Origin of the sequence: Zunongwangia profunda SM-A87 (assembly GCF_000023465.1) — a bacterium.
Taxonomy (GTDB): domain Bacteria; phylum Bacteroidota; class Bacteroidia; order Flavobacteriales; family Flavobacteriaceae; genus Zunongwangia; species Zunongwangia profunda.
In genome coordinates, this window is the sequence record NC_014041.1 from 3,489,460 (window position 1) to 3,720,145 (window position 230,686).

Below are 230,686 nucleotides of genomic sequence, written 5' to 3' on the forward strand. Positions count from 1 at the left end.
GACAATTAGTGGAAATTTAGATATTACAATGAAGAAAGCCGAAATTGATGCCAAAACCCTAACCGGAACTATCTATTCTGATCTTGATATTAACGTAATAAAAACTCATAAAAACTCTTCTATATCCAGTAGAATTCAAGGTATCGTTAGTAATGGTAGTGAAAGAGCAAAACTCGAAACTATTTCAGGTAATATTTATATGCGTAAAGAATAGTAATTTTATATCTCATGGCTTTCCATTAAAAGTTAGAAAGCCATGAGATAATTTTCCAGGAACTACCTTATGGTTTGCTCTAAGGTAATTTACCAAATTTCTGGTAGTGACATTGTCACCTATATCTAATCCAATATCGGCAAATCTTAATCGATACTATAGTAAGATGTTAAGAATACACAACAAAACTAATAGCTTTTAAAATGTCGCATATTTTTTTGAATTTTAAACCGATCTTCCCATTAAAGGGTCGGTAGTACTGGTTTTCCCATTTTCGATATGGCCGGCAAAACGTTGTTCAAACTCAGGGTATTCCGCTATCAAAATGCTGTAATCATACCAGCCAAATGAATCATGGACATCTATCTCCTTTTGATGGGTTCCTTTTTCTAAAACTACATTCACCGGTTTTCTATTATACGACTTATCGATGATAGCAACACTAATCTTTTGTTTTGTATCAATTTGAAAAACTGCACGCATCCTTTCTTTATTACCTGCTGTTTTCAATTTAATAGTAGTGGCTGCAAGCTGATTTTTATGCCCTCGAAATTCCCTGTAAAAACCATTAGGAGCATAAGCCTTGATAAAGAACTTATCGGAATGGAAAGGAAAATCATATTTTATATGTTCACCTTCACTTACGGTAAAATCATAACAGGACCTTTTAGCATCCTGAAGTAAAGAAGTCATATCATATACCTGAAATGGTGCTGCTCCTTTTTTAGATTTCGATAGCGTATTTTGGTAGGACATAGTAAGTTCCAACTTATCTTTTGAAGCCATATACCCGCAATCTAATGACAAATTATAAGGTAAAGCACAAGCAGGTTTGGTACCCGGCTCCTGCGCCGGCAATAATTTATTAAGTTGATCTTTATTTCTTAAATCCCTCAAATCGGTATCACTTAACATTTTATAATCCGAAGGCAATTTCTTTTCTTTCGCATCATAAATTTGTTGGATATAGGCGTCCCTTTTTACCGCCATTTCTTTTGGTACTGAGCTATCAGCATCCCTGAATACCGAAGTAAGGTTACCACAAATAGCCCGTCTCCAATCTCCAATATTCTCTTCAATAACTTTTTTACCTGTTTTCTTTTCTATAAAATGCTCCAGGAACTGTAACGAGGAGGTATGATCAAAAACTTCACTGTTTACATACCCTCCCCTACTCCATGGTGAGGCAACTATCATAGGTACCCGAAAACCTAAACCTAAATTATGTTTTCCGTCTACAAACTCTTCTTCTGTAGGGATATTGTTAGTCGCACCACTTCCCGGTTTAGGCGCTACAAAGGGAGGTACATGATCAAAATAACCGTCATTTTCATCATAGGTAACGATAAAAATTGTTTTTTTCCATTGCTCCGGATTTTTCGTTAAAATATCCAATACTTCAGATACGTACCAGGCGCCATACCATGGCGAACCGGGATGATCTGAAAAAGCACATGGGGCCACCAACCAGGATACCATAGGTAATTCCCCATTATCTACATCGTTTCGAAATTGATGAAGCACGTCTCCCTTTGGCACTTTAAGTTCCTTTTCTTCAAACTTCAAGTGTTCGAGTTTTCGATATTCCAGATAATTTTTATTGGTGATAAAGGCTTTATTATGTATTGCCTTTTGGTGATCGCTTAGCTTATTAAAATTAGCTTCGCTATACACCTCAAGATCTTTCCTAAGATTGGCGATTTTAGCCGTTAATTCTTTTTGTTCATTTTCTGAATGCTTTTCTGAATTTTCAATTTTTAACAGTTTTTCTAATTCTGACTGCATCCATGCCCTGTGCTGGGGGTGAAAACGAACATTATATTGTTTTATAAATTCCAAATCATTATCAGTAAAGTTAGCAAGCCAAAACTCTTCTTCTCCAGACAGACCTGTGGGAATACTAAGTTCGTTTTGATATACTCCCCAGGATATCCCGGCTTCTTCAAGGCGTTCTGGATATGTTTTCCAGCTCACATTTTTAAAATCGATCATTCCATTATCTACATGGGCTTTTGAAGAAGGATTATGTGCATCTTCACGAACAGTTCCCGCCCAGAAGTAATTTCTATTGGGACTGGTACCCGTTAACGTAGAACAAAAGCTTTGGTCACAAACCGTAAAAGCATCTGCAAAAGAGTAATAAAAGGGAAGATCTTCCCGGTCGTAATATCCCATCGTTAACGGCATTTTGGCATAGTCGGGATTCCCTGATTTTTTGGCTTCAAGCCATTTATCCATCTTACCATTATTTCTTGCAGCCACCATATCTTCCCAACCATGAGGAAGTGATCCCATCCAGGTGGATTTGGTATTTTTTATATCCAGACGAAATGGCGTTGCAGTTTTACCAGCATTATTACGCTGATACCACACTGGCAACCCAGTAGGAGTGTCTATCGCCCTGGGGTCATTAAATCCACGTACACCACGCAAACGCCCAAAACAGTGATCAAAAGACCTGTTTTCCTGCATAAGAAACACGATGTTTTCTGCATTTAAGTAAGTGGTTCCGGGATCAGCACTTATCGCTAAAGCCCGAGCTATCGATTGTGGCATCGAATTAAAAAGTGCTGTGGATCCAGCTAATAAAGAAGCTTTTTTCAGAAATGACCTTCTTGACTCCATAACTTATATTTTTTGAAATCTAATTATCAAAAATGATAATTAATTTTTTGAATAACGTTTTTTTAAAGCTTATAATTATAAATAGCAGCATCGTAAAAACAGATGCTGCTATTTCTATAAATTAATCAAGCCACCAGGGAAGTTGTCTTATCCCATCGTTTCCGCCAAATTGAGCGTTTATTGCGGCCTCCAGGTTTTTCGTATTATTATTATATTCTTCTACCGGATAAACAAACCTGTACGGTGGTGTTTGCCCTGTAGGATAATCAAATTCAGGATAACCGGTTCTTAGATAATCGTAATACTGTGACCACCCTGCCTGTAAAAAGGTGGCAATATACTTTTGCGTGATAATGGTTTCCAGTTGTTCTTCCTCAGTACCCTCAAGACCTAAAGCAGCCTGGTCCAGGTATTCTTCCACTTCTTCTACGCTTAAATATTCTGAGTATGCACTCGCATTGGATCTATAAAACTCAAAATTTGCACGAATAGCATTTTCAAAATGTGTAGCTGGCTGATCATTTATCCAGCCTCTCAACGAAGCTTCGGCAAGTATGAACTCGACCTCCCAATAACTTAAAATGTTATGCGGTTCGGTCGTAGGATCGGTATAATATCTTGCATTAACTTTTGATATGTTCCCACTGGCAACCAGGGTTTCATTGATTACCGAGTAGTTTTCCGAAGGGCTTCCTCCGTTATAGGAATCAAAATTATTGATCTCTAATCCCTGCGATGCAGCACTTGAAGTTTGTTCGGCTACGATAAATAAACGCGGGTCTTTTAATTGCTTCAATAAATCAATATAGGTAGCTGACATATACATACTTGATCCGTAACTACTCGAATTAAATTCGGTATAACGACTATCCTGCTGATCCTGAAAAACTAATTGTGCATTATCTTCTAAGGAGCTAATCATCATCCCGCGCGCATAAACTTCTTGAAATTTGCTTACGATATTTATTGATCCGGCAGTAGTTTTATTGGAAAGGCTTATTAATAGTTTCAATTCGTAAGCATTAATAAGTTTCAGCCACTTTCTGGCATCGCCGTTAAAAATGATATCACCTTCAATAGCCACATATTCCTCTATCATAGATGCCGCTTCATCCAGTTCAGTAATGATTCCTTCAAAAACGGTCTCCTGAGAATCATATGATGGCTGAAAATCATCTTCAGATTCGCCCTTTAAAGCTTCAGAATAGGGAATATCCCCAAACCGAAGGCTTAATTGATAAAAATAGTAAGCTCTAAAAAATTTACCAATAGCAATATAATTAGGACTACTAATGCGTTCAGCTTCTTCAATCATTTTAGTAACCTGTCTTAGATCATTAAACTCTCCAAAGCTACCATTACCCCATTTAAAATATTGATAATCGTTCTCTTCTCCCGTTTGTATAAGCATTCTTGAAGCATAAATCGGACTGGTACCGGTAACCTGAAAAGCTTCAGCCGAAATTTCTGTAAGTAATAACTGGGGATGAGTTTGGCTTACGTTGTTAGGATTTTCATTAAGCTCATCTAAATCCTGGCAGCTTTTTGTAATAAAACCTAAAAGAATGATTAAGGTATATATGACTAATTTTTTCATGAAATTAATTTTTAAGTTGAGGCTTAGAATTTAAAGTTTACTCCTAAACCAAGATATCTGGAAGAAGGATCCTGAATATTATTATTGTCACCCGTTTTATAGTCGGGATCTGTATAATAATCTCCTTTTTTTAGTACAAACAGGTTATAGCCATTAAAGCTCACATTGGCATCTTTAATGGTTTTACTATTTAAAAGATCAGTAAAATTATAGCTTAGGCTAATGCTTCTCAATTTTAAATAAGAACGATCAAAAACATTCGCAAAGGTTTCACTTTCATCCTCGGTCACTCGGGCACGATATGGATAATTTTGCGACCAGGTTTGCCAGCTAATAGGAGTGGTATGCTCTTCAAAAACACGATTATCTGAAACAATATTACCACTTACGTCCCTTACCAACTCACCACTCACAAGATTTACGCCCTTAGGCACATAGATAGCTTCTCCTGCGGCATATTCTTCATCACGATATTGAACAGATTTAGGATGTTTTCCTCCCCACCACATTTTTTCAACAACCTGAGACCGCAAGACACCTCCCCAAACACCATCCATGGCTATATTTAAGTTCCAGTTTTTATATTTAAAATCATTTACAAAACCAAAAGTCCAGTCAGGATCAAAATGCCCTAAATAAGATAAATATGTGTCTCTGGTAGGTAAGCCTGTGGAAGCATTCAAAATAACTTCTCCTTCTGGAGATTTCATCCATTCCTGATCGTAGTAACTATCGATACGATCATTTAGAGAAAGGTTTCCAAACTTATCTTCCCCACTTGTAATTTCTGTTAGTTTGGTTACTTTTTTCGACCAGTTTAATAGCGCCGACCATTTAAGATTTTCATTAACAATGGGTTTGAATCTTAAGGAAAGCTCCAGTCCGTTAGTTGTATATTCATTTCCGTTAATTTTTCTGGAAGAGAATCCGGAAGCAAGGGAAATAGGCTGGTTAATAATTTGATCGGTATCTACCGTATTGTAATAAGTAGCATCAAAAGCAAGACGATTATCTAAGAACGAAGTATTCAATCCTACCTCGAAAGAGGTTGAAGTTTCCGGAGAGATATTTGGATTAACAATACCTGAAGGATATACAAGACGTTGAACATTTGCAAAGTTCCCTGAACTATTATAATAAGCTGAAAGTTGATAAGGATCCAGATCACTGGAAACCCTGGCCCAGGAACTAAACAATTTTACATATTCGATATCCTCTGGCATTTCAAAAATATTACTTATTAAAGCACTTCCCGATAATGAAGGATAAAAATAGGATCGGTTTTCTTTAGGTAAAGTTGAAGACCAGTCATTTCTGGCAGACATCGTAATGAAATAGGTGTTTAAGAACTCTAAATCCAGAGTACCATACACACTATTAATCGCTTTTTTCCATAAATTATTTTCAGCTCTTACTGGTCCGGTAGAATTTCCCATATTATAAACTCCCGGTACCGTTAATCCATCGGTTGCCGCAAATTCTTGTTGGTACCTTCTATAAAATGTTGATGCACCTGCATTCACTACGATTTTAAAATCTTCTGAAATGGAATTATCATAAGTGGCCAGTACATCGTAATCGATATTTAACCTTCTTGTATTCCAGGTTTGATAAGATCCCTCTCTTGGCGCGCTATAGTTAAAATAAGATTTTGGACTTTCTAAATCTTCAAAATTTGATTTTAATACTCCAGATCCTCTTAATTGTAACCTGAAGTGTTCATCAAATTCATAAGCTAATTTTAATTGGGCATTCAATAAATCTGAATTATATTCTTTTTGATAATGATTGGCTCCAAACCACGGATTGTTATACCATGCATAGTTCCAGTTTGCCTGCCGGTATCCTTCCATTCCCGGTACCCATTGATGATTTTTAAGATCCTGCCCATTTACATCTTCTCCCATCCAAATCAAAAGGGTATACATATGTCCGCTAGGATTATACCCATAATTTGGATAATTAGGAGAATAAACTTTGTTGTAAGAAAGCTTACTGGTTAAACTCATCTTATCAGATAGCTGCGTTAAAGACTTATAACTTAGTCCTCCTTGTGATAAACTAGAGTTTGGTACGCGATCTCTATTATGCGAAAAATTTCCATTAATGCGATAATAGCCTTTTTCACTCTTTTGGCTTACGGTGAAATTAGTACTGGAAATTATACTTGTTCTTAGAAAATCGTCTAAATTGTCGTGTCTAACCCATGGTAAAGGCTGTCTTGAATACCTGGATCTGTTATCATATTGCGTACCGGTCACGCTACCATACCATGGAATAACTTCTCCGGTTTGGCTATCTACAATCGGACTGTTCCACTGCGGAATCAATAAATTTTCATCAAATTTTGGTCCCCATATCATATCACCATCGGCAATACCGCCGTCGGCACCATCCCAGAATTCATACTGCCCGTTAGAGCCATTTCCATATTCATGCTGGGTTTCCGGAAAAATAGCATAGCCTGCTGAAACCATGACATTTTGAGATATTTCTATGCTTAACCCATCTTGCGTAGCACTCTTGGTGGTAACCAGGATAGCACCGTTTCGTCCTCTAGATCCATATAGTGCAGAAGCAGCAGTTCCTTTAAGAACATTTATAGCTGCAATATTATTTTGAGGAACATCAAAAAAATCAGTTTCTACCGGGATTCCGTCAATAACAATTAAAGGCGTCTTTCCCCGTAACGAGAATGAAGGTGATTGAAACATCCCAGGAGGACTACTTACCTGAAGTCCCGCAACTTTACCAGAAAACAAATTGGCGACATTAGGCACCGGTAAATTCTCCAAATTATTGGTTTCTATCTCCTGTGTGGCATAACCAATTTTCTTTTCTGCTTTTGTAATTCCCAGTGCAGTTACTACAACCTGGTCTAAAGATTCGGTATTTACCTGAAGAGTTACTGTAAAATTATTCTTGTTTCCTACTGCAACTTCCTGGGTTTTAAAACCGATATAGGAAAATATAAGCGTATCATTTTGTACCGCGTTAATTAAAAAATTACCATCAATATCAGTAACAGCTCCAACCTGATTGCTGTTTTTAACACTTATGTTTACTCCTCCCAGAGGAAGACCATCAGGATCGGTAACCACTCCTGATATTTCCTGTTGACTATAACCTGTCCACGAGAGATTAATGAATACAAATAGTAATAGATAAAAATGCTTCATTGATATTATTTTTAAGTGAGTCGCAAACCTATTAAACGGTTTTAGCAAACTCGTTAACAATCTTTAAAGACATTATTATCTAAAAATGAATAGTAAATCAGTGAACAAAATCACAAATCACTGACTAATAAAACCTTATAAATATCGCTTGTTTTTATGTCCTTATACAGAATAACTATTTTATAATTAATTGTTAACGAATCTATAATCTGAAAGAAGGCGATTCGATAAAAGAATTGAAGATTATAACGCAGGTAGTTTATCTATTAAGAAGCTTACGAAGAATTAGTAAAGCAAGCCAAAGACTTGTCTAAAGACCAAGAGCGTTTAGCAAAAATGTAATGACTGAAGAAGTGCTTCAACTCTTGATCTTTAAAAAAAAGAAAAACTAATCAAAGACGAAGGGAAGAGCGTAAAGTTGGCAGCTTCACATTTATTGTAAATCCTTTTTGATTCCAATAAACAATTCTAATTCTAGAGTAGCAGAAAAAGAAAATAACTCAAAAAAATTGTACTAAATGGACTACAAATTAGGGGTAGTCCATTTATACTTATTATCTTTTTTAGAACCTTTTCCTTATAAAATCGCTACTATTTATTCGCGCAGAAGTATTTTATATCTATTTTCTAGCATGTTGATATACGCTTTTTGCATCTCTTCACTTAAAAATGAATTTCGAATTAGACCTATAGTCTTGTTTTTAGATTTTCGGAAGCGTTTAAAGACACTATTTACTTGTCTTTGAGTTAATCCTAAATCTAGGCCAAAATCAATTAGTAATTTTCTAGTAATTTTTTTCTTTTTCCCTGCAAGTGTTAAAGCTAACTCTTCCTCATCGTCTGGGTTTACGATGGATACATTCAATAAATCGTAAGCTGGAGAAAGCGTCCATCCATAATCTGCTTTTATCAAAGAAAAATTTTTTAAGTGCATATCATTATTTCCCGTTAAAAAGCTAAAAATACTTAATTCGTAATAGCGAAGCAGATCCAATAAGGTGTTTTCAGCATACTCGTTAATCGCTTTTCCGATGCGCTCCATAGAACCTCGATATTTATCGAATGCTTCTACAATCTGAAACATATCGATCATATGAATTTTTAATCCGTTATCTTTTCGATCTACTCGCTTAGTGATATAAGATAACTCCCCTGAAGAAAGCCGAATCAATGAATGTGGAACTACAGAAATATTGAATAATTCGGCCATTTTCATAGTGACGTGTTCATTCGCTGGCATTTCGGAATAATCTGCTGAAGGTGGTTTAAAAATAAAATTTCCGCCTAAAGCACCTACCACGGTAAGTCGCTGATCGCTACTATTTTCGAATAATGACATGGATAATTTGGGTTGCACACCAGGAACAGAGATACTACGCTCCACAACCTGCTCGGCCAGTTCTGCCATTTCCTGAATTGAATAGGGAATCTTAGGCGGCGCTTTTGTTCCGAAAAACTTTAAGCTACATTCTTCATGAAAGTCGCTTTCTCCAAAAAGCTCTTTGTAACAATATAAGCACTTACTCATCTTCGTCAAATATTGGTTCAACACTTACTGCGCCTATACAGTTTTTACAACAAGCCAATAATAATCCCATACGGTCATTTCTATTAATCTTCCAGTTTTTAGAAGCAATATCCAATAGCCAACCTTCAGGAATTAAACCTTCGAAAAAGGCAAAAAGCCGTTTTTCTTTATATTCTTTTTCACGAACAGGCATCGTAAACGTGACAAATTGATTAGGATAATTACGAACATAATCCTCTTCATATTGAAACACAAACTCGCCATCATTGGTTTCGGTCAATTTACCGCAATAAATGGTATCGTAAAAAATCTTAGCTTGCCTCATAAGTTTCTATGTCTTTTAAACCAACTGGTGCGAGCTTATGACCAAACATTTTTAGAACCTGGTTTACTTTATCCAAATTTAAATTTGTTTGATTTTGTTCAATTTTTCGAATAACGGTCAACGCTACCCCGGCACGATCAGCAAACTCTTCTTGCGTTAAGTTTACTTCTTTTCTCCGCGCTTTTACAAATGACGCCAATTCTTCCATTATATGTTTTAACGTATAATTTTAGTCAAATATAGTAAATTATATGCAATTCCATATAACATTCTTTAATAACTATTTATTATATGTTTTTACATATAGTTTCGAAATAAATCAAAAAACTTTCTATATAAGCAATTGAAACATCTCAACCTGCTAGAAGTATAAATCATAACTTTTCTAACCAATCATCAATATTATCAATTCGTTCCAAGTTTCCTCTTCGCGCTTCTTCAATAGCGGCTTTAGTAGCCTCATTAGGAATATTACCTATATCATCAGCTAATACTTTTTCTACGTAGCTATTTAAACTGCATTGTTTTGCCTTAGCTTCCTCTTTTAACATATCCAGGAGATCACTATCTAACTGCAATGTTAGTCTAACTTTTTTATCCATGATTTAATATAGAATTAAGCATTTAAAATAAATAATAAGACTTAAGGTGATAAGGTACCTATTTTTAGAAAAACTGCTTTTATATTACTTTTTAAACACTGTTTCAATTTTAATGCTAAAAATATGATGAATGCTAATTATGCATTTTTGTCACGGATTGATATAAAATTTTTATTATTTTTAACACTTAGTGACCTATTAAGCAATTCTATAACATCCTCTAGTATTTAAACTCGACTTGATATAAATTATCACTAAATGCCTATACAAAAGAAAACTTACGAACCCGATAAAGAAACAGATAGAGCTAAAAACATCAAAGGTGAAATTATATATATAGATGATGCCGAAAGTGGTCGAAAAGGTTATTCTTGCATAGGTTGTGATAAACCAATGCAGGCCAATATTCAAAGAAAAAATCCAACTCATCAATCCTATTTTAGTCACATCCCTGTAGATGTGAGTAAAGGTGAAAAGAAATGTACTTATAGCAACCGCGAACAACGAGAAATTATTGCTTCAGATATTTTACAGCGTATTAAGAGAATAAAAGTTCCAGACGTTGTAAAATACCCTCCTAAAGGAATTGATAAGAATCCAGTAAAGCTAAAACATTCGCAGTTTATAGATGCCTTTAAAGTAAGATCTGAACTAACATTTTATGAAGATGAAGAAGGAAACATACACTATGGAAAAAATCCAGAGATAAACGATCGTTACTTGTTATTAAGACCAGATGTAACTTTTTTTAATCATAACGGTGATCCAATACTATTTATTGAGCTTGTGGTAACCCATAAAATTAGTGATGAAAAGAAAATTAAGTTAAGAAGACTAGGGATAAATACTATAAGCATTATCGTACCTAGAGGGTCAGACCAGGAAATTGAAGAAAATTTTAGAAGTGTTAAGAATGTAAAATGGGAATACAATGAAGTCGAAGCCAGTACCACATATTTATCAGTTTCCAATAGAGCTACAGAAGGAATATTGGAATTTGATAAACAGCAAAGAGGAATTTTTGGAGAAACTACCTTATGCAGAAAAAGCAGAATTAACAACACTATACGGACAATTAAAAAGTGCCTGGGAGGAAAATCATACCATAGAACTGAACAAGACTTTAGACGAGAAATATTTAGAATTAAGGAAGCTACAGAAAGAGAAGAAAAAAAATTGGCTGAACTGGAAAGCGAATATCAGAAGGAAATACGAGCTGAATATGCAGGAGGGAATCTCGATATTGAAAACCAGGGAAGAGAAGTTGACTCAAAAGAGGAATCACTTCAACTTGAAATTGAACACTTGGAAGGAAGATATCATTCAAAAAGAGAACAGCTTGAAACCGCACGAAGAGAAGTTGAAGATTTTGAATTCTCTAAAAGAAAAATTGAGGAAAGAATCGGAGAAATCATTGAAGATAGAGAGCAAATTGAAGAAAGACTACTTGAAGAAATTAGAAGAGATTCCTCCCAACTTACCAAAAGAATTAGAGCTTTACTGGAAGCACGAAGATTTCTCGGGATTTACTCCACTGCTAAATGCGATAACGAAAGATACCAAAGGGCGTATGAACTTTTTAGAAAGGGAACTTGGGAAAAAGGATAAAACACTAGATTGGTTTATGGAAGAGTTTAAAAAAGAGATTGAAAAAAAGTAAAGATTAAATGCACAAACACAGAATCACTCCTGAAGCAACTAAGAATTTACTTCAGGAAGTTCAAAAAATCATCGAGAAACATAAAATTTTAGCAATAAAAAAAGGTGAAGATTTTAATTTATTTTCAATTATGCAGATGGAAAGTAATGAAACCTTTACCCATTCGGCAATTATATCTGCATTGCTTGATCCAAAAGGAAATCATTATAAAGGTGAATTATTTCTTGAATTATTTTTAGATGAAATTAAGTACGATTATACCGGAGAAAGACTGGAATTAACAGTAATTAAAACTGAATTCCATATTGGCAAAATTGACAATAAATGTGAGAAAGGAGGGTTTATCGATATTCTTATAGAGTTTTCATCAGGAAAAACTATTGCAATAGAGAATAAAATCTATGCTAATGATCAACCTGGCCAACTATATCGATACAAGCAATACAATAGAAAAAAAACAAGTATTTATTATCTAAATTTATTTGGAGTTAAACCTAGTGAACATAGTCACAAAACTCTCAAAGAAAACGAAGACTATAATATTCTTTCTTATCAAAATCATATTTTAAAATGGTTAAAAAAATGTATTGAGAATTCTACAAATGAACTCATCGTAAATAGTTCGATTAAACAATACTTTATTTTAATTCAAAAACTAACACATACTATGGACAAAACACGTGAGAAAGAATTAAAAAATGCCATTATTGATAATCTTGAAGCTGCAAAATACGTGAGTCATAACTACACTAATATAATTTATAATATAAGAGAACAATTTAGGCAACATCTTATTAATAGCTTGAAAACAGAATTAACTGTAGATTACGTAGTAAGGGAGGGGAAAACTCCTAATAATGAATTCTCTCATATTTTTATACAACCTAGAAATTTTAAAAATAAGAAAATTGAATTTGCTATAGAGTCCTTTAGTGGAAGAGGGAATCATGGAGGGAAATTATACATAGGAATAATTGATCGTCTTCAAACTAAACCGAACATTAAATTCATCAATACAACAGAAGATAAATATTTATCTGAATGGTGGCCTGTTACTAGGCTCATAAAAACGATGCAAGGAAACAATTTCCATTTAAATAGCGAAAGCTTACTTAAAAAGATTTCAGATCAAAATTCCCCAATGTGTGAAAAATTAGTCAATCATGTTACGGAACAAGCAGTAGATTTTATTCAGGAATACACATCAACATTACTAGAAGTTCAAAATAACGCCTTAAAAGAAGAAGCTTAATTTAAAAAGAGTAATTGTTTTGCAAGAAATAGATTCAAACAGCTTAATAAAACATTTTGAAGAATTGCAGGAAGTTTGTGATTTATGGAATCCTTTAAAGAATAAAATTTCATATAAAATTTTTACTAATAGAGATGGAACTCTAGAGGGTATAGGTCATTCAACAGCAATTAAAAAAATAGCAAATAAAATTTTTGATTACAATAAAAAAAAGCCTGTTACTATAAACGAAGACTTTGCTGGTCTTTACTTATTTTCAAAAGATAGTAAACCATTTTACTGTGGTATTTCCAGAAATGTAATAAAGCGCATTTTAGATCATCAGAAAGGTTCTACAAAATCGATGGCTACATTGGCACATAGAATTGCAAAAAATAAAAATTCAGACACATCAGAGCATAAATACCTTGAAGCCTTCAATGGAGAACGTGCGAAATTACTCGACTGTGAAATTTCTTTAATTAAATTTTACGATCCAGATTACGAAGCTTATAAAAATGATAAAATGACTCAACATAAGGAGGAAATAATGCTTTACCTTTTTGAAGTATTTGTTTCGGTACATTATAATACTGAGCATAATTCTTTCAGGACACATTAAATAAAATATTAAAATTAATAAGTAACAGTACTAAAATTAAATGTAAAGTGTATCTAGCAAAACTAACCATAGAAAACTTTAGAGGTATCAAAAAAATGATACTGGAATTTCAGAAGCGCATTAATATCTTAATTGGAGAAAATGGCAGTAATAAATCTGCGGTTATTGATGCCATACGCTTGCTCTACAATATGGGAGAACAATTAAGGGATCTATCTGTTGGTTTTTCAGATTTTCACGAAAGTGTGACAACTAATACTGACGGTAGTATTACAATAGATCGCTCTAGCAAGATTAAAATCTCTTTCGAATTTAGAGGATTGTCTGCATCTCAAAAAGGTGCATTGTATGAATATATGGTCATTGATCCTGAAGATGATGAAAATGAATATGCAGGGATTACATTAACCTTTGAAGATAAGGGAGGAAAATATCCAGTATCATCTTATTATACAGGAAATGTAGAAGGTCAACGTGCAGATTATAAAACATTTGAGATTTTTCAGCATTATTATTTAAGTGGATTACGTGACAGTACAAAGGATCTTTTAAGCAATAGAGGCAACGTTTTAGGACGTGTCATAAAAAGACGTGTTGAAAAAAACGAGTCAGAAGCGAAAATTGAACAAATTATGACAGATGCTAATGATAGGTTGCTAGAACAACCAGAAGTATCTGAAACTCGTTCTGGGGTAAATGATAATCTATCTAGCATTTACCAGCGTTTTAGAGACAATCAGATAGGGCTTCAAATTGAACAATCTAAAACAGAGTACATTGTAAATGCTATTAAGCCTTATTTACCTCACGATAGGGTATTGTTAAGTGGAGATGGTTTTTCTCTTTGGCAAAATAGCTTAGGACAAAACAACCTTATATACATTGCAACAGTTTTAGGAGATATAAAGCATCAAATAGAAGAAAATAAAATTCCTCATTTTGCGCTATTGATAGAAGAGCCAGAGGCGCACTTACATCCGCAGTTGCAGTTAAGTTTGTGTGGATTCTTGAGAGATTCTAGTACTTCAAAAAATAGCCAACTTTTTATTACCAGTCATTCGCCCACCTTAACTTCAAAAGTTCCTTTAAAAAACTTGATTCTGTTAGATAAAAAAGCTTTCAGACTTTCTAAGCAATTCAAAAACAGAGAAGATGAATCTATCATTGAAAACACGCGAGCAGGAACTAAGATCACAAATGCTAGATTTCAATTTAGGCAAGACCAGCTGGAGCGTTATATAGATGTTACTAAATCTCAATTATTGTTTGCAAAGGCGATACTTTTTGTAGAAGGAATTTCTGAAGAATTGCTTATAACTGCGTTTACGGAGCTTAAAAATTATCGTTTAGAAGATTACAGGATCGAACTTGTCAATGTAGGTGGGACAAGTTTCTATCCTTTTATGCATCTTTTCAACTCTTCAAAAAATGAAAAGGCCATTTTAAAGCCCATAACTATTCTCACTGATAATGATAAGTTTCCTAAATCAAAGCGAAAAGAATTTAAGTTTGAAAAACTTATATTGGATGATTACGATGTATTAGATACTCTCGATGCAGAAATTCAAGATGCAGCACCTAATTGTAGAGTCGCAAATTTGAACTCTGTTGCAAATGCTCAAGCTCATATAAAAATCTTTGATGCAGAAAAAACTTTTGAATACGAACTTGCACTTGCCAATGTCCCAAAAGATAAGAATGAATTAGAGAATAATTTTCTATTCAAATACATCCGAAAAAAAGATAAAAATAAAGCCGATAATATATTAGAATACACAGCGACTATAGATGCCGATGATTGGGATGATGCATCAAGACGAAAAACTGCAATCCTAATGTGGAAAACGATTACTTCTAAGGGTACGTTTGCCCAAAATTTTTCCATCTACTTACTAAAGCACATCAAGAGAGCTCGCAAAGAATTTGAGGTTCCAAAATATATACTTAAAGGCTTGAAACATTTAAAACAAGGTGTATGAATATAGATATTACTTCCGAACTTCAAGCCTATCTGGATGCTAGCGGCAAAGTAGTTTTAAATGCTTGCCCTGGCGGAGGAAAAACAACAGCTATCGCTCAAAAAATTATCAACCTTGAACCTCAATACTTAAAAAAATACGATGCATATTCTGGTATCGCTTGTTTATCCTTTACAAACGCAGCAAAAGATGAACTCAACGAAACATACTCTAGACTCTGCGGAAAAACCTTGAGCTACCCAAGCATAATTAGTACCATAGATAGCTTTATAAATATCTATATTACTTTACCATATTATTACTTATTACAACGTGATTTTGCTCGACCACGAATTCTTGAGAATAATAAGAAACTCAATAAATTCTGGAACATTACCTACACTCAAAATGGAAAAGTTAAACAAGGCATAAGCCGACCATTATTGGAATTCAAAAATAAAGCGGGCAAATATTTATATTTTGTTTATCCACCTGCTGACATTCGCATAGAGCCAGATGGTACTTTCTCTTTAAAAGGTATTGTACCTTCAGAAGATAAAGTTGACCCTGAAAAATTTATTAATTACTGCAAATACATTAAGAATTGGCAATTTAAAAGAGGACTAATTACAACTAACGATTCTTCATTCATTGCGTTAACCTTGCTTAAGAAATTTCCTAAAATTGCAATTTGGCTTTCAAAACGATTTCCTCATATCATAGTAGACGAAGCTCAAGATAATTCTTTATTACAGCATCAAGTATTTGATAAGCTTCAAGAGCACGGACTTAAAAATATTGAATTTATTGGTGATCCCTATCAAAGTCTTTACGAGTTTAGGGATGCTAATCCACAATTGTTCTTATCCAAATTTCAGAACGATTCGTACCAAGGTTTAGAGCTTACAGATAATCGAAGGTCTCCGCAGCATATAATAGACTGCTTTTCTCTACTGCGACCTGATACTGCTTCAAAAATAAATACTGCTTGCACAGAGGATTTAAAAGAGCCTATTTTAATATATAGATACAGCACAGAAGATCGTAGTAAAGTGGTTCAGCATTTTGATGATTATTGCTATGTAAATAATTCTGACTAACGTCAATTTTGGATGTTGATATTCAATGTTTTATCAAATCCTAAATCTTCAGGTTTCAGATCAAATTTATCGATTTGTTTTTTGATTCTTTTGGCGAGTCCCATTTTTCTTTTTTGGTCCAGGAACAGATATTGCCTTGGTGGGTCGTAGGGTACTTTTTTGGTGACCATGTTCCAGATTATGACGGCCAGTTTTCTTGCCGTTGCACTTACGGCTGAGTGTCTTCCCCTTCTGAAGGCGATCCTTTTAAAGAAGTCCGATAGGTGGGTGTCCTTAAGGTTCCCTATGGCATTGGCTGCCTGTCGTAGTGCTATTTTTAGCCTGTTGCTGCCCTTTGGTACCCTGTTGCTGAGTATTTTCCCCCCAGAAATCTTGTTGTTTGGGGCAAGCCTTAGCCAAGAGGTGAACTGTTTTGAGGTCCTGAACTTTTTAAAGCCTTCCGGCCCGATCTCGCTCATGATGCTCAGGATAGAGGCATGTGAGAGTCCCTCTATGGCAAAAAGGTCTACCCCGTCGAAGTACCTGTAGGCAAGTTGGTTCATATCCTTGATATCCGGTGCGTTCTTATTGATCCGCTTGTGCGGTTTCTCTGTGGTTTTTAATTTCTTGGTTTCGGGGTTTGCATTGATATAGTGCTTGATGGTCCTTTTGATCTCCTTGTCGCAGGCCTTTATCTTCCTTTGGCAAAACCTGTAGTTCTCCAGTTCCTGTTGTAGCCCGAAGAGATAGTCCTCCCTGTTGTTGCCGTGTAAAGCCCTTGCGATTTCTTCTTTGGGCTTACGGCAGTTGTAATGACGGTGTTCGGCTAGTTTGTATGGATCAAGGTTTCCCTTGCAGATGTCCTCTATGATCTTCATGCCGGTAAGCCCGCAGACATCCTTGACCACTACGTCCAGCCTAAAGTTGAGCAGTTTCAGGAACTTCTGCATCTTGTGGGTGGCCGAAGAGGCCAGTTCGATCCAGTTGCCCCTTTGCCTGCAATAGGTGCGGAGCTGTTCGGTGGCTAGATCCGGCAGGAAACTTCCCGTGAGCAGTCCCAGGGTGTGCAGTTTCCGTATCCACCTACAATCTTTGACATCCGTTTTCCTGCCCTTCGCGTTTTTTGGTGAACTTACCATTGGCCAGCACTACCTCGAACCCGAATCCGATAAGCTCGGTATAGAGGTTCTGCCAGTAATCGCCTGTGGATTCCATGGCCACGGTGGTAACATCGCATTCCAAGAGCCAATGACAAAGTGCAGTAAGGTCTTCGGCGTAAACGCCGAACTCCTTGACATCTTCCAGTTCCTGCCCAACAGCCACATAATGGGAGCGGCTGCCCACATCGATGCCTGCGGCATTGAAATTGACAACCTCCATTCCCAGTTTCATTTTCCTTTCCATCTTAAAAGTTTTTAAGGGTTTATAAAAAAATGACCCAAGGAAATGTAACTTTGAACTTGAGAAATATTCTGAACGGGGTCCTCAAACGGCCACCACTGAAATTATCAACAAGTCCCGAAACTTCACTTCGGGACTTTTACATTTCGACCAGAATTACGCCCGGGCTAGGATGCACCAGTTTAAAAATCGGACTTGTCATGGATCGACACTAAGTTCGGGAATTGAATTCGTTAGCTTAAGAAATTAATAGAGTTTCTTTATGTGGAGAATTACGACCAACGTAAAGTTGTAGTTAGGGGAAACACTGTTAGGAATAAAATGTTAGGACGAAATGCTGTTGAAGAACCCTGGAAAAGCAATATTCCATATGAACTAATAACCGCTCGCATAGAATATGAAGATAATAACCTAAGAGAAGCCGTAAGATTAATGAGATCTATCGTGATAGATCTTAAGAATCCAGAGGCAACTCCATCAAAAAAAGCAGAGCTTAGAGAAGATTTAAAAACGGACTATAATCACAATGCAAAATTGATTAAACTCATAAAAAATCTTCCGCAATTAACAAATACGGTTGAAGTGTGGTCTCAGAAATGTTGCGATTACATCGAAAAACATCTTGGAATTGATGCAACCATATCATTCAAAATTAAAAGAGCTTCAACTAAATTTAAAAAAACGACGAGAAATGAGCCAGTAAATCATCATTTCAAACGCGTTGATATTGCACAAACTAATGCGCTTACTACGGTACATCAGGTAAAAGGAAAAACGCTTGACGCAATACTCGTGTTCTTTGATGAAAAAAATCATAAAGAAAATATTAACTTTAGAGATATAGAACCTGAACAAAATGGATTTATATCAGAAAAGAAAAGAATTATTTATGTTGCTATGTCAAGGGCCAAACATCTATTAGCAATGGCTTTTCCTTTATCGATTAGTGATAAACAGATTACCGATAAATTTGGGGATAATGTAATTATAGTCAAATCCGCAGAGCTTACATAAAAAAATATGTTCTATAATTTTTAAACCGGTGCTTAAAAACCCTAAGTTCCTAGCATCAAGAAATTTCTCAAGCCCTTCCTAACCTTAGTCTTACTATTAAGAAAATATTAAAAATTAAAATCACATAAAAACACCCAATCCTTTACAGAATTGGGTGTAACTTTGGGTTGATTTACCGTAATCACCTGATAATCAGATGAAATTGCGGAGAAAGAGGGATTCGAACCCCCGGAGGTGTGACCCTCAACGGTTTTCAAGACCGCCGCATTCGACCACTCTGCCATTTCTCCTGAGTGTCTCATCAGCTATTTGCTGATTGCGGGTGCAAATATAGAAAGCTTTTTCATTTCTACACAATAAAATTTCAATAAATTTTTATCGATTTTTTAGGATACTGATAGTCAATAAAAAACAATGCTATTTTTTTCAAGTATTCGAATACATATCCCTTTTCGTTACATTTACAATTCAAAACTAACCAGATTATGAAATTGAAGCATTTATTTTATTTAGGATTTCTTTTTTTTAGCGGCCTAATATTTTCACAAAACGAACAATACAAAGAACTTATGAGTCAGGATTGGCCAAATCTAAAGCGATATCGGGAAGCTAACGAACAGGTAAAACAACAGGACAAAGCGGTTACTGCCGTTTTTATGGGAAATTCCATTACCCAGGGCTGGTACGATCAACACCCTGATTTTTTTATGGAAAATAATTATATAGGTCGGGGTATCAGCGGGCAAACCACTCCGCAAATGCTTATCAGGTTTACCCCAGAGGTGATCGATCTACAACCAAAAGTAGTAGTAATCCTTGCCGGTACGAACGATATTGCCGGCAATACCGGGTTTTCTTCGGTAAAAATGATTACCGATAACATTAAAGCCATGGCGCAACTGGCCACTGCCAATAACATAAAGGTCGTACTAAGTTCTATACTGCCCGTATACGATTATCCCTGGCGCCCGGGATTAGAACCGGTAGCTAAAATCGCTGAAGTCAATAACTGGCTAAAAACTTATGCCGAACAAAATGATCATGTGTATCTGGATTATTTTCCTGCGCTGGCCAATGAGCAACAGGGGATGAAAAAAGAATATGCCTCAGATGGTGTTCATCCTACCGATGCAGGGTATAAAGTTATGGAACCACTGGTAAAAGAGGCCATTGAAAAAGCCTTGAAGCAATAAACTTCTGCATTAAACTATAAACGCTGTACTAAAGGATTCCGAAAAAAAACAAGTAGAAGTACTTAATTTGAGATAAACTACTATCTTGTGCAACCGAATAGTTAAATTTCATAAATTACATGAAAAAATTATTAGTATTTGCCCTAACTGCCAGTTTAGTTGGCTGCGGCGCACATCAAAAAGATGTAGATAATGCCGATCCAATGAAATATGCTGAAACCATTACTCCTTCAGATCTAAAGGAACGAGTTTATATTTTTGCCAGTGACGAGTTCGAAGGTCGTGAAACAGGAGAACCGGGACAGAAAAAAGCTGCTGAATATTTAAAAGAACAATATAAAAAGTTTGATATCCCATCGGCCCTCGGTGGTGACGATTACTTTCAGGAAGTACCCAAAAGTTACTTTAGGGGAGATACCAAAGCATCTGAAAACGTGGTTGCTTTTATTAAAGGAAGCGAAAAACCAGAAGAGGTATTAGTTATTTCTTCTCATTACGATCACGTAGGTATGGATAAAGATGGTAACGTATTTAACGGTGCAGATGATGATGCTTCAGGAACTATGGGGGTTGTAGAAATCGCTCAGGCATTTTCAGAAGCCGTAAAAGATGGATACACTCCAAAACGTTCTATTCTTTTCCTTAACAATACCGGAGAAGAAAAAGGACTTGTAGGCTCTAAATTTTATACCGATAATCCAATTTTTCCTTTAGAAGAAACGGTAGCAAACCTTAATATCGATATGATTGGTCGTATTGATCCTGATCATGAAGGTAACGATAACTATATTTATCTTATAGGAAGTGATAAACTAAGTACAGAACTACACGAACTTAGTGAAGAAGTAAATTCTAAATACATGAATTTGGATTTAGATTACACCTATAATGATGAAAATGATCCTAACCGTTTTTATTACAGAAGTGACCATTACAATTTTGCTAAAAACAATGTTCCGGTGATTTTCTATTTTAATGGCGTTCATGCCGATTATCATAAAATCACAGATACTCCAGATAAAATCAATTACGATGCATTATCAAAAAGAGCCCGACTTGTTTTCTTAACTGCCTGGGAAATTGCTAACCGTGACGAACGTTTAGTCGTAGATAAAGCTGAATAATTTTTTCTTCTGAAAACACAAAAAATCCTCATGAACTTCATGAGGATTTTTTGGTTTTAAAGATGGTAATTCAAAATTGAAGAGTACTGTGGTTATTGATAACAGACTACTCGATAGAACAACTTTTAAACTTTAAACTTTCTTACTTACATTGTTGATTGAGATTTCTCGGCTTCATTTCATTGCGCTCGAAATGACAGCGGAATTGAAGCAGGACTATTAATTTTGAATTCTAAATGTTGAATTTTGAATGACTTTATAATGACTAAGACTGAAATAAGTTGCCCTTTTTCTTAAACTTTTAAACAATGGAAAAAGGTAAACAACGCCGGGTTTTTAGTGTTGAGCTAAAACTTGATTTAGTGAAAAAAATCGAACATGGTGACCTCCGAGTTTTGGATGTCACCAATGTGTACGGAGTGAGTCGTACCGCCGTTTACAAATGGCTCAGAAAATATTCCGATCTTTACCGCAGCGAAACCAGGGTTATAGTGGAACAAAAAAGTATGAGCAAAAAGAACAAAGAACTGCAAGATCAGATCAAGAAACTTGAGCAAGCCCTTGGTCAGAAACAGATGCGAATTGATTACCTGGAGAAGGTCGTTGAATTTGCTTCGGAACGTTGTGGGGAGGATATCGAAAAAAAGAACAAACGGCTGTCCTAGAATATTTCCGAATGAACAAGTCAAGTTTTAATGGTTCCATGACAGCATTATATAACATGATAGGGATAACCAAGCAGGCTCACTATAAGCGGGTTAAACAACAGGCTCACTTGTCAGGGATTGCTCAGGAAGTAATTGCATCTGCTCAAGAAATCCGTAAGAAACATAGGAATATGGGGTGTCGCAAGCTTTATGATCAGATCAAGCCCGAGAGGATAGGCAGGGATAGGTTTGAAGCAATCCTTCTCGCCAATGGATTTAGGGTAGCACGTATAAAAAGCCATCACCGTACGACCTATGCAGGTAAGCGGTGGTATCCAAACCTGATAAGTGGCACTACAATAAAGAAAGAAAACAGGCTCTTGGTGAGTGACATAACTTATATATCGGTTTATATAGGATGCCATTACTATCTTACCCTGGTGCTAGATGTTTATAGCCGAATGATTACAGGATGGAGCTTATCGGCCAACATGACCACAGAGGACACCGTTGTTCCAGCCTTTAAGATGGCTGTAGCAGGTCTAGACAATCAAGAACGCAAAAAACTTATTTTTCATTCAGACAGGGGCAGCCAGTATGGTTCAGACAAAATGGAACAACTCCATAAGCACTATTCAACCACCCCTAGCATGGGAGGGAAAGCCTGGGAGAATGCCCATGCAGAGTCTATAAATGGGATACTTAAGAATGAGTATATCAATTTCGAAAATATGAATATATCACTTAAACAAGCTCAAAAGTTGGTAGAAGAGGCCATTTATTTATATAATTTTGAGCGGCCACATGGTTCACTGAAAAATAGGAAACCACAAGAATTTTTAAACTTTGTTCAGCGCTTAGCTACTGAACAAAGACCAGTATTTAAAATAAATTATTAACTTGAAAAAAGGCAACCTTATTCAGGCAAGGTCATAATGTATACCATAAACTGGATAATGTATACTGAAAACATACTGCTCGATACAACATACTTTAAACCTTGAACTTTCTAACTTTTTACTCAAAAACAGACTTCTCGATACATCAAATTTTTCCATTGCTTTCCAAAATTTGATACTCGAAGTGACCATTATGGAGCTTTTTTGAATTTGGAATGACTTTTAACCGTACAACAACTTTTAAACCTTGAAGTATTTAGCGGCGGCTGAGTGATTGCAACGAAGGAGCAATCGTATCGAAGCCATACTGGTAAACTGGATAATAAAAATGGACTTCTCTATAGAACAACTTTTTGAACCTTGAACTTTCTAATTCTCTAACTTAAATTGTTGATTGAGATTTCTCGGCTTCATTTCATTGCGCTCGAAATGACAGCAGAATTGAAGCAGGACTATTAATTTTGAATTCTAAATGTTGAATTTTGAATGACTGTTCATGTACAACAGCTTTTGAACTTTCAAACTTTTTACTCAAAAACAGACTACTCGATAGAACAACTTTTTGAACCTTGAACTTTCTAACTTTAAACTTTTCTACTTTCCCACTCTAAACCGTAAACTAATTCTTATCTTCCAAAAGAGGTACAAAACGAAATTCTCCAAACTCGGTTTTATCGAATTCGGTTGGAGATTTTCGCACAAAGAGCGTCATAATCTGCACATCTTCCCCCACGGGAATCACTAACCTGCCTCCTACTTTTAACTGGCCCAACAAATCTTTTGGTACAAAAGGCGCACCGGCAGTAACAATAATCTTATCGAAAGGAGCGTACGCAGGTAAACCTTTATAGCCATCACCAAAACTAAGATGTTTAGGACGATAGCCGATTTTGTTTAAAAATGCTTTTGTTTTTTTATATAACTCCCTTTGGCGTTCGATGCTATATACCCTTGCGCCTAGCTCACATAAAACCGCGGTTTGATATCCGCTACCCGTCCCTATTTCAAGGACGTTTTCCCCTTCTTTAATTTCTAAAAGTTCACTCTGAAAAGCCACGGTATATGGCTGAGAGATAGTTTGATCGGCTGCAATAGGAAACGCTTTATCCTGGTAGGCATGATCTTCAAAACTACTGTCCATAAAAAGATGGCGCGGAATTTTACCTATCGCATGTAAAACCCTGCGATCCTGTATTCCTTTTTTGATAATGACCTCAACCAGTTGTTGTCTTTTTCCTTTATGTCGAAAAGTATCTTTATACAATTTCCAGCAGTTTTTTTTAAATATTTATGTAATCGAATAAGGCTTAAGAAGCTACGTATTTATTTCTGAAATTTCACTTTTAAATGCCAGTATTCTTAATCCAAAAAACAGGTTTTAAATCCCAATTACCGAACAAAAATAGGGAAACAAAACCCATTGCTCCAAGCAAAACCGGGCATGATATTAAGATAAAAATATAATCTGTTTACAATCAAAATAGTATTTTTGTGAAAAATCGAAGCTTATGCTTAAAGTTGGGGTACTGGGTGCCGGTCACCTGGGTAAAATCCATTTAAAATTACTCAATCAATCTTCAAAATATAACCTTGTTGGCTTTTACGATGCTGATAAGGAAAATTCAGAAAAAGTTGCGGCCGAATTTGGGTATACGGCTTACAATGATCTGGACCAACTCATTGCCGATGTAGAGGTGGTAGACGTGGTTACCCCTACGCTTGCACATTTTGATGTGGCCAAAAAGGTGATTTCGGCAAAAAAACACCTGTTTATCGAAAAACCGATCACCAATACTTTTGAAGAAGCCGAAGTGCTTATAAAAATGGCAGCAGAGAATGGTGTAAAAGGGCAGGTGGGCCATGTAGAACGTTTTAATCCGGCATTCAGATCGGTGGTAGATCGTATCGAAAACCCGATGTTTATTGAAGCGCATCGCCTGGCGGAATTTAATCCTCGCGGTACCGATGTGCCGGTAGTCCTGGATTTGATGATTCATGATATCGATGCTATTTTAAGTGTTGTAAAATCTGAAGTAAAAAGCATTAATGCCAGTGGGGTTTCGGTAATAAGTGATACCCCAGATATTGCGAATGCTCGTATCGAATTTGAAAATGGATGCGTTGCCAATCTCACCGCAAGCCGAATTTCGATGAAAAACATGCGTAAATCAAGATTTTTCCAGAGAGATGCGTATATATCTGTCGATTTCCTGGAGAAAAAATGCGAGGTGGTAAAAATGAAAGACGCGCCGGCACAACCTGATGAATTTGCCATGATCTTGCAAAATGCTGAAGGCATAAAAAAACAAATTTATTACGATAATCCATCGGTTTCCCCAAATAATGCCATCCTGGATGAGCTTGAAACTTTTGCCGATGCGATAACCAACGATACTACCCCGATCGTGACTTTAGAACAGGGCGCAAAAGCGCTTAAGATCGCCAAAGAGGTGATCGCTAATTTTTAAACCACACAAAACGGAATATAGTATGAAAACAATTGCTGTTATTGGAGCAGGAACAATGGGAAACGGAATTGCCCATACTTTTGCCCAATTTGGATTTCAAGTAAACTTAATTGATATTTCTAAAAAAAATCTTCAAAAAGGAGTGGATACGATTACCAAAAACCTGGATCGTATGCTAGCTAAAGAGAAGATTTCTGAGAAAGATAGGCAACACACTTTAGACAACATTTCAGGGTTTATCGATATCCCTTCGGGAGTTAAAGGTGTTGATCTTGTTGTTGAAGCCGCTACCGAAAATGAAAATTTAAAGCTAAAGATCTTTAGTCAGTTAAATGATATTTGCGACGAAAATGTGATTTTGGCTTCGAATACCTCTTCGATTTCGATCACAAAAATTGCTTCCGTAGTAAAAAATCAGGAGCGTGTAATTGGAATGCATTTTATGAATCCGGTGCCAATCATGAAATTGGTTGAAATTATTAGAGGATATAATACTTCTGATGATGTAACTGAAACCATCATGAAGCTTTCTGAAAAACTAAATAAAGTTCCGGTGGAAGTAAATGACTATCCCGGTTTTGTAGCAAACCGAATTCTAATGCCGATGATCAACGAAGCCATCGAAACACTTTACAATGGTGTTGCCGGTGTTTACGAAATCGATACGGTGATGAAACTGGGAATGGCACATCCTATGGGCCCTTTGCAGTTAGCCGATTTTATTGGTTTAGATGTATGCCTTTCGATTTTAGAGGTGATGTATAACGGATTCAAAAATCCCAAATACGCGCCGTGCCCATTACTGGTAAATATGGTGCAGGCCGGCAAAATGGGAGTAAAATCCGGAGAAGGATTTTATGACTATTCTGAAAATAAAAAAGCTGAAAAAGTTTCAGCGCAGTTTGTATAATATTGATTCTGATTTTTTTTTTCAGACGTCCTGGATATAAATACAATGTCATTTTGAGCGTCCCGATTGCTATTGGGAAAAATATAGCTGAAAAATCTAATGTTAACTGGAGCTAAGCTTTCTCTATTCCGCTTCGCTCTATTTGAAATGACAGCAAAAATTGACTAAAAACCCCAGAAGAATTGGTAAAAATAACTCCATTTAAAGCGGTACGCCCACAGCGAGCACGAGCGGGACTTGTAGCTTCCCGTCCCTATGGCGAATACAACGAGGCTGAAATGCGGGCGCGCCTGGATTATAATCCCTATTCATTTCTTCATATTCTTAATCCGGCCTATAAATTTCAGCATACGATTTCCGGAACCCAGAAGTTTCAACTGATCAAAAACCGGTATCTGGAATTTAAAGAGGAAGACACCTTTATTCAGGACGAAAAACCGTGTTTTTACGTCTATAAAATGGAAACCCGTGATTTATACTGCTGCGGAATAATTGCCGCTGCCAGTGCTGAAGATTATAAAAATGATATTATTCGTAAACACGAAGAAACCATTGCCAGCCGGGAAGAGCTATTTAAAGAATACGTAAAAACAGTTGGTTTTAATACCGAACCGGTGTTACTCACTTATGAAAATAAGCCTGAAATTCAGCAAATCTTAGAAAAAATAATGCTGCGGAATCCCGAATATGAATTTGCTACGCGGCAACGGGAAACGCATTATTTATGGAAAGTAGAAAATGAGGCTGAAATTGCGCAAATTCAACAGTTCTTTGCAAAGATGAATAGTATCTACATTGCCGATGGCCATCATCGCTGCGCCTCCTCTTTTTTATTATCTAAAGAATCGGCTGAAAATAATGAAAATCATACCGGAAAAGAGTCCTACAATCATTTTCTAAGCTATTTTATTCCTGAAGAGCATTTAAAAATCTATCAATTTCGCCGTTTAATCACCGATCTTAACGGATTTTCGAAGGAAGATTTTTTAATCAGGCTCGATGAACACTTTAGGATCGAAAATCGAAAGCTGGATGCTTATACGCCAGAACAGAAACACCAGTTTAAAATGTATTTGGACGGTGAATTTTATTCGCTGTTTTTACGAAAAACAAGTATGCATTTTACCAATACGCTTAGCCGATTGGATAGCCAGATTTTATATGAACGTATTTTAGCACCAATTTTAGGTATTAAAGATTTACGTAAAGACAAGCGCATTAGTTACATCCCTGGAAAAAAAGATATTCTGGAAATGAAAAAACTGGTAGATAGCGGCGAGTTTGCCGTAGGATTTGGAATGATGCCGGTAAGCATTTCAGAAATAAAACAAATTGCAGACGAAGGCCTAACCATGCCCCCAAAAAGCACCTATATTGAACCTAAATTAAGAAGCGGACTTACCATTTACGAGTTTTAAGCACTAAAACTTTATTTAATTCTATTAATTATTATCTTGCAGTGGTTAAAGGATACGCTACTTAAAAAGAAATAATGCAGAATGAATATTGCTGAAAACATCAAAAAATACAGGGATCAACTTCCTGATACCGTAGATCTTGTGGCGATAAGCAAAACCAAGCCAAATGAGGATCTTATGGAAGCTTACGAAGTAGGACAGCGCATTTTCGGAGAAAATAAGATCCAGGAAATGACTGATAAATGGGAAGCTTTACCTAAGGATATCGAATGGCATATGGTGGGGCATGTTCAGCGAAATAAGGTAAAATACATGGCACCTTATGTTGGCCTGATTCATGCAGTAGACAGCTTAAAGCTCTTAAAAGAAATAAATAAACAGGCTAAAAAACACGATCGGGTAATTAGATGCCTGCTACAAATAAAAATAGCTGAAGAAGATTCCAAGTTTGGGATTTCTGCCGGCGAGGCTGAAGAGATTTTACAATCAGAGACCTATAAGACTTTTGAAAATGTAGCAGTAGTGGGATTAATGGGGATGGCTACCCATACCGATAATGATGAAAAAGTTGCTGAAGAATTTGATTACCTGCATTCGGTTTTTAAAGATTTCAGGGTAAAATATCCGGCAATTAAAGAGCTATCTATGGGAATGAGCGGTGATTATAAAATTGCCGTAAAGCACGGAAGCACCATGGTAAGAATCGGAAGCTCGATTTTTGGAGCTCGTAATTACAATTAAACAGAGGACAATTTTTGTACGCAATTTTAGACATAGAAACTACTGGCGGAAAGTATAATGAGGAAGGAATTACCGAAATTGCTATCTATAAATTTGACGGAGAGAAAGTCGTAGATCAGTTTATAAGCCTTATTAACCCAGAACGTCCTATACAACCCTTTGTGGTTGGCCTTACCGGGATTAACAACGAAATGCTGCGCAACGCCCCCAAATTTTACGAGGTCGCCAAACGCATTGTAGAGATTACAACAGATTGTATTATCGTTGCCCATAATGCTAAATTTGATTACCGTATTTTAAGAACCGAATTTAAACGTCTTGGTTTTGAATTTCAACGAAAATCATTGTGTACGGTAGAACTTTCTAAAAAATTAATCCCTGATATGCCATCTTACAGTTTAGGTAAACTGGTAAGAGCTTTGGGAATTCCGTTAAGTGATCGCCATCGGGCCAATGGGGATGCACAAGCCACGGTTAAGCTTTTTAAAATGCTGTTGGCAAAAGATACCAAAAAAGACATTTTAAAGGATAACGTTAGGCAGGAACCCAAAAGACAATTAGATAGTAAATTAGTGTATATCCTGGATGATCTACCGGCAATTACCGGTATTTACTATTTACATGATGAGGATGGAGAGATTATTTATATTGGTAAAAGCAAGAATATTAAAAAACGAATCAATCAGCATTTTACCAACGATCACGCCAGGGCCCGGGAAATGCAAAAAGAAGTTGCTTCGGTTTCCTACGAATCTACCGGAAACGAACTTATCGCCCTGCTGCGGGAAAATCAGGAAATAAAAAATAATAAGCCCAAATATAACAGGGCGCTAAAAAAGCATATATTTACTCATGGTCTTTATCATTATACCGATAAAGACGGCTATATTAACCTTAAAATTAGTAAAGCACGAGCGACAAAAAACTGTATCACAACCTTTAGTAGTTTACGCTCGGCGAAAAGCAGCTTAGCCCGGTGGATCGAAGAATACGAGCTTTGCGCAAGAATTTCAGGTGAACATATCGGCTCAGGTAGTTGTTTTAATTATACGATAAAAAGTTGTCATGGCGCTTGTATAGGCCATGAAAGTACTGAGGATTATAATGCAAGAGTAATGCAGTTAATTGAAAAATATTCGTACATCAATCAAAATATGCTGGTGATAGATCGCGGTCGTGATGTAGATGAAAAAAGTGCATTGCTCATTGAAGCTGGTAAATTTAAAGGAGTGGGATATTATAATCTAAATCATCAAATCAATAAGTTAGACATTATAAGATCTATCATCACCCCCATGACGAATGATAGAGATGCCCAACATATCATTCAAAGCTACTTAAGAAAAAATAAGAAGCTTAAAATCATTCAATTTTCATCAAATGAATAAATTTTTACTACCGCTATTATTACTTATTTTAAGTAGCAGCATTTTCGCTCAGGAGAAAGATGAGTCATTCAATCAACAAAACTTTAATGTGTCAAATACCAGGGTGACTAAAGATGAACTTTACGCCAATACGTATTTACCAGACACCACGGCTAACGCTTTTTATATATATGAAAGTGGTTTTAGTGAGATCGAAGATGGCCGGGAGTACCACCTTTTCACGAATTACGAGGCTAAAATTAAGATTTTAAACAAAGAAGGGTATAACGAGGCAAATATTACCATCCCGCTTTATAAAGGAAGCAACGGTACAGAAAGAATTCATGACCTTAAAGCTACCACGTATTATTTGGAAGGATCTACCATTCGATACAAAACACTATCTGAAAGTAAAATCTTTAAAGAAGAAGACGAAAAGTATGACTATATAAAATTTACCTTTCCAGATTTACAACCCGGTGCCGTTTTGGTGTATTCCTATAGGCTGGAAACACCCTATCTTTTTAATTTTCATACCTGGTGGTTTCAGGAAGATATTCCTAAAGTGTATAGCCGTTACGAAACTGAGATCCCGGCTAATTATGAGTATAACATCGTAAAGATGGGAGAACTGGAATTAGATCAAAACGATGCAGATATTAAGAAAAACTGTTTTTATGGTGGCCAATCACAAAACGCTGGTGATTGTATTACCACTGTTTACGCTATGAAACAAGTCCCTGCATTTATAGAAGAAGACTACCTTACCTCTAAATATAATTACATTTCCAGAATAACATATGAGTTAAAACAAATTACCATGCTCAATGGTACGGTACGCAAATATACTAAGGAATGGAAAGACGTAGATCGAGAGTTTAGAACGGATAAAGGCATTGGAAGGCAATTAAAAAAAGACCGACTCGTAAAAGAATTATTACCCGCTGAAATTGCAGGTAAAGATAATAATCTAGAAAAGGCGAAGGATATCTATAATTTCGTTAGAGATCATTATAAATGGAATGGAGAATACGGAATTTTTGATAAAATGAATCTTAAGGATCTTTTAAAAGATCATACCGGTAATGTTTCGTCTGTGAATGTACTGCTCCATAACTTTTATATTAATGAAGGCTATCAGGTTTTTCCTATTATTAGTGCGACCCGTAATCGTGGATTTCCAAAGAAAATAGTTCCGGTACTTTCAGATTTTAATTATCTGTTTGTGTTATTAGAAGTTGATGGTAAAGAGTATATGTTAGATGCTACAGACGAATTTGTTGAGTTTGGGCAACTTCCCTTTAGGGCTTTAAATCAATATGGGAGAAAGCTGGATTTTGATAATGAAAGCAGCTGGATCGATATTATTCCAGATGGTTTATCGAAAATAACTTATCGCGATAGTCTTATAGTACACGAAGATGGCACGTCTACTTTAAAATCCCAGCAGATTTTTGGCGGATATCACGCCTCTAATGCGCGTAGAAAAATCGAGAAATCATCTGAAGATGAAGCCATTTTACAGGCTCTTAATAACATTCGTGATTCCTACGAGCTTATCCATCTGGATTACCAGAACGAAAAGAATATGGATAAAGAGCTTTTGGTCAATTATGAGATAAAAAATATTTCTCAAAAAATTAATGACAGGATCTACCTAAATCCTTTTACATTTTTGTTCTGGAAAGAGAACCCCTTTAAACTGGAAGAAAGAAAATATCCTATCGATTTTGGATACAAAGACGTATACAGTGCTAATATTCTGGTCAAAACTCCGGATAATTACGAAATAGTAGAAATTCCTGAACAACAGATTATTGGGTTACCAAATGCTTCCGGTAAAATTCAGTTTATCGCGCAACAGGCAGATGACCATCATCTATATATTCGACTACATGTTATTTTTTCTGAAGCGATGTATGCTTCCGGTTATTATCCTTACCTAAAAGAATTTATAGATCAGCTTGTCAAGATCCAAAAACAGTCTGTAATTGTTCTAAAAGAAAAAAAAGATACCTTAGCAGAAAATTAATAAGTCTTGAAAATAACAGATGACAGACCTGCATGGAAAAAGCGGCTTTACGAGATTATTTACGAAGCCGATACTCCTATGGGAAAACTATTTGATATTGTCCTTCTGGTTCTTATTGTTTTTAGTGTTGTACTGGTGATGTTAGAAAGTATCACCCATATTCATGCCGAATATTACTGGGAGTTTTTTATTGCAGAATGGTGTATTACTATCTTTTTTACAATAGAGTACATTGCCAGAATTCTGGTCATCAAAAGGCCTAAAAGTTATATTTTTAGTTTTTACGGGATCGTTGATTTACTTTCTACCCTACCTAGTTATCTTGGTTTTTTTATCGGTGGCAAAAATCTATTTTTTGCAATAAGGGCGCTACGGCTACTCCGGGTATTTAGAGTCCTAAAAATAACACGCTATGTTGGGGAATCTAATAAACTGGTTATTGCCCTAAAAAATAGTAAAGCAAAAATTCTTGTTTTCTTATTTGCTGTTTTTATTATCTGTATTATCACCGGTACCCTTATGCACCTTATTGAAGGAAAAGGTGGCGGTTTTGATAATATTCCTATAAGCATCTACTGGTGTATTGTAACGCTCACCACGGTAGGCTTTGGCGATATTGCCCCCATTACACCACTTGGCCGGTTATTAGCTTCGTTGCTTATGATTGTTGGATACGGAATCATCGCCGTACCTACGGGAATTGTAGGTGCAGAATACAGCAGGGCTACAGACAAAAGTATCGCAGATAACACCCAGGTTTGCCCTCATTGTAATGAAGGAAAACATTTATCTAAAGCCGAATTTTGCCATAACTGCGGAAATAAACTAAATGAATAACAACGTATTAATAAGTGTTGTAGGGCCTACTGCAATTGGTAAAACAGCACTGGGAGTCCATATTGCCAATTATTTTAATACCGAAATAATTTCTGCAGATTCACGGCAGTTTTTTAAGGAAATGAGCATTGGCACTGCTGTTCCTTCCCCTGAAGAACTAGCGGCGGCAAAACATCATTTTATTCAGCATATCTCTATAGAAGATCAATACTCGGTAGGCGATTTCGAAAAAGAAGCTACAGCAAAAATCAGTGAGCTCTTTAAAAAACATGAGATAGTGGTGATGGTAGGCGGTAGTGGAATGTATGTAAAAAGTATTCTTGAAGGTTTGGACGATTTTCCTGAAATCGATCCGCAAATAAGGGAACACCTAAATGAATCCCTGGCACAAAACGGTTTGCAAAGCTTACAGGAACAATTAAAAAAATTAGATCCTGAATATTACGAAAAAGCTGATATGGAAAACCCCCACCGGGTAATTAGGGCACTAGAAATTTGTATAGGAACAGGTAAAAAGTTTTCGTCTTTTCTAAATAAGAAAAAGCAACAGCGCAATTTCGATATCATAGAAATTGGTCTTACGGCAGATCGCCAGAAGATCTATGACCGCATCAATCTAAGAGTAGATCTAATGATGCAGGAAGGATTATTAGCTGAAGCTAAACAGCTTTATCCTAAAAGACAGCTAAACGCTATGAACACTGTAGGGTATAAGGAACTTTTCAGATATTTTGATCAAGAAATCGAACTGGAGTTCGCCATCTCAGAGATCAAAAAAAACACACGCCGATTCGCAAAAAGGCAATTAACCTGGTTCAGAAAAAATAATAATATCCATTGGTTTGACTATACCACCAAACCAGAACAGATTATGATGTTTCTTTCCGAAGAAATAAATGCTTTAAATAAGTAGCAGAACTTCTATACTTTTCAGTAAAGGTAATGGAATATCCTGCTCTATTAGAACAGAATATTCCTTCCTTTGAAACTGAAATTGTTATTTTTCGTTTTTGATTGATTATGCTTTTTCCTCTTCTTTGTTTTTTACAACAAGTCTAAATCCTTCCCCATGAATGTTTAAAATCTCTACGTTTTCATCCTTTTTAAGGTATTTACGTAACTTGGCGATATACACGTCCATACTTCTGGAAGTAAAGTAGTTATCATCTCTCCAGATTTTGGTTAAGGCCAATTCTCTAGGCATTAGATCATTTTCATGTAAGGCTAGTAAACGCAACAATTCGTTTTCTTTAGGAGATAATTTTTGAGGCTCCTCGTCTCCAAAAGTTAAAAATCTAAGTTTAGAATTCAGATGGAAATTACCAATTTCAAACTCAAATTGCTTACTATCGGCTACACTATCAGTAGCTTTGCGCTGCATAATAGCCTTAATTTTCATAAGCAAAACTTCGCTATCAAAAGGCTTATTCAGGTAATCGTCTGCCCCTACTTTGTAGCCTTTTAATACATCTTCTTTCATAGCTTTGGCCGTTAAGAAGATAATTGGAATTTCTTCGTTTTTTTCGCGAATTTCTTTCGCAAGGGTAAATCCGTCTTTGTACGGCATCATCACATCAAGAATACAAAGATCGTAATCATCTTTTTTAAATTTTTCGAATCCTTCCATTCCGTTTTTAGCGTGGGTTACCTCGTATTCATTCATTGCAAGGTAATCTTTAAGTACCGTTCCAAAATTCGGATCGTCCTCTACTAGTAAAATTTTCTTGTTTTCAGTTTCCATATATTAAGATATTAGTGGTAATTTAATTATAAATGTGCTTCCTTTTCCTTTTTCACTATTTACGGTAATCTGCCCGTGATGATCGTCCAGAATTTGCTTTACATAAGCCAGTCCTAAACCATGACCTTTCACATTATGAATATCACCGGTATGTTCTCTATAAAATTTTTCAAATATTTTTTTCTGAACGCCTCTGGTCATTCCTGCCCCCTGATCCCTGATCTTTACGATAATGTAATGCTTAACATTTTCTGTATAGATATCGATACTTGGTTCTTCTTCACTATATTTTATGGCGTTATCTAAAATATTCACTATAACATTAGTAAAATGATCCTGATTCGCCAAAATTGAAGATTTTAAAGCTCCAAAATGAGTTTGAATATACCCTCCGCGATCTTCAACAATCAACTCTACATGAGTTATGGCATCCAAAATAATATCATGCAACTGCAGGCGCTCTTTATTTAAATCGAGCTCATTTTTCTCTAATTTTGAGATCCTTAAAACATTTTCTACCTGGGCATGCATCCTTTTATTCTCATCCCTAATCATTTGCAGATACCTAAAAACTTTGGTTTGGTCTGAAATTATCTTAGGATTCTTTATTGCATCTAATGCCAGATTTATCGTAGCGATAGGAGTTTTAAACTCATGCGTCATGTTATTGATAAAATCAGTCTTTATCTGGGATATCTGCCGTTGTCTAATTAGCTGTGATAAAGCACTGGAATAGGCAATAACGATGATTAATGTAAAAACGATCGATAACACGGCCATTAAGGTTACCGAGGATAATACCACCCCTTTTTTTCCATTAAAATTTACGAGTAGCTGATAGCTACTATTCCCTTCTCTATCCACAAAAAGCGGAACCCCGTAAGTTGCAGGATGGGAAACATCAAAATTCTCTGAATGCACCCCGGTTTCTATAGAATTGCTATATACAGCGTACTCAAATTTAGTATTAAGGTGACGACTTGCTAAGCCCCTTGTTAGCAGGTTTTCTATCGTCTTTTCTGAAACTCGTTTTCTTAATGGTTGTCTAGCAGCAGCTTCAGAAATCACATCACGTAAAATTTCCTTTTCATAGTCCTCTAAACGCATCACCCTTTTCATGACATCTGAAGCAGATTTCACAGCACCAGAATCTTCTCCTTTATCCTTTACTATTTGGGTAACCTTACGGTTAATAAGTTTTTTTATCTGAATGCTATCGTTTTGTTTTTCGGCACCAAGAAAGTCTGAAGATATTTTATAATCTGCTTCCTGTATCGTTCCGAAATTAAAAACGTCTTCATTCTTAAATTCATCCCTCGTAGCAATCAAATACTCGGTAAGGGTTATTCGATCAATCTTTTGTTCTGAATTTCGCAACTGAGCTTCATATTCAAAAATATAACGCTCAAACTCACTACTCTGAATTTGTTCAGAAACCTCAATTAAAACCTGTTTTGCGTTGTATGAAAACTGCTCCTCCCTGTCCTGAACTGTACTTTTAATCCAGTAGCCCTGTACGAAAATAATACCAATAAGGGACAAACTCATTAAGACAACGAGTAGTACAAACAACTTCCTATTCATGCTCCCAAAAGTAATATTTTAACATTTAGAGCCTCTCCGGTTTAACCAAATGTTAACAGAGATATGAAGAATTTTTAGCCGACTTTAAGATAATCTCGTTTATATATATAACTTGTTGCCTGGAATCCTCGATTTCTTTATTTTTTATTATAAAATCGGCCAGGTGTTTTTTCTTGTCGTCACCCCACTGATTATTCATTCGAGCCTCGATTTGCTCGCGAGAGGTATGATCGCGTTTTAACACCCGTTGAATCCGGGTTTCTTTTGGCGCAGTAACCAAAATGGTATAGTCAAAGTTTTTATGGGATCCTTTTTCAAATAAAATAGCGGCCTCATAAATAATATAAACTGCAGATTGCTTAGCAAGCCATTGCTCATAATGCCGGGCCACGGCTGGATGAATGATGCCATTTAGTTCCTCAAGTAATTTTTTATCCTGAAAAACTTTTGAAGCGATAAAAGAACGATTGGGGAGGTTATCCTGATAAGATTCCTCGCCTAATAAGCGAATGATTTGATGGCGGATTTCAGCTGAAGTATCCATCAACTCCTTCCCTGCATCGTCTGCGATATAAACAGGCACTTCCAATTCTCTAAACATTTTAGAAATAGTCGTCTTTCCACTTCCTATTCCTCCGGTAAGGCCTACTCTAATCATTTTTGGATTATCGTTTAATGATAAATTGTATTTTACGTTCATTTAAACGAACGTTATTCACAAAACGGGGTTGTTCGCTAATTTGTGCGAGCATATAGTCCACGCCATCCTGAATTTCATCAAAATCACAAACCACTTTAAATTGATCAGCTTTTACAAACTCATAGTTCTTAAGGTTTACCTGATAATATATCATTACTTTTTTTGGAAAAATAGTAAGGTTTGTGCCACGCGGTACATTGATTACTTCCACGGGTATTTCAACATTCCCTTCTGTGAACTTTGCTACTTTCTGGGTATAATTTACGGTGTTTCTGTAAAAATTAAGCATGCCCAGATTAGTGGTATCAATTGCTATAGTACCAGAAATATCTTTACTTATATTGCTAAGGCTTATCAGGTTTGTAGACACACTGCTTAGTGTATCTATTATGTTTTTGGCTCCGCTAACGGTAATACTATCCGGTGATAACTGCACCCTGTTTACCGCTGAAAAACCTACATCATAGTTAAGTTTTGTCTTTGGGATTACAAGTACTCTTTTTTCTTTACGTGGCTGAAAATCGATCACTATATCATCTTTTAAAAAATTGGTATCTTCAAAATCGATATTCAATTGATTTTCGATCGAACTTCGATGATCCCTAATATTGTACACCAGTTGTGCCCCGTTGTCTGTGGTGTTTTTTAAATCGATCGTTAGTACAGGTTTAAAGAACTCGTATTTCCAGATCAGTAAAAAGCCTTTGGCATCTAAATTAAAACGCAGTGTTTTAGGGGCATCCTGCAAGGTTTTATCCATAGGCGTATTAATATATGTAAGCGGAATTTCCACTGTACGATTATATTCTTTAGAAAGTTGTACCAATACCCAAAGAATAGCAGAAAATATTAAGAAAAAACCAAACACCTGTACGTTAGCCTTTTTAATTTTTTTTCCACCTATGTTACCGTAACTACGCATCCTTAAAAAATAATCCCGGATAAGCTTCTTCCGGATTTGCTTTTAAAATTAACATTGTCCAAGAGGATTTTAGAAAACCATATCCATACCCAAAAAATTGAATAAGGGTGGCTATTATCGCCAAAAAACCAATCCTGGCACTTTTTGTTTTAACTACCGCCAATAAAAACAAGACTAGAAAGTATACTATAAATAATCCCAGCATCCACCAGATCCCTATACGAATAGCGAGAACCGAAATTACAAAAGCTATTATAAAAAGCGAGGGAAACCAATACGTAATCTTTCCACTTCCTTTATGCCACTTGTTTAAAATTGGCCGTGTAAGCCCAAATTTATGTACCTGATCATAAAATTTCTCCCAATCGATCCTTCTTTTATGAAATACGATCGCTTTAGAAATTAAACATGTTTTAAAATTTAGCTTTTCCAAACGTAAGGAAAGATCCGGGTCTTCACCAGGATGGATATTTCCAAATCCTCCCGTTGCTTCAAAAGCTTCTTTAGAAAGTCCCATATTAAAACTTCTGGGCTGAAATTTACTTACCGCATTTTTACCCCCACGAATTCCTCCGGTAGTTAAAAATGAGGTCATGCTAAAATCGATAGCCTTTTGAATATCGCTAAAGGTTTTATGTGCACCATCGGGGCCGCCAAAACAATCGCAATATTCGTTATCTAAAGACTTATCTACCTGTTGCAAATAATCTGCCGGTAGAATCACATCACTGTCTAAAATTAAAAAATAATTTCCTTTAGCCCTTTGCATCCCATAATTACGGGATTTACCGGGACCCGAATTATCTTTAAAATAATAACTTATTTGTAATTGCTCACTAAATTCTTTTACTACATCTTCTGAAGTGCGGCTAGAACCATCTTCTATAATCACCACCTCAAATTTTCGGCTAAATTTTAAAGCTACCATACTTTGTAGCAGTTCCCGGGTCTCTTCAGGACGATTATAAACAGGAACAATAAAGGAATATGCTCTATTCATTTTAAGAAGAATAACAGCTTTGCTATCGCTATTTAGAAGTGAATTTAAAAAAGAAAAACTGAATTTACCCTAAATTAAGTTAAGCTTAACGATCTGCCAGCCATACTTTTTAGAAGATAAATTCAGTTTTTAAGTTCAGCAAAAATTATTTTTCGCTTTCTTTCTCAACAAATGCTTCCATAACTTCCTGGCTAACGCCTACGTTAGAGAACCCTCCGTCGTGATATAAGTTTTGTAAGGTAACTTTTTTAGTAAGATCAGAGAACAGTGTGATGGTATAATCGGCACAATCCTGAGCGGTAGCATTACCCAGTGGAGACATTTTATCTGCATACGCAATAAAACCGTCAAAACCTTTTACCCCCTGCCCGGCAGTAGTTGGTGTTGGGGATTGAGAAATGGTATTAACTCGAACCTTTTTTTCTTTCCCGAAGAAATAACCAAAACTACGTGCTATACTTTCCAAATACGCCTTATTATCAGCCATATCGTTATAATCTGGGAATACGCGTTGCGCTGCCATATACGAAAGTGCTACAATACTCCCCCATTCACTCATGGCATCTTTTTGATAAAGTGCCTGCATGGTTTTATGGAAAGAAACCGCAGATACATCCCAACCTTTTGCTGTCCAGTCATAATTTTGATCGGTATAGTGCTTCCCTTTTCTTACGTTTACAGACATTCCGATAGAGTGAAGTACAAAATCGATCTTGCCTCCAAGGATTTCTGTAGCTTTGTCTACAAGATTTTCTAAATCTTCAACTTTTGTAGCATCTGCAGGAACAATTTCAGCACCAATTTGCTCAGCTAAAGTTTTAATACTTCCCATTCTCATGGCGATTGGCGCGTTGGTAAGTACAATTTCAGCACCTTCTTCGTGCGCTTTCACAGCGGTTTTCCATGCAATAGAATTCTCATCTAATGCCCCGAAAATGATTCCTTTTTTTCCTTTTAAAAGGTTATATGACATGTCGAAATTTGTTTTTAGATTCTTTTTAGCCGGTAAAGATAGTAAAATTCAATACAGCCGTATATTTTTTAAAATCTATTAATTCTCGAGCAGGGATACGGCATGTGCCCTGGCCGACTCGCTAATGGTGTTTCCACCAAGCATCATCGCCAATTCGTCTATACGTTCTTCCCGCTCTAATTGTTTAATTTTTGTACTGGTAACCGCCCCCGTATCTTCTTTAAATATCTTAAAGTGGGCAGTTCCCTTCCCGGCAATTTGCGGTAAATGGGTAATGGCGAGCACCTGCATACTATGCCCCATTTTCTGCAAAATTTCTCCCATTTTTTGTGCAATATCACCCGAAACACCCGTATCGATCTCATCAAAAATGATCGTTGGCAGGTTACTTTGGGCGGCCAAAATACTTTTTACCGCCAACATAATTCGGGATAATTCACCTCCAGAGGCTGCTTTACGTATTTCTTTAAAGCTTCCTCCTTTATTAGCCGCTAAATACCAGCCTAAAGTATCGTTCCCGTTAGCAAAAAACTTTTCTCCCTGTTCTAAACTAATCTTTAACCGCGCATTTGGCATTCCCAATCCGCTTAAAATAGCTTCTGTTTCTTTGACGAATGAAGGAATGATCTTTTCACGCCGGGTGTGGAGTTTTTTAGCGATAGTCCGTAATTTTTCACGTTGTTTTTCTATTGCCGAGGCAATTTCAGCTAAAGCTTCGTCTGCATTCTCACTCACCGCAACCTGCTTCCTTAAATCTTCACCAATAGCAAGTAATTCTTCGATTTCCAGTACATTATGCTTTTTCTGAAGATTATAGATTTGCTGAAGCTTGTCGTTAGTCTTTTCAAGCTCCTGAGGATCGGCTTCTGTATTTTCCAGTGCGGCTTCCAGCTCTGTATGAATATCATCCAGTTCGATAATCACACTTTGTACACGTTCGTGTAAACTTTCATAGGTAGCGGAAAATCGGGAAATTTTAGATAAATTATTTCGAACCTCTTTTAAGGTACTTAGACTGCCAATTTCTTCCTGAGAAATATAATTGATGGCCGAATTTAATTGCTCGGTAAGTTCTTCAATATTATTAAGCTCTTCATAGCGTGTCTCCAGGTCTTCGAGCATTCCGGGTTGCAATTTTGCTTCATTCAGCTCATTCAGCAAAAATACGTTATAGTCATACTCTTTCGTTGCCTGTGCCTGCTCTTCTTTTAAAACCTCTTCTCTTTTTTGTAAGCTCCTCAGCGCTTTTAAAGTTTCACGATATTCTAAATTCAGCGACTCATTATCGGCAATGGTATCGATTACCTGAAACTGATAATCATTATTTCCCAAACTTAAGGTTTCATGTTGGCTGTGAATATCGATTAAATAATTACCAAGATTATTTAAACTAGCCAGGGTAACGGGAGTGTCATTTACAAATGCACGGGATTTTCCCGAAGCTAAAATCTCTCTTCTTATAATGGTTTTTGGCTCATAATCCAGATCTTCTTTTTCAAAAAAATTGGTAAGACCATAGTTTGAAATATCAAAAACACCTTCTATCACACATTTTTTATCCGGATTTTTAATCGAACTATAATCGGCTCGATTTCCCAAAAGCAAACCTAAGGCACCAAGCATAATAGATTTACCTGCCCCGGTTTCTCCGGTAATAATGGTGAACCCAGGCTTTAAACTCATGTTGATATCTTCGATCAACGCGTAATTTTTAATAGATAAAGATGTAAGCAATTTTTCTTAGAATTTAAGGCTAAATATAAGGGAGAATTTGGCGCAAATCAACTACCTGAAAAAAGAATTATAATTACTGGATTTGTCGCCACTTGCGTGCGTAACCAGGCGCCATACTATTCAGTTTTTGAGTAAGGCCACGTGTACCAACATCGGGACCACCGGTAAAAACATCGATAATTTCATCGGATTTAGCATCAAAAAATACCCGTAATAACAGTGAATTCCTTCTAACCGAATTCATTTCCCGCAATTTTTCAAGTGCTACTGCTATCGCTTGTTTTCCGTCTGAAACATTATCATGCATCACATCCAGGCCTTTGCGATGATAGGTATACAACGCATCACGGTATCCCTGGAAGGAGTTAGAAAGTAAATCGGCATTAAGCCTAAACCTTGATCTTGTATTACCACTGGGCTGCCATCCCGCACTGTTACTTTGCTGGGCTACCGTTACAATTTGTTTGGCTTCTTCAAAAAAAGGCGTTCCCCCGTTTTGCTGAAAGGAATCGGCGTCCAGTCCTAAGATAGTATATACATAAAAACTAACTACCGAAACCAGGTTAGAACTGTACGAATTCTGATTATAATTTAAGGGTTGATATTCGCGGTACGAGAAATTAAAATCCTCGTCATTATAGTTAAAAACCGGTGTGACCATATCAGATCCAAATACGGGCCGCGAAGATTGCACCTGAATGGTGGCAGCAAAATTTTCACCATCCAGGGCGCTTACCGTAATAAACATACTACAATTAATACGCTGCTCTGGCGGCAATTCCCTACCCGTCCAGCTATTACTGTTAATAAATTCCTGAAGCGAGTTTTTTAAAGTTTTAAAAACGCTAAGATTGGTCTGTCCGGTTTGCTCGGCATTAATCTGTACATCGCAATTAAGCTCCTGTGCTTTCGTATGAAAGCAAAAAAGAAGCACTACTATAACGATTATTCTATTCATCAAACAGATTAATTATTTCGTTTAGGATATCAACAGCTACTTCTGATTTTGGTTTTAAGCCAAAAGATTTCACTTCATCCTGAAAAACAAAACTTACTTTGTTGGTATCGTTTTGAAATCCGGCTCCTTTATCCTGAAGAGAATTGAGCACTACAAAATCAAGATTCTTTTTTTGGAGCTTCGCCCTGGCATTTTCCAGTTCATTATTGGTCTCTAATGCAAAACCAATCAATTTTTGCTGCCGCTTGCGCTCCCCTAAAGAACGCAAAATATCCTGAGTTTTGGTTAGGCGGATTGTTAAAGTCTCGTCGGCTTTTTTAATTTTTTGATCGGCTATGGTTTCAGGTTTATAATCGGCTACCGCTGCTGCAGCGATTACCACATCTGCTTTTTCAAAATGAGCCATGGTAGCATCGTACATCTCCTGAGCACTTACCACCTTGATAAGATGGATATGATCTTCAGAAATCTGCAAATGCGTGGGACCAGAAATTAAAATGACCTTAGCACCTAAGTTGGCTGCCGCCCGGGCAATCTCATAGCCCATTTTACCACTACTGTGATTACCGATAAAACGCACGGGGTCTATCGCCTCATAGGTAGGTCCTGCAGTGATCATTATCTGTTTTCCTTTTAGCGGTAAAAACGCAGACAGATGATCTTCTAAAAACTGAAAAATTTCTTCTGGCTCGGCCATTCTTCCTTCCCCGCTTAAGCCACTGGCAAGTTCTCCGGTGCCCGCGGGAATCATAAAATTTCCGAAGCTTTTTAAAGTTTCAAAGTTATTTTTTGTGGAGGGATGCTTATACATGTCCAGATCCATTGCCGGAGCAAAATAAACCGGACATTTAGCTGAAACATAAGTAGCCAGCAAAAAGTTATCGCTATTACCGGCCGCCATTTTAGAAAGTGTATTGGCCGTAGCCGGGGCTATAAGCATAATATCTGCCCATAAACCCAGTTCTACATGATTGTTCCATAATTCGCCTTCCTCCTCGGTAAAAGAAGAATAGACTTCGTTTTTGGATAATGTAGAAAGGGTAAGGGGAGTGATAAAATCTTTTGCAGCCGGCGTCATCACCACACGGACTTGGGCGCCGGCCTTAATGAAAAGTCGAACTAACGAGGCGGTTTTATAGGCGGCAATACCGCCAGTAATACCCAAAAGTATTTTTTTACCCCGTAGTACAGACATATTCTTTAGAATCTATTAAATCGCTTATAAAACGCTTAGATGGTCTCCTCAGATTCTTTGGTGTTACGATAATAGATCTTATCGTTTAACCACTCTTCTACTGCTAACGCATGTGGTTTAGGTAATCTTTCGTAAAACTTGGAAACTTCGATCTGTTCTTTGTTTTCAAAAATCTCATCTAAACTATCGTTGTAAGTTGCAAACTCATCCAGTTTTTCAAGTAGCTCCTTCTTGATCTCAGTATTGATCTGGTTAGCTCTTTTAGCGATAATCGAAATTGCCTCGTAAATATTATCGGTAGGCGCATCAATCTGGTTCTTGTCGAGCGTAGTGGTGTTAACCGCTGCTTCCGTTTTTTTAATATCCATTTTCCTTAAACTAATTAAAAGTTTTCAACCTTGCTTGTATATCCTGGTAGGATTCGTCTACATTAGCCATATACTCTCCTTCAGGGTAACTTTTCTTGTACGCCTGGTAGTATTCAAGGGCCGCCTGTAAACGTTCCTGCATTAAATTTCTATAACTGTTTATCGCATAAGAATAAGCTGCATCAAATCTTAGGTAAAACGCTTCCTCACGATAAGGTGTTCCCGGATAATCTGCTATAAAATTGTTGAAAGAGGTAATTGCTGCGGTAAAGTTTCCTTCACGATAATTCCCCCCAATTCTCCAATATTGCTTTGCAATCTCAAATGCTTTTTTCTCTAATTTTAATCGTAATTCTGTCGCCATTAAGTTGGCTTCCTCGGCATACTCTCCCTCAGGATAGCGGTTAAGATAACTTTGTAAGGCTTCGATCGCTTTATTAGTATCTGTTTGATCTAAATCGAAACGAGGTGATTCTTCGTAATAGCTTTTAGCCGATTTAAAAGAGGCTTCCTCTACTTTATCACTATTAGGGTATGATTGCACAAAGCGCTCAAACTCAAAACTAGATAAATAATAATCTCCTACCTGGTAATACGAATCTGCAAAAAGATAACTTAGCTTTTCTCCCTGGGGCTTGCCGCGATACTGCGGTAAAATTTGTTCGAAGAGACGAATCGCCTTTCTATATTTTCGTTTACTATCTTCAGCTTTAGCTTCGTTATACAGATTTTCCGCAAAGGTGTATTTGTCACCCGCGTTGTCGCTTTTTAACACCTTTTGGTAGTCACCACAGGACTGAAGTACAAAAAGTAAACCTAATAGAAGTAATCCTTTTTTCATCATTTGTAAAAACATCTTGCAAAAGTACAGTTTTTGGAATTATAAAAAAAACTTTCCGCTTGTACAACAATAACAGTAAAAGCCTTTATTTATTATACCTAAGCGAGGTTTATTTTTCTTCGGAAAAAATTTTATCTCTGTAAAACGTAAAAAAGCTGCTCGTAAGCAGCTTATCCTAATCAAAATTTTAATTTATAAAGTTTTAGTTACACTACCTCAGCATGAAAATCATTTACAAAATCGCCGATCTTCGCCTGTAATACTTCTGAGGCATTCACTAAGGGAAGTCTTACGTTCTTAGAACAGATTCCTTTTTTCTCCAATAAGGATTTGATCCCTACCGGATTTCCTTCGGCAAAAATTAAATCGATTGAAGGTGCTATTTTATAATGAAATTGATAGGCTTCTTTAGCCTTTCCTTCTAATCCCAGTTTCACCATTTGCGAGAATGCTGCGGGGAAGCCCTGCCCAATTACAGAGATCACACCAGCCCCACCGGCGAGGGTCATTGGTAAGGTAATCATATCGTCGCCAGAAATCACCTTAAAATCTTTAGGCACCAAGCTCATTAATTTCATGGCCTGCACGATATCTCCTGCAGCTTCTTTTACGCCAATTACGTTACCACATTCCCTGGCAATCCTGGCTATCGTCTCCGGTAAAATATTAGAACTTGTTCTTCCGGGAACATTGTACAAAATAATAGGAAGCGGTGAAGCCTGAGCTACTAATTTAAAATGCTGAAAAATCCCTTCCTGAGAGGGTTTATTGTAATATGGAGAAACCGATAATACGGCTTTAAAAGCGGAAAGATCTGTAGTTTTCACCTGCTCTACTACTGCCATGGTATTATTCCCTCCAATCCCTAAGACCAAAGGAAGACGATTATTATTAGCCTTTACGATACAATCGATCACCTGCTCTTTCTCCTGCTTATTAAGCGTAGAATATTCTCCTGTAGTTCCTAAAACCACAAGATAATCAATGCCATTAACGATTTGATCTTCTACCAATCGTTCTAAAGCTTCAAAATCTATGCTTAAATCATCTTTAAATGGAGTCACCAAAGCTACTCCCGTGCCTACAAACGCGCTCATTTATCGTATTTGTTTTAGTTTTTTTAAGTATTTCAGGATTTCCTGTTGGTATGCATGTACATCTGCTGTTTCGATCATAAGGTCGGCTTCTTGACTTTCTCTTTTATGATCGATCTTTATAACTGATTTTGCACATTTAAAGACCAGGTTTTTTAGTCGGTTTTCGTTTCCGGAAAAAGCGATAAACACATTGAATTTCAATTTAAAAAAATCCTGAACAGCTTCATTTTCGATGTTTCCACCTGCTTTTATTTCTGAAGGTGCGAAAAAAATCGCTCGTTCATCTTCCACAGCAGCTGGTTTTGCAGTACAAACAAGAACTTTAAAATCGCCTTTCGCAATTTTTAACTCTTGCTGAAGTTTTAAAAGCGGTTTGACGGTTTCAAAAGCTTCAGCGGTGGTTACCAACCCCACTTTCGTAATGAATTTCTCATTTTTTTCAACTGAAACTTCCGAATTCTGTTTCAAAAGCTTTTTTTCAGCTAATAAATATTTAAAATTCTTAAACACTGTGGTGATATTGGCCAGCAAATGTAAATAATTTCACATAGAAATTTACTAGCTCCAAGCCACCAATCTTAAGCTGAGTTTTCATATTTAACAGGTTTGTTTTTTTTGTTACAATAATTACACAATATTGAATTCGACCTCAATTTATTCCGAAGAAATTAAGCCTACTTTTTTTATCTGCGTACCTTTGCACTGCAATTTATGTATTATGAAAAACCTGATTCAACAGCTCCCTCTCCTATTTTGCTTTTTAAGTCTTATTTCCTGCAAATTGGATACTGAAGTTTCCCGAAAAACTGTTGAAGGAAAAGAAATAGCGATCGATAGTACCATTAACGGGGATCCAGAAATTGAAGAGTTTATTGCTCCTTTTAAGGAACACCTAAATAAAACACTGGATAGTACTTTAGCGTATAATCCGCATGTTTTAAGCAAAGGTGAAAAAGGCATGAATACCGGAATTGGTAATTTAATGGCTGATATCGTGATGGAACAGGCGAATCCGGTGTTTAAAAGCCGGACCGGAAACAATATCGACTTTGTGTTACTGAATTACGGCGGAATACGATCTGAATTAAACAAAGGACCGGTGACCACTCGCGATGCCTATAATATGATGCCTTTTGAAAATCAAATCGTCATTGCTGAATTAAGCGGAGCGAAAGTAGCACAATTACTTCACTACCTTGAAAAAAGTAAATCGGCACATCCTGTAAGTGGCATCCAGATAAAAATGGATAAAAGTTTTAAAGTGATTAGTGCCAGGATCAAAGGTAAACCGATACAGCCCGACCAAAATTATTTTGTAGCCACATCAGACTATTTACAACAGGGTGGTGATAGCATGAACTTTTTTAACAACCCGGTAAATTTATATGATATCGATTATAAACTTAGGAATGCGATTATCGATTATTTCCAAAAAACCGATACTATAAAGTCGCAACAAGACGATAGATTTATTAAAGAATAGCGGTACCTCCTATGGAGGGATTTAAAAAGGGAATGAATATGTACCAAAGGAACAACGCCAGTCGGTTTCTTTACAGCTCCTTTAAAAGATTAAAAAACAAATTCTTAACCTGAATTTATTCGAATGAAAAGAAGAAACTTTATTCAGCAAAGCTCGGCAGCCTCAGCATTTGTAGGATTAGGCGGATTATCTTCCCTTGGTTTTTCTGAAGCTCCAAAACATATTACCATCTTGCATACTAACGATGTGCACAGCCATATTGAAGCTTTTGGCCCAGACCATTACAAAAATCCAAATATGGGTGGGGTGGCTAAAAGAGCAGTACTTATTGAAAAGATCAGAAAAGAAAATCCCAATACACTTTTACTGGATGCGGGAGATATTTTTCAGGGTACTCCTTATTTTAATTTTTATGGTGGAGAGTTGGAATTTAAATTAATGAGCAAGCTCAAGTATGATGCTTCAACTTTAGGGAATCACGATTTTGATAATGGCATCGATGGCCTGTATGCGCAACTTCCTCATGCCGATTTCGATTTTTTGATTTCTAATTACGATTTCAGCAATACCATTATGGATGGCCACACCAAACCTTATAAGGTTTTTACTAAAAACGGAGTTAGAATTGGAGTGTTTGGCATTGGAATCGAATTAAAAGGTTTGGTTAACGATACACTTTATAAAGAAACAAGATATCTGGATCCTGTTGAAAGGGCCACGGATATGAGTCATGCTTTAAAGCATGAAGAGAACTGTGACCTGGTCATTTGTCTTTCTCATTTAGGGTATCAATACGACAGCGAAAAAGTAGACGATCATAAATTAGCGGCAAAAACCGAGAATATTGACCTTATTATTGGCGGGCATACGCATACTTTTTTAGACGAACCTACAATCGTAAAAAACAAAGCAGATAAAAATGTAATGATTAACCAGGTTGGATGCTACGGACTTTATCTTGGTCGAATTGATTTTTACCTAAACGGGGGGAAACCGGTGTCTGGGAACGGCCAAAGTGTAGAAGTTTAGGCATAAATTTTGTTTCCGTTTTTCTATCAATCAAAAAGCGAACATGAAACATCATCTCTACGCCTTCCTATTTCTTTGTTTTCTCGTCTTCCCACGATCTGCATGCGCGCAACAAGTTGGCGCGGTATTGCAATTAGACGGTAGTATTCTTTTTCAGGTAGATCACATCATTCTTAATCCCAAAGGAAAAATCGCTTATTTGGAACTCATAAAAGATATACCTATTACCGTAGGTTTAAACCATGAGCCGGTACTTTTGCTTGAGGAAAAATGCAGCTATCTTAAGCTACAGGAAAGCTTACCGAAAAGCCTTCACAATAATTTTGAATTGAACGCAAATAGTGAAATCTCTTATTTTAACGGCTATACGATCAATTATAACTTTAAAGATCAAATAGATAAAATTGGTACTGCTCCTGTGGAGTATAATTTTAAAAACAAGATCGATAAGATAGGCACTTATGAAATTTCCTATAATCTTAAAGGCAAAATCGATCGGGTAGGAAACTTAAACATCGAATATAATTTACGAAACCAAATAGATAAAATCGGCAACCAAAACATTTCCTATAATTTCCGAAATCAAATAGATAAAATTGGGGAAACCGCTATTGAATATGATTTACACTACCGTGTTGAAAAAATTGGAAAATTGCGTATCGATTACAATCTAAGTAATAGGATAGAGCAGATTGGTGATTTAAGTATTGCTTATGATGCCCGGGGAAGAATTTATCAAATAGGCCACCAAAAATTCTTAAAGTAGTATTTAGCATCTCCCAGAAAATCCCAAACCTGATTTTTTTAAAATAAAAATCAAGAACCCCGGGGAATTAACCCCTCAATGAGGGATTAAAATCACGCCAATTTGGGAATAACCGGCAACACCTGGACGCTCTAAAAGTGCTGGGATAAACCACTCAAATCCTGGAATTCGACCTGGAATTCGAATGGCTTTTATTGTTTTTGGGATACCGAAAATTAAAATGTAATAAGCCCTGGGGCATTATTAATAAACACATCCAAAACCCCATCAGCTATTTTTATTTTTCCATCGAATCTTGTGGCTCCGGGAATACTTTCAATTTCGGTTGCTCTTTCTGCAAATGCTGCGGCCTTTTCAAAAAGATTTTTAGCTTTTGTATTACTATTCATTGCTGCCTGTAGTCCTTCTGCAGTTAGCACTAACGATTCTCCCCACAATTCCATGGCCTCGAGCCAGGGTTTAGTTTCTTCTATAAAAACAGGATCTACCGCCGAGCGGATAATTGCCGGGGCATTTTTAAATTCCTCTGCATAAGTTTTCAATTCGGTAATCACTTTTTTCCTGGAAGCGGTATCGCCAAAGGCAATTTCCCTTCTTACTTTATCGAGTAAAGCTTTTAACCGGGGGGCCTGTTCCTGCCAGGGCTGGCTACCAAAAGTAGGCGCTAAATGTTGGGTATCAAAGAACTTTAATAATGCCTGGGTTGCTTTTTTATCTCCATTCGCCAGATTTCTGGCTGCCATATACCAGATCAAATCTGGGTCGTAAGCCCTATCATTCCATGCAAAAGAGGCTACGCCAGTAACCGCAATCCTACTCGGCATTTCCTGATTCATAGGATTCGATAAAATTCCTGATAGTTCTTTAGATAATCCGGCCTCCCGATAACGATAAGGCGCCATTAATAACCTTCCTTTTGTTTGCCCGTAATCGTTTACCGGATAATTATCCCACAACAAGGTTTTTCTCCCAAATGCCTTAGCAGCCTTGCCGGCATCGTTATTGGAAATGGAGGGAGGTACCACATCGGTTCCCGTCCATTGCACAACAATCTTAGGATCTAAATTTTCAATTAACGCATTTTTATAGTCACTTTCTTTGGCATCATAATATTCTGTAGGCACCATGATTAACGGACTCATATTAGGATCCAGTTCGTCTAAAATCGCCTGTAATTTATTAAGAAGTTCAGATTGCGCAATTCCAGCGGCCTTTTTTCCCGATTCACCATAATGAGCTTCATCTTTATCACAATTCCATTGGGTATATTCAATATCATCAAGGGCTACATAAAAATTCTTAACTCCAATGGTATATAATTCTTCAAACTTTCGCTTTAAAGCGTCAAGATCTGCGGGATCAGAGAAGCAAATTGTGGGGCCCGGAGAGATTGCATAAACAAAATTCACATGATTATTTTTAGCAATTTCAACCAGTGCAGACAATTCCTTTAGGGTCTCTTTTGGATAGTCTTCTCGCCATTCTGCCCTGGCATAAGGATCATCTTTTGGGCTGTAGACATAAGTATTTGCTTTTACACTGCCTAGAAATTTTAAATGTGCCTGCCTGCTTTCCATCGACCAAGGTTTCCCATAAAAACCTTCGATAGTTCCTCGAATTGGCATTGCCGGATAATCCTGAATAACAAAATTTGAAACCGACTCCTGTTTGGTGAGCTGAATAAAGGTTTGTACGGCATAGAACAGGCCATCGTTATCCTTACCGGCTAAAGTAATAAGTTCTCCATCCCCTGTGGAAATTCCGGAAACGGCATAGGCTTCTTTTTTATCTGGCACTACCGCATTACTTCTTTCTAAAGCCTGCTGAATTAATTTCGAATCTTTTAAGCCAAATACGATATAGGTATGATTTAATTCCTTAGGAATTTCCTGTACTGATTTTACATACTGAACTCCTGATTTTTTTAAAGCCGCTATGAGCAATTCTTCAATTTCTGGACTTACATTCTTTGAGGGGGCTACCAAAGTGACTGAAGGAGTAATTACAAAGGCTCCCCGGGTTACTTGAAGGGATACCGGTTCTGGAAAAATAAGCGGTTTATAGAATGGTTTTGATTGATGGTGCTGAGCGAAACAGCAATTAAAGCTTATAATAATCAAGATCAAGCTGTTTAAAAGGCTGCGCATGAGTTTTGGAAATTAGTGGTTATTAAAATAGCTTTTTATACTGCTGGATTCTTTAGAAATCTTAAAAAACAGTAGCGCTAACAAGGTATTTAATTTAAGCATCATTACAAACCTTTCATTTCTTACCATTACAAAAAATCTTATATAAAGAAATTTACTCAAGAACCCTATACCATGGGTTATTACCCAGCTATGGTAGGCATAGGGAAGCTCGTAACATTATGATTATAAAATTAGAAAGATCTAATCATTGTATAGAACTTAGATTTCAACTACTTTTAAATAATAGTGATCATAGCGTATTAGTATTTTTCCATTTATAAAGATGAGCAATAAAGAACCCGAACAATTAGAAGATTATTTAGCGCCACATTACATACATCGAAGCAACTGGCTTAGGGCTGCTGTACTTGGAGCAAACGATGGTATTTTATCTACCGCAAGTATTGCCATAGGAATTACGGCTGCCAGTGCTACCCGCGAACCAATTATCCTTGCAACACTTGCGGGACTTGTTGCAGGAGCACTGTCTATGGCTGCCGGTGAATATGTTTCTGTAAGTTCACAAACAGATATTGAAAATGCCGATATAGAGCGTGAAAAAAGAGAACTGATAGAAACTCCCGACCTGGAATTAGAAATGCTAACAGCGATTTATATTAAAAGAGGATTAAAGAAAGCTACCGCGCTCCAGGTAGCTAAAGAATTAACCGAATATGATGCTCTTGGAACACATGTTCGAGATGAACTGGGCATCACCGAAGTAAGCAAAGCTAACCCACTACAAGCGGCCTTGGCATCGGGAGCTGCTTTTACCGTTGGCGGTCTTCTTCCTTTTTTGGTGGTTCTTTTTCTGCCTTTAAGAAATATGGAATATTCACTGTATGGTTTCTCGATTATTTTCCTGATTATTTTGGGCAGTGTCTCGGCTAAAACAGGAGGCTCTAAGATCACCAAAGCTATTGCTCGTATTACCTTATGGGGCACTATTGCCATGGGCATTACGGCGCTTATAGGACATTTATTTAACATCAATATTGCTTAAAATTAAATGCCCTATTAAGGTAAACTTCGGTGTTCAGAAAAAATTCTAATTACTATAAAAATACCAGCCATTCCGCTCTTTACGATTTTTAAAGTGATCGCTAAGATATGTAGGGACAGCCAAAACCGATGTTATGATCCCTAGACTGATCCTAAAAAAACTATATTTATAATACCATAACGAATTATGCATCCTTTGAACCAAAATTAGATTTCTATGAAAAATTACTATTACATACTACTCCTCTTATCCACATTTTATGCCTGTAAAAAAAATCCTGATCAGAAAACGGATGAAGATGAACTAAAACCTGTTGTTATGGTAGATGAATTATTATCTAATCAAGACAAATGGTGGACCTATCAATATAATCGTATTTCGCTTTCATCAGATTTCGAACCGATAGATACAAGCTTTAACGTTATTCCTAAAGGAAAATTCTTATGGGAACTTACGTCTGGAAACTTTGTTCCTATAGAAATGGAAAGCGATAGCTTAAAAACTTATAAATTGTATGCTATCCCGACGCAGTCAAAAAATGAAATAAGTCAAATTATAAAAAATCTAGCTAAATCAGAGTTTCAGTTCTATTTAATGGAGGGCAAACCTTTTCCCGAATTCAAGGCAAAGAATATGGAAGGTGAAGTAATCGACCAAAATAATTTGATTGGAAAAACAACTGTACTTAAAACTTGGTTTATTAATTGTAAAGCATGTATAAAAGAAATGCCAGAATTAAATAAACTGGTTGATCGCTATGAAAATGAAAATATTCAATTTATAAGCCTGGCTTTAGATGAAAAAAAGGATTTAGAAAAGTTTCTGGAAAAAACAGAGTTTAATTATGCGGTTTTACCAGAGCAAAAAGATCTAATCCAGGAAGCATTAAAACTGAATGCTTACCCAACACATATCGTCGTAAATAAATCTGGGAAAATCGTAAAAGTCCTTAGTAAAGGATCAGACTTGATTGCATACGTAAAGGAATTTATGAAAAACCCGGATAAAGAACTTGAAGTAAATTCTATACCTCCACCACCTCCTCCTCTTCCTTAAGCAAATTCTAAAGAAATAAAGCTATTTGATAAAGACTTGCCTAATATTGGTAAGCCTTGTTAATTAACGTCAATACTCTGGAAAATGTATTGATGAAGGATACGGTTAACTCCGAACTCTCATTATAGAAAACAAGCCATAACATCAATATTGCTTAAAATTAAATGCCCTTTTAAGGTAAACTTCGGTGTTCAGAAAAAATTCTAATTACTATAAAAATACCAGCCATTCCGCTCTTTACGATATTTAAAATGATCGCTAAGATATGCAGGTACAAACTCAATATCTTTCTTTTTCACCATAAACAGCACCTTATTATCATTAAAGTTCCTTACACGCTGTTGATCTTCAGTTTTATTGAGGTCGTAGTAATTAACAGGAACGACATCCTCAAACTGAATTTCCCTTAAAGATTGAAAACGTCGATCATGGATCGTCAGCACCTTTTTGTTACTATATAACTCTGCCGAAGGAATGAGATGATCATAGATCACCAAAATACGCTGTGAAGGATATGATTTCGAAATCCATCCAAAAAGCTCTCGATAAGAATTTAGCTTTGAAGGCATCGCTAAGCTGAAACAAACGAATAAGGCCATTAAAGTAGGCACAAACCATAAATTAAGGACTCCAAAAGACCATTTTTTACCTTTAAACCTGCAACAAAGAAATCCCAGTAGAAATACGCTTAATAGAGCTGCCGGGATAAATAGTGCTGAAAATAAAAAAAACAGCACCCCGCCCCCTATTAAAATATACAATTCCCAGGTCATGGTATGGATTAAAAGTTTCAATTGTTTGGGATGAGTATTCAGCTTATAAGCAATAAAAGATGCGAAAAACAAGGATGAAGGTAAAATATACAAGATCAGTTTAGAAGAAAATAATGAGAATATAAAGATGATTATTAGAGCGCCAGCTATAAAAACCTTAGCTAAGGCATTGCGGGTTCCCCGGTTTTTAAATACTCCAAATATTAATGGAACCGAATAAGGAAAGATAAGCAGGGGCGCTAAAATAAGATAATACCAAAACGGCTCGGCTCTATGAAAAACTTCTGCATTAAATATTCTGTCCTTTAATTGATAGCCAATAAAATACTCCCATAATTTAGGGACAGTACCCACCATATAGGCAAACCAACTCACCGAAATAAAAACACATAAGATCAGCGCCATCCAGTGATGTATGGTCCACTTCCATTTCGGTTTTAGAAATGATTGAAATAAAACTATAAAAACACCAAAAGGAAGAAAGACCACGGGGCCTTTAGTAAGAACCCCCAATCCCAACATAATGGCTAGCAAATAAAGGCTGCTATAGTTTTTCTTTTGATAATAACAGATATAAAAATATACCGCTGCCATAAAAAAAGTATTTAAATAAGCATCGGTAGTTAGGTTAAGAACAGAAATAAGAACGATTGGAAATCCTGCATAAATAATCATCGCCAGCCTACTCTGTTTAGCATTCCCGAAAAGTAAAAGATTGATCCTATACACCAATAAAAGCTGTATAGCGTAGGCTACCACTAAAAAGAAACGAGCACCAAATTCATTAACTCCAAAAATCGAATATCCCAAGGCTGTTATGATATAGGTTAAAGGAGGTTTATGAAAATGGTAAATTCCTAAAAGATAGGGATGCAGGTAATCGCCAGAAGAAAACATCTCGTAACCAATTGCCGCATACCTCGCTTCACTGCTCTCCATAAACCCCGGTATCCCTATAGCCAGTAATAAGCCAACTATTAAAATAAAAAGATAACCAATACTCTTTCTACCCATGTATAAGTATTTGGTCCAAAACTAAACCCGAAATCTAAAGCTTTGCTTAAAATTGAATTAAGATACTATTAGCCATTGAATTATACTGTTTTTTTAAAGTTACTTTGTTATCAATAAACGTAAAATATGCATTTTTTTATAACGGGAGCAGCTGGATTTATTGGTTCTAACCTAAGCTTGGCACTTCTACAATTAGGACATCAAGTTACAGGCATCGATAATCTGAATGATTTTTATGATGTGAATTTGAAAAAGAAAAACCTGACTGATTTACAAAAGAAATTTATCGACTTCTATAAGGTAGATTTGTGTGAAAAAAGTGAGCTGGAACAATTACCGGTTCACAATATCGATTTTGTGATTCATCTGGCAGCACAGCCGGGACTGGACCCTCATACAAGTTTTAATTCTTACCTGCAGAACAATACTATAGCTACCCATAATTTATTAGAATATTGTGAAAATTTTCACGCTAAACATTTAAAACTTTTTATTAATATTAGTACTTCTTCTGTCTACGGATTAACCGCACAAGGCGATGAACAACAGGTTCCACAACCCGTTTCCTATTACGGCGTCACCAAACTTGCGGCAGAGCAGCTCGCATTATCCTACTTTAGAAACGAGATGCTTCCCGTATGTTCGCTTCGTTTATTTTCAGTATATGGTCCCAGAGAACGGAATGATAAAATGTTCCCTAAATTAATTGCCGCTGCTTTATTACAAACTTCTTTCCATCTATATTCCGGCAGTCTAGAACATATACGCAGTTTCACCTATGTTGAAGATATTGTTGAGGGAATAAAAAAGCTTATCGAAAATTACGAAAACTGCTATGGAGAAATCATCAACCTGGGAAGTAACGAAACCTATACAGTAAAAGAATGTATTCATCTGGTTGAAAACTTAACACATTCATCCATTCATTTAAAGCAGTTACCGGCAAGAAATGGAGACCAGAAAAGCACAAAAGCTCAAATAGAAAAAGCCGGGAGATTAATCGGTTTCAAACCTGCTACTACTTTACAATCTGGAATTAAACAGCAAATACAATTTTTTAAGGAAACATTGATTTGTGAGTAATATCAAAGTCAACAACCTCAGCAAGGCAGGTCTAAAAGCTAATTAGTAGCCAATAATTATTTTTATGGGGCATCCCGATACCCAATAGGTCTCCCGTGTCCTTTTTTTGATCGCTTCCGTAATTTATCTCCTGTATACTTCAAACAGTACTTATAATTATAAATTAACTATTCCCATTCTTCACCTATATAGTGATAAAATCAAAGTATGGAGCTATAAAAACTTAGGGAACCGAGATCTGAATTCCTTAACCTTATCATTTAAGCGAATTGGAATATTTTTTAGACCAGACAGATAACATTTTAGCAGGGGTTTAAAATTTATAAAGAAATAATATTCCTATATTTAATAGTGCTTTTAAGTGCAGGTACAATTACAAACAGCCCCAAAATTTTATTAAATACTATTTATAATCCATTGCCTATGCGGAAGGAGACCGACTATGCAGTAATGTGGATTAGTGATGGAATTTTTTATTTAACGTTTAAACCTGTTCCTGATCTTAATCTCAAAATAGCAAAGATGATTGTAGCCGATAGGCTATTATATCAACATGAAAAAGTATATCCTATGATATGGGATTTACGCAAGATACATCACATTAGTGATGATGCCATGGCCTTTTTTGCTAGTGAAGGTACTGCAATGCTTAAGGTTTTAGCCATAGTAGTACATACCCCTTACGAGCATTATCTGGGAGAAATTTTCATACAATTCCATCATCCGCAAATACCTACAAAACTTTGTTTCACTAAACATGAAGCCTTAAGTTTTATTGTAGATGACCGGTAACCTATAAAAAGCATCAATACCTAAAGCCTTTAAGTTATGTCTAAACGATTATTTTCCGATCCCCGATACCATCTACTTGTAGAGGCCTTACTTAAAGCATCCAAAGGTATATTTTCTTATCGAATACCTATTTCGGACAGCAAGGATGAGATTGATACCCTTGCATTAATTTTTAACAATGCGAGTTTGCAATTGGCCAGGATGTTTAGGGAGCTGCAGGTCACCTCTCCAAAATTTCTACAACCCAAAATTTTTATCTTAATTGATAAAAATCACGCTATTAACAGCTATTTTGATAGCGCAGGACTTATTATCAAAAATGCTGATCCAGCCGTTAGCCTACTACAACTTTTAAGTGATCGCTCTAAGAAAAAGTATAAACGTAGGTTTACACTTTTTTTAAACTCCAAGGATCAGGAATTCGACATAGGAGTGATTGATTTTGTAAGTCCGGAAGGACTACTGATCCCTCTTAAGGCGCGTCTCTATTGTCCTGGAAGGTATACCAGGCTAGATTTGTTTTTATTGATTGGGTATGAGCCTGAAGACGCTATTTACATGACCAAAACAAAAGCCAGATCATCCCCATCCCCACTTGCCCTTAAGGTTATTAACAGTGATTCAAAAAATATATACGATTATCAATTATCCGAGAAGTTGCATCGTATTCTTATGGAAGGCCTGCATGATGGTATCCCTTCATTAGGAGATATTGCCTTTAAAGCTGCTGCAAGCGTTAGCAGGATAAAACGTGTTTTTAAAGAACGATTTCATCAATCCATATTACAATATGATATGGAAAAGCGACTGGAAGGTAGCCTAACAATACTGGAAGGCGGAGGAATGAGCATTAAACAGGTTAGTCATCATTTTGGATTTAAAACACCCGCGCATTTCACCCAACGGTTTAAGCGGCATTTTGGGGTTACCCCTTCCCAGTACCGTAAAAATTATTTTTCCAAAATATCAGAGCGCAACCTTGGGTAGAAAAAAGTCCTTCCCGGCCTGTACATAGCATTTTAAGCCTATGAGGACATTCTACTGGCATTTTACAACAGGATAATTAGTGACATTTACGCTTAAATGATAAAAGACAAATTAAACTAGAATAAAATGAAAACCACATCAAATCATAGGATGCAGGCATCCCATTTTAGAAGCATTAATTATTCCCGAGTTTTAGAGGCTATTCTTTTGTATTATTTTATTCTGTTACTGAGCTATGCGGCACTAAGCAAAATTACCGAAGGGAATAGTTTATATACCAGCCTTATAAATGCCCCATTATATTTGAGTGCTAAACTCGCAGCTGTTGGACAATGGCTTATTCCCATAACAGAACTTGTACTGGCGATAAGTATCAGTTTTAAAAGCACCCGACGTATCGGTTATCTAAGTATTGCTTTATTATTTATCCTTCTAAGCATTTATACCGGTTGGATTATCTGGTTTTTACCCAACAAGCCCTGTAGTTGTGGCGGGCTGATTTCTTTACTGAGTTGGAAGCAACATGTAGTATTTAACCTGGTTAATCTTATACTAAGCTTAGTAGCCTGGTATCTTACCAAGCGAGAGGTTACGGCGAATCCCAAAACAATATAATTACAGCAAACATCCCCTATAAAGAATTTCACGCGTGATTGCAGCGAGAAGGTCTATCTGTTTAAACTAGGACTGTTTTATAAATTCAAAACGTAAATGTTATGAAAACCAATTTTTTAATCCCGGCACTGGCATTCGTTAGTGCTATCGGAATGTCGTTTACCGCTCCTACTATTCAACAAAGTGGGGAGGTGTTTAAAGATGGAACCTGGCAAGCTGTACCCGTAAATTGCAACGGGGAAAGCAATAATTGCCAGGTAAGATTCACTTCAGATCCAACACAATTATATGATGTTTATGATAGTAGCCATGAGAATATTTTACAATCCTCAGGTCAGGCTACCATAATCGATGACTCTATGGAGTAAATGGAGTAAAATGTAATGGAGTTCCGAGCTTATTCGGGACTCCTTTTATGAGCATTTATCCCTATAAACTCCCAGGGATGCTTCCCCAGATATTCTTTATATAACTTTTTAAAATCAGTAAAAGAAATAGAATTCAGGTATCTTTGTTTGGTTCTGTAATCGGCAAATTCTTCTTGATACCGGTAATGTTCTAATATATCATCCATGAGAACATTTAATTTTTCATTATCAAAACGTTTCAAAAGCGCTTCTTTATTTTTCTGAAACCGCTGTTCCTTTATATTCAAATTTGAAATCGTTTTTATCACGTTTTCTCTAAAGCCCTCTGCAATATTCGGATCCGTATCAAAATAGATTGCAAGCTCTCCATAATTTTCTAAATGGTCAACACGACCCGCTGCCGCTATAAAATAGGTGGTTCCCATACTGGTATCTGTCCATAAAGAATTTACCAGAACATCATTTAAAATTCTGCACATTAAATCAAGTTCAATTTTAGCTTTCCATATCTCTTTGTAGATTGGGGTGATATAGCTTAGTTTCATTTTTACATCCTGAATTCCTTCAATAGATACTTTTATCTTTTTAGGAGTACTCAGCAAACTGCTTTTCACGAAAGGAGCATTCATAATATTGGTTGATGAACTGGTAATATTTCCCAGGTATTTCGCTGCAAGGGGAAGCACTTTCTCTATTTCAAAATCACCCACAATGATATAAGTAAAACGATCTGCATTTGTAAAAACCTGATTATAAATATGAAATGCCCTTTCCTTAACTGTATTTTTTACAGATGCTATTCGCATATGGCCTGTAGGAATTGTTTTTCTCCCTATTGATACATCTATTTTATCTGCAAAGTCCGCTATTCCCATATTGTGTCCTAAACTATAAAACTCACTACTATTTAATTTCCAGTCCTCAAAGGCCTCTTCGGTATTTCTGGCATGTTGGGAATAGAGATAAATAAGTTGAAACACCAATTCTATATCAGAAACCCTCGCCTCACCCCTGAAACCTGAAGTCTGGTTATCTATATAAGGGTTTAAGTGACCATCAAAACCGATACTATCCAGATAGCTGTTAAATTGAAATTTATTATACTTATACACCCCATTATTCCTAATGATATCCCGCGCATTGATTGCTGACTCATAATCATCCGATGAAAAATCATTCGCTCCAATAGGAGTAAAGCCGTGAACCATTATTTTATTCTCAGCTTCTGATGAAGAAATAGTTTTAAAAACCAGCTTAATTCCGTTTGATAACTCAAATTCCTGCAGCGAATCGGTAGATAGCTTTAGCTTCCTTATTGAATGTAGCTTTAAACTATCATTTAGAGAATCAGGGATCAACTGATGTAGCACCTTAGTTTGTTCAGGTATAAAAGGCTTTTTATACGCATTATAAATACTATTCCTTAACTCGCCCTCTTCAATATCCAGGTCGGATTTTTCAGGTTTAATGATCGTTATATCATCAAAAGCCGGTTGTAATACGCTTTTAAAAAAACGATCAATATCACTTTTTGTAATTCCTCCCACTGCCTCATTCAATTCGTTTTTACTTAGGTAATTTCCTTTTAATCCGTAAATAATACGGTCTCTTATCATTTCCAACCAGTAGTTAGCATTATCATTTTTAACCCACTTTAATTGTTCAAGCAGCCTCATTTTACTTTTCTCAAAATCATAGGCGTTCATTTCTTTTTGGGCCAAACCGGCAATAAGACTCATATTTTGTGATAAATCCCTTCTAAAATCACCGGGTTCGGCAACCATAGCTATCGCAAATGCTTTAGGATATTCATTAATACGTGACCATGTTTTACTGGAATATCCATACTGATTTTCAAAGACTTTAAAATGCTCATTGAGGATATTAACCCCTAAGGTTTCGATATAGTTATCTTTATAATAAGCCAGCATATTCGTTGGTTTTTTAAGTTTATGTAGCAGTTCCAAATGCATTTTTTCTTCTTTGAGCCTAGAAGTAACACTAACAATTTTAGAAGATTGTTTTAGGTATTTTTGTTCACAATCCATATCCCCATCTCTCGGTGATTCATTGGTTATTTTAGAGAACATCGATCTAATTTGTTGTTCTAAATCAGCAGGATCTTTAATAGCACCAATAATGATTAAACTAGTCCTACCTGGTTGATACCATTTATTATAGTACCGTTGTATTGTAGATTTCTTTAAGGATTTTATATGAATTTCAAAATCTAATGGAGGCTCATTAAAACAAGGAAAAGCTTTAGCTTTAAGCCGATGGCTAGCAATATTCTTCTGCCCGCTTCTAAAGTTAAATTCCTGAATTACCCTCATCTTTTCATCCGCTATAGCGTTAGGACTAAATATTTGCTTTGATAACACATCATGATAAAATTCCATACTTACCTGTAAGGCCTCCTTGTGTTCCGATGGAAACTCCAAATTATAAGAGGTATTGTTTCTACCGGTAAAGGCAGCAACACTTCTAAGCCCCAATCCAATCTCATTTAATTTCGCCGTGATTCCATTTGGAGCATTTTCAGTTTCTTTTATAAGCAAATGTTCTATCAGGTGTGCACATTCCCACTGCTCTGGTGTTTCTTCCTGAAAGCCTGCTTTTACGAGTAACTGGGTGTGTATTTTGTTTTCATCATGTAAAGGTTTGATATAGTAACGAAAGCCGTTACCAAGTTCCCCAGTTATCACCGTACTCTTATCCTTAGCTGGTAGATTCTCCATTAATATCTTTCCCGCTGACATATTTGAAATAAAGAAGCATAAGAAAATGATATTGATTGCGCTTAAGGGACTTTTATACCATAGGATTTTAATAGCCTTCATTCTGTTCAAGATTAGGATTACTGATCAGTTCTTGTTCCGGAATGGGATATAACCGCGAGAGTTGCTCTTGTTCCAAATTTGGTACATTTATTTGAAGGGAAATTATGCGCTTAAGATCCAAATACCGATGTCCCCATTCCGTAAAGAACTCTTTATGTTTCTCTTGCAAGATCACTTGGAGGATAGATTCTTCACTCATCTGTAGGTCGGAAGGTGTTATTGCGGCAACACCTGCACGTTCTCTAATCGTATTCACCCCACTTATTGCAGCCTTCAAATTCCCCAGGTGGGCATTAGCTTCTGCATTAATTAAATATTGTTCTGCCAAACGTAAGACCATGGAATATTCTACAATGCTTCCGGAAGGTGCATATTGAATTTTATATTTATAAGGGAAATAGATCTCCCTTTCGTTAAGGGTATAAACATCAACCCAATTTTGATAGCGTAGATCTCTATCGTCAAAAGAATTTAGGAAATTTTCGGTTAAGGAAACCGGCACTGATGAAGTCGCATTATCGGCCCGTATAAAAAGATTTCCTTCGTTTGTATGTACAGCCCCAGAAGCAGAACCAATAGGAGAAATTTGCCATAAAGCTTCCCGACTATTCGCTAAAAAGACCTCATTTAAATCACTTAGTAATTCATAGTGTGTATTTAGGCTTATCACTTGGTTACTCATTTCCGCAGCCATGCTCCAATTTTCAGTATATAAATAAGTTCGTGCCAATAAAGCCATGGCTGAAAAACGGTTTGGCCTGCTTCTGTCACCCTCAGTATAGTCATCTCCCAATTTTGACATCGCAAATTCCAGATCCGCTATAATCTGCTCATATATCGATGAAACAGCAGCATTCCCTGCAGTGGCATTCGGCCTGTAATCTGTAGATAGGATTAGCGGTACAGTACCATAAAGATTCACCAAATAGAAATAAGTAAAAGCACGTACAAAACTGGCCTCTCCCATTAAACGATTTTTGGTAGCTACATTGATACCTGAAGCTTCCAATCCTTCGAGGATCGCATTAACCTGGTAGATCATCTTATAGGCACTGGCCCATATATTATAGTTGTACGAATTTGCAGGGTTAATGGCATACTGCTCGAATTGTATTAAATTATTATCGAGAACTTCTGTCTGAAGGGTATTCCCGGAAATTCCGGCAATGACGGTAACCGAATTACGCCCTCCATACGAATAATACGCACGAAAAAGTTCATTGTACACTCCCCGCATGGCACTGTTAGCGGTTTCTACATTCTCAAAAACAGTAACGCTACTAATTTTATTATTCGGGATTTCTGTTTCTAAAAAGCTTTCGCAGCCTGTGCATAAAAGGATTACTCCTATCAAGGCACTACATATATATTTAGGGTTCCTATTTTTCATCATTTATAGTTAAAAATTAAACTGTAATCCTGCGGTTAGGCTTCGAAGTTGAGGTAGGCTATTGCCTGTTTGGGGATCGAGCCCTTCAAAATCTGTAAACGTCCATAGGTTTTGACCATGAATAAATATCCTTGCCTGATTCATCTTTAAGCTGTTGATGAATCCCTGCGGCAGTTTATAGGATAAACTCAGGGTTTTTAATCGCCAAAAAGAATTGTCCCCAACCACCAAATCACTTTGCTTGGCATAGTAATCACTCAGTAAAGCATTAATTCCTTGCGAGTTTTTTTGAATATTGGTCTGGTCACCTGGTTGTCTCCAGGCATTGGTATGATCTACAGGCTTATTCCCCATTTCACCGGGCTGGGTAGTCACATAAGCCAGGGAAGTATATCCTTTCTGATTAATAAATTCCCACAAAAATTGTAGGGACAGGTTTTTAAAGCTAATGGTATTATTGATTCCACCGTAAAACTTCCTACCAAAATCTACAATCACGCTCTGGTCGGCAAAACTATAGCTGCCATCACCATTTACATCTTCAACCTGATATAGTCCGGTTTCCTGATCAATTCCCACATAGTTGTAAAAACGTTGGATACTTAAGGGTTGGCCTACTACAAAACGCTGATTATAAGACGTCTGATCGATATTATCGAATTGCAATAGTTCATTTTTAGGAATCGTAAGATTGGCAGCTAATTGCCACTTAAAATTTTTTGAAGTTACAGGACTTATATCCATTTCAAATTCCCATCCCGTGTTTTGAACTACTGCCGGCAGATTTGCCTGTACACTTGTAAATCCCGTGATCGACGGCAAGGGATACCCCACCAATTGATTGGTTGATCTATTCCTATAGTAGCTTACCCCCAGGTTATAAATTCCATTAACGAATGAGAGCTCGGTTCCTATTTCAAGTTTCTTATTAATCTCCCAGGAGTAGTCCCTATTGGTTAATTGGGTTGGATACAAACCATTGGGCCCGCGTGTGGGTTCGTAAGTATCCAGATATCCATAATCAGGAATTTGATCACTCCCTGTCGTCCCGTAACTACCACGAAGTTTACCAAAAGATAACAATGGTATATGATCTGCGATCCATTGCTCTTCCGTAAAAATCCAGGCAGCACCTATGGCACCAAAATTAGCAAAACGCTTATCAGGTCCAAAGCGCGAAGATCCATCCCTTCTACCGGTAAGATTTATAAAATACTTATTATTCCAATTATAACCTATACGTCCAAAAACCGCGGCATATTTATAAATAATCTCCCGATCTGTTGTTACCTTAACATCATCGGCAGCTGCAAGGTTTCCCAGTAAATTTTCATTACTAAATCCTTCACCCCGCATACTTAAAACCTTATCGGTTCGCTCTTGGAAGGTAAGACCGGTAATGATATTAAAATTATGTTTTTCCAAGCTGAACTCATAGTGAAGCTGTGGCTCTGTTACCCAGCTATCCCTGTTGGTGAGCTGATGCCGGGAAGTAGGAACTATCCGGTATTGAATTTCAGGATCATAACTACGCACCGGGTTTTTGGTTACCTCCTCTGCATTTAGTGTAGAATAACCAAAATTAGCCTTTAAGGTAAGGCCTTTTACAATCAAATAAGAAAAGCCGAAATTAGTCAGTAACGAATTTGTACGGGCATCGTTTGTCCTATACAACGTCGCTAAAGGATTATTCCAGGTACTGTTTTCCCAGTTTAGGTTCCCCTCTTCATCATATATTTCAGGAGCATTGGGTGGTAAATTTAAGGCCTGGGAGACAAAAGAAGTGTTATCGAAAAGATTTCGCTTTTCGATACCATAATTAGCCTGTAGAAATAAACTAAGCCGTTGATCTTTAGAGCGATGATTAAAAGCCAGGTTGGCCCCTAATTTTTGATAATCCAAATCTCCCGGAAATACTGAGCCTTCATCATGGAAGGTTCCCCCTATCCTAAATGACGTCTGCTGGTTTCCGCCGCTAAAATTTAAATTTGCATTGGTGATTTCGGCATTATTACCCATAAATTCCTTTTGCCAGTTGGTATACCGATCCTGATCCCAAAGTAGAAGATCGTAAGCCTTGCTTTCGGTTGGGGTAACATTATCATTAGCAAAAGCCTCCTCCCTCATCGCAATGTACTGTCTTGTGTTCATCAAATCGACAAATTTGGGCACCTGAGAAAAGCCTGAATAAACCTGTCCTTCTATCTTTAATTTTTCCTGACTATAGCTGCCCTGTTTTGTGGTGATCAGTACAACCCCATTAGCCCCTCTAGAACCATAAATAGCGGTAGCATCGGCATCTTTCAGCACTTCTATACTTTCGATATTCGCTGTATTTAAAGTAGACAAGGGATCTGCTCCAGAGGCTGTAAGCATGCCACCAATGCTCTGTATTTCGGAAGAATTTACCGGTACACCGTCAATAATATACAAAGGCAAATTACCATTATTCCCCCTGGCATTCCTTAAACTATTGCGCCCCCTGATCTGAAAAGAAGGAGCGGCTCCTGCAACTCCGGTAGATGGAGAGACCTCGACCCCCGCCATTCGTCCTTGCAAAGCTTGCAATGGGCTAACAACAGGTTGCAGCTCTAAATCCTCGGCAGTAACCCGGGATATATTCCCGGTACGCTCCCGGCGTGTTGTATTATAATACCCGGCATTGATGACGACCTCCTCCAACGCATCAATAGTGGCCTGAAGAATGATATCACCAGAAAAGGTTTCAGTTACCTGAACTTTAAATGCTTTAAATCCAATATAAGAGTACACCAGAGTATCTCCTATCCGGGCAGTAATGGAATATTCCCCATCCAGATTGGTGATGGTACCGCTAGATGATCCCGAAACAATGACATTGACCCCGGGAATAGGAACACCTTCCTGATCTTTTACGATTCCGGTGATTTGTTGTTGAACAAAAAGATGAGGTTTATAGGTAAAATGATAATAAAAAGGACTGGCATTCATCTTCCCTAAAAAGAAAAATGAACATAAAAGGGGTATTAGCACTGCAATATTGCAGCACTTGTAATTATTTTTCATAATTTCGCGGTGGTTTTGTTTTATTTTAATAGATAATCAAGCCCTAAACCTTCCCCACAGCTTCCAACATGAGGGAAGGTTTTTTAGCTTATAGCTTAGCCTAAGGCTAATTCAAATGTGTGGTTTTGTTTATTCTTATAGAAATCGGTTTTAAGGGTTTACAACTCCAAATAATTCAAAATTTAATATTCAAGATTCAAAGTTTCATCCTGATTCTCACTTTCTACTTTTCACTTTTCACTTTTCACTTTCATACTTTACACTTTCATTGGTCATTTCGACCCTGCCTTGCCGGCAGGCAGGTGTAGCATAGCGGAATGGAGAAATCTCCTCTTTCAGCTCCAAATAATTCAAAATTTAATATTCAAGATTCAAGATTTGAACTGATTACTCGTTCTTGATTATCACCTCCCACTTTTCACTCTTCACTTTTCATACTTCCAGCTTTACACTTTCATACTTTCATAATTTCCAGTTTCAATGGTCATTTCGACCCTGCCTTGCCGGCAGGCAGGTGTAGCGTAGCGGAATGGAGAAATCTCCTCTTGCAATTCAGAACAATTCAAAATTCAATATTCAAGATTCAAGATTTGAACTGATTACTCGTTCTTCCAACTCAATTTTAAAAACCGACCCAGCTTGCCTGTATCAGCAAATTTTGGATTTGCACAACTAAGGAAAACCCTGTATTTTTAGCATTGCGAGTACTAGAGAATACGATGGTTACCCATGTGCTAGGCCTATGTGGTTTGCACAGGCGCCAGGCCAGTTATACCGGGCAAAAGGCAGGGCATTTTGACACCGGCTACGCCAAAGTTATTCTGGAGCGCATTTTATGTTTTTTGAAATAGGTTGTAGGGATTGGGGTTGTGGTTTGCTGTTATGAAAAGAGAAAAAACACTTGTGCGGCACTAAGCCGTGAAGGTATTTTTGTAGATTTTTTAGTCTCGTTTTCATAGTCAAATTAATTATGTAAACGATGATGTACTCAGAAGCTTAGTAAGTATGTTGCCATGTTGAAAAAACCAACAAAGCGGATCTCAATGCTTTGACAGTGGTACCGTCAAGAACCTCCAAGTCGAAACCTGGTTCCCCAAAGACTTACATGAAACCCGCCCTATTGGTTTATATCGCGAAGATACAAAATCCAATAGATAGCGAGCTCATGGTTGACTCATAGGGAAAATGACGGTTTTCTGTTATGAGTAACACCATAAATAAGAGGTTTAAAAACCTCTTTTATAGTCGCTTAATTTATTGATTCAAAATTAAATATAAAAAATATAAAATCCAAGGAATTTGGATTAATAATATATGAATGAAAATAATTTAATTAGTGAATACGCTCAAATACTTGACATATATTTAAATAAATTTGGCTTGTCAACATTAGATATTGCTTATCTAGCAAAAGTCAACAAAAAAACTATTGATACAGTATTGGCAAAATCTGGTGGTATAGAATTATATACGCTGGAGGCAATATCGCAAGTTTTTGGTCTACGTTATTTTGAATTTGGAGATCCTAGTTTCAAAATTCCTACATTTAATTCTCTTCCTGAACATACCAAAATACGCATTGCATTTAGAAAACAAGAAGGCCTTTACCATGAAAAATCTTATGAAAAACGCTTTTTGAATGAAAAAATCATAGTTATATTAGCTAAATACAGCAAGGGTGACGAATTCCTTTCGGAACATATCGTAAATCAATTGATAGAGGATTTTAAGGAAAAAGTAAATGCCAGTGAGGTAAGTAAACGACTTGTCAATTCTTTGAATGAGTATATTTTACAAACTAAAAAGGCATATACAAGAAAAGGGAAAAGAGGTCGTAAGCCATTCTATTACAAAATAATAAAAGGTATTTCTAAAAAGGATTTAGCTCTAGCTAAAGAGAAAATTAAATAATTTTTAAATTATTTTACTTTAAAAATCTCAAAGCCCAAGTTTTGCATACTTTTCCATAATTTCACCTGTCACAAAACTTTTAAGGCCAATTATTTTATTTTCCTTATTGTTATATTCTACTTCCACAAAAAATTTGAAAAGTGCGTAAACAGCAAAACGAGAATTCCCCGCTATAACCATATCCAAGAAATCCCCCTGGGTAAATAATAAATCGTATTACTCATGATCTGATAATAGTTTATATTGGTAAAGCGTCAAAACCTTCATAATCAAAAATCTATTAAAAGTAAAAATAATGAAGCAATCTAATATCTGTTACTATTAGCAAAATTTTCTAATATTAATTCAAATTCAAGAGTGTAATGATTAGGTTATAATAATTTATTTCCTCATATATTCCTGCCATTGCACAATCAGGTATTTATTTTTACCTGATTTTTTTAAATCTAAAAAACCATAATCATAAACAAAGAAGTACACATCCCCTCTTGAATTTTTCCAGTAATGAGTGAAGAAACCGGGATTAAAACCGTCGTTTAAAAGTGCTGATTTCCTTACCGTAGTATAGCCTTTGTAATTATAGGTTTTTAAAATCTTTCGGTTTATTTTTAGTTGACGATCTACCTCGAGATAAAAAGCTTCGGTTTGTTGTCGTGTTTCATACTGGTGAACGGATTTACATTTGGCCGAACAAAATTTCTTATCGGTTCTTCCGACAATAACAGATTCACAAACTGGACACTTTTTCATACGAATATCTTTAAGCGTATATTATGCGACTAATATACGCTTTACATCAATATTTTCTGGTAATATTTAAAATGGATTATTTTAGAAACATAAGCCTCTACCATTTAATGATCGGTAAACAAAAGATGATAGGGATTAAATTTCAACCCGATAAGGTCATCCATGGACTTATTAAAAGTCTGGACAACCCCAAATGGAGCGACCATTTTAAGATGGTCTATCTACCCAATACCAAGGCAAACCGCTCCCAGATATTCATTACCTTTAAAGGGGTCGCATGGATCAACTATAACAGGTTTTATAACAATCGCCCTTCCACAACAGGAGCTGCCCAAATAGATAGTTCCTGGTTTCGTAACCGTGATATACCGGGAGGTTACCGCCGTTGCCCAGAAAATTATCTTTTAAAACTGGAGCTTAAAAGGTACTCTGTTAGTACTATTAAAACATATGTCACTTTCTTTGAAAAGTTTATTAATCACTATTCACAGCGGGATATAGACAGTCTGGATGAATGTGAGATTAGATTGTTCCTGCAAAGTTTGATACAGGAGAATAAGTCCAATTCCTACATCAACCAGGCTATAAATGCCATCAAATTTTATTATGAAGTGGTCTGTGGGATGCCTAACCGGTTTTATGATATGGAGCGCCCCAGACGGGAACACAGACTACCCCAAGTTATTTCTAGAGAGGAAATATTTGCGATCATCGAAAACACTAATAATATCAAACACCGCTGTATTGTAGAACTCCTGTATAGTAGCGGTCTGCGCCGATCAGAACTTTTAAACCTGAAGCTTCAAGATATAGACAGTAAGCGCATGCTTATTAAAATTAAAGCAGGTAAAGGCAACAAGGACAGGTTTACTATTTTATCTGAGAAATGCCTTGCCCATTTACGACAGTATTACAGAAAATGGAAACCGGAAATCTACCTTTTTGAAGGGCAACCGGGAAAACAATATAGCGGAGCGAGTGTACTAAAGGTGGTCAAAAACGCCTCTAGCAAGGCCAAACCGAACAAAAATATAAGTCCGCACATCCTGCGCCACAGCTTTGCTACCCACCTTTTGGAATCTGGCGTGGATCTTAGAAAGATACAGGTTTTACTAGGGCATGGTTCTACTAAAACCACTGAAATTTACACCCATGTAGCTACGAATACTTTTAAATCAATTAAAAATCCTTTAGATTAGTCATCGCTAAAAAAGAAATAAACGTACCGGTACGTTTATACATACGTTGTGTGCAAGCTGAAAAGATAAACAGTGTGAATAACATTAAATAAAAGTTAATACAAATAATGAGATATATATTTCTATTTACATTTTTGTTTTGCGTAGACTATTGTACAGCACAAGTTGACCAAAGCGACAAGCAAAGGCTCATTGTTACCACCGACCTTGGAGGCACAGACCCCGATGATATCCAATCTATTATTCATCTTTTGGTTTGCTCTAATGTAATAGACATTGAAGGCCTTGTAAGCTCCCAAGTTTGGATGGACGATCCTGACAAGACCGACAAGATAATTGAATCTATAAATTGGTATGAAGAAATATTACCCAACTTAAAAAAGCACGCCCAAGGATATCCAGAGGCAAACTATTTAAAGTCAGTCACTAAGCGAGGCCAAGCAAAATCTAATATGTCTGGCGTCGGAAAAGGCAAAGACTCTCCAGGCTCGGAACTGATTATTTCTGTAGTTGACAATAAAGAAGATAAACGACCAGTATGGATTTCTGGATGGGGAGGCATGAACACTCTTGCACAAGCCCTGTGGAAAGTAAAGAATACTCGAAGCAAAAAAGAACTAAGAGAATTCATAAAGAAAATTCGGATTTACGATGTGCTTGGTCAAGATGATGCGGGTGCATGGATTGCAAAAAGCTTTCCTGACATTGTTTATATACGCAACAAAAAAATCTATGGATGGGCTCCTTCTGACGAATGGACTAAGAAAAATGTTCAGAACATAATGCCATTAGGACAATATTATCCTGATAGGGTATGGGCAACGGAAGGCGATACACCTGCTTTTCTTTTTGTATATGCCAATGGATTAAACGCACCAGAACATATAGATTACGGAGGATGGGGTGGTCGATTTTCCACAGAAAAGATAAGTGGAATACGCGGCATGGATTTTATTGTCAAGAGTGGTAAAGATGAAACACAATATGACCCTTATTACATGTACGGCAGTACAGAAGAAGGCATTGACGCCATAAACAAATGGAAAAAACACATTTTTAATGATTTTGCAGCCCGTATGTTGTGGACTACCACAGAAAACTATTCTGCTGTAAACCATCATCCCGTGGCTATTGTAGATGGCGATAACTCATTGAAAGTTATTAATAAAAAAGCGATTTCTGGAGATTCCTTAATTTTTGATGCTTCGGCTTCAAATGATCCTGATGAGAATACGCTGGATTATAAATGGTCGGTTTATAATGAACCAAGTACATATAAAGGTGCAATAACAATAGAAGAAAGTTCTTCATCGACATGTAAAATACTTGTACCTTCTGAGGCTTCAGGCAAGACCATACATCTTATTTTAGAAATAACTGACAACGGGACTCCGGCTTTGACTGCGTATAGACGAATTGTAATAAATGTAGACAAAGAAGAATAACTAAAAGCCAGCACACAACACAGTGTAAAAACAATTGCTAGGTCTGTATTCATCGGAAAGTCCTGCGGACTTTACTAATGTTGTTTTTTCTTTTTCTATCATACAGACTAAAGCACGCAACTGTTCTTACACAAACCGTTGGCAGTAATGTTTAATAAAAATTACCGTAAAAGAATGATAAAAAAATTATTCCTATTGATTTTATTATCTCAAATTATGATTTCGTGTTCTACGAAAAAATTTTCTGATAAAGCAACAAAAAAAATATATCCTGTTGAAAGATTTGGCCAATTAGATAGAAGTGTATTAGACTCAGTTTTGCAGAATGGTAGTAATACAAGTATTGATTCAAATAAGCCTTTAGTAATTATATATTATCCAGGAAAAGATAAATGTAATTCATCCGGTTCTTCAACGAGACGTTCTACAAAAGTTTGGTACAATAAAATGGAAAAAGGAATTAATAAAATAGAGCCCTCCAATATAGTATATGTTTATAAAGATTCTACAGATTTGTTCGAAAGACATGATGGATTTAAGGATTGGAAACAAGACCCCAATAAAGTTATAGAAAAAACCTTTTTCAAAACACATCCACCATGTGGTGGATATGTATTAATTTCTGATTCCGGAAGATATATTTCACACTTAGCAGAATTTGATAAAAAATTTTTGTGGCAGAGATTGGAACAATTGATTAATTAAATATCAAATTACTTAAAAAAAATTAATTTCAACTCAACAAAACTGCCAACAACGGCTCATCGCAAATAACGGGTTTAGTCGAAAAAGTGCAATTTTAGAAACCAGGAAAGAATACAAATAAACCGACAACTCCGCGGCCCTACTCCCGCAACTTGCGATAGCCGAGACCGTCAGACTGTCTCAAAACCTAAAAATTCCGTATTTTTAGGATATGGAATACCAACAAGGACAAGACCGCGAACAGCTTAGTCTTTACGCAACCTGTTTGGATGATATGATTCCCCAAGATAATAGCGTACGGCTCATTGATCAATTTGTCAACTTGCTCGATTTATCCCAAATGGGCTTTCAAATTATAGCCACTCAAGGGAGGCCGCCCTATGACCCCGCAGATCTGCTCAAACTCTTTATCTATGGCTATATGAACCAGATGCGATCTTCCCGAAGATTGGAGAAAGAGGCTTATCGTAACATTGAAATGATCTGGCTGATTAAAAACTTAAAACCCGATCACAATACCATTGCCCGGTTTAGAAAAGAAAACCCAAAAGCCATCCGAAAGGTGTTCCGGCAAAGCGTGGCCATCGCCCGTAACTTCAACCTGATCGGGGAAACACTTATTGCCGGGGATTCTACCAAGCTAAGGGCGCAAAACAGCAAAAAAAATAACTACAACAAAAAGAAAATCCAGCGCCATCTCGACTATATTGATAAAAAGCTCCAAGAGCATAACCAGGAACTGGCCACAGCTGATGGAGACCGGAAAAAAACCAAAGAAATTAAAGATCAAATAAAGGGGCGCAAACAGCAACAGGTCAAATACCGGGCAATACAAAAACAATTAGACAACGATGCTTCTTCTGAAAACCCACAACGATCAATTTCTGATCCCGATAGCCGGCATCAAATTGTATGGGGAACCGTTACCGAGGTCTGCTACACCGCGCAAACTACCGTAGATGCCAAACATAAATTACTGATCGATTATAAACTCACCAATCAAAATGATAAAAAAGCAATGGGCATCATGCTCAGAAGGGCCAAGTCCATTTTACAATCAAATTCCTTTACTGCACTTTATGACAAAGGCTATCATACCGGAAGCGAGTTCCATATTGCCGATAGTATGGGTATCAATACCCTGGTGGCCATTCCGGCCATTGGTCGTAAAAGTCAGGCGCCAGATCCTAAATACAATGCTGAAAACTTCATTTATAATCCTGATGATGACGCCTATACTTGCCCTCAGGGAAATACTTTATACAGCAATGGCTCCTGGTACAAAGCCCGCAACTATACCTTTAAACAATACAAGACCAGGGCATGCAAACAATGCCCGGTACGAGATAATTGCACTACTTCAAAAATCAATGGAAAGGTCATTCAGCGCAGTCAGTACACGCAAAACATTCAGGACAACGCTAAGCGCATTGCTCAAAGCGGTGCGCTGTATAAAAAGCGACAGGCCTTAGTTGAACATCCATATGGTACTATAAAGCGCCAATGGGGCTTTGACCATATCATGACCAAAAGAGGCATTAAAGCAGCTTCAGCCGACTTTGGACTCATCGCACTGGCCTATAATTTAAGAAGATTGTTCAATAGTAAAATCGGCTTACACCAACTCATCGTATTACTATTTTTAAAGAAGTATATAAAAGCCTTTATAAGACTGAAAAAAGCTTTTACCCAATGCACAACAAAAAATACTGATCATAGTATAAATTTTGTTTTCAATCCTAATTTCAACTATTTTTAAAACCAAAGCAGGTAGTTTTGAGACAAACTGCCGTTAGGTGCAATTCCCCACATGAAGAAAAAGCCTGTTAATTTCTTGAGCTAACGACAAAATGATAATATAAAAAAGTAATGGGAATTGAGAAATTGAAAAAACATAACTGATTAATAATCAATAACTAAATTTGACGTTAGTCAGAATTTGAGACAAAAAATTCGGCTAAATGAGAAAAAACATAAAAAACAATAAACCAAATTTTCTATTTTGCACCTTGTTACAGATTTGAAACTAAATGAAAAGACAATTATTTTTTGGGAGTTTTTTGACCTTGGTTTTCGGTGGACTAATTTACGTACTGTTCCGAACTGCAACGCTCAAAATGTTCGGTTGGTACGAAACTATTGGTTTGGGCGGACTGACAAACGGAATGCGAAAATTGACTTTTAAATTTGCCAATGAACTTCCCGAATGGATTTTGTTCTCGCTACCAGACGGACTTTGGATTTTCTCGTATGTTTGCTTAATGTTGGCTATTTGGCAAAATTCTGTTTCGCTTAAAAATGCCTTGTGGATTTTCATAATTCCAATTTTGGCAATCGGTAGCGAAATCGGACAACTATTTGGACTTATAATTGGAACATTCGATTTGACCGACTTGTTTTTTTATATTTTCGGAATGATTTTACCATTCATATTTTTTACAAAAACCATTAACTTAAAATTTAAATTTCAATGAAAAAAAATCTACAACACCTAATTTCAGCTTCGGCTTTAGCATTATTTGTATTCATCGCATTTGGAAGTATGGATGACGAATCTTCAAACGAACCGACAGCGTCTGAAAAAATTCAAGCTGATGAAAGTTTAACTCAAGCTCAAAAAGACAGTCTTTTAGTAATAGAACGACAAAAAGAAATAGAAACAAGAGAAAACCAAACCGTTTATGCTTCAGACCTGTATTATACCTATCAACAAAATGAAGTGAGTACTGATAATAATTTCAAAGGCAAATATTTTTATGTTGAGGGATTTGTCGAGTACATAAAGAAAGACATATTGGACGATATTTATGTTACTTTAAAAACTGGCGAAGTGATTGGGAGTGTCCAATGCTATCTTGACGATGCCAATGTTGCAGCTCAATTAAAAAAGGGACAACGAATTACAGTTTACGGAAAATGTGACGGACTTATTATGATGAACGTTTTAATGAAAAACTGTAAGGTCGTTGAAAATTTATCTGACTTGAAAAACCAATAAAAACTGCACCTAAAAATGGTAACTGTTGCACAAGCCTATATTTCTAAAAAAAGAGAATTATCCTGATTTTTCGTAATAGATAAATTATTGTTATTCAAATTTATCGTATTCTTTAAAACTACTTTTATTTCGAATTTTGATTCAAAAAGAACTTGTGCAACAGGCACAATGGCTATAAATAATTGCTTGTTCTTGCCTACTTCTGAAAATTGCTGGCGCCAGTTCGCTTCGCTCGTGTCTCGCGGATTTTCAGCTTGGTGTGTACTTGCAAAGTTTCGTGCTAAATCACGCAACTACTCATAGCCGAGACGTTACCCAACATTTGAAAAAAACGACTTACATACAATTCAAAGTTCCGAAAAATGAACCTACTTCTGAACCAAATGGAGCTGTAAAGCGGAATATTAAAAAAGCAATTATCGGAATTTTAAGTTCTATAATTCCGAAAGGAAATCCTGATTTTAAAAATAAAATTGACCTTGTGTAAGCTTCCCTTAAAATCTAACTGTTTAAAAGTATATTATTTTGCTTAATTTTAAACAGTAATTATGAAGAAGAGTAAATATTCACCACAACAAATCGCCAAGATTTTAAAGGAATTTGATAACGGCAAAACGGCCGCTGAAATCAGCCGGGAGTACAAAATCAGCGCAGCTGCTTTTTAAAAGTGGAGGGAACGCTATGGCGGTATGAACGGTAAAGAACTCAAGCGTTTAAAAGACCTTGAGGAAGAAAATCGAAGGCTCAAGCAGATGTATGCCAATTTATCGCTGGATCATCAAATGGCCAAAGAGATTATTGAAAACCTGCCTGCCGGCAGGCAGGAAAGCTTTAAAGCCCTGGCGTAAACGAGCTATCACAAAAGAACTTATTCATTACGGTATTAGTAGGGCATGCCGTGTGTTGAATATGAGTAAGAGTGTTTATTACTACAGTCCTTTGCCGAAGAACGACACTGCGATCGAAACAGCTTTACAACAAAAGGCTGAAGAACATTCGGAAGAAGGCTTTTGGATGGCTTATGAACGATTACGCCATGAAGGTAAGCCTTGGAACCATAAACGGGTGTACCGGGTCTATAAAAAACTTGGTTTAAGTTTAAGAAGAAAGGTAAAAAAGCGATTACCGGCCAGAGTCAAAAAACCTTTGGAAGTTCCATTAGCTCCCAATGGTAGTTGGAGTATTGATTTTGTTACTGATATCTTAGAGAATAAAAGACGCTTCCGCGGCCTAACGGTTATTGATGATTATAACCGGGAAGCATTACATATAGAAATTGATTTTTCATTGCCCAGCAAGCGTGTCATTTGGGTATTAAACCATTTAATTAATCGCAGAGGAAAACCTCAAAAAATAAGGATGGATAATGGTCCTGAATTTGTAGCTAAGATCGCCTCGGAGTGGAGTCAGATGCAAGGCATCATTTTTCAATATATCCAACCCGGAAAGCCGACACAAAATGCATTTATTGAACGCTTTAATGGAAGTTACCGAAGAGGAGTACTCAATAAGTATATCTTTGAAGATCTAAACCAAGTCAGGGAACAAACCCAAACTTGGATGGAAGATTATAATAACATCCGGCCACATAATGCCTTAGGAAAAAATGGCACCTGTAGCCTATGCCGAATTTCATAGTTCTGGCGGTACCGCCAGAACTATGAAAAACAGTAATTTTAGACAATCAGGCAGTTCTAATTAGGGGAAGCTTACAACCAGCTTGCGAACCAGAATAAAAAATTATGAAAAAAATTGTGACCGGGATTATCATAGCAATAATTCCCATTTATACCTTTTTTACATGGCTGATCATTTATAACAAGTATCCTGAAACTGATCAGTCTTATAGATTGAGTAAATTTAAAGATATAATTTTTAACATTCCTATTAGTCAAACTAGTCTAAGTGGTTTAAATATTGTTTTGTCTTCTTTGGCTATATATTATCTTCTAACTTCGGTTAACAAAAATTATTTATCAAAGAAAATTATTACTATTCTTATTGCAGGACTGTTATTTTTTATCATTCTCTATAATATTTGGGGTATTTTATAATTTTCTAAGAGAATTTATTAATATAGCTACAGTTTGTAACGGTTCATCGCCAATAAGCGGCACCGTTAGAAAGAAAATATTTAAATTGACTAACGAACCAATACTAAGCCGACAAATCCGCGTCCCTTACTCCGCCAACTAGTTACAAACGAAAACGTTGTAAATAATATAGAATGACTATCGAAGAAATTCACAAAATAGCAGAAAAATGCGATTTAAAAGGTACAACTGTAAATGAACGCCTTTACATTTCTGGTCTTTTAAACGAGTTTGACAAGGCAATGATAATGGACAAACCTAAAGCACGCGAAATATTAAAAGCCCTTAAAGTGGACGAAAACTCAATTGAAAAAATAGTCTCTTAATGAAATATAGCATTCCAGATAAAAGAGAGTTGATAAAATCCGAAATTGAATTTCTGACTTATTTATTTGGGAAAGAAAAATCGGAATGGACAAATTTAATCGGAAATCTGAAAGTTATTGCGAGCTGTGGTTGCGGAAAATGTCCGACTATAATATTTGGAAAAACATTTGAGCATCAAAAGTTTTAAAAACTTACGGGAAACCTTGGCATATGCACATATTGATCCTGAATTATTTTTTTATTGCAAGAACCGGAAACCTGTGGATAACTCGGATCGATTTGTGCCAGTGATTTCGGTTTAAATTATGCCACTTTCCGAAAATCTAAGTTTTCTACATAAAATAAGATGAAGATGAATCTTCAAAAAGTATTTCAAACTAAGGTTGTTGGGGATTTTTGGGTAGATTTTAAAGTCTGTAAAGTTGTCCAAGCCAGATTATATTTTTAATTTTTTAAGTACCTTCGAAAATGAGTGCAAAGCACATTTGATAAAATCTTGTCATTTAGAAATGAACCATCCTAAAATTAAAAATAGTGAAGTTATTATCTTTAGACCTCGAAGTGGGCAAACTGAATTTGAAGTAGTCCTGGATGGGGAGAACGATACTGTCTGGGCTACCGAACAACAAATAATGGAGTTGTTTGGCAAAGCGAGAAGAACAATCGGAGAGCATATTAAAAACATTTATGAAGAAGGCGAACTTGATAGGGAATTAACTTGGCGGGAATTCCGCCAAGTTCAAAGAGAAGAGAAACGGGAGGTTTCAAGAAAAGTTGCTGCTTACAACTTAGATATTATAATTTCAGTTGGGTACCGTGTCAAATCTCAGGTAGGTACCGAGTTCATAAAATGGGCGACCCAACGACTTAAGGAATATCTTCTCAAAGGTTACTCAATCAATAAAAAACTGCTCAAAAAAGAACAAAATAAGGTTGTAGCATTACAAAAAGAGCTAAATAACCTAAACAAAGCCCTCTTTAAAACACAAAAAACACTAACTGACGGCTTTTTGTCAATAATTTCTCATTATTCAAAATCTTTTGAACTACTCGAAAAGTACGATAAAGATGAATTATCCTCTGACAACCTCAATGAAGACGTAATCTATGTAATTAACTATAATGACGTTAATGGTGCAATTGAGAAATTACGATCAGATTTACTGAAAAATGGGAAGCAAGCAAACTTTTTGGCAATGAAAAAGACGATGCTTTTAGAGGGATTTTGGGCAGTATCTCACAAACCGTTTTCGGTAAATTGGCCTATCCAACGATTGAGGAGGAAGCAGTACAACTATTATATTCAGTTATAAAGGGGCATCCATTCAGTGATGGTAACAAACGGATAGGATCTTTTTTATTCGTTTGGTTTCTTGAACAAAACAACCATCATCTTAATGAAAGTGGAGAACGGAAAATTAATGATAATACGCTTGTTACCTTAGCTTTAATTGTTGCTCAAAGCCTTCCTGAACAACGAGAAACAATCCAAAAATTGATAATAAATTTAATAAAAGAATAAATTCCTAAGATTGAACAATCAAGTCTCTCTGTACTGCTGTTTTTTAATTTTTATGCTACCAAAGCAAACTAGCATGAGACTATTGAAGAATCGCAATTAGAATACCAGATCCTAAATTCATCCGGGACAGTGTATCGAGAGCGATTGCTTCATCTAAGAGAAACAATCGATGAGAGTCGGTATCAGGAAGAACTTTTTATCCGTGATGGTTGTTACACGTACCAATGTTAGGTTTTAATTATTACGACTATCTATCACTTTTCAAAATAAATGGCGAATGGAAAATAGTTAACAAACTATTTACTAATGTGGTATTGTAAAATAACGTGTGAAAATTATGGAAATTACAATCAAAAAACTTGAACATAAAGATGCTGAATTGATAGTTGAATATTGGTGCAGTCTTACATATTTTGAACTATTAAAGTTTGGTGCAGATAAAACAAAGTTTTTAAAACCCAAAGATTGGACACAAAGATTAAAGGACGAGATTGATAAAACCGTTGGTTGCGGTATTTTATTTTTCTTATTACTAATTTTTAATAAACAGATTTTTAAAAAGACTGACCAAATATGATTTCAATTCTCTTGTTAATTCCGTGGATAATATTTGGATTTAAAAATCAGCGTAAAAATTTCATTGGACTTAATCAAACAAAAAAGTCGCTGACTTTATTTTTAGGAATCGAAATCGCCTTTTATCTAGTTCTCTACTTGACTTTACCAGAACCAACTTCAAAAATTGCTGGACTTCAAAGTTTTTCGTGGAATTATTGTATGCTTTACTACGCAAAAGGAATCGTCCCTACTTGGTTAATTGGAGAATCTATCAACGGAAATCTCGGAGACAAAATTGACTTAAATTATCAATGGATATATTTAATTGTAAGTTTAATAATGGACTATTTGATTTTATTAATCATAAGTCTGAAAATAAAAATATTGTGGAATAAAAAGCCAGCACACAGCAACGTGTAAGCGCAATAACGGCTGAATTTTCTACCGAAAATTCAACTCGTTTTGTTATATTGGTTACGCCAGCGGAAAGTACTCACGCACTTTCCCTTTACCGACGCTTACAAAACCGTTGCCACACCTATGAAAAAATTGACAACTTTATTATTCGCACTTTTTCTCATCATCTTGTTTTCTTCAAATGGTGTGCATAAAAATAACCTATCGCAAACAAGTTTTGGAGAAGAAGTGTTTTATGAAATATTTCCCTACCTTATAGATTCTATCCATACCGATAGTAGATTAAGTGCACCGCCACCACCAGAATATTTTAAATTTATGGATTCCGTAGGAATTAATCAAGATGGATTTGAAAAATGGAAAAAATCCGCGCAATATAAAAAATGGTATGAGAACTGGCAGAAGAAAAAGGACTCTATAGAACAAGATACAACAAAAGTTTACCTGACAATGCCCGACTCTATTAACAGAACAGAAGAAAATGATATAAAGGAATTAATCCAACATTTTAGCCATCAAAATATTTCGCCCCATTCCTTAATTGAATCAAATCGATTCAGCATTAATTTATCAAAATTGAAAAGTAATCACACGAAAGTAAGATTCATATATAATTCTGAACTTCCTGGTGACGGTAAGTTTTGGCGCAACGATTATGGAATAATGATCGATGCCTCGCTTAGTTTTACTAAAATAGTATTTGATAAAACTAAAAGCTACGGAGTTTTAAACGCTGGTTATGTAAGCGCTCCTTTAAATGGATATGGGGTTCGGATTTTCATAAAGAAGGACGAAAATGGCCAATGGATAATTGATGAAGTAAAAGGAACCTGGATTTCATAAAATACGAAATGCCAATCGAGTGGATGGCTCCGCCATCAAATGACGGAGTGCCCACCTCACACCACCCAGCGCACGGGTCTCGTATACGGCGGTTCATCGTCCATCCTTTCAATCGCTCTTTACACCAATTAAAACTATTCCATACTTTAAGCAATAGGCTACACACTTTCCAGGGAATCGGTCACCCATTAAAGAAAATCTATGCTCCTATTCTAATTTCCGAAACGACGATGTTCAGTCCTTCCCCATTTGTGAGACCTGTGCAATATTTTACACCTCGTTACTTTGGGTACTACGACTTCGGCTGACCTCTCTATTATACCAACCCGTGGCTTCCCCAATGCGGCAGGCTGGCCCGTTCGCTAAAAATGTCTGCAAGACATTTTCCTTACGCTCCGTCCTCCAGGTAAGAACATCTTCTTTCCCTTGATTCCTGCCAGATCCTACTGCTCCGGTATTCACTATAAAAGTGTTTGGGACGTCGCAATGATGTGCTTGCTTATCCTTCCGATAGCCATCGGAACTTTTAGCCTCATATCTGGCTCCTGTTCGTCAGTCCCAAGATTTGTAGTCCTGCTTCCTTCACTTCCCGTCTCACGACAGACAAGCTTGCAGCTTACTAATGGTTCAAAGAGCCTGTCCTGAGCGTAGTCGAAGGGTCATCCCTGCCCATAAGGGACTTGCACCCTTTAGATTAATATCATATCTTAGATATGATAAAGATGCCCATGCTGGGCACACACAATGGCTATAAGCAATTGGTTTATTATGCGATCAATTAAAAATAAAAGCATAAAAGGTTAGTGCTAAACTGAAAAATTAGGGCAGGAAATCCTCAACACTCATAGCCGAGAACCGTTAGTCAGAATCCCTCGTTTAAGACCTGCTGAAAAGGCAAGTTAGATAACGAAAAAGTATAGTCGAATCAAAGCCCTTTTTTAAATTGGCATACAAGTTGAAAAAACAACTCGATCAGAATCCTGGAGCTCGGGACATATTGGAAGACAGAATAGTAGAGCTTAAACTACCCAGAATACAATATTTTCTAAAAGCAATGTAAATGTACCTGATTCGACTTTTTTATTAACTTGCGAAGGAACAACTTCGACGTTATATACAATTTCAGTATAAGACAAAATTTAGAATAGAAATTATTTTATGAAGAAATATTTAGAAATTACGCTTATATTATTCTTTTCTTTAAATATTCAGGCACAAGATTTTAAAACATCGCAAGACAGTATAAGATTCTTCTACGACAACCTTTTTGAGGTAATGAAAAATGGATATTTATTTAGAGAAAAAGTCGACTGGAAAGAAATAGAAACAAAAATTAATAATGAATTAAAACAATATTCTGATTTCAACAAATCACTAAATGAAGTTTCTATTGTTTTTGATTTAACAAAAGCAGATCATTCCAAATTATTTTATAATGGCAAGCAATTTAGTGGAAATTTTCCAGCTCCTACTCAAGACGATTTTACCGAGCAATGGATAAAAAAATATAAAATAAACCCACAATTTGAAGTTAAGATTTTAGATAATCAATATGGTTATATTTTAATGCCAGGCATGCACAGTGAAAAAAATCTTCATAAACAGTCACAAGACTTGTACGATGAAGTTAATAAGATTAAAAAGTCAAATAAGTTGCAAGGTTGGATTATTGATTTGCGTTTTAATACGGGTGGTGACATTTTCCCAATGCTATTGGCCTTGTATGACTTTCTAGGTGATAATGTGGTATGGGGTATACTTGACATTAATAAAAATCAGATCAGTGAAATAAAATTAAAGAATGGAAAATATAAGGATAATTCTAAAACAGTATCTTACATAAAACCTGAAGGAAAGTTACTTGATAAAATAAACATAGCAGTAATTACAAATCTTGCAACTGGTAGTTCTGGAGAAATAACTGCATTAGCCTTCAAAGGAAGAGAAAACACAACTTTTATTGGTAAAAAAACATACGGAAAGACAACCAGTAATATTAAAGCAGATTTACCATTTGGAGCTTTTATGACCCTGACAACTAGCTATGACTGCGATAGAAATGGTAACTACTATGAAAAAATTATTCCTGACGTAACTATTGGGGAGAAAGATAATTTTGATAATCTACTTTTAGATGGAAATATTCAAGAAGCAATAAAATTTATATCAGAATAAGAATAACTCCCACCAACAAAGACGGTTCATCGCCAATAAGCGGATGCGTTAGAAAGAAAATAATTAACTTGATAAAAAAACAATACTAAGCCGACAAAACCACATCCCTCCCCCCACTGGCGATAACCAAGGCCATAGCGTACTTATGAAAAAAACACTCTTGATATTATTTATACTTGTTGCAAAAATTGGTTGCGGACAAGAAATTTCAAAAACTCAATTAAAATCTGATTTTTTAAAATACAGTAATTTAATTTCCAAAAGAGAATATGAAAAAGCAGTTGATTATATGCCGACTGATTTTTGGAGCGTGTACGAAAAAAATCAATTTCTAACTATAATGAAAAGAGTTGGAAAACAAATGGATTCAATCTCGATTAATAGTATAAAGATTGTAGATATCAGCGAAACTATAGCCAAAAACGTTAGCAACAATTATGTCCTGTCCTAAATAAAAGTTGCATAAATTAAAAAATTGTAACCTTTCAAAAAGTCATCTTGTCCAATGGATGTGAATTCACCAAAAAACATTCGTTAATTAAAATAAACAAGATGAAGTATCTAAAATCCATTATAAGAAACATAACTATTGCACTTTTTGCTTCTACAGTCATAACCGCTAGTGCTCAAACCAAAACCATCAAAACAGTAGATGGTAAAACTCTATCAATTGAGACATTGAACACTGCTATTAAAAAAGCAATAAAGCAGCATAATCTTCCTGGGCTTTCCGTTACTATAATCAATAAAAATCAATTGGCTTATCACCAAGTATTTGGAGTAGCTAATGCAGACACAAAAGAGCCACTGAATAAACAAAGTATGTTTGAAGGTGCGTCACTATCAAAACCTATTTTTGCATACTTTGTAATGAAAATGGTCGAAAATGACGTTATTGAATTAGATAAACCCTTGCACGAATATTTACCACATCCAGGAATTTCACCTGAATCACTAGAAGATTATAAATCAATAACTGCGCGAATGGTGTTGGCACACCAAACAGGGTTTCCAAATCACGCTAATAACCAACCTATAAAACTGGCATTTAAACCGGGAACTGACTTTATGTATTCGGGAGAAGCCTATCAATATTTGGCGGCGGTTATCGGTATTAAATTAGGAGTAGGATTTAAAGAAGGGTTAAATCAATTGTTTCAAAAAGAAGTAACACAACCACTAAATATGCCGCATACCACCTTTATATGGGATGATTATTTAGAAAATCATAAAGTATTTGGTCACGATAATCAAGGACATCCCACCCAAAATAAACCAGGAGAAGGACGATGGAGCGGAAAAACCTTCAATGCATTCTCGAGTGTTCACAGCGAAGCTGCTGAATTTTCAAAATTCATTATCGCTATGCTCAAAAAAGAAGGTTTAAGTGAACAGTCATTTACGGAAATGTTAAAACTACAAACGGAATTTAAGGACGATAATCTTATGAAGTTAGAAACTGGACAGGTTGGTTGGGGGTTAGGCTTTGCCCAAAAGCCCACAAAAAATGGTATGATGCATTTGCATACAGGTAACAACCACGATTTCCAGGCTTATGCGATGTTTGTTCCTGAACAAGAGTACGGATTAGTACTATTTACCAATTGCGGAAGTATGTTACCTTTCATAAAAGAAATTTCAAAAACGCTTGGAGAACAATTTTAAACCTAGCGTTTCAAGAGTAAAAAAATCATAATTTAAAAATTAAATACAATGGAACAAATACAAGAAGCCTTGGGAAGTTTATTCTTAATGGCAGGTGTAGTTACAGTAGTGTATATTATTGCACACTATAGCTACCTTATTAAAAAAGCGATGATCGCAAAGGGTTTGACAAATCCAAATACATCAAATAAAATGCAATATCTCGATATTGGCTGTATTTTATTATCGCTTGGTGTAGGACTAATGGTTTCTACCATTTTTACCACGATGGAACTTACTGAAGACACAGCTGATTTATTAATATGGGGAACTATTCTCATATTTGGAGCTATTGGACTTTTAGTTGCTCATTGGTTACGTAAAAAAAACAAGTGAGTCGGAACGAAGCTTTTGATATCGAACTTATAAACAGAATCAAGGCGGGAGACACATTGGCATTTAAGGATTTAGTGAATGCCTATAAAGATGTGTCTCTTACCTTGGCCTGTTCTGTATTAAAAGACAACGACCTTGCTCAAGATGCTGTTCAAACAGCATTTATAAAAGTATATGAAAAGCTGAATGCCTTTAGACAGGATTCAAAATTTTCGACTTGGCTGTATCGAATTGTAATCAATACAGCTTATAATCTTTTGAAAAAGCAGAAAAACCACCAGCAAATAGACGTTCTTTCTAATTTGTCTGTTGAAACAGATGGAAAATCGGAAACAAAAGCGTTAACAGAACAAGAACAAAAAAAATTTATCAATTTAGCGCTAAATAGAATAAAAGCTGATGAAGCGTTGATATTACGCTTGTTCTATTTATACGAACATACAATACTTGAGATTAGAGAAATTACAGGTTTTAGCAAATCAAAAATTAAAGTCGATTTACATCGAGGGCGAAAAAATATGGAGCTAAAACTTCAAAAAATGTTAGGTAACGAAATAAGGCAATTATTATGAACGAAGATCAGGCTAAAGTTATTTTAAAGAAAAGTACTTTAAAAACAACAGACAATTTCACGGATAGTGTAATGGAGCAGATTGAGGCTAATACGAGAGTGCAATTTAAATTTCCGCCGATAAAGAATATTTTTTTCAAAATAGTTGCGGTAGTACTGCCCTTGTTTTTTTTACTCTTTTTCAAAACATTTACATTTCTTCCAAGATTAGAGATTTTTGGTGACGTCCATCGCACAAAGTTATTTGCACTATTATTATTCTCAGTTTTATTAGGAATTAATTATTTATTGAAGTTGCATTATAGCTCAAAACAACTTGTTAAAAATTAAGGATATTGAAGTATAATTTTTGCTCATTATTATTTTACTGAATATAGAATTTATTAAAAATATCTGTGGACGTATAAAATTAATTGCTCGGTTGTTGCCTACTTACGAAAATCCTTGTGGATTTTCTATTCGGTTTGTATTTGTTAAATTACATGCTTAAACCACGCAACTAGTATTATACAAACACCTTTTAAATAAGGCTCGAAAAAAATTCGAACTAAAAACTATAAGTTTTATGCAGAGGTTTCTACTAATAATAATCTGTTTCTATAGTTTAAATTTAAGTGCTCAACAAAATAAATTTTCTCTAACTGGTAAAACTTCAAACATAGAAGACGGAACTTATCTTTTTCTAAGAGATTTAGTAACCGGGAAATTTATAGATTCTACAAAAGTTGAGAATAATAACTTTACGATGAATACAAAACTTGAGGAGTCTATGATGTATTCAATGTTATTTACAAAGGATAAGAAAAACTTTAAAGAACTTTGGATAGAAGGGAGTAAAATGACTTTAGATGCATCAAATACAAATTTTAGTGACGCAGTTGTTGATGGATCAAAAAGTCAAGATTTATCTAAAAAAATACGAAGTGAAGTTCACGCAAATATTGTAGATCTACCTCAGGATACCATAAAGAAAAGAGAAATTAATTTTATAAAGAAATATCCTAATTCATTAGTGAGTGCATATTTTCTACAGGGAAATAGAAGAATGACCCACCAAGAAATAAAAGAACTCTATTTGACTTTATCCACAGACGTTCGTGATTCTGCTTTAGGTCAAAAAATTGCTAATTTCCTGGAAAAAGACATGCCGGGAATAGGTGAAAAATATAAAGATTTTCAAGTTCCAAATAAGAAAGCCGAACTTCAAAAGATTTCTGACCTCACCGGGAAATTAACGCTCATTCAATTTTGGTCATCAACATGTGAAGGGAGTCTAAAAATGAATACAACTCTGAAAAAAGTTTATGATAAATATCATTCACAAGGTTTGAATATCATTAGTATTTCAAAGGATAATTCTAAAACCAATTGGATCAACGAAATAAATGAAGATAATTTATCATGGTCACAGCTAAGTAACTTAGAAGGCTGGGAAGGAGAAGTTTTTAAAGCTTATGGAATTTCTTCGATTCCATCAAATGTACTTATTGATAAAAATGGAATTATAATTAGCAAAAATCTAATGAGTAACGAATTAGAGAATAAAATAAATCAAAATCTAAATTAATCTGGGTCTTTCCGAGTTTACAACAAGTCGATCCACCATAAACTTAAGACGGTTTTACCCAAAAAGTATAATTTTAGAAACCAACAGAGAAAATGGTTAATCCAACAAGTCCGTATCCCTAATACCGTAACTTGGAATAACCTTTCAGGACTAGACATTAAAAAAATGGCAAAGGAATCAATTTTAGTTATCTTATTTCTTATTCCAATATTCACTTTTGGACAGAAATATCGTCTGGAAAATGAGCAAATCTTATTTGAATTTAAAACTCAAAATAATAAGAGACTCACAATTGCAAAGGATAAATCAGATAAGTATCTAGTTTACCGATATGGGACGGAAAACAAAATCGAATTTGAATATCCTAATGAAAAATTGAACTCCTGGAAAAAATTTAAATTTTCTAATTATTTACGTGGTGGTGGAAAAGCAAATGAAGGCATGGATTTGAGTTATTTATATTTTCAAGTTGAGAATAATAAATATGTAGTATATGCAGAATATTTAGCCCAAACTGGAAAAACTAATTACGGAATTAAAGTAATAAATCTAAAAAATGACAAAACCACAACTATTAAGGCTAATCATAATTCAATTATAGGAACATTGAGTGTTTTTAGGGATAACAAGAAAATTGAAAAGGGAGAAGAACTATTTATGTAAATAAAAAAGCTGCACAAAATCGAGTAGATGACTCTGCCATTAAATGACGGACTTTAGGGACTGCACCCATCACACCAACCAGCGTACGGGTCTCGTATAAGGCGCTTCATCTTTTCAATCGCTCTTTAATTATTTCATACTTTAAACAATAGGCTATAGGTTTTTCAGAGAAACCTGGAACCAACTGGTAGCTACCGGACATAAAGAGAATTTTGCTATTACTATTTTCAACTTATGATCGGAATCTTTTTGGCAACTGGTCGTTAAACTGGTGCATCTACATCGAGATTGCTGATTAACCGCTAAAAGTTTTAGTTTCTTTTTAGAGCATTTTAATACTAGCCGTTAAGCTATCGAAGATTTTTAGAGCAATACAGGTGTAAATCAATCCAAAAAACTACATAAACTTATATTTCATGTAGCTACAAGTTCTTTCACATCAATAAAAAATCCGCTAGATTAGTACTTGAAATAATATAGATATAACACAAATTGTTGTTTTATACATACGTTGTACTTTATTAAAAAAAATCCGTTAGAACAAAATTGAGCATATGGAAATATAAGTTTCTATTACTTTGAATCGGATTTATGTTAATTGAATTTTTCTATTATTTTCTAGCTTGATCTTTTTCTCCAGGTAGCTATTCAAGAGCTGAAATTTACGAAGTAAATATTCCTGAAAAATAGCTTATCAAAATAATAAGGATGTAAAATCTGAGAATAAATAATTTGAACTAAAAGGTTATGGTTACAAAGATGGAAAAAACGGACATTGGCATTCTTTCTCTTTTCATTCTCAAGAAAAAAGTCTAATAATACATAGCTTCACAAGGTCTAAAAATAAAACAGAAACGACATTAGCATTTATTAGTTATAAAAGTGGAAAAGGTTTAGGAAACTGGATGCAAATAAATATCTTGGTGGCAGAAAAAAAAATCCCAATACATTATATGACAAATATTTACGTGTTTCCTTAACCCAAATTTTTGCTACATTTGGGAAGTCATCAAATCAAAAGTTTTAGCTTCTGGTGAGATTGAAAATTAACTCAAAATTTCACGCTACTTGTTATTCAAACACGATGGGTGCAAGGTTGACCAAGCAACGTTCATATATCAGCAGAACAAACAAGTCCACCCAACATCCAAAATGATTGAGATTTCATTTTGACTACAACAACAGCTGTTTTGGATACATCCTTTTGGGGAAAGTATTGCAATTTTACACAGACAAAAAAATCAATATGAAAGCAGTAATAATTAGCGAATTTGGAGGAACGGAAGTTCTGAAAATTCAAGAAACGGAACTTCCAATTCCTATGGATGATGAAATTTTAGTAAAAGTATTTGCAAGTGGTGTTAATCCTGTTGATGGTGTAATTCGTAATGGTGGAAATGACCTATTAAGGCCTCTTTTGAAGTTGCCGTTGATATTAGGATGTGATGCAGCAGGCATTGTGGAAGAGGTTGGAACTAATGTAACTAGCTTCAAAAAAGGAGATGAAGTATTTGGTTGCCCAAATTTTCCTGGCAACGGAAGCTATGCAGAATTTGTCGCAGCTAGAGCAACTCAATTTGCATTCAAACCTAAAAATATTTCTTTCAATGAGGCCTCTGCCGTTCCCTTAACTGCACTTGTTGCTTGGATGGGACTCTTTGAACTTGGAAAACTACAAGAAGGGCAACGTGTCCTTATTCTTGGTGCTTCGGGCGGAGTTGGTAACTTTGCAGTACAAGGTGCAAAGGCAAAAGGTGCTTATGTTATTGCAACAGCTTCTTCAGGTAACCTTGAATTTTTGAAACAAATCGGCGCTGATGAAGTGCTTGATTACAAAACACAAAATGTTGAAAAAATACTGCAAAAGATAGACCTTGTGTTTGATGCTTCGCCAGTTCGTGATGACAATGAACGCTTGAAAAGCGTAAGCGTTTTAAAAAACGGTGGCATTTATGTAACTGCCAATGTTGATTTTCCTTTCAATGAGAAAGTAAATAAACTATTTGCCAAAAAGAACATTAAAGGTGAAATGGTTGCGGGGCAAAAACACGAACATTTACAAGAGATAGCAAAGTTGATTGAAGACGGAAAAATTAAAATTTTTTTAAGCAAAGTTTATCCGTTAGAACAGGTCGAAGAAGCGCATAAAGAAAGTGAAACCTGGCATGTTCGTGGTAAACTTGTTTTGGAAGTTCAAAAGAAAAAAGAGAATGACAAAAAGAATTAAAACCATAGATGAATTTCATCGGCTACGAAATTTCCCTAAACCTGAACACCCGCTAATTAGTGTAGTAAATTTTAAAAATGCGAAACATTTACACGCTGATAAAGCTAAAAGTTTAGTATTGGATTTTTATATGATTGCCTTAAAAAGGGTTACGAATGGCAAACTAAAGTATGGGCAACACCAATATGATTTTAATGATGGAATTATGTCTTTTTTGTCGCCCAATCAAGTTTTCAGCATTATACTTGACAACAAAGATGAAGAATTAAAACAATCAGGGTGGGTATTATTCGTTCATCCTGATTTTCTTTGGAACACAACACTTGGAAAAAAAATTAGTCAATATGAATTTTTTGATTATTCGGTAAACGAAGCCTTGTTTCTTTCAAAAAAAGAAGAAGCCACGATCAACGGAATCATAGAGAACATACGGCTCGAATATCATTCGAATATCGACAAGTTCAGTAAGGAAATTATTGTTTCACAAATTGAAACATTACTTAATTATTCCGAAAGGTTTTACAATCGTCAGTTCATTACCAGAGAAAAAGCAAATCATCAAATTTTGGAACGTTTGGAAAAATTGTTGACTGATCATTTTAACAACGAAAATTTAATATCTAAAGGATTACCTACAGTTCAATACGTTGCTGAGAAGTTAAACGTCTCTCCAAATTATTTAAGTAGTTTGCTTAGAACACTGACAGGACAAAACACGCAGCAGCACATTCACGAGAAACTGATAGACAAAGCCAAAGAAAAACTATCTACCTCCGAATTGTCTGTAAGCGAAATTGCCTATGAACTTGGCTTTGAACATTCACAATCATTCAGCAAACTTTTCAGGGCAAAGACGAATTTTTCGCCTTTGGAGTTCAGACGCTCGTTTAACTAAAAATGAACCCTAACCCATGAGCTCCTAACTAAAAACGGATCTCTGTACGTGCTCCCATACGACGCTTCACCATCCAACTTTTCAATCGCTCTTTACAACAGTTGAAACTATTCCATACTTTAAGCAATGTGTTATAGTTTTTTCAGAGAAACCTGGAATCAACTGGTAGCTACCGGATATATAGAGAACTTCATCCATTGCTTTTTCACTTACGATTAAAACCTTTTTGCCATCTTTTGACTAAAACAGTTCGCTATAATTCTCGCGATTGTCGGTTAGTCTCTATGGAGTTTAGTTTCTTTCCTTGAGAGCATTTTAATACTAGCCGTTAGACTATCGGGGATTTTAGAGCAATGCAGGTTGATTTTTTACGGGAAACCAATCCAAAAAACTACATAAATTTGCGCTCATGTAGCTACAAGTTCTTTCACATCAATAAAAAATGCGCTAGATTTAGTACGTTATCTAAAATAGATATAACACAACAAGTTGTGTTATCCGTAAGTTGGGCACAATAATTACAAAAATTCAAAATGAAATATATTTTACTAATAATATCTTTTCTTATTTCTGCTTTGACCTTTGGACAAAAGAAATACGAACCTGCTTGGTATCAAATGGAAAGAGACGGAGAGTATTTAAAAATGGCTAGTCATCTATTATATCAAGTGCAATCAGATTCGACAAGAAATGAGCACGCAGATTATCTACATATTGCTCGGAGTTATGGATATTTAAATGATTATGAAAAAGCAATTTTTTATCTAAATAAATCAATGGATGGTCGCTCAGAAAAAGATGATAAATTATTTTGGTGGTATTATAAAGGAACTTTAGCATTTTTTAAGAGAGATAAAGAAGAACTGGAAGAATATTTAGAAAAACTTGAAGCTAATTACACCCCATATTATGAGAAAAATTTTAGGACTTTAAAATCTTTATATGAGAATTTTGAAAAAGGATATAAAGAGGCTTCTTCATGGAAAAGTTAAACTTAAAAATGAGAATTTTACTCAAAATGAATTTCTAAATTACAATTTAAGCACTCCATTACTGTGCCCAACAGCGGTTAATCTCAAATTACGGGTATTATCGTAAAAAGTGTAATTTTAGAAACCAAGAACCACAAACGTTAAGCCGACAAGTCCGCATCCCTAATCCCGCAACTTGTGATAACCGCAAACCGTTACCCAAAATAGCTCATAATCGAATAGACCCTAAAAATAGAATTAAATCAAATCTAAAAAATAATTTACCGAAATTAAGGACGGAAATAGAATCAATTTAATGTTTATTAAAGCTATTAAAATTAAATTCGCAATTTTGAATTATTATAAAAATGGGTTCTAAAAATACTTTTTTTATTTTATTGACTTCAAAATTAAATAAATATGACATTATCCCAATAGTCTTTTATTTAACTCTTACTGGAATTATTATCAAATTAGTCAATAGTCAGTATCCTGAGGCTAAAGATTTTGTATTTTATTATACTTTTCTCACTCCCATCTTAGTATGTGTATTTAATTATAAATCTCTTCAAAAACTATATTCATATGGCATATGGTTTATTATTTCAATAGCTCAAGTTTTTTTACATTTATATTTATTAGAATTTGAGAGCTTAAACTATAAGAGAGGTAATGCAGCAAACGGATTACAATTAATTTGGATTTTCCTAATTATTCATCAGATTATGAGAGTTATTCATGTAATTATAGTAAAGAGAGAATACAAACCAATATATCTATATAATGCCGGGCCAAAAATTCTAAAAGGAGATCCTGATTATATTCTAAATGCTCCATTATCTATAATTTTCATTTTTTTGTGGATATACTTTTATAATAAATAAAAAATCCTTGGTTAAAAAAATTCAGAAAATAATTTCACTACTTTGGGTAACAATGCGTATGGTCAATTGTGGCTAAATACTTAATCGATATTCGATGTTTTTAGGTATATTTATTTAAATGGACATAACCTGGCTAATCAACCCGCAACTGTCCATATTTGAGACCGTTGGCAATAATTTGAAAAAAATGGAAAAACATTTTGAACTATCCGATTCTGAATTTGAACAGCAGTTTATTATTTGCGAATTAAATCCAGAGATTTTCACTCACGAAGCACATTTGAGATTGACGTGGATAAACATTAAAAAATATGGAATTGAGAAAGCCGAAACTAACATACCACGTCAATTGCGAGAATATATCAAATCGGTTGGGGCAGAAAACAAATATAACACAACTTTGACTTTTGCTGCAATCAAAGTAGTTTATCATTTTATGCTCAAATCTGATTCTATTAGCTTTCAGGAATTTATGATTGAATTTCCAAGACTTAAAAATAATTTTACAGAATTAATGTCTTGTCACTATGGATTTGACATTTATAATTCAGAAAAGGCAAAAATGAAATTCATGGAACCTGATTTACTACCTTTTGATTGAAAGAAAACTATTGCCAAAAAAGTGTAAAAAATAGCGTGGCTGATAGGAAAACCAAAAGGTTCCCCCTTCCGATGAGCTTTGGCTTCTGCCGACAATGGCGTCCTTTTAAACGCCCCATTTTTACACAGCCCGTTGGCGGTAATGCGAAAAAAAATAAAACGTCACACCTACAATGAAAGACAATGACATTAAGAGAATCTCAAGACTGACTGCAATTTTAACCCAACTACAAACACAAAAACTTATTACTTCAACAAGTCTTGCTGAAAAATTTGGGGTAAGTGTTCGAACAATTTATCGCGACATTAGAGCATTAGAAAAAGCAGGAGTGCCTATATTGACCGAAGAAGGGAAAGGATATTCCCTGATGGAGGGTTATAAAATTCCACCAATCATGTTTTCCGAAAACGAGGCAAATGCTTTAATTACAGTTGAACAATTAGTACTTAAAAACAGGGACAGTTCACTTATTAAAGAATATATAAAAGCCATCAATAAAATTAAAGCAGTTCTGCGATATTCCACCAGAGAAAAAACAGAATTGATATCAAAACGAGTTGCTGTTAGTCCTGCAATATCAGGTATAAATACAAGTAATTCGCTCATGTTAATCCAAAATGCGCTGACCAACTTTCAAGCGCTTATTATTACCTATCAAAGTGAAGATGCAAACAAAACAACCGAAAGGCTAATAGAGCCTTTTGCATTGTATTACAGTTTACAAGAGAATTGGACACTCATTGCGTATTGCAGATTAAGAAAGGATTACAGAATGTTTCGGTTGGACAGAATGCTGAAAATTGATCAAACACAATTAAAATTTGCTCCTCATAAGCTCACCTTACAGGAGTATTTGGCAGAAAAAGAAAAAAAGTTCAAGACCCCTGACATACCTGTGTCATAACCTGAAATTACTTTTGCTGCGTAATTAAAAATCTAAAAAAATGAATTTAGTATCCATTCGCATCATTACTGCCGATTTAAACGGTTTGGTAAAATTCTATGAGCAAGTAACAGGTATGCCGGTAGTGCAATACACACCTGATTTTGCCGAGCTGCAAACAAAAACAGCAACTTTAGCTATAGGAAGCACGAGAACATTACAATTTTTTGGTGGAGCAGATGTTGCACAGGCTTCGCAAAACCGCAGTGCTATTATCGAGTTTTTAGTAGATGATGTCGAAAAAGATTATGAACGCTTAGCTGATTTCTTAAAACCTTACATCGTTCAAAAACCAACAACAATGCCTTGGGGAAACAAATCGCTTTTATTCCGTGATCCTGACGGTAATTTAGTTAATTTATTTACACCAGTAACTCCTGAAACAATAAAAAAATTTGAAATTAAAAATTAAGCACTAACCTCAAGCCCAGTGGATGTACTCCGCCATCAAATGACGGAGTGCTCCCCTCCCCCCTTACATACTGGTCTCGTATACGTTACGGCGGTAAGACAATAAAACTTATCGGTTGTAGTACTTGACAAAAAAAATTGATTACGATTTTGAATGAATAAAAAACTGCTTACAATAAATAAGCGCTAATTGGTAGGTATACCCTAACATCAACTCTTTGATGACTGCCGCTAGTCTTTTCTGGAAATTGGTCTATTTTAGCTTATATTTTAACAGTAGCCGTTAGGCTGGGTTGATTTAGGATAAATAACAGTTCTAATGGGACTACAATCCATAAAAATGACTAAAATTTAGACGTATGTAGCTGTAAATACTTTTTAAAAAATAAAAAATGGTTTTAGATTAGTAGCTTCAATAATAGATAAAAAACTTGTCATATCATACCTCCGTTGCACAGCATTTTTAACGAACCCATGAAAATTATTTTTTGCGATAGTGTATGCGATAGTGTAATTGACAATAAAGTAGTCGAACCTGCCTATCAATCTGAATTTGATTCCGCAAAAGAAAGCGGACTTGAAACACAGGTTTTTAGTTTCGAAAAACTGACTGATGGAAATGTGAATGCTACGCTAAAATTCATCGAAAACGATGAATCTAAAGAATATGGAATTTATCATGGCTGGATGACGAAGCCAAAGTTTTACGAGCAATTGTACAATGAACTTTTAAAGAAAAACATTCAGTTAATCCATGATTCGACTGAATATGAATATGGTCATTATTTACCAAACTCTTATAACAAAATTGCGGGAGAAAAACCAAAATCAAATTGGACTAAAGATTTATCAAATGCAAACATCATTGAACTCACCAATGAATTTGGAGATCAACCAATAATCGTAAAAGAGTTTGTAAAATCTGAAAAACACAACTGGAATGATGCTTGTTTTATCCTTAATGCTGCTGACAAAATTAAAGTGAAAAAAATAGTCCACAGATTTTTGGAGCTACGAAGTGATTATCTAAATGAGGAAATTGTTTTTAGAGAATTTGAAGATTTGGAATTTCTGACGGATCACTCAAAAAGTACAATGCCGTTAACAAAAGAATTTAGAATTGTATACTTGAATAAGCATGTAGTTCAAATTTTTAATTATTGGGAAGAAGGAAGTTATGACGCTGAAAAACCAGACATTGATTTCTTTAAAAAGACTGCAAAAAGAATCGATAGCGACTTCTTCACCATGGATGTTGCAAAAAAGAAAAATGGAGGTTGGATAATAATGGAATTAGGAGATGGACAAGTTGCCGGACTTCCTGAGGATGGAAATAGTAATGAATATTACCAACAAATAAAAAACAAAGTTTAAAAATGGCTATAAGTCAGTGCTTATTCTCATTTTACGAAGATCTTTTCGGGGTTTTCAGTTTGTTGTCTATTAGCAGTAGAGTGAAGTGCTAACACTAGCAAGAATTAAGCAATTTAAAACATAATCTATTTATAATTCAAACAAATAATAATGAAAAAACCTATCTATTCAATTTCTCTTTTATCTGCTTTAATTTTGACATTTGGCTGTAGCAATGATTCAGTCTCAGAAGAGTTTGATGATGCTAACGGAGATACTGAAAAAAAATTAATAAGCTCTGTAGCCATAATTTCAGCTCAAGATCCTCAAGACGATAAAACCATTTCATTATCGTATACTTCAGATGGTTCCCTAAATACCATAAATAACGGTATCGAAACTGGTATATTCACTTATAATAATGATGATGAATTAACTAATATTAAAGGAGGAAGTGATAATCTTAATATTTTTGAATTATATGAATCTCCATATAACGCATTTGAGACAGGTAAAGTTCTAGTTTATGACGATAACGGAAACCCTACAAAGATTGAGTTTTATGAAGAAGAATATTATATTGATTCGGATAGCTATGTTACCAAAATTTATACAGCAGATGTCTCTTATGATGATACTCACAATCCTTATTTTTATACTTTAGAGGCTGCTGGTATCATCGAGGTTTTAGATGGTGTACGATTAAACTTTGGCATCCAGCCACAGGTTCCAGAAATTTTAAAGGCAAGGATGTTTTTCCCTGTGAATAACCCCTCTCAGATTATCTATAAAAATGAAGAAGGTGATGTTGTTTATACAATCAATGCCAACTATGTATATGATAATGATAACTATCCAACATCGGCTAAAATAACAAAAGTCTCCATAGAACATTCTGAACAACATACTTATTCTACCATATTTGAATATGTAAACTAACAAAATTACCACAACCGGCGTTCGTGTGGCTATTACAGCTAAATACGAACGCCGTATTGACTGCCGCTAAACTTCTCTGGAAAAATAGCTGTTTTAGCTTAAACTATATTGGACGTTAAGCCTCTGTTTATGAATAGTCACTCGATTATCAAATGTAATGGGCTAACCCGTTCAAAAAACCACTGAAATTTATGTGCACACAGCCACAAATACTTTTAAAACAATAAAAAATCTACTAGATTAGTGTTTTAACTAAAATGGATATAACACAGCTTGTTGTGCTATCCATACGTTGTACACAATACTCCAAAAATGCCGAGAATCAAACTTAAAACTGAAATAAAAGCCGACAGAAATATCGTGTTTGATTTGTCTCGAAGTATCGATTTGCACAAAATATCGACCCGACAAACTAATGAAGAAGCAATCGCTGGAAAAATGAGCGGATTAATTGGAATAAATGAAAGTGTAACTTGGAGAGCTAAACACTTTGGAATCTATCAAAAATTGACTTCCAAAATAACGGAATATGATAGACCGAATTACTTTGCGGACGAAATGGTTAAAGGAGCGTTTGCGGAATTTAAGCACGAACATCACTTTGCGGAATCGAATCGCGGAACATTAATGACTGATTTTTTTGATTACAAATCGCCTTTTGGTATTTTAGGAAAGTTAGCGGACAAGCTGTTTCTTAAAAAATATATGACTGAATTACTAACTGAAAGAAACCGAATTGTAAAAGATTTTGCAGAATCTAACAAATGGAAAGAAGTGATAAAATGAAAATCGGAATTAAAATATTAATCCTATTTCTGATTTTGAATTTGCTTTCTTGCAAAGGAACTGCTCAAGAAACGGATACTAAAAATATCGCTACTGAATTTGACTTCTCAACTATTGAAAAGTTCAGAGAAACGAAGCTTAAAGGTCAAATAATAAATGACTATGGTCGTATTTTCAGTCCTTCAGAGCGGAAAGAACTATCGGATATTATTTATGATTATAACATTGAAACAACTCGACAAATAGTTGTTGTTACAGTTGACAGTATTTCCCCTTATTCCGATATTCAAAAATTTGCGACTGACTTAAGCAATTATTTGGGAGTTGGAGACGCTGAAAAAAACAATGGACTGACAATTGTTATGTGCAATCCTTGTAGAAAAATAGGAATTGCAACTGGAACTGGAACCGAACTGATTTTGACAAACGATATCTGTAAAAAAGTAATTGACCAAACCATAATTCCCGAATTAAAGAATGGTAATTTCTATGTCGGAATTAAAAACGGAGTAATTGATTTAATAGAAAAATGGGAATAAAAGTACTGTGTACAACAAAGCTCTGAGTTAAAAATCAAATCATTTTAGCTCAATTTTGAAATAAAACCTTCATCATAGGGCATTCCGCTTTTTGCAATTGCGAAGGCCTGTTTCAAAAGCTTGTTGGTCACTGCAATCAATGCTAGTTTTTTGCTTTTTCCTTTTCCCACAATCCGCTCATAGATTTCCCTGCAGGCCTTATTTACAGGCTGAAAATGCACATAGGAACAAGAGGTTACGAAGTTTCTGGTTCCCTACCTTACTGATTCTGCTCCGTCCCTTTACACTAGTTCCTGATTGACGTATAGTTGGTGTAATTCCGACATAGCTACATAATTGCCCTGCTTTAGCAAATTTATTAAAGCCATCGGTGATTATGATTAAAAACAAAGCCGTCTTTGTTCCTAGCCCAGGTATCCCTTTTAACAGCGTAAGCTGACCTTGTAGGTCTTGTTTTACTAATAAGAGTAATCGCTCTTCCAAAGCGTTAATCTCCTTGTTCAAGTGTTTTAAATCTCTGGTAAGAGATTGATAAACTACTCTTGAGGGAATGCCTAAAATTTTCTCCCCGTGAAGATTATTTTTTGTAGCGGTACGTTTTTTAGGTAGTTGTCAAGGAGTCGAAAAAGCTGTAAGCACTCTGCCTGTGATTCTGTCAGTGCGTTATAAAGCGGCACTTCATTTACTTTTCCGTACGCACAGATGGCTTTGGCATCGCTCTTGTCCGTTTTAACCTTTGCCAATTTCATTTGGATAAAACGCTTTACTGACAAAGGATTCACTACCGATACGGTAATGCCGTTTTTGAAAAGAAACTGAGCAAGCCTATAGTGATAATAGCCTGTAGCCTCCATTACTACTAGTGATCCAACAGCTATGCTTTTTAAGAATGAAACAAAGCCTTTACTCGTGTTTGAAAACTGGTGGTGTATATCACCTGAATCTACTACATCAAAGACATCTTTACTGATGTCTACCCCATAAATTTTGGTATATTTATTCATATAAAAAAAATGACGAAAGGACAGTCTACTTTGGTTTTACCAACTTAAAAACGAGATCCTGGTCTCAGAGAACTAAACGAAATTAAAGTAGAAAAGAGCGGGGATTATCAATGTTGACGGAATCAAAAGTTCCAACGGTAACCTTAACCTTACTCCGCTCTTTTGTGCTTTCAGGTTAACTATCAAAATTTAGAGAATTTAAACTTCAGTCGGTTCATCTCAAATTACGGGTATTATGGAAAAAGTGTAATTTTAGAAACAAGGAATGAAAATGGTTAAGCCGACAAGTCCGTGTCCCTACTCCCGCAACTTGCGATAGTGTGCCGAGCAAACAATGACCGGCAATAAATAGTCATTGTGAACTATAATTAAGATGGTAGAATCGACCTACCGGTGTCGTCTTATAGGAGAAGGCATCAAACCAACCAAAGATGCTTTGGTAAAGAGCCAAGGTATTGAGCGTTTAGGAAACGGCCAGTCAAGAATTGGTCAGGTATGATTAAGAGAGATGAACAAAAGTGAACCCCTTCTGAGGTGTCGAGAAGTTGCTACATCCTGTCAAAAGCCACGAAGTATCGCACGGGGTTAAAGAGTATAGCAGTTACCTATTTATTGGCTATACGGCAGGCGTCATTCAGGGGGCATGACTCTTATTCAGGCTTAGTTATGGAACTCGGGAACCTGACTATAGATGCTAAGGGAAATACACAATAGGCTCAACCTAGAGGTAGAATACCAATGCTGTTTTCAGGGACGGACTAACCCGTAGTAGCAATGAAGTTCCTGTAATGGGAATAGAGCAAAGGGGTTAGGTTATACAGTTACGTTACATTTAACAACTCAGTTTTGAGGATGACTTTATGCAATGAAACAAAATCAATACCTATAAGCAAAGCTATGATATGGCAAGCTTATAAAAGAGTGCGCGCCAACAAAGGAAGTGCAGGGATCGATACAGTAAGCATTGAGCAATTCGATGAGAGTTTATCAAAGAACCTGTACAAACTTTGGAATCGTATGGCATCGGGAAGTTATTTCCCCCCTGCGGTCAAAGAAGTGGAAATCCCGAAAAAGGATGGTAAAGTCCGTAAATTAGGGATTCCTACGATAAGTGACCGTATCGGGCAAATGGTGGTAAAAATGTACCTGGAGCCCCGTTTAGAAAATGTATTCAATCCAAACTCCTACGGATATAGACCAAACAAAAGTGCCCATCAGGCACTTGAACAGGTCAGGAAAAACTGTTGGAAAATGGATTGGGTTATTGATCTGGACATTAAAGGTTTTTTTGATAACATTGACCATCATAAAATGATGCTTGCTATAGAAAAACACGTTCCTGAAAGATGGGTTAGGTTATATATAGCACGTTGGCTCGCAAGTCCAGTAATGACAAAGTCGGGAAATTTAGTCTCTAACCAGGGAAGAGGAACTCCCCAGGGAGGGGTTATAAGCCCATTACTGGCCAACCTTTTCCTTCACTATGGTTTAGATAAATGGCTGGAACAGAACGACAATACGGTGAAATTCACACGGTATGCCGATGATGTGATTGTGAACTGTAAAAGTCAAAAGCACGCAGAGCAAACACTTGAAGCTATCAAAAGCAGGATGCATCAAATTGGTCTGGAGTTACATCCAGAGAAAACCAAAATTGTATACTGTAGAGATTACCGAAGGCAAGAAAAGTATTCCAATGTGAAGTTTGATTTTCTAGGTTATTCTTATCAACCTAGAACTACAAAATCGAAGAAATCAAACGGACTCTATCTTGGCTTTGATTGCGGCATAAGTATAAGTTCGAGGAAACGAATTGCAGATAAACTTGAAGAATTGAAAGTAGAGCGAATGACTTCTGATCGTATAGTAGGAATTGCTGCCATTCTCAATCCAATGATTAGGGGATGGGTGAACTACTATGGTAAATTTAGAAGGTCAATGCTACACAAAGTCTTCAAGTTATTGAATAATCGAATCGTGAAATGGGCAAGAAAAAGGTATAAACGTTACAAAACCAGTATAAAACGTGCCTATCAATGGTTTGAAAGGATTAAGGAACAATATCCAAAACTATTTTATCATTGGCAGGTGGGATTTGTATGGTAATTTGTAATTTAGATTGTATAACAAGAGCCGTATGATGGGAGACTATCACGTACGGTTCTGTGAGAGGCTTGGGGTGAAATTCCCCTTGTCTACTCGACACCGTAACCGTTGTGTGTAAGCTTGGAAAAAAGCTACGACCGAAAAAATTTCACGATAATGTCCAAAAGCGAAAGCCTTAATTGTCTTTAGAATAAATCAATACTTTTAAAAAATGAAACAGTTTTTATTATTACTACACGAAGACATTGAAAAAATGGAAAATTTATCACCAAAGGAAATGGAAGAATTAGCGAATGCTCATATGACTTGGGCTGAAAAATTAGCTGAATCAGGACATTTAATTTCGGGAGATGGACTACAACAGAAAGGTGTTTTGATTTCGGGCAAAAATTCAGTTGTCAAAGACGGACCTTATTTGGAATCGAAAGAAATAATTGGAGGTTATTATCTTTTACAAGCCCAAAACTTGGAAACAATCGTAGAACTTACCAAAGAATGTCCTTGTCATTTTTGGGGTGGAACAACCGAAATTAGACAAATTATGGATATGGCAGATTATGAGCAATCCAACTGCTGAAACTAATTACCGAGCGATATACGGTAAGCTTTTTTCGACTCTGACTCGCCAATTTGGGATACGATATTTTTCAGAAATCGAAGATGCTATCCAAAACAGTTTTTTAAAATCGGTAAAGAATTGGAAGCCCAATAATACACCGAAAAAGAAAGAGGATTGGCTCTACATAACGGCAAAGAACGATTTGTTGAACCAGTTAAAACGTAACAATAAAACAACTGATTTAGAAGTTTATCAAACAACAAGTTATTCCGAGCCGAAAACAAATGATTTGCGTTTAGAAACAATATTTCTTGTCGCTTCATCAAAAAATATTTCTCAACAAGCTAAAATAGTTTTTGTATTAAAAAACATCTTTGGACTAAACGTTCGGGAGATTTCTGAAAACACGTTACTTGGCAACGAAGCCATTTACAAAATGGTCAAAAGGGCTAAAAATTCGCTCCAAAACGAATACAAATACCGACAGATTTCGGACATCATTAAAACCATCGGAAAAGAAGAAATTTCTACAGTCGAAGAGATTTTATATGCTGTTTTCAATTCGGGTTTCGATTCGTTCAACGAAAAACAAAAATCAATCGTAAACGAAGGTTTATGTTTGGAATCGTTCGCCCTTGCCAAAATCTTGCTTAACGAATACAACCGTCAATCAACGAGCAATTTATTGTCGCTTTTTTGTTTTCACATTGCCAGAATAGAAGCTAAAATAATTAACGGAAACTTGATTTCCTTTTTCAATCAAGACCGAGAAAAATGGAACAGTGAAATGATAAATATCGGATTTCATTATTTGAAAAAGCCCGACAAAGTCGGCAAATTCTATATTGAAACTTTGATTGTGAGCAAGTATATGACAACACTTTCGTTCACCATCGACTTTTGGAACGACATCATTAAACTTTACAAAATCCTGTTGCAAATTTCGCCTTCGCCAATCATCGAAATCAATTATTGTTTCTGTCTATACAAAGCTGAAAGAAAGGAAAAAGCCGTAAAATTATTGGAAAAGTTGGAACGTGAACTGACATCCGAACACGTTTACCTATCGCTCGTAAAGGCATCTTTTTTAAGTAAAGAAAACCCGAAAGAATCAGAAAAGATAACTGCAAATATTATCTCAAAAATGAATCAGGACATACGTAAAAAGTATGTTTTGGAAACCAAATTTATAAACTTATAATTCGATGAAAACACTTATAAAATCAGTACTATTAATAATAACAATAGTTACAATTGTGTCGTGCAATTCCACAACAAAGAAAACAGACAACAATTCGGAAAAACAGGTCGAAAACTTTGATTGGTTACTCGGAAATTGGGAAAGGCTACACGAAGAGCCAGGAAAGGAAACCTTTGAAAATTGGAAGAAAATAAATCAAAACGAATACTCAGGAATCGGATTTACAGTGCAAGGTTCCGACACAATTAAGCAAGAAAAAATCCGTATCGCAAAACAAAGCGGAAAATGGATTTTGACCGTAAAAGTTCCCGAAGAAACAGAATCAATTACATTTCCGATTACCGAATTGAAATACAATGAATTTACTTGTACAAACGATTCGCTTGACTTTCCTAAACAAATCAGATATTGGAAAAATGGGGAGAAAATAAATGCTTTAGTTTCGGGAGATTCTTAAAAAATAGACTTCGAATTTGAACGACTGAAATAAAACCAGCTGCCAAAGATGGTAACTGTTGCACAAGCCTATATTTCTAAAGAAAGAAAGTTATCCTGATTTTTTGTAACAGGTAAGTATTTAATTTTAAGTTGTTTAAAATTATTTAAAACTACTTTTATTTCGAAGTTTGATTCAAAAGAACTTGTGTAACAGGCACACCGTGTATAATTCATTGCTAGTAATTACCTACTTACGAAAATGCTCGTGGATTTTCTACCAGTCGTTCGGTTTTTATTCGCTGAATTAGGTGCTTAAACACACCACTAATCATACACAATCACGTTAGCCGCAAGTTAAAAGAAACGTACGTATAAAATCAAAATTAAGAAGTATAGCAAGCTGAAATTTCTTTTCCTCCTTCATACAGTTTTCCCCAATCGCAAAGACTTTCTAAAATAGGAACTAAATCCAAGCCTTTATTAGTCAAAACATATTTAATTCCAACAGGAACAGTATCCGGAATTTCCTGTTTCACCAAAATAGCGTGAGTTTCCAACTCTTTTAATTGTCTTGCCAAAACGGTTTCCGAAATATTAGGCAATTCCTTCTGTAATAAATGAAACCGATTATTGCCCTGAGAAATGGAATAAACAATTTGAGATTTCCAACGACCGCTTATCATTGCAATTGCTGAATTTAACTCGCAAACCTGAAATAAAAATTGTTCGTTTTCGAAATTTGTTGATTGTTTTTTTCTCATAATCAATGATTTAAATACTAACAATTTTGTTAGCTATTGTTTTAAAAACAGTCTTTTGAGACCTTTGATAAAAATACAAAAAAGTGAAAAATTTCGTTTCAATTACAGTATTTATGGTATTGACACAATCCCTATTTGCTCAAAAAGTTTTTAGGATAAAATCGGACAACCTTGAAACAAAAGTCCCAATTCTTGTACAAAAACCCGAGAATTATAAATCTACAAAAAGTTATCCATTGGTTTTTATGCTTCACGGATATAGTGAAAATTATGAGCAATGGAATAAAACTACCGATTTGAAAAAATTAGCAACTGATTACCAAATGATTTTAGTTTGTCCTGAAGGCTTTGTCAATTACTATTTGAACAGCCCGAATTTGGAAAACTTTTATTATGAAGATTTCTTCTTTCAAGAACTTATTCCAAAAATCGAGAAAAAATATAGTATTGAAAAGAAGAATATTTTTATAACTGGTTTAAGTATGGGGGGGTACGGAGCATTAAGTTTATTCATAAAACATTCTAAGTTTTTCAATACTGCTGCTTCAACAAGCGGAGCTCTCGAATTTGACTATGAAAACTTCAAAGAAATCAGCTTGAAATTCTTTGAAAGTGAGCGAATGACAAAAGATTTAGAAATGACATTGGGAAACCCTGGACTTGCAACAAAAAACTGGACAAATAGTTGAATGACTACGCTGCTAGTTTAAGGTTATACATGTCTAATTCAAATTCTCTTATAGTTCTATTTCCTAAAAAGGAATGTCTTCTTCTATTATTATACCAAGTTTCTATCCATCCAAAGATGGATAACTCCGCTTCAGATCTCAACTTATAATTGTGCCTATAAACCCATTCTACCTTTAATGATTTAAAGAACGATTCAGCAATGGCATTATCCCAGCAATTACCTTTTCTGCTCATAGATTGGTTTACTAAGCCATTGTAACTTTTAATTAATGAGGTAAACTTATGGCTGGCATATTGTATACCTCGGTCGGAATGAAAAATTAAAGACTGGGTTAAAGTAGTTTTCTTTATAGCCATATGCCAAGCCTTAATAATAGTGTCTTCTGTACTTAGATTATCGCTTAGAGCCCATCCAACAACTTTGCGGTTAAACAAATCAATAATGACAGTAAGGTATAACCAGCCCTGTTTGGTTTTGATATAGGTTATATCGCTTACCCAAACTTGATCCTGTCGGCTTACTTCAAAGTTTTGGTTTAATAAATTAGGAGCTATGGGGTAATTATGTTGACTATATGTGGTTGCTTTAAACTTACGTTTTCGTTTTGCAAACAAATAATTAGCACTCATAATACGTGCAACTCTAGGCTTTGATATTTTATAGCCTAATGTCTCTAGTTCTGTTTTTATTCTAGGTGAACCATAGCTTTGAAAGCTATCTTTAAATATAGATTTAATAAGCCCAGTTACCTTTTGATTTTCTAACCATAATTTACTTGGTCCCGATTGTAACCAATGGTAATAGCCACTTTTGCTTACTTTCAATATTTTACACATCGTCTCGACAGGAAATCTCATAAGGTGTTGTTTTATAAACCTGTATTTTTCTTGTCGCTCGCGGAGAAGATGCTGATGGCCTTTTTTAAGATGTCTCGTTCTAACTCGGCTTCTTTTAATGCCTTTTTTAATCGGGCTATCTCTTTTTCTTCATCGGTCATTTTAGGATTACCACGGCCAGGGAAACTGTTGTTACCGTAATCTTTTAACTCTCTACGCCAACGGTAAAGTACAGATGGAAATATATCCAAGTCTTCACATACTTGTTTTACATTGCCTTTAGCATAACTTAACTCGACTGCTTTTTGTTTAAATTCTAAGGTGTAATGTTTAGATTTTCTTCTCATAATTGCTAAGGTAATAACTAGCAAAAATATTCTCTCAACTTAGTGTCCGGTCTAATGTAGTAATTCCACCCAAAAGAAAATGATTGGAAAAAATTTAGTATTTCGTCTTTAATTGAAAGCAATCGTGACTTTACTAAAGGATTTTTCATTGACTGCGGTTTAGATGACCCATTGCTTTCAAATACATTAAAAATCAAAGATTTGGCATTATCTAAAAAATTACCCATAAGATTTTCAGTTCAACCCGGAGAACACAACACAGAATATTGGAGAAAATCCATTGAGTATCATTTTATCTATTTTAAGCAGCATCTAAAATCGATTTAAAAGACCTTCGAAACAATGAAAGTTTATATTATTTGAAAATCTCGAATTCACTTCAACAGATCAATATTTTATAAATGATTCGATTAAAATAGAACAAACAAATCAACAACAACCAGAAAACTTGGTTTTCTTCCGTTGTATATGTGAAGTGCAAAAATCACTATTGCCAACAGCGATTCATCACAAATTCCGGGTATTGTGAAAAAAGCGTAAATTTAGTGAGGAAAGAAAATGGTAATCCGACAAGTCCGTATCCCTACTCACGCAACTTGCGATAACCGCAAACCGTTTTGCGCAGGCTAAAAAAACCTCTTAGATATATTCAAATTTTAGATGAATCCAATAATCAATATTTTTAAAAAACACATTAATTTTTCAAATTTTTGGATAAAAAATGGTTTTATACTTGTAGCCTTATCCATAGTAGTAAATCATCTTGTAGCGCCTGAACATTTCCCACTAAATAAAGCCTACAGATTCCCTTAAAAGGGAACTGTTTAAAAGTATACTATTTTGCTTAATTTTAAACAGTAATTATGAAGAAGAGTAACTATTCACCACAACAAATCGCCAAGATTTTAAAGGAATTTGATAACGGCAAAACGGCCGCTGAGATCAGCCGGGAGTACAAAATCAGCACAGCTACTTTTTACAAGTGGCGGGAACGCTATGGCGGTATGAACGGTAAAGAACTCAAGCGTTTAAAAGACCTTGAAGAAGAAAATCGAAGGCTCAAGCAGATGTATGCCAATTTATCGCTGGATCATCAAATGGCCAAAGAGATTATTGAAAACCTGCCTGCCGGCAGGCAGGAAAGCTTTAAAGCCCTGCCGTAAACGAGCTATCACAAAAGAACTTATTCATTACGGTATGAGTAGGGCATGCCGTGTGTTGAATATGAGTAAGAGTGTTTATTACTACAGTCCTTTGCCGAAGAACGACACTGCGATCGAAACAGCTTTACAACAAAAGGCTGAAGAACATTCGGAAGAGGGCTTTTGGATGGCTTATGAACGATTACGCCATGAAGGTAAGCCTTGGAACCATAAACGGGTGTACCGGGTCTATAAAAAACTTGGTTTAAGTTTAAGAAGAAAGGTAAAAAAGCGATTACCAACCAGACAGAGTCAAAGAACCTTTGGAAGTTCCATTAGCTCCAGTTATTAAAGCAAGTTTACCATCCAGTTCTTTATTTTCTTTGTTCATAAAAATGCTATTTATTGAAACGTTTGTTTCATAATAAATTATAAAATTTATATAACAGTTACAGGATCGCGTAAAATTGTTTGGAGATGCTCCTGACTTTGTCCCTTTTCAAAATTCACCAAGTGTATCTCCTGATTCATCCCCGATTTTCTAAGTCCGTTAGCGGTGGCGAATTGCTGTAAAACAGGGAGTGTTTCCAGTTCTCCGGCAAAGGGCCCCATATGTAATAACTGCACACATTTACCGGAAGTATGGCTAAATCGTTCGACTTGATTGGCAAATGGAATTTGATCCAAATCTTTCACAATCTTTTAAATTTGTTCTTTTGTAATGGTTTCTGGTATTCGGATAGCGATACGATAATTTAACAAATCTAAATCTACTGAGGTATAAAAATTCCCAATGTCCACGAAACCAGTTTCAGCTTCATTATACCAATAAAAAATTTCTACAATATGATCTTCTAATGCCTCTTCAGTCCTATCGTATACTTCCTGAAGCTTTTCAGAAAATTGTATCATCATTTTCTTTTTTTTGTAGAAAATAGATGTTCCAGGGCTTCCTTCTCCCAATACACTTATGTATGTAGTTTTGGGAATAACCACCACTTCCGGTTCTTGTTTTGCTTTGTAATAATTTTGGAGGTTCATTATACTATTTTATTTTAAAATATTTGTTTCAGAATAAATTATAAAAATTAGGATCAGCTCAGTTGCTTTAATAAAAAGTCTGCCATTTTCTTGATTCGTCGTGGATCTTTATGAATAATAAAAGACTCGTGCCAACCTGAAAAGTGGTTTATGATATAATCGGTTATCATTGCGGCATCTTCACTGACTGTTATTTCCTTTCTGTCAATGGCTTTACTTATAAGATTATACAGTAAATTATACGTAAATTTATGATCCATTTTAATAACCTTCTGTACCTGTTCATCGTGGGCAGCAATTTCAAAAGTGGTTTTGATCGCCAAGCAGCTATTGGGCTCATTAGTAATGGTATATACAGAAGACTGTATGAACTTTTCAATGGCTTTCATTGGAGAGCTAATGCGGGCTAGTTGCTTAGTAGCCGCTTCCATTCGGGATTCCGTATAATGTTTAATACAACGTATAAACAACTCGTGCTTATCCCCAATACTGTTATACAAACTGCTGCTGTTAATCCCCATAGCCTCCGTTAAATCACGCATTTTGGTGCCATTGTACCCTTTCTTCCAAAAGACATCCATTGCTCTGGAAATTGCCAATGCTTCATCAAACTCAACATTTCTAGCCATATACAATTACAATTTTATTCAACAAGCTTTTAAAAAAGTTGTTCAGTTTTGTTCAAAAATTTATCCGTAGCTTCTTCTATATCTATTTCTGTGCGGTCTGCCAAAATAGTCAGCCACCATACACATTCCCCTAATTTATGTTCTAGTTCTTTTTTTGAATTTGTTTTAGGCCAACGCTCTTGTTGGGACATTATATTTCTCCCTACCAAACCGGCATCGGTTAAAAAGGCAAGAGCGTCTTCTTCCACCGTCCATTCGGTTTGATGATGCTGCTTTTCCAGTTGATGATAAGACTTCCTGATCTGTTTAGAACGTTCTTTTAATTGTATAAAATCTAACTTTGCCATTTTTTGTATTTAAATAAGAGACAAAGATACATATTTGAAACATTTGTTTTAAATATGTATCTAAAAATAAATTTTAGGAGACTAAATCTGCCTTAGCTTCTGCAATCCTACCTTCTCTGAACGTAAAATCAAATATGCCCCCAATTTCTCCTTCTGGAAAATCACCTGTAAATTCGACTTCCAAATGCGCTGTATTGCCTTTGATAATTAGGTCTTTTAAACGGATTTGTGTATTATACCCTATAAAATAGCTTTCAAAGTAATTTCTAATTCCTTCGTGTCCCTTAAATTTTCTACCTACTGATGTATCATCAAGAAAGGCATCCTGGTGATACATCTCTAAATACCGATTAGTGTCATACTCATTACTGGCTTCTAACCAATCATCTATAAATTCTTTTATGTCCATTTTTTTATTCCTTTTATTGATTCCACATTGGGTTTTCTTTTAATATCTTTTGATATATATCACAATTTTTTGAATGCGCTCCTGGCAGATATCCGATACTCATCAAAAACTCGTTGACAATTTCACCTCCGGTAAATTTGAACGTTTTTTTAAAAAGTTTCATCCATTCCTGTAATGTTTTGGGATGATGATATTCCAACCAGTTTTCAAAAGAGCCAAACTCTTCTTGTATTGCTAGAATAGCCTGTGCATTCACAATAGCAGCATTTACTTTTAGCTTATTGCGGATAATCCCCGCATCGGCGAGTAAGCGTTCGCGGTCTTTTTCAGTATAGGCGGCCACTTTTTTAATAGAAAAATTACTGTAGGCATTACGTAAATTGTCTTCTTTTTTTAAAATGGTTTCCCAACTCAGCCCGGCTTGATTGATTTCCATTAATAGCCTACCGAAGAGTTCATCATCATTATGTATCGGAAAGCCATAATGGTGGTCGTGATAATTCTTGTGGAGGCTTTTTCTAGGCTCCTGCATTGTTTCTATAACTGTGCAATAACTCATTAATAATGTTTTGAATATGAATAGTTACGCTAATTCAATGAATTTTTAAATTGTAGTGGGGTCTGTGCTGTTTTCTGTTTAAACAGCTTATTGAAAGACTGCGGTCTTTCAAAGCCCAATTGGTAGGCGATTTCAGCAACAGAAAGGTCAGTGGCGGTTAACAGATACTTTGCCTTTTCCAATAATTTCTGTTGAATATGAAATTGTGTACTTTTTCCCGTATGTGCACGAAGCATATCGCTAAGGTAGCGTGATGAAACCTTAAGGTGTTCAGCCAGATCATTTACCGAAGGAATTCCGCTTTTCAAAGTTTCTTCCGTATTGAAATAGTGATCTAGGTAGGTTTCCATCTGAGCCACTAAATCACTATTCACATTTTTACGGGTAATGAACTGGCGGTTGTAAAAACGGTTACTATAATTCAACAACTGTTCAATCTGGGACACCATAATATCCTGACTAAAATGATCGATTGCCACTTTTAATTCATCATCAATGGTTTTAAAAATCCCCACCGTCGCTTTCCTTTCTGTATCGGATAGATAAAGCGCCTCTGAAACTCCATATGAAAAAAAGCCATATTCTTTTATCTTATTTGCCAAGGCATAACCCTGTATAAAATCAGAATGAAAAAGTAAGGTGATTCCAGAATAATCAGCTTCTTCTTCCAGAGCTTTTACCAATTGCCCCGGAGCATGAAAGGAAAGGTTTCCTTCATCAAAATCATAATGGCCTTGCCCATATTTGATTTTTCCGTGGAAATTTTTCTTAAAGGATACTTTGTAAAAATTAAGCACCATTCCTTTGGAAAGCTCACTGACATCTGCCTGTATACTTCCATAATCGACCAAACTTATGAGCGGATGTAACGGTTTTGGAAGTCCCATTGCCTTATGTAAAGCGGAAATAGAATTGAATACAAAGGGTTTCATAGGCTTTAATTTAGGTACGTCTGCTACAAATTTATGCATTACATTTATGTTGGCTTATTAATCAAATTTAATTGAACATCAATTTTATCCGCTGGTACTGTTGTTCAGCCCCTTGCTCAGTGCGCTCCTTATATAACTCAATGGCATCTTCTCCGGCAACATAGCGCAGCTGGTCTTTCCCATCGATAGCTGCTTGGTAAATGACCTTCGCAATAGCTATGGCTTCAGTATAATTTTCCAGTTGCTCCGGGCTATACCCTTCACTGACTTTGGCTACTAAATGTTCATAAGCCGGATGTTGCCCCACATCCATCGAGCGCGTAGCAAAATCTGTTTTAATACCTCCAGGTGCTACCATCTTTACACTAATACCAAACCCGGCCAGTTCATAAGCTAGACTTTCTGAAAAACCATCAACAGCAAATTTTGTAGCTGAATAAACAGAGCAGGTTGGAAATCCTAACAGACCAAAACTTGAAGTGATATTGATAAAACCGCCAGATTTTTGGTTTCTAAAATAAGGAAGAAAAGCTTTGGTTACAGCTATAACACCTAACAAGTTAGTATTGATCTGTTTTGTAATTTGTCCTTCAGTTAAGCTTTCCAAAGGCCCAATAAGTCCATACCCAGCATTATTCAAGACCAGGTCAATTTTATAATTTTCTGTAAGTTCATTGACTAAAGAATCTATGTTTTCTGTTTCAGTGATATCCAGTTGATGGATAGAAACATTTTCTAATACTGACAGTTCCTGTTCTTTTTCAGGATTACGCATTGTGGCAATGACTTGCCATCCGTTCTTTTGAAATAATTTGGCGGTTTCCTTTCCTAATCCGGAAGAGGCTCCGGTAATAAAAATAGTTTTCATTGTGATATAGTTTAAATTTCTATCCCACAAAGATGAGCCGAAGTAGGTACTAAAATGTTTCCGAAATGGTATGTATTGTTTCCTTATTGACGTATGAAAAATGATTAGGTTAATAAGATTCGAATCCAATTAACTTAACTCACTAAAAAAATCGAACCGGTTGTAAATATTACATTATTCATAGTTTTAACAAGAAAAGAATGAAAAATTTTCAATAAAAAAGAACAATAAGATAAAAAGGGATGCTAAAATAGCGGGAAAAAGAGAATGTTGTATATAAAGAAATAGAATTGATAAAAACATTACCGGCTATAGGGTAATGGGCTTGGCAATGTGCAGAATGTAACTTTAGAAACCTTTTTAAGAAGTGGTACCATGATAGAAAACTTAAGGACCTGGTATCTTGCTATGGCATTCACGAGTTTTTTAAAAATTATCAATGAACAGAGCATTGTTATTAGTGACAAAAGCACGAAATATGTTGATATTGCTGATTAGGTAGAAGACCATCTTACAGAAAAATCGGATGAAACCACAACTAGGGAAAATTTAAAATGGCTCTATATAGCTATCAGTAATTCTAAACGTACATTCTTAGGTATTTATCACAAAATAGAAGGCAAGTATTTACAGAATTATCTCAATTAGTTGGTATATAAATTCAACAGAAGGTATTTTTGTAATAGAATTTTCGATAGACTTTTAGTAGCCGTAACACATCAGTACTGGTGCAAAAGAGTTTTATATCTTATGGTACGCCCCATTACATTTTCGGTTATCATAGAACAGATATTTACTGTATATTCACAAAGAAAAGGTATACCTCATATTCCTGCAATTTAATCAATCATCCGATAGATTATAGTAGTGAGAAAAATCCAATCTTCTATCAATAATAATTCCTTTTCATAGAGCTAAAGCCAATTCTTGCAATCCTTCTAAGGGTAACACAAATAGAAAAAGCTTAACCTTTCTTTTTGTAAGTAGAAAGTAAAGAACCTTCCTTCAGCCTTTACAGGCTTTAGAAAGAAGAGTTTACTTGCATGGTTATTGAGTGTTTAAGAATTAAATAAAATTCACGCCCAAATAGTATAGACAAAGCCCATCGTTGCGCCAAATATAAGATGAGCCAGCCATAAATGAATATAATAATGTTTTTTATTTAAGCTCGGAGGTTTACCCACCATTGTAAACATGCATTTCCAGCCTGCAATACCAACAAGACCGATTAAAAGCCCATACAACAAAGCATACCAAAAAGATTCTTCCATAAGTCCGTAAATAATTAAACCTTTAAAAATCAATACAAAAATCCCACCTATAAGATAATGGATTAACCACCCCCACCAACTTTTCTTATGCGGTTTAATCGGAAATACAATAGAAAAACATAATAAAAAATTTAGCAATTGGGGTTCCTTAAATTTACTGGAGTGCCGAGCTTCATAGAGATAACTAAACAAAGTCATCATCGTAGTGGAAAAAATGGCTGTAATTATCAATCGGAACATAGGGAACAAGTATCAGGATAGATTTTTGGCATGAAAATAATTTACCCATGGACAAATTATTTCATAGCCCTAAGATAGAAGGTTAAAAATTGCGATAATAGCTATTTATAATTCCATTAACTGAACTTGTTAAGACAACATAAACAAATGTTTAGCGACACACTCTACCAGGAACTGAACTTAAGGAGAAGTTACGACCGTTTCGCCGGATAGCCCGAAAAGATTACTGAACCTTTCCAAAAGCAAACGCAAAAGCAGAAAACAGATCCGCAAGAGGCTTAGGGAGCAGCTAAGCTATGTCCGACAAAACACCAAGACCCTCAACCTATTAACGGAAGAGCACCCTGAGTCGTTGGGATTGCTCAGAAAGAAGAACAGTTACAGATATCTGCTGGTCATCTAACATCTTTATCGGCAGCAAAACAGATGTACGATCAGAAATCCAATAGTATTGAAAACAGGATAGTAAGCATCCTCAAACCCATATCCGTTCAATAGTTCGGGGAAAGAAGAAAAAGAAGGTGGAGTGTGGACCTAAAACCTATGTTAGCCTTTACAACGGATATGTCAGGGGCGATCAATTTTTATAGTTTTGAATGAGTCGACCTACCTCAAGGATCAGGTAAGAGCCTATAAGGATCTTCACGGTCCTTTCTCGAAACTGATCCAGAAAGACAACATCTATATGCCCAGGGAAAACTGTAGGTTCCTCAAAGAAAGCAATATCCGCCATACCGACAAGGCAATGGGACGGGACACAAAGAAGACAAATTTAGCCAGGGCAAACGAAAGTATGGACTTGAAACAATAAAAAATTTTGGTTGGCAACATATATCTTTGTGATGAATATCATCAAACTGAGCCAGGAGCTCTTTTATCTTATCTTAATATGGCTAATTTCGGTGAAAAAACCATAAAGAAGCAGCTATCCATCATTGGATCAAAAAATCTAAGATGTCTCCGGGGCTTAATCCAACAGACACTAAGTATAATCAAAAAATAGCAGTATAGTAGATTAACTAAAGTCGAGCTTTTTGTTGCAAATCCCTATCCTTATTTGAAATAAAAATGGGTTCAACTGTTGAAAGTTAAACCCATAGACTCCAAAGCTAATTAGTAAAGAAAAAGTTTAAAATTTAGAACATTCCTCCGCACAGTTTTTACAGGCTTTTGCACATTCAAAGCAATGCTCATTTTCATGCTGGGCACACTCTTCTCCACACTTGCTACAAATTTCTTCACAATAAGCTATAAGCTTCTCTACATCTTCTTTTGGACAGTCGACAGACAAAGCGTTTGCCGCAGCAATACAGGTTGAGGCACAAATTCGATCTAATCTTATACAATTTATCATATCTGATAAATTTTCTTCAGTTAAACACTTGTCTGCACAATTCAAGCAATGTGCTGCACAATCATACAATGTTTGGATTAAATTCTTTCTTTTCATAATTTTAAATTTAGTCAGTTTTAATTTAACTATTTCAGAAATTCGATATAAAGGATATTTTCCTTAATATTTTTCCTGGTTCTATTTGTAGAAATTTTTGAATAAATAGCATTTATGGTTTCAGCAATATTTGAAAACCACATCAATATTTATCTAAACTACCTCATGATTTGCTTTTCTATTTTTAGGAATATTATATATTAAGCCAGTTCAAATCCATTTTAATAATGGGATATATTCTTTTACCGTGACTTACCTCTTCTAGAAAGACTTCTATTAATGCGCAAATTTTTTCAGACAGACATTGTCGGAAATAATTTATTTTCATAATCTTCAATGCGAACATCTTCCTCCGGATTATCTCCTGATATATCGCCTTGCTGCTTATTATTACAACTGAATAGCAGCAAAAAGGCCAGAAACAGCATTGGGAACATTTACAATTTTCGGTTTTCTAGCCTTCATCTTTAATATTTAATTTGTCTTTACTTTCTTTAGTAAATGTGCTCCTTCCCGTCACACATCTATTTTTCAGAAGTCCGAAAATTCACAACTCCATTTTCTATCAAATTTCTATCAAAAGATTTATCTTCAAGTATTTCTTTCAGCTTCAATCGGAAATTCCAGATCGTTCAATAGTGGAAGGAGCAGGTAAGCTTTACTCTTTCCTAAAGGAAATTTTGGCATTTATACCATAGGAAACGATTTCATTATCAGTCACATTAGCCTTCATTTCTTTTATGAAAACAGACTCTATATTCTTCACACTTTTTGCAGCTTCTTTTAAAGCATTTTGTGTAGCATCATCAAAACTTTTCTCTGATGTGGCGATTACCTCAATTACTTTTACAATACTCATATTTTTAAATTTTGAAATTAAACAGGATTAAATGTAGAGAATGATAAAACGCCTGAAGAGGTGTTTAACAAACTATAACAAGAACTTAAAAAAACCTTAGGGTTTAGAAAAATCAAATGTTTATTTTCATAAGCGAGAGAAACAGAGAGCTAAAAAAAGAAAAGCTTTAATAACTGGTAGTTGACTGTCTGCTATTTTAATAGAGAAAAATTAACTCAGAATTAAGAGAAGTGCCAGTGGAAAAAAATCGGGCTGTTTCCCCAGTGACCCTGAGCTATTCTGAAGTAAGATAAAGTTGTGTTTACCTTTAAATTTTGTTCTTAAATTCCGATTAAATCTTCTAGAAAATTATGGCTTTTAGATATTAAATGTTGCTAAAAGCCGTTAAGTTTTCTAAAAACATTCGTTTTTAGTTTTTCATACCTTAATTTGAGAAAAATTAAAAAATTACAGCTATGAAGAGGGATAACAATTTTGAAAATTTTGCACATGAAGCCCAGCAATATTTTGACCATCTGGCAGGAGACCTGGAACATCCACAGGAGAAAGTTCGCGTTATAAAAGTGTGGAAAGCTGTACTTCACAGTATAAGGGATCGTATCCACTTTGGTGAAGCCTTTCAGTTTATGCAACCACTCCCGACTATATTAAAGGGAATGTATGCTGAAAATTGGGAATATTTAGAACAACCAAAGTATGATTATAAAACTTTGGAAGAGATGAAAACTCAAGTCAAACAATTACAAAATGAATTAGGCGAAGACGAATTTCCATGGAAAAAATCCACTGAGGAGATTATTGCAATTACCCTACTTTCTCTTCGAAATTACTTACCTGAGAATAAACTAAGCAAAATTAAAAATCAGCTTCCAAAGGAAATACAGCAATATCTATAATGTGGTGTAATCCGAAAATTCAGGTCGATTGGAGTGTGATAAAACCTGAAACTTCCATTTGATAAATACCATAAAAACGCTTCGATTATCATCCGTCGTGTAAATTTTCAAGCTTTATTACAACTGAAACAGAGAATACAAATTATTTATCTCTTCGATTAAACCATGCTGTAACTCCCATTACTATAAGAGTTAGAATTCCACCTACAAAAAAACTACTCAGAAATTCAAAATAGAAAACTTCCTTAAAGTAATACATAGGGCTGACTCCCTCATACCGATCATAAGTTATTAAATAAGTAAAAGAGACTATAAACAATCCAATAGCCAATAGGGAAAAACACACGTAAAAAAGAAAGTTTTTCCTAAATTTTCTTTTAATCAAGAGCGCTGCGATACAAGTCATTAACCAACATGCCCAGACCACGAGCTGAAAACTTATAATATCGTTATAGATCTCCTGTTTGGGGTCCGCAATAATTAATTTAGTGTAAAGCGGTACGCCCATTCCTGCTAATAGGAAAATATCAAGAAAAATAATGATTGAATAGGTTGTTTTTAAGTTCATTTGATCCTCTTTAGCCTATCCTGAGACAAATAATCCAGGAAAATTCGAAGCTCATTTATGATCAGGCTGTAAGCGTTTTTCGTTATTTAGACCGAAATATTTACCCGCCTGGTCTCACTAAATTTATTAAGGAAAAGGATTGGTTTTATAAAAACAGGAGTTTTTAACCTAAACTTAGGGACCGCCGCCCCGGATTAACATCTTTTGGCAGTTAATTTGTATTTAAGTTAGATTTTTTAGGATTTTATTTTATTTTTAATTCATATTTTAAACAATTTTAAGAAAATAAAAAAACAAAACAGCCAAACATATTTTTTGTTTAACGGAATCCGGTATTATATTGCAGGTTTCAGAAAGCATAATTTTTCTAAAGTTTTAAGTAAGTTTTAACAAGGTAATATTCTTTGAGGATGGAATGCAATTCGTTTAATATATCTGATTTTGGACTTGCAACAAAAATGTGGACTTTAAGTTGAGTGACTATGCTGCCAGTTTTTGATTATACATATCTAATTCAAATTCTTTAATAGTCATGTTTCCTAAATAGGAATGTCTTCTTCTGGTATTGTACCAGGTCTCGATCCATTGAAAGATGGATAACTCTGCCTGGCACCCAAGGTGATATTTATGCCAGTATACCCATTCCACCTTTAAGGATTTAAAGAATGATTCTGCCACAGCATTGTCCCAGCAGTTTCCTTTCCGGCTCATCGATTGGCTTATCAAACCTTTATGGTTTTTGAGAATGCCGGTAAATTTATGGCTGGCATATTGGACACCCCTATCGAAATGGAATATCAGCGGTTGTTCCAGTACTGTGTTCTTAGCGGCCATCTCCCAAGCTTTTACAATGGTAGCTTCAGTAGTGAGGTTATCACTTAAGGCCCACCCAATAACCTTTCTATTGAACAGGTCGATAATTACCGTTAGGTAGTGCCATCCCTGTCCGGTCTGGATATAGGTAATATCACTTACCCTCACCTGGTTAGCCCTATCTACTTTAAAACATTGGTCCAGTAAATTGGGGGCTATCGGATAATTATTGTTACTCTCAGTGGTGGCTTTAAACTTCCGTTTCCGTTTGGCGTATAAACAGTTTGTTTTCATAATTCGGGTACCCTTAACCTAGATACCTTGAACCCCATAGCTTTGAGTTCTGCCTTTATCCTTGGGGGTCCATAGCTTTGATAGCTCTGTTCGAATATGTGGGCGATCAGAGTAGTAAGTTTCTGGTTTTCGTTTCAGAGCTTACTAGAGCCTGACTTCAACCAAAGGTAATAGCTGCTTTTACTTACTTCCAATACTTTGCACATCATCTCGACTGGGAATTTCATAAGGTGCTGTTTTATGAACCGGTATTTGTCCTGTCGCTCGCGGAGAAGATGCGAATCGCCTTTTTTAAGATATCCCGTTCCATCTGAGCATCCTTTAAATCTTTCTTCAAACGGGCGATTTCTTTTTGTTCATCGGTCATCTTGGTATTGCCCCGACCGGGAAACCTGTTATCCCATAATCTTTTTTTGTTCTTTACGCCAGCGGTAAAGTACTGCGGGTAAAATACCAAGTCTTCACAGTATTCTGTGACTAAACCAAATTATATTTCACATTTTTTAAGCTAATTTGCTGCATATTTCATTAAATCTACATAAGGAGAATTCCTATTAATAACGGCAAAGATCCTAGCTAATATTTTATTTCTGATAATGTTTAATGTGGACATTTTATTATTTCCCAAACCGACTCTTTTTTGATAGTACAATTTCATCTCTTCATTGTATTGGATAGTAGACTTAGCACATAAGTCCAATAAACTTTTTAGTTTTTTATTTGCTAAATGGCTTACTGTGGTTCTTCCTCTAATACTTGAACCTGAAGTATTAGGGAAAGTAGCTATTCCGCAATAAGAGGCGAATTTCCTCCAACTGTCAAACTTTTTAAAGCCCTCTGTAAATACAATCATATAAAGCGCGGTTTGTTTTCCTACTCCTTTTATTTAAGTTATTAGCTCGTACTGGTTTTTAAGCCCCTCATCTTCAGTGACAATGGTTTTTATTTCCTTTTCAATGATATCTATTTCTTTTGTTAAATATTTGATCAGCTCTTTTTGAACTTTTAATAGTAATTTATTTTCAGTTTTTGAAAGTATTTCCGATTGCTCCTTTAAGCTCATTTTATAGCCGGCTCTTTGCTTTACCATGCGCTCCCGTAGTGAGAATAATCGTTTTAATTTAACGGTACTCTCTGAACTTGGAACATGAGGTTCTAATCGATCACGTTTTTCATAAGAATAGAGAGCTATTCTTTTAGCATCTCCTTTGTCATTTTTCTCTCTGGTCATTCCTATGGATTGTTTAATTTCCAATCCAGGGACAATCACATAATTAAAGCATTCTTCAGACAAAAAGAGAGATAAGCTATAACCGTAGATTCCTGTATGCTCCATTGCAAACATCAGAAAATTGTTTGCTATGAGTGATCTCGGACACATATTCTATTTACCAAAATTCTCGGATAGTATAAAATAACCCTCTGGTGATTTAACACATCGATAGAGATAATTATGAATAGTTTAAGTTTTTATGATTGGTTACTTATCCTGATTCATATACTTTAATGCATCAAAACATTTCTTATACATTCATGATTTTATCTCCTTTCAGGGATTCAAGGAAATTGTGACAAATTCTTATACAATTCTTCAAAAAAATTTATTCCAACTATGAATCTTTCAACGCTTAAACCAAATACTTCCGACATCACATCAGAAACGCTAGAGCATATAAATGGCTACTGGCGTGCAGCCAATTATCTTTCCGTTGGACAAATATATCTACGCGACAATCCACTATTAAAGCGACCTTTAAAAAAAGAGGACATTAAATTAATGCGATTGGGACACTGGGGAACTACTCCTGGTCAGAATTTCATTTATGTCCACCTCAATCGTATAATAAAAAAATATGATTTAGATATGGTTTACGTCTCCGGTCCTGGTCACGGAGGGCCTGCTTTAGTTGGGAACACTTATCTGGAAGGAAGTTATACAGAAATATATCCTGAAATCACTCAGGATGAAAATGGATTGAAAAAATTATTTAAGCAGTTTTCTTTTCCAGGGGGGATTCCAAGTCATGTTTCTCCAGAATGCCCTGGTTCGTTCCACGAAGGAGGCGAATTAGGTTACTCCCTTGCACATAGTTTCGGTGCTGTATTCGACAATCCGAACCTGATAGCTGCATGTGTGGTAGGAGATGGTGAAGCGGAAACCGGTGCTTTAGCAGCCTCCTGGCATTCTAACAAATTTTTAAACCCGGAGACTGATGGTGTAGTACTACCCATTCTACATTTAAATGGTTATAAAATAGCCAATCCTAGTCTTTTAGCCAGAATACCTCATGAGGAACTTATAAAGCTCATGGAGGGATACGGTTGGAAACCTTATGTAGTGGAAGGAGATGAGCCGATGCAGATGCATAGAGATATGTCTTTCGCACTGGACAATGCAATGGCTGATATTAAAAAAATTAAGAATTATACCACCCAAGAAGATTCGCAAGTTCCACGGTGGCCAATGATCATATTAAAATCTCCTAAAGGATGGACAGGGCCGAAATTCATTGATGGAAAACCTGTAGAAAATCATTTTAGGTCACATCAGGTACCACTTTCGGATCCTATTGATAACGATGAGGATTTTAAACAACTAGAAAAGTGGTTACAAAGTTATCAGATCGGAGAACTTTTTGATAAAAACGGAACCCTAAAAAAAGTGTATAAGGAACTTGCTCCTCAAGGTAGCCGGCGCATGGGAATGAATCCTAATACCAATGGAGGTTTACTTCTCAAAGATCTTCTTCTTCCTGATGTGCAAGACTTCGCCTTACCTGTAAAATCTCACGGAGATAACGGACCTGGGGATACTAGAAGTGTAGGAGCTTTTTTAAAAGAGGTCATTAATTTAAATTCAAAGCAGCAGAATTTCAGACTCTTTGGTCCGGATGAAATTCTGTCAAACCGACTAAATGAAGTGTTTGATGCTACTAATAGGCAATGGAATGCGCAAACAGATCCTAACGATGAATTTTTGGCTCCTCAGGGACGAGCTATGGAAATATTGAGTGAGCATTTATGTGAGGGTTGGCTGGAAGGATATTTACTTACCGGAAGGCATGGTTTATTCACGTCATACGAGGCCTTTATACATATTATCGACTCGATGTTTAATCAACATGCAAAGTGGTTAAAGGTTACTGCAGAGCTCCCCTGGAGACGACAACTTGCATCACTTAATATTTTACTTGCTTCTCATGTCTGGCGGCAGGATCATAATGGATTCACTCATCAGGATCCAGGATTTATAGACCATGTTGTCAACAAAAAAGCCTCAATTATTAGGGTATACCTCCCGCCAGATGCTAACTGTCTACTATTAACTATGAAACATTGTTTGAAGAGTAAGCATTATGTCAATGTTATGGTAGCCGGTAAACATCCTTCACCCCAATGGCTTCCTTATGACCAGGCTATTTTACATTGCAGTAAAGGCATTGGTGTCTGGGATTGGGCCAGTAACGATCAAGAGGATCAAACCGATATCGTTATGGCTTGTGCCGGTGATGTACCTACTTTGGAAACTCTAGCTGCCGTATCCATCCTTCGTAAAGAACTTCCGGAGTTACGCATCCGGGTAATTAATATCGTAGATCTTATGAAGTTACAGTCGGAAACCGCCCATCCCCATGGGCTATCCGACTCGGATTTTGATGCATTATTCACCAAAGACAAACCGGTCATATTTGCATTTCATGCGTATCCCTGGCTGATCCACCGACTAACCTACAAACGTACCAATCATCATAATTTTCATGTCCATGGATATCAGGAAGAAGGAACAATCACCACACCTTTTGATATGACAGTACTCAATAAACTAGATCGATATCATCTGGTTCAAGATGTGTTAAAACATATTCCTAGGTCAGAATCCAAAAATGACTACCTGCAAGAAAAAATGAAAGATATGTTAATTAAACATCGGAATTACATTGAAGAGCATGGCGTTGATATGCCTGATGTCAAGGACTGGAAATGGGATATATGACCATGACAGTTTAAAATGTGGAAAGAGACTAAAGCAAATGCCTATTCTAAGATGGGAAGTGTGGTCTGGCATACTTTATAAATATTTATAAAATTTTTATTCGTGTGGATAAAAATAACTTTTTTACAGACCGTCCATTTTATAATTTCATCGGAATCTGATTTATCATACGTCCTTTTATTAAAAGTATGGCAAATACTATTCAAACAATAAGTAGTATGGATATGAGGATTTAAAACTTCCATCTTAATTTATGATTATAATATTATAGACCAAACCCATAGCCATTTTTATTATGAGGTAAACCAGCAATAAATGAATATAAAATGCTTGTTATCTAAGCTTAGAGGTTCGTCCAAATAAAAACCTGCATTTCCAGTCCGAAATGCCGATAAGCCCGATAAAAACCCATAAAACAACGCGTACCACGATTCTTCCATAAACCCGTAAGCAATTTAACCTTCAAAACCAGTACAAAAACTCCACCTATAAGATATTGAACCATTCTTTTTTATATGTTTTTATCGGAAATAAAAATAAAAACGAACCAAAACTTCAGTAATTGTGATCGTTTTTTATGAAAGAAGCTTTAGGTAACAAAATGCAAACTTCCCATGACATTTTATTATGTTCTAGTTTTTAGTATTTTTTTAAAAATCAATTTGCTAGCTATTTTGTATCTTGAAGATAAACCCTGTAGATAGTTCAGTATGAAAGAGAGTGATTATGATAAGAAAAGGGATTTTTCCAAAACCCAGGAACCTCAAGGCGGTCAATTCAAAAAAAAGAATGGTGAACCTATTTTTGTGATTCAAAAACACGAGGCTACCAATTTACATTATGATTTTCGCCTGGAAATTAACGGTACGCTAAAATCCTGGTCTGTTCCCAAGGGCCCAAGTGTAGATACCCGGGAGAATAATATAAATGCTTTAAAGGTTTATTTCTTATATGCACTCCTGATAACACTGAAAGATATGCTTTAAAATAAATTGTTCTTCCAACTCGAAAGGAGATTTTTTTAAAGGTTTTCCGTTTTGGTGATGGCACCATCCAACGATAGGCTCAGACACCAATTTATTCAAATCCAGCTCATTGAAGTTCAGATTAACCTGATAGAAGACTACCTCAAGCCTATTCTTCTTCTTAGGAGGTTGATCGACTAGAAATGCAAGCCCCGTATTATCTTTAAAAAATAAAGAAAAAATATCTCCTTCTTGAATGGTCATATGATTAGGAAAAAATCGCAGTAGTAATTGGCTTTGTCTCTGGATGGATTGCAATCCTAAGCCAAAATGTTTTTCTGAAAATTCATCATAAAACCAATAGGTTTGGTCAGAATATCCAACAGTTTTTTTAAATTCAATTTGATTATGGTCTTCTAAACATTCAATAAGAACCTGAGTATCATTATTAAAATGATAAATTAGATCGCTTCCAAGGAACTCCTTATCCTCTAAAACCGGACTATTTCCCCGTGTAAATCTTAATAAGTTTTGTAAAAAAGGAAAGTTCATTTAAATTTTTATAGCTAATTTAATAAACTATAATTTGATTCCCCATATAAGCCTTAAACTTATATTCTTAATTTTATGTTAATCGAATAAAATTCATTTTAACTTTTCAAGAAACATATTAGATTAGTCGCAAATTATTTAAATGTTTCGTAAATTAAACAGCACAGTTCTCATAGCGGTCTTACTCTTCCTTTTTGGGGCCGGGATTTTTTTCCTTTATATAATTAGTAGGTTATGAATTTTATTCTTCTCTATAATTGGCTTACTTAAACACTAACGTTTTGATTACCAACAACTTCTTATAAAATAGTGATAATTAGTATGACTTTTTAAGCCGCATAAATATTTTAATTGTTCTAAAGAGTATAGTTATATAGTTACTGGAATTTAATAAAATCGAGGCTTTAAAAGAATAATATGTACTACCGGTTCAAATTTCACACATTACAGACATTTACGTAAATTATAATTTAAAGTTCGTAGAACATTTTTTAAAAGGGTGATTTGAATTTACGTCTTAAAGGGAATATTAGGGTTACGATTTAAAATGAAATTTCAGTAGTGTTTGGTACATATAAAAGTTTTTAAACTATAATTTGAAATTACTCAGAACTTATATATCACGTTGAACGCATAATAGTTTTTTCCCAACATATACCAGCAATGAATATTTAATTTAAATATTTTTTAATAAATGTTTATTCATTCCTTTAGAAAACATTATAATATTTAAATATTTCTTTTTTTTAAATCTATTTATTTTTGAAATAACCAAAAATGAAGATGATGATGAAAGCTAACCTAACCCAAGAAAAAAAGAAGTTAAATAAAAATCAGCTGAATTCACGCCAGGCTCTAAAGCGACTTGAGCGTAAATATACTTTTTCCGTTGTTGAAAAGGAAAAACTTCTAAAGATAAGCCATTGTGTAATTACCGGAATTGCCGAGAGTTCAGAAGGAGGTTTTACTGAAGATGGCGAATTCCATTCAGCCCACGACACCGAAGCATTGGGGAGTGTACGCATTTCCTATTATTGTCCGAAGGATCGGAAACAAAAATTTTTAATCTTAAAAAAAGCTAAGAATTTATCTAATTCTAACTCTGATAAGGTAATCAGATGGAGGGCAAAACGCATTTATAGAACTCTTATAGAAACCCACTTGCTCTATCGTAGAATAGCAGAGAACTGTAAAAAAATATATTTTAAGAGTATATTCAGCAAATTTGCTCACATACACTTCCAAACAGCAGAATTACTAAAAAATAATTACGACCTAGAAGAATACCGCCAATTTACTGAAAGTTCTCTACTCGAATTTAAAAAATTTCAACTTTTAGGTAAATCCGATTTTTTAAACCATTGTTTAAACAAAGAGCAAAAAATTTCAGCAAGTATAGAGACGTTAGTATTCCTAAACGTTACACCTAATGAAAAAAAACTTTTTAGAGATCAGATCCGTAATAGAAATGAGTATATGATAGTGACTTTAAAAAAGCTAAAAGAAGATACGTTGATCTGATAATGAAATAATTACAAATTCAATTAAATCTTAATATCATGAAAAACTTAAAAGACCTGTTTGAACATCAACTGAAAGATCTTTATAGCGCAGAAACTCAACTTGTGTCCGCATTACCTAACATGGTCACACACGCCAAGTCAGCAAAACTTAAAAAAGCTTTTGAAGAACATCTAAAAGAAACCCAACATCACCAGGAACGCTTAAAAGATATATGCGAGGATATGGGAATTAAGCCTACCGGAGAAGTTTGTAATGCAATGAAAGGCTTGATTACAGAGGCAGAAAAATTTCTTGAAGAAGAAGTTGAAAATGATTCTGTTCGTGATGCCGGAATAATAGCAGATGCCCAAAGAATTGAGCATTACGAAATTTCGGGCTACGGTACTTTGGTTCGATACGCAAAAGAACTGGGCTATACCAATATTGCTGAAAAATTAGACAAGACCCTTCAGGAAGAATATTCTGCCGATGAGAAATTGAACAGCCTGGCAACCAACCAAATCAACAAAGAAGCGGAGTGACATATAACATAAAACAAAAGGCCATTCAGAAGTGTTTCTGGATGGTTTTTTTAATCATTAAACTATAAAAATGGTAGAAGAAAGCAGTATAGGATTTTGGTTTAAGGGATACGACTATTTTCTGGACCAGTTTAATGCCACTAAAAATAATGTCTTAAAACGCAGACTTTTATTCAAAAAATATTATATCCTGCGTGGGGAAGAAGCAACTGCTTTATTCTATGACCAAGAAAGATTTTCCCGTCACAAGGCCACCCCAAAACGATTTAAAAAAACACTTTTCGGCCTTAATGGTGTGCAGGGATTAGATGGGGAACAGCATAAAGCCCGAAAACAGTTATTTATGCACTGTATGAATGTAGATTCGCTAAATCAGTTAAACACCTATTTTGATGAGGCTTGGTTTGAAGCTGTCGAAGACTGGAAAGCAAAAAATACGATAAACTATTTTGATGAGATGGAGCGCATACTATTCAAATGCGCATGTAAATGGATAGGCCTTCCCTTTACAAAAAAAGATATAGTTAATCAGGTTCCCAGGATTTCCAGAATGATTAGTTCGGCCGGGAAAATAGGCATACAGCACTGGCGAGGAAGGAGCGCTAGAAAAGCAACAGAGAATTGGGTAAAGTCATTGATTAAAAACTATAGAAATAAGAAAAAAAATAGTGACACTATATTCGATCATTTTATTGGTTACAAAAATCCAAAAGGAAAACATTTACCTGATCAAATAGTAGCGGTAGAGATACTAAACCTGTTAAGACCAATAGTAGCCGTTGCCAGATACATGACCTTCAACTTAAAGGCTTTAGAAGATTATCCCTCTTATAAAGAAAAACTTAGAGAGAATTACGAAGAATACGGGGAAAATTTCATTCAGGAAGTTAGGCGTTTCTATCCTTTTTTTCCAGTTATTTCAGGCCGTATCCGTAAAAATTTTGAATTTAAAGGTCATAAATTTACGAAAGGGCAGCGTGTGTTATTGGATCTTTACGCTACCAACCACTACGCAAAATTATGGAAAGCCCCTGAGCGATTTTACCCGGAAAGATTTATGAATGCTCAAATTTCACCATTTAATTTAATCCCTCAAGGAGGAGGGGATCATTACAAAAACCATCGATGCGCCGGTGAATGGATTACTATTAATTTAATGAAGCGCAATCTTTACTTTTTAATTTATGATATTAATTACACGGTGAAAAGTAAAAATTTGAGAATTAAAAAAAATCAGTTTCCCCCATTACCGGCCAATGGGATTAAAATTTCGAAAATAACGAAATTAAGATTGATGGAATAAATTATCTAAAAAAGTGTATTATGATAAAGGAGAAAAATAAGATAATGGATGAAGAACAATATGCCATACTCCGAAAAAATGGAGTAAGTGATAAAGAGGCGTCTGAAATAGCTCAAAACAATGAGCATATCCAAAAAAATAACCTTACCACCTATACCGATGAACAACTTATAGAAGAGGCTAAAAAATCAGGAATACCAGGAACCGATAATATGGATAGAAATGCCCTGATTACTGCATTGTTAAACAAAAAATAATCTAAAAATAGTATAAATGAAATTGTTAACTGTAATTTTAAACGTTTTGTTACCTCCCCTTTCAGTATATTTAAAATATGGAGCGAATAAAAAGTTCCTAATAAATCTAATACTAACACTAATTGGTTGGGTACCAGGAATGATTCATGCTTTTATAATCACAGATAGGTATGTAAAAGAAATTAGGGACAGTGAAAACAATGTAAAGTAAAATTAAGCTTAATCTTTTCGGCTTTATAATGCATTTTCTTTTTAATTTTCAGTAAACTTTCGCTCTAATTGATTTTTTATCTACTCAGGAATATTCTATTAGGAGTTGAACTTTTGATTAGACATTAAAAGCTAATAACTAAATATTGAATAGACGTTCCCCTAAACTTCTATAGGCCTAGTAATTACTTTATAACCTACATCGCTTTAAAAACTGGGAGATAAAACCCCTAAATGTCTGCGACCATTTTGCTCTTGAACGGATACATTCAACACCCACTTTTCAGGAATTGTAAATTTTGAAAGCATGAGCACAAATCTTTTGGTTTCCCCTGGTCTTAAAATATCCGGTATATTCATTTGACGAACAAGGTTTAAATTCTGACGTTGCATGGAGTGCCGCTTTCCTTGCTTTTTCGTCTGCAAGGACGCATGTAAGTTTCCCGGTATAAAGCTCACTTTCGAATAATTGGAAAGTTCCATTAACAGATAGGCCTGTTCTTTATAAAACTGCACTCGAATAAGGTTGGTTTAATTTTTTGTTCTCTTTTTTTTTGATCACCGGGAAATTTCTTTTTAAAAGATAGTTGGCAAAAGCTTCAGCCTAGGATGACCTATCTAACTCTTGGCGGTACCTTCTACATTCATCCAAGTATTTTCTTCGTCTTTGAGATTAAAAAACGCTACCTGCTTTATAAATGAGTAATGGAGGGCGGGGAGTTCTTTTTAGCACAAAAGTGTATACCTGATCATGAATTTCTCGAAATGTCCGACTATATTGATAAGGGTTATAACAAAAAATCAACTTGTTTCTGACCTTTGCCAAATCAATGATCTCTTTTGCTATTTTGTGGTCTCTTAAAACAGGACTAAACTGAAAAATAGGTAAGTTGAGTTTCAAAGTTTTTTTAGTATACGCAACTAGTTCGACTTCTGTAGGAAAATAGCCGGTAATTATACCGTCTAAATCTTCCTTCCATAGTTTTTTATTCGTTGGCAACGACTTGGTAAAACTGAAGTATTTCGATAATTCAGCATTCTAGTAGTTTTTTTATATGAACAAAAATAGCACTGATAGATTTTTCTATTGCCGTTTCAAGTCCAAAAAAAAGATTAACATTGATGGTATTGTAGGGATCTATAATACCTAGGCATAATTCAGTACGTTTTTGATTCAAAATACCTTAAAATTTAGAAATATTATTTTTTAAAGGTAAAGGCTTAAATTATGTACAGTGCTCCCCCTCAACTATATGTCGATTTTATCAGAATAATAATCGATTTTATTAATTTACAACTTTAAAAAAACAAAAATTCAAAACATACAGCAATACTCAGCCCATAAACCAAATGCGCTAGTATTAAGTGAAAGAAAAAGCCTTTAAAATAAATATCGGGAATAGGAAAATTTTTGAATAGTAAACATGCCCAACCGGAAATACCTAATACTGATAAAATTATGCCATAAAGCACTCCATTAGGCAATGTGCTATCGAAATCATAGATATCAATTCCTTTATAGTATAAGTAAGCAAAAGCTATGCCTATTAGATAATGAAAAATCCAGCCGATTATTTGTTGTTCGCCCAATCTTCTTAAAAATAAAAATTCGGAAGTAACCAACACATAGTTAAGAAGATTCGGTTCATTAAAACTATAATTTGTGATATAGGAATATATAAAACTGAAAATGGTCATCATGGTTGTTCCTATGATGCCAAATATTACTAAACATATTGTAATGATCATATGAACTTATTTTTTTCAGTATATACTTTCCAGATACTTTTTCAAACAAAAAACCACCTCCCATATTATATATTATGAACTCAAAATAATTAGGAGGTGATTACCATTCCGATATCGAATAACGGAATCCCAACATAAAAGACCGATGTAGATAGACATCTTAACGCTTAAGCTTATTCCCCACAGTTAATTTACAGAGCGCTAAAAATCCGAGAGTACAGATTTCAACTCGAACTGATGTCTAAGAAGTATATTTCTAAAAGAAAGTTCTGAAACTTTACGTAACATATTTTTAATGAAACTGAGATTTAAATTTTCTAATTCTATGACATTAATTTCTAAATTATATTCCATTCTTCTTATACCGGTTAAATTTTGCATAATTTCCTTTTTAAGTCTGATGAAATACTGTTCAATGTTCCACAAATGAATTAAACTGTAATATTCCTGAAACATTTCGAAAATCAGTAATATAAATTTACTTTTAGACTCGAGAAGTCGAAATAAAAGCTGTCTATTATTAGGCTTTATACTCTTTCTATAGAGAAATAAGTAGGTATTATATTGAATAGACATTTTTTTTATACCCTTTAATAAAAGAAGAAAAATATTCTTTTTAATGGTCGAATTTTGATACATACTTTTTGATAATAGATTATATGAACAAATACAAATTTAAATGGAGTAAACGACTATATTTCAGCTGAAACCACTTTTAGCCTACAATTAACAATTCTTAATTTTTATTAACGGTTCTGAAATTGTTCGGATAAAAGGCGATTTTCATCGGTGAGTTTGTTAAGAGTAATAGAAACCCAGTCTTACATAAAAAACAAAAAATTGAGCTCTCCGATTCTCAAATTTATCATCTAAACATTGGACTAATTAATTTTAACATTTAATTAAGACCCGTGGAACACACAGAATAAACTTATAGCCATTTCACTAAGGTTTACGATTGATCTTACGAAATTTTATCGGAGACATTTCGTATTTTTCTTTAAAAATTCTGGAAAAAAAATAACTAGAAATTTCACTGATACTCAAATTGGTATTAAGTAACAGGGTTTTCTTTAACCTTGTTTCCCTTAAATAAGTATGTACACTTGTATGAAATAATAATTGAAAACCATATTGAAGCTTATTCTTATTCAATCCTGCATATCGGCTTAATTCCTCTAAACTCGGGTTCCTCGATATATGATCTTCAATATAATTAGCTGCCTTTTTTATAGCTCTAACTTCATAATGAGTTAATATTCGTTGCTGCTTATCTGTCTTGAGTTCATCTTCATACTTCTCCAACTCATAGGCAAGCATTTTCATTGTCAATGCTTCTAGAAAAATCCTCCGGATAAAATTACTTACTTTAAATTCCTCATTCTCCCGGAATAAATCAGCAATCTTAAGAGAATAAAAGCCTTTATGGTAAAATTCCTTTTTTGCCTTTACATCTAAAAAGGCATCTCTCAATTTAAATTCCACCCCCTTTAGTCACAATCCACCTTATCGAAAATTTTTTCGATCTATTTCTATACTTATCAATGAAAGCTGTTCTGCTTCGGAAAATTGTAATATATGGCCTTTATTTTGCACATTCGTCACGATAGCATGTTGATATTGTTCTATGCTGTGCCCTTCTTCCTCACCTTCAAAACGATTTACCATATTTCCATTCAACATATACAGAAATTTGAGTGGATGTATTTTATCAACAACAAATTGTATTTCTGTAGCCGCATGGAATACACAGTTATAATGAATAAACCCAAATCCATTATTGAAATTAAACCCTGAAAATTGCCTTTCCCCAAATGATTTGGAATATCTAGACAGAATGTTTACAATTTTCCGAAACCGGCTGTGAAAGGGCCTTCCCTATATCTTTTATTACTTCATCTATGGGAATGGAATTAACTTCAATGACATTCATATTGGTGTTGTTTTCCCTTTAATTTCTGGTCTCTTCTTTTTCTATATTCTGATGGTGTTATTTGATAAAACTCTTTAAACAATCTACGAAAATAACTTGGACTTGCAATCCCTATCGCATGTGTAATCTGCGATAAATTCATTATACTTTCTTCAAGCAATTCCTTCGCTTTTTTCATTTTTACAGCTCTTATATACCCATTGACGCTTTGACCATATAATTCTTTAAATTCTAATTGCAACTTATTACAGTTTAAACCCACATGCCTACTTATTCACTCTATTCTGTTCATTTAAGCTATGTACCTATAATCAGTTCAGCAGCTTTTTTAATTTGTTTTACATCGCTTGGATGCGTCAGCTTTAGGTGATTATTACAATCTTTATTGTATTGCCGAAGATGAAGGAAGATTAATTCATGAATATTTATTTCCAATTTTAAATAATCCAAAAAATTAAATACACTTAAATAATTAATTTCCTTAAACACATCAGCTATCCTTAAATTAAAATTTCCAGAATGGAAAACTTGATGCGAAGGATGCTCCTTAAAAAGAAATTTTAAATTATTGTCTAAAGTGTTTGAAGTAGCAATTCTATTTTCTAAAAATTGCCTTTTTGTAATATTGATAATGTATAAATTATAGGGAATACTGCTTTTTAAAGAAATTCTTGAAATTAGACGGGAAGAAGTCAGGGTAACAGCATGTTGAAATCGCTCGAAAATCACCCATTCGGTATCCTTTGAAAATCGATATAGAAACGGATGTCCTAAATTATAAATTAATTGTAAAGAATCTTGTTGTGTAAACTCCAATTCTAAGTTTATGCTACGAGATAATTCACCCCGAAAAAATGCAAAAGAAATATCGCTATCTAATGCTATACCTATAATTTTCCCCTCCCATTTTCTTGAGCGAGATTGGTTTTAAAAAAACGTCCATTTTTTCTTACATTTTTTTATTCCTGAATGAAAACTTTTAAGAATGTGTCTAGTCGGAAATGGTCGAATCCTTATTGCCTTCAAATCATTTTTAAATTTTGAAGACCGAAAATATAGCTTTACTTATCACTGACCTCCTCCCATTAAATCGGACTAATAAAAACTAGAGTATTTCTGGCAAATAAATGTTTAACTTTAAATAAATTATTTGCTTATGAAACGATCAAAATATACCGAGTCGCAGATTGTATTTGCGATAAAACAGGTTGAGACTGGAACACGTCTTTCTGAGGTCTGTCGCAAGATGGGAATCAGCGAGGCTACCTTTTACAATTGGAAGAAAAAATACGGTGGTCTGGGTGTCTCTGAACTGAGAAGGCTCAAAAACTTGGAGGAGGAGAATGCGCAGCTTAAAAAGCTTGTAGCTGATTTAAGTCTTGACAAGCAGATTCTTCAGGACGTACTTAAAAAAAAGTTCTAAGGCCGTCTCGAAAACGGGAGATGGTCAGCAATATCCGTATGGAATATAATATTTCCATCAATCGTTGTGTACGCCTAATATTGCTGCACAAAAGCGTTTTTTATTATACACCCAAAGAACGTGGAGATGAATTGCTGCGTATGAGAATGAAAGAAATAGCAGCAACACGAGTACGCTATGGGTTTTGGAGGATCTATATTTTGCTTCGCCGGGAAGGCTTTATGGATAATCATAAACGCGTTTATAGAGTGTATTGCGAAGAAGGTTTAAACCTCAGATCTAAGAGACCTAAAAGAAGTCGGTGTGCAGCCCATAGACAACCTGCTCTTGGTAATGCCTCTAGTTTACATGAGTGCTGGAGTATGGATTTTGTGACAGATCAACTCTACGATGGAAGCCGTTTCAGAGCCTTAACTGTAGTAGATAATTATAGTCGTAAATGTTTAGCTATATATGCAGGAAAATCCCTTAAAGGAAGTGATGTTGTTGGGGTGTTGGGGTGATGGATAATTTAGTTGCTAGTGCAAGAGTTTATCCTAAACGCATAAAAGTAGATAATGGAAGTGAATTTATCAGTAAAGTATTGGATAAATGGGCTTATGAAAACAATGTTGAATTAGATTTCTCAAGACCCGGAAAACCTACTGATAATCCATTTATAGAAAGCTTCAATGGATCTTTCAGAGATGAATGTTTAAATACAAACTGGTTCTTCTCTTTGGAAGATGCACAAGAAAAGTTCGATATTTGGAGGGAAGACTATAACGGGTTTAGACCACACAGCTCATTGGGTGACATGTCACCCAATGAGTACATTGAAATCAATGAAAATAGCCCAGATTCTCTAGTTATGACCAGTACCTAATTTTGGGAGGAGGTCAACTTAAAAATAGTTGATTTTTAAACTGTATGAAAAACAGGGAAGCCTTCATCACCATTAAATATAAAAAGGCTTAATTATAATCAGTTTTACTATTATGTATGGCTTTTTAATTCTAACATTATCGTGAACGAACATCCCTATGCAGTTTATATTTTGCTACGATAGCATTAGTAATGATAAGAATACTGATAATAACGATTGAAGCTGCTGAAATACCCTCAATACTATCAATCCACACTAAGCACAATAGAAACAGAGCCAGAACTATATCAAAATAAAGATGAGTATAGAAAGTAATGATTTGCCTACCTAGTACTTCATATGCACAAAGGCTATTAAATAATAATAAACCTCCACAGGTCAAAAACCAATATGTCTGCATACTTTCCATACTGAGATAACGATAAACATCCAAACCCATTAAGCTTATCACAAACAAAAAATCATAGACAAAGTGTGCTTTTTTAGAATACATAGTCATCGTATTTTAAAAACATCATAAAGTAAGATATTTCGTTTATTTATATTTTAGCTTTTTCGAAACAGCTTTACATATTCATCATTTATGATAAAAGCATGTATTACTCCGGGTATCCAACCAAGAAAGGTTAATAATAAATTGACTAAAAACTCCTTTTTAGCTCCATACTTAATATAAACGGCTACCGGAGGTAAAATAACGTTTAAAATAACCATTGTCAATTTCATGCCTCATGTTTAATTATTAAGTCAATTAAATCGCCTTTTTTTATTTTGTCTACAACAGAAATTCCTTTTTCACGGCAAATTACAATTAATTCCTTATAGGAATAATTATGATAGGCATTCTGCTGTATTTCTTCTTTATTTCGGGCAATCACACAAGCTTTTTCGTCACTCATACCATTGCTTTTTAAAATGGCATATTGCTCTTCATCCTGTATTTTTTTATTCTTTTTCATGACATGTCTTGATTATGAAAAGACCATTCAGTACCGCAGCCTGAATGGTCCGCCATCCAGTTAAATATGAGTTAGTCAGCCTTCCTATTGATTTGGTTAGTTGCTAGACTGTTCAATTTTTCATCGGCTGCATATTCCTCCTGGAGAGTCTTATTCAGTTTTTCGGCTATAACTGTATACCCTAATTCCTTCGCAAATCTTAGCACAGTGCCATATCCCGCAATCTCATAATGCTCAATGCGCTGTGCATCAGCTATAATTCCTGCATCACGTACAAACTCATTTTCAACATTTTCTTCTAAAAATTCCTTAGCTTCTTTTATTAATCCTTTCATGGCATTACAAACTTCTCCAGTTGGAGATATTCCCAAATCTTCACAAACATCCTTTAAGCGTATTTGATGCTCTTGCGTTTCCTTTAAATGCATTTCAAAAGCTTTTTTCAGATTGGGCGTATTTGCCTGCTTAACCATAGTGGGTAATGCTGAAATTAATTGGCTTTCCGCACTATATAAATCTCTCAACTGATGTTCAAATAAATCTTTTAGATTCTTCATGGCATTACTTTTTTGTTTAGTAGGATTTTAAGGTCGTTCCTCTAACTATATCCTATAATTCAAAGTTAACCATCTCATTACCGGATTAAACAAAGCTAAAGAGAATAACAAAATATTATAAGTTCTTAAGAAAGCTTTTAACTTTAGCCTCACATCCTTCTGCTTTACAGTATGTTTATATACGCTATCTGCCAGAGATAGTTGTAAAAACCTATTGGTAGCTGAAAGAATTAGGTTCATTCTTTACAGATAAATTTCTAACGTTTATTTAAGAAAAGTTCAAGGCAGACCCCTAAACTAAAATTAGAGAAATTTTCTTTTATGGAAAATAATGCTTAAGTTGAGTAATAGTAGAAAAAGGATCTGATCGTCTTAAATAACTTTTTACTCCTCCCTTGAACTTAGGCTTGAATGAATTTAAATAAAGCAATACGAAAAGTAGTCTTTTCTTAGAGTTCCTTGAAAATGTATTATATTTACTTGAAAATTATCAGCTCGATATATTACTACTCATTACGCCTAATAAAATCCAATTTTCGGATGATACTCAGATATATATAAGGAAGTATCAATACGTTCCACTTGACATACCAACAATGAAGCCTCTGTATTATTAATATGAAGCTTTGGATATGATCTATCATAACCTATAAAATTTTTGAGTGGATTTTTTATATCAGAAAACTTATAATATGAACTTTTTGTAAGCCACTAAATAGTTTGAAGAATAATCCCGCGTTCTGCCACCCCGACTTCTTAAAAATCATTTTAAACTTTCCTCACCACCAAATTGCAAAATTCGAACATAGTATACCCCTAATATCTTGACCAAATACTGAAAAAACTCGTACGTTGTACATAACTGAATGCATTTTCAACACTTGCCACCTTCCCAATAGATAGGGCTGGATTTAATTCTTCCGTGGTAACATTACTTACACCTACTTCCATAATTTTTCCCTCTTTTTGCATTTCGAACATAGCCTTCAATGATTCCTCAAAAGGAGTGGTAGTCCGAGGCATTACGCGAAAATGTACTAATTGAATTTGTTCAATTTTTAAGGTCTTTAAATTATTATCGATGCTTGCCCGTAAATTTTCAGGTTTGTCGTAAACGTTCCAACTTTTATCTACCCCTCTGCTTGCTCCAACTTTGGTACAAATAACCAGATCTTTCTTATTAGGATGCAAGGCTTCTGCGATAAGTCGATTGGTTACATCTTTTCCATAATAATCAGCTGTGTCCAGAAAATTAATATCACCTTCAGAAGTTTTGCTTTTAATATCTGCACTGCTTCTTCCCTATTTTCGGGTTCGCCCCAAACTTGTTCCCCCGGAAGACGCATTGTCCCATAACCCAATCGCTTTACTGGTAGAGGATTTGCTGTATTGGCACCAATGGTAATTATTTTTTTAATATTCATTTTCTCTGTTTTAATTATGAAAACAAAGGTGCAGGAACTCTACTAAAAATCTTTTGCCATATAGCAAAAAAGGATTTATACAATATTTTTTCTGATCCTTCTTAAGGAGGATTATGTAATCCCCAGATAAGAAGCTATATAAGAAAGAGGAGTCCGATCAACAAGGTTAGGGAATTTTTCTAAGAATATAAGATAACGTGTGGTGGCATCTTCAGAAACTAAGGAACTTCTTCTGTCCATTTTCTTCATCAGGGCATTATGGAATATCTTATTCATAATTTTATCCCACTCCAAAATTGTATTAGAAAGGTTGTTCCATTGTTGGTTCGAAAATACAATAAATTTACAATCTGTGGCTGCCTGGACATATTCTGAAAAGGGTTCGTCTCTATATGGATTTGCGATGAAGCGGTTTTCTTCTATAAAATATTTCGTGATTTCTTCGCCTTTATTGTTGTAATAACAAATTCGTAAAATACCCTCTAGAACGAAAACTACTTTGTTAAAAGTTTTTCCTACTTCTGCAAAATATGTGTCTTTATAAAGTGTCGTTACAGTAACATTTATCGAGATGAGCTCAATTTGCTGCGGGTTTAAATTGCCAAATTGTAAAATATATTCTATAAGTTTTCCATTTTATAAAGTTAGTAATTATGGCTAGTCATAAATTTGTCATTTGGCAAAATAAGGAATCAGATTAAATATTTGGTGAAATGTTATCGTACTTGAAGGTGCATTCTTTGCTGATTAGTCTAGGTATTATCTGTGAACAATAAGGTTCGAATCTTATCACCTCAACGATTCTAATAGGTTCGAACCGGTTATCAAAAAACAAATTCATTTAAATTTTCCAATGAATTCCGGAAAATATTTAAAAATTTCAAATAAAAAGAGGTAAAAATGTAGAATTAGCTGGACTTGTAATACACAAAAGGGACACTAAAATAGTATCCCTTTTTGTGACCCCTATGGTACAAAACTCGAACCAATTAATAGAGGATTTAAAACTTTTGGCTGATATACTGGCTGCTTAATCTGTAATGAAGTCTTTAAAAGTAACTGATAGTTTATAGGTTATTTATAAAAGGAAAAAGTATGAAAACCTTTATGACCCATTTGGCCTATATATGATCCCATGCTGTCTTGGAGCGGACATTATAAGAAGTTCCCTTCTCTGTTGTTCCTTTTCTTTCAATGAACTCTCTATTTATCAGTTCCTGTAAATCACGGGTAACCGTACTTTTTTTGATATATTCTCAAGTTGTTGGTATTCTGCATTATTTATAGAACCATGTCCTTTAATATATAAGAGCATTGACTTGTCTGGTGAAGGTTTTGTCTTTTAAAGTAATCGACAATCAGCTCTGTGATGTTGAGTATTTCGTAAAAAGGTATATTTTTACAATTAATTTTTGGTGCCCCTCAACCATTATCTTTTGCAGGATATAAATAATCATTTACTTTCATTAATTCAGAAAATAAGATATGGAGTTAGCCAACTTTATTCGTTAATCATAAAGAAGAAATTACCAACGAGTGGATAAAATATGCCCGGGAAAACATAAAACCTACATTTGAAATGCAGGTGGAAGAAGTTACTGACCATATAAAGGATATGCTTGAAAGGATTGCAGAAGATATGGATACTTCGCAAACAAATGCCGAGCAGGAAAAGAAATCCAAGGGCAATAAAGCACTTAAATCTAGAGAAACCAAGGCAGCCAGTGAACATGGTGCGCAACGGGTTGAACTTGGGTTTGACATCATGCAACTAAGTTCTGAATTCCGTGCGTTAAGGGCAAGTATCCTTCGGCTTTGGGCCGAAAAAATCAGGGCAGAGAATTGGGAGACTGATTTTCATGATATGATACGATTTAATGAAGCAATTGACGAAGCATGGATGATCTCCTTGGATCATTTTCAACAGAAGCTCGACCAAAGCAAGAATTGGTTTCTTGGAGTATTGGGGCATGATTTGCGCAATCCTATTTCAGCTGTTTATGGCGCACAAGCAATCCTGAAATTATCTCAAAATCTTTCTGAAAAAGAAAAAGGAATTCTTCAGAGATCAGATTTCAGCCTTAAGCGCATGACAGAACTCATAAATAACCTTCTTGAGTTTACGGAACTAAACCTGGGAAGGGGCGTGGTCATCAACAGGAGCTTAATTGATCTTTCAGAACATAGTGAAAAAATCGTCCAAGAAATCCAATTGGCATACCCCAAGATTGACATCACGATAGACACCACAGATAACATAAAAGGAAAGTGGGATGCATCCAGGCTCGAACAAATGATGACGAACCTAATCACCAATGCGATTCACCACGGGGAACCGGGAAGCCCTGTAAAAGTAAACCTTAATTCTAAAGAGGGGCAGGCACTTTTTAGCGTTCATAATCAAGGCACTCCTATACCGGAAGGTATTAAGGACAAAATTTTCACCGATAGGTTTACCAATAATAACGAAGACACAACAAAAGAGAAAAATTACGGCCTTGGCCTGTACATTGTCAAAGAAATAGTAGAGGGACACGAGGGAAAAATTGAACTGACCAGCACTCAAGAAGAAGGCACCACTTTTACTGTAGCGCTTCCAATACATTAAATGAAGTAGAAAAGATGTAATAAATTGTAGTGTATTTCAATTTTGTTCCGGATCCAGGTTTTAATAAAGACCTTTGGTCACGTCATTTTTGAATTATTCCTATTTTCTTACATAAACGCTTGTTGAAGAACAGGCAGATCCGATTTTAATTTATGTACCTTCCTTATGGCTGAAATAGCAGTCACTCAATATTTTAGAAAGCCAGACTTGAATAAATAAAAGTTGCTTTCCATCAGTAATAAAGAGGAAATGGATACTACCTTATTATACCAGTAAATTCCAAATTATGACGATATTAAAATTTTAAGAAGAATTCCCTGATGAAAATTCATGTCATACCCATATGCGCAAGTCTAGCGTATATTGCACCAAATTGAAACAAAGTCATTCATTTTCAATTGATTATACGATTCTACATTTTCTTTAATATCATCTAATATCAATTGATTTCAACATTTGTTGTACCTATGTTGTACCTGAAAAGAACAATAATTTCGTATCTTTATGGTGTACTTAGGTAAAGGAATACATTCAAAATGGAATGTTGTACCTATGTTGTACCTGATTTGACTTTCGTACTCAAAACAGGTCAATTATGTCATCAAACGCAAAGATAGTTCTACGTAAAAAACCAAACAGTAAAGGGCTTTACCCATTAGCTGTTCGAATTACAAAAAATCGTCGTTCAACATATCAATATATAGGTCATTATATTGACATAGAGGATTGGGACGAAAAAAATATTCGAGTAAGAAAGTCTAATTCAAATGCTGATAGTTTAAACAAGTTGCTATCACAGGAACTCTCGAACGCCAATAAAGCACTTATTGACTTACAATCCGAGCATAAAGATGCATCTGCCAACCAAATCAAAAAAGAGATATATGCCTCGGGAAACTCTGCTACCTTTTTTGAACTAGCACAAGAGCATCTGGACGAATTGGAAATCGCCGAAAAATTAAACCGCTTATCTACGGATAGTGCTTTGGTTAGCTATATCATAAAGTTTAATAAATCAAAACAGTTGGCTTTTCAGGAAATTAACGAACGCTTCCTAAAAAAGCTGATGATATATTTGAAAGCCAAACACGAACTTTCAGAAACATCAGTAATGAACATCTTAGTCCTCATTAGGTTGTTGTTCAACAGAGCTATTAAGCTCAAAATAGTTAGTAGGGAATTATATCCTTTTGGTGGTGACAAGATTAAAATTAAGTTTCCAGAAACAAGCAAAGTCGGGTTGAATATTATTGAAGTAAGAGCCATAGAAGCTCTTGAGAATTTAACTTTGAGTGAAATACACACTCGAAATGTCTGGCTCTTTAGTTTTAATTTTGCCGGAATGCGAGTTACCGATGTATTGTGGACAAAGTGGTCTGACATATACGACAAAAGGTTGCATTATAGAATGAACAAAAACTCAAAATTACTATCATTAAAAATTCCAGATAAGGTTTTCAAAATTTTAGATTATTACAAAGAAGACAAAAGATATGCAACCGATTTTGTTTTTCCCGAATTGAAAAAAGCGAATCTCGATGATGCAAAAGATGTCTATAACAAGAGAAAGACAGCTACCAAGAAATTTAATGACAACTTAAAATCTATAGCTAAAAAGGCGAAAATTGATAAGAAAATTACAATGCATATTGCGAGGCATACCTTTGGCAATATTGCTGGTGATACCATCCATCCCTTTATGCTGCAAAAATTGTATCGTCATAGCGATTTAAAAACCACATTGAACTATCAAGCTAATTTTATTCACAAAGAAGCAGATGATGCTTTGGATAGTGTGGTAAATTTTTGAACTATTATCAGCCATCTGCAAATATTTTAAAGTCATATTTCAACATATTCAATTGCCATTCCCTTACCTTTACCAACATAATTTTATGTTTATGGTGTTAAAGGTTAAATGGACTGAATTTAAAAGTAGTCTTGAAAATTTTCAGTCCGAAGGAAATGCGCTTATTAAAAAATATAAAGCAGCAAGAACTGAGGATTTATTAAATGAATTGAAAGAGGAAAAACAATCGTGGGAAAGCGATGTAATCAGTTATGTAAAGGCTTCTTTTGACCCTGAACACACCAATTTTGCATACGAGTTTAAGGCTCAGCAAGGATATAATTTCGGAATGAAATTAGGTATCGACCAAAGAGTCAAAAACACTATTCAAACCATTAAAGATGAAATTAATGGGCTTGATTACTATTTAAAAATATTATTCATTTCAGATGCTATTGTGCGAGCTGATGACATTGATTTAGAAGAGCATAAAAACCTTGATACCGAAGGCATTCTTGATCTTATACTTTCTAAACTATATGAACTGTATAATGATGGGAAATACTATTCTATTAAGTGGATTCTTGAAGGTAACGGCCTAAAGTTAGGTGGGCGTAGCGAAGATTGGGACTATGGTAGAATGCTTGAAGAACGAGGCCTTATTGAGACTATGAATGGTCGTGAGGTAAATGCCAAACTAAAACTTGAGGGAAAGTATGCCATTGAACAAGCCAGAAAATCCCAAGTGCCCGACTACTCAAAAATTAGCGATTCTGATGAAGAATTAAAAACACTTCTCAAAGAGGTACTTGCCGAAGTTAAAAGATCAGGATATGGTCAGCAAATCATCTTCGATGAGTTTGATGAGCTGCGCAAAGACATTCCGCATCTTAGCAAAAAATCGTTTGGTCAGTTATTAAAATCAAAACTTGGCGATTTGGTCGCAGACAAAGCCTTTGACAAAGCTATCGCCAGCGACATATTCAAACAATTTACTAACCAAATATTTCCATTTTAACGTATGAGAATATGGGCAGGTATTAAAAATAGAATAGTTCAATTCTTCCGAAAAGAACCACCACCAGAATATGAGGTGACAGAATATGTGTTTTCGGATAGACAACCTCTTGATGGTTCTTCGACCATTTCATTTTTCGTAAACAATCCCAAGCCAGATGTAAGTGTTACCAGAACTTTTGATAGCGAAGACCAAGCCGTTAATTGGCTTATGGAAAATCGAGATTTCAAAAAGATGTTATTTAGTAATGTATTTCCATCCGCAAATTCGGTGAAATACCAATGTGGCGTTAAAGAACCTATCACAATCCCAAACAAAATGCCAGGGGATATTGACATTCTTCTGTATGAACAAGGAAAGGAACAAAATGCGGTTGGAATAGAATGTAAAATAGTAAAAACCGAATCGCTTGAAAATCAACCACCAAAAATAAACAAGATTACAAGCGTTCAAAAAAAGGGAACTATTCAGGCAAATGGATATACCGAAATTGGATTCAACAGGGTTTATCTGCTAATCATACTATTGGATGATGGCCGGCATTACAAAAACCCCAATGTTATGTTCAGAACTACACCTTTTAAATGGTTGAAAGAATTGTATGGTTTTGACTGGCAAACCCGAATGAGTGATGATATTGGAATTATTTACGTTCACATAAATCAATTTACTACTAACCATATAAATCAGACCAAAGGATTGGGATTGCGTGTAGAACGTGAAGCAATACCAATTTTACAACCTGAAGAACTAACTGATAAAATCAAAAAACTGGATTCATAGGATAATTTGAAACGTAAAGGAACTTGCAGGATACGCGGAAATCATAGTAAACTAACGTTTGAGCACGTTACACGAGAGTGTAAACTGAACTCTCTATAGTTTGCCTGATTCATTTTCTCAAGTGCTCGGTTCTTGCCTAAAACATTCCACCAACATCCCATAAAGTTCTGGATGTTTTCTTTTTAGTAAATCCGCTCGTTCAAAAAAATACTCTGAAGCAACCGCAAAGAATTCAGCTTGATTTGTTCCACCATATTTACGAATATCTGAATGGTTATCGTTAATCGCTTCCATTTCTTTATGGATTAAGTTTAACCAAGGTATGGCATATTGATGTTCCATTAGCCGCTCTGACACACCGTCTGTTCTATCGTCCAACTTATCTATAAGGTGCACAAATTCGTGTATGCCAGTATTGCTTTTATCGGTTGTATTTTTAAAGCCGTGGTACAATGCTTTCTTGGAAAGTATCATCTGTTTCTCGAACCTTCCATTTCCAACTATTCCACCAATATTCCGTGAGTTATCCTTACTGCTAAATTGCATATCTTCATTAAAATTATCAGGATATAAAAGGATGCCACTTAAATTTGTGTAGTGCCATTCCTTGAAGCCAAAAACTGGAATGACGGCACTTGCTGCAATTAAAACCTTATCCAACTCTTCCAGTTCAAACTGCACAGCATCGATATAGACCTCACTTAAAAATAGCATCATTTTTTGCTGAAAAATTAGCTGTGCGTCTTTTGATAGATTTCTATAAAACAGCACATTATCCGTCAATAATTTATGCCAATGTTCTGGAAATGGTTTTACACTATGACGTTTTGCTTTTCTATAAAAATGAACAGCAAAAAGAACAATCACAACCGAAATAAAAATATAAGCCATATTAAAAAACGTATTAATCTACAGGTTCGGCCTTAAATCCCACTTTTTGCAAAGTCGCCTTTACATCTTCTTCGGTTACACCATCGCTTTCAATGGTTAGGATTTTATCAGGATTAGAGGTATCTACTTCCCAACTTTCTACACCTTCTTGTTTGTTTAAAAAAGGGGTGACTTTTGATACGCACCCACCACAATTGATATTTGTTTTAAATTTTAAAGTTTTCATAGTATTGAATTTATTTATTATTAAAGTTTTACTCGTTTAAGTCTTAAGCTATTTGCAACTACGGATACACTACTGAATGCCATTGCTGCACCTGCAATCATCGGATCCAACAAAAACCCATTTACAGGATAAAGAACTCCCGCTGCAATTGGAATACCGATGATGTTGTAAATAAATGCCCAGAATAAGTTCTGACGTATGCCCAACACGGTTCTTTTTGATAGTTCCAATGCTTTTGGGATAGATTGTAAATCTGATGTTATCAAGGTCATTTTTGCTACATCCATTGCGATATCCGAACCTTTGCCCATAGCAATACTCACATTGGCTTGCGCCAGGGCGTGCGAATCGTTGATACCATCGCCCACCATTGCTACTATCTTTCCGTCCGCCTGTAATTTTTCGACAAAAGCCGCTTTGTCCGAAGGCATCACTTCTCCTTGGTAATTTGTTATTCCTACTTGTTTTGCGACAGCAGATGCGGTTTTATTGTTATCTCCAGTAAGCATATAGACCTCAATGCCTCGTTCTTGAAGTGTTGCTATGGCCATTTTTGAAGTTTCCTTAATCTTGTCTGCAATGGCGAGTATCGCCAGCACTTGTTTTTCATTGCCAAAGAAAATGACGGTTTTCGCTTGCTCTTCGAGACTTTCTGCTGTTTGCATCAAGGAAGCATCGATTTGAATATTTTTCTCAAGCATTAGTTTATGGTTTCCAACATAGTATGGTGAACCATTTTCTGTTTGAGCTTTCACACCTTTTCCTGTAATACTTTCAAAAGAAGCAATTTCAGCTTTTTCAATATTTTCATCTTTTAAGTGATTGACTACAGCTTCCGCCAAAGGGTGTTCTGATTGTGCTTCAATAGCTAGAAGAACTTTTTTGTATTCGTTGATATCTTCGAGTTTATCCTTCCAAAATATATCAGTTACTAAAGGTTTTCCTTCTGTAATTGTACCTGTTTTATCAAGAATGACAGCATTCACTTTATGACCGAGTTCTAAACTTTCGGCATCCTTTATAAGGATATTATTTTCTGCGCCTTTACCAATTCCCACCATAATGGCGGTAGGTGTTGCCAATCCCAAAGCACAAGGACAGGCGATTACCAATACGGCTACAGAGGTCAATAAGGCTTGTGAAAAGGCATTATCGCCTCCTAAAGACATCCAGACAATGAAGGTTACAATGGAAATACCCAATACCACAGGAACGAAAATACCGGCAATCTTATCGACCAGTTTTTGAACGGGTGCCTTACTCCCTTGCGCTTGCTGAACCATTTTAATGATTTGGGAAAGCAGGGTTTCTCCACCTACTTTTTCAGCGGTAAATTGAAAACTTCCTTTTTGATTAACGGTACCAGCGAATACCTTTTCCCCTTGGGATTTCTGAACTGGAACGGGTTCACCAGTAATCATACTTTCATCTACATATGAGCTTCCCTTGGAAACTTCGCCATCCACGGGAATCTTTTCTCCGGGACGCACCAAAATGGTCTGACCTACTTGAACAGACGAAATAGGAATTTCCTTTTCTTCACCATTCTCAATAATTTTCAACGTTTTAGGCTGTAGTCCCATTAATTTTTTAATGGCTGAAGATGTATTTGACTTTGCCTTTTCCTCCAATAGTTTCCCCAAGGAAATAAAGGTTATAATTACCGTTGCCGCCTCATAATAAACGTGAGGCTCGATACCACGATTCAACCAAAATTCAGGAAAAAAAGTGTTGAACACACTAAACAGAAAAGCGATTCCTGTACTCAAGGCTACAAGCGTATCCATATTTGATTTACCGTGTTTGGCTTGCTTGAAAGCATTGATGAAAAAGCTACGACCGAACCAAAAAAGAATTGGAAAAGTCAACACCAAAGAAATCCACTTACCTGGTTCCCATTGCATAAAAAACATTCCTAATACAAAAATGGGAAGGGTAAGTATGGCCGACCAGATAGTACGGTTTTTTATGTCCTGATAATGCTTTTGCTGAAGTTCTTGCTGTACTTCCGAAGGGTCTTCGGCATCAATTATAATATCGTAACCGACCTCACGAAGCGCGTTTTGAAGTTGATTTGGACTCAACTCCTTGTCATATTCCACAAGAACGGAACTATTGGCAAAATTAACACTTGCATCAAACACACCTTCCGTGTGTTTTAATACAGATTCAACACTTGCTGCACAAGAGGCACAAGTCATTCCCGTAACAGGGAATGATTCCTTTATTCCTTTTTTAGTATTCTTTTCTTTGGTTTCAAATATGTTGATTGTCTCCATAAATCCGTTCTTATTTGTATGTTACAAATTTCAGGATTAAAAGACTGTAATGTGTTACGTTATATGCTGAATGATTTGTAGAATTTACTCTTCACGAATTATTACTACCAATTGGATAAGTCGTTTTTAATTTATCTTTTATCACCGCAATGGATACGTGTCTATCAGTCTCTACTATTTGTAATCAAATACCCTTTTGATTGAATGACCTTTTTTATCTCATCGACATTCGTTTTAGTGGTATCAAATTCTATAATTGAAGTCCCTTCTTCAAAAGACGTAGATACATTTGTAACCCCGTCAATTTTGTTTACCGAATGGTTGATGTTTTCTTCACAACCCGAGCATACCATCCCTTCAATATTCAACTTTACAGTTTGAATATCGGTATTGTTTGTTGCAACAATTCCTACTTTCTCCGTTGAATGAAATATTTGTGGATAATAAGAAACAAATGTCATTACAACAACAAACACTGTAACCAACCACAAATAGAATTTCGACTTAAAAAATGATGGCTTAGCCATATCACAGTTACCACAATCGTCCACCTTCTTTTTTTTATAAACCTGATAAAAGGCCAGTCCCAATGACAAAAATGCTATAACCAACAGATAAGGTTTCAAGGCAATAAGCCAAGAAAAATAGACAGAACTTCCACTAATACCAGCTACACTTGTAAGTAGCAAAGGACCCCAGCAGCATAGTTTAAGGGAAACTGCTGAAAATACAGCAGTCCCCATAGATGTTTTTTTGTTCCATTTAGTAATTGCCATACCTAACAACTTCCTATTCCCGCGTTTACCAAATCCTCTTTTGTGATTTCGATGTTGGTGCAGCAATTCAGTAGTTTTCCGTCCACAGCAATGGCGGGAACTCTTGTAACCCCATATTCCTTCATTTTTGAAACACAGATTTTACTTTCGCATTGCTCGGACAGATTATGAAGTGTGATTTCGCAGTCCTTTCCTGCTGTCTCTTTTACTAATTGCACCACAGGCTCGCATACCGGGCAACCTGCTGTAAAAATCTCGATTTGTCGTTTCATCTTATTTAAGTTTAAATTAATAATGGAACAAAGATGAGAACGTGAGGTAGGGGGTCACCAAACTTTTTTTAACCTTTTTTTCGTTGTAGTTTTTTAATCTGGTTTCAATAGTTTGGATTTCTTTTAAGCGATTGGTCAAATCGGATAATTCCAAATTGGGGAATTCACTTTTTAAATATTCAATTTTATCTTCATTGCCACAATTTCCTGGGCAAGAGTCCACGGCCTTTACAATTCCAATAGCAAGTGCTTTTCGATAGACTTCATCCAGCAGTAAGTAATGTGCTTTTTGAATCCCCTTATCAATGGATCTGAACTGTATGTTTATTTGTTCGGGGTCCTTTCCTTCATCAAGCATTTTAACAATGCCGTTTATTTGACCACTCAAAGTTTTTAATCTGGATTTAATATCCAAGATTAAATCAGTAGGTAATTTGTACTGTTCTCCTTTCATAATTTGTCCATTATAATGTTTAGCAACAACTTGAATTATTACATCTTTTATTTTCTTGAATTGGTGGGCAGGCCACAGTACCGTAAGAACAGAATACGCAGCAATCTCCTTCTTTTGGTTTAAGTATTTGTTTGCAATTATCACATTCATAAAAGAATTGACAGGATTCTGTTGGCATTTCTTCTACTTTTTTGTGTCCACAATTTGGACAGGTAATTTCTGATTTTAATTGGATTTCCATTAGTTTTTTCTGTCAGTTACTTTATAGCCTGTTGCGTTAATTGCATTTTCAATTTCTTTTTCATTGGTTTTGGTTTTATCAAACTCAATGATTGCATTTCCATTTTCGTAAGACGCCTTTGAGTTTACAATTCCGTTGAGTTTGTTTACTTCGTGATTGACGTGTTCTTCGCAACTTGCACAAGTCATTCCGCTAATTTTAAATTCCATTGTTTTAATATCCGATTTGTCAACTACGATTATTTGCTTTTCTATGTTTGGATAAAAAATGGATGAATAATATGGAAATGCCAGCATTATAATTGCAAATACAGTTACAATTCCTAAAAACTTTTTTGATTGTATAAATTTTGGTTTTTCGTCTGTTTCACATTCGCAGTCAATTTCTTTTTGAGGTTTTAGTTTTTGATACCAAGCAAAGCCGAGCACTAAAATTGTTAGCCCGATTAGATAAGGTCTAAAAGGCTCAAGCCAAGAAAATGTTGAGGCAATTCCACTTGTTCCCGCGATTAAAGCCAAAACGGGTGTAATACAACATAATGAAGCTGTAATAGCAGCAAGTAAACCTGCACCAATTAATTTGTTCTCACGTTTCATATCGTTTCTAAAACTTTGTTTTTATCGAGTATTTCAAAAAACGGATTTAATAATGTTGAATATTCAGGGGTTAGTGAGTAAAAAATCGTTTGAGCATCTCTTTCGGTTTCCAATAAATTTCTGTCCTTCATTTTTCTCAAATGTTGAGAGATAGCAGAAATATTCATTTCGAGAATATCACTTAAGTCGCAAACGCAAAGTCGTTTCTCCTCAAAGAGTAGGTAAAGAATTTTTAGCCGAACATTATTTCCGACTAAAGAAAGTCCATTTGCCAAATAGTCAAACGATTCATTTAATTCTGAAACTGTCTTTTTACAACGGTTTATCTGTTCAATATCTGCCTGTTGTCTTATGCAAGAATTATTTTTCATAAGGCAAAGTTACAATTATTTCTTATTTAAGCAAATACTTAAATACAAAAAAGAATGATATGTAAATTTTGATCATTATGTTCCTTTTGTTTTGATTTGTGTTTTGCAAAAACTAAAACTACCGAATTGTACATCTGTTCTTTTAGCTTGTAGGTGAAGGTATTGCTGGCTTTACAGTTAATTGTCTTTTAAAACTACAAAACAGAAAATTCTGTATGGTGTTGAATGGTGTTGTGTGGTCCTCTGATACACAGCGAATTTTGTCAAATCCTTTTTTTAATTCCGATGTTAATTCCTCTTCATTGTATTGTTTTATTTCAAGTCCGCTACATTTTTTTGGTCCGTTTTGTGAAAAGGTTCCTATTATTAAATAACCTCTTACAAATTTTGTCGCTATGTTAGTATATTTTTTAATCTGATCATCTGTTGTAAGAAAATGAAAAGTTGCTCTGTCGTGCCAAACATCGAAAGATGTATCTGGTTCAAATTCGGTAATGTCGCTTACAATCCAATTTACTTTACTTGCCTTTTCTCCCAGTCTTTTTTTAGCTTTCGCAATTGCTTTTTCTGAAATATCAAGTACAGTAATGTTATTATACCCTTCCTTGAGTAAATAGTCAACAAGTTTACTGTCGCCACCACCAATGTCTATAATTTTTGCCTTTTTATTTAGTTTGAACGAACGTATAAACTTCAGTGAAGTTTTTGGTATTTCTTGCGTCCAACTTACCTGGTCTGGATTTTTAGTTTCCTAAACTGTTTCCCAATGTTTCTTTCTGTCTAATTTCATTTTGATATCTAAATTCGGTTCATTGGTAAATCAATATATCATCTACTGATTTAAATACCCCTTTAATAGTGGTAAACACACCCTAAATCTCATCCAAGGATTTTCGGTTTTTGTCTACAGATTTCTTGAACTGCGTAGGTGTCATCCCAGTAATTTTCTTGAACTGATTGCTTAAATATGCAACGCTACTATAATGTAGTTGAAAAGCTATTTCACTTAAGGTTAGTTCATCGTAAACTATGAGTTCTTTTATACGTTCAATTTTTTGGTTGATGATATATTGCTCAAACGTGATGCTTTCTACTGACGAGAATAGGGAACTTAAATATTTGTAATCCAAATTAAGTTCACCACTTATAATATCTGCCCATTTTAAATCGGTTTCGTCGTTGGAATGATGTATTTTCTCAACAACCAAAGTTTTCATTTGCTCAATAAGTTGACTTTTACGGTCGTCAATCAAACTGAAACCTGAATTTTGAAGGGCTTCGGAAAGCTCTTTTTTGGTGTTTGCATTTAATGTTGACACTAATTTAACTTCTCCCAATTTAATAGAAGCATAGGATATTTCAAGTTGTTTTAAAATATTGGATACTGCCGAGATACATCTTGGGCAGACCATATTTTTAATATAGATAATCTCTCTCATATAATACTTGTCTTTAAAACAAGGTTAACCCAGATTTGTGTAAAGAATAGTAAACAGCAGCTATCGCAGCAATTACAAAAATCAATACTATCACAACAAAAGCTATAATTTTATCTTTTTTTGTGATATTACTTTTAGGTTGATGCTTCTTCCTTTCATTTTTTCGTCTATTTCTTCTGCTTTCACTCATTATCGTTCGCCATTATAAAACCAAGATTATTTTTTGGCCTTATGTAGATTACTTGATTAATCCGTAATTCGTTTTATTTTAAAGTTGCTTTTACCTCTCCACAGGTTAACATAGCCTCTCCATAATATGGATTTCGCACTTCTTCTTCCAAACTTATCCAATAGGCACCTTTATTGTTATTGGCCATTGGGCAAAACTGGATATATACATTTTGGTTGACCCCAAAAAGCTGTACACCACTTATCATATGTGCCGAAAGATGCTTGAAATGCCCTCTTTGTGCTGCTATGTCTGAACTGTTCTCAATAGCATTTGCAGATGATTTTAGTTCCTTTTGAATGGTCATCCAATGGTTGTGTGCTTTTTCATCGGACAGCAACTTCATATCAACATTTTTTAAGGATTGGATTATTTGCTTTCCTGCTTGTTGTGCACTTTTAGCATCGTCATTAACCAAAGCATCTTTTACAAGGATATAATCATCAAAAACCTGCTTCAATTGATTTTGAAATTTCTTTGAAACAGCTATCCTTTCTTTCATTTCAGAATGGTCTGTATTCACCACATTATCCCCAGTATTGTTTCCTTGCATACCCAAATGCCCTTCGTGGCCAGTCATTGTCTTACCTCCTGCCGTGTTCATCATACTTTTCTTGCCCTGTAACTGTGCAGCAGCATCTACGGTAAATGTGCCATTGGTAACCACTTCATCTCCATTTTCAAGGCCTTCAAGTATGGTATAGGTGTCTCCATTGGCATTACCAAGTAAGACTTCTCTCATTTCAAAAACAGCCTCGTTAGGATTTGTTTTGACATAAACCACAGAACGTTCACCAGTCCACATCACAGCTGTAGCAGGAACTGTTATTTTATTTGTGGTGTTTTCTTGAGTACCTTCAATTTTACCTTCAACAAACATTCCTGGTTTAAATAGGTCGTTTTTATTATTTAGTACCGCTCGTACCACGATAGTTCGCGTTGCTGAATTTAATAGTGGGTCTATAAAAGAGACTTTTGCATCAAATACTTCGTTACGATATGCGTTGGTAGTTACTTTAATGGTCTGTCCTACTTTCAAGGAAGCAATTTGGTTTTCATAGGCATCAAACTCTGCCCATACCGTATTGAGGTTGGCTATTTTATATAAGGGTTGCCCTTGTTTTACATAGTCCCCTTCTTCAACCATTTTCATTGTTACCGTTCCTGATACAGTTGCAAAAACTGGAAAGTATTCTTGCACTTTTCCAGCTGACTCAATAGCGTTAATTTGCTTTTCGGAAAGCTTCCATAATTTCAGTTTATTCCTTACAGCCTTGTACAATTCGGGTTGCGACTCTTTTAAGGATGATGCGGTAAGCAATTCTTGCTGTGCTGCAACCAAGTCTGGCGAATATATCGTAGCCAAGCGCTGGCCTGCGCCTACACGTTCTCCAGTAGAATTAACATATAATTGTTCTATTCTACCTCCAAAATAGGTTACCTGTACAGCATTAGATTCTTCATTGGCTTTTATCTTTCCAGATAATTTTAGGATATTATTTCCAATCTCTCCCTGACCAACAATGGATGTTTGAATATTGGCCAATGCCATTGCATTATCTGTCATTTTAAACTGGTCTGCCATAAGACCATCTGCTCCTGCTTCAGCAGGTATTAAATCCATTCCGCAAATAGGACAATCTCCAGGTTCCGGTTGCATAATCTGTGGGTGCATAGAGCAGGTCCACATTTGATTAGTAGCAATTTCTTCTGAATGTTCGTGATTGTCTTTAGCACTATTTGTTGCCTTATCAGTAGAATCTCCACCGAACAGTAGAAAGCCACCTAGAAGGCCAACAATCAAGGCAATACCTATATAAATGATGTTTTTTTTCATTGTCTTTGTTTTTATTTGTTATTTTCTAATCGTTTAATCATTGCTTTCATTTCTGCAATTTCCTTTTCTTGTGCTTTAATTATATCATCTGCTAATTTCTTCACTTCCGGGTCTTGTATATCCGCTCGCTTACTGGTTAAAATGGCGATAGAGTGATGCGGAATCATAGCTTTCATATAGAGCACATCGCCAATAATTGGGGCCTGTGCCCTCACAAGGCCTAACGCGCCACCAAATAGAACAATACTTCCAAGAACAATTGCTATATTTTTCTTTTTGTTTTGGTACATATTACGCATTGTTACAAACATAATAATGGCCATAGCGGCAATACCCAAACAGCTCATATAAAATCGGGTAAGACTAAAATAGACGTGGTCAATTTCATAAGAGTTTAAGTACATTGTAACGTACATTGCTATGAAGGATGCCACGAGCATACCTACAAATTTTGTGTAGTTGTTTTTCTTTGAATTTTGATTTGAATTTTCCATTTTATGTTGGTTTTAGTGTTACTTATTTTCGTTTCTTTTTAACCAATTTTCTAATTGTGGGCGACGATATGTACCAAAGTAAGAACCCACTTAATACTGTAATTAACCCTAACAATGAAAACGCCCGCAGGATTATGGTATTAAAGTTGTCCCTGCCTTGATAGTCCATAGTGTGGTTCATCCACAAAAAATCGAACCAGCGCCAGTTTCTATGACGAACGGTCTGAAATGCACCATTTTCTATGGCGACATAAGCCTTCAAGTTTTGTGGGGTTTTATATGAAATCTCATAGGCTGGTAATGGACGACCACGGTATTCGTGATGTGCATCTACTTTCTCAATTCGTTTTATACCCCTTATTTCCAAATCGGGCAGCATATATCTATTGGCTACCTGTTTTGCTTCAGCTTTAGTAATACCATTTTTTTCATTTCCCGTTTTAGCACTAAATAAGTTAGCTTCGTTAATCCAATAGTACGGCTCATTGGCTATTTCCAATAATTTTAGTGTTTGGATTGGTTCTTCACTCGCTAATTGCTCAGTCCCCAATAGGTTGGAAAAAGCAGTTTGCCGTGGCTTTTCTTTTTTGAACTGGTCGCCGTGTATTTCATCAATGTCCGTCCAGCTAAAATACATTCCGCTGATAGTCCACATCAAGAACTGAATGCCGAGGAATATACCCAAGTATCGGTGCGCTTTTCGAATCCATTTTGCTGTCTTTCTGTTGACCATACTTTCTATAATTTAATTCACAAAATATTTGACAATTATTCCACCTACCAACCAGACGTAACAGATATAGGCAACATACTTTAAAATCTTTTCAAGCAATGGGCTTTTAGGTGCCATCCCGCTCATCGTACTTTCAACACCCTTATTTTTAAAGAACCCTAAATAGTTGTTTGTAAAACCCTGTGTTTTCAGATTTTTCTATTGTGTTCACTTTAGTCATTTTCAATTTATTTCCTTAACTAAATAATTGAAGCGCCAAAGCACCACCAACTATTAAGATTAGTATGGTATATATTATGTAATTGAACCATTTTCTAATTACAGACTTTTCAGTTGTATTTTGACACCCGTCTTTGCAACACTCTTTCATTGTTATATCATCCTTTTTTATATGCAAAATCCTTTAAATAATACTTGAAAATGAGAGGCAACCTTTATTAACCAATAAACCAACCAAAATGTTTACCCCTCACAATCAAGTACTCTTCACTAAACTTCTCTTCATCATAAATTTTTAATTGTCTGACATAGGAAGAGAGATGTTATTATTTTAAGGGTTTAATCCCTCTCCCTTGTGCAGGCTGCTATTAACCAAATCAACTTTTCTTTTTCAAAATTCGTTGTGCCTGACTAGGGAAGGAACTAACACTAACCATCAACATTGTTTTCCTTCCCAGGACAGGACTTAAAAACTATTCAGATATCTTTATCATTTTACAACCTTCTGTTAACTAATAAACCAGAACATTGAAAATATTTTTTAAACAAAGGATTATCTATTGAATAGTCTTTTGAACTTTTCCGCATTTAAGCATTCTACTGCCGTAATATGGATTTTTCACTTCTTTACTTGTACTCAACCACGCACTACCCTTATCATACATTGGGCAAAACTGTTGGTACAGCTTATTCTTTGTACCCGTAATAGCTACCATATCGGCAATATCCTTACTCAACACTTTAAAATGCTCTCTTTGATGAGCTATTTCACTTTTTGAAATATGTTCTGCGTGCTCAATGGCATCTTGAATAATGTCAGCCAATTCTTTTTGCTCTTTAGCTGTATAGTTAGACTCGTCGAACGCTTTCAGTGAAGCCACCAATTTAGTGCTTGCCTCAACTGCTTTTTCTGAATCATCTGCCACCAAAGCATCTTTTAAGCTGAAATAATCACTTAAAATTGCCTCTGCTTTTGTATCACCTTTCATATCCATCATTTTATTGTGATTATGGTCGTGATTCATTTTTTCCTTTTCCTGTGCATTGGTAAAAGAAACTGTTAACAGTAACATTACTATTACACTGATTTTTAAATTTTTCATCTTATCTTTTTTTTTAATTATAAACTGTCTTTTAAATTTTCCATATACTTCACAACCTTCTGGGTTTCTTCTTCAGAAAAAGTGGCCTCCTTGTGAATTAAAGTATAGGAAGCCATAGGCATTTCACCGCTTTCAATCTGTTTAATGATGGACCTTAGCTTACTAGCTTTTCTTCGACTGGAAAGGGAATCCCATTCATTGAAGTTCAACTCTGCTTTTCCTTCTTTGATATGCCCTTCTAAAAACCAAGCTACAGGTTGCACCTTGTTATACCAAGGATACTGTGTATTATTACTGTGGCAATCATAACAAGAGACTTGCAGTTTGTTCTGAATATCACTTGGGACATCATTTACCAACATAAAGTCCGTTTTAGGAACACTATCGCTTTGATTGCGCTCCACGGGAAAAAACTGTATTCCGAGGAACGCAACTAATAAGACTATTGCTATGATTTTTACAATTTTCATTTAGTTAATTTCTCGCTGTACCTTTCCGCATTTCAACATCTTGCTTCCATAATATGGATTGCGTACTTCTTCCTTAGTACTCAACCAAGCTGTACCACCATCGTACATCGGGCAAAACTGCTCGTATAGCCTCACTTCTGTTCCTGTAATCGCCACCATATCTGTTATATCCTTGCTCAATACTTTAAAATGCTCTCTCTGGTGCGCTATATCACTTTCTGAAATATGTTCTGCGTGTTCAGTGGCGTCTTCAATTATATCATTCAGTTCACTTTGCTCATTACCTGAATATTTAGAAGTGTCAAAAGCTTTAAGTGATTTAGCCAATACACCTCCTAAATTTTTCGCTTTTGCGTTGTCATCGGCTACCAAAGCGTCTTTAAGACTGAAATAATCATTTAATACGGCCTGTGAGGTACCGTTGCCATTCATCGTCATTTCCTTTTTATCACCATCGTGATGACCATCGCTATTATCGTGATTCATTTTTGAATGGTCTCCATCTGCATTCATCTCTGAATGATGCTCTGTTGAATTATTCTTGTCTGTTTTAGCGTCTTTACAAGACACTGCTGTTAAGGTTACAAATGCTATTGCAACTATCCCTAATACTAATTTTAATTTGCTCATTTTGTTTTTGATTTAATTATTATTGATATATGTTAATCTTTATTTAAAATCTTGCTAAAAGACCGCCACCCCAACCATATCGGTTGTTATAGTTTCCTTGAATTGAAAAATTTCTAGAGAGGATGTATGAAAGACCTACCAACCATTGTGTTTCGCTTTCAAAAGAGCTATCTCCTAAATCATTGACCCATCCAAAGTCTGCTCTATATTCATATTCGCCTTCCAGAAATATTCTTGGAAAAATCAATAGTTCTCTGTCCAAGCGTATTCTTGGGCGTAGCTGGTTATCCATACTCACATCTACATTGAATCTATAAGGTGTAAAGTATTTTACACCAATAAGACCAACTGTATTGAACTCATCGAAGGAATTTGGTATTTCGGTTTCGGTATTAACACCTACATAGAGACGCACCCAATCATTGAGATACCTGTTGTAATTTACTTCAGCTTCAAGATTTTTGTCATAATCGAATTCTGCTCGTAATCCAAATTCGTTACGGATATTGCTAGAGGTTAAAAAGAGTTCATTAAAGTTTGAGCCTGCACGCAACAATCCCCAAGAATAGTAATGGTCGGTTTCATCGATGAGTTTTTGAACGGGAAAATCTTCCATCCTTTTATCTCTTGGGGTATCATAACTAAACACCCTTGCCATACCTCCCATCATGTGATATAGTACGTGACAATGAAAGAACCAATCTCCATACTCTTCGTTGTAGAACTCTATGACCACTTTCTGCATTGGCGGTACATTGACGGTATGCTTTAATGGTGAACGTTCACCATTTTCGTTAACGACCCTAAAATAATGACCGTGCAAATGCATTGGGTGGTGCATCATCGTTAGATTGTTGAGTGTTATTCGGGTTACTTCGCCACTTTTGATTTTTATTTTATCGGTTTCTGAAAGTGGTACGCCATTCATACTCCAAACATAGCGTTGCATATTTCCGGTCAAGTTCAACAGAATATCGTTTACGGGTAAGTTGGCCTTGAATGTGGTATTTTCGGTTGCCTTTAAAAAGTCGTAGTTGAAATAGGTTTTACGTGTGCTGTAATTGAAAGACACGGTGTCCTTTTGCATCATAGACATATCGTGACCCATATGGTCGTTTGCCTTCATATCCATTTGATTACCCATTTTGCCATCGTTCATATTCATTTTTCCGTCCTTCATATCCATTTTCATCCCATAATTCTCCTTCAGGTATTCAGGTGTTTTTTTCTTTTTGTTACCTACCATTGAAGGCGCTCCCATTTTCATATCCATTTTGGCCATTTGCTTCATCATTTCCACTTTATCAGGCCTGCCAATTCTTTCGGCTGGGTATAGGATGCCTTCGCCCAAACGCAACGAGGTGCTTCCAGAACCGTCCTGAGCGGTGGCGGTAACTTCTAAAGTACCTTCGGGAATGGTAACGATAACATCATAGGTTTCGGCAATACCGAAGAGGAAACGGCTTTTTGCTACAGGTTCCACATCAATACCGTCGCCCGCAACGACCATCGGGTTGCCACCGCCAAAGTCCAACCAATAATAAGTGGAAGCGGATGCATTGATAAAGCGAAGTCGAACCTTTTCCCCTGGTTTGAATTCTGGATATTCCGCTAACGACTTTCCATTGGTTAGAAAGGCGGGATAGTAGATATCTGCAATGTCAGCACCTTCCATACGGTCTCTCCAAAATTTAAGCTGGGCACCAAGAGCACCTTCTGAAATGACCCTGCTAAGTGGAACCGCTGTACCTTTTTTAACTTGATACCACTCGTTACCTCTTTTGAGGTTTCGCAAAACATTCATTGGTTTTTCATCGGTCCAATCGGATAACACCACGACCAAATCTTTATCGTATTCCAAGGTTTTTTCTTGTGGATGAATAATAATAGACCCATAAACACCCTTTTGCTCTTGTAACATTGTATGGGAATGATACCAATACGTACCCGATTGGTTGATGGGTATTCGGTATTGGAAAGTTGTTCCGGGTTTAATAGGTGGCGTGGTTAAATAGGGTACACCATCGTAAAAATTGGGAAGTATCAAACCGTGCCAATGCACTGAGGTTTCTTCATCCATTTTATTGGTTACGTTGATTATGGCAAGGTCTCCTTCGTCAAATTCTAGAACAGGTCCTGGAATACTACCATTGATGGTCATTGCTTTTGCGCTTACACCCCCAAGCGTCATTTATTTTCTTCTATAGTAAGGTTATATTCCCTTATAGTGCGTCCTTCTTCCTTCCTATCCGAACCGTTTGTGCCTACTTGGGCAAAAGTGAATGAGGTAAATAGTAATAATGTGATTATGTTTATTGTTCTCATTTTTTATTGTGTTAAATAATTAATCAAAGCATATTGTATATAATAGCCTTTAATAGATTCTATAAGGTTTATTTGAAATTTTAATTGCAACTCTTGAACATCCAGTACATCGTTAAAATCAATAGTGCCTGTTTCATAATTCTTTATCAAGATTTCTTCAGCATCATTTGCTTGTTTTAGATTGTCCGATTGAATATTGAATTTTATTCTCGCATTTTCTCGGTTGTACTTTGCATCTGCTAATAGGGTTTCCAGTTTATTTAATCTATCTTCTTTTTGGGACTGTATCTGTAACTGCTTTAACTGATTCTGTTTTGTTACTGATTTGTATTTGTTGTTAAAAATTGGAATTGAGATAGACACCATTGGCATTATGATGTCCTTTCCGTTGTCGGTAAAATTCATATCAGGACGCTCAGAAACTGGTACATAATCTAGCCCAAAACCTATATTGGGCGAGCTCTGTTTTTGATTCAACAACTCTGATTGCTCAACGGACTCATAAAGCTTATCATATTTAATGAGTTCAGGATTTAACTGAAGATTTTCCGTCAAGATTAATGCGTCCTCATCTGGAATAAACATATCCTCAACCACGGTTACGGCAATAGTCCCATCACGATTTAATAGATTATTGAAGGTGGCTTGTTCAGCAAGGTAATCCTGCTCTAAAACTTCTTTTTGTTGTACAAGTTCATTTTGCCTAATTTGAAGACGAAGTACATCAACAGCTGATGCCTTATCAACTTCTACCGATGTTAATGCTAAACGTTCATAGGTTTCTAAAAGGTCGATATTTTTCTCAAGAACCAATTGTTTTGCTCTAATAGCATATAGTTTATAATAGGATTGAGAAACTGAAAGTGCCAATTTGCGCTTCATAATGACAATATCTACATATTGAGTTTCCGCTATTGAGCTTGCGTAATTTTCCCTTGCCGAAATAGTTCCAAACCAAGGTAACATTTGCTTGACAGAGAAACGTGCGCGTTGCGCTCCTGTACGGGTTTCGGGTTCACTTATAAAATAGCCAGCACTAATTTGTGTATCTGGCAAGGTATTAGCTTCATTAACTTTTTCTTCTGCTATGTTGTAGCGTAATTCAAAAGCTTGAATCTCGGGATTGTTATCTTGAGCTTCCTGAATGTAAGAGGCTAATTGTTGTGCATTAATCTTCGCGAAAGCGAAAAAGACAATTCCCAATAGAATTATATTTCTCATTTTGTAGCTTTTTTTAATTGAAGTTCGTGTTTCAAACTAAATAATACCGGTACAACAAATAAGGTTATTAGTGCAATTAACATACCTCCGAAACTTGGAATAGCCATTGGTATCATTATATCACTTCCTCTACCTGTTGAAGTGAGTACTGGTAACAAGGCAAGAATGGTTGTTGCCGTCGTCATCAAACAAGGACGGATACGCTTTTCTCCAGCCTCAATTACTGACGCTCTTATTCCTTTTCTGTCTTTAGGCTTGTTTTTATCAAAGGTCTGTGTGAGGTAGGTTGCCATTACCACTCCGTCGTCTGTAGCAATACCAAACAATGCAATAAACCCAACCCAAACGGCAACACTCAAGTTTATAGTGTGCATTTGGAACAGGTCTCGTAGGTTTTCACCAAAGAAGCTAAAGTTCAAAAACCAATCCTGTCCATAAAACCAAATCATTAGAAAGCCTCCTGCAAAAGCCACGGCAATACCTGTAAAAACCATAAGGGATGTTGCAACAGAACGGAACTGGAAATAAAGAATGAGAAATATAATTAGCAATGCGAGTGGCACAACTACACCAAGTGTTTTTTCGGCCCTTAATTGGTTCTCATAGGTTCCTGTAAATTGATAGTTAATTCCTTTTGGCACAACAAGCTGTCCATTATCAATCTTCTCTTGTATGAGTGCTTGGGCGTTTTCTACCACATCTACCTCGGCATAACCATCCAACTTATCAAAGAGCACGTAACCTACTAAAAAAGTATCCTCACTTTTTATGATTTGTGGTCCTTGCTCATAACGAATGGTAACCAATTCACTTATGGGTACTGGGTTGCCCTTTTCTACCGGAACATAAATATCTTTTAAATCATTTGGATTTGCACGTAGCTCTCTTGGATAACGTACGCGTATTCCATATCGCTCCCTGCCTTCAACAGTTTGTGTAAGCACCATACCACCTATAGACACTTGTATCACTTGCTGTACCTGCTGTATGGAAATACCATAACGAGCAAGCTTGTCTCTATCGATATCCAATAAAAGGTAAGGTTTACCAACTATTCGGTCTGCAAAAACGGCTTCATCCTTAACACCGTCGGCTTGTTTTAATATATCCTCCAATTGCACTCCAAAGGCTTCTATCTCATTTAAATCTTGCCCTTTCACTTTGATACCCATTGGTGCTCGCATACCCGTTTGAAGCATTACCAATCGGGTTTCAATAGGTTGTAATTTAGGTGCTGAAGTAACTCCGGGAAGTTTAGTTACCTTTACAATCTCTTTCCAAATATCATCGGGCGATTCAATTTCTGGTCGCCAGTTTCTATAATACTCACCATCGTCGTCTGGTATAAGTTGTCTATCAGTAATGTTAAAAGGGTCTTTTAATAAGGTGGCATCATACTTGCCTTCGTCTACTTCCAATTCAACATTTGGATTTGTAACCAAGCTACCATCCTTTAACATAAAGAGACCATCTTCATTAACTTTAAATCGTTGTCTTTCTCTTTTATCATTTAAAATGTATTCAGACTTGTACTGAATTACATTTTCATACATTGACAACGGTGCTGGGTCTAAAGCCGATTCTGTGCGTCCTGATTTACCAACCACCGTTTCAATCTCTGGGATGCTAGCAACGGCCATATCCAATTGTTGTAAAACACGCTTGTTCTCCTCAACCCCAGCGTGAGGCATAGAAGTTGGCATTAAGAGGAAAGAACCTTCATTAAGTGATGGCATAAATTCCTTACCCGTATTCCGCATTATCATAACACCGAAGATGACAATAGCAGTGGGTATGGCTAGAAACAAGAGTTTATTGCGTAACGCCCAATTTAATATGCGCACATAATAGCTCCTAAATAGCGTAAATATACCCAACAGGCCAAAGCATATCAGGCCTACAAATATTAAGTTCCAGAAAATGCTTCTATCTACACCCAATGGTCTCCAATATTCCGCCAACAAGAATACAATGGCAAAGGCTGAAATAAATATGTTGATGATATTAGCTCTATCTGCCGATATTTTTTCTTTAATAGACAGTAAACCAACGATACCATATGCAACCAGTATAAGCCCAAGGGTATGTCCAAAAATTACTGCTAACAGACCAATTATTACTAAAGCAATATTGAGAATGTATCTAAAAGAAATTTTTACATTACGCTTTCTGAAAAAATAGGCTGCAAAAGGTGGTATAAGAAATAATGCCACTATAAGAGATGCTGTGAGTGCCGCTGTTTTTGTGAAGGCCAAAGGTCTAAATAACTTACCTTCAGCTCCTATCATAGTGAATACAGGAATAAAACTTATTATTGTGGTCATAACAGCAGTTAGAATAGCGCCAGAGACCTCGGCTGTGGCATTATATACAACTGTATTCATTGGTAGGTTCTGGTCATTTTCATCTATATGACGCAGTACATTTTCAGATAGAATAACTCCCACATCTACCATTGTACCAATGGCGATGGCAATACCAGATAAGGCGACAATATTGGCATCTACATTAAACAACTTCATTGATATAAAAACCATCAATACCGCCACAGGTAATAGTCCTGAAATCAATACAGAAGCTCTGAGGTTGAATACCATAATGATAATTACGAAAATGGTTATCAAAATTTCTAGAGTCAATGCTTCATCAAGTGTTCCTAATGTTTCCTGTATGAGTTCGGTTCTATCATAAAAAGGAACAATGGTCAACTGCGATGTCCTTCCATCGCTCAGAGTTTTAGAAGGTAAGCCTGAACTTAGTTCATTTATTTTCTCCTTAACATTATTAATAACCGCCATAGGGTTAGCGCCGTAGCGGGCTACTACAACACCACCTACAACTTCAGCACCTTCTTTATCTAAAAGCCCTCTTCTTGTTGCAGGTCCGTGAGAGACATTGGCAATATCCTTTAAGCGTATAGAGGTAAAATCTTCTGAAGTAACTACTGCATTCTCTAGGTCTGAAATAGACTTAACATATCCTAAACCCCGGATTAGATATTCAGCTTGGTTGATTTCAAGCGTTTGTGCACCAACATCTTTGTTGCTTTGTTTTACTGCTTTTACAACCTCACTCAAGCCTATGTTGTATTGCCGCATTAATTCGGGATTAACATCCACTTGATATTCCAAAACATATCCGCCGATGGAAGCCACTTCTGAAACGCCACTCGCAGATGACAACGCATATTTCACGTAGAAGTCTTGAATGCTTCTTAATTCTTGTAAATCCCATCCACCTGTAACATTACCATCTTTATCACGTCCCTCAAGGGTGTACCAATATATTTGCCCTAATCCTGTGGCATCGGGACCTAAAGCTGGATTAACGCCTTCTGGTAGAAGTCCGGCTGGTAATGAGTTTAATTTTTCAAGTATTCGGCTTCTGCTCCAATAAAATTCAATATCTTCTTCGAAAATGATATAAATGCTCGAAAACCCGAACATAGATGAACTACGTATTGTTTTAACCCCTGGAATACCAAGAAGCGATGTGGTTAGAGGATAAGTAATTTGATCCTCAATATCTTGAGGGGAACGACCATCCCATTTAGTAAATACAATTTGTTGGTTTTCGCCAATATCTGGTATGGCATCTACGGCAACAGGGTCTCGAGGAAGTGAGCCTGTATTCCATTCAAACGGGGCGTTTACGACTCCCCAAGCAATAAAAAGTGCAAGTAGTAGAACGGCTACTAGTTTGTTTTCTATAAGAAATTTTATGCATTTATTTAGCATCTTTATTGATAATTAAACAGTTATACATTGAATAACTTTCTGATAATATCAGAAAATTAAACACAACAAAGTAAGCCCAAGATGGAAGTAACCATAGAGCAAATCTTTCCGATAATTATCGGAAACTGTTTAAAATCAAATTAAATAAGTTTCGTGTAGTTTTTGTACGTTCCTTACAAGATAAGGAGGTGTATAATCTCTAAATGGAACAATGTGTGAATCAAGAGTCTCAAAGAGATTGATATAAGAATGTACAAAAGAGACAACAAAGACTTGTTGCTCAAAATTTAAGGTGTTAAAAGACATCTTCAGGTCGTCCTGACCTTCAACAACTAATTGCTTATCTGAACAGCAGGAATCATCCTGAACTTCACTTTGACAATCATTTCTGGATAGTTGTTTATCCATTCCGCAAGTTTCAACGTGCCCAAATAAAGAAGAATCCACTAAAGTATCGCCACAGTAATGACTATCAATAGTAAAAGAAACTGTTGACAACAGCACGATAAGTGCCAAACAAACGGATGATATTTTATGAAAAACTTTTTTCATTAATGTTGCAAATTTATAAAAAATTTATCTCAATTTGTTTATTTAACAATTTTTTTTTGATTTATCAATGTTTATTTTGCACGAAACCGCTTAAATATTATTTGCAAATAAAATTCTTTTGCAGCTTCCTTTATATGATATAAATCATAGTTCTGTTGAACTTTTAGAATTATATTTGTACTGATTAATTTTGTTGTTTTTTTGTAAAAAACTGATAATAAAATAATTGAACAGTTGAATTTTATTTTCCAAAATCCTTTAATGTTAATCAAAATTTATTAATTTTATAGTGTGAAATCTTTTTTCACTAAAATACTGTCCTTCTTTTTAGCAGTTTTTATACTGTTTTCCACCACATCCTTTACGGTAAATATGCACTTTTGCTGTAATAAAATGGTGGATTTGGCTTTTTTTAGTAAAGCAGAATCTTGTATGGAGACTGCACAGAAAAAAGATAATAATTCCAAGCAATGTACTACAATACAAGAGAAAGACTGTTGCGATAATAAGACCATCTTGAAAGAAGGAGATGACACCTTCAAGAAGGCCAATACAATTTCAGAGATTGAAACTTTAGTTTTCTTAAACAACTTCGTCTATTCTTATATCAACCTTTTTGAAGGTTTAGAGAAAAACACAGTTTCTTTTAAGGCTTATAGGCCACCTTTGCTATCCACAGACCTTGTAATCCTCAACGAGTCCTTTTTAATTTGATTTTCTACTTCGCAGGTTAAAATTAATCTGCATTGCCTCTATAGCCAATATTTCACTTCTGGCTAACATTTGTTGTACCCTATTCTCAACAACGCTACACAATATTAATCCTGTTAGGCTAAACCTATCAGACCATTGAGCTAAACTCATTGACAATACATTATATACTATGAACAAACCAAAAGAATTTTGGATTAAGAATATGGTCTGTAGCCGCTGCTTAAAAGTTATTAAGCAAGAACTACAAGAATTGGGAGTTACTGTGCTTTCATTAGAATTAGGAAGATTATTGGTAGAAGCACCAAAAAAAACCAGCAATGAAATTGTCGAAGCTGTTACAACTGTGCTTCACGCTAATGATTTTGAAATTGTACAAAAAGAAGAAGAAATGCTCACAGAAAGAATCAAGATTATTCTAATAGAACAATTGCAAGAGCTACCGCTACATATTAAGGTAAAAACATCTGAATTATTGTCATCAGGTCTTCATCGTGATTACAAAACATTGAGCAGATTGTTTTCTGCCCAGGAACAAACCACTATTGAAAAATACTTTATCAAATTAAAGATTGAAAAAGTTAAAGAGCTCATTCAGCTTAAACAACATTCCTTTTCAGATATAGGGTACCTATTGGACTACAGCAGTGTCAACCATTTGTCTAGACAGTTTAAGGACGTTATAGGAGTAAGTATGACCGATTATAAAAATGCAGAAGACTGGAAACGAAATTTTTACGATGAAATTATATAGATCATAGCGAAAGTTATGTACAACAAGATAGTACAAAACCAATAATTTTATAGTATTAATTCAAAACAAACACCTATGAAAGCACTTACAATTATTTTATCGATGATTGGGCTTGTAAGTTTGAACAGTTGCACACAAGAAACAAACCCTCAAGCAGTACTGGAAAACCCAGAAACCCGCACAGAAGTCTTCAATGATATTGCCCAGAATGACGATTATATGACGGAGTTTATGGAAAATATGCACAACAACCCACAAGCAATGCAAATGATGCAGGGCAACAAGAACATGATGGACGCTATGATGCAGGGCGAAGGAATGCAAATGATGATGGAAGACGGTATGATGATGAAAAACATGATGGGCAATAAGCCTATGATGCACGAAATGATGAGCGGAATGATGAAAAGCTCGGAAACAATGAACTCAATGATGCAAATGATGTATGAAAACGGGATGATGAGTGAAGACTGCATGAAATCCTGCAAAAAAATGATGGCCGAAAAAGGAATGGATATGAAGGGAATGGATAAGATGGACAATATGGATACACCGGCCAAAGAGGACCATACCGAGCATCACTGATTGTTAACCTCTAAATGTAAAACCAATGAAAAAAAATCACTGGATATGGATGGTCATCGGCTGTGGGCTACCACTGTTGTTCATCTTTTTAGCACCAACTCTGGGTATAGGAAGCGGAACATCGCTCTTTATTTTCATCATTTTAATGTTTGGCTGTCACCTATTTATGCCTCACGGTTCACACGGGCACGGTGGTCATAAACACAATAGTCAAAATGAATCAACAGAGAAGCCAATAGAAAAGCATAAAGGGCATCAACATCATTAAAATCGAAACACAATGACACAAAAATATCAAATAAACGGAATTAGTTGTGGTGGATGTGTGTCAAGAGTCAAGAAGACCTTGGAAGAACATCCCAACATCGAAAAAGTAGAGATTTTTCTGGCACCAAAAGGAGCTACACTTATCACAATGAAAGAAGCTCTTTCGGTAGATGAGTTACAAAATCAGCTCAATGCCCTTAGTGGATATACAATAACTGAAATGGAACAATAACAATTTAAATCTAAAAATTATGCACTACTACGATGGAAGTTTTGGAGGAATGCACCTAATATGGTGGGTTATATGGGTCGTTTTACTTGCTTGGATATTTTTCATTCCAGCAGATATCCCATATCAAAAAGCAAAAAAAGACAGTCCACTGGATATTCTTAAAAACCGCTTTGCAAAAGGCGAAATATCCAAGGAAGAATTTGAGGAATCAAAAAAGATATTAAAATCAGACAACTAACTCAAAACTTTAAAATTATGTATCGATTAAACGTAAAAAAACTCGGATTTGCTTTCGGTCTTACGGCGGCACTAATTTACTTAGGCTGTATGATAGTTATGTCAACAGCAGGTCGAGAAGCCACTATCGATTTTTTCAACAGCCTATTGCACGGTTTAGATACCACAAGCATTATCAGGATGGATGTGCCACTATGGGAAGCTGGTTTGGGAATAGTACAGATATTCATTTTAGGATGGCTAATAGGTGCCTGTATTGCGGCTTTTTATAATGCGCAAATAAAAGTCAAAAAATAAGAGAGTAAAATAAAATTTATGCAATATGTCTGGTTCATATGGTCTCTTATAATTCTTGCTCTTTGGGCAATAATCTATTTGTCAAAAAAGGGGTATAGAAAAGAAATGCTCAAAATGAGCCTTATTACGATGCCCTTTGGTTTAACAGAACCATTATTTGTACCAGAATATTGGATGCCACCTTCCTTATTCCATTTAGCGGAAAGAACAGGTTTTGATATTGAGAGCCTTATCTTCTCTTTTGCCATTGGCGGAATAGGGACGGTATTGTATAATCTGATATTCAAAAAAGGCTATATAGATATGCCTCATACCGAACGGAGCCACCAAAGACATAAGCTACATATTTATATACTTTTTGTTCCAGCCATTGTATTCGTCATATTTAGTCTTTTCACCACGCTTAACCACATCTATTGTGGCATCATTGCAATGTTTTTTGGTGGTTTGGCAACATTGTACTGTCGCCCAGATTTAAAAGGAAAGATATGGGTTGGAGGAATCTTGTTTACCATACTGTACTTCATTTATTTCGGAAGCATCCTTCCGTTTTATCCGCAATATGTGGAGCTGTACTGGAATCTGGACAACCTGACCCATATTCTTGTTCTAGGAATTCCAATTGAAGAATTATTATTCGCTTTCACCTTTGGTATGTATTGGTCTGGATTATATGAACACTTGTATTGGAGAAAACTTATAAAATCAAAAGAAATATCAACCAACTAATACATTCAAACTATGAAAATACTATTGGCCATAGATGGTTCAGATTTCAGTAAAGTAGCCATTCACGAACTTATAAAAATGACCCTATCCTCAAATAGTGAAATTCATATTATAAATGTTTATGAAGTTCCGAAAACAACCGGCCTGGGATTGCATACTATGGGCGGCAGGATAGGAAATTACATAGAAGAAATTAGAAGTAACGCTCAAAAATTGGGAAACAAAATCGTTTCAGAAGCTTTCGATAAAATCAAGGCCGAAAACAAGGCACTTACCATAACCACAAGTGTTGTTAGTGGCCTGCCCAAAAGTACTATTTATGAAAAAGCAGAAGATTGGGGTGCAGATTTAATCGTAGTAGGCTCTCAGGGTCACGGTGCACTTTCACGCTTAGTATTGGGCTCTGTATCCCAATATTTGACCACAAATGCCAAATGTTCAGTACTCATTGCAAGAGATAGAAATAAAAAATGAAAGAAAAGCAAACACATAGCATTCCGTTGGAATCCACCTGTAAGATAACAGATGAAATCTGTCTTCCAGATACTAAATTACCTCGTGTGGTTATCGTTGGTGGAGGATTTGCAGGTTTGGCATTGGTTGAGAAACTGAAACACAAAGAAGTTCAAGTGGTTTTACTCGATAAAAATAACTTCCATCAGTTTCAGCCTTTATTATATCAAGTGGCAACGAGTGCCCTGGAGCCTGACAGTATTGTATTTCCATTCAGAAAACAAATCAATGGCTATAAAAATGTTTTCTTTCGTTTGGCTGAAGTTGAGGAAATTCAACCTGATTCAAATACTATATTGACCAATAAGGGAAGTGTTTCTTATGACTATTTAGTGTTGGCTACTGGCACGACCACCAATTTCTTTGGGATGGATTCTGTGGCCGAAAATAGTTTGAGGATGAAGGATATTCGCGATTCCCTCAACATCCGTCATATGATGTTGCAAAATTTGGAACAGGCAGCTATTACTTGTGATGATAAAGAACGCGACGCGCTGACAAATTTTGTAATAGTAGGTGGTGGTCCAGCAGGCGTAGAAATGGCAGGAGCTTTGGCAGAGTTTTGCAAATACATCCTTCCCAAAGATTACCCAGAGTACCCTTCTTCCATTATGAATATTTATCTAATAGAAGCCATTGATGAGTTGTTAGGCACAATGTCAGACAAGGCATCATCGAAAACCCTCAAATATTTAGAGGATTTGAATGTAAAGGTATTATTAAATGAAGCTGTAAGCAATTATGACGGCAACGAAGTCACTACCAAAAGTGGTAAGACCATTTTGGCTAAAAATCTTATCTGGACGGCTGGCGTAAAAGGACAATTCCCAAATGGTATTGATGAAAAACACATAGTCAGGGGCAACCGGATTAAAACCGATGCTAATTTAAAAGTAGAAGGCTACGAAAACATTTTTGCCATAGGTGATATCGCAGCACTCATTTCCAAAGAAACCCCAAAAGGACATCCACAAGTAGCACAGACCGCTATTCAACAAGGTAAATACCTGGGCGATTCGATATTAAATATCATAAATAACAAATCCATAAAACCTTTCAAATATAAAGATAAAGGTTCCTTAGCCACTGTAGGAAAACGCAAGGCAGTTGCCGATTTGGGCAAATTTAAATTTGCAGGCTATTTCGCCTGGTTGCTGTGGTCCGTTGTTCACTTGATGTCCATAAGTGGATTTAGAAATAGATTGATGGTTGGTTTTAATTGGGCGGTAAGTTATTTCACTTATGAAAAGAGCAACCGCCTGATTATTAGAAACTTTAAACCGAAATCTTCGATTAAAAACAGGGAAAAATAATTTTGAAATGAAAAACACCACAGATAAAAATAGTAAGCTTTCCTTATTAGGTTCCATATCTCTTGGTACAGGCGTAATGATTGGTGCTGGCATATTTGTCCTTATGGGGCAAATAGCAGAGTTGGTGGGTGATCTATTTCCCATTGCATTTATTGCAGGTGCTGTTGTGGTGGGTTTTAGCTCATATTCCTATGTCAAGTTTTCAAATGCTTTTCCATCGTCTGGAGGTGTGGTTAAATTCCTTAACAAATCCTATGGACCTGGAACAACAACAGGGTTTTATTCTTTGCTGATGTACGTATCAATGGTAGTTTCCGAAAGTCTGGTGGCGGGCACTTTTGGAGCATATACGTTGAGACTATTTCCCGAGTCCTATGCAGGTTATGCCTCTACCCTGGGTGTTGGGCTAATTGTTGTTGCTTATATAGTGAACATCCTGGGCAATAAGGTTATTGGTGCCACCGCGACATTTACCGCTATTATAAAGGTAGTGGGAATAGCAATTTTAGCTATTGCCGGCCTTGCAATTTCAGGTTTTGCCGATATTACGGGAAACTATATTCCCAAAAATACTGAGACATTACCACAAGGCTTCGGATTTGTGGCCGCTTTGGCGTTATCTATCCTTGCTTATAAAGGCTTTACCACTATCACGAACCAAGGGGCCGATATTAAAAACCCGCATAAAAATCTTGGTAGGTCTATCGTGTTTTCCATACTTATCTGCACACTGATATATGTAGCCTTGGCATTAGCTGTTGCGGGAGGTTTAAGCATTCCTGAAATAATCGAAGCTAAAGATTATGCCCTTGCAGCCGCCGCAAAACCTGTTTTTGGGGAATGGGGTTCCTGGATTACCATTGGCATTGCCATTATTGCCACGGTTTCTGGGGTCATTGCCAGTATCTTTTCCTCTTCACGCTTGTTGGCAATGCTCAGCAATATGAAACAGGTGCCTTCTTTAACCAAACTTGGTAGCTTAAAAAATCCAGCACTAATATTCACGTCTTCCCTCGCCATTTTACTGACCGTGCTTTTCGATTTGACAAGGATAGCATCCATTGGGGCTATTTTTTACCTTATTATGGATATCGCTATCCATTGGGGGCTGTTCCGTCACCTTAAAAACAAAGTGGTTTTTCAGCCTATCATCCCATTAATAGCCATCGTATTGGACATTGCGGTATTGGCAGCTTTTCTTTATATAAAATATCTGAACGATCCTTTGGTGCTTATCGTAGCAGCGATTGGGATTGTTCTATTACTTGTTGCAGAACGCCTTTTTATGATTTCACACACAGACGATGAAGGTAATATGCCAATGGGAATGGAAACTACGAACAATAAAACATAATTAATAAAAATCAATTTATATGAAAAATATAGCAGTTATAGGATACGGAGTCATTGGAAAAAGGGTGGCAGATGCCATCAACTTACAAAACGATATGAAGCTTTCGGGAGTATGTGATATCATTAGCGACTGGCGAATTCAAAATGCCGTAAGAAAGGAATACGACATTTATGCAGCAACTAAAGATGCTGCTGATAAAATGAAATCTGAAGGGATTTCGGTAAAAGGAAGCTTACAGGAACTTTTAAAGAAATCAGATCTTGTTGTGGACTGTACACCCAAAAAAATTGCCGCTCAGAATGTCGTTATCTACAAGGAGCAAAACATCAAATTTATTCTACACGGTGGCGAAAAACACGAAACCACAGGGCATTCCTTTAGTGCAGAAAATAATTACAAATCAGCTCTAAACTTGAATGCGACAAGAGTAGTTTCCTGTAATACTACGTCTATTTTAAGAACCTTGACCGCTTTAAAAAGAGCCGATTTATTGGATTATGCCAGAGGTACACTTTTAAGAAGAGCTACAGACCCTTGGGAAAGTCATTTGGGTGGTATTATGAATACGATGGTTCCCGAAAAAGATATCCCAAGCCATCAAGGTCCAGATGCTAAAAGTGTTGACCCAGAACTGGATGTCATCACCGCAGCGGTAAAAGTACCCGAAACATTGAGCCATATGCACTACTGGAATGTGAAATTGAAAAAACAGGCGACAAAGCAAGAAGTGCTAAATGCTTTCAAAACGTCCAGCCGTATTAAATTGATTCAATATGACCAAGGTCTGGTTTCTAACAATACCATTAAGGAAATGTTCTTGGATATGGGAAGGCCTTGGGGCGATATGTACGAAGTAGCACTATGGGAAGATATGCTGAAGGTACAGGGAGACGAACTCTTTTATGCCTACGTGGTCGATAACCAAGCTATTGTAATCCCGGAAACAATTGATGCTATTAGGGCATTAACTGGAATTGAAACAGATGGTACAAAATCCATAGCCAAAACAAATGAAAGTTTAGGAATCCATTAAATACTATCAAGATGAAAACAGACAAGAATATAGTAGAACTTTTAGGAGAAAAAGCAGACTTCTATTTAGAACACGTTTGTGAAAAAATAACAAAGGATGAATTGCAAGTGCCAAGCAAAAATAGTTTAGAAAAAGTATTTGGCAGTAGCAACAGAAATCCGCAGGTGCTTCGAAGTCTTTCACAATTGTACAATCACGGAAATCTGGCAGGAACTGGTTATTTAAGTATCCTTCCTGTTGACCAAGGTATTGAGCATAGCGCGGCCTTTTCATTCTATAAAAACCCAGATTATTTTGACCCAGAGAACATCATAAAACTTGCTATGGAAGCTGGTTGCAATGGTGTGGCATCCACGTTTGGTGTATTGGGATTGAACGCCCGAAAATATGCCCATAAAATCCCTTTTATCGTCAAGATTAACCATAACGAGCTACTTACCTATCCAAATAAATATGACCAAACATTATTTGGTAAGGTAAAAAATGCCTGGGATATGGGAGCAATTGCCGTAGGAGCTACGATTTATTTTGGTTCAGCAGAAAGCAACAGACAGCTAAAAGAAATAGCTGAAGCTTTTGAAGAAGCACACAATCTGGGAATGGCCACCATCTTATGGTGCTATACACGGAACGAGGCATTTAAAACCAACAAGGAAGATTATCACGCAGCTGCCGATGTAACTGGGCAGGCAAACCATTTGGGTGTTACTATTCAAGCAGACATCATCAAACAAAAATTACCTACCAATAATTTTGGTTTCAAAGAGATAGGATTTGGAAAATATGATGATGAAATGTATAAAACCCTTACCACAGACCACCCTATTGACCTTTGCAGGTTGCAAGTAGCCAATTGCTATATGGGTAAAATAGGGCTGATTAATTCAGGTGGTGGTTCCAAAGGCAAATCAGATTTGTCCGAAGCTGTAACAACTGCCGTCATCAATAAAAGGGCTGGTGGCTCTGGGCTGATAATGGGAAGAAAAGCATTTCAAAAGCCCTTTAGCGCAGGCGTAAGAGTATTACAATCTGTTCAGGAAGTGTATCTGGATAATAAAATTAATATAGCATAATCAACAGAATGTTTGACACAGAGATAAAATCATTAAAATCACTTAACCACTACCTCCTTAAACTGGTAGAAAGCCGTCTATGGCTTAAAGTAATCATTGCTTTGTTGTTAGGTGTTGGATTTGGTCTGTTATTGAGTCCACAAAATGGATGGATTTCTAAAGAAACAGCAGATATCGCGGGGAATTGGCTGGCATTGCCCGGTGTACTATTTCTGAAACTGGTTCAAATGATTATGATTCCGTTGATTGTGGCTTCCATCATCACAGGAATCGCAAGTAATGATAAGGACAGTTTAAAAAAATTAGGTGGTGGTGTTTTACTATATTTTTTGGGCACAACAATAGTTTCGGTTAGCATTGGTACGATACTATCCCAAATTTTTAGACCGGGTCGCTTTTTACATCAACAGGCTCTAGCTGAACATAATGAAATTACAGCTGTTCCAACGGAAAATCCAGAGCTTTCCTTCGGAATTGAAACGATTCCTGATGCCATCTCAAACTTACTTCCCGAAAACCCGTTGGCATCTATGGTAAGTGGTGAAATGTTAAGCATTGTAATTTTCACAATCATTATTGGTGTAGCTGTGCTATCACTTGAAAATGCCTTACTGCGCCCAGTGAAGCTGCTTCTAAGTGCCATTCAGGAAGTCTGTATGACAGTAGTAAAATGGTCAATGCTTCTAGTGCCTATTGCTGTTTTCGGACTTATGGCGCAGCTCACCTCTAGCGTTGGTTTGAGTTCTCTATCTGGCCTCACCTACTATGTGGGTGTCGTCTTGCTCGGTCTGTTATTCTTAGTGATTTTCTATTTAGGGCTAATTGTGCTTCTTGGAAAATCAAACCCTATGCATTTCCTGAAAAAAATAAGGGATGTTCAGCTATTGGCTTTTTCAACCACAAGCTCTGCCGCTGTGATGCCACTTTCTCTTCAAACAGCCGAAGAAAAACTAAAGGTGGACAAGACCATTAGCAATTTTATCATTCCCATTGGCGCAACCGTCAATATGGATGGTACTGCACTCTATCAAACGATAACAACTCTTTTTATAGCCCAAGCCTATGGACTGGAAATGAGTTTACTCAATATTATTGTGGTCATTGTAACTATCGTTGCTGCTTCAATCGGCACACCTGCCATTCCCGGAGGTGGTGTGGTGATACTCGCTTCTGTTTTGGGAAGTGTCGGTATTCCAGCCGAAGGCATCATCATTATTATTGGTGTAGAAAGATTGTTGGGAATGTTCAGGACTACTGTAAACGTAACGGGTGACCTCACAGCTTGTATGGTTTTTAATAGATTTTATGGTAAAACCCCAATATTGGTTAATGATAAAACTTTAAAAATATGACATTACTACTCATATCCATATTTTTCATTTTTCCTGTGGTCGCTATAGCAGGATATCAACATTATAAGATTGTTAAGCACCCAGCTTATGATGCTGACAAAACACTCTTAAATTATGAAATTATAGGTGCGGGTGAAAACAAACTCGTTTTGCTGCACGGTTTGACAGGGTCATTGAATTATTGGAAACGCAATTTAGAAAGCATTTCAAAAACACACACTTTGCTATTAATAGACCTTTTGGGTTTTGGTGATTCGCCAAAACCACAAAGTGATTATTCGCTTTCAGTTCAACTTAAAGCTTTAGAATTGGTTTTGCAAAAAGAAGGATTCAATGATGGAAAAACCATAGTTGCCGGTCATTCTATGGGCGCTATAATTTCAATGGCCCTATTGGAAAAACACTCAAATTGGCTCAAAGCAGGCATTTTTATTGGAATACCTGTTTATCAGGATGCAGATGAATTTAAAAAAATTATGTCCTCACATTCCTTTGTGGACAGAATATCAACAAGCAGATTCTCTAAATACATCTGTATGATTCATCCCATTTTTATGTCGCGTGCATTTAAACCAGACAACCTCACGGATGATGTTTATGAAGATGCAAAAAAACACCATTGGCAGAGCTACTATTATTCGCTTACGAGGATAATCCTAAAAACAGATTTATACGGGATTGCAAGAAAGATTAGAAACACAAAAGTGCTTTTCATTCACGGAGCAAAGGACACTACTGCACCGCTCAAAAATGCTATAGACTTATCAAGAGAATTTACAAACGTAAAAACTGTTACCTCTACAGGGGGAGACCATCAGTTCTTTCTAAAAGAAGCAGAATTTGTATGGAAGACCATCCAAGATTTTTCTGTTTCAGATAAAAAATCACAAAAAACAATTTTAAATGAATACTAATAAAATTAAACATATAGGTGTATTTACCTCTGGAGGTGATAGTCCAGGGATGAATTCAGCCTTGTACGCCATTGCAAAAACGGCTGAAGCAACTGGTATAAAAGTTAGTGGTTTTAGAAAAGGATATGAAGGATTGATAGACGGTGACTTGGTTCAATTAAAATCACACGAATTACAAAAACTGACCCAAAAGGGTGGCACTATCCTTAAGACAGCCCGAAGCAAACGTTTTCTCGAACTGGAAGGTCGAAAAAAAGCCTTGCAAACTCTAAATGTAAACAAAATAGACGCTTTAATTGCCATTGGTGGTGATGGTACATTTAAAGGATTACTTGCTTTTTCAGAGATATGCGATATCCCATTCATAGGGATTCCCGGAACTATTGATAACGATATTTCGGGTACGGATTACACCCTTGGTTTTGATTCCGCAGTTAACACAGCCATTGAAAATATTGATAAAATAAGGGATACTGCCGAATCCCATAACCGTGTGTTCATTGTTGAAGTAATGGGAAGGGATTCGGGTTACATCGGTATTCATTCTGGATTGATGGTTGGTGCGGACGCCATATTAATTCCGGAGAGCGGTACGGACTTTATTAACCTTTTGGGTAAGGTGAAAAATTACGATAGCGAGGATGCTTTTCTAATCGTAGTTTCTGAAGGTGACGAAATTGGTGCCGAACTTGTTTCTTCAAAAATAAAGGAAGTCAATCCCAATGTCGATTTACGCATAACAAAGCTTGGCCACATACAGCGAGGTGGAAATCCTTCTGCTTTGGATAGAATGTTGGGCATAAGGCTTGGGGTGGAAGCCGTAAAATCGCTTTTACAAAGTAAAAAGAATGTAATGGTCGGGATTTTAAACAATCAATTGCACTTAACCCCTTTTAATGAAGTGGTCAAGCAACATCAGGTCAATAAAGAATTGCACGAACTTTTAGAACTATTTGGAACATAAATTATGAAAACAACAATATACAGCACACATAAATTCGATAAGCCTTCCATTGAAAACGCTAATAAAGGAAAACATCAATTGAATTTTCTGGAATTTAGGCTAACAAAGGAAACCGCCTTATTGGCAGAAGGTTCAAAGGCCATAGCACTTTTCTCAAGTGACGATGCCTCTTCGGAAGTTTTGGATATTTTACACAAACTAGGCATAAAATTTATCGCATTACGTTCGGCAGGTTTCAATCACGTCGATTTAGAAAAAGCAGCTGAATTGAATATAAAAGTGGCCCGTGTCCCAGCCTATTCACCTTATGCCATTGCAGAACATACAATGGCTTTGATACTTGCATTAAACCGAAGACTGATTAAAGCCCACAATAGAGTGCGCGAACAAAACTTTTCATTAAACGGTCTCACTGGTTTTGACCTAAATGGGAAAACCGTTGGCGTGATTGGAACAGGAAAAATAGGGTCTGTACTCGTAAAAATACTTCACGGATTCGGCTGCAATATTCTTGCCCAGGATATAGAAGAAAGCAAAGACCTAATTGATAAATATGGCGTAATCTATTCAGATTGTGCGACGCTCTGTAAGCACGCAGATATAATAAGCCTGCACGTGCCATTAAAAGCTTCAACAAAACATTTAATAAATAAAGAGCATATAGCACTAATGAAATCTGGAGTAATGCTCATCAATACAAGTCGTGGTGGGTTGGTGGACACCAAGGCAGTTATCGAAGGATTGAAAACTAAAAAAATAGGGTATTTAGGACTGGATGTTTATGAGGAAGAAGAAGGGTTGTTCTTTGAAGACCATTCCGATGACATTTTGCAAGACGATGTGATTGCACGCTTAATGACTTTCAACAATGTACTAATTACAAGCCATCAAGCTTTTTTAACCAAAACCGCATTGACCAATATTGCAGAAACAACCATATATAATCTGGATTGTTTTGAAAAACAAAAACCTTCTGGAAATGAAATTAGCATTAATTAATAGTTAAAAACAAATATTATGAAAAACATACTCGTACCAACAGACTTTTCAAAAAATTGCAATAAAGCAGAAGAACTCGGAATTGAAATGGCAAAGCTTTACAATTCCGAAATCCATTTTTTCCATTTGATGAAAACCCCCGTAGAATGGGTAAAGTTGGATAAACAAAAAGAAAAACAGTACCCAGAAACAGTAAAAGAAATAGGAAGTGCAAAAGCCTCCTTGAGAGCACTGGAAAAAAAAGCAGAACAACAAGAGCTTGAATGCAGGACGTTCCTTGAGTTTGATGGCGGACAGGCAAATATACTTAAACACTCCGGTCATTTTCACCACGACTTTATTGTTACAGGAAGCAGCGGCACCCGAGGTGGAGTGCGCGAATTACTGGGAAGCAATGTAGAGAAAATTGTAAGAAAAGCCGATGTCCCTGTAATTGTGGTTAAGGATGAAAAAGTAACTTTTCCTTTTAATAATATTGTTTTTGTTTCAGATTTTCTGGAAGATGTGAGCGAAGCATTTAAGCAGGTTATTTCTATTGCGGAAAAGTGCGGTGCACATCTTCATTTATTGAGGGTTAATACTCAGACCGATTTTAACAGTATAGAACAAGGGTTGGATCCCATCAAGGAGTTCCTGAAAAAATTCCCCGATTTGGATAACTTCTCAATGAATGTATATAACGAACAAGACGTAGAAACAGGGATAAACAATTTTTTACGATATAAAAATGCCGATTTAATCGCAATGTGTACTCACGGACGTACAGGCTTTTTAACTTTATTCTCTAAAAGCATCGCAGAGGGTGTAACCAATCACTCCGAATTACCAGTAATGACTATTAAAATGTAACAATGAATAAATCAGTCTTAATAAAAAAATACTCTGGTGAGTACGAAGCCTTTGATGTAAACAAACTCATCAACTCCCTGCGGCGTTCACGGGCAGATGAGGATATTATTCAGGATGTAGCCCGGAAAGTACAAGAGCAGATTGAAGAAGGAATGACAACCAAAAAAATCTATCAGTTGGCTTTCAAGATGCTAAAACGAAAATCTAGGGTAAGTGCCTCAAAGTACAAGCTCAAAAAAGCTTTAATGGAACTAGGTCCAACCGGTTTTCCATTTGAAAAGTTAGTAGGCAAACTATTGGCACACGAAGGATTTTCAACACAGGTTGGTGTCATAGTTCAAGGCAATTGCGTTCAGCACGAAGTGGATGTGATAGCGCAAAAAGGAAATAAACATTATATGATTGAATGTAAATACCATAGTGACCAAGGCAGGTTTTGCAATGTAAAAATCCCATTATATATCCATTCACGGTTTTTGGACGTGGAAAAGCAATGGAAACACCAAAAAGGTCACGAGGCTAAACTTCATAAAGGCGGGGTTTACACCAATACGCGTTTCACAACCGATGCCATTCAGTACGGGAAATGTGTTGGAATGCTTATGACCAGTTGGGATTATCCAAGAGGAAATGGTCTCAAGGACAGAATAGATAAATCGGGGCTACATCCCTTAACCGCTTTAACAACACTTACCAAAGCTGAAAAAACAAAATTATTGGATCAAGGCATCATACTCTGCAAGGAGCTACACGAAAATCCAGACTTTTTGGAACAAATGGGTATCAGTAAGCTAAGGCAAAATAAGATACTCGAAGATTCAAGAGAATTATGTAGATCCCATTAATTCAAATAATGAATAATTACTAATTTTTAAAAATAATACAAATGAAAACTGAAGAATTGCAAAAACAGGGCAACATAGATTTAGAACCATTTTACCAGGCATTGGAAGATGACTCAAAACTACTTGAAGAAGCCCTTGAGATATTATTGGAAATGGTTCACTTTGAACCTAAATCAGTAAAGAAATTGGCTCTTTTTATTAAAGAGGATTCTCGTAATCTATATAAAGAAATAGTGGAATTGAGCAAATCAAAACAAGATAAAGGAAATACACCTTCCTGCTGTGGTGGACTCTAAATAAATACTATAAAGATGGATAACAATAAAATAAATATTCACTTTTTAGGTGCAGCAGGTACGGTAACCGGCTCAAAATATTTGGTGGATACAGGAGATAGAAAGATACTTATAGACTGTGGCCTCTTCCAAGGGTTAAAGGAATTACGCCTTAAAAACTGGGAGTACCCACCTGTTAATGTAGGTGATATTGATGCTGTTTTGCTTACCCACGGTCATATGGACCATACAGGTTATTTACCCAGATTGGTAAAACAAGGCTTCAATGGTCCCATTTATGGTACGAATCCTACTTTGGACATTGCAAAAATCATTTTGAATGATAGTGCAAAAATACAGGAGCAAGAAGCCGAACGTGCCAATAAGGAAGGCTATTCCAAACATAGTCCCGCAGAACCATTATACGATTTAAAGGATGTAGAAAAAACTATCCCACACTTTAAAGGAATTCCACAATCACAATGGATTCCGTTATTTGATGGTATTAGGGCTCGCTTCCAATACAACGGACATATTCTGGGTGCAACCTATATTGAGTTGGATGTGCACGGAAAACGTTTTGTCTTTTCAGGAGACATTGGTAGAACCAATGATTTATTGCTCTATCCACCCCTTAAACCAAAAAAAGCGGATGTGCTTTTCATTGAATCCACTTATGGTGGAAGGTTTCATCCCGATGAAATAGAAGCACTTCCGCAGATTGAAAAATTGGTCAATGACACTATCAATAGAGGTGGAAGTCTTTTTATTCCAAGTTTTTCGGTAGAACGCGCCCAACTGATGATGGTGATTTTTTGGAAATTATTGAAAGAGAAGAAAATCCCAAAAGTACGAATGATAATGGACAGCCCAATGGGCGCTAGTGTATTGGAATTGTTTCATCGCACAAGGGACTGGCACAGACTAGATGAGAATGAATGTGATGAAATGTGTTCACATTTTACGGTCGTAAGCAGTTATCGGGAAACTATGGAATTACGAACCGATAACAAACCAAAAATTGTGATTGCAGGAAGCGGAATGCTTACTGGCGGAAGAATGCTAAACTACCTTGAAACACAGGCACAAAACCCCAACAACACCTTGCTTTTTGTGGGTTATCAAGCTGAAGGTACGCGAGGCAGAAAATTATTGGAAGGCGATAAGGAACTAAAAGTCTATGGAAAATGGGTGCCCTTTGATATGGAAGTTGCAGAAATTGAAGGGCTTTCGGCACACGCAGACCACGCAGAACTTATGGACTGGATGGATAAGATAAAAAACAAACCCGAACGTATTTTCATTGTACACGGTGAAAAAGAGAGTGCAGAAGCATTGCAAAAAGGCATCAAGGAAACCTATGGGTGGGATGCGGAAATTCCGCAATTATACACCATCGAAGAAATAGAATAAATCGAAAAATCACAACAACCAATAAAATATGGACACACACTCAAACATATTAAAATATAAACATCTCGGAATCTATACCCAAAACGAAAATGTAGTGTATATGCGCGAAGATTGCCACGTCTGTATTTCAGAAGGGTTTGAGGCACTTACCCGAATAAGAATATCCAATGCAAATACATCAATCGTAGCAAGTCTTAATGTCCTGAATTCTGATATTCTGTTGCCTAATGAAATCGGACTATCAGATGCTGCTGCGAAAAAACTCAATGTTTCCCCAAACGATACATTATATGTTTCCCATTTAGAGCCTATTGAATCCTTAAGCCACGTCAGGGCAAAAATCTATAACAAAAAACTGAATTATAAGGCCTATAACAACATCATAACCGATATCGTGGAAGGCGATTATTCCAACATCCACCTTTCGGCATTTATTACTGCCTGTGCTGGCGACCGAATGGATATTGATGAAATATCCGACCTAACGAAAGCAATGATTGCTTCCGGAAAGCAACTGAACTGGAACAAGGATATCGTGGTCGACAAACATTGTATTGGCGGATTGCCTGGCAATAGGACAACACCATTGGTAGTTGCCATTGTTGCCGCGTATGGGCTTACTATGCCAAAAACATCCTCACGGGCAATCACTTCGCCAGCAGGCACAGCAGATACAATGGAAGTACTGACCAATGTTACGCTCTCTTCCGAGGAAATAAAGACCGTAGTAGAAAAAGAAGGCGGATGTTTTGTTTGGGGCGGTACAGCGCAGTTAAGTCCTGCCGATGATGTGCTCATTAAAATTGAAAAAGCCTTGGATATTGATAGCGAAGGTCAGCTCATCGCTTCAGTACTCTCTAAAAAGGCAGCAGCTGGTTCTACTCACGTGGTCATTGATATTCCCGTGGGAGAAACCGCCAAGGTTCGCAGTACCGAAATGGCAGAAAAACTAAAAAATCATATGGAAACCGTTGGGACATCTGTTGACTTGAATGTAAAAGTTGTAGTTACGGATGGCACGCAGCCTGTTGGAAGGGGTATCGGTCCAACATTAGAAGCCATAGATATATTAAAAGTTTTGAAAAATGAGGAAGATGCACCTAAAGACTTAACAGAAAGAGCATTGCTTTTAGCTACTGAACTATTAGAACTTTCTGGAAAAGTAGAAAAAGGAAAGGGACTGGAAACCGCACGTGAAATTCTCAAATCTGGTCAGGCTTATAAAAAATTCCTTGCTATTTGTAATGCGCAAGGTCGCTTTTCAAAACCTGTTTTAGCACCCTATAAAACCGAAATTAGAGCAGAAAACTCTGGGGTTTTAAAGCGCATAGATAATAGAAAGATAGCAAAACTCGCCAAGCTTTCCGGCGCACCGCAGTCTAAATCGGCAGGGATTCTTTTGAATGTCCATTTAAATGAAAAAATTGAAATAGACCAATTATTATATACCATATATGCTGAATCCAAAGGCGAACTCAACTATGCTCTGGAATATAAAAACAACCATAACGACATCATAACTATAATTTAAAAAACTATGAAAACAATATTATTCTGTCTTCCCGGAAATGAAGAACTCACAGAACTAATGGCTACAAAAATGGATGCTGAAGTGGGCAAAGCCATTTTGCGTAAATTCCCTGACGGGGAATCGTACACACGCATCTTATCTGATGTTAAAGATAAATGTGTGGTACTGGTATGCACCTTGCACGAACCAGACGAAAAACTATTGCCCCTTTATTTTTTAAGTCATACTGCCAAATCATTAGGGGCAATGTGCACCTGTTTGGTAGCGCCCTATTTGGCATATATGCGGCAGGACAAAGTATTTAATGAAGGCGAAGGGGTAACTTCTGGTTTCTTCGGAAAATTGATTTCTGGTTTCGCCGATAGCATTACCACAGTTGACCCTCACTTGCACAGAATTAGTTCGTTGGGAGAAGTGTATCAAATTCCAAATAAAGTAATTCACGCTGCCGATGCTATTTCAGATTGGATTAAAGAAAATATCGAAAACCCGGTACTTATCGGACCTGATTCTGAAAGTGAACAATGGGTATCAGAAGTCGCCAAAAATGCAGGAGCACCATTTACGGTATTACAAAAGGTGCGTCACGGTGACCGTGATGTAGAAGTCTCTGTTCCCGATGTGGATATATATAAAGATGCTACACCCATTTTGGTAGATGATATTATTTCCACAGCCCGAACAATGATTGAAACCGTACAACATCTTAAAAAAGCAGGAATGAAACCACCTATTTGTGTAGGCATTCACGCCGTTTTTTCAGGAAACACCTATCAAGATTTATTGGATTCCGGAGTAGAAAAAATAGTGACTTGTAATACCATCCCACACTCTTCAAATGGAATAGATTTAAGTGATATTATGGCAAAAGAGGTAAAAAAATTAATGCACCATATATGAGAAAACAAGGCTTTATAGTACTAATCACTTTATTCAGCATCACAATGACTGGACAAACTGAAATGCTCATTGGGCAGATTTCAGGCAGAGTTGTTATTCGGGAAAACTTTGATAAAGAAGGTGATTTTCTCAATAAACAAACTTTTGAAGCTGGAGAAACAATAAAGGAAAATGGATATTATGAAATAAAGGTAGTTACAGAATTGTTTGACAAAAACAAACAATCAACCGATAAATACACTACTACCTACCGTTGTGAGCCAGATGACGCCAATGTAATGATAATGGCTTTTCCGTTTTCCAAGCCAAAATCAAAAGAAACCGAAATTAATACCATTTCTGAAAATTTTAAAAAGCTCTACGATTTACAAAACTTGAAAGATATTAAATTGGAAATGAGTTTTGACTCGGGCTTGTTAAACTTTTTTGGTTCCAAAAGCATCATAAAAATTTATGACCGAAAATTAGAGGATGGGAAAAACACTATAAAATCAAAAATTAATATTAAAGCCTATGCCTGGGGAATTCGCATTAAGCAACTCAATTATACCGTTATCGAAAAATTAAATGAAAAAGGTTTATTGACTTTTCAGAAATTTTCAGAAGCAGATAACAGCTATTTTACAATAAACTATAAATAAAGACAGATGAAAAATTACGATACACTTTCTGAAGCCATAAACGATTTACAGGGAAATGGCTATACATATGATTTTAACCTAAAACCAGAATGTTTGGAGTGTGCCTCACTAAAAATTGAAATACACCCAGAAGATTTTAATGTTGACGAGATGCATCGTTTTGAGGGTATGAGCAGTACCGACGATAATAGTGTGCTTTATGCTATTTCATCAAAAAATGGGATTAAAGGACTTTTGGTAGATGCCTATGGCGTCTATGCCGAAAACATTTCGGAAGCTATGAGAAAAAAATTACGATAACACTTAAACAAGACAATAATGGAAAATCACGAACACCACAATCACGATGAAATGGACCATTCTAAAATGGACCATTCGAAGATGAAACACAAAAAAGAAGACCATTCTAAAATGAACCACAAAGGTGGAGACCATTCTGGCCACAATCCAGGGCACGGAGAACACGGGCACGACCATCATAAAATGATGATTGCCGATTTTAGAAAACGGTTTTGGGTAACCCTTGTACTTACTATTCCCATACTGTTCTTCTCGCCGATGATTCAGGACTTTTTTGGATATGAGTTTTTGCTTCCCGGAAATCCATATATCCTTTTTGCACTTTCCACAATCGTATATTTCTATGGTGGTTGGCCATTTTTAAAAGGATTCTGGTCTGAAATCAAAAAAGGTGCGCCAGGAATGATGACCTTGATTTCTATGGCAATTTCTGTAGCTTATTTTTATAGCACCGCGACCGTATTTGGCTTAAGAGGCGAAGACTTTTTCTGGGAGCTATCAACACTTATAGCCATAATGTTGCTTGGTCATTGGATAGAAATGAAAAGTGTGTTAGGTGCGTCAAAAGCTTTACAGTTACTGGTAAGTATGATGCCTGCGGAAGCGCACAGGGTAAAAGGCGACATCATAGAAGACATCCCTCTTGAAGATTTACTAAAGGATGATGTGATTTTGGTTAAACCAGGTGAAAAAGTTCCTGCTGATGGGATTATAGTAGACGGTTCAAGTTACCTGAACGAATCTATGCTTACAGGCGAATCCAAACCTGTAAAAAAAGATGAAAACGATAAGGTTATTGGTGGTTCGGTAAATGGTAACAGTACCTTAAAAGTAAAGGTTGAGCATACTGGAAAAGATAGCTATCTCAACAAGGTCATCAAAATGGTCGAAGAAGCGCAAAAAACCAAATCAAAAATGCAAAACCTCTCGGATAGAGCTGCAAAATGGCTTACCTATATCGCATTAGGTATTGGTTTTGGAACATTAGCGGTATGGCTGATTTTAGGCTTTCCATTTGTCTATGCTTTAGAAAGAATGGTTACCGTTATGGTCATTGCTTGTCCACACGCATTAGGTCTTGCCATACCACTTGTGGTTGCTATTTCTACTGCTGTTTCAGCTCAAAACGGGTTATTAATTCGAAATAGGACAGCTTTTGAAGAATCCCGAAAAATATCAGCTTTATTGTTTGATAAAACGGGAACATTGACCAAAGGCGATTTTGGCGTTACTCGAATTGAGTCTGTTAGCGAAACTTATTCATCTGAAGAAATTTTAAGGCTTTCGAGTGCATTGGAACAAAGTTCGGAACATCCTATCGCCGTAGGTATTATTAAAAAAGTCAAAGAAGATAATATGACCATCCCAAAGCCTGAAAACTTTAATGCAATTACAGGTAAAGGCGTTGAGGCCAATGTAGAAGGTAAGCAAGTAAAAGTGGTTAGTCCTGGTTTTTTAAGGGATGAAAAAATCACTATTCCCGAAGACGCATACAGTGATGCCGCTGAAACAGTTGTTTTTGTCTTGATTGATGGAAAATTAGCTGGTTACATTGCTCTTGCCGATGAAATACGACCAGAATCTGCCGAAGCCATAAAAGTCTTTAAAAAGAATAACATTAAAGTTTTGATGGCAACAGGAGATAACGAAAAAACAGCCAAAGCTGTAAGTGATAAGCTTGGCTTGGATGGTTACTATGCTGAAGTGCTGCCACATCAAAAGGTAGAAATTGTAGAAAAGTTACAAAACAAAGGAGAATTTGTGGCTATGACTGGCGATGGTGTAAACGATGCGCCTGCACTTGCAAAAGCTGATGTTGGTATTGCCGTTGGTTCCGGAACAGATGTGGCTGCTGAAACTGCCGATATTATTTTGGTAAATAGCAATCCACAGGATATTGCCAATCTAATTCTATTCGGAAAAGCGACCTATAACAAAATGATTCAGAATCTAATCTGGGCTACGGGATATAATGTAGTGGCTATTCCTTTAGCAGCTGGCGTACTATATTCTTCAGGCTTTGTTTTAGGACCTGCCGTTGGAGCTGTATTTATGAGTTTGAGCACCATTATAGTGGCCATTAATGCACAATTGTTAAAAAGAAAAATCGGTAAAAAATAAATGGAAAGAAAAGAAAAACTCAACAGGATATTTTTAATCCTGTTGAGTTTATTTGTAGTGATGTTGGGCTATGGTATATTATTGCCAACCCTTCCTTACTATACCGAAAGATTAGCTTTAAAAGACAATCTTGATACCGATTTAATCAACTTCCATATTGGACTGCTTACAAGCATTTATCCATTATTTCAATTAATTTTTGTTGTGGTATGGGGAAAGCTTTCAGATAGATATGGACGTAAACCAATTATCATTGTTGGGCTAATCGGCTTTGTAATTATGCAATTACTTACCGGTCTTGCTACATCATTGACGATGCTATATGTTGCTCGCATCTTTGGTGGTATTTTCACGTCATCAGTTATTCCAGTTAGCAACGCATATTTGAGCGACATTACTTCTGAAAAACGAAGAACAAAAATAATGGGTTGGTCGGGTGTTGCCATTAGCTCTGGTGTTATTTTTGGCCCTGTCATTGGTGGCTTTCTGTCTCAAACTGACCTTCATTTAAAATATACGATAGGTCTGCTGCATTTAGACCGATTTTCAGTACCCTTTTTGTTTGCCGCTCTTCTAGGACTTATAGTCTTATTTGTAGTAGCAAAATGGTTAAAAAACACCACTCGCGTACATACGTTCACAACACAAAAAGCGAGCTTGCGATTCACATTTACCAAATATTTTGTCGTATTACTGGGTCTGTCGTTTGTCATCCAATTTGTAGTAACGCTGTTTGAAACTGTCTTTTCAATATATGGGAAAGATGAATTAGGATTTAACAGTAACCAAATAGGTATTGGTTTTATGCTATGTGGTTCAATAATGGCTGTTTTACAACCTTTGTTCGCTACTTACGGAGAGAAGTTTTTATCCACAAAGAAACAAATTGCATTAGGGTTGTTTATATCTGGATTATCCTTAATTGTCTTTCCCTTTTTTAAGAATGAATACTTGGTATATGTGTTAATCGTTGTTTTCGCTGCTGGAGGTGCTATGGTAACCCCAAATTTACTTTCTGCGGTCTCATTAATATCAAAGCAAAATACTGGCAGGAACATTTCTATTCAGAGCTCTACTAATAGCGTTGGTCAAATTCTAGGGCCTGTTTTAGGGACTTGGTTACTCGCAGGTGGTTTTTACTACCCTTTTATAATTGCTGGCAGCATTGTCTTGGCTGTTATTGGTTTTTTATTCTTTTTCAAAAATCCACCATAAAAAAATAAGCACATAACCATATTTATTGATAATTAACCCAAATCTAAAGCCCCAAATATTTTGCATAAGCTGATTCATAAAATTTTAGATAATTACAAAGAGGAAATAAAAGCAGTTGAGGAATCTAATCTTAACGATTTCAATAATGTTGAACAAGGTATTTCCATTTCAAGACAATACTTACAGCAATTGCGAGTTTGTGTAAGAGAAAATGAATTTCAAGACAAACAAAATGAAATCATATTCTTTAAAAGTATCCGTCCGAGCCGTTTTTCTAGAAGTGTGTATCTCAACAACTACCTATAATAGTTTTCACTCTGGATCCTCAGAAGTAAAGGCAATTTCTTTCCCTTGTGCCCTTGCTTCCTTAACTATGGTTTGCATATATTCTGGTAATGAGTTTAGAGGCAGCATCAGGTCATCTACCATGACTAAATCGCTAAATGGATCATTTTCTTGCATATGCCCAGTAGAGAATTCTGAGTTATAATACCAAAGGTTGAACATCTTCTTAATTTCAGCAGCTTTATTGGTCACGGTACTAGATTTAGTGCCGAAGTGGTTATGAATACTTCTGCTGGCAATATAAGGTTCAAAGGATTTATCAAACAGGAAATTTATTGAGCCTATAGTAGAAATCACTGCAGCGGCCCATATCTCGGGCTTTCCTCTTTTAAAAGGGACTTCTCTTTTTCTGCCCATTTTCTTAATAAGTTTCTCACAGAGCGCAGCATACTCTTCATTTATTTCCTGAATACAGAATGTTCTTGTAAGGTCTATTAACAATGTTTCTTTAGCCTTGGTCTCTTCTTTACTCATAATGATGCTTTTTTATACCCCGGTAGTAACTCCTCCAGTTTTTGGATGCTATGATCAGGTATTCTTTGCAGGGTATCCTCTAACCACTCCTGGGGATTCACACCATGCATTTTACAACTCCCAAAGAAGGAATATAACATAGCCGCATTCTGCGCAGCCTTGTGAGAGCCTGCAAACAAGAAATTTTTTCGACCGAGAGCCAATGGACGAATAGCATTCTCAATGAGGTTATTATCCAATTCGATCCTCCCATCTTCAAAGATCACCTCGAACTTAGGGTATTGATTTATAAAGTAGGTCATGGCTTTTCCGATGGCACTTTTAGGTAACACTTTAAACTGCTCTTCCTGGATCCAGGTTTTGATCTGTTGCAGTAGCGGCAGCACCTTTTTTAATCTTAGTTTTTTGCGCATATCCGTATCACCAGCTGCTTCCTCTTTAATCGCTCCTTCCTGCCTATAAATTTCACTAAATATGGCCAATGCTTTTTCTGCCCTTGCTTTATCCTGGTCCCGGGCATCCACAAATTTTCTCCTTGCATGAACCAAGCAGCCTGCCATAGTAATATCAGGATCAATTCCGATCTTATCATAAACACCCCATCCATCGCACTGGACGTAGCCTTTATACCCATCAAGGAGTTCTTTAGGCCCCTGTTGACCGCGTCCTTTCCGGTAATTAAAGAGCACCAGTTTTTGCAAGGGGTCGTGATAGACCCATTGGTAGCCTTGATGTGTGCTGCCTTTTTTATCACTATCGAGCACCTTGATCGGACTTTCATCAGCCTGGATGTACCCGTCTTCAAGTATTTTTTGCTTCAAGGTATTATAAAGGGGTTTCAACAGCTGACAGCAACTCGCCATCCAGTCACTCAAGGTACTGGAGGCCGGTTCCCAGCCAAACTCTCGTTTAAAACGTTGAATCTGGCGATAGAATGGCAAGTGGTCAATATACTTACTCACCAGAATATAAGCCAGTAAACAAGCCTCGGCAATAGATTTTTCGATAGGACGCGTGGGAAGTGGCGCGATTACCACCCCTTGCTGGTCTTTCCTGGCATACTTAGGACGAATGGTCCGTCTTTTAACCAGACTGGCCGGGGTATACTCCAGGGTTTCACTAACTTCCTGGCCAATCTTTTTTAGTGTACTTACATCTTCCACTGGTTCCAGAATGACTTCCCGTACCGGAAGGTGTTCCGGCAAGCTGCTACGGCCCGGATGTTTTTGTTTCTCCCGGGTATAGGTGATGGTTTCTTTGGGGCTAGCTACTTGCCCAGTTTTATCTGCATTTTCAGAAAAAAGTGATAGTTGCTGCTCCAGAATTTCAGGAATAAAGTGTTCCGATTTAAAGCCCTGGATCAGCTTATAGAGTTGCCCGAGTTGTACCTCCATAGCAGAGATCTTCTCCTTGAAGGCTTCGTTGGACGCTCGAAGTTGCTGGTTTTCTCTTTGTAGCTCCTGATAGGTCATCGGGTAGCTAAAATACTACCCTTCTTAAAAATATACCAGTATTTAACCGGCTTTTTTATAGCGTTTTCTTCGGGTCATATTGGTGATGGCTACCCCGTCGATGAGCATCACCAGTTGGGTGTAATCCAATTGGAGTCCTCCCACGGATTCATCGTAATCGGGCAATTCAAAAGTACCACGCTCCAGGCGTTTATAGTACAACACAAAGCCCCCGGACTGCCAATGCAGTAACTTGACCTTATTGCGCGCTTTATTGATAAAAATATAGACCGAACCATCCTGGGGACTATGGCCTAATTCTCCAAGGACCAGCCCACATAACCCATCGAAGCTTTTACGCATATCGGTACCAGGAAGATATAACTGGTAATTCAGGGAACTGCTTAAAGCAAACATTACAGGGGAATTTCAATTTCTACGCCATTCCCTAAACGGATGTGCATACTCCTGGAGGATATTGGAGTGGTAGAAAGATTGGCTGATAAAGAAACAAAATTGCTTTTTTCCGGTTTTTTGCTTTCCTCCTTGAGAAACTTGTTTACCCAATAGCAGAGTTTTCCTTTGCTAATCCCATGGTCACGGGCAAAAGCCGTTTGACTTTGTCCTGATTCATAATAGCTGGTGACCAGCTTACGCATTTCTGAGGTAGAAGATCGGGTCATTTTTAAGTATATTTAGACCGCTAAATTATAACCTACACGGTTCTCAGAAAAGATGCACTTAGACGGACGCATACGAAGAAACAGAGAGGGTAAGAAATTCAAATAGCTTACTTCCCGCTGTTTCTGGTGAGAATGTTATTCATTTTTCCGCCATTCCATGGTTGAGATTCACCAGTATTTCACATGCAAGAAGTTTTACTTTCCCAGACAGTAGTCCAAAAATATCTTTTGGAAAAGTGGAACATAAAAAGGATAAGAAAACAATGCCTATATCTATTCACGCACATCACGCTTTATTGGATGGATATCACCTAGCCCTTTTTATTGAACACTTTCAGAATTTAATGGACTGTACAAGTACGAACGGAAACCATACATAACAAGATTAATCGTAGTGGTCCATTTTAATTCTAAATTAACTGCTTTCCAATTAAGAATTATCTACTTTTAAACAGTTCGGTTTTAAGGGAGGAGGTCAGTAACAGTGGTATGACTATAAAACGCTTTAAATTAAAGCTATAAATTTAATTTGTTCTTTATAACATCAAAGACGATCAAATAATATAAGTCTTGATGTTCTTTTAAGTTTAGTGAATGATTCAGTGAATATATCCTCCTGAGAAGATATAAAGTGGCTGGTAATAGGCTTTCCGAAAGGCAGCAAGTTTCCTGCCACCCCGACTTCTTAAAAATCATTTTAACCTTTCCTCACCACCAAATGGCTCAGTCCCGGATCATTTAGTAACCGTTCCATTTCCGATTGGATAATATCTTGAATATCCTGTTTGATTTGGAAATAATTCCGCTGTACCATGCCCGAATCCAACTTTCGGATCACTTCAATGTCCTGGTAATTTTGTTCCTCACGCTTAAGGCTATCATGGTCATTGATAATCTCGCAATGGAAAGCTTTCAAGTCAATCTTACAATCAGGATTATCCGTTACCATGCCCACAAATTCACCAGAGCTTAAACTTGAGATTTTGGAAGGTGGTATCGCTACTTCCAATTGTTTGGATCGACTAATCGAGGTATCTCCGCTGTTGATGGAATAACTTTCCCTGTCCTGCATGATTTTACCAAAGCGTTCCGATAATTGTTTAGCGGTATCACCTGTCACCTGACCACTAACAATATTCCCAGTAATATTCATAATCACATCTGCCTGTTCACGGCCGTAATCTTTGCGGAGCTGACTAAAATCCTGAATGCCCAGACAGGTAGAAACCTTATTGCTTCGTGCAGTAGCGATCAGGCTGTCCATATTGTTCAGGTAGATGGTCGGGAACTCATCAAAAATAAGGCTGCTCTTTAGCTTCCCTTTTTTGTTCACCAGCTTAATTAATCGGTTTACATAAAGCGATAATACCGCTCCATAAATTTGTATTTTCTGCGGATTGTTCCCCATACACACAATCTTTGGATCATCCGGATTATTAATATCCAGATTAAAATCATTTCCCGATAGCACATAATACAATTGCGGGGATGAAAGCCTTGCCATCGCCACTTTTGCCGAAGCTATCTGGCCTTCCAATTGTTCCATGACATCATTCAAATAAGCGTTAACAAAAGGATTTATCAGTACTTCAATTTCCTTTTCGGTACGAAGCAAAGAAAATAGGCTATCATAATCTACCTGCATCAATTCTATTACATGCGGCAAGGTGCAAAATTCTCCATCCTTGTATTTTTTCAGATACCAGATAATAGCCGTCAGAAAGTTAATCGGAGATTCCACAAAGAAGTCTCCCTGACGTTTGATCCATTCCCTGTTTAACCCCATCAAAATGGTACGGGCACTTTCTGCCGCATCGGTAATATCGGTCATAGCTGAAGGTTCCAAGGGATTGCATCGATGGCTCCGGGTGAGATCATCAAAATTAATCACATAAAATGCTGGTGGCTTGATGTATCGATGTTGATTTTTAAGCCAGGTGTTATAAGCTATTTTGGAAAGGTCATCAAACTTAAAGTCATATACGAACATACTAAACCCTTTCCGAATATGCTGGGTAATCACATGGCGTATGACAAAGTAAGATTTTCCGGAACCGGGTGTTCCCAATACCATAATCGCCCGAAATGGATTAATGATATTGACCCAACTTTTCCGATGCTTATCCTTTAATTGATATTGGGCAGGAAGGTTAATGGAATATTCATTTTCCAGCAATCGTTCTTCCTGTGGAAAGGTTTCATTTTCCTTATTAAAAATATCCTTGTTATTGAGTTTGTCCCTTATGATTCGGGAAAGTAAAGTTCCTCCCGTCAATACCAGTAGAAAGCCTATTCCTGTGAGTGCCATATACAGGATAGCAGTGGTCACCATTGGTATGTTCAGCTTCATACACAGATAGCTGATAGAATAAATAAGCAGTCCGGTAATCAGATAAGCAAATGCTGTTCTATTATTTAATTTCTCATCCTTTTTCCCTTTGGCTCCTAAAAGGGATATACCCAAAAAACAAAGTGCAATTAATTTCGATTTGTGAAAACTGCTGAATAATCCCGTCTTATAAATATTGCTTAAAATACGGTCACTAAAAGTGCTGCTCCATCCCCATATTTCAAATGCCCTGTAACAGTAGTAATAGAAATGGATGATTAAAATGGAAATGCTGATGAGCCTGGTCATATCCAGTATCTTTCTCAGCGCCTGTTCATTTTCTCCGGTGTGCATTGCCATAGCTTTAATTTTTTTTACTGATTATTATTCAGGTTTCTTTTTTTCTTCTTTTTACGTTTCTTTTTAAGCTGATTAGGTAAATAATTCGAGGTGTTTTCTGCCTGGGTTAAAACCTCCAATACATTTTCTTTTCCTGTTAATATGGAAACAGATTGATATTCTTTATCAACTTCTTTGGTTTCTGCCGCAGCGGCAGTCTGTGGCTGTAACCCAATGGTTTGTTTCGGGTCGGGATGCCTTAGCAAATCCTGTCCTGAAACCCTTTCCGGTAAACACCTTTCCTGAATAGCTTTGGCACTATAGGCTTTGCCCAAAACACTTCCGTTAAAAACACATTTGGTTTGGTGATCTACATAGGTGATTCCGTATAAAATTCCGTTAGCGTTTTGCCTAAGCACAGTATGGATACCCTGTTTTTCCAATGCAGATATAAGTTCTGGAATGGATATCTTTTTTGATAACAATTTCTTATCCACCGCATTTTTTATCCGTCTTTTAAAAGGTGTTCGTTTAGTGGCATTTTCTTTGAATTTCTGCTCCAGAAATTTCAAAGTTGGTTTATTATAAAACAGGCTGGCTTTGATAGGGACACCTACCGCATTCCCATCCGCATCCAGCACCCGGTATAACAATCCGCCAGTTTGATAAACCTTTGAATTTTCCGTTCCTCGTTCTGCTTTTACATTATATTGATTGAGTACTGCATTTAGTTCCGGAAGGCTGGTATATTTGTATGGATTCAACACATTTTCCAGAATGTTCTGAATAGCCATTTTGGTTTGCGATTTGCCATACATTGCCTTGCCTACAACTATGGGTTTTAACTGATAATTTTCATCTTTTTTTTGGGCTTCAGCCTGCACCAAACCAAACTCTTTTTCCAATGCTTTTCGAGCTGGTTCAGATTTACGAATACCCAAATGGTGCAAGTCAATTCGCTTGCCGTCCGCTTCAATATTAGTAGTCACCAAATGGATGTGCGGATGCCCTGCATCGTGATGTTGATAGACCAGATAAGGTTGTTCACCGAAACCGATTTTATCCAGATAACCATTGGCTATTTCAAGCAGTTTTTGTTTAGGTAAATGCTTTTCTGAAACATCAAAATTGAGAGAAATATGGACACTATTCCGCTTGGTTTTTTCATTTAATTCCATCTGTTTTAGGAAGCGATTGAGCTTCATGGTAAAGCTCATTTTATCCGGGTCAACAGGGTAATTTCCTGCTCCGATACACTCGGCTACTCCCTGCTTTACCTTGTTCTCATTGTAGTTTAAAATGCGGTGAATGGAGTGTCCTGTTTTAATTACTGCAACCATATCTCTGCCATTTTTTTGATATGAGTTTTAATCTCATCCACCTTATTGAACAGGGTTCTTTTTTCCACTTCGTAGGTGATCAGCCAGTTTTTAAATTCCGCAATTCCATGAAGTGTATGCAGCTTTTTTACCGCCTGATTAAAGTTGTTCCCCACATGGTTAAGTTCCTTTCTAAGTTTACCCATCTCCACCATAAAATCATCGGCAGATTGGTTGCGGTAGGTAGTTACAATGGGCTTTTCAAAAAGGCTGTGACGGACATATTCGCTTAGCTTTCGGCAGGTGCTGTTTTGCCATTTCTTTTCAATTTTTTCATACTCATCGGGTGTCAAACGCAGCCCGATAATGCGTGTTCTGTTTGATTTTTTTCCTTCCATCTCATTCTCCTTTATCCTGTTATCAAACTCAAAAATTCATTCTATACGCCCTGCCCACGAGTTCCGAGTGATAGGCAGCAAGATGTCGGTTGTTAAACAACCGTTCATCTTGCCGTTTGCAGGAACGTCGCAAACTCATCGTTTTTGCAAAAATCTCCCGATGGCTTATTATTCACTTTTAGGGATTCTGGCAATTTTCTAAATAGTGAAGTTTTCTAAAATGCTTGGCAAATAGATTACAGTTTGTTCCCTAAGCGTTTCTTTGGCTGCTTTCCAATATGGATAAGCCAGTCATTTAGGTCTTTGTGGTTTTTATATAAGCTGCTTTTATCAATATATTTCGTACTCATTGAAAGTGCACGCTGGGTAAGATTTTGTCCAGTGGCATCCCTATCCAGGTACAGTTGAATCGCCTGATGTTTCTCCATAAAAGGGCGTGCTCTTTCAAAGAAGGAAACCGAATTTAAAACCACAATATCCTGACTATTTTCAGTAAGGTTTTTGTGGAGGGCTCTAAGAGATAAAAAATCGGTAAAACCTTCGAAAACTGCCACCTCTTTGGAACCACTTTTTATAGTGGTAATATCCTTGGGAGAACTGCTTGCTTTGAAGTAAGGATTACGTATTTCAAACCCGCCGGAATCATTTTTAAAACCAATTCCGTAATAGTTTTTCCCATTTACTTCATAATGTACTTCCCAGCAATATTGGGTTGCAATTTCAACAGGAATTTTTCGCTGTTTCAAATAGCGGATGAGTGCATACGAACTAAGCTCCACCTCTTTTAAAATTTTAAGTTGATGCTCAGGTTCATTTTCTCTTTTGGGAATACTTTTTAAGGGCGCTTGAAAAGAAGAACGACCATTCAGTTTGTTTAGAAATTCTCCAACCGAGCAGCCATAATGTGCAATCCCAAAATCGATCATATTCCCTCCCTTACCAAGACCATGATCATACCATCGGTTCAGCTTTCGATTAACCTTAAAAGAGGGTGTCTTTTCTTCCCGTAACGGAGAACGATACCAATAGTCATTGTTCCTGATTTTTGAAGGTTCATAACCTAACAAGGACAGGTACTGAACCATATCCATTTCTTTTGCTTCCGCAATGGAAAGTTTTTGTTTCCTGAAATCCATAACCACACATTTTCATCTTCACAATTCAGTTTACAGGTGTAAAGTTAAACAAGTGATATGGCATCTGTCTATCCTCTCTATATTTCGAATAGGATGGCACTCACTGTAATAAAAGATATTCAAGAATAAATTATGCTCTTTTTAAAACAGTAGTTTTAGGTAGCTCAACCAATTTATACCCCAAGAAAGAATAGGTTTCCTTCATTGTATGATACGTGGCAACTGCTTCTTCAAAAGTCTGTTTTCTCTCGGCATCATTTACATAAATAGCTTTCCAAGGTGGAGTTATAAAAACCGTAGTATTATATCGGTTTTCTTTCGCTGCCTGCCAAATTATTTCAGGAATGGAAATATTGCAAAGTTTTAGGTATCCAATGACATCTGGAATACCACGATCAAAAAATGTCAATCCACACTTCTCCGACACATTCTGAAAATCTTTGAGGGATTGCCGAAACATAGCCATTGCAAATCCTTTTTTGTATAGCCACGGTAAACGATTTCCATCTGTTTTAATTTCTTTTTGGATAATACTTCTACCGGTTTCTTCAACCGAATGATATCCCATAACTGAAAGCTGTTTTATCACGGAAGTCTTTCCCATTCCGGGACCTCCTGTAATAATAATAGCGTTTGATTTGTTTTCCATAGTTCTAATAATTATCTCCTTCATATTTTGATGAGGATGATTTCTTTTACTCTTAATACTTTTGTTATTAATGTTGAATGATTTAAAACGTGTGATGATGTTGACAACAAATGATGTAGCCAAAGTTTATGATACGATCTTAAGTATCCCTGGCATGAATGACACAGTGAAGATTGATTTGAGGATCTCACGTAAAAATTTGCTATTACTAAACCATGTAATTGAGCGTGGATTAGTCGTGAAAGATGATGAAGAAAAACGAAGGACTTTTATCCAATATCCCTGATGAAAACCTGGAAGAATTGAAAAGTATTGCCGGTCAATATCTCGAAAAAGCCGGACTAATTGAACTCAATGAAAAGTTGAATGAGTTAGGAAAAGGAAAGTAAAGTATTCAGGCTGGTTATTCGGATATCCAGCCTTCTTCTTTTCTGATATTCTGAACCTTGTTTGCTATGAGCCAATCTTCAAATAAAGAATCGTTAATTAGGAGTAAATTTAATAAATTCTCCTGAGGATGAGGATAGCATTAAGGTAAAATCTTTTGCTACGGTGATGTATTTGAGGAGTTCTGAAGCTGAATAGTGAAATCCGGGAAAATGTTTGGCGGTGGTTTTCATGTCAATACTATTTTAGATTAATGCCGCCGAATAAAAGTAAACTAGGCAGCAACTTATAGCACTGAGGTCTTAGGAAACCCAACAACAATAAGTGCGTCCACGCAATGGCATAAACGTTCTTCACTTGTTGTCCTGCTGTTATCAAAAGTTCCCAGCTTTCAGTGCCGGACTCAAAGCAAAACGCTTCAAGAATATTCTAACTAAGATAGCTGTTTCAGGCTTAGATGAAAAGGAAAATTTACACTTAATTATCTGAGCTATTTTGAAATAAAAATCTTCTAAGAATAAATAAATTAATGAAAATAAAAATACCCTCCAATTTAAGATTAATTTAAACGATCCAGGATTTTTATCATTTCGAAAAGGGTACCTCTAGGCTCAATTTTCCCGTCTTCCCAATCTTTAATTTCTTCAACAACACTACTACCCGAATATACTGTCTTGATTTCTCCACTAAACGAAAATTCCTTTTCTCCTTTTTTATTAAATAGCATATTTAAAGTTTCACAGCATTTGTCTGCGGTCTGCTGAGTATCAAAAATCAGGCTGGTCAAACGCTGTTTTTTGTAATAAATAATCAATTCTGCAACCGTTTTTTTATTTTCTTCCATCTTAATTTCTATTAAAATTTAACCTGATATATTCAACATTAAGTTACTTTAATCTTATTTACTTATTTCTCACAACTTTAAATTTAAGAACCTTAAATGCAGCTTTAGATGGTTTTAAGATTTTCAAAATCAATTCTGTCTGAAGAGCTGCTTTTTTACTTAACGATTACCAAACTATTTCAGGATAATCATCAAAATTTAATTCTTCTATATTACAGCCTAATTCCTTGGCCCTGCTTACCATATCAGACTTCCACATCTTATAGGCTGGCGAAAGTTGGGTATAAGCAATTAACAAATCTGGTATTCCGCGAAATCTTCTTTTTCCCGGTGTTTTGCTCAAATATTCTATATTAATACCCTGCAGCACTAAAAAAACCAGGTCATTATTTATATCAATTCTTTGCCCTATGAAATTTTGAATTTGTTGTGCGCCCTGCGGATCATAATCAAATAAGGCTTTTCTACAATTATATTCCAGGATATAGAGGTTTGCCTGATCCAGGGCATCCAACACTACATAACCTGCATTATAGCGAAGGACGGAAATTAAATAAAGGAAGTCTGTCCATAGGTATCTAAAGCCAAAGTATTCAACCTTATTCTCCGAATCAAAAACAAAATTTTCTTTCAACCTGGAATGCTGGAAAGCTTTACGAAGCTCATAAGCAAAGCCCATTATTATATCTGATTGCCCCTTCTCTTCCTTTTTATATTCATTTAGCCTCTCCCCTATTTTGTGAATGGTTTCATACAAGCTTGTTAAGTCACCGTAATCACCCCATAATTCTATTCCTGCCCCTTTCCTGGTTGGATTACTTTGAAACATAAATAAACATTTTAATTTTGTATTCTTTTTTTCAAATATCAGTATTTTAATCAATTTAGTATATTTAGTAATACCAAATTTTCAATAATTGTGGAAGAGCAGGGAGCATTTAAAGAAGTACAATTTCACGATGAATTCAGGAAAGAGATCATTGACAAATTACTTGAATTACACCGTCAATTAGTTTTACTCGAATACCTTGAAAAGGGATCAGAATGCCAGTTTTGAGAAAGATAGCGATTCTTCGTGAATTTTTTTGGAATTCAGATAATGAAGATCTTGAGTACATATATAATATGGAGAGGTTCATGGAAAAACTTAAAATTTATGAGTCATTCCCTAAATGGTCTTAACGAAAGCCATAGTAATACAAATTCAATAAATTTTTATAGCGTATTTTTACTATTTGAGCGGGTAAATATTTACACTGTTATTGCTAAGCCTTAAAATTTAGGGATTTCTCTGAGCAGGTCTATTCTTCTTAAAATTTTCAGCCTGTTCAAAGATTTCTTCATAAACCTCGTCTCGTTCCACCGGGGGATAACCGTGTTCGTCGAGTAATAAGATAAGCCCGACTTTTAAAGCAGATTTGATGTCATTTCTTTTGCTCCAGTCCGGAAATTTTGCCTGTTCATCCACCAAATCTTTTACTGCTTTTGAAAGCTCGATAAGCTTATTTTCAGGATATTGAAAGTCATATTTTATACATAGTTCTTTTAAAATGTCGTAGAAAGCTTTTTCCTCAAAATCAATTCCCAGCTTTTCCCCGGCCGAAAACTCTTGTTGTACCTGCCAGATAAGATCGGTAAGCTGTTCCGCCATTTCTTCATAAACTTCACTGCGTAATACATCTCCTTTCCGTTCATTATACCTGGAGACCAGGCCTTCCATCTTCCTGGAAAAATCAACTCCTTTTACCTTGTTCACCTTCTTTATCTCATCAATGGCCCTGACCAATAATTGCTGTAAAAGTTTGATTTTTGTATTGGGCAATTTGATTTTATCAATTTTTGCCAAATAATCTTCATCAAATATATCCTGCTCACTATTGGTTTGGTCACCCATTTTAAAAATCTCCTCCACTCCTTCACTTGCCAAAGCATTTTTGATCATTTCCCTTACTTTGGCGTTCATCTGGGCCGTGTCCGGGGCATTCCCTTTTGTAAGCTTAAAGACTATCGACTTTATAGCCAGGTAAAAATGAGTGTAATCGCGTTCTTCCTGAGTTAACTTTTCACTTCCCGCGCAAATATCATAGGCGGCTTTCAGGCGTTTCACCAAATTCATAAAGCGTGTTTCCTGCTCTTTGGTTTGCTGTACGTATTCAACGGCCTGGTTAAGGTTGTTCAATTGACTTACTGGATCACTCCGGAAATAATCGGAACTGTCAAATTTGTGGAAAATCCTGGCCAGTAAATCCAGGTGGTCCCTTACTATTTTCAGGGACCTTTCAATATCTTCGAAATTTTGCCGCTCACCCTTATTGTATTTGGCAAGTGCTAAATTCATTTGTTTTTTAATACCAATATAATCTACTACCAGTCCTTTGTTTTTACCCTGGAACTTCCGGTTTACCCGCGAAATCGTCTGGATAAGGTTATGCTGCTGGATGGGTTTATCAATATAGATACTATCTAAAAACGGAACATCGAAACCGGTGAGCCACATATCGACTACAATAGCAATTTTAAAATTCGATTTCTCATTTTTAAATTGACGGTCCAGCTCTTTCCGGTACTCTTTTGTACCTAACAAATCATACATTTCTTTGGGATCGTCTTTTCCCCTTGTCATGATCATCTTTATCCGCTCAATAGGCTTAAGCTGCTTCCTGTCTTTTTCGGTTAATTCGGCACCTTCTTCTGCTTTTCTGATCTTTGCCCACTCCGGCCTTAGTTCTATGATGTTTTTATAAAGGTCGTAAGCTATTTCGCGATTACTACAAACAAAAATTGCTTTTCCTTTTACGGTAGCACCTTCCTTCAGCCTTTTCTCATAATGCTGGACAAAATCTTCTGCTATGGCCTGTAAACGATCGGGATCACCCAGAATGGCATTCATGTTTGCCGACTGCTTTTTACTATCTTCCACCTGGTACTCATTGGCCCCTTCTTCCTCAGCAACACGATAATAGTCTTCAATTTTTTGTAATTCCCTATTTTCAAGGGCCACTCTGGCCGATCTTCCTTCATATACAATACGAACGGTGATCTCGTCTTTTACCGATTCTGTCATGGTATACTCATCTACTACTTTTCCAAATACATCTAAAGTAGCATCTATTGGCGTTCCGGTAAAGCCTACAAACGTGGCGTTAGGCAGAGAATCGTGAAGGTATTTGGCAAAGCCGAAAGTTTTCTGAACTCCTTTCTCAGTGATCTTTATTTTCTGGTCAAGATTGGTCTGGCTCCGGTGAGCCTCATCAGATATACAAATTACGTTGCTTCTATTGGTAAGTAATTCTGTGTCTTCCGTAAACTTATGTATGGTGGTAAGGAATACGCCGCCACTTTCCCTTCCCCTGATTCGTTTCCGAAGATCTGCACGGCTTTCCACACTTGCGATGGCATCATCGCCAATAAAGGCTTTCGCATTGGTAAATAGTGCCGCAAGCTGGTCATCCAGATCAGTCCTGTCTGTAATCAGAATAATGGTAGGGCTTTCAAAATGGCTGCTTTTCATTAAAAGCCTTGTCAAGAAAAGCATCGTATAACTCTTTCCGGAACCGGTGGCTCCAAAGTAGGTGCCTCCTTTTCCGTTTCCAGCCGGTTTCTGGGCTTTCTGAATATTCTCAAATAAAGCCCGCGCCGCATAATATTGTGGATAACGGCACACGATCTTTTCATCCTTCTTGGAGCTGTCCGGTAAATAAATAAAGTTTTTAATGATGTCCCGAAGCCTGTTTTGATGCAGCATCCCCTGAATAAGAGTAAACATGCTATCGATGCCATCAACGTCCCTGCCTGACGGCGAGGCAGGCTTTGTCAGTCCTGCGATTCTGCGCCAGGCATAGAAGAATTCGTAAGGGGCAAAAAAGGAACCTGCTTTGGTATTTACGCCATCGCTGATCACACAAAATGCGTTATACTTGAAAAGTTCAGGTATATCTCTCTCATAACGAACGGTCAGCTGAATATAAGCGTCATAAATGCTGGTATTTTCCTGAATTGCGGTTTTGAATTCGAAAACCACCACCGGAATTCCGTTAATATAAAGTATCCCGTCTGGAATACGTTTTTGGGTTCCGGTAATTTCCAGCTGGTTGACAAATTTATAAGTGTTTTTGTTCTCTGCGGAATAATCAATTAAATAGATCCAGATGTCTTTTTGGGAACGATCTTCCCGCTTTAGCGAAAAACCATCCGAAAGCATTTGCATAAACTCTTTGTTGCTTTCATAGAGGACTGAAGCCGGAAGGGTTTTGAGCCTAAGAATAATGGATTCCACTTCATTTTTGGTGATCTCGTTTTCCCGGTACCTTGTCATCAAAAATTTCCGAAGGTCACTTTCAATGAGCACTTCATCTTCCTTTCGGGATATGCTGCCTCCCAATTGATGCTGATAACCTTCCTGTTCCAGCTGCGTGGCAAAAACGCTTTCCAGTTGTGCTTCGGTAAACTTTTTATTCATTCCTGCCTGGTTTATTGTAATTTTTTCTGGGCTATACGTTCCCGCGCTGCGACCAGAGCGTGATGTATTTTTTGTTCCAGTTCTTTTTTTGGTGGCAACTCTGTCCAGTATTCGGCGACCATGATCCCGTTTTTGTCCATTTCTAAAAGTTCTATTTGTTCTGAACTGGCTTCAGCACATAATATTAACCCGATAGGGTATTCTTCCCCGTTTTGTTTTTCGTATTTATTAAGCCATTTAAGGTAAAGTTCCATTTGCCCTTTATATGCCGCTTTAAATTTGCCTATTTTCAATTCGACGGCTACCAGCCGTTTTAATTTCCTGTGATAGAAAAGCAGGTCCAGATAAAAATCTTCCCCGTCTATGATCATTCGCTTTTGGCGTTCAATAAAAGCAAATCCTTTCCCGAGTTCCAGGATAAAATATTCCAGTTCTTTTAAAATGGTGGCTTCCAGGTCATTTTCAAGATAACCTTCTTTTAAACCTAAGAAATCCAGGAAATATGGGTCTTTAAAACTATGTTGCATGTCTGTGCCGGAACGTGACAACTGACTGTTGGCAATTTCTTTGCGCTCAAAAGCTTTTCGTTCTATTTGCTTCCGGGTTTCCCTTACACTCCAGCCTTCTTCTGCTATCTGGCGAGCATAAAAATTCCTGGTTTCTTTGCTTTTTATGGGGAATAGTTCCACAAAATGGGACCAGCTTAATTGTCTTGATAGTGAACCCACGATTTGAATATCGGGATAGATCTCGGCAAATTGCATCATTCTTCTTACATTTCGGGTCCCAAAGCTATTCCCGTAACGCTTTTTTAATTGTGACGACACCGTTGTCACAATGTTTTTGCCATAATCTGCCCGTTCATTTTGCAGGATTTCCTCATTTATACGTTTGCCTACCTCCCAAAACACCAAAGTCATGGTACTGTTTACCTGTACCGCGATTTGGTGTTTCCCCTGTTCTATAAGCTGACTTAGCTCTTCTACCAGGTTATGTTGTAGGCTATTTTTATTCATGTTCTATTTATCTTGTGCTATAGGAAAGCGGTTAGATTATCATTGGATTTTATAAATATGGTTTATTTTCTAAAGGTTGTAACTTGAATAAGATCTTTTTTTGGTTTGATTTTAGATATCTTGCCTTCTTGTTTTAGATATTTAAAAAAATTGAATAAAAGGTCAGATTTTTCAAAGTATGGCATTGGACCTTTTTCATTTAACTCTTTAAAATTTCCTCCTAAAGAAGTTAAAAATTCATTAATGAACTCTCTATTGAATAAATTACTCTTTCGGTTAAATATATAAATCTTATTATCCAAACTTAAATTAGATTCTAGTAATACACTGGAAATTAATTTTATAGATTCGCTGAAATTTGAATCCTCTAAGATCAAATTACCAAGCGTAGTTAAGCTCTTACTATCAGAAATATAGATGGATTCATCCAAATTTTCTATTAATTTTTTCTTATTAGAAATGGAGAAATCAGAATGCCCTAATAAAGAATTCACATCTTCTGCATTCAAACGTATTTCCCTAATTAAATCAAAGAAAAAAGTTGTGTTATTTTCAATTAGCGTTAAGTGTAGCGGTTTAAAATTCTCTCTTAAACGATTATAATTTTTAATTGTAAAAGAGAGTTTATCTTTATTTACTAAAGATTTTACTTTATCATAATGGAGAGATTCAAAGTTTAAATCCTTAAAATTTACTGGAAAACTATTTAAATATTTTTGATAAAAATCTAAACTTACATTTTCATTAAGAATAAAATTTCTAATAAACTTTTTTAATTCATCATTTCCACTAGGTTTTAATTTTTCTTCTATTAATTCTTTAAAATTGTTTTCACTATTAAGAAATTTATTTAGGTGGTCTTCAAACTGACCGTTTGTTTTGTTATAAAAATAAAGTATGTTCTTCCAACTAGGAATTAATTTTCCTTCTTCCAAAATAAAATGTATCATTTCTTCTGATATCAATTCATTTGGATCAATAATTTTAGTGTCAACTTTTTTAACGACAGCTTTCCTATATTGTAAAGTCACATGATCATTATTTAGAAGGCTAATTAAAGTATCTTCTCTTTCTTGAGAATTTTCAGGTATTTCTAAAAACACATTTTTCACATAAGTATTAATATAACTTTGAATGTATTCAATTAAAGAATCACATTCTGAATTTAAAATAGCTGAATAGTTACTTTTATTAAATTCGTCTTGACTGAAGTTTCCAAAATTTTTCATCATCAATTCAATCATCGGAATATTTATACCATAGTGGTCATTCTCATAAATAAAATCTTTCACTTTTTCTGTTGCGCCAGTGAAGTCCACATTTTGAAACTTAATTTTTAATTCCTTTATTATTTGTATCAGCTTCTCAACATCAAAAATTAAATTCAGGAATTCAGAATTAGTTTCAATGTCATTTTTTAGTTGTGATTTCTCTGAAATTATTTTTAAATCATCAATTTCGGCATAATTTAAAATCAGTTTCAAATATTCGATTTTTTCATCTTCATCAAGAGAAGAATGATTATTTAAGGAATTCCAAATATTCGGCCACCTTTTACACAGTAAATAAATAAACTTCTCTATTTTTTTTCCAACTTTAATATAACCTCTAAAAAAATTAACTGAAATTTCAGATTCATTAGCTATAAGGATAAATGTCTGTTTTTTTTTCTCCGTAAAATCATCGTTTTCAATTAAATGATCAACTAAATCATAGTTTAAGATTACACTTTTTTGAAATTCATACACTCCGATTTCATTTATTAGGTTACTTAAATTATCCAGATGGTAATCAAATTCGGTTTGATCTTCATTTCTAACATTTGATAAGAATCGAAAATCCTTTTCAGAAATACTGCCGGGGTAGAAATAAGATATGTAATCTAAGTAATCTTCAGCAATATATCCCTCTCTCAAAAACATTGATATAAGTTGCTCCTGTTTACTCTTTGATTCTAATAATATTTCTTTTTGATTGATTAAATATTTAATTTTTTTACCCCTGACGGATATTTTATCCTTTTCTAATTCTTTAATTTTTCCTCTTAGATTTTCCAGTTCATCTGAACTCTTTTTTTGGATTAGTTTTTTCTTTTGCTCGTAAGATTCAAAATCATCAACTTTATCCTCAATTTCCTGAAAACTTATTTTTTTACTTTGTGTATAATTAGCTTGATAATAATATTCAACATTATTTAATTTTATAAGCTTTTCGAAATTATCATCCTTTCGCATTTCTGAAAGTGGTATTTTTTTATTTTCAATTTTAAATGCACTGAAATCCTGAAAGTTATTAATATATTCTAAAAGATAAATACTCTTTAACTGGTCTAACGTTTGTGGGAAAATTGTGATTATTTTTTCAATCTCATTCTTATATGCAAGAAGTTTCTGATCAATTTCTTTAAGTTTCGATTCTAACCATTCTTTTTTATTCTTTGTTAAAATTTGAAACAAAAGTCCTTTTCCTTTGGCTAATAAAACAAAATCTTTTGGATGCTTATTTTTATAGACAATTATGGCAAAAAGTTTATCTAAAAATTCGCTAGTATGTATTTGATAGTAGACATGAAACTCATTAACAATATTATAAAGTAATCTCATATCGTCTATGTAATAAGCAATCTGGTTAATTAGATCTGATGAAATTTGATATCCCAGATTCTTTACTGCGTTAGCTAATTGCACATTAGAATTTGAAAAATTAATTACGGGTATAACTGGAATTATAAAATCGAAAAATTTTACTCTATCATCATCAGTAAACATTTCATCCCTAACAGCATACACAAATACCACCTCACGATTAATTGCTTTAGAATTATTAATAAGTAGATTGATTTCTCTAAGTTTAGTGAAAATTTCTGTTTGTTGAAAACGATCCAAATCTTCAATAATAACCACATTGTATTTTGTTTCCCCAAAGAAGTATAAAATTTCATCCAAATGATTATTGAGTATAGATTTGTCAACTTTTTCCGCTACCTGTATTTCAATATTTTGGAAATTTAGCTTACTTATTGTAAGCTTTTGGGCGAATTCTATTATACGCTGAAGAAGAAGAAAACAAAAAATTAAGACGCCAATAGCTAATAATCCTTGCAGTATATTGCCAAACCAAGCTTTTGGCTCAGGAAAATTCATTAAAATCCTAAGTGAATGAAAATTAAAAAAGATGTAAACCGTGAAAATAACACAAAATATTAACCATGTAGTTTCCTTTACTTTCTGTGGCTTTAAACTCTTTACTTTTTTGAATCGGGAATCAGGTATATTATCAGACTCTTCATGATAAAATATCTGTTGAAGAATACTTAACTCTATTAATCTCAGCTGATCATTTTTTGAAAGCTTGTCACTATTTATAACTTCACTCCTTAAATGGGCATATTTATCATCGTCATTTTTTTTCTCTTCTTTAAAAGTGGCTAAAGATATATTTAAAAACTCAAACTTATTTTTTCTCGTTTCTTGAAAAGTTTTGAGAATACTGCTTTTACCGGAACCATAAGTTCCAGTTAATGCCACATTTTTTATATCTTTTTCTTTTCTATTGGTTAGAGCCCATTCAAGAGCATCACAATAGGACTTGTGTTTCTCAGAATCTATTACAGGTGATAGTGAATGAAATGGAATGTTTGCTACATTCTTATTTTTATCTACTGTAATTTTTTCTGTCATTCCTTGTAGTTTATGCTAATTTATTTTCTTCTACCCTTGCCATTTTTGAAAGGAAAAGACTTTGAAGTTGATTTAAATATCTAATTTGCAAATTTTTATCGTCTATTGAATTTTGCAACGGTGTAACTTTTGAATTAAATTTTTCAATTAGATTACTTCCTTTTCTAGGCAAAGGAAATTCCATCCTTTTAATATCTGTTATAGGTAATTGTGGCTGAGCAGATCCAGATAAATGATTCATAATAAGATCTTTCATTTCCGCACTTTTCATTTTCGTATATAAAAAGAATGAAATCTTCGGATTTCTTAAAATCACCATTCCCGAATTAATCCTAACATTTTCAAAATCTAATTTATCATTGTAGTAACCTATATTCCCAACCGTACCTCTAGTGGTCATCACAACATCTTTTCTTTTTAATTTTCCTTTTCGCAGTAATTCATCCTTTTCTTTATTCACAAAGCTATTATTACTAAAATCAAAACCTGATTTTGTTACATTTCCAGCATTTAAAAATAGGCAATAACCATCATCAGAGAATTCCTCTTTTTTCGGGTAATTTTTCCCTCTATCTCCATCTTGGATATCACAAATTTCATCAATGCTACTTGCGATCCACCCCTCCGGAATCTCTCTATCCAGCTCCTCATTATAAATCAGTTTCCCACCGAAAGATTTATAAGGCTTTCCTTCTGTATTAGGAAATTCAAAATCAACAAACCAATGTTTATAAAGTGCCTGGGCGGTTTCTTCCAGCTTTTGGTTTATTTCTTCATTTAATTTAATACGGTTTTTAACCACATTATATTCCCTTGCAATTTCCCGTTGTTTTTCTATGGAAGGGACAGGGAGTTCAATACTACAAAAGGCATCCCAGGCTAAACCGCCTCTCACATCGGCATCTGTGTAGAACCAGGCATTTCTATCAAATTCAGCACGACGAAACCACATCATCAAATATTCAGGTAATAATATAGAAGGATCCTTGATTTCAAAGACATCATAAGCAGGTGAGACAATAAAAGGTTTTTCTTTTTCTGAAAGTGCGACTGGAATTCTATAATCCCTGCCAACGTGCATTCGGTTACAGGCAAATTGCCCAGGTTCAACAATTAAGTACCTGGAGAGATTAGTACCTACAACATTGGCTACTGAAGGCATAAAGAACTTATCTATATTAATACCCAAAAGTTCAGAATATCTATCCTCTGAATTTCTGACCTTTAATTTTTGGATGTAATCGCCTATAGGCCTATAGTTTGATGGCATACCCCAGCTCTTTAAAAACGTCCAACAATTCCTTTTTAGAATCCTCTTCCTGTTGTAGTAAATCGGTGAGTTCCGTTTGTAAACCTGCCATCTTGGTGTCAAAATCGATATTTTCATCGCGGTTTACAAATTCGATATACTTGCTGGGCACCAGGGAAAAGTCTTTCTTTTCAATATCGGCTTTAGTAGCACTGTAGCAATATTCCGGGATATCTTTATAATTCGTGTCTTCCTGTTGCCAATCGTGGTAAGTCCTGGCAATATCTTTAATTTGCGTTCCACTAAACTGGATAAACTTTTTCTCAAACGGCTCTCCATTCTGCCGCAAATCCATAAAAAGCACTTCTTCATGCCTATCTCTATAATGGCGTTCTTCATCTCCAATAGAACGGGTATGCGCAGTTTTATTTCTATTCAGGATCCAAACGGTTACACTTATATTGGTGGTATAAAACATATTTTGTGGCAGGATAATAATAGCTTCCACCAGGTTGTTTTCCACCAGCTTTCTCCTGATTTTATATTCTTCCCCGCCGCCAGAAAGCGCTCCGTTGGCCAGAATAAATCCGGCAACCCCGTCATCTGATAGTTTAGAAACCATATTCAATATCCACCCATAGTTTGCATTGCTTTTAGGAGGCACTTCATAACCCTGCCAGCGGGGATCATCGATTAATTCCTGCGGCCCGCGCCAATCCTTTTGGTTAAATGGCGGATTGGCCATAATATAATCTGCTTTCAAATCTTTATGCTGGTCATTGCTAAAAGTATCGGCCGCTTTATCACCCAGGTTCGCGGATATCCCGCGAATGGCAAGGTTCATTTTGGCCAGTTTGTAAGTAGTATTGGTGTATTCCTGGCCGTAAATGGAAATTTCCCGTTTGCTCCCGTGATGGCTTTCGATAAACTTAATAGACTGCACGAACATACCACCGGAACCACAAGCCGGGTCGTAAATAATCCCTTTATAGGGTTCGATCATTTCCGCAATAAGGTTTACAATACTTTTTGGTGTATAGAACTCTCCCTTTCCTTTACCTTCCGCCAAAGCGAATTTGGATAAGAAGTATTCATATACACGCCCCACAATATCCTGGGATTTGTCTTTTTGCGTGTCTATTTTATTGATGGTATCCAAAAGAGCCGATAATTTACTTTTATCCAGTCCCAAGCGGGAAAAATAATTATCGGGCAAAGCTCCCTTTAGAGAAGGGTTGTTCTTTTCGATCTGGTTTAAGGCAGTATCAATCTTTAAGGCAATATCGTCCTGTTTCGCATTTTTAATAAGATAATTCCACCGGGAAGTTTCTGCCAGGAAAAAGACGTTCTTCATATTGTAGAAGTCTTTCATCTCAAGGTACTTTTCTTTGCCTTCGGCAATAAGTTCCTCGCGGCGCACTTCAAATTTATCACTGGCAAATTTCAGGAAGATAAGCCCCAGTACTACGTGCTTGTATTCAGAAGGTTCAATGGAGCCACGCAATTTATTGGCAGCATCCCACAGACTTTCTTCAATCGATTTTTCTTTGGTCGTTTTCTTTTTGGCCATTATTAAGATTCGGGTATGAAGTAATTATTGTGCTTCCGAAGTAGGGTAGGGAAGCTGTGGCAATTTAGTAAAAATCTTTCTAATGTTAAAGGATTCTAAAGGTTGAGACTTAATGAGCACCTGTAGGCCGGTCATTGCTTGCTCGGCATACTATCGGCAGTTGGCGGAGTTTGGGACACGCGTTTGTCGATTTAGTATTGGTTTGTTGGTCAAGTTAACTGTTTCCTATCTACCGTTGCCGATTATTTGCGATTACCCGCCTTTGTTGAAAATTGGCTTGTCCTCGATCTTGTTTAGAATTTGTTTCAAAATGCCAAAGTTAATCTGATTTCTTTTAACGTAAGAATAGGTTTGTGGAGGCATAAAAGTAGGGAAGGCTTTTTTCAAATGTTTTAACTCAATGGAAAATTTTGAGAAGTTTCTTATTTCTTTCAATTCAATCCCAAATGCATTTTTATTAGTTTTATAATAGGACTTAAATTGACTCTCTGAAACACCAGTTTTTGAGCCGTGATTATTCCAAAAATTTACGGGATTGTCTTTGATTATCTTGTTAATTTTACAAATACCCCATAGCTCTTTTACCGGGGAGGTCACGTAAATTAAAATGTAATCTTCGATATCTACTTTTTTGGGAGCTGATTTTCTTAATTCAATAGTTTTCTCACCTCTCAAAATTTTCTCGGCAAACTCTGGTTTAACAGAAATCAGAAGTATATTTTCTGGAGAAATTTTTTTATTCATTACAGCAACCCTTTCTTATAAATCGCAAGATACGTTTCAGTTTTTATTTTGGTTGGTGATAAAGGCATAAACTTCTTTTCTTCTTTTGTTTTTAATAATCCTTTAATGAATTTTAGATCTACAGGTCTTTTGAAAAGTTCTGTATCCGAGAACACAAAAGCCATAATCTTTCCATTTTTATCTATGGTCTTTTGAATATCTTTCCAATTATAAATACCCAATTGCTTAAATTGTTTAAATAGCTTTTTAGCATCATCGATAAAGATTTCGTCTATGTACGAAACAGCTTTAATATGGCCTTTTTCCTTTGTTATCGGGTTTTTGCTTATATACCATAATATTCTTGCAGGAGCGCTTAAATTTCTTGAAGATGATCTATAATAAACATTTTCTCTATTTAATAAAAGTTCATTTTTAGACTCAAACAAATGTAGCTTTTCATTGGAGCGGTCATTGAATAATTGCTCTGCCCAAACTGCTTTTATCGATATTATAAAAGTAGGAATATCGAGATCTTGGATTTTTAATGGAGATAAATGTCTTTCTAGGTTATATTTTTTTTGAAATTCATAATTTTCATCCCCTGGATCCAAAATTAAACTATCTTCAATTTCTTCATATTCCATTTCTGAAATCAATTCTTTTATATTTCCAAAATCAATTATTTTTTGAAGGTTAATTTTCTTCCATTTTTCTTCTGTTTTTATAAATCTAGCTTCCTTTAGAGAATTGGATAATTCCTCATCTATGTATACTTCTAAGATTTCAATCAAAGATCTATTTTCATTTGTGGATGTCAAGATTGCTTTAAATAATAAATGTTTAGATAAAGTTATTCTCAAGCTATTATTTAGGAAACGGAAAATTGGTATCGACAATTTCTCATTTTCACTACGGTCAAAAATTACTAAAGCTAGTATTTCTTCAGATTTGGATATTGTAATTAACTCATATTCATGTGGAGATGATAAAGCTTTCCTGATTTTTTTTTGAAAGTGATTAATTTTTTCATCCGGTTTAAGAAATTTCCTCGTGAAATAATCAATATTATCACTTGTTATTCTTTGAGACTTTATATTAGTGCCTATTAGTCTCTGAGGCTTATATTTGGAAACTTGAATATTTTCGTCCAAACGTGTTATAAATTCACTAGGGCGATATATTTTTAATTCATACTTAGTGAAGAACTTTTTGCTTTGTAAAAGTTCTTTGTCTCTTGTAATGAAGAATTGTGCGCCTCCGATAATTGAATACGCTAAATGTTTTAAGTCTGATTTATCATTCTTACTTATAGCAGGAAACTCATGTTCAAGTTTTTCAAGTATTTTTTTAAACTCTTGTTCTTCTTTGAAAGGTAACTCTGTAAAATAGTTTAATAATTTTCTACTGCTTTTCTTTATTTCGCTAGAATTCCCTCTATTTATCTCATTATGAATTTCTCTTGTATAATAAAGTATTGCCTCACTTAATAACCAATCACTTTTTAATGCTAAGCTTTCTTCTTCTCTTTCGTCTTTAATATCCAGAAAAACGTTCATATCGATTACTGCTACGATCTTATTTTTTAATTCATAATCTGAAATTTGGGATAAAAGGTCATTATGATGGTGAGGGTACCACCAAACGGTTAGAGCCAACTTTTCTTTACCTCTACCAGGTTTTTCTTTAATTGGTACAAAATTGAGACTTTCCCATAGACGATCAATTTTATAGTCATTTCTACAGCTAAGTCGGATACCATCATACTGTGTAGTATTTTCTTTTAAATGTCTGACAAGCTTTGATGCAGTATTTCCTTTTCTATGTTCTTCTGGTATGCATAAATGAACTATAGTAACCTTATTATACGACACTCTGTATAAAATATAACCAATTAATTCTTTAGAACCATTTGGATAAGCCCCGATTATTTTTCCTTCTCTCGCATATTTTGCAAATGCAGAATGTGGTAAAAAACCAAGTGTTTTAGAATTTTTATCTCCAAGAGCAACAACTTCATTATAAGCTTTTGATTTTGGATTCTTAATTATTTTAAATATCAAGTATCGGTTAGTTAAGATTGTGGTTATAAAACTACAATTTTTTTAAACTTGTAGCCAAAGGTTTCCATTATCGCCAGTTCTCGGAGGGATGCGGTCTTGTCGGATTAACCTATTATTTCTTAGTTTTCTAAATTACATTTTTTCGTCAAAACCCGCTATTTGCTATAACCGATGTTGGCAACTATATTAATTTATCCCAAAATTGAATAGCATCGGTTTTTCAACAACTTCATAAAAGGTTTTATCTTTTTCCTTTACTACTTTTAAAAATTTTATTTCTCCGCCATTTAAGTCCTTTATGAGTTTATCTTCGAAATCATTCAGATTTTTTTTGGTAAGTTGTCTTTTTGATTTTTTTAAGATTTCTGAAAGAGTAAATTTTTTACCAATCATATCTTTCTCAATTTTATTTTCGATTGCTCTGACAAATTCATCATAAGTATCTACCATAGTTTCAACTTTCCCTTTCATAATTTTATCATTAATGAAAAGGTTGGTAAGTAGATGATTAATGATTCCTAACAGTAAATATAAATGTTCCTCTTTGGGAACTTCCATTTCGTGGAGAGCGTCATTTCCTAAGAATCTAATGGAATGTAATCTTTTAGATTCGGATGTTGTTAAATGTCCATTTTTACTAAGTCCATCTATTCTTTCCGCTAAATTGTTACCAGAAATTTTTAAATGATTACAAATTGCTTCTATTATCGCTCTTAATCCGCCTGCTGTTAATATGGAAGAATTTGCTTTAAAAGCTGATATTGTTTCTGAATAGATTAATCTAATTTTTTTCGGTAAATGATGTTTATAATAAATTTCCTCCCCTTTTTTTAAATAGGTAGGATATACTGTTTTCTCATCATAATATTCTTGTTCTCCATACGGTCCTACATGATTGAACATTTCGGTATCTCCGTATGTTTCTAAAAATGAAATATTATCACATCCATTACATTTAATTAATGAAAATTTATGGATGTACTGAAAATCACTTTCTTCTTCACCACCGCGTTCTTCTATATTGTGTATTTCAGTATGATTTCTATCTCCTTTACAAACTTTGCAAAAAACTTTATCCTTCATATTAATATTGTTACTAACGGTTGGGCTATGGTTTCGTTGCGTGAAAATCCGCGAGGATTTTCCGCCGTAAACCGAAGATAGCAAATTTGCGAGGACTTTCCGAGAGGAAAGTCAGAAGCAATGAACTATAGCCGGTGTTGTGCTACGTTATTTTTTGAATTTCGGGTTTTGCTGCAACAACCACCGAAACAATTGTGTTATTATATTCCATTGCTGAAACCAAAAAAAGTGGATTCTCGCAATCAGCTTTAAATTCAGTCAGCTTATCCTTTTCTAAATCAAAGTATGCCAGTTTAAATCTAAAAATGTCACTATGTCCAGATTTATCCCAATTTCCTAATTTTTCGATTTCTTCTAAAAAAGTAAATCCTAAATCTAATTTCCTTTCATCGTGTCCGTCCGAATAAACGTCTAATTTATATTCGTCAGATAAAGGTTCATTTTTAGTCAGATAGTAAATTCCTTTGAAATTTTTTTTATGAAGTTGGTCTAAAATATTTACACTAAATGAAAATGAAATTCCATCATTTTCTATGTGCATTTTTTCGTCCAGCGTCTTTTTGTTTGATAGAAGTTTTTTAACCGACTTTTGGGTCAATTCCGATTTGTGCTTTTCTCCGTTATTTAGGATTCCGATTACATCTCTTAATTCATCGTCAATTTTTGCGTATTCCTCGTTGCAAGTCCTGCAAGCTGGAACTGTTTTTCTCTGATTTTTATAGTCAATTGGATATCCAACGAAAAATGCTTTCGCTGGTATATGTTCTTTTGTCCGATTAGATTTTTCTAAATCAGACATTGGAATTCGACAATTATAGCATTTTTTCATAATGTAGCACAACTCGTAATTTCCATATAAAAATAATTATTTATTATAATTATTTCCTGGATATCAACACTATAAATATACTAACCTCGCGTATAGAAAAAATACGGTTTCCCGTAAAATGAAGAAAAAACGGATAATTATAATCAGGAGAAATCAAACTCGGGTAGATTACTATTTACTCTTTTTATTTAGAACCTCAGCAAATTGATCTACTTAACATATAGTCCAGTAAATTTGCTTATTGTACCCCCCACCTTCAACTATAGAAATTAAAGTAAAAAATCCACAACAATTTATTTTTTTGCATACATTTTCTTTCCTCCTATTTCTTTTGATATCAGATCTTTTGTTAGAACTAACCTTGAAAGAATTACAGAAACAGCAGCTGAAGTTGTTTTTACATTATAATCACTTTCAAGTTTTATTTTAACATCGGCTGCACCTCTATATTCAGAAAAATAATTGGCTTTAATAAAATCTCTTATTCTATTAGTTAATCTAGTTTTTTCCACTCTGGCAGGAGAGGCCTCATTTCGAGATTTTAATTCCATTGGAAAATCAAAAATAATCTTAGGATGTATATTAATGGCTTTGCAGATTTGAGTAAAATAAGAAATTGTAGTTTCATTTCCTGATTCAACATTCCTAATTGTATAAGCTGAAAATCCTGTCTTTTCAGAAACATCCTTAATTTCTAATTTCATTTTGAGTCTTTGGGTTTTCAACCTTTTTCCAAGCTCTTGTAACAATAATTTATCGCGATAATTGGCCATAATCAAATTGACCAAAAGTTTTAACAACAAAAAATACATCAAATTATTTTTTTGTTGTTAAATAAAGTTCTTTATATTTACCTGATATATAATATATTTGCGAAACTTCTTTAAGTAAAAATATTAGAAGCATTCGCTTTGAATCTCGAATAGAAAACTGGTAATTTTTAAGGAACGAGATGATAGGTGAAATGCTCACGGCCCCGGGGGCGTGAGCTTATAACTTATTGTTCCAAGGTATACCAGTACCTCTATTCGGTAAGTTGAGCCACGCCCTTTTTTATTTTCGCACATCGGGCCGTTTCTCTTCATAATTTTCAAAGTGATTTTCTATAATTTTTAAGTCTCGCAATCCCAAAATATACAGTTTTGGTTATCACATCTTATGTCTAATGGTAAGCTTGTTGCGGGACAGGCTAAAATTTACATCATCCCGTGGGTGCTGTTAACCCTATTTTGTACAGTGTGGGTTGGGAAAAGCCTAAGGGCTTTGGGAACATTGTTACTATCGCAATTTCGGCTATAGGGAGCCGTCATGCCCCTACTCCTTTATCTAGAGGATAGGGATAATTTGAATTAAGCTCTAAGCTTTTCCCCCGTGAGATTGGCGTCTGGACGGGGAAGGCTTAAGCTTAAATAAAACATTGTTTCATTTAAATCACACGTAAAATTATGAAAAATAATTACTCGTGCCATACATACGTGGCGCTAATAATTATAGGCGGGATACTCTTGCTCCTGCCCAAAGCTGCACACGCCGCAAACCCTACTCCCCTGCTCTTGCAACAACAAGTAATTACCGGGACGGTAACAGATCAAAACGGCCTTTCCATTCCGGGCGTTAGTATTATTTTAAAAGATACCAAACGGGGTGTGGTCACCAACTTGGACGGTGAATATCGTATTACTGCTTCCGCAAACGCTACTTTGGTTTTTTCGTATATCGGCTTTAAAACCCGGGAAGTACCCATAGACGGTCGAGAGGTAATCAATATTCAACTGGAAGAAGATATCGCCGCCCTGGGTGAAGTACAAATCAATGCCGGCTATTATAATACCACCCGAAGGGAAAGCACAGGAAATATTGCGAGAGTCACGGCCGAGGAAATAGAAAACCAACCGGTCATTAGTCCGCTGCAAGCATTACAGGGAAGAATGGCTGGGGTAGAGGTTACTATGGGCGGCGCAAACCCTGGGGCGGCTGCTACCATAAGAATCAGGGGAACAAACAGCCTTCGGGAAGAAGGAAATTATCCTTTGTATATCATTGATGGCGTACCTATAAGTTCCATCCCTACCGAAAGCAATTCCCTATTAAGTTCGTCAGGTATCGATCCTTTAAATAATCTAAATCCTTCAAATATAAAAAGCATCGAAGTTTTAAAGGATGCCGATGCCACGGCAATCTACGGCTCCAGGGGTGCCAATGGGGTGGTACTTATTACCACCAAATCGGGAAATAAAATCGGTACCGGTCTAGAAGCCAGAGTCTATACCGCGATCTCTACCGTACCGCGAAGGTTAGATCTACTAACCATCCCACAGTATTTACAACTAAGACAGCAAGCTTTTGAAAATGACGGGATAGAACCCACGGCAAATAATGCTTATGATTTACTGCTCTGGGACCAGGATCGCTATACCGACTGGCAGGATTTTGTATTTGGCGGTCAAGCACAAACGACCAATGCCAACCTTTCCTTTACCGGTGGCAGTGAAAATACCTCCTATAGGTTAGGAGGCTCTTATCTTCGGCAAGGAACTATTTATCCGGCAGATTATAATTATCATAAAATCACCGGCAATCTTAGCTTAAATCATTATTCGGAAGATCGAAAGTTCAATTTGGGAACTTCCATAAATTATGGAATTGATCATAATGAGCTGGCCGGCAACTTAAATTTAGGGCCTTCTGTTTTTTTGTTACCCCCTAATGCCCCCACCGTATTTAACCCGGACGGATCATTACACTGGGAAGATTGGAGTGCTGCCGGCATTCCCAACCCGTTAGAGGGCTATTTTAATGATAGCAATACACAGACCCGTAGTTTTATAGCTAATACCTATCTTTCTTATGAGGTTTTACAAGGCTTACAATTAAAAACCAGTTTGGGGTACACCAATTATACCACAGACGAATTAAGAAAAATACCAGGAAGGTCGTATAACCCGGCAGAGAATCCCCAAAACAGGTCTGCCCACTTAAATACCAGTAGAACCTCGTGGATAGTGGAGCCGCAACTTCTTTATCACTCCAAGTTTGGACATTTGGAAGGTGATTTTATACTGGGAGCAACATTACAGGCAGAAAACTCTTCTCGCGAGAGCTTGCAGGGAACGGGCTATGCCACAGAATCCCTTATAGGGAATCTGGCCGCAGCTGAAATGATCATCAATGCTCAAAGCGCAAGTACCCAATACCGCTATGCCGCTTTGTTCTCCCGGTTTGGTTTTAACTGGGATCAAAAATACTATGTAAATCTAACCGCAAGAAGGGATGGTTCCAGCCGTTTTGGCCCCAACAACAGGTTTTCTAATTTTGGTGCTGTAGGGGTAGCCTGGATTTTTACCGAAGAGCAATTTATCGAAAATCAGCTTTCCTTTTTATCCTTCGGAAAACTACGGGGAAGTTACGGAAGTACAGGAAATGACCAGATTGGTGATTATGGCTATTTGGATGCTTATGAAGCGACCAGGGGCCCCGGTGGATTATACCCCACCTCCCTTGCCAATCCAGACTATTCCTGGGAGGTAAACAAGAAATTAGAAGCCGGCGTGGAACTGGGCCTTTTAAATGATCGGATAAATTTTAGTTTCAGCTGGTACCGCAATCGTTCTTCCAATCAATTGGTAGGCTATCCCCTGCCCGCCATCACAGGATTTCAGACGGTACAGGCAAACCTTCCTGCTACCGTTGAGAACAGGGGGATTGAAGTAGAGTTTACCACCTACAATATTCGTCATAACAATTTTAGTTGGACAACCTCTTTTAACCTTAGCAGACAAAAAAATGAGCTTATTAGTTATCCAGAGATAGAACAATCTTCCTATGCCAATGTATATAAAGTAGGGTATCCGCTTAACATTGTTTTAAACTACAATTATACGGGAGTAGACCCGGAAACCGGTTTATACACTTTTCAAGATGTTAATGAAGACGGAAGGCTAGATATACAAGACAGAATAAATATTCAAGATCGTAACCGCGAATTCTTTGGAGGCATTAGCAATAATATTACCTATAAAAATTTTCATTTTCAATTCCTTTGGGAGTTTGTAAAACAACCTGGTAGACTATCATATCTTAATGCCGGCCGCACAAGTAATATACTAGCTTTTTATCTAAGTGAGCCTAACTTGCAAATTCCCACTACTTCTTATCAGGGTAGCGTGGCATACAGCAATGCGCTAAATAGTTCGGTCTTTAACCAGGATGGTTCATTCCTTCGCTTAAAAACCCTGGCCGCTTCTTACAACCTGGAAAAAATAGCCGGAAAACTAGGGCTTCAACAGTGCCAGTTATTTCTCAATGCTCAAAACCTTATCACGCTTACCTCTTATAAAGGCTTAGACCCGGAATCTCCGGTAGGCGGATCATCTATTAGTAATCTTCGTACCATCTCAGGAGGATTACAATTAAAATTTTAAAATCCAGTATATGAAATCTAATCGAACAATCGTAAAAATACTCCTTGCGCTAACTGTAGTGTTACATTTTGGCTGTGAGGATTTGGTATCTATAGATGTTCCTACCAATAAACTGGTACGAAGCCAGGTCTTTGATAGTGAGCAAACCGCTATTAGTGCCTTAACAGGTATTTACAACCAATTGTACCTGTCGGCTTTCTCAAACGGCTCCTGGAATAGCATTTCGGTAGTATCAGGTTTATCGTCAGATAATATCCAAAACATTAATACTTCCAATCTGGACAGGATGGAGTTTCAGGAACACCAAATTAATCCCGAAAACTCCTATAATCTGGAATTATGGTCCAGTGCCTATAATATCATTTATATGACCAATGCATGCCTGGAAGGACTGTACAATTCAGAGAAAATAGCTCCCGACCTGGCCATTCAATTGGAAGGAGAAGCTCGCTTTGTGAGGGCTTTTACTTATTTTAATTTGGTGAACCTTTATGGATCAGTTCCCTTAATCCTTACCACAAACTATGAGCGTAATGCCCTTGCTGAAAAATCAAGTGTCGAAATAGTGTATCAACAGATTATTGATGATCTTGAATTTTCTTCTGAAGTTTTAAATCCCTCTTACCGCACCGGAGAAAGAATCACTGCAAATAAATTTGCCGCAACGGCGCTGTTGGCAAGGGTCTATTTATATAATGAAGAATGGCAAATGGCTGAAATGCTTAGTACTGAAGTGATAAACGAATCTTCCACTTATCAAATACTGGATAGTTTAAATACCGTATTTCTAGCGAATAGTCGTGAGGCCATCTGGCAAATTTCGCCCATTGGAGGCGGTGGGATAGCCACTAATACCAATGACGGAAACATTTTTGTTATCGATCCTGTCTTTTCCTTTTTTGCCAGTATACAACTGCGAGAAGGGCTTGTAAATACATTTCAGGAAGAAGATAAACGTCTTGCAAACTGGATTGGATATAACGAATCCCTAAACGCGTATTTCGCCCATAAATATAAAATACGCACCAGTTCCGATTTTCCAATTATAGAATATTCAATGGTGTTACGATTAGCAGAGCAATATTTAATAAGGGCCGAAGCAAGAGTATATCAAGGAAAATTGTCTGAAGCACAAAATGATTTAAACGTCATCCGTGAACGGGCAGACTTGCTCCCCTTTGAAGCACAATCAGAAACAATGCTACTGGATGAACTATTTATCCAACGACAAAAAGAGCTTTTTACCGAGTGGGGACATCGTTGGCTCGATCTTAAAAGAAGCAAAAGAGCGCAGTCTGTTTTCGGGTCAGACCCATTATGGGATTCCGGTGATCTCTTATATCCCATTCCCACCCAGGAGCTTATTAAAAATCCAAATTTAACCCAGAATGATGGCTATTAAAAAATGTATATCTATCGCGATGATCCTAATCCTCAAACTTCATACCTGGGGGTTGGCTGCTCAATCCTTCCCCCCTCAGGTAACTAATGATCCCATTCCATTAGACAACAGTGTGCGGTATGGAACCCTGGATAATGGCTTTACGTATTATATAAAGAAAACCCAAGAGCCTAAAAAGGAAGTCTATATGAAGCTTGCCGTCAAAGCAGGTTCCTTTTTCGAGACGCGATCCCAGGAAGGATATGCCCATCTTCTGGAACATGTAGCGCTATTTAATAAGAATCCAACTGATTTTCATGCCAGGGTAAAGTATCAAGGGATGATCCCTCGAGCCCAAACAGGACAAGTTGTTACGAAATACCAGATCGTTATCCCCGATGCTAATAATGAAAAAATAGCATTAGGATTAAATGCACTAAAATCCTGGGCAGCAGAAATAAAGTTTGATCAATCTCAGGTAGCTGTTCAACGGGGTGCCGTTCTGGGGGAAATGAGAACTAAGAATCCTTATCAGCAATGGCTGAATAAGAAGTATGGAGAAATACTATTACAAAATGTTGAATTTCCAATATACTCCAAGGAAAGATTGGTAAAAAAACTTAAACATTTCAACATGGGCCCATTAAAGAAATTCTATAAAGATTGGTATAGGCCTGATAGGCAAGCTGCGATTATCGTTGGGGATATAAATCTTGACAGTATTCAAATCTTGATTGAGAAAAATTTTTCGGATTTAAACAATCCAAAAAACCAGAAAGATGATGAAGATATTATAAAAAGATTCGCAATTGAGCTTAAAGGAAATAATCAATATGTAACATTTAAAGACAGTATTGATCCCGGGAGAAGGTTAACGATGTTTATAAAGGAGAAAAATCACGATTATAATAAAATTTCAAAAAGAGATTTTTATCATATGTTTTTGCAAAAAATGGTTAATTATATAGCTGAAAAGCGGTCTCAAAAATTTCAGAAACAGTATGATCCTCCCTTCGCTAATTATATAAACCGGCATACCACATCTAATGGTTTTAAAGAACAGGTAGTAGTGTCGGCTATGGAGGTAAATTTAGATGATCATCCCACAGCTATTGATAAACAGATTTATGCTGCCTTAACGGGATATAAATCATTATTTTCAGGAATAACAGATCAGGAAGTACAAGAAGCCCGGAAACTACTAAAATCAGAATTTAGCATGGCTTACAAAAACAATGTAAACCTTGCCGAGGCTTACCTTGATAATTTTATTCAAGGATCTGCCGTGCCTTCTACGAAAACACAAACAGAACTTTATGATCTTTTATCTGCGATAAAAGTAAGCGAGGTACAGCAATTTGCCGATAAGAAGGCCAGCCTACTTGAAAATAAAGACTTTATTTTCATTAATATCCCTAAAAATAGTCTACCGGGTACAAAGAAAATGATAGACCTATTAAAAGAGGTTGCTAATACCCCTATCGCTTTCAATCCTCCCATACTTAACATGGAACTATCCGATAGTATTTTAAAATTTAGTGGTGGCAGTAATACTAAAGGTGATGCATCCACAAACCTAATAGGGGTTACCCGGGTTAAGTTAACTAATGGAATTGATGTATGGTTAAAGCCTTCCAAACCAAGATCAGAGGTATTTAAAAACCAAATAGAAATTTTGGGTTTTAAACCACTGGTTACCGGCCATAACAATAAAAATATACTATCGAAAATATTAGCCCATTCTTATGCTTCTTACGCAGGGGCCGGAGGTTTTAATAAATTTCAGGTGGCTCACTATTTAGAAGAACATCATCTAAAACTCCATTTTGGAACGGATGAAAACGATTTTGTTATCAAAGGAACATTTAAGGAGAAGAATTTGGAAGATTTTTTAAAATTATTTTTTCTAAAAATACAGCTACCCGATAAAGATACGGCTGCCTTTACTTCCTGGAAGGAAAAAGAAAAAGCTTTACTTGCCATCAGGGGGGGATCGGATTTTTTTCGAGGGGAAATCAAAAAAATCTGGTATCCGGATGCCCCATCTGTTGACAAAGAAATTTTAGATACCATAAGCAGAGAACTTTTACTTAGTGCATATCAAAAACACTTTTCCGATTTTAAGAATTACACCTTTATTATAACCGGAGACTTTACTACTGACCTACTGCTTAAAAAAGTACAGAAGTATTTTGCAGCCTTGCCTGTATCCAAAAAAGAAGATGATCTAGAACATGTTTCAAAAGCGTTCAGTTTAAGAAAACGAAACGATACCATCAGACTTGAAAGATTAAATCAGGCTTTTGCAGAAATCTATTATCCTGTAAAGATCAAAACTCCGGTCGATAGCAAATCACAGGTGATACTGGATATCATTAATTCGGGTTTTAATGAACAGATCAATAAAAGGTTACGAATAGGATCATATAGTCCACGGGCTAGTGGATACTGGCTGGATAAAAAAAAAGGGATATATACATTCTTCGTCAATTTTGATAGTGAATTGGGCAATGAACAACGTATGCTTGATTATGCCGAAGAGGAGGTTATGAAATTCCGAAAAACCGGGGTCGACCAAGATTGGTTGGATGCTACAATAGATTTAAAACTAAACGAATATCAACGCAACATCAATAGTTTTGGCTATTTCAATTTCTGGCCAGACTACCTTAAAAAGGCCATTAAAAATAAAGAAAACCCAGAGAATTGGATATTGCAATATCCCTCGCTTTTAAAAAATTTCATATCCCTGGAGGAAATCAATGAAGCTATTCAGAATTACCTTAGTACAGCATATCAGCAAACATTTCTGATCCTACCAAAAGAAACGGTGTATTAGAGTCTTATAAATAGGCATTAAAAAAAGCACATTGGCAGTTTTTGCCAATGTGCTTTATCTCCATTCCAATGAATACTAAGGTTGAATTAAAATGGGTTCTCCATCTACACTATCATCCTTTCGTGTATTCACGTCCATTTCGTCATAGAGATCATAAATTGGTCCTTCTTCTCCAAATTGAACTCTACAGGTTTCATTACCTCCCGTACATGCTTGCTCTGGGATGGCCTGCCAATTACCATCTACAAGAACATAATCCTGAGCTTGTACATTTGGATCAGACTTTGGACTAACGCTTGCAAAGGTCAATCCTATGGCAAAAATGATTCCCAACATCGGTAAAATTACTTTTAACTTTTTCATGGTTTTAAGTTTTAATACATACCTACTCTTTGAAGGATTTTCGGCTTCTCCTACTTTCTGCGCAAAAAGATTTGTCATTTTCTTGGGTGTAAATTTCCAGCGCATCACTGGAAAAAAGAAAGTAGTTTCTATTAAAGGCTACGATCATTTACAATAGTAAATTTCATCAAATAACCTCAAATAAAATGGTCGCTAAAGCCTAAAAGCTATTCTGTTATGATGATGACCAGAAATTTTCTATTCTGTATTGCGAAGGGGTCTTCCCGTATTGAAGCCTAAACTTCCTGGAAAAATGAGAGTGATCTTTAAAACCGCATTTTTGGCTAATGATAGAAATCGGTATTTCTGTAGTACGGATTAACAGGGCGCCTTTTTCCAGCCTCTTTTGCATATGAAACCTCGGGATCGTGATACCATACATCTTCTTAAATTCTTCTTTGAGCTTCGTTTTATTAGTACGGTGGATAAGTCCCAATTCTTTAAGGGAAGGAAGCTCCTTATGAAGATTTCGAAGGATATATAAACGCACTTGCTTAACCAGGGATTTTGTTGCGGTACTTTCTTTTTTCTCTGAATTCGAGGATCTGGCAGTAGTCCTTCTTTTCCCACCCTCCCTTTCTTTATTTTTGAAACGAAAAACATTCATTACATAAGAAATATGGGCATCAGAGCCTATCATTTTCTGCACAGTACAAAAAGCTCGATAGAACTTAATATTTTTAATTACAAAATCTACAAAGAGTAATCGCCGATAGTTTTTATCTCGGTTTAAACGCAGTTCCTCTTTTAACATTTTAACCGAAATATTTGAAAGAATTTCTGATACCGGCCTGCCCCGGTATTCTTTATCCCATTGCAGTATTTGAGGGGTGTTGGGAGTATATGCGCTAATGTGATACTCTTTATCCAAAAAAATCACAAAATATAATTCGGGATGTTCCATCAACTGCTGGGGGTTAAAACAGGAATCCTCGATCTCCTCAGACATCATGTTCAATAATAATGAAATAGTATCAAAAGGATCACTACGCCCAGGGGAATCTTGTCGAAACATAAAATTACCACAGGCAATCTCGATAATTTGATTGCATAACGAATCGAATCTCATTTTATCCTCCTTACTCATTTGTTTTTTCATAATTATAGTTTTTAGTATGGGTTACTTTATATAGTCCTGTAGAAACGAAAGCGCCTCGTCCTTATCAGTAAATATCTGGGTAGGATAAGGCGGTTCGCTTGCTTTTACATATAGGCGGGCAACCTTCATGGCAAGCTCATCTTCTACCAGCAGGGCGAGGGCTTTAGTCAAATTGCCACCTTCAATGGCCAAATAATCCCTGGCTTGCTTTTGTGCTGTGGTCACGCCTCGTAAATCGCAAAATATAGGATAGGAATTCTCGTTTTGAAGTTGTAAGCGTTCACTTACAATCGTCTTAGCCATGGGCCCGTCAATCTCATATATCTCTTTATAGATAAAATAGAAAATTCCATGGGAAATCCACATTTTTGCGTATGTACCATCCACCATCATCCCGTAAAAATTTGAATATCACTAATATAAATAAAAAATCAATATGTCTCAATAGCCCGGTATCCAGGCATTATAAAGTAAAAGAAAGCTACTCTCATAGATTTTAATGGTATTTGAACGAAAAGCCGAATAACTATTCCGAAAAGCCTTTTTATTATAACGGTCAGGATTATGATCAATATTTATCATAGCTTAAAAAAGAAAATTTTTACATGAAAAAGTTATGGCTAAGGTTAAACACAATAATTTCCTGGATACCGTTGATGAAGTCATCACTAATGCCACCAATGCCGGGGTCATCCATTTACAGGCAACGGGCGATGCGTTAAATGGACGGTATATAACTATTAATGGAAAACCTTCATATCATTTCGGAACAACAGGTTACCTGGGTCTTGAACAAGATAGACGGTTAAAAAATGCCGCGAAAGAGGCTATTGAAAAGTATGGCACACAATTTCCCTTATCCAAAACATATATTTCACATCCGCTCTATGCGCCGCTAGAAGAAAAGATTTTCGAAATGTATGGACACCCCATACTTATCACAAAAAATAGTACCCTGGGGCATTTAGCCGTAATTCCGACGGCTGTTCGGTACGGCGATGCCGTGATACTGGACCACCAGGTGCACTGGAGTGTTCAAAGTGCGACCGAGGTATTAAAGTCAAAAGGAATAACCGTGCGAATGATCCGACATAGCAATATGGATATGCTGGAACACGCTATCAAAGCATTACAAAATAAAGCCAGGAAAATTTGGTATATGGCAGATGGGGTGTATTCTATGTACGGGGATTTTTCCCCTTTACAGGATTTGATGGAGTTATCGAAAAAATATCCCCAGTTACATCTCTATATTGATGATGTACACGGAATGAGCTGGAAAGGACCATACGGTACGGGATATGTGATGTCGGTATTAAAAGAGCTTCCCCAAAATATACTACTGTTTGGTACACTGAGTAAAACTTTTGGAGCCAGTGGCGCAGTACTAGTTTGCCCTGATAAGAAATTACATCAAAAGATTAAAAATTTTGGAGGGCCTCTTACATTTTCTGCCCAGCTGGAACCAGCCTCTGTGGCTGCCGCAACTGCTTCGGCCAATATTCATCTATCTCCCGAGATCTATGCGTTACAATCAGAATTGGAACAAAAAATCAATTACTTCAATCATTTAGTGGCGTTAACAGATTTGCCGCTGGTACATAAAAACAGCTCCCCGGTATTTTACATTGGCACCGGACGACCTGCCACCGGGTATAATTTTGTTAAGAAAATGATCGATGCCGGATTTTTTGTAAACCTTGGATTGTTTCCGGCTGTTCCCGTTAAGAATACCGGGGTTAGGATAACGATTTCCAGACATAACAAATTAAAGGATATCAAGGTATTAGTGGATGCGATGATCCATCATTTTCCCATAGCAATGACAGACACCCATACTGACCTAAGCAAGATTCACAAATCATTTGGAATGCCGCAACCTAAAGAGCATCATACTTTAGCTACACCGTTTGAGGAATTACAGCTGGAATATACCGAAAGCATTCAACAGATAAACAAAACGGAATGGGATACCTGTTTTTCCGGAAAAGGTACGTTCGACTGGGACGGTCTTGCATTTTTGGAAAAGGTCTTTACCAACAATCAATTACAGGAGCATAACTGGGGATTTCACTATATCACGATAAAGGATCAAGACGCCAAGATAATCTTGGCAGCCCCGCTTACTAGTGCACTCTTAAAAAATGACATGCTTTCCGAGGTAAATACCTCAAAAGCCATCGAAGAATTGCGGATAGAAGATCCCTATTATATGACCGATGTGGCACTATCCCTAGGTTCTGTTTTTTCAGAGGGCGCTCATTTATTCTTAAACGATGCTCATCCAAAGCATCTTCAAGCCACAGGATTATTTCTCGAGAAACTTGAGGAAATAAAAACCAGAGTTGGTGCTCAACTTATTATATTAAGGGATTTTGAAAAAACAAATACTTTGAACACTTTCCTCCATGAGCAGGGTTTTATTGCCATAGCTTTACCCGATGCTTGTGAACTTACCAATATCCATTGGAAGAGTGAAGAGCAGTATTTGAATATACTTAGTAAACGATCCAGAAAGCATTTTAGAAAAGAGATTAAAGTTTTTGAAAACTATTTTACCCTATCGATAATAAAAGATCCATCCCCTTCTGAAATTGATCAATTCTATAGATTGTTCCAACAGGTGTGGCGCCATAACTTAGGGATTAACACCTTTATGTTTCCAAAAAAATTGTTTGTGGAAATGGGGAAACATCAAAATTGGGAGTTTTTAGTCCTCACATTGAATGCAAACCTTGAGCCCTCGGCAAACGTTATTGGTGTGATGTTTTGCACCCATTCGGGACATACGTATATTCCTAGCTTAGTAGGCATGGATTATGATCAAAACAAAAAATTTAATACCTATCGACAACTACTATATCAAACCATTAAAAGAGCAAATGAGCTTAATTGTACCAAGGTAGATTTAGGATTTAGCGCGAGTTTCGAAAAAAGAAAATTAGGAGCAAAATTAATCCCAAAAGTAGCCTATATTCAGGCAGATGATAACTTTAGTCTTGAAGCCCTGGACTGGCTTAGAAAAAATTGAGACCTCCCCCTTTGAAGTATATTTTTAAATATTTACCCGTTAAAAAGCCCTATTGAAAATAGCACAACAAAGGCATTATTTGTTTTCAAAAAATACCGAAGTTATGCTCACATGTAGCGAACATTATAAGTAAAAACTAAATTTTTCAATAGCGATTAATTTTTTATGCAATCAGCTCTGAAAAATTCTAAAATAAAGATGAAAAATATAGTTCAATCATATCCGCTAGAGTGGCTTGATTTATTAATAACAGTCACACTCAATCCTACCAAGACAAAAGTGAGGGCTATAACTAATGAGCAATTTAATAATATTATTAATCGTATTCCTGAAGAAAACATTCGTCTTCAAAAACTTATTAAAACCCATGTATTTTCCACTACGAAAGAGGCAGAAATTGCTTTACTGATCAAACAGTATCATTCATCGCTTATTGCCCTACTTGATCAGACACTCGAAAATCAAAAAGAAGACACCTCTCGAAAGCTTATTTTAAAAAAAGTCTTTAAAGTGCTGCTCTCCAATATAGATGAGTTGCTATCTTTTATTGAAACCCGCTTTTCTACTAATCTTATCCTGGACGAAAGGGTTCCAGAGATGTATCTCTCCGTTACCAAAAAAGAGCTAAAGAAAAAATTAGATAAGCTTAAATCAAATGCCAGTCTGACGCTTAAAGCACATCCCGCATTTGAAATCATTCTTAAAAGATTATATCATTTTATAAATAGCACACATCTTCATTATGAAGTGACATTTCGGGATATTTTTTATAAAAAAACACTTGTTCAAGGACTTGGAGGACTTGAATATAATAAAGAAGAAGTAGAAGCGTACTCCGCTTTGGATGAATTCCTAATCTATTTAAACTTTAACAGCAAGGCCTATATGAACCTGTTTACGAATCATATCGCCAAACAAATAAACAGACATGATAGTACCATTGAAAAGATGGATACACTACTCTATTATTACAAAGCTTTCAATCAATTACATCGTAAGCCGGAGATGATCCTTAATCCGAAATTCCATGATCTGGAAACCGTTTTGGGGAATTGGTTTACGCAGGAAATTCTTTACCTGGAAAAGAAATTACATCTATCAGTTGTTCCACTACAAAGCAAAAAGAAAAACCCGGTAGACAAGCAAGCAATTGCAAAGGAAAAACAAAAAGTACTTTGTATGCTTTCCACCGATCAAATGGGACTTATTCTTCGTGCTTCCGATGAACTACGAATATTAGTTGCAAAATCCATGAGCCAGGTATTCAAAACAATCGTTCCTCATTTATCAACCCCTTATAAAGAAGATCTGTCTTACGATGGCATGCGTAGCAAATCGTATGTAGCAGAAGAACGTGATAAACAAATAGCTGTGGAAACCCTGGAACGAATTATTAAAAAAATCAAAGAATATTAAAACCACTATACCATGAAAAAGCTATTTCTCATATTCATGATCATCCCTGTGATGGGATGTCAAACAAATCAAAAACCTGATAAGGAGACTGTCTTAAAAATAATCAATGATGATCTAAACTTTCCACGTACTATTGATTATGAAATCTTTTGTAGTGATCCTGCTCATGCTAAAAAGCTACTTAATTTAAAGCTTGATACAACAGGAATGGTTACTATTCAGAAAACACAAAAATTAAAAGATATCGGTTCACCGTTAATCTCTTTTACCGAAGCAGCCCAACCGTATCTGATTCAACCTACAGAAAAGCAAAGGAAGCTCGACATTCAAAAAGTAAAGATTGCAGAAGAAACCATAGATAACATCAAACTCGGAAATAGGTCTGAATCCAATGGAAAAACATCTATCCCGGTGACTTATACAGTAACCTGTACCAATATCACCCCATTTTCGGCCTTGATAAAACGTGATTTTTCCAAACCAATAAACCGCTCCGCTGCACTTCTTTTCACAGATGGTAAATGGAAATTGATAAAGCCATAAAATCATCCCTCCATATCATAAACACAAAAGAGAACTTTTTAAGAAGGTTCTCTTTTTTTTTGAATAATCTCTCTTCCCGAAAGACATCTATTTCATTAAGGTTCCAATGGTTACAAAAAGGTTCCAACAAAAAGTTGGACTTGTAGTAGCTTGCATTCGTGCGTTTCTTTGTTATCGAAATTAATAGAAAAACCCCGTCACAAGATTGATGGGCTTAATAGTAACGATAAAAAAACAGCTTATGTTTAGCCAAATTTCATGGACAGACTACCTGTTGGCAGTCACCATACTACTAGCTATTTATTATTTGTTTGTTGGGATACGGTATTTTTCTGGTGATCTTAAAGCTCTATTGTCAGGAAAACGAAAACATATCTTAAAGACATCTGGTTTTCCGCGAAATGAACCCTTCCAAAATACCGCTTCAGAAGATAATCCAGTAACCTCCAATGAGGAAGCCGATGACGAATTCGCAGAAGTAGAATACCTGATCGAAAAAGTGAAAACGGTGGTAACTGAAGCCCTAGGCAAACAACTGGTCAAAGAAGAATTTAAACACTACCTGCGACTGGTCTTAAAAGATTACCCAAACGTAAAAACATCCGGGCTCCGTCCTTCGGTCAATGAACTGATTGTATCGGAGTGCGAAAAACAAGGGATTGTTGCTTTTAATGAAGAGGAAGTGGATGAGTTGTGGAGTGGAGAAGAGCAATAATCCCAGCGGAACGTCTTTCCCTGTCTAACCCCGAGCCAAAGGGCAAAAGTGATTGA

220 protein-coding genes, 1 tRNA gene and 11 pseudogenes (1 of these 232 cut by a window edge) are annotated in these 230,686 nt (G+C 35.9%); 122 read left to right on the plus strand and 110 right to left on the minus strand.

The window, feature by feature from the left end; genetic code table 11:
- Positions 1-214: the 3' end of a DUF4097 family beta strand repeat-containing protein gene (locus tag ZPR_RS15200; RefSeq protein ID WP_148211741.1), read on the plus strand. Its footprint begins 482 nt before the window's first position; 214 of the gene's 696 nt are visible here — the last part of the coding sequence; the start codon falls outside the window, past its left edge; the stop codon is at positions 212-214.
- A gap of 225 nt (positions 215-439) precedes the next feature.
- Here ZPR_RS15200 and ZPR_RS15205 read toward each other — a convergent pair whose 3' ends face one another.
- From ZPR_RS15205 to ZPR_RS15235, 7 genes are all read right to left on the minus strand, one after another.
- Positions 440-2,839 carry a phosphocholine-specific phospholipase C gene (locus ZPR_RS15205; protein WP_041578980.1) on the minus strand — a complete coding sequence of 800 codons (2,400 nt, stop codon included), beginning with the start codon at positions 2,837-2,839 and terminating at the stop codon, positions 440-442.
- A 121-nt stretch (positions 2,840-2,960) separates the two neighbouring features.
- A complete protein-coding gene (locus ZPR_RS15210; protein ID WP_013072622.1) occupies positions 2,961-4,436 on the minus strand; it encodes a SusD/RagB family nutrient-binding outer membrane lipoprotein in 1,476 nt (491 codons plus the stop codon).
- A gap of 23 nt (positions 4,437-4,459) precedes the next feature.
- Positions 4,460-7,615: a SusC/RagA family TonB-linked outer membrane protein gene (locus tag ZPR_RS15215; RefSeq protein WP_013072623.1), complete on the minus strand. Its 3,156-nt coding sequence runs from the start codon at positions 7,613-7,615 to the stop codon at positions 4,460-4,462.
- Positions 7,616-8,210: 595 nt separating this feature from the next.
- Positions 8,211-9,143, minus strand: a complete 933-nt coding sequence (locus tag ZPR_RS15220; protein ID WP_013072624.1) for a HipA domain-containing protein — start codon at positions 9,141-9,143, stop codon at positions 8,211-8,213.
- Complete coding sequence (locus ZPR_RS15225) at positions 9,136-9,468, minus strand: HipA N-terminal domain-containing protein (protein ID WP_013072625.1); 333 nt, start codon at positions 9,466-9,468, stop codon at positions 9,136-9,138. Before ZPR_RS15225 ends, ZPR_RS15220 begins: the two co-directional genes overlap by 8 nt.
- Positions 9,455-9,676 carry a helix-turn-helix domain-containing protein gene (locus tag ZPR_RS15230; protein ID WP_013072626.1) on the minus strand — a complete coding sequence of 74 codons (222 nt, stop codon included), beginning with the start codon at positions 9,674-9,676 and terminating at the stop codon, positions 9,455-9,457. Before ZPR_RS15230 ends, ZPR_RS15225 begins: the two co-directional genes overlap by 14 nt.
- Positions 9,677-9,842: 166 nt before the next feature.
- Complete coding sequence (locus ZPR_RS15235; RefSeq protein WP_041578981.1) at positions 9,843-10,070, minus strand: hypothetical protein; 228 nt, start codon at positions 10,068-10,070, stop codon at positions 9,843-9,845.
- 258 nt (positions 10,071-10,328) lie between these two features.
- On the opposite strand from ZPR_RS15235, the gene ZPR_RS15240 reads away from it, so the two are divergent.
- Genes ZPR_RS15240 through ZPR_RS15260 form a run of 5 tightly spaced genes read left to right on the plus strand, consistent with a single transcriptional unit; the run spans position 10,329 to position 16,641 of the window.
- A complete protein-coding gene (locus ZPR_RS15240) occupies positions 10,329-11,678 on the plus strand; it encodes a hypothetical protein (RefSeq protein ID WP_013072628.1) in 1,350 nt (449 codons plus the stop codon).
- Between the two features lie 59 nt (positions 11,679-11,737).
- Positions 11,738-12,982 carry a PDDEXK-like family protein gene (locus ZPR_RS22625; protein WP_013072629.1) on the plus strand — a complete coding sequence of 415 codons (1,245 nt, stop codon included), beginning with the start codon at positions 11,738-11,740 and terminating at the stop codon, positions 12,980-12,982.
- A 19-nt stretch (positions 12,983-13,001) separates the two neighbouring features.
- Positions 13,002-13,583: a hypothetical protein gene (locus ZPR_RS15250; protein WP_013072630.1), complete on the plus strand. Its 582-nt coding sequence runs from the start codon at positions 13,002-13,004 to the stop codon at positions 13,581-13,583.
- 47 nt (positions 13,584-13,630) lie between these two features.
- Positions 13,631-15,562, plus strand: a complete 1,932-nt coding sequence (locus ZPR_RS15255; RefSeq protein WP_013072631.1) for an ATP-dependent nuclease — start codon at positions 13,631-13,633, stop codon at positions 15,560-15,562.
- A complete protein-coding gene (locus tag ZPR_RS15260; protein ID WP_013072632.1) occupies positions 15,559-16,641 on the plus strand; it encodes a UvrD-helicase domain-containing protein in 1,083 nt (360 codons plus the stop codon). The genes ZPR_RS15255 and ZPR_RS15260 overlap by 4 nt, the downstream gene beginning before the upstream one ends.
- Positions 16,642-16,643: 2 nt before the next feature.
- Here ZPR_RS15260 and ZPR_RS15265 read toward each other — a convergent pair whose 3' ends face one another.
- Entirely contained in the window at positions 16,644-17,570 is a 927-nt protein-coding gene (locus ZPR_RS15265) for an IS110 family transposase (protein WP_013072633.1), read from the minus strand.
- Positions 17,571-17,703: 133 nt separating this feature from the next.
- Positions 17,704-18,024, minus strand: coding sequence for an IS110 family transposase (locus ZPR_RS23735; protein ID WP_013072634.1), 321 nt, complete (start codon positions 18,022-18,024; stop codon positions 17,704-17,706).
- Positions 18,025-18,285: 261 nt separating this feature from the next.
- Between ZPR_RS23735 and ZPR_RS15270 the strand changes: the two genes are divergently transcribed.
- A complete protein-coding gene (locus ZPR_RS15270) occupies positions 18,286-19,035 on the plus strand; it encodes a 3'-5' exonuclease (protein ID WP_013072635.1) in 750 nt (249 codons plus the stop codon).
- Between the two features lie 205 nt (positions 19,036-19,240).
- On the opposite strand, the gene ZPR_RS15275 is transcribed toward ZPR_RS15270, so the two are convergent.
- Positions 19,241-19,325, minus strand: a tRNA-Ser gene (locus ZPR_RS15275).
- Positions 19,326-19,520: 195 nt separating this feature from the next.
- On the opposite strand from ZPR_RS15275, the gene ZPR_RS15280 reads away from it, so the two are divergent.
- The 4 genes from ZPR_RS15280 (at position 19,521) to ZPR_RS15295 (ending at position 22,898) form a co-directional block, all read left to right on the plus strand.
- On the plus strand, positions 19,521-20,228 hold the full coding sequence (locus ZPR_RS15280; protein ID WP_013072636.1) for an SGNH/GDSL hydrolase family protein: 708 nt from the start codon (positions 19,521-19,523) through the stop codon (positions 20,226-20,228).
- A gap of 119 nt (positions 20,229-20,347) precedes the next feature.
- Entirely contained in the window at positions 20,348-21,352 is a 1,005-nt protein-coding gene (locus ZPR_RS15285) for a M28 family metallopeptidase (protein ID WP_013072637.1), read from the plus strand.
- Positions 21,353-21,660: 308 nt separating this feature from the next.
- Positions 21,661-22,017 carry a transposase gene (locus tag ZPR_RS15290; RefSeq protein WP_013072638.1) on the plus strand — a complete coding sequence of 119 codons (357 nt, stop codon included), beginning with the start codon at positions 21,661-21,663 and terminating at the stop codon, positions 22,015-22,017.
- Positions 22,018-22,028: 11 nt separating this feature from the next.
- Complete coding sequence (locus ZPR_RS15295) at positions 22,029-22,898, plus strand: IS3 family transposase (RefSeq protein ID WP_083759774.1); 870 nt, start codon at positions 22,029-22,031, stop codon at positions 22,896-22,898.
- Positions 22,899-23,517: 619 nt separating this feature from the next.
- Here the strand turns inward: ZPR_RS15295 and ZPR_RS15300 are convergent.
- Positions 23,518-24,162 (minus strand): protein-L-isoaspartate(D-aspartate) O-methyltransferase, encoded by a 645-nt coding sequence (locus ZPR_RS15300; protein ID WP_013072640.1) that lies wholly within the window; start codon positions 24,160-24,162, stop codon positions 23,518-23,520.
- A gap of 244 nt (positions 24,163-24,406) precedes the next feature.
- On the opposite strand from ZPR_RS15300, the gene ZPR_RS15305 reads away from it, so the two are divergent.
- The 8 genes from ZPR_RS15305 (at position 24,407) to miaA (ending at position 33,584) form a co-directional block, all read left to right on the plus strand.
- Positions 24,407-25,366, plus strand: coding sequence for a Gfo/Idh/MocA family protein (locus ZPR_RS15305; RefSeq protein WP_013072642.1), 960 nt, complete (start codon positions 24,407-24,409; stop codon positions 25,364-25,366).
- A gap of 22 nt (positions 25,367-25,388) precedes the next feature.
- Positions 25,389-26,276 carry a 3-hydroxyacyl-CoA dehydrogenase family protein gene (locus tag ZPR_RS15310; protein WP_013072643.1) on the plus strand — a complete coding sequence of 296 codons (888 nt, stop codon included), beginning with the start codon at positions 25,389-25,391 and terminating at the stop codon, positions 26,274-26,276.
- 182 nt (positions 26,277-26,458) lie between these two features.
- Positions 26,459-27,694 (plus strand): DUF1015 domain-containing protein, encoded by a 1,236-nt coding sequence (locus ZPR_RS15315; protein ID WP_013072644.1) that lies wholly within the window; start codon positions 26,459-26,461, stop codon positions 27,692-27,694.
- Between the two features lie 81 nt (positions 27,695-27,775).
- The gene (locus tag ZPR_RS15320; protein WP_013072645.1) at positions 27,776-28,435 is read left to right on the plus strand and encodes a YggS family pyridoxal phosphate-dependent enzyme; all 660 of its coding nucleotides are present in this window, start codon (positions 27,776-27,778) and stop codon (positions 28,433-28,435) included.
- A gap of 14 nt (positions 28,436-28,449) precedes the next feature.
- Positions 28,450-29,823, plus strand: coding sequence for an exonuclease domain-containing protein (locus ZPR_RS15325; protein ID WP_013072646.1), 1,374 nt, complete (start codon positions 28,450-28,452; stop codon positions 29,821-29,823).
- On the plus strand, positions 29,816-31,834 hold the full coding sequence (locus tag ZPR_RS22630) for a DUF3857 domain-containing protein (RefSeq protein WP_013072647.1): 2,019 nt from the start codon (positions 29,816-29,818) through the stop codon (positions 31,832-31,834). Before ZPR_RS15325 ends, ZPR_RS22630 begins: the two co-directional genes overlap by 8 nt.
- 6 nt (positions 31,835-31,840) lie before the next feature.
- On the plus strand, positions 31,841-32,671 hold the full coding sequence (locus ZPR_RS15335) for an ion transporter (RefSeq protein ID WP_013072648.1): 831 nt from the start codon (positions 31,841-31,843) through the stop codon (positions 32,669-32,671).
- Complete coding sequence (gene miaA / locus ZPR_RS15340) at positions 32,664-33,584, plus strand: tRNA (adenosine(37)-N6)-dimethylallyltransferase MiaA (protein WP_013072649.1); 921 nt, start codon at positions 32,664-32,666, stop codon at positions 33,582-33,584. The genes ZPR_RS15335 and miaA overlap by 8 nt, the downstream gene beginning before the upstream one ends.
- 105 nt (positions 33,585-33,689) lie before the next feature.
- Here the strand turns inward: miaA and ZPR_RS15345 are convergent, their stop codons facing one another.
- The 13 genes from ZPR_RS15345 to ZPR_RS15405 form a co-directional block, all read right to left on the minus strand.
- On the minus strand, positions 33,690-34,412 hold the full coding sequence (locus ZPR_RS15345; RefSeq protein ID WP_013072650.1) for a response regulator transcription factor: 723 nt from the start codon (positions 34,410-34,412) through the stop codon (positions 33,690-33,692).
- A gap of 3 nt (positions 34,413-34,415) precedes the next feature.
- Positions 34,416-35,996 (minus strand): sensor histidine kinase, encoded by a 1,581-nt coding sequence (locus ZPR_RS15350; RefSeq protein WP_041578983.1) that lies wholly within the window; start codon positions 35,994-35,996, stop codon positions 34,416-34,418.
- A 52-nt stretch (positions 35,997-36,048) separates the two neighbouring features.
- Positions 36,049-36,696: a dephospho-CoA kinase gene (gene coaE / locus ZPR_RS15355; protein WP_233421308.1), complete on the minus strand. Its 648-nt coding sequence runs from the start codon at positions 36,694-36,696 to the stop codon at positions 36,049-36,051.
- Positions 36,662-37,618 carry a CdaR family protein gene (locus tag ZPR_RS15360; RefSeq protein WP_013072653.1) on the minus strand — a complete coding sequence of 319 codons (957 nt, stop codon included), beginning with the start codon at positions 37,616-37,618 and terminating at the stop codon, positions 36,662-36,664. Before ZPR_RS15360 ends, coaE begins: the two co-directional genes overlap by 35 nt.
- Entirely contained in the window at positions 37,611-38,618 is a 1,008-nt protein-coding gene (locus tag ZPR_RS15365) for a glycosyltransferase family 2 protein (protein WP_013072654.1), read from the minus strand. Before ZPR_RS15365 ends, ZPR_RS15360 begins: the two co-directional genes overlap by 8 nt.
- 145 nt (positions 38,619-38,763) lie before the next feature.
- Entirely contained in the window at positions 38,764-39,591 is an 828-nt protein-coding gene (locus ZPR_RS15370; protein WP_013072655.1) for an enoyl-ACP reductase FabI, read from the minus strand.
- A gap of 78 nt (positions 39,592-39,669) precedes the next feature.
- Positions 39,670-41,325 (minus strand): DNA repair protein RecN, encoded by a 1,656-nt coding sequence (recN, locus tag ZPR_RS15375; protein ID WP_041578984.1) that lies wholly within the window; start codon positions 41,323-41,325, stop codon positions 39,670-39,672.
- A gap of 73 nt (positions 41,326-41,398) precedes the next feature.
- Entirely contained in the window at positions 41,399-42,283 is an 885-nt protein-coding gene (gene porD, locus ZPR_RS15380; RefSeq protein ID WP_041578985.1) for a type IX secretion system protein PorD, read from the minus strand.
- Positions 42,276-43,478, minus strand: coding sequence for a bifunctional phosphopantothenoylcysteine decarboxylase/phosphopantothenate--cysteine ligase CoaBC (gene coaBC, locus ZPR_RS15385; RefSeq protein WP_013072658.1), 1,203 nt, complete (start codon positions 43,476-43,478; stop codon positions 42,276-42,278). The genes porD and coaBC overlap by 8 nt, the downstream gene beginning before the upstream one ends.
- A 35-nt stretch (positions 43,479-43,513) precedes the next feature.
- Complete coding sequence (locus tag ZPR_RS15390) at positions 43,514-43,846, minus strand: DNA-directed RNA polymerase subunit omega (protein WP_013072659.1); 333 nt, start codon at positions 43,844-43,846, stop codon at positions 43,514-43,516.
- Between the two features lie 10 nt (positions 43,847-43,856).
- On the minus strand, positions 43,857-44,702 hold the full coding sequence (locus tag ZPR_RS15395; RefSeq protein ID WP_013072660.1) for an outer membrane protein assembly factor BamD: 846 nt from the start codon (positions 44,700-44,702) through the stop codon (positions 43,857-43,859).
- Positions 44,703-44,893: 191 nt separating this feature from the next.
- Positions 44,894-45,784 carry a 4-hydroxy-tetrahydrodipicolinate synthase gene (gene dapA / locus ZPR_RS15400; RefSeq protein WP_013072661.1) on the minus strand — a complete coding sequence of 297 codons (891 nt, stop codon included), beginning with the start codon at positions 45,782-45,784 and terminating at the stop codon, positions 44,894-44,896.
- Positions 45,785-46,252, minus strand: a complete 468-nt coding sequence (locus ZPR_RS15405) for a DUF6913 domain-containing protein (RefSeq protein WP_148211742.1) — start codon at positions 46,250-46,252, stop codon at positions 45,785-45,787. It lies immediately after the preceding gene.
- A 250-nt stretch (positions 46,253-46,502) separates the two neighbouring features.
- Between ZPR_RS15405 and ZPR_RS15410 the strand changes: the two genes are divergently transcribed.
- From ZPR_RS15410 to ZPR_RS15420, 3 genes are all read left to right on the plus strand, one after another.
- Positions 46,503-47,267, plus strand: coding sequence for a 5'-nucleotidase C-terminal domain-containing protein (locus ZPR_RS15410; RefSeq protein ID WP_013072663.1), 765 nt, complete (start codon positions 46,503-46,505; stop codon positions 47,265-47,267).
- Between the two features lie 123 nt (positions 47,268-47,390).
- Complete coding sequence (locus tag ZPR_RS15415) at positions 47,391-48,296, plus strand: bifunctional metallophosphatase/5'-nucleotidase (protein ID WP_013072665.1); 906 nt, start codon at positions 47,391-47,393, stop codon at positions 48,294-48,296.
- Between the two features lie 43 nt (positions 48,297-48,339).
- Positions 48,340-49,062, plus strand: coding sequence for a hypothetical protein (locus ZPR_RS15420; protein WP_148211743.1), 723 nt, complete (start codon positions 48,340-48,342; stop codon positions 49,060-49,062).
- Positions 49,063-49,277: 215 nt separating this feature from the next.
- Here the strand turns inward: ZPR_RS15420 and ZPR_RS15425 are convergent, their stop codons facing one another.
- Positions 49,278-51,182: a glycoside hydrolase family 84 protein gene (locus tag ZPR_RS15425; RefSeq protein WP_201765794.1), complete on the minus strand. Its 1,905-nt coding sequence runs from the start codon at positions 51,180-51,182 to the stop codon at positions 49,278-49,280.
- 352 nt (positions 51,183-51,534) lie between these two features.
- Here ZPR_RS15425 and ZPR_RS15430 point away from each other — a divergent pair, with 352 nt between their 5' ends.
- Both ZPR_RS15430 and ZPR_RS15435 read left to right on the plus strand, forming a co-directional pair.
- Complete coding sequence (locus tag ZPR_RS15430) at positions 51,535-52,254, plus strand: VIT1/CCC1 transporter family protein (protein ID WP_013072669.1); 720 nt, start codon at positions 51,535-51,537, stop codon at positions 52,252-52,254.
- Between the two features lie 216 nt (positions 52,255-52,470).
- On the plus strand, positions 52,471-53,310 hold the full coding sequence (locus ZPR_RS15435) for a TlpA family protein disulfide reductase (protein WP_013072670.1): 840 nt from the start codon (positions 52,471-52,473) through the stop codon (positions 53,308-53,310).
- 203 nt (positions 53,311-53,513) lie between these two features.
- Here ZPR_RS15435 and ZPR_RS15440 read toward each other — a convergent pair whose 3' ends face one another.
- Positions 53,514-55,097 (minus strand): ArnT family glycosyltransferase, encoded by a 1,584-nt coding sequence (locus tag ZPR_RS15440; protein WP_013072671.1) that lies wholly within the window; start codon positions 55,095-55,097, stop codon positions 53,514-53,516.
- Positions 55,098-55,223: 126 nt separating this feature from the next.
- Here ZPR_RS15440 and ZPR_RS15445 point away from each other — a divergent pair, with 126 nt between their 5' ends.
- The 5 genes from ZPR_RS15445 (at position 55,224) to ZPR_RS15465 (ending at position 58,942) form a co-directional block, all read left to right on the plus strand.
- The gene (locus ZPR_RS15445; protein ID WP_013072672.1) at positions 55,224-56,180 is read left to right on the plus strand and encodes an NAD-dependent epimerase/dehydratase family protein; all 957 of its coding nucleotides are present in this window, start codon (positions 55,224-55,226) and stop codon (positions 56,178-56,180) included.
- A 423-nt stretch (positions 56,181-56,603) separates the two neighbouring features.
- A complete protein-coding gene (locus tag ZPR_RS15450) occupies positions 56,604-56,972 on the plus strand; it encodes a DUF7793 family protein (protein WP_041578986.1) in 369 nt (122 codons plus the stop codon).
- Between the two features lie 36 nt (positions 56,973-57,008).
- Entirely contained in the window at positions 57,009-57,959 is a 951-nt protein-coding gene (locus ZPR_RS24110; RefSeq protein WP_041578987.1) for a helix-turn-helix domain-containing protein, read from the plus strand.
- A gap of 126 nt (positions 57,960-58,085) precedes the next feature.
- On the plus strand, positions 58,086-58,574 hold the full coding sequence (locus ZPR_RS15460) for a MauE/DoxX family redox-associated membrane protein (protein ID WP_041578988.1): 489 nt from the start codon (positions 58,086-58,088) through the stop codon (positions 58,572-58,574).
- Between the two features lie 101 nt (positions 58,575-58,675).
- Positions 58,676-58,942 (plus strand): DUF6520 family protein, encoded by a 267-nt coding sequence (locus ZPR_RS15465; protein ID WP_013072676.1) that lies wholly within the window; start codon positions 58,676-58,678, stop codon positions 58,940-58,942.
- Between the two features lie 29 nt (positions 58,943-58,971).
- On the opposite strand, the gene ZPR_RS15470 is transcribed toward ZPR_RS15465, so the two are convergent.
- The 3 genes from ZPR_RS15470 to ZPR_RS15480 form a co-directional block, all read right to left on the minus strand.
- Positions 58,972-61,680 carry a M16 family metallopeptidase gene (locus tag ZPR_RS15470; RefSeq protein WP_013072677.1) on the minus strand — a complete coding sequence of 903 codons (2,709 nt, stop codon included), beginning with the start codon at positions 61,678-61,680 and terminating at the stop codon, positions 58,972-58,974.
- An 88-nt stretch (positions 61,681-61,768) separates the two neighbouring features.
- Positions 61,769-63,175 (minus strand): RagB/SusD family nutrient uptake outer membrane protein, encoded by a 1,407-nt coding sequence (locus ZPR_RS15475; protein WP_013072678.1) that lies wholly within the window; start codon positions 63,173-63,175, stop codon positions 61,769-61,771.
- Positions 63,176-63,181: 6 nt separating this feature from the next.
- On the minus strand, positions 63,182-66,217 hold the full coding sequence (locus ZPR_RS15480; protein ID WP_041578991.1) for a SusC/RagA family TonB-linked outer membrane protein: 3,036 nt from the start codon (positions 66,215-66,217) through the stop codon (positions 63,182-63,184).
- A gap of 1,314 nt (positions 66,218-67,531) precedes the next feature.
- Between ZPR_RS15480 and ZPR_RS15485 the strand changes: the two genes are divergently transcribed.
- Positions 67,532-68,128 (plus strand): hypothetical protein, encoded by a 597-nt coding sequence (locus tag ZPR_RS15485; protein ID WP_013072682.1) that lies wholly within the window; start codon positions 67,532-67,534, stop codon positions 68,126-68,128.
- 381 nt (positions 68,129-68,509) lie between these two features.
- Here the strand turns inward: ZPR_RS15485 and ZPR_RS15495 are convergent, their stop codons facing one another.
- Positions 68,510-68,878, minus strand: coding sequence for a hypothetical protein (locus ZPR_RS15495; protein WP_013072684.1), 369 nt, complete (start codon positions 68,876-68,878; stop codon positions 68,510-68,512).
- Positions 68,879-68,949: 71 nt separating this feature from the next.
- Between ZPR_RS15495 and xerA the strand changes: the two genes are divergently transcribed.
- The 16 genes and pseudogenes from xerA (at position 68,950) to ZPR_RS15575 (ending at position 80,985) form a co-directional block, all read left to right on the plus strand.
- Positions 68,950-70,077 (plus strand): site-specific tyrosine recombinase/integron integrase, encoded by a 1,128-nt coding sequence (xerA, locus tag ZPR_RS15500; RefSeq protein ID WP_187288280.1) that lies wholly within the window; start codon positions 68,950-68,952, stop codon positions 70,075-70,077.
- A gap of 107 nt (positions 70,078-70,184) precedes the next feature.
- Positions 70,185-71,522 (plus strand): nucleoside hydrolase-like domain-containing protein, encoded by a 1,338-nt coding sequence (locus ZPR_RS15505; RefSeq protein WP_013072686.1) that lies wholly within the window; start codon positions 70,185-70,187, stop codon positions 71,520-71,522.
- Between the two features lie 174 nt (positions 71,523-71,696).
- A complete protein-coding gene (locus tag ZPR_RS15510) occupies positions 71,697-72,227 on the plus strand; it encodes a hypothetical protein (RefSeq protein WP_148211744.1) in 531 nt (176 codons plus the stop codon).
- A 211-nt stretch (positions 72,228-72,438) separates the two neighbouring features.
- Positions 72,439-73,986, plus strand: a complete 1,548-nt coding sequence (locus tag ZPR_RS15515) for an IS1182 family transposase (protein WP_041578993.1) — start codon at positions 72,439-72,441, stop codon at positions 73,984-73,986.
- A 271-nt stretch (positions 73,987-74,257) separates the two neighbouring features.
- The gene (locus ZPR_RS15520; RefSeq protein WP_041578994.1) at positions 74,258-74,701 is read left to right on the plus strand and encodes a hypothetical protein; all 444 of its coding nucleotides are present in this window, start codon (positions 74,258-74,260) and stop codon (positions 74,699-74,701) included.
- Positions 74,698-75,225 (plus strand): OB-fold protein, encoded by a 528-nt coding sequence (locus ZPR_RS15525; RefSeq protein WP_013072690.1) that lies wholly within the window; start codon positions 74,698-74,700, stop codon positions 75,223-75,225. Before ZPR_RS15520 ends, ZPR_RS15525 begins: the two co-directional genes overlap by 4 nt.
- Before the next feature lie 322 nt (positions 75,226-75,547).
- Positions 75,548-75,712: a hypothetical protein gene (locus ZPR_RS23450; RefSeq protein WP_013072692.1), complete on the plus strand. Its 165-nt coding sequence runs from the start codon at positions 75,548-75,550 to the stop codon at positions 75,710-75,712.
- 61 nt (positions 75,713-75,773) lie between these two features.
- Positions 75,774-76,927 (plus strand): annotated as a pseudogene (locus ZPR_RS15540) (IS3 family transposase).
- A gap of 525 nt (positions 76,928-77,452) precedes the next feature.
- Positions 77,453-77,644, plus strand: a complete 192-nt coding sequence (locus tag ZPR_RS15550; RefSeq protein ID WP_013072696.1) for a hypothetical protein — start codon at positions 77,453-77,455, stop codon at positions 77,642-77,644.
- Positions 77,644-77,832, plus strand: coding sequence for a hypothetical protein (locus ZPR_RS15555; RefSeq protein WP_013072697.1), 189 nt, complete (start codon positions 77,644-77,646; stop codon positions 77,830-77,832). The genes ZPR_RS15550 and ZPR_RS15555 overlap by 1 nt, the downstream gene beginning before the upstream one ends.
- A gap of 322 nt (positions 77,833-78,154) precedes the next feature.
- Positions 78,155-78,958 (plus strand): virulence RhuM family protein, encoded by an 804-nt coding sequence (locus ZPR_RS15560; RefSeq protein WP_233421310.1) that lies wholly within the window; start codon positions 78,155-78,157, stop codon positions 78,956-78,958.
- On the plus strand, positions 78,904-79,167 hold the full coding sequence (locus ZPR_RS24075) for a type II toxin-antitoxin system death-on-curing family toxin (RefSeq protein WP_394329733.1): 264 nt from the start codon (positions 78,904-78,906) through the stop codon (positions 79,165-79,167). Before ZPR_RS15560 ends, ZPR_RS24075 begins: the two co-directional genes overlap by 55 nt.
- Before the next feature lie 224 nt (positions 79,168-79,391).
- Positions 79,392-79,487: a nuclear transport factor 2 family protein gene (locus ZPR_RS24080; RefSeq protein WP_394329748.1), complete on the plus strand. Its 96-nt coding sequence runs from the start codon at positions 79,392-79,394 to the stop codon at positions 79,485-79,487.
- A gap of 17 nt (positions 79,488-79,504) precedes the next feature.
- Positions 79,505-79,744 carry a hypothetical protein gene (locus ZPR_RS15565; RefSeq protein ID WP_013072700.1) on the plus strand — a complete coding sequence of 80 codons (240 nt, stop codon included), beginning with the start codon at positions 79,505-79,507 and terminating at the stop codon, positions 79,742-79,744.
- Positions 79,741-80,145 carry a hypothetical protein gene (locus ZPR_RS15570; RefSeq protein ID WP_041578996.1) on the plus strand — a complete coding sequence of 135 codons (405 nt, stop codon included), beginning with the start codon at positions 79,741-79,743 and terminating at the stop codon, positions 80,143-80,145. The genes ZPR_RS15565 and ZPR_RS15570 overlap by 4 nt, the downstream gene beginning before the upstream one ends.
- Before the next feature lie 120 nt (positions 80,146-80,265).
- Positions 80,266-80,985: a hypothetical protein gene (locus ZPR_RS15575; RefSeq protein WP_013072701.1), complete on the plus strand. Its 720-nt coding sequence runs from the start codon at positions 80,266-80,268 to the stop codon at positions 80,983-80,985.
- A gap of 270 nt (positions 80,986-81,255) precedes the next feature.
- Here the strand turns inward: ZPR_RS15575 and ZPR_RS23260 are convergent, their stop codons facing one another.
- Positions 81,256-81,447 (minus strand): hypothetical protein, encoded by a 192-nt coding sequence (locus ZPR_RS23260; protein ID WP_013072702.1) that lies wholly within the window; start codon positions 81,445-81,447, stop codon positions 81,256-81,258.
- Between the two features lie 696 nt (positions 81,448-82,143).
- On the opposite strand from ZPR_RS23260, the gene ZPR_RS15585 reads away from it, so the two are divergent.
- The 18 genes from ZPR_RS15585 to ZPR_RS15675 all read left to right on the plus strand — a co-directional run bounded on the left by ZPR_RS15585 (position 82,144) and on the right by ZPR_RS15675 (position 98,550).
- Positions 82,144-83,160 (plus strand): S41 family peptidase, encoded by a 1,017-nt coding sequence (locus ZPR_RS15585; protein WP_013072704.1) that lies wholly within the window; start codon positions 82,144-82,146, stop codon positions 83,158-83,160.
- Between the two features lie 145 nt (positions 83,161-83,305).
- Positions 83,306-83,611, plus strand: coding sequence for a hypothetical protein (locus ZPR_RS15590; protein ID WP_013072705.1), 306 nt, complete (start codon positions 83,306-83,308; stop codon positions 83,609-83,611).
- A gap of 101 nt (positions 83,612-83,712) precedes the next feature.
- Positions 83,713-84,825 (plus strand): serine hydrolase domain-containing protein, encoded by a 1,113-nt coding sequence (locus ZPR_RS15595; RefSeq protein WP_083759777.1) that lies wholly within the window; start codon positions 83,713-83,715, stop codon positions 84,823-84,825.
- Positions 84,826-84,873: 48 nt separating this feature from the next.
- Complete coding sequence (locus ZPR_RS15600; RefSeq protein WP_013072707.1) at positions 84,874-85,200, plus strand: DUF6249 domain-containing protein; 327 nt, start codon at positions 84,874-84,876, stop codon at positions 85,198-85,200.
- Positions 85,197-85,772, plus strand: coding sequence for an RNA polymerase sigma factor (locus ZPR_RS15605; RefSeq protein ID WP_013072708.1), 576 nt, complete (start codon positions 85,197-85,199; stop codon positions 85,770-85,772). The genes ZPR_RS15600 and ZPR_RS15605 overlap by 4 nt, the downstream gene beginning before the upstream one ends.
- Positions 85,769-86,101: a hypothetical protein gene (locus tag ZPR_RS15610; protein ID WP_041578997.1), complete on the plus strand. Its 333-nt coding sequence runs from the start codon at positions 85,769-85,771 to the stop codon at positions 86,099-86,101. Before ZPR_RS15605 ends, ZPR_RS15610 begins: the two co-directional genes overlap by 4 nt.
- Positions 86,102-86,336: 235 nt before the next feature.
- Entirely contained in the window at positions 86,337-87,338 is a 1,002-nt protein-coding gene (locus tag ZPR_RS15615; RefSeq protein WP_013072709.1) for a TlpA disulfide reductase family protein, read from the plus strand.
- 165 nt (positions 87,339-87,503) lie between these two features.
- Positions 87,504-88,001, plus strand: a complete 498-nt coding sequence (locus ZPR_RS15620) for a hypothetical protein (RefSeq protein WP_013072710.1) — start codon at positions 87,504-87,506, stop codon at positions 87,999-88,001.
- Between the two features lie 1,246 nt (positions 88,002-89,247).
- Entirely contained in the window at positions 89,248-90,228 is a 981-nt protein-coding gene (locus tag ZPR_RS15625) for an NADP-dependent oxidoreductase (RefSeq protein WP_013072711.1), read from the plus strand.
- Positions 90,212-91,123, plus strand: coding sequence for a helix-turn-helix domain-containing protein (locus ZPR_RS15630; protein ID WP_013072712.1), 912 nt, complete (start codon positions 90,212-90,214; stop codon positions 91,121-91,123). Before ZPR_RS15625 ends, ZPR_RS15630 begins: the two co-directional genes overlap by 17 nt.
- Positions 91,124-91,656: 533 nt before the next feature.
- A complete protein-coding gene (locus tag ZPR_RS15635) occupies positions 91,657-92,115 on the plus strand; it encodes a hypothetical protein (RefSeq protein WP_013072713.1) in 459 nt (152 codons plus the stop codon).
- A 1,050-nt stretch (positions 92,116-93,165) separates the two neighbouring features.
- Positions 93,166-93,579, plus strand: coding sequence for a hypothetical protein (locus tag ZPR_RS15645; protein ID WP_013072715.1), 414 nt, complete (start codon positions 93,166-93,168; stop codon positions 93,577-93,579).
- A gap of 172 nt (positions 93,580-93,751) precedes the next feature.
- On the plus strand, positions 93,752-94,483 hold the full coding sequence (locus ZPR_RS15650; RefSeq protein ID WP_013072716.1) for a helix-turn-helix transcriptional regulator: 732 nt from the start codon (positions 93,752-93,754) through the stop codon (positions 94,481-94,483).
- Between the two features lie 40 nt (positions 94,484-94,523).
- Positions 94,524-94,934, plus strand: coding sequence for a VOC family protein (locus tag ZPR_RS15655; RefSeq protein ID WP_013072717.1), 411 nt, complete (start codon positions 94,524-94,526; stop codon positions 94,932-94,934).
- A 473-nt stretch (positions 94,935-95,407) separates the two neighbouring features.
- On the plus strand, positions 95,408-96,307 hold the full coding sequence (locus tag ZPR_RS15660) for an ATP-grasp domain-containing protein (protein ID WP_013072718.1): 900 nt from the start codon (positions 95,408-95,410) through the stop codon (positions 96,305-96,307).
- Between the two features lie 150 nt (positions 96,308-96,457).
- Positions 96,458-97,225 (plus strand): hypothetical protein, encoded by a 768-nt coding sequence (locus ZPR_RS15665; protein WP_013072719.1) that lies wholly within the window; start codon positions 96,458-96,460, stop codon positions 97,223-97,225.
- 312 nt (positions 97,226-97,537) lie between these two features.
- On the plus strand, positions 97,538-98,011 hold the full coding sequence (locus ZPR_RS15670; RefSeq protein WP_041578998.1) for an SRPBCC family protein: 474 nt from the start codon (positions 97,538-97,540) through the stop codon (positions 98,009-98,011).
- Positions 97,990-98,550: a TPM domain-containing protein gene (locus tag ZPR_RS15675; protein ID WP_233421311.1), complete on the plus strand. Its 561-nt coding sequence runs from the start codon at positions 97,990-97,992 to the stop codon at positions 98,548-98,550. Before ZPR_RS15670 ends, ZPR_RS15675 begins: the two co-directional genes overlap by 22 nt.
- 44 nt (positions 98,551-98,594) lie before the next feature.
- Here ZPR_RS15675 and ZPR_RS15680 read toward each other — a convergent pair.
- Positions 98,595-99,554, minus strand: a pseudogene (locus tag ZPR_RS15680) (IS110 family RNA-guided transposase).
- A gap of 373 nt (positions 99,555-99,927) precedes the next feature.
- Here ZPR_RS15680 and ZPR_RS23880 point away from each other — a divergent pair.
- The 5 genes from ZPR_RS23880 (at position 99,928) to ZPR_RS15700 (ending at position 103,877) form a co-directional block, all read left to right on the plus strand.
- Positions 99,928-100,053, plus strand: a complete 126-nt coding sequence (locus ZPR_RS23880; protein WP_013072724.1) for a hypothetical protein — start codon at positions 99,928-99,930, stop codon at positions 100,051-100,053.
- Between the two features lie 398 nt (positions 100,054-100,451).
- On the plus strand, positions 100,452-101,660 hold the full coding sequence (gene ltrA, locus ZPR_RS15685) for a group II intron reverse transcriptase/maturase (protein WP_013072725.1): 1,209 nt from the start codon (positions 100,452-100,454) through the stop codon (positions 101,658-101,660).
- Positions 101,661-101,871: 211 nt separating this feature from the next.
- On the plus strand, positions 101,872-102,237 hold the full coding sequence (locus ZPR_RS15690) for a YciI family protein (protein ID WP_013072726.1): 366 nt from the start codon (positions 101,872-101,874) through the stop codon (positions 102,235-102,237).
- The gene (locus ZPR_RS15695; RefSeq protein ID WP_013072727.1) at positions 102,218-103,420 is read left to right on the plus strand and encodes a DUF6596 domain-containing protein; all 1,203 of its coding nucleotides are present in this window, start codon (positions 102,218-102,220) and stop codon (positions 103,418-103,420) included. Before ZPR_RS15690 ends, ZPR_RS15695 begins: the two co-directional genes overlap by 20 nt.
- Before the next feature lie 4 nt (positions 103,421-103,424).
- Entirely contained in the window at positions 103,425-103,877 is a 453-nt protein-coding gene (locus tag ZPR_RS15700) for a DUF6265 family protein (RefSeq protein WP_148211746.1), read from the plus strand.
- A gap of 364 nt (positions 103,878-104,241) precedes the next feature.
- Here ZPR_RS15700 and ZPR_RS15705 read toward each other — a convergent pair whose 3' ends face one another.
- The gene (locus tag ZPR_RS15705; RefSeq protein ID WP_013072729.1) at positions 104,242-104,619 is read right to left on the minus strand and encodes a winged helix-turn-helix transcriptional regulator; all 378 of its coding nucleotides are present in this window, start codon (positions 104,617-104,619) and stop codon (positions 104,242-104,244) included.
- A gap of 83 nt (positions 104,620-104,702) precedes the next feature.
- Here ZPR_RS15705 and ZPR_RS15710 point away from each other — a divergent pair, with 83 nt between their 5' ends.
- Entirely contained in the window at positions 104,703-105,308 is a 606-nt protein-coding gene (locus ZPR_RS15710) for an alpha/beta hydrolase (RefSeq protein ID WP_148211747.1), read from the plus strand.
- A gap of 4 nt (positions 105,309-105,312) precedes the next feature.
- On the opposite strand, the gene ZPR_RS15715 is transcribed toward ZPR_RS15710, so the two are convergent.
- Positions 105,313-106,517, minus strand: a protein-coding gene (locus tag ZPR_RS15715; protein ID WP_086026153.1) for an IS3 family transposase whose coding sequence is annotated in 2 segments (ribosomal slippage) — positions 105,313-106,238 and positions 106,238-106,517 — 1,206 coding nt in all. Because the reading frame shifts where the segments join, the coding sequence is not laid out codon by codon here.
- A gap of 839 nt (positions 106,518-107,356) precedes the next feature.
- Here ZPR_RS15715 and ZPR_RS23015 point away from each other — a divergent pair.
- Positions 107,357-107,942, plus strand: a pseudogene (locus ZPR_RS23015) (transposase); the annotation flags it as partial.
- A 131-nt stretch (positions 107,943-108,073) separates the two neighbouring features.
- Here ZPR_RS23015 and ZPR_RS15735 read toward each other — a convergent pair.
- From ZPR_RS15735 to ZPR_RS15770, 8 genes are all read right to left on the minus strand, one after another.
- Positions 108,074-108,322 (minus strand): hypothetical protein, encoded by a 249-nt coding sequence (locus ZPR_RS15735; RefSeq protein WP_148211748.1) that lies wholly within the window; start codon positions 108,320-108,322, stop codon positions 108,074-108,076.
- A 15-nt stretch (positions 108,323-108,337) separates the two neighbouring features.
- Positions 108,338-108,676: a hypothetical protein gene (locus ZPR_RS15740; protein ID WP_013072735.1), complete on the minus strand. Its 339-nt coding sequence runs from the start codon at positions 108,674-108,676 to the stop codon at positions 108,338-108,340.
- A gap of 53 nt (positions 108,677-108,729) precedes the next feature.
- The gene (locus tag ZPR_RS15745) at positions 108,730-109,305 is read right to left on the minus strand and encodes a TetR/AcrR family transcriptional regulator (RefSeq protein ID WP_013072736.1); all 576 of its coding nucleotides are present in this window, start codon (positions 109,303-109,305) and stop codon (positions 108,730-108,732) included.
- A 29-nt stretch (positions 109,306-109,334) separates the two neighbouring features.
- Complete coding sequence (locus ZPR_RS15750; RefSeq protein WP_013072737.1) at positions 109,335-109,652, minus strand: MazG-like protein; 318 nt, start codon at positions 109,650-109,652, stop codon at positions 109,335-109,337.
- A 73-nt stretch (positions 109,653-109,725) separates the two neighbouring features.
- Entirely contained in the window at positions 109,726-110,061 is a 336-nt protein-coding gene (locus tag ZPR_RS15755; RefSeq protein ID WP_013072738.1) for a nuclear transport factor 2 family protein, read from the minus strand.
- Positions 110,062-110,074: 13 nt separating this feature from the next.
- Entirely contained in the window at positions 110,075-110,620 is a 546-nt protein-coding gene (locus tag ZPR_RS15760; RefSeq protein ID WP_041579000.1) for a DNA-3-methyladenine glycosylase I, read from the minus strand.
- Positions 110,621-110,649: 29 nt separating this feature from the next.
- A complete protein-coding gene (locus ZPR_RS15765; RefSeq protein ID WP_041580055.1) occupies positions 110,650-111,552 on the minus strand; it encodes a helix-turn-helix domain-containing protein in 903 nt (300 codons plus the stop codon).
- 67 nt (positions 111,553-111,619) lie between these two features.
- Positions 111,620-112,420 carry an SDR family oxidoreductase gene (locus tag ZPR_RS15770; protein ID WP_013072741.1) on the minus strand — a complete coding sequence of 267 codons (801 nt, stop codon included), beginning with the start codon at positions 112,418-112,420 and terminating at the stop codon, positions 111,620-111,622.
- A gap of 435 nt (positions 112,421-112,855) precedes the next feature.
- On the opposite strand from ZPR_RS15770, the pseudogene ZPR_RS23740 reads away from it, so the two are divergent.
- Positions 112,856-113,131: pseudogene (locus tag ZPR_RS23740) on the plus strand (transposase); the annotation flags it as partial.
- A 365-nt stretch (positions 113,132-113,496) separates the two neighbouring features.
- Here ZPR_RS23740 and ZPR_RS15775 read toward each other — a convergent pair.
- The 3 genes from ZPR_RS15775 to ZPR_RS15785 all read right to left on the minus strand — a co-directional run bounded on the left by ZPR_RS15775 (position 113,497) and on the right by ZPR_RS15785 (position 116,240).
- On the minus strand, positions 113,497-113,829 hold the full coding sequence (locus ZPR_RS15775) for a hypothetical protein (protein ID WP_148211749.1): 333 nt from the start codon (positions 113,827-113,829) through the stop codon (positions 113,497-113,499).
- Between the two features lie 1,231 nt (positions 113,830-115,060).
- Positions 115,061-115,381, minus strand: a complete 321-nt coding sequence (locus ZPR_RS15780; RefSeq protein WP_041579001.1) for a four-helix bundle copper-binding protein — start codon at positions 115,379-115,381, stop codon at positions 115,061-115,063.
- Positions 115,382-116,039: 658 nt separating this feature from the next.
- Positions 116,040-116,240: a dodecin family protein gene (locus ZPR_RS15785; RefSeq protein WP_013072746.1), complete on the minus strand. Its 201-nt coding sequence runs from the start codon at positions 116,238-116,240 to the stop codon at positions 116,040-116,042.
- A 455-nt stretch (positions 116,241-116,695) separates the two neighbouring features.
- On the opposite strand from ZPR_RS15785, the gene ZPR_RS15790 reads away from it, so the two are divergent.
- Positions 116,696-117,136 carry a DUF2267 domain-containing protein gene (locus tag ZPR_RS15790; RefSeq protein WP_013072747.1) on the plus strand — a complete coding sequence of 147 codons (441 nt, stop codon included), beginning with the start codon at positions 116,696-116,698 and terminating at the stop codon, positions 117,134-117,136.
- 142 nt (positions 117,137-117,278) lie between these two features.
- Here ZPR_RS15790 and ZPR_RS15795 read toward each other — a convergent pair whose 3' ends face one another.
- The 4 genes and pseudogenes from ZPR_RS15795 to ZPR_RS22640 all read right to left on the minus strand — a co-directional run bounded on the left by ZPR_RS15795 (position 117,279) and on the right by ZPR_RS22640 (position 120,156).
- Positions 117,279-117,704, minus strand: a complete 426-nt coding sequence (locus ZPR_RS15795; protein WP_013072748.1) for a hypothetical protein — start codon at positions 117,702-117,704, stop codon at positions 117,279-117,281.
- 480 nt (positions 117,705-118,184) lie between these two features.
- Positions 118,185-119,295: pseudogene (locus ZPR_RS23020) on the minus strand (IS3 family transposase); the annotation flags it as partial.
- A gap of 24 nt (positions 119,296-119,319) precedes the next feature.
- Positions 119,320-119,697 (minus strand): IS110 family transposase, encoded by a 378-nt coding sequence (locus tag ZPR_RS22635; protein WP_228251002.1) that lies wholly within the window; start codon positions 119,695-119,697, stop codon positions 119,320-119,322.
- Entirely contained in the window at positions 119,698-120,156 is a 459-nt protein-coding gene (locus ZPR_RS22640; protein ID WP_049771465.1) for an IS110 family transposase, read from the minus strand.
- Positions 120,157-120,423: 267 nt separating this feature from the next.
- Here ZPR_RS22640 and ZPR_RS15815 point away from each other — a divergent pair, with 267 nt between their 5' ends.
- Together ZPR_RS15815 and ZPR_RS15820 are read left to right on the plus strand one after the other, a co-directional pair.
- Entirely contained in the window at positions 120,424-122,805 is a 2,382-nt protein-coding gene (locus tag ZPR_RS15815; RefSeq protein ID WP_013072752.1) for a phosphoketolase family protein, read from the plus strand.
- Positions 122,806-123,515: 710 nt separating this feature from the next.
- Entirely contained in the window at positions 123,516-123,791 is a 276-nt protein-coding gene (locus ZPR_RS15820; RefSeq protein ID WP_049771466.1) for a DNA polymerase ligase N-terminal domain-containing protein, read from the plus strand.
- Here the strand turns inward: ZPR_RS15820 and ZPR_RS15825 are convergent.
- Positions 123,753-124,322: a hypothetical protein gene (locus ZPR_RS15825; RefSeq protein WP_013072753.1), complete on the minus strand. Its 570-nt coding sequence runs from the start codon at positions 124,320-124,322 to the stop codon at positions 123,753-123,755. The genes ZPR_RS15820 and ZPR_RS15825 overlap by 39 nt on opposite strands.
- Before the next feature lie 786 nt (positions 124,323-125,108).
- Between ZPR_RS15825 and ZPR_RS15830 the strand changes: the two genes are divergently transcribed.
- The 5 genes from ZPR_RS15830 to ZPR_RS15850 all read left to right on the plus strand — a co-directional run bounded on the left by ZPR_RS15830 (position 125,109) and on the right by ZPR_RS15850 (position 128,138).
- Positions 125,109-125,843, plus strand: coding sequence for a hypothetical protein (locus ZPR_RS15830; protein WP_148211750.1), 735 nt, complete (start codon positions 125,109-125,111; stop codon positions 125,841-125,843).
- Between the two features lie 38 nt (positions 125,844-125,881).
- Positions 125,882-126,367, plus strand: a complete 486-nt coding sequence (locus ZPR_RS15835) for a YciE/YciF ferroxidase family protein (protein ID WP_013072755.1) — start codon at positions 125,882-125,884, stop codon at positions 126,365-126,367.
- A 70-nt stretch (positions 126,368-126,437) separates the two neighbouring features.
- Entirely contained in the window at positions 126,438-127,670 is a 1,233-nt protein-coding gene (locus ZPR_RS15840; protein WP_013072756.1) for a cytochrome P450, read from the plus strand.
- A 20-nt stretch (positions 127,671-127,690) separates the two neighbouring features.
- A complete protein-coding gene (locus ZPR_RS15845) occupies positions 127,691-127,927 on the plus strand; it encodes a hypothetical protein (RefSeq protein ID WP_013072757.1) in 237 nt (78 codons plus the stop codon).
- A 16-nt stretch (positions 127,928-127,943) separates the two neighbouring features.
- Positions 127,944-128,138, plus strand: coding sequence for a YqaE/Pmp3 family membrane protein (locus tag ZPR_RS15850; protein WP_041579003.1), 195 nt, complete (start codon positions 127,944-127,946; stop codon positions 128,136-128,138).
- Positions 128,139-128,344: 206 nt separating this feature from the next.
- Here ZPR_RS15850 and ZPR_RS15855 read toward each other — a convergent pair whose 3' ends face one another.
- The 6 genes from ZPR_RS15855 to ZPR_RS15885 all read right to left on the minus strand — a co-directional run bounded on the left by ZPR_RS15855 (position 128,345) and on the right by ZPR_RS15885 (position 132,635).
- On the minus strand, positions 128,345-128,653 hold the full coding sequence (locus ZPR_RS15855) for a DUF4138 domain-containing protein (protein WP_148211751.1): 309 nt from the start codon (positions 128,651-128,653) through the stop codon (positions 128,345-128,347).
- A 783-nt stretch (positions 128,654-129,436) separates the two neighbouring features.
- A complete protein-coding gene (locus tag ZPR_RS15865; protein WP_148211752.1) occupies positions 129,437-129,886 on the minus strand; it encodes a hypothetical protein in 450 nt (149 codons plus the stop codon).
- 945 nt (positions 129,887-130,831) lie between these two features.
- Positions 130,832-131,371, minus strand: a complete 540-nt coding sequence (locus tag ZPR_RS15875) for a helix-turn-helix transcriptional regulator (protein WP_013072761.1) — start codon at positions 131,369-131,371, stop codon at positions 130,832-130,834.
- Between the two features lie 21 nt (positions 131,372-131,392).
- Positions 131,393-131,569 carry a hypothetical protein gene (locus ZPR_RS23455; RefSeq protein WP_013072762.1) on the minus strand — a complete coding sequence of 59 codons (177 nt, stop codon included), beginning with the start codon at positions 131,567-131,569 and terminating at the stop codon, positions 131,393-131,395.
- Positions 131,570-131,805: 236 nt separating this feature from the next.
- Complete coding sequence (locus ZPR_RS15880; RefSeq protein ID WP_228250895.1) at positions 131,806-132,081, minus strand: helix-turn-helix transcriptional regulator; 276 nt, start codon at positions 132,079-132,081, stop codon at positions 131,806-131,808.
- Positions 132,082-132,116: 35 nt separating this feature from the next.
- A complete protein-coding gene (locus ZPR_RS15885; protein WP_013072764.1) occupies positions 132,117-132,635 on the minus strand; it encodes a hypothetical protein in 519 nt (172 codons plus the stop codon).
- Positions 132,636-132,975: 340 nt separating this feature from the next.
- On the opposite strand from ZPR_RS15885, the pseudogene ZPR_RS23025 reads away from it, so the two are divergent.
- A pseudogene (locus ZPR_RS23025) lies at positions 132,976-134,107 on the plus strand (IS3 family transposase).
- Between the two features lie 136 nt (positions 134,108-134,243).
- On the opposite strand, the gene ZPR_RS15905 reads toward ZPR_RS23025, so the two are convergent.
- From ZPR_RS15905 to ZPR_RS24085, 8 genes and pseudogenes are all read right to left on the minus strand, one after another.
- A complete protein-coding gene (locus ZPR_RS15905; RefSeq protein WP_041579010.1) occupies positions 134,244-134,600 on the minus strand; it encodes a hypothetical protein in 357 nt (118 codons plus the stop codon).
- Between the two features lie 53 nt (positions 134,601-134,653).
- Positions 134,654-134,833: a YqaE/Pmp3 family membrane protein gene (locus ZPR_RS15910; RefSeq protein ID WP_041579011.1), complete on the minus strand. Its 180-nt coding sequence runs from the start codon at positions 134,831-134,833 to the stop codon at positions 134,654-134,656.
- Positions 134,830-135,066 carry a hypothetical protein gene (locus ZPR_RS15915; protein ID WP_013072770.1) on the minus strand — a complete coding sequence of 79 codons (237 nt, stop codon included), beginning with the start codon at positions 135,064-135,066 and terminating at the stop codon, positions 134,830-134,832. Before ZPR_RS15915 ends, ZPR_RS15910 begins: the two co-directional genes overlap by 4 nt.
- Before the next feature lie 71 nt (positions 135,067-135,137).
- The gene (locus tag ZPR_RS15920; RefSeq protein WP_013072771.1) at positions 135,138-135,623 is read right to left on the minus strand and encodes a YciE/YciF ferroxidase family protein; all 486 of its coding nucleotides are present in this window, start codon (positions 135,621-135,623) and stop codon (positions 135,138-135,140) included.
- A gap of 816 nt (positions 135,624-136,439) precedes the next feature.
- On the minus strand, positions 136,440-136,907 hold the full coding sequence (locus ZPR_RS22645) for an aldo/keto reductase (protein ID WP_083759781.1): 468 nt from the start codon (positions 136,905-136,907) through the stop codon (positions 136,440-136,442).
- On the minus strand, positions 136,838-137,047 hold the full coding sequence (locus ZPR_RS22650) for a hypothetical protein (protein WP_013072773.1): 210 nt from the start codon (positions 137,045-137,047) through the stop codon (positions 136,838-136,840). The genes ZPR_RS22645 and ZPR_RS22650 overlap by 70 nt, the downstream gene beginning before the upstream one ends.
- 111 nt (positions 137,048-137,158) lie before the next feature.
- On the minus strand, positions 137,159-137,323 hold the full coding sequence (locus tag ZPR_RS23940) for a cyclic nucleotide-binding domain-containing protein (RefSeq protein WP_013072774.1): 165 nt from the start codon (positions 137,321-137,323) through the stop codon (positions 137,159-137,161).
- Between the two features lie 39 nt (positions 137,324-137,362).
- Positions 137,363-137,671, minus strand: a pseudogene (locus tag ZPR_RS24085) (Crp/Fnr family transcriptional regulator); the annotation flags it as partial.
- Positions 137,672-138,560: 889 nt separating this feature from the next.
- Here ZPR_RS24085 and ZPR_RS23885 point away from each other — a divergent pair.
- The 5 genes and pseudogenes from ZPR_RS23885 to ZPR_RS15945 all read left to right on the plus strand — a co-directional run.
- Positions 138,561-138,848: pseudogene (locus ZPR_RS23885) on the plus strand (RsbRD N-terminal domain-containing protein); the annotation flags it as partial.
- Positions 138,849-138,911: 63 nt separating this feature from the next.
- Positions 138,912-139,655: a sensor histidine kinase gene (locus ZPR_RS15930; RefSeq protein ID WP_394329749.1), complete on the plus strand. Its 744-nt coding sequence runs from the start codon at positions 138,912-138,914 to the stop codon at positions 139,653-139,655.
- 595 nt (positions 139,656-140,250) lie between these two features.
- On the plus strand, positions 140,251-141,465 hold the full coding sequence (locus ZPR_RS15935) for a site-specific integrase (protein WP_013072776.1): 1,215 nt from the start codon (positions 140,251-140,253) through the stop codon (positions 141,463-141,465).
- 85 nt (positions 141,466-141,550) lie between these two features.
- Positions 141,551-142,462 carry a hypothetical protein gene (locus tag ZPR_RS15940; RefSeq protein WP_013072777.1) on the plus strand — a complete coding sequence of 304 codons (912 nt, stop codon included), beginning with the start codon at positions 141,551-141,553 and terminating at the stop codon, positions 142,460-142,462.
- Between the two features lie 3 nt (positions 142,463-142,465).
- Complete coding sequence (locus ZPR_RS15945; RefSeq protein WP_013072778.1) at positions 142,466-143,245, plus strand: hypothetical protein; 780 nt, start codon at positions 142,466-142,468, stop codon at positions 143,243-143,245.
- Between the two features lie 117 nt (positions 143,246-143,362).
- On the opposite strand, the gene ZPR_RS15950 is transcribed toward ZPR_RS15945, so the two are convergent.
- The 21 genes and pseudogenes from ZPR_RS15950 to ZPR_RS16040 form a co-directional block, all read right to left on the minus strand.
- Entirely contained in the window at positions 143,363-144,136 is a 774-nt protein-coding gene (locus ZPR_RS15950) for a M90 family metallopeptidase (protein WP_013072779.1), read from the minus strand.
- A 13-nt stretch (positions 144,137-144,149) separates the two neighbouring features.
- On the minus strand, positions 144,150-144,362 hold the full coding sequence (locus ZPR_RS15955) for a heavy-metal-associated domain-containing protein (protein WP_008616468.1): 213 nt from the start codon (positions 144,360-144,362) through the stop codon (positions 144,150-144,152).
- Between the two features lie 20 nt (positions 144,363-144,382).
- Positions 144,383-146,641 (minus strand): heavy metal translocating P-type ATPase, encoded by a 2,259-nt coding sequence (locus tag ZPR_RS15960; RefSeq protein WP_008992789.1) that lies wholly within the window; start codon positions 146,639-146,641, stop codon positions 144,383-144,385.
- A 164-nt stretch (positions 146,642-146,805) separates the two neighbouring features.
- Positions 146,806-147,417, minus strand: coding sequence for a mercuric transport protein MerTP (merTP, locus tag ZPR_RS15965; RefSeq protein WP_013072780.1), 612 nt, complete (start codon positions 147,415-147,417; stop codon positions 146,806-146,808).
- A 2-nt stretch (positions 147,418-147,419) separates the two neighbouring features.
- On the minus strand, positions 147,420-147,689 hold the full coding sequence (locus tag ZPR_RS15970) for a thioredoxin family protein (protein WP_008992791.1): 270 nt from the start codon (positions 147,687-147,689) through the stop codon (positions 147,420-147,422).
- A gap of 16 nt (positions 147,690-147,705) precedes the next feature.
- A complete protein-coding gene (locus ZPR_RS15975; RefSeq protein WP_049771533.1) occupies positions 147,706-148,143 on the minus strand; it encodes a metal-sensing transcriptional repressor in 438 nt (145 codons plus the stop codon).
- A 19-nt stretch (positions 148,144-148,162) separates the two neighbouring features.
- Positions 148,163-148,384 carry a GDCCVxC domain-containing (seleno)protein gene (locus ZPR_RS23745; RefSeq protein ID WP_072316382.1) on the minus strand — a complete coding sequence of 74 codons (222 nt, stop codon included), beginning with the start codon at positions 148,382-148,384 and terminating at the stop codon, positions 148,163-148,165.
- Positions 148,384-148,980: a mercuric transport protein MerTP gene (gene merTP / locus ZPR_RS15980; protein ID WP_013072783.1), complete on the minus strand. Its 597-nt coding sequence runs from the start codon at positions 148,978-148,980 to the stop codon at positions 148,384-148,386. The genes ZPR_RS23745 and merTP (ZPR_RS15980) overlap by 1 nt, the downstream gene beginning before the upstream one ends.
- Positions 148,977-149,351 carry an ArsR/SmtB family transcription factor gene (locus tag ZPR_RS15985; protein WP_008992796.1) on the minus strand — a complete coding sequence of 125 codons (375 nt, stop codon included), beginning with the start codon at positions 149,349-149,351 and terminating at the stop codon, positions 148,977-148,979. The genes merTP (ZPR_RS15980) and ZPR_RS15985 overlap by 4 nt, the downstream gene beginning before the upstream one ends.
- A gap of 142 nt (positions 149,352-149,493) precedes the next feature.
- A pseudogene (locus ZPR_RS23040) lies at positions 149,494-150,141 on the minus strand (class I SAM-dependent methyltransferase).
- A gap of 82 nt (positions 150,142-150,223) precedes the next feature.
- On the minus strand, positions 150,224-150,790 hold the full coding sequence (locus tag ZPR_RS15990) for a helix-turn-helix domain-containing protein (RefSeq protein ID WP_013072784.1): 567 nt from the start codon (positions 150,788-150,790) through the stop codon (positions 150,224-150,226).
- 263 nt (positions 150,791-151,053) lie between these two features.
- Positions 151,054-152,856 (minus strand): efflux RND transporter periplasmic adaptor subunit, encoded by a 1,803-nt coding sequence (locus ZPR_RS15995; protein WP_013072785.1) that lies wholly within the window; start codon positions 152,854-152,856, stop codon positions 151,054-151,056.
- An 11-nt stretch (positions 152,857-152,867) separates the two neighbouring features.
- On the minus strand, positions 152,868-153,350 hold the full coding sequence (locus ZPR_RS16000) for a DUF305 domain-containing protein (protein WP_008992801.1): 483 nt from the start codon (positions 153,348-153,350) through the stop codon (positions 152,868-152,870).
- 22 nt (positions 153,351-153,372) lie between these two features.
- Entirely contained in the window at positions 153,373-154,083 is a 711-nt protein-coding gene (locus tag ZPR_RS16005; RefSeq protein WP_008616453.1) for a PepSY domain-containing protein, read from the minus strand.
- A gap of 776 nt (positions 154,084-154,859) precedes the next feature.
- Positions 154,860-155,405, minus strand: a complete 546-nt coding sequence (locus ZPR_RS16010; protein ID WP_041579012.1) for a DUF3347 domain-containing protein — start codon at positions 155,403-155,405, stop codon at positions 154,860-154,862.
- A 17-nt stretch (positions 155,406-155,422) separates the two neighbouring features.
- Positions 155,423-155,875 (minus strand): heme-binding domain-containing protein, encoded by a 453-nt coding sequence (locus tag ZPR_RS16015; RefSeq protein WP_041579013.1) that lies wholly within the window; start codon positions 155,873-155,875, stop codon positions 155,423-155,425.
- Positions 155,876-156,505 (minus strand): DUF3347 domain-containing protein, encoded by a 630-nt coding sequence (locus ZPR_RS16020; RefSeq protein ID WP_013072790.1) that lies wholly within the window; start codon positions 156,503-156,505, stop codon positions 155,876-155,878. It abuts the gene before it with no gap.
- A gap of 43 nt (positions 156,506-156,548) precedes the next feature.
- Positions 156,549-158,830: pseudogene (locus ZPR_RS16025) on the minus strand (multicopper oxidase domain-containing protein).
- A 3-nt stretch (positions 158,831-158,833) separates the two neighbouring features.
- The gene (locus ZPR_RS16030; RefSeq protein ID WP_013072792.1) at positions 158,834-160,051 is read right to left on the minus strand and encodes a TolC family protein; all 1,218 of its coding nucleotides are present in this window, start codon (positions 160,049-160,051) and stop codon (positions 158,834-158,836) included.
- The gene (locus tag ZPR_RS16035; RefSeq protein ID WP_013072793.1) at positions 160,048-163,788 is read right to left on the minus strand and encodes an efflux RND transporter permease subunit; all 3,741 of its coding nucleotides are present in this window, start codon (positions 163,786-163,788) and stop codon (positions 160,048-160,050) included. Before ZPR_RS16035 ends, ZPR_RS16030 begins: the two co-directional genes overlap by 4 nt.
- Positions 163,789-163,923: 135 nt before the next feature.
- Positions 163,924-164,340: an HYC_CC_PP family protein gene (locus ZPR_RS16040; RefSeq protein WP_013072794.1), complete on the minus strand. Its 417-nt coding sequence runs from the start codon at positions 164,338-164,340 to the stop codon at positions 163,924-163,926.
- Positions 164,341-164,631: 291 nt separating this feature from the next.
- On the opposite strand from ZPR_RS16040, the gene ZPR_RS16045 reads away from it, so the two are divergent.
- The 27 genes from ZPR_RS16045 (at position 164,632) to ZPR_RS16175 (ending at position 187,757) form a co-directional block, all read left to right on the plus strand.
- Positions 164,632-165,054, plus strand: a complete 423-nt coding sequence (locus ZPR_RS16045) for an HYC_CC_PP family protein (protein ID WP_040459986.1) — start codon at positions 164,632-164,634, stop codon at positions 165,052-165,054.
- Between the two features lie 169 nt (positions 165,055-165,223).
- The gene (locus ZPR_RS16050; RefSeq protein ID WP_013072797.1) at positions 165,224-165,805 is read left to right on the plus strand and encodes a helix-turn-helix domain-containing protein; all 582 of its coding nucleotides are present in this window, start codon (positions 165,224-165,226) and stop codon (positions 165,803-165,805) included.
- A 75-nt stretch (positions 165,806-165,880) separates the two neighbouring features.
- The gene (locus ZPR_RS16055; RefSeq protein ID WP_013072798.1) at positions 165,881-166,390 is read left to right on the plus strand and encodes a hypothetical protein; all 510 of its coding nucleotides are present in this window, start codon (positions 165,881-165,883) and stop codon (positions 166,388-166,390) included.
- A gap of 25 nt (positions 166,391-166,415) precedes the next feature.
- Positions 166,416-166,658 carry a hypothetical protein gene (locus ZPR_RS16060; RefSeq protein WP_041579014.1) on the plus strand — a complete coding sequence of 81 codons (243 nt, stop codon included), beginning with the start codon at positions 166,416-166,418 and terminating at the stop codon, positions 166,656-166,658.
- 12 nt (positions 166,659-166,670) lie between these two features.
- Positions 166,671-166,889, plus strand: coding sequence for a heavy-metal-associated domain-containing protein (locus ZPR_RS16065; protein WP_013072800.1), 219 nt, complete (start codon positions 166,671-166,673; stop codon positions 166,887-166,889).
- Positions 166,890-166,908: 19 nt separating this feature from the next.
- On the plus strand, positions 166,909-167,127 hold the full coding sequence (locus ZPR_RS16070; RefSeq protein ID WP_013072801.1) for an SHOCT domain-containing protein: 219 nt from the start codon (positions 166,909-166,911) through the stop codon (positions 167,125-167,127).
- Between the two features lie 17 nt (positions 167,128-167,144).
- A complete protein-coding gene (locus ZPR_RS16075) occupies positions 167,145-167,423 on the plus strand; it encodes a DUF5676 family membrane protein (RefSeq protein WP_041579015.1) in 279 nt (92 codons plus the stop codon).
- A gap of 129 nt (positions 167,424-167,552) precedes the next feature.
- Positions 167,553-168,152 (plus strand): lycopene cyclase domain-containing protein, encoded by a 600-nt coding sequence (locus tag ZPR_RS16080; protein ID WP_233421314.1) that lies wholly within the window; start codon positions 167,553-167,555, stop codon positions 168,150-168,152.
- A 12-nt stretch (positions 168,153-168,164) separates the two neighbouring features.
- Entirely contained in the window at positions 168,165-168,626 is a 462-nt protein-coding gene (locus tag ZPR_RS16085; protein WP_008616424.1) for a universal stress protein, read from the plus strand.
- Positions 168,623-169,978 (plus strand): NAD(P)/FAD-dependent oxidoreductase, encoded by a 1,356-nt coding sequence (locus ZPR_RS16090; RefSeq protein ID WP_013072804.1) that lies wholly within the window; start codon positions 168,623-168,625, stop codon positions 169,976-169,978. Before ZPR_RS16085 ends, ZPR_RS16090 begins: the two co-directional genes overlap by 4 nt.
- A gap of 7 nt (positions 169,979-169,985) precedes the next feature.
- The gene (locus ZPR_RS16095) at positions 169,986-171,332 is read left to right on the plus strand and encodes an APC family permease (protein WP_013072805.1); all 1,347 of its coding nucleotides are present in this window, start codon (positions 169,986-169,988) and stop codon (positions 171,330-171,332) included.
- A gap of 19 nt (positions 171,333-171,351) precedes the next feature.
- Entirely contained in the window at positions 171,352-172,365 is a 1,014-nt protein-coding gene (locus ZPR_RS16100; protein WP_013072806.1) for a type II glyceraldehyde-3-phosphate dehydrogenase, read from the plus strand.
- A gap of 11 nt (positions 172,366-172,376) precedes the next feature.
- Positions 172,377-173,438 (plus strand): class I fructose-bisphosphate aldolase, encoded by a 1,062-nt coding sequence (locus ZPR_RS16105; RefSeq protein WP_013072807.1) that lies wholly within the window; start codon positions 172,377-172,379, stop codon positions 173,436-173,438.
- A gap of 8 nt (positions 173,439-173,446) precedes the next feature.
- A complete protein-coding gene (locus ZPR_RS16110) occupies positions 173,447-174,790 on the plus strand; it encodes a dicarboxylate/amino acid:cation symporter (RefSeq protein WP_013072808.1) in 1,344 nt (447 codons plus the stop codon).
- Positions 174,787-175,704 (plus strand): alpha/beta fold hydrolase, encoded by a 918-nt coding sequence (locus ZPR_RS16115; RefSeq protein WP_013072809.1) that lies wholly within the window; start codon positions 174,787-174,789, stop codon positions 175,702-175,704. Before ZPR_RS16110 ends, ZPR_RS16115 begins: the two co-directional genes overlap by 4 nt.
- Complete coding sequence (locus ZPR_RS16120) at positions 175,694-176,668, plus strand: ATP-dependent 6-phosphofructokinase (protein WP_013072810.1); 975 nt, start codon at positions 175,694-175,696, stop codon at positions 176,666-176,668. Before ZPR_RS16115 ends, ZPR_RS16120 begins: the two co-directional genes overlap by 11 nt.
- Before the next feature lie 3 nt (positions 176,669-176,671).
- On the plus strand, positions 176,672-177,667 hold the full coding sequence (locus tag ZPR_RS16125) for a 2-hydroxyacid dehydrogenase (protein ID WP_008616405.1): 996 nt from the start codon (positions 176,672-176,674) through the stop codon (positions 177,665-177,667).
- An 18-nt stretch (positions 177,668-177,685) separates the two neighbouring features.
- A complete protein-coding gene (locus tag ZPR_RS16130; protein ID WP_013072811.1) occupies positions 177,686-178,516 on the plus strand; it encodes a universal stress protein in 831 nt (276 codons plus the stop codon).
- Between the two features lie 2 nt (positions 178,517-178,518).
- Positions 178,519-179,361 carry an ATP cone domain-containing protein gene (locus ZPR_RS16135; protein ID WP_013072812.1) on the plus strand — a complete coding sequence of 281 codons (843 nt, stop codon included), beginning with the start codon at positions 178,519-178,521 and terminating at the stop codon, positions 179,359-179,361.
- A 41-nt stretch (positions 179,362-179,402) separates the two neighbouring features.
- Positions 179,403-179,657 carry a hypothetical protein gene (locus ZPR_RS16140; RefSeq protein ID WP_013072813.1) on the plus strand — a complete coding sequence of 85 codons (255 nt, stop codon included), beginning with the start codon at positions 179,403-179,405 and terminating at the stop codon, positions 179,655-179,657.
- A gap of 15 nt (positions 179,658-179,672) precedes the next feature.
- Positions 179,673-181,049 carry an MBL fold metallo-hydrolase RNA specificity domain-containing protein gene (locus ZPR_RS16145; RefSeq protein WP_013072814.1) on the plus strand — a complete coding sequence of 459 codons (1,377 nt, stop codon included), beginning with the start codon at positions 179,673-179,675 and terminating at the stop codon, positions 181,047-181,049.
- Between the two features lie 28 nt (positions 181,050-181,077).
- Entirely contained in the window at positions 181,078-182,580 is a 1,503-nt protein-coding gene (locus ZPR_RS16150) for a thymidine phosphorylase family protein (RefSeq protein WP_041579016.1), read from the plus strand.
- 6 nt (positions 182,581-182,586) lie between these two features.
- Positions 182,587-183,480: a ribose-phosphate pyrophosphokinase gene (locus ZPR_RS16155; protein WP_013072816.1), complete on the plus strand. Its 894-nt coding sequence runs from the start codon at positions 182,587-182,589 to the stop codon at positions 183,478-183,480.
- The gene (locus ZPR_RS16160; RefSeq protein WP_041579017.1) at positions 183,477-184,121 is read left to right on the plus strand and encodes a hypothetical protein; all 645 of its coding nucleotides are present in this window, start codon (positions 183,477-183,479) and stop codon (positions 184,119-184,121) included. Before ZPR_RS16155 ends, ZPR_RS16160 begins: the two co-directional genes overlap by 4 nt.
- 6 nt (positions 184,122-184,127) lie before the next feature.
- Complete coding sequence (locus ZPR_RS16165; protein ID WP_008616393.1) at positions 184,128-184,421, plus strand: hypothetical protein; 294 nt, start codon at positions 184,128-184,130, stop codon at positions 184,419-184,421.
- Between the two features lie 18 nt (positions 184,422-184,439).
- Entirely contained in the window at positions 184,440-186,542 is a 2,103-nt protein-coding gene (locus ZPR_RS16170; protein ID WP_013072818.1) for a copper-translocating P-type ATPase, read from the plus strand.
- The gene (locus ZPR_RS16175; RefSeq protein WP_013072819.1) at positions 186,543-187,757 is read left to right on the plus strand and encodes an MFS transporter; all 1,215 of its coding nucleotides are present in this window, start codon (positions 186,543-186,545) and stop codon (positions 187,755-187,757) included. It begins immediately after the preceding gene.
- Positions 187,758-188,069: 312 nt separating this feature from the next.
- Here the strand turns inward: ZPR_RS16175 and ZPR_RS16180 are convergent, their stop codons facing one another.
- Genes ZPR_RS16180 through tnpA form a run of 4 tightly spaced genes read right to left on the minus strand, consistent with a single transcriptional unit; the run spans position 188,070 to position 190,710 of the window.
- Positions 188,070-188,576 carry a DUF6398 domain-containing protein gene (locus tag ZPR_RS16180; RefSeq protein WP_013072821.1) on the minus strand — a complete coding sequence of 169 codons (507 nt, stop codon included), beginning with the start codon at positions 188,574-188,576 and terminating at the stop codon, positions 188,070-188,072.
- Entirely contained in the window at positions 188,573-190,048 is a 1,476-nt protein-coding gene (tnpC, locus tag ZPR_RS16185) for an IS66 family transposase (protein WP_013072822.1), read from the minus strand. The genes ZPR_RS16180 and tnpC overlap by 4 nt, the downstream gene beginning before the upstream one ends.
- Positions 190,049-190,090: 42 nt before the next feature.
- Positions 190,091-190,444 (minus strand): IS66 family insertion sequence element accessory protein TnpB, encoded by a 354-nt coding sequence (gene tnpB / locus ZPR_RS16190; protein ID WP_013072823.1) that lies wholly within the window; start codon positions 190,442-190,444, stop codon positions 190,091-190,093.
- Complete coding sequence (gene tnpA / locus ZPR_RS16195; RefSeq protein ID WP_013072824.1) at positions 190,444-190,710, minus strand: IS66 family insertion sequence element accessory protein TnpA; 267 nt, start codon at positions 190,708-190,710, stop codon at positions 190,444-190,446. Before tnpA ends, tnpB begins: the two co-directional genes overlap by 1 nt.
- A 101-nt stretch (positions 190,711-190,811) precedes the next feature.
- Between tnpA and ZPR_RS23050 the strand changes: the two are divergent.
- Positions 190,812-191,090: pseudogene (locus tag ZPR_RS23050) on the plus strand (CatA-like O-acetyltransferase); the annotation flags it as partial.
- A gap of 317 nt (positions 191,091-191,407) precedes the next feature.
- Here the strand turns inward: ZPR_RS23050 and mobC are convergent.
- The 5 genes from mobC to ZPR_RS16220 all read right to left on the minus strand — a co-directional run bounded on the left by mobC (position 191,408) and on the right by ZPR_RS16220 (position 196,904).
- Positions 191,408-193,393 (minus strand): conjugal transfer protein MobC, encoded by a 1,986-nt coding sequence (gene mobC, locus ZPR_RS16200; RefSeq protein ID WP_041580061.1) that lies wholly within the window; start codon positions 193,391-193,393, stop codon positions 191,408-191,410.
- A gap of 20 nt (positions 193,394-193,413) precedes the next feature.
- Entirely contained in the window at positions 193,414-194,718 is a 1,305-nt protein-coding gene (locus tag ZPR_RS16205) for a relaxase/mobilization nuclease domain-containing protein (RefSeq protein WP_013072826.1), read from the minus strand.
- Entirely contained in the window at positions 194,706-195,095 is a 390-nt protein-coding gene (locus ZPR_RS16210) for a plasmid mobilization protein (RefSeq protein WP_013072827.1), read from the minus strand. The genes ZPR_RS16205 and ZPR_RS16210 overlap by 13 nt, the downstream gene beginning before the upstream one ends.
- 236 nt (positions 195,096-195,331) lie before the next feature.
- Entirely contained in the window at positions 195,332-196,231 is a 900-nt protein-coding gene (locus ZPR_RS16215; protein WP_013072828.1) for a toprim domain-containing protein, read from the minus strand.
- Positions 196,232-196,361: 130 nt separating this feature from the next.
- Positions 196,362-196,904: an AAA family ATPase gene (locus tag ZPR_RS16220; protein ID WP_083759783.1), complete on the minus strand. Its 543-nt coding sequence runs from the start codon at positions 196,902-196,904 to the stop codon at positions 196,362-196,364.
- Between the two features lie 221 nt (positions 196,905-197,125).
- Here ZPR_RS16220 and ZPR_RS23755 point away from each other — a divergent pair, with 221 nt between their 5' ends.
- The gene (locus tag ZPR_RS23755; RefSeq protein WP_013072830.1) at positions 197,126-197,269 is read left to right on the plus strand and encodes a hypothetical protein; all 144 of its coding nucleotides are present in this window, start codon (positions 197,126-197,128) and stop codon (positions 197,267-197,269) included.
- Between the two features lie 93 nt (positions 197,270-197,362).
- Here the strand turns inward: ZPR_RS23755 and ZPR_RS23460 are convergent, their stop codons facing one another.
- The 13 genes from ZPR_RS23460 to ZPR_RS16285 all read right to left on the minus strand — a co-directional run bounded on the left by ZPR_RS23460 (position 197,363) and on the right by ZPR_RS16285 (position 215,487).
- Entirely contained in the window at positions 197,363-197,500 is a 138-nt protein-coding gene (locus ZPR_RS23460) for a hypothetical protein (RefSeq protein ID WP_013072831.1), read from the minus strand.
- Between the two features lie 326 nt (positions 197,501-197,826).
- Positions 197,827-198,111, minus strand: coding sequence for a hypothetical protein (locus ZPR_RS16230; RefSeq protein ID WP_013072832.1), 285 nt, complete (start codon positions 198,109-198,111; stop codon positions 197,827-197,829).
- 166 nt (positions 198,112-198,277) lie between these two features.
- The gene (locus ZPR_RS16235; protein WP_013072833.1) at positions 198,278-198,940 is read right to left on the minus strand and encodes a DUF6904 family protein; all 663 of its coding nucleotides are present in this window, start codon (positions 198,938-198,940) and stop codon (positions 198,278-198,280) included.
- A gap of 450 nt (positions 198,941-199,390) precedes the next feature.
- Complete coding sequence (locus ZPR_RS16240) at positions 199,391-202,570, minus strand: type I restriction endonuclease subunit R (protein ID WP_013072835.1); 3,180 nt, start codon at positions 202,568-202,570, stop codon at positions 199,391-199,393.
- 11 nt (positions 202,571-202,581) lie between these two features.
- Positions 202,582-203,586 carry a PDDEXK nuclease domain-containing protein gene (locus tag ZPR_RS16245; protein WP_013072836.1) on the minus strand — a complete coding sequence of 335 codons (1,005 nt, stop codon included), beginning with the start codon at positions 203,584-203,586 and terminating at the stop codon, positions 202,582-202,584.
- Between the two features lie 62 nt (positions 203,587-203,648).
- Positions 203,649-207,266 (minus strand): YobI family P-loop NTPase, encoded by a 3,618-nt coding sequence (locus ZPR_RS16250; RefSeq protein ID WP_013072837.1) that lies wholly within the window; start codon positions 207,264-207,266, stop codon positions 203,649-203,651.
- Between the two features lie 10 nt (positions 207,267-207,276).
- Entirely contained in the window at positions 207,277-208,536 is a 1,260-nt protein-coding gene (locus tag ZPR_RS23055; protein WP_041579018.1) for a restriction endonuclease subunit S, read from the minus strand.
- Complete coding sequence (locus ZPR_RS16260) at positions 208,520-210,085, minus strand: type I restriction-modification system subunit M (RefSeq protein WP_013072839.1); 1,566 nt, start codon at positions 210,083-210,085, stop codon at positions 208,520-208,522. The genes ZPR_RS23055 and ZPR_RS16260 overlap by 17 nt, the downstream gene beginning before the upstream one ends.
- Before the next feature lie 252 nt (positions 210,086-210,337).
- Entirely contained in the window at positions 210,338-210,829 is a 492-nt protein-coding gene (locus ZPR_RS16265) for an ASCH domain-containing protein (RefSeq protein WP_013072841.1), read from the minus strand.
- On the minus strand, positions 210,829-212,871 hold the full coding sequence (locus ZPR_RS16270; protein ID WP_013072842.1) for a PIN domain-containing protein: 2,043 nt from the start codon (positions 212,869-212,871) through the stop codon (positions 210,829-210,831). The genes ZPR_RS16265 and ZPR_RS16270 overlap by 1 nt, the downstream gene beginning before the upstream one ends.
- A 186-nt stretch (positions 212,872-213,057) precedes the next feature.
- Complete coding sequence (locus ZPR_RS16275; protein ID WP_013072843.1) at positions 213,058-213,954, minus strand: DUF4145 domain-containing protein; 897 nt, start codon at positions 213,952-213,954, stop codon at positions 213,058-213,060.
- A gap of 142 nt (positions 213,955-214,096) precedes the next feature.
- Positions 214,097-214,753: a hypothetical protein gene (locus ZPR_RS16280; protein ID WP_013072844.1), complete on the minus strand. Its 657-nt coding sequence runs from the start codon at positions 214,751-214,753 to the stop codon at positions 214,097-214,099.
- 323 nt (positions 214,754-215,076) lie between these two features.
- A complete protein-coding gene (locus tag ZPR_RS16285; RefSeq protein WP_148211754.1) occupies positions 215,077-215,487 on the minus strand; it encodes a hypothetical protein in 411 nt (136 codons plus the stop codon).
- A gap of 741 nt (positions 215,488-216,228) precedes the next feature.
- Here ZPR_RS16285 and ZPR_RS16290 point away from each other — a divergent pair.
- From ZPR_RS16290 to ZPR_RS16300, 3 genes are read left to right on the plus strand one after another with little or no spacing between them, the layout of a single operon-like run.
- Positions 216,229-219,204: a SusC/RagA family TonB-linked outer membrane protein gene (locus tag ZPR_RS16290; RefSeq protein ID WP_041579020.1), complete on the plus strand. Its 2,976-nt coding sequence runs from the start codon at positions 216,229-216,231 to the stop codon at positions 219,202-219,204.
- Positions 219,205-219,214: 10 nt separating this feature from the next.
- A complete protein-coding gene (locus ZPR_RS16295; protein WP_041579021.1) occupies positions 219,215-220,606 on the plus strand; it encodes a RagB/SusD family nutrient uptake outer membrane protein in 1,392 nt (463 codons plus the stop codon).
- Positions 220,593-223,424, plus strand: coding sequence for a M16 family metallopeptidase (locus ZPR_RS16300; protein WP_083759784.1), 2,832 nt, complete (start codon positions 220,593-220,595; stop codon positions 223,422-223,424). Before ZPR_RS16295 ends, ZPR_RS16300 begins: the two co-directional genes overlap by 14 nt.
- A gap of 75 nt (positions 223,425-223,499) precedes the next feature.
- Here ZPR_RS16300 and ZPR_RS16305 read toward each other — a convergent pair whose 3' ends face one another.
- From ZPR_RS16305 to ZPR_RS16315, 3 genes are all read right to left on the minus strand, one after another.
- On the minus strand, positions 223,500-223,865 hold the full coding sequence (locus ZPR_RS16305; RefSeq protein WP_233421315.1) for a DUF6520 family protein: 366 nt from the start codon (positions 223,863-223,865) through the stop codon (positions 223,500-223,502).
- 136 nt (positions 223,866-224,001) lie between these two features.
- Positions 224,002-224,925 (minus strand): helix-turn-helix transcriptional regulator, encoded by a 924-nt coding sequence (locus ZPR_RS16310; protein ID WP_013072851.1) that lies wholly within the window; start codon positions 224,923-224,925, stop codon positions 224,002-224,004.
- Between the two features lie 21 nt (positions 224,926-224,946).
- A complete protein-coding gene (locus ZPR_RS16315) occupies positions 224,947-225,318 on the minus strand; it encodes a DUF7793 family protein (protein ID WP_148211755.1) in 372 nt (123 codons plus the stop codon).
- Positions 225,319-225,541: 223 nt separating this feature from the next.
- Between ZPR_RS16315 and ZPR_RS16320 the strand changes: the two genes are divergently transcribed.
- From ZPR_RS16320 to ZPR_RS16335, 4 genes are all read left to right on the plus strand, one after another.
- A complete protein-coding gene (locus ZPR_RS16320) occupies positions 225,542-227,956 on the plus strand; it encodes a bifunctional aminotransferase class I/II-fold pyridoxal phosphate-dependent enzyme/GNAT family N-acetyltransferase (RefSeq protein WP_013072854.1) in 2,415 nt (804 codons plus the stop codon).
- 198 nt (positions 227,957-228,154) lie between these two features.
- On the plus strand, positions 228,155-229,372 hold the full coding sequence (locus ZPR_RS16325; protein WP_148211756.1) for a hypothetical protein: 1,218 nt from the start codon (positions 228,155-228,157) through the stop codon (positions 229,370-229,372).
- Between the two features lie 12 nt (positions 229,373-229,384).
- Positions 229,385-229,915 (plus strand): hypothetical protein, encoded by a 531-nt coding sequence (locus ZPR_RS16330; RefSeq protein WP_013072856.1) that lies wholly within the window; start codon positions 229,385-229,387, stop codon positions 229,913-229,915.
- Between the two features lie 208 nt (positions 229,916-230,123).
- On the plus strand, positions 230,124-230,630 hold the full coding sequence (locus tag ZPR_RS16335; protein WP_013072857.1) for a hypothetical protein: 507 nt from the start codon (positions 230,124-230,126) through the stop codon (positions 230,628-230,630).
- The last annotated feature ends 56 nt before the right edge of the window (positions 230,631-230,686 follow it).

What these genes read in the sequence shown, in the direction of transcription:
- ZPR_RS15310 (WP_013072643.1), top strand. Translation starts at nt 25,389, where the DNA reads ATGAAAACAATTGCTGTTATTGGAGCAGGAACAATGGGAAACGGAATT.
- ZPR_RS15465 (WP_013072676.1), top strand. Translation starts at nt 58,676, where the DNA reads ATGAAAACCAATTTTTTAATCCCGGCACTGGCATTCGTTAGTGCTATC.
- ZPR_RS15410 (WP_013072663.1), top strand. Translation starts at nt 46,503, where the DNA reads ATGAAAAACCTGATTCAACAGCTCCCTCTCCTATTTTGCTTTTTAAGT.
- ZPR_RS15765 (WP_041580055.1), bottom strand. Translation starts at nt 111,552, where the DNA reads ATGAAACCCTTTGTATTCAATTCTATTTCCGCTTTACATAAGGCAATG.
- mobC (WP_041580061.1), bottom strand. Translation starts at nt 193,393, where the DNA reads ATGCACACCGGAGAAAATGAACAGGCGCTGAGAAAGATACTGGATATG.
- ZPR_RS15960 (WP_008992789.1), bottom strand. Translation starts at nt 146,641, where the DNA reads ATGGAGACAATCAACATATTTGAAACCAAAGAAAAGAATACTAAAAAA.
- ZPR_RS16120 (WP_013072810.1), top strand. Translation starts at nt 175,694, where the DNA reads ATGAATACTAATAAAATTAAACATATAGGTGTATTTACCTCTGGAGGT.
- ZPR_RS15215 (WP_013072623.1), bottom strand. Translation starts at nt 7,615, where the DNA reads ATGAAGCATTTTTATCTATTACTATTTGTATTCATTAATCTCTCGTGG.
- ZPR_RS15610 (WP_041578997.1), top strand. Translation starts at nt 85,769, where the DNA reads ATGAACGAAGATCAGGCTAAAGTTATTTTAAAGAAAAGTACTTTAAAA.
- ZPR_RS16030 (WP_013072792.1), bottom strand. Translation starts at nt 160,051, where the DNA reads ATGAGAAATATAATTCTATTGGGAATTGTCTTTTTCGCTTTCGCGAAG.
- ZPR_RS15815 (WP_013072752.1), top strand. Translation starts at nt 120,424, where the DNA reads ATGAATCTTTCAACGCTTAAACCAAATACTTCCGACATCACATCAGAA.
- ZPR_RS23940 (WP_013072774.1), bottom strand. Translation starts at nt 137,323, where the DNA reads ATGAATAAGATATTCCATAATGCCCTGATGAAGAAAATGGACAGAAGA.
- ZPR_RS22630 (WP_013072647.1), top strand. Translation starts at nt 29,816, where the DNA reads ATGAATAAATTTTTACTACCGCTATTATTACTTATTTTAAGTAGCAGC.
- ZPR_RS15950 (WP_013072779.1), bottom strand. Translation starts at nt 144,136, where the DNA reads ATGGCTTATATTTTTATTTCGGTTGTGATTGTTCTTTTTGCTGTTCAT.
- ZPR_RS16325 (WP_148211756.1), top strand. Translation starts at nt 228,155, where the DNA reads ATGAAAAATATAGTTCAATCATATCCGCTAGAGTGGCTTGATTTATTA.
- ZPR_RS22625 (WP_013072629.1), top strand. Translation starts at nt 11,738, where the DNA reads ATGCACAAACACAGAATCACTCCTGAAGCAACTAAGAATTTACTTCAG.
- ZPR_RS15845 (WP_013072757.1), top strand. Translation starts at nt 127,691, where the DNA reads ATGATAAAGGAGAAAAATAAGATAATGGATGAAGAACAATATGCCATA.
- ZPR_RS16230 (WP_013072832.1), bottom strand. Translation starts at nt 198,111, where the DNA reads ATGGAAGAAAATAAAAAAACGGTTGCAGAATTGATTATTTATTACAAA.
- ZPR_RS16080 (WP_233421314.1), top strand. Translation starts at nt 167,553, where the DNA reads ATGCCCTTTGGTTTAACAGAACCATTATTTGTACCAGAATATTGGATG.
- ZPR_RS16275 (WP_013072843.1), bottom strand. Translation starts at nt 213,954, where the DNA reads ATGAAGGATAAAGTTTTTTGCAAAGTTTGTAAAGGAGATAGAAATCAT.
- ZPR_RS15390 (WP_013072659.1), bottom strand. Translation starts at nt 43,846, where the DNA reads ATGGATATTAAAAAAACGGAAGCAGCGGTTAACACCACTACGCTCGAC.
- ZPR_RS16280 (WP_013072844.1), bottom strand. Translation starts at nt 214,753, where the DNA reads ATGTCTGATTTAGAAAAATCTAATCGGACAAAAGAACATATACCAGCG.
- ZPR_RS15750 (WP_013072737.1), bottom strand. Translation starts at nt 109,652, where the DNA reads ATGGCAAAGTTAGATTTTATACAATTAAAAGAACGTTCTAAACAGATC.
- ZPR_RS23755 (WP_013072830.1), top strand. Translation starts at nt 197,126, where the DNA reads ATGATGAAGAAAAACGAAGGACTTTTATCCAATATCCCTGATGAAAAC.
- ZPR_RS16310 (WP_013072851.1), bottom strand. Translation starts at nt 224,925, where the DNA reads ATGAAAAAACAAATGAGTAAGGAGGATAAAATGAGATTCGATTCGTTA.
- ZPR_RS15675 (WP_233421311.1), top strand. Translation starts at nt 97,990, where the DNA reads ATGGAAAGAAGTGATAAAATGAAAATCGGAATTAAAATATTAATCCTA.
- ZPR_RS22640 (WP_049771465.1), bottom strand. Translation starts at nt 120,156, where the DNA reads ATGTTTGCAATGGAGCATACAGGAATCTACGGTTATAGCTTATCTCTC.
- ZPR_RS16005 (WP_008616453.1), bottom strand. Translation starts at nt 154,083, where the DNA reads ATGGTCAACAGAAAGACAGCAAAATGGATTCGAAAAGCGCACCGATAC.
- ZPR_RS15505 (WP_013072686.1), top strand. Translation starts at nt 70,185, where the DNA reads ATGAGATATATATTTCTATTTACATTTTTGTTTTGCGTAGACTATTGT.
- ZPR_RS15975 (WP_049771533.1), bottom strand. Translation starts at nt 148,143, where the DNA reads ATGAAAGGAGAACAGTACAAATTACCTACTGATTTAATCTTGGATATT.
- ZPR_RS23460 (WP_013072831.1), bottom strand. Translation starts at nt 197,500, where the DNA reads ATGAAAACCACCGCCAAACATTTTCCCGGATTTCACTATTCAGCTTCA.
- ZPR_RS16220 (WP_083759783.1), bottom strand. Translation starts at nt 196,904, where the DNA reads ATGAAGGAGATAATTATTAGAACTATGGAAAACAAATCAAACGCTATT.
- ZPR_RS15740 (WP_013072735.1), bottom strand. Translation starts at nt 108,676, where the DNA reads ATGAACCTCCAAAATTATTACAAAGCAAAACAAGAACCGGAAGTGGTG.
- ZPR_RS16155 (WP_013072816.1), top strand. Translation starts at nt 182,587, where the DNA reads ATGAAAACAATATTATTCTGTCTTCCCGGAAATGAAGAACTCACAGAA.
- coaBC (WP_013072658.1), bottom strand. Translation starts at nt 43,478, where the DNA reads ATGTCTGTACTACGGGGTAAAAAAATACTTTTGGGTATTACTGGCGGT.
- ZPR_RS16010 (WP_041579012.1), bottom strand. Translation starts at nt 155,405, where the DNA reads ATGAAAAATTTAAAAATCAGTGTAATAGTAATGTTACTGTTAACAGTT.
- ZPR_RS15690 (WP_013072726.1), top strand. Translation starts at nt 101,872, where the DNA reads ATGAAACAGTTTTTATTATTACTACACGAAGACATTGAAAAAATGGAA.
- ZPR_RS15420 (WP_148211743.1), top strand. Translation starts at nt 48,340, where the DNA reads ATGAAACATCATCTCTACGCCTTCCTATTTCTTTGTTTTCTCGTCTTC.
- ZPR_RS16245 (WP_013072836.1), bottom strand. Translation starts at nt 203,586, where the DNA reads ATGAATAAAAATAGCCTACAACATAACCTGGTAGAAGAGCTAAGTCAG.
- ZPR_RS15615 (WP_013072709.1), top strand. Translation starts at nt 86,337, where the DNA reads ATGCAGAGGTTTCTACTAATAATAATCTGTTTCTATAGTTTAAATTTA.
- ZPR_RS15625 (WP_013072711.1), top strand. Translation starts at nt 89,248, where the DNA reads ATGAAAGCAGTAATAATTAGCGAATTTGGAGGAACGGAAGTTCTGAAA.
- ZPR_RS15575 (WP_013072701.1), top strand. Translation starts at nt 80,266, where the DNA reads ATGAAAAAATTGACAACTTTATTATTCGCACTTTTTCTCATCATCTTG.
- ZPR_RS15910 (WP_041579011.1), bottom strand. Translation starts at nt 134,833, where the DNA reads ATGAAATTGACAATGGTTATTTTAAACGTTATTTTACCTCCGGTAGCC.
- ZPR_RS16020 (WP_013072790.1), bottom strand. Translation starts at nt 156,505, where the DNA reads ATGAGCAAATTAAAATTAGTATTAGGGATAGTTGCAATAGCATTTGTA.
- ZPR_RS16210 (WP_013072827.1), bottom strand. Translation starts at nt 195,095, where the DNA reads ATGGAAGGAAAAAAATCAAACAGAACACGCATTATCGGGCTGCGTTTG.
- ZPR_RS15620 (WP_013072710.1), top strand. Translation starts at nt 87,504, where the DNA reads ATGGCAAAGGAATCAATTTTAGTTATCTTATTTCTTATTCCAATATTC.
- ZPR_RS16160 (WP_041579017.1), top strand. Translation starts at nt 183,477, where the DNA reads ATGAGAAAACAAGGCTTTATAGTACTAATCACTTTATTCAGCATCACA.
- ZPR_RS16215 (WP_013072828.1), bottom strand. Translation starts at nt 196,231, where the DNA reads ATGGATTTCAGGAAACAAAAACTTTCCATTGCGGAAGCAAAAGAAATG.
- ZPR_RS15435 (WP_013072670.1), top strand. Translation starts at nt 52,471, where the DNA reads ATGAAAAATTACTATTACATACTACTCCTCTTATCCACATTTTATGCC.
- ZPR_RS15955 (WP_008616468.1), bottom strand. Translation starts at nt 144,362, where the DNA reads ATGAAAACTTTAAAATTTAAAACAAATATCAATTGTGGTGGGTGCGTA.
- ZPR_RS15395 (WP_013072660.1), bottom strand. Translation starts at nt 44,702, where the DNA reads ATGTTTTTACAAATGATGAAAAAAGGATTACTTCTATTAGGTTTACTT.
- ZPR_RS16135 (WP_013072812.1), top strand. Translation starts at nt 178,519, where the DNA reads ATGAATAAATCAGTCTTAATAAAAAAATACTCTGGTGAGTACGAAGCC.
- ZPR_RS15550 (WP_013072696.1), top strand. Translation starts at nt 77,453, where the DNA reads ATGACTATCGAAGAAATTCACAAAATAGCAGAAAAATGCGATTTAAAA.
- ZPR_RS16110 (WP_013072808.1), top strand. Translation starts at nt 173,447, where the DNA reads ATGTTTGACACAGAGATAAAATCATTAAAATCACTTAACCACTACCTC.
- ZPR_RS16000 (WP_008992801.1), bottom strand. Translation starts at nt 153,350, where the DNA reads ATGGAAAATTCAAATCAAAATTCAAAGAAAAACAACTACACAAAATTT.
- ZPR_RS15475 (WP_013072678.1), bottom strand. Translation starts at nt 63,175, where the DNA reads ATGATGAAAAATAGGAACCCTAAATATATATGTAGTGCCTTGATAGGA.
- ZPR_RS15745 (WP_013072736.1), bottom strand. Translation starts at nt 109,305, where the DNA reads ATGGCTAGAAATGTTGAGTTTGATGAAGCATTGGCAATTTCCAGAGCA.
- ZPR_RS15370 (WP_013072655.1), bottom strand. Translation starts at nt 39,591, where the DNA reads ATGTCATATAACCTTTTAAAAGGAAAAAAAGGAATCATTTTCGGGGCA.
- ZPR_RS15555 (WP_013072697.1), top strand. Translation starts at nt 77,644, where the DNA reads ATGAAATATAGCATTCCAGATAAAAGAGAGTTGATAAAATCCGAAATT.
- ZPR_RS15930 (WP_394329749.1), top strand. Translation starts at nt 138,912, where the DNA reads ATGATACGATTTAATGAAGCAATTGACGAAGCATGGATGATCTCCTTG.
- ZPR_RS16055 (WP_013072798.1), top strand. Translation starts at nt 165,881, where the DNA reads ATGAAAGCACTTACAATTATTTTATCGATGATTGGGCTTGTAAGTTTG.
- ZPR_RS15485 (WP_013072682.1), top strand. Translation starts at nt 67,532, where the DNA reads ATGAATGAAAATAATTTAATTAGTGAATACGCTCAAATACTTGACATA.
- ZPR_RS15460 (WP_041578988.1), top strand. Translation starts at nt 58,086, where the DNA reads ATGAAAACCACATCAAATCATAGGATGCAGGCATCCCATTTTAGAAGC.
- ZPR_RS16315 (WP_148211755.1), bottom strand. Translation starts at nt 225,318, where the DNA reads ATGATGGTGGATGGTACATACGCAAAAATGTGGATTTCCCATGGAATT.
- ZPR_RS16060 (WP_041579014.1), top strand. Translation starts at nt 166,416, where the DNA reads ATGAAAAAAAATCACTGGATATGGATGGTCATCGGCTGTGGGCTACCA.
- ZPR_RS15320 (WP_013072645.1), top strand. Translation starts at nt 27,776, where the DNA reads ATGAATATTGCTGAAAACATCAAAAAATACAGGGATCAACTTCCTGAT.
- ZPR_RS15995 (WP_013072785.1), bottom strand. Translation starts at nt 152,856, where the DNA reads ATGAAAAAAAACATCATTTATATAGGTATTGCCTTGATTGTTGGCCTT.
- ZPR_RS15430 (WP_013072669.1), top strand. Translation starts at nt 51,535, where the DNA reads ATGAGCAATAAAGAACCCGAACAATTAGAAGATTATTTAGCGCCACAT.
- ZPR_RS15850 (WP_041579003.1), top strand. Translation starts at nt 127,944, where the DNA reads ATGAAATTGTTAACTGTAATTTTAAACGTTTTGTTACCTCCCCTTTCA.
- ZPR_RS15780 (WP_041579001.1), bottom strand. Translation starts at nt 115,381, where the DNA reads ATGAAAAGAAAGAATTTAATCCAAACATTGTATGATTGTGCAGCACAT.
- ZPR_RS15840 (WP_013072756.1), top strand. Translation starts at nt 126,438, where the DNA reads ATGGTAGAAGAAAGCAGTATAGGATTTTGGTTTAAGGGATACGACTAT.
- ZPR_RS15345 (WP_013072650.1), bottom strand. Translation starts at nt 34,412, where the DNA reads ATGGAAACTGAAAACAAGAAAATTTTACTAGTAGAGGACGATCCGAAT.
- ZPR_RS15970 (WP_008992791.1), bottom strand. Translation starts at nt 147,689, where the DNA reads ATGAAACGACAAATCGAGATTTTTACAGCAGGTTGCCCGGTATGCGAG.
- ZPR_RS15920 (WP_013072771.1), bottom strand. Translation starts at nt 135,623, where the DNA reads ATGAAGAATCTAAAAGATTTATTTGAACATCAGTTGAGAGATTTATAT.
- ZPR_RS15990 (WP_013072784.1), bottom strand. Translation starts at nt 150,790, where the DNA reads ATGAGAGAGATTATCTATATTAAAAATATGGTCTGCCCAAGATGTATC.
- ZPR_RS15235 (WP_041578981.1), bottom strand. Translation starts at nt 10,070, where the DNA reads ATGGATAAAAAAGTTAGACTAACATTGCAGTTAGATAGTGATCTCCTG.
- ZPR_RS16320 (WP_013072854.1), top strand. Translation starts at nt 225,542, where the DNA reads ATGGCTAAGGTTAAACACAATAATTTCCTGGATACCGTTGATGAAGTC.
- ZPR_RS15295 (WP_083759774.1), top strand. Translation starts at nt 22,029, where the DNA reads ATGAACAAGTCAAGTTTTAATGGTTCCATGACAGCATTATATAACATG.
- ZPR_RS15565 (WP_013072700.1), top strand. Translation starts at nt 79,505, where the DNA reads ATGGAAATTACAATCAAAAAACTTGAACATAAAGATGCTGAATTGATA.
- ZPR_RS23455 (WP_013072762.1), bottom strand. Translation starts at nt 131,569, where the DNA reads ATGTTGAATGGAAATATGGTAAATCGTTTTGAAGGTGAGGAAGAAGGG.
- ZPR_RS16070 (WP_013072801.1), top strand. Translation starts at nt 166,909, where the DNA reads ATGCACTACTACGATGGAAGTTTTGGAGGAATGCACCTAATATGGTGG.
- ZPR_RS16015 (WP_041579013.1), bottom strand. Translation starts at nt 155,875, where the DNA reads ATGAAAATTGTAAAAATCATAGCAATAGTCTTATTAGTTGCGTTCCTC.
- ZPR_RS15520 (WP_041578994.1), top strand. Translation starts at nt 74,258, where the DNA reads ATGAAAAGACAATTATTTTTTGGGAGTTTTTTGACCTTGGTTTTCGGT.
- ZPR_RS15655 (WP_013072717.1), top strand. Translation starts at nt 94,524, where the DNA reads ATGAATTTAGTATCCATTCGCATCATTACTGCCGATTTAAACGGTTTG.
- ZPR_RS15660 (WP_013072718.1), top strand. Translation starts at nt 95,408, where the DNA reads ATGAAAATTATTTTTTGCGATAGTGTATGCGATAGTGTAATTGACAAT.
- xerA (WP_187288280.1), top strand. Translation starts at nt 68,950, where the DNA reads ATGGATTATTTTAGAAACATAAGCCTCTACCATTTAATGATCGGTAAA.
- merTP (WP_013072783.1), bottom strand. Translation starts at nt 148,980, where the DNA reads ATGAAACGTGAGAACAAATTAATTGGTGCAGGTTTACTTGCTGCTATT.
- ZPR_RS15650 (WP_013072716.1), top strand. Translation starts at nt 93,752, where the DNA reads ATGAAAGACAATGACATTAAGAGAATCTCAAGACTGACTGCAATTTTA.
- ZPR_RS16130 (WP_013072811.1), top strand. Translation starts at nt 177,686, where the DNA reads ATGAAAAACATACTCGTACCAACAGACTTTTCAAAAAATTGCAATAAA.
- ZPR_RS15495 (WP_013072684.1), bottom strand. Translation starts at nt 68,878, where the DNA reads ATGAAAAAGTGTCCAGTTTGTGAATCTGTTATTGTCGGAAGAACCGAT.
- ZPR_RS15205 (WP_041578980.1), bottom strand. Translation starts at nt 2,839, where the DNA reads ATGGAGTCAAGAAGGTCATTTCTGAAAAAAGCTTCTTTATTAGCTGGA.
- ZPR_RS15755 (WP_013072738.1), bottom strand. Translation starts at nt 110,061, where the DNA reads ATGGACATAAAAGAATTTATAGATGATTGGTTAGAAGCCAGTAATGAG.
- ZPR_RS15560 (WP_233421310.1), top strand. Translation starts at nt 78,155, where the DNA reads ATGAACCATCCTAAAATTAAAAATAGTGAAGTTATTATCTTTAGACCT.
- coaE (WP_233421308.1), bottom strand. Translation starts at nt 36,696, where the DNA reads ATGAACGTAAAATACAATTTATCATTAAACGATAATCCAAAAATGATT.
- ZPR_RS15230 (WP_013072626.1), bottom strand. Translation starts at nt 9,676, where the DNA reads ATGGAAGAATTGGCGTCATTTGTAAAAGCGCGGAGAAAAGAAGTAAAC.
- ZPR_RS15515 (WP_041578993.1), top strand. Translation starts at nt 72,439, where the DNA reads ATGGAATACCAACAAGGACAAGACCGCGAACAGCTTAGTCTTTACGCA.
- ZPR_RS15260 (WP_013072632.1), top strand. Translation starts at nt 15,559, where the DNA reads ATGAATATAGATATTACTTCCGAACTTCAAGCCTATCTGGATGCTAGC.
- ZPR_RS15795 (WP_013072748.1), bottom strand. Translation starts at nt 117,704, where the DNA reads ATGAACTTAAAAACAACCTATTCAATCATTATTTTTCTTGATATTTTC.
- ZPR_RS16170 (WP_013072818.1), top strand. Translation starts at nt 184,440, where the DNA reads ATGGAAAATCACGAACACCACAATCACGATGAAATGGACCATTCTAAA.
- ZPR_RS22650 (WP_013072773.1), bottom strand. Translation starts at nt 137,047, where the DNA reads ATGAATATTAAAAAAATAATTACCATTGGTGCCAATACAGCAAATCCT.
- ZPR_RS15595 (WP_083759777.1), top strand. Translation starts at nt 83,713, where the DNA reads ATGAAGTATCTAAAATCCATTATAAGAAACATAACTATTGCACTTTTT.
- ZPR_RS16305 (WP_233421315.1), bottom strand. Translation starts at nt 223,865, where the DNA reads ATGACAAATCTTTTTGCGCAGAAAGTAGGAGAAGCCGAAAATCCTTCA.
- ZPR_RS24110 (WP_041578987.1), top strand. Translation starts at nt 57,009, where the DNA reads ATGTCTAAACGATTATTTTCCGATCCCCGATACCATCTACTTGTAGAG.
- tnpB (WP_013072823.1), bottom strand. Translation starts at nt 190,444, where the DNA reads ATGTTTGCTTTAAGCAGTTCCCTGAATTACCAGTTATATCTTCCTGGT.
- ZPR_RS16285 (WP_148211754.1), bottom strand. Translation starts at nt 215,487, where the DNA reads ATGAAATTAGAAATTAAGGATGTTTCTGAAAAGACAGGATTTTCAGCT.
- ZPR_RS15670 (WP_041578998.1), top strand. Translation starts at nt 97,538, where the DNA reads ATGCCGAGAATCAAACTTAAAACTGAAATAAAAGCCGACAGAAATATC.
- ZPR_RS15940 (WP_013072777.1), top strand. Translation starts at nt 141,551, where the DNA reads ATGTTTATGGTGTTAAAGGTTAAATGGACTGAATTTAAAAGTAGTCTT.
- ltrA (WP_013072725.1), top strand. Translation starts at nt 100,452, where the DNA reads ATGATATGGCAAGCTTATAAAAGAGTGCGCGCCAACAAAGGAAGTGCA.
- ZPR_RS16085 (WP_008616424.1), top strand. Translation starts at nt 168,165, where the DNA reads ATGAAAATACTATTGGCCATAGATGGTTCAGATTTCAGTAAAGTAGCC.
- ZPR_RS24080 (WP_394329748.1), top strand. Translation starts at nt 79,392, where the DNA reads ATGTTAGGTTTTAATTATTACGACTATCTATCACTTTTCAAAATAAAT.
- ZPR_RS15280 (WP_013072636.1), top strand. Translation starts at nt 19,521, where the DNA reads ATGAAATTGAAGCATTTATTTTATTTAGGATTTCTTTTTTTTAGCGGC.
- ZPR_RS15790 (WP_013072747.1), top strand. Translation starts at nt 116,696, where the DNA reads ATGAAGAGGGATAACAATTTTGAAAATTTTGCACATGAAGCCCAGCAA.
- dapA (WP_013072661.1), bottom strand. Translation starts at nt 45,784, where the DNA reads ATGAGCGCGTTTGTAGGCACGGGAGTAGCTTTGGTGACTCCATTTAAA.
- ZPR_RS15645 (WP_013072715.1), top strand. Translation starts at nt 93,166, where the DNA reads ATGGAAAAACATTTTGAACTATCCGATTCTGAATTTGAACAGCAGTTT.
- ZPR_RS15635 (WP_013072713.1), top strand. Translation starts at nt 91,657, where the DNA reads ATGAAATATATTTTACTAATAATATCTTTTCTTATTTCTGCTTTGACC.
- ZPR_RS15600 (WP_013072707.1), top strand. Translation starts at nt 84,874, where the DNA reads ATGGAACAAATACAAGAAGCCTTGGGAAGTTTATTCTTAATGGCAGGT.
- ZPR_RS16165 (WP_008616393.1), top strand. Translation starts at nt 184,128, where the DNA reads ATGAAAAATTACGATACACTTTCTGAAGCCATAAACGATTTACAGGGA.
- ZPR_RS15695 (WP_013072727.1), top strand. Translation starts at nt 102,218, where the DNA reads ATGAGCAATCCAACTGCTGAAACTAATTACCGAGCGATATACGGTAAG.
- ZPR_RS16035 (WP_013072793.1), bottom strand. Translation starts at nt 163,788, where the DNA reads ATGCTAAATAAATGCATAAAATTTCTTATAGAAAACAAACTAGTAGCC.
- ZPR_RS15825 (WP_013072753.1), bottom strand. Translation starts at nt 124,322, where the DNA reads ATGAACTTTCCTTTTTTACAAAACTTATTAAGATTTACACGGGGAAAT.
- ZPR_RS15445 (WP_013072672.1), top strand. Translation starts at nt 55,224, where the DNA reads ATGCATTTTTTTATAACGGGAGCAGCTGGATTTATTGGTTCTAACCTA.
- ZPR_RS15585 (WP_013072704.1), top strand. Translation starts at nt 82,144, where the DNA reads ATGAAGAAATATTTAGAAATTACGCTTATATTATTCTTTTCTTTAAAT.
- ZPR_RS16100 (WP_013072806.1), top strand. Translation starts at nt 171,352, where the DNA reads ATGAAAAATATAGCAGTTATAGGATACGGAGTCATTGGAAAAAGGGTG.
- ZPR_RS16205 (WP_013072826.1), bottom strand. Translation starts at nt 194,718, where the DNA reads ATGGTTGCAGTAATTAAAACAGGACACTCCATTCACCGCATTTTAAAC.
- ZPR_RS15525 (WP_013072690.1), top strand. Translation starts at nt 74,698, where the DNA reads ATGAAAAAAAATCTACAACACCTAATTTCAGCTTCGGCTTTAGCATTA.
- tnpA (WP_013072824.1), bottom strand. Translation starts at nt 190,710, where the DNA reads ATGACCCGATCTTCTACCTCAGAAATGCGTAAGCTGGTCACCAGCTAT.
- ZPR_RS15365 (WP_013072654.1), bottom strand. Translation starts at nt 38,618, where the DNA reads ATGAATAGAGCATATTCCTTTATTGTTCCTGTTTATAATCGTCCTGAA.
- ZPR_RS23735 (WP_013072634.1), bottom strand. Translation starts at nt 18,024, where the DNA reads ATGGAAAGGAAAATGAAACTGGGAATGGAGGTTGTCAATTTCAATGCC.
- ZPR_RS16175 (WP_013072819.1), top strand. Translation starts at nt 186,543, where the DNA reads ATGGAAAGAAAAGAAAAACTCAACAGGATATTTTTAATCCTGTTGAGT.
- ZPR_RS16065 (WP_013072800.1), top strand. Translation starts at nt 166,671, where the DNA reads ATGACACAAAAATATCAAATAAACGGAATTAGTTGTGGTGGATGTGTG.
- ZPR_RS16115 (WP_013072809.1), top strand. Translation starts at nt 174,787, where the DNA reads ATGACATTACTACTCATATCCATATTTTTCATTTTTCCTGTGGTCGCT.
- ZPR_RS16295 (WP_041579021.1), top strand. Translation starts at nt 219,215, where the DNA reads ATGAAATCTAATCGAACAATCGTAAAAATACTCCTTGCGCTAACTGTA.
- ZPR_RS15905 (WP_041579010.1), bottom strand. Translation starts at nt 134,600, where the DNA reads ATGTATTCTAAAAAAGCACACTTTGTCTATGATTTTTTGTTTGTGATA.
- ZPR_RS15865 (WP_148211752.1), bottom strand. Translation starts at nt 129,886, where the DNA reads ATGATCATTACAATATGTTTAGTAATATTTGGCATCATAGGAACAACC.
- ZPR_RS15760 (WP_041579000.1), bottom strand. Translation starts at nt 110,620, where the DNA reads ATGAGTTATTGCACAGTTATAGAAACAATGCAGGAGCCTAGAAAAAGC.
- tnpC (WP_013072822.1), bottom strand. Translation starts at nt 190,048, where the DNA reads ATGACCTATCAGGAGCTACAAAGAGAAAACCAGCAACTTCGAGCGTCC.
- ZPR_RS23055 (WP_041579018.1), bottom strand. Translation starts at nt 208,536, where the DNA reads ATGCCATCAAACTATAGGCCTATAGGCGATTACATCCAAAAATTAAAG.
- ZPR_RS16250 (WP_013072837.1), bottom strand. Translation starts at nt 207,266, where the DNA reads ATGACAGAAAAAATTACAGTAGATAAAAATAAGAATGTAGCAAACATT.
- ZPR_RS16145 (WP_013072814.1), top strand. Translation starts at nt 179,673, where the DNA reads ATGGATAACAATAAAATAAATATTCACTTTTTAGGTGCAGCAGGTACG.
- ZPR_RS16125 (WP_008616405.1), top strand. Translation starts at nt 176,672, where the DNA reads ATGAAAACAACAATATACAGCACACATAAATTCGATAAGCCTTCCATT.
- ZPR_RS15470 (WP_013072677.1), bottom strand. Translation starts at nt 61,680, where the DNA reads ATGGAGAATCTACCAGCTAAGGATAAGAGTACGGTGATAACTGGGGAA.
- ZPR_RS16335 (WP_013072857.1), top strand. Translation starts at nt 230,124, where the DNA reads ATGGGCTTAATAGTAACGATAAAAAAACAGCTTATGTTTAGCCAAATT.
- ZPR_RS16090 (WP_013072804.1), top strand. Translation starts at nt 168,623, where the DNA reads ATGAAAGAAAAGCAAACACATAGCATTCCGTTGGAATCCACCTGTAAG.
- ZPR_RS16260 (WP_013072839.1), bottom strand. Translation starts at nt 210,085, where the DNA reads ATGGCCAAAAAGAAAACGACCAAAGAAAAATCGATTGAAGAAAGTCTG.
- ZPR_RS16105 (WP_013072807.1), top strand. Translation starts at nt 172,377, where the DNA reads ATGAAAACAGACAAGAATATAGTAGAACTTTTAGGAGAAAAAGCAGAC.
- ZPR_RS15820 (WP_049771466.1), top strand. Translation starts at nt 123,516, where the DNA reads ATGAAAGAGAGTGATTATGATAAGAAAAGGGATTTTTCCAAAACCCAG.
- ZPR_RS15360 (WP_013072653.1), bottom strand. Translation starts at nt 37,618, where the DNA reads ATGCGTAGTTACGGTAACATAGGTGGAAAAAAAATTAAAAAGGCTAAC.
- ZPR_RS16330 (WP_013072856.1), top strand. Translation starts at nt 229,385, where the DNA reads ATGAAAAAGCTATTTCTCATATTCATGATCATCCCTGTGATGGGATGT.
- ZPR_RS16300 (WP_083759784.1), top strand. Translation starts at nt 220,593, where the DNA reads ATGATGGCTATTAAAAAATGTATATCTATCGCGATGATCCTAATCCTC.
- ZPR_RS15835 (WP_013072755.1), top strand. Translation starts at nt 125,882, where the DNA reads ATGAAAAACTTAAAAGACCTGTTTGAACATCAACTGAAAGATCTTTAT.
- ZPR_RS16095 (WP_013072805.1), top strand. Translation starts at nt 169,986, where the DNA reads ATGAAAAACACCACAGATAAAAATAGTAAGCTTTCCTTATTAGGTTCC.
- ZPR_RS15915 (WP_013072770.1), bottom strand. Translation starts at nt 135,066, where the DNA reads ATGAAAAAGAATAAAAAAATACAGGATGAAGAGCAATATGCCATTTTA.
- ZPR_RS15935 (WP_013072776.1), top strand. Translation starts at nt 140,251, where the DNA reads ATGTCATCAAACGCAAAGATAGTTCTACGTAAAAAACCAAACAGTAAA.
- ZPR_RS15630 (WP_013072712.1), top strand. Translation starts at nt 90,212, where the DNA reads ATGACAAAAAGAATTAAAACCATAGATGAATTTCATCGGCTACGAAAT.
- ZPR_RS15220 (WP_013072624.1), bottom strand. Translation starts at nt 9,143, where the DNA reads ATGAGTAAGTGCTTATATTGTTACAAAGAGCTTTTTGGAGAAAGCGAC.
- ZPR_RS15265 (WP_013072633.1), bottom strand. Translation starts at nt 17,570, where the DNA reads ATGCAGAAGTTCCTGAAACTGCTCAACTTTAGGCTGGACGTAGTGGTC.
- ZPR_RS15985 (WP_008992796.1), bottom strand. Translation starts at nt 149,351, where the DNA reads ATGAAAAATAATTCTTGCATAAGACAACAGGCAGATATTGAACAGATA.
- ZPR_RS23880 (WP_013072724.1), top strand. Translation starts at nt 99,928, where the DNA reads ATGGTAGAATCGACCTACCGGTGTCGTCTTATAGGAGAAGGCATCAAA.
- ZPR_RS15705 (WP_013072729.1), bottom strand. Translation starts at nt 104,619, where the DNA reads ATGAGAAAAAAACAATCAACAAATTTCGAAAACGAACAATTTTTATTT.
- ZPR_RS15285 (WP_013072637.1), top strand. Translation starts at nt 20,348, where the DNA reads ATGAAAAAATTATTAGTATTTGCCCTAACTGCCAGTTTAGTTGGCTGC.
- ZPR_RS15665 (WP_013072719.1), top strand. Translation starts at nt 96,458, where the DNA reads ATGAAAAAACCTATCTATTCAATTTCTCTTTTATCTGCTTTAATTTTG.
- ZPR_RS16290 (WP_041579020.1), top strand. Translation starts at nt 216,229, where the DNA reads ATGAAAAATAATTACTCGTGCCATACATACGTGGCGCTAATAATTATA.
- ZPR_RS15480 (WP_041578991.1), bottom strand. Translation starts at nt 66,217, where the DNA reads ATGAAAAATAATTACAAGTGCTGCAATATTGCAGTGCTAATACCCCTT.
- merTP (WP_013072780.1), bottom strand. Translation starts at nt 147,417, where the DNA reads ATGGCAATTACTAAATGGAACAAAAAAACATCTATGGGGACTGCTGTA.
- ZPR_RS15450 (WP_041578986.1), top strand. Translation starts at nt 56,604, where the DNA reads ATGCGGAAGGAGACCGACTATGCAGTAATGTGGATTAGTGATGGAATT.
- ZPR_RS15225 (WP_013072625.1), bottom strand. Translation starts at nt 9,468, where the DNA reads ATGAGGCAAGCTAAGATTTTTTACGATACCATTTATTGCGGTAAATTG.
- ZPR_RS15440 (WP_013072671.1), bottom strand. Translation starts at nt 55,097, where the DNA reads ATGGGTAGAAAGAGTATTGGTTATCTTTTTATTTTAATAGTTGGCTTA.
- ZPR_RS15770 (WP_013072741.1), bottom strand. Translation starts at nt 112,420, where the DNA reads ATGAAAACTATTTTTATTACCGGAGCCTCTTCCGGATTAGGAAAGGAA.
- ZPR_RS15785 (WP_013072746.1), bottom strand. Translation starts at nt 116,240, where the DNA reads ATGAGTATTGTAAAAGTAATTGAGGTAATCGCCACATCAGAGAAAAGT.
- ZPR_RS15290 (WP_013072638.1), top strand. Translation starts at nt 21,661, where the DNA reads ATGGAAAAAGGTAAACAACGCCGGGTTTTTAGTGTTGAGCTAAAACTT.
- ZPR_RS16265 (WP_013072841.1), bottom strand. Translation starts at nt 210,829, where the DNA reads ATGAATAAAAAAATTTCTCCAGAAAATATACTTCTGATTTCTGTTAAA.
- ZPR_RS15415 (WP_013072665.1), top strand. Translation starts at nt 47,391, where the DNA reads ATGAAAAGAAGAAACTTTATTCAGCAAAGCTCGGCAGCCTCAGCATTT.
- ZPR_RS15590 (WP_013072705.1), top strand. Translation starts at nt 83,306, where the DNA reads ATGAAAAAAACACTCTTGATATTATTTATACTTGTTGCAAAAATTGGT.
- ZPR_RS15945 (WP_013072778.1), top strand. Translation starts at nt 142,466, where the DNA reads ATGAGAATATGGGCAGGTATTAAAAATAGAATAGTTCAATTCTTCCGA.
- ZPR_RS23745 (WP_072316382.1), bottom strand. Translation starts at nt 148,384, where the DNA reads ATGGAAATCCAATTAAAATCAGAAATTACCTGTCCAAATTGTGGACAC.
- ZPR_RS15240 (WP_013072628.1), top strand. Translation starts at nt 10,329, where the DNA reads ATGCCTATACAAAAGAAAACTTACGAACCCGATAAAGAAACAGATAGA.
- ZPR_RS16240 (WP_013072835.1), bottom strand. Translation starts at nt 202,570, where the DNA reads ATGAATAAAAAGTTTACCGAAGCACAACTGGAAAGCGTTTTTGCCACG.
- ZPR_RS16140 (WP_013072813.1), top strand. Translation starts at nt 179,403, where the DNA reads ATGAAAACTGAAGAATTGCAAAAACAGGGCAACATAGATTTAGAACCA.
- ZPR_RS15570 (WP_041578996.1), top strand. Translation starts at nt 79,741, where the DNA reads ATGATTTCAATTCTCTTGTTAATTCCGTGGATAATATTTGGATTTAAA.
- ZPR_RS16040 (WP_013072794.1), bottom strand. Translation starts at nt 164,340, where the DNA reads ATGAAAAAAGTTTTTCATAAAATATCATCCGTTTGTTTGGCACTTATC.
- ZPR_RS15350 (WP_041578983.1), bottom strand. Translation starts at nt 35,996, where the DNA reads ATGAATAGGAAGTTGTTTGTACTACTCGTTGTCTTAATGAGTTTGTCC.
- ZPR_RS15700 (WP_148211746.1), top strand. Translation starts at nt 103,425, where the DNA reads ATGAAAACACTTATAAAATCAGTACTATTAATAATAACAATAGTTACA.
- ZPR_RS16050 (WP_013072797.1), top strand. Translation starts at nt 165,224, where the DNA reads ATGAACAAACCAAAAGAATTTTGGATTAAGAATATGGTCTGTAGCCGC.
- ZPR_RS16075 (WP_041579015.1), top strand. Translation starts at nt 167,145, where the DNA reads ATGTATCGATTAAACGTAAAAAAACTCGGATTTGCTTTCGGTCTTACG.
- ZPR_RS15830 (WP_148211750.1), top strand. Translation starts at nt 125,109, where the DNA reads ATGATGAAAGCTAACCTAACCCAAGAAAAAAAGAAGTTAAATAAAAAT.
- ZPR_RS16150 (WP_041579016.1), top strand. Translation starts at nt 181,078, where the DNA reads ATGGACACACACTCAAACATATTAAAATATAAACATCTCGGAATCTAT.
- porD (WP_041578985.1), bottom strand. Translation starts at nt 42,283, where the DNA reads ATGAATAGAATAATCGTTATAGTAGTGCTTCTTTTTTGCTTTCATACG.
- ZPR_RS16180 (WP_013072821.1), bottom strand. Translation starts at nt 188,576, where the DNA reads ATGAGTAAAGAAGAGACCAAGGCTAAAGAAACATTGTTAATAGACCTT.
- ZPR_RS15210 (WP_013072622.1), bottom strand. Translation starts at nt 4,436, where the DNA reads ATGAAAAAATTAGTCATATATACCTTAATCATTCTTTTAGGTTTTATT.
- ZPR_RS16235 (WP_013072833.1), bottom strand. Translation starts at nt 198,940, where the DNA reads ATGTTTCAAAGTAATCCAACCAGGAAAGGGGCAGGAATAGAATTATGG.
- ZPR_RS15305 (WP_013072642.1), top strand. Translation starts at nt 24,407, where the DNA reads ATGCTTAAAGTTGGGGTACTGGGTGCCGGTCACCTGGGTAAAATCCAT.
- ZPR_RS15510 (WP_148211744.1), top strand. Translation starts at nt 71,697, where the DNA reads ATGATAAAAAAATTATTCCTATTGATTTTATTATCTCAAATTATGATT.
- miaA (WP_013072649.1), top strand. Translation starts at nt 32,664, where the DNA reads ATGAATAACAACGTATTAATAAGTGTTGTAGGGCCTACTGCAATTGGT.